The organism is Pseudonocardia sp. DR1-2 (genome assembly GCF_023717215.1).
Lineage (GTDB): Bacteria > Actinomycetota > Actinomycetes > Mycobacteriales > Pseudonocardiaceae > Pseudonocardia > Pseudonocardia alni.
Window position 1 is genome coordinate 1 of sequence record NZ_JAMQOF010000007.1, and the last position, 228577, is coordinate 228577.

Here is a 228577-nt window from a genome sequence, read left to right on the forward strand (position 1 = left end):
CGCCCCCCCCCGCCGGCCCGGCCCGCCCTCGGCGCCGGATCGGCGGGTTCCGGTCGCGCCGGGCCAGCAGCACGGCGGCCCCCGCCGCGACGACGACGAGCCCGGCCAGCAGCAGCGACCAGCCCAGGATCGACGGCGCGTTCGGATCGGTCGAGATCACCGAGGCGTTGATCTGCGAGACCTCACCGGGGACGAACTCCCAGGTGACGGTGCCGCCGTCGGTCTCGCCGTCGGACTCGACGACCTCGCCGGGAAAGCTCATCGCGAGCCGCACGTCGGCCCGGTCCACCGGCATCGTGGTCAGGTCGGCGCGGCCCTGCACGGCGATCCGCTCCCCGACCCGGCGCAGCTCCAGGTTCGCCCGTCCCGACGCGTTCCCGCCGAGCAGGTTCAGCTGCGAGACCTGGGCGAAGGTCAGGTTCTCGAAGGCCGCACGGGTGCCGACGAAGCCGTCCTGGTCGTACGGCGACAGCTCGACATCGCCCGCGAGGTCGGCCGGGACCTCCAGCTGCGGGCCGCGGCCGTCCGGCGCGCCCTCGGGCGTCGCGACGACGATCGTGCCGTCGACGGTGTCGTCCGGCTGCACGGCCAGGGCCACCTGGACCCGGGTGCAGCCGGTCAGCGCGAGGAGGGCCAGCACCGCGAGCAGCACGAGCGCACGCGTCCGGTATCGACGGCGTGCGGGTGGCGCGGTGCGGTGCGGCGGCATGGCGTCATCGTGCCACCCGGGTACGACGGTCCCGGCGTCACTCGGGGGCGTGTGTCGGGTGATCCGTGGGAAGCAGCGGCAGCTCGCGCCCGAGCACGGCGAACGGGCGCGGGTCCCCGGTGAACAGGTGCTCGCGCAGCACGTCGACGAACCCGGCACGACGGTAGAGCCGCCACGCCCGGCCGGGCGTGGCGCGGCCGTACTCGGGGGTGGACAGCAGCATCCGGGCCCGGGCGGCGTCGCGGGCCAGCGCCCGCAGCAGCGACTCGCCGATGCCCGAGCCCTGGGCCTGCGGGTGGACGTGCAGCTCGGTCAGCTCGAAGTAGTCGGTCAGCCAGTCGGCGCTCACGGCGCCGGGTTCCCCGCGACGGGCGCGGAGCCCGCGCCGGACCTCCTCGAACCACCACTGCCCGGGGCCGCCCCAGTAGCCGTAGCCGATGCCGGTGAGCCGGTCCTGCGCGTCGAGCCAGCCGACCGAGCGCCAGCCCGGCCGGTAGGAGTGCTCGAGCCACAGCGAGCGGCGCTGGCGTGCGGTCGACCGCGGGTAGCCCATCGCGGTGACGTAGACGTCGATCGCCTCGCCCAGCCGGTCGGCGAAGTCGCTGCGGCCGAGGCCGACCAGGCGCGCACGCGACGGTGCGGCGGTCACCGCGAGCACCGGCCCCGGTGGGGACCGCACGCCCGCGCCGGGGCGGGGTCGGTGTCCGGGTACATGCCCCCATCACACCACGTCCGGCCGGTCCCGGCGGGTCCGGACCGGGCACCCCGCCGCGGTGCCGGTGGGTGAGTGGCGCCACCCGGTCGCCCGACTTGACGCGACGATCGAACACGCGTTCTACTGGCGTATGTCGAACGCGCGTTCGACGCCGGGGCGTCCGGTGGGCGGAGTGGGGGAAGCACCCCGTCGCCGGGCGTCCCGGAGACCGATTCCGGTGGTGGGAACCGAGGCCCGGCCACCGGGTGGAGGGCGTGGTGATGCCAGTGGGCGGCTTCTCGCGTTTGTTCCGGTCCCGCCAGCCGGCGGCGATCGACGTGCGCTGGCAGAACGGTGAGCCGGTCGAGTTCTCGCGGCGTCCGTCGCGCCGCGGGGAACATTTCCTGGTCACCGGGGTTCGAGACCAGTGGATCGAGGAGTCCCCGTGGCCGTTCCCGTCGCCGATGCCGGTGGGCGGGGACCGGCTGAGCTGTTGGCGGGTGCTCGCCCGGTCGGTGCAGGACCCGCAGGAGCCGCCGCGCGAGGTGGTGCTGCGGATGCGGTCCGGTCCGGGCGTGTGGGACCTGGTGAAGGTCGACTGAGAGGTGCGGGAGATGCGGGAGGTGCGCGTGCGGAGCAGGACGATGGAACTGGACCTGGCGCTGCCGTCGCCGCGGTCCGCCGGGGTGCGACGGCCGGGCGACGCCCCGGCGGGCGCCGCGCGGCCGGAGCGGCGGTCCGGCCGGGTGCGGCCGGTCGCCGACGGGTTGTGGCCGCTGGACTGCGGCGCGGCCCGGGGCACGGGACGGGGCGCCGCCGACCGTACGGGGGCCGCCGCCGGGGCGGCGCCGTCCCGGCGGGGGAGCGGCCGGACCGGTGCGGACCCGGCCGGGACCGGGTGCACCGGCCGGCCGGGCCGGGCCGGGGAGACCGGCGCCGCCGGCCGGTCCGGGCAGGTGGTCCCCCTGCCGGGCGCACCCGTGCCGTCGGACGGGGGCGCGGCACGGCCGGCCGGGCCGGTGCCCCTCCGGTCGCCCGCGCCCGCCCCGCCGTCGCGGGACGCGCTCGGGCTGCTGCGCCAGGCCGCCGAGCAGCTCGCCGAGGCGCACCGGGAGACCGAGCCGCTGCGCCGCTACCCGGCCGCCTACCTCGCCGCGCTGCGTGCCGGGGCGGCGGTGCTGGCGATGCGGGCCCGGCCCCGGACCCGCCGGGGCGCCCCGCGCGACGTCTGGCGGCTCCTCGCCGAGGTCGCTCCGGAGCTGGAGGAGTGGGCGGCGTTCTTCGCCGGGTGCTCGCGGCTGCGGATCGAGGCCGAGGCCGGGATCGGGCGGCACGTCGACCGGCGTGCCGCCGACGACCTGCTGCGCCAGGCCGAGCAGTTCGTGACCCGGGTGCAGCTGCTGCTGCCCCGGTGAGGTCCGTCCGCCGGGGCGGCGGGCCGCACGGGGGAGCGGATCGGCGGACGGAGGAGAACGCGAGCGGACGGGGCCGAGGAGCGGGCCGGGAGGAGCCGGTCAGGCCGAGGCGGCGGGGCGCGAGGCGCTGCGCAGCACCCGGCCCAGCAGCGCGGTGAACACCGCGGAGATCTCCCGGGCGCCCGGGGTGTCCCAGGCCTGGATCGGCAGGCAGGCGCCCTGGGCCTGCTGGACCGCCGAGCGGTCGGGCAGGACGCTGTTGAACACCAGGGGGCCGAAGAGCTCGCGCAGCTCCGAGATCCGGAACTCGTGCTCGGTGTTGCGCGGCCGCACCCGGTTGACCAGCACACCCAGCGGCTGCAGCCGGTCGTTGGACCGCTCGCGCTCGGTCTGGACCGCGTCGAACGCGCGCTGCACGCCGGACACCGAGAACATCGTCGGGTCGGTCACCAGGATCGCCCGGTCCGCGGCGGACAGCGCGCTGCGGGTCAGCTGCCCCAGCGACGGCGGGCAGTCCACGATCACCAGCCGGTAGCGCTCCTCGGCGTGCTCGGAGCCACCGGAGTCGTCGGTGATCAGCTCGCCGGCCAGCCGCTGCAGGGCGCGGTCCAGCCGGTACAGCTGCGCCGCCCCCGGGTCGGGGTGGTTGTGCCGCTCGGTCTGCTCCGCGCCGACCAGCACGTCGAGGCCCTCGCCCCACGCCGACGGCGCGATGGCCCGTTCGACGACCGCGCGGCGCGGCTCGTCCAGCACGTCGGCGACGGTCGCCGTGGTGGGCTCCGGGTCGAGCGCGGTGGTGGCGTTGGCCTGCGGGTCGAGATCCACCACGAGGGTGGAGACGCCGTGCCGCTGCGCCGCGCCGGCCAGACCCAGTGCGACCGTGGTCTTGCCGACGCCACCCTTGAGACTGAGCGTGGCGACGACCTGCACCCACCCAACCTACCGTGCGGTCCGGCACGGTCGCCGAGCGGAGTGCCGGTGATCGTCGGGCGCCCGGTCGTGGGCGTCCCGGCGGGCGGGCGGGCCGGGCACCGGCGCGGGCCACTAGTCTCGGTGCCGTGGGATCGCCGACACGCGAGCAGGCCGGAGCAGCGCGCGGGGCCGCCGTGTTCCGGGTGCTGGACAGGGAGATCGACCGTGTCCGCCGGGACACCGGGGCCGCGCCCCGGGTGCTCGACGTCGGCGGGGGCAGCGGCACCTGGGCGGTGCCGCTGGCGATCGCCGGCTGCGCGGTGACCGTCGTCGACACCAGTCCCAACGCGCTGGCGACGCTGGCCCGGCGCGCCGGTGAGGCCGGCGTGACCGACCGGATCACCCCGGTGAACGGCGACGTCGACACCCTCGCCGAGGTCGCCCCGGCCGACGGCGCCGACCTCGTGCTGGGACACGGGCTGCTCGAGGTCGTCGACGGCCCGGGCCGGGTGCTCGCCGCGCTCGCCGCGGCCGCCGCCCCGGGCGGGGCGGTGTCGGTGCTGACGGTGGGGCGCTACGGCGCGTTCATCGGGCGACTGGCCACCGGCCGGCTCGCCGAGGCCCGTGCCCTGCTCACCGACCCCGAGGGCCGCACCGGTACCGACGACCGGCTGCTGCGCCGGTTCGACGCGCACCGGCTGCAGGAGCTCACCGCCGAGACCGGACGGCTGCGGACCGAGATCCTGCAGGGCGACGGCACCCTCGAGGCGTGGCTGCCCGGCCCCGGCCAGGAGGGCGAGGCGGCGGGCCGCGACGAGCGCGACGAGCTGGACGCGCTCGCGTCGCAGGTCGGCGCCCTCGCCGAGGTCGCCCCGCGGTTGCATCTGCTCGCCCGGCGGTACTGACACCCGTCCCCGCCGCCGGTGTCCGACGGTCGCCGTCCGGCTGCCGTCGGTGACCGGTCGTCCGGCGTTCACCCGGCTGCCCACCCCCGTCCGGGTGGGTCTGCGACAGTCCGGGTGAGCGACGACACGCCGCGCCACGCCGTCCGCTCGACGATCAGCCGAGCGGGTTGGACGGTCCGGGTGGTCGCGGCACGATTCGCCTCGTACTCTGGACATCAGACGCCCAGGTTGGGGCGCCCGTCGTACCGGCCGGGGCGAGGAGGCCCGGGTCGAATGCGGCCTACCGTCCGATTACGTGTGCCGGAGGTGAAGGCATGCCGCTCTCCGAGCACGAGCAGCGCCTGCTCGAACAGATCGAACGCGCCCTCTACCAGGAGGACCCCAAGTTCGCGTCCTCGGTCAGCGGTAGCCGGCGGAGCAAGCCCGCCCGGCGCCGCCGGATCCAGGGCGCCGTCCTGTTCGTGGTGGGCCTCGTGCTGCTCGTCGCCGGGATCCCCTTCCGGGCACTCTGGCTCGGCGACCTGCCGATCCTGAGCATCGTCGGCTTCCTCGCCATGCTCGGCGGCGCGTTGCTGGCGGTCACCTCGATCGGCGCCCGTCGCGGCGGCGAGGAGACGACCGGTCAGGGCGGGGCCGCCCCGAAGGACAAGCAGTCCGGCGAGAGCGGCGGTGGCTTCACCGGCCGTATGGAGGAGCGCTTCCGGCGCCGCTTCGAGCAGGAGTGACACGGGGCGGCCCACGTGGCCGCCCGTACGACACCCGGCGGGGCGGGACACCGATGCGGTGGCCCGCCCCGCCGTCGTGTGCCCGGCGCCGGCCGTCCGCTGTACCGGCGTCGGGCCCGGGTGTCACCGGGGACGGGAGCCCGGCGTCGGGACCGGCCCGCGCCGGACGACACCGCCGACCGGACGACACCGCCGGCCGGGCGACGCTGCCGGCCGATGCCGCTGGCAGGCCGATGCCGCCGGCCGGACGATGCCGCCGGCCGGACGACGCCGCCGATCGGATGCCGGGCGCTGATCCGGGGTGCCGGGGGCCTGCGAACTCCGTGCCGCGGTGGGCGGGTCGGCCGCGCTCGACGGGCGGGGCGGCCGTGCGCGCCGGGCGGGTCAGCCGCGCTCGGCAGGTTCCCCGGCCGTGTCGGCGGCGCCGTCGTCGGCCGTCGGGTCGTCGTCGGACGGGCGGCGCCCGCGCCGGACCGCCTCCGGCACCACCGAGGCCGGCAGCACCCGGGCCCGCAACGACGTCCCGCCGGCCGCGATCGCCGTCCGCACCTCGTCCACCAGACCGTCGAGCGTGCCGGGCTCGGGCAGCATCCCGCCGTACCAGCTCGCCTCGACCCGGCCCGCCAGCTCCCGCAGCGCCTCGGCGGGGCGCCCGGACAGGCCGTGCCGCTCGGTGATGCGGTCGGCGGCCGCGCGGACGGTGTCCCCGGGCGGCACCGGGACCCCGTGGTCGCGGGAGGCGGCCAGGACCTCGTCCCATGCCGCCGCCGCAGCGCCGTCGCCGCCCGCCCGGGCCAGCCCGGCCCGGCGGGAGTACTGGTGCCGGCGCCACAGGCCCGGGGTCAGCACGACCGCGAGCACCGCGGCCGCCAGCAGCAGCGCCACGACCAGCGGCCACCACGACCCGGTTGCGGCCGTCGGCCGGTCGGCCGCCTGCTCCTCGGTGGGCGGAGGCTCCGGGGTGGGGCCACCGGCCTCGGGGGGCGGCGGCGTCGCGGACGGCTCGGGCTGCGGGGTCTGCTCGGCGGCGGGCGTGCCGCCGTCCTGCTCCCGGGCCTGCTGGACGTAGGCCGGGTCGATGGTGCGGCCGTCGGCGAGCGGGGTCGGGTCGAAGGTCATCCAGCCGTAGCCGGGGAACCACGCCTCGACCCAGGCGTGGGCGTCCTCGGTGGTGATCGTGCGGGCCCCGGAGCCGTCGGCGTCGCCTGCGGTGAAACCGACCGCCACCCGGGCCGGGACGTCGACGGCGCGCAGCATGACCGCCATCGCCGAGGCGTACTGCTCGCAGTAGCCGGTCCGGCCGCGGGTCAGGAAGTCGACCAGGGCGTCGCCGTTGCCACCCGGCGCGGTCGCCAGGCTGTAGGTGAACGGGGAGCCGGGCCCGGTGAAGTGGTCCTCCAGCGCCATCGCCCGGTCGAACGGCGTCGTGGCCCGGGCGGTCACCTCCCGGGCGATCGCGGTGACCCGTGGGTCGACACCGTCGGTGTCGAGGTAGGACCGGTCGACCGTGGTCGGCCCGGAGGCCGCGCGCAGCTGGTCGGCCGACGGCTCCGGCAGTCGCATCGACTGGGTCCAGCCGTCCTCGGACTGTGCGCGCTCGCTGTAGACGATGCCGCCGTCGGCGTCGTAGGCCCAGCTCGGTGAGTTCACCGCGATCCGGGTCGGGTCGCCGAACACCGGCAGCCAGTAGTCGCGGAAGCCCAGGTTGTCGACCTGCACGTCCTGGGACGCGGCCGGCCCGGACGTCGACGGCGGCAGCGGCCCGGTCAGCGGTACGCCCGGCAGCGGGCGCCCCGCCTTCCAGCCCTCCTGCGGCACGTAGGACTGCAGGGTGAGCGCGCGCAGGTAGGTCGGGGTCTGCAGACCCCGGACGCTGAACAACGGGCGCGGCTCGCTGCGGGTCAGCTGTCCGCGCAGCGAGGTGAACGGGTTCAGCCCGATCGAGCCGTCGGCGTCGCCCCCGGTCCCGCCGGTGGCGTCGAAGCGTCCCGAGGTTCCCACCGACGATGCCAGCAGTCCCGCCAGCAGCGAGCCCACGACGGCGACCGCGACGACCGCGACCCCGGCCGGGATCTGCCGCAGCCGGTCCGGGCGCAGGAGCAGCAGCACGCCGTAGCCGAGCGTCGCCGCGACCACGGTCCACCAGGGCAGCAGGTCCGGCTGCAGCGCCGTCGGCACTGCGAACACCACCAGCAGCGGCACCCCGGCCGCGGCCGGGGCGGCCACGGTCACCGCGAGCCCGAACACCGCGATCGCGATCGTGCCGAACCCGAGGGTGACCAGCAGCAGGATCTCCGGGCTCGCCGCGACCGGCGGCAGCCCGCTGTCGATCTGCTGCCCGGCCCCGCCGAGCAGGCCCGACAGTTCGCCGAACGCCGACGGCCCGGGGAGCACCCCGAGCACGCCGCTGCCGGTGAACCACGCGGTCACCAGCAGGACCAGGGCCAGCAGCTGGCCGGGCGCGACCAGCCAGGCCCGCAGCGGCAGCAGCAGGCCGCCGACCAGCGAGACCAGCACAACCGCGACGGCGGCGTGGGCGAACCAGGTCGCGCCCTGCACGACCGAGCTCATCGCCGTCCCGGCGAGCAGCACCGCGACGACCGTCGCGACCGGTCCCAGCACGACCGTCCAGGCCGGGGTACCCGGCGTCCGGCCCGCGGGTGCGGCGTCGGGGACGGGCGCGGCGGGCGGCGGCGCGGGCCGGACGGGGGGCCGGGTCGGCGCGCTCATCCGGTCGCCCCCGCGATACCGGGCGAGCCGCAGGCGTCCGCCCAGGCCCGCTGGACGGTCATGTCGGAGGTGACGACGGTGGCGTGCCACCCGGCACGGCGGAGCGCGGCCGCCGCGACCGACGCCGGGCGGGACCGCGTCGCGGCCGACCAGGTGTCGACGTCGAGGACGACGGCGTGCCCGCCGCGCGGCCAGGCCGAGACCAGCGCGGTGACGTCCTGCGGCGCGGTCCCGCCGAGCACCGCGAGCACACCCTCCGGGTGCCCGGGCCCGGGGCCGGGCGCGGTGAACCCGGTGCTCGCCGAGGGCCGCAGGACCGCGAGCGACTCCAGCCGCGGGGGGACGGCGTCCGCACCGGTCACACCGGGCGGCACGTCGCCGACGGCCTCGCCGGACTCGTCGACGAGCGCGACGGCCTCGCCGCGCTGCAGCAGGTGCACCGCGACGCTCGCGGTGAACGCCACCGCCCACTCCAGGCTGGAGGCGGGCCCGTGCCCGCGGTGGGCGCTGTCGCGCCGGTCGATCAGCAGGGTCACCCCGGACGGGTCGGGACGGTCGTCGAGGCGGACCATCAGCTCGTCGCGCCGGGCGCTGGAGCGCCAGTGCACACGGCGCAGCTCGTCGCCCTGGCGGTAGGGGCGGATCAGCACGTCCGGGGTACCGGGGCCGGGACGGCTGCCGCCCTCGGCGCCGCGCCCGGCGGCGGTGGAGGTCAGGGCCGGGCGCCCGGTCAGCGGGGTGACCCGGGGGAGGACCAGCAGCCGGTCGGCGGGGAGCAGGTCGTGGCGGAACTCGGCGAGGCCGAGCGCGTCGGTGCCGCGACCGCGCAGCGGACCGATCCGGTACGCGCCGCGGACCGCGGGCCGCACCGGGTAGCCGACCCGGGCACCGCGCCGGCCGAGCCGGTGGACGGTGAACCGCGGCGGGTAACGGTCGGCGGGACCGGCGGCGTCGGGCACGTGGTCGGCGATCCGCAGTGCGCCCAGCAGGGCGCCGCCGGCGATCCGCAGCAGCACCGTGCCGCCGCTGCCCGCCTCCAGCCGCGCCGGCTCCAGGGTGCGCCCGACCTGCAGCGAGCGGCGCGACCGCAGCGCGACGACGAGTGCCAGCAGCGGCAGGAACAGCACGAACGCGCCGATCCGGACGAGGTCGCGCTCGTCGAGCGCGATCGCCGAGACGACCATCGCGGCGCCGCCGGCGAGCAGGCAGCGCCCGCGCACGGTCAGCCCGGCCCGCCGTTCCCGGCGCGGCGCGCCGCCGGCCGCGAGCGGCGCCGACGACCCGGGTGCCGCCGGGGCACCGGGCTCGGTGGGAGCCGGTGGCCCGGACAGCGGCGCGGTCGGCGCCATCTCAGCCCCGCGGCGGGGACGGCACCGCGACCCGCGCGACGGCGGCCCGCACCAGGTCCGCCGGTGTCCGGCGGGCCGCGACCCCCTCGGGGCCCAGCACCAGCCGGTGCGCGAGGACGGGGACGGCGACGGCCTGGACGTCGTCGGGCACGACGTAGCCGCGCCCGGCGGTCGCCGCCCAGGCGCGGGCGGCCCGCAGCAGGTGCAGGGTCGCGCGCGGCGACGCGCCGAGGCGGACCTCGGGCAGCCGTCGCGTCGCCCCGACGACCTCGACGCAGTAGCGGCGCACCTCCGCCGCGGTGTGCAGGCCGCGGACCCCGGCGATCATCGACCGCAGCGTGCGCAGGTCGGTCACCGGCCGCAGCCGCTCCAGCGGGTCGGTCGAGCCGTGCTCCTCGAGCATCGCCAGCTCGGCCGCCGGGTCGGGGTAGCCGACCGAGACGCGGATCGTGAACCGGTCCTGCTGGGCCTCGGGGAGCGGGTAGGTGCCGTCCATCTCCACCGGGTTCTGGGTGGCGACGACCATGAACGGGTCACCCAGCGGGTAGGTGCCGCCGTCGACGGTGACCTGGTGCTCGGCCATGCACTCCAGCAGTGCCGACTGGGTCTTGGGCGACGCACGGTTGATCTCGTCGGCGATCACGACGTTGGCGAACACCGGGCCGGGCCGGAACTCGAACTCCGATGTCTGCCGGTTGTAGACCGACGAGCCGGTGATGTCGCCGGGCAGCAGGTCCGGGGTGAACTGCACCCGGCTCACCGCCCCGTCGACGGCCCGGGCGAGTGCCTTGGCCAGCGTGGTCTTGCCGACGCCCGGCACGTCCTCGACGAGCAGGTGCCCCTCGGCGAGCATCGCGACCAGGGCCAGCCGGATGGTGTCGGGCTTGCCGACGATGATCCGGGCCATCGCGGCGGCGATCCGGCCCGCCGCGTCGGCGACGGCGACGGCGTCCATCGGCTCGGGCGCGTAACCGGGGTGCGCACCGCTGGCCTCGGCCCGGCGGAGGGGACCACCGGACGGCGACGGGACGGGTGGCACGGAGGGCGCGGACGGCGCGCTCGACGACAACGGGCCTCCTCAGGAGACGGCTCGGATGACCCCAGTCTGTCAAACGTCCCCCGATCGGGACCGGGCGCCGCCACCCGCCTCGCCCCGCTGCTCCGTACGGCCGAACGCGACGCGCTCCGGGGCTCGCCGGCGGCCCCGGGCGGGAGGTTCCCCACGAGGTCCCCCACGGCGCCCCACGGTGGTTCCCCACGCCGCTCCACCGGCGCGTCCGCCGATCCCCCCACCGCCCCCCACCCGGGCTCACCACGGTCCCCCCACCGGCTCCCCACCCGTCCCCACCCCGGACGACCGGATCGGCCCGGAAACCGTCCCTGACCTGCGACGACGCCGGTGGGGGAGCGGTGGGGCGCAGGTGCGGCCGGAGTGGCCGGAAACGGCCTCCGGACGTCGCGCGACCGGGTGGCGCGTCGCGTGCCCCCACCGCGCCCCACCGTCCTTGACCTGCGAAAACACCGGATGAACGGTCGAAGATCCACCCGTCTCGGGTTGACGGTGGGTGAGTGTGGGGTAGTGTGGTGATCGCTGGGGCGAACAGGGGTCCCAGGTGGAGGTGGGGTCGGTGTTCCTCGGCACCTACACCCCGAAGCTGGACGACAAGGGGCGGCTCACGCTGCCCGCGAAATTCCGCGACGAGTTGCGAGGCGGCTGCATGATCACGAAAGGGCAGGACCACTGCCTCTACGTGTTCACCCGTGACGCCTTCACCGAGATGGCGCGCAAGATCGCCGCGGCCCCGCTGACGAACGAGTCGGCGCGGGTGTTCCAGCGGAACCTCTTCTCGGGCACCGACGAGCAGAACCCCGACGGCCAGGGCCGGATCGCGATCCAGTCCGAGCTGCGCCGGTACGCCGGACTGTCCAAGGACTGCGTGGTGATCGGCGCGTTCACGCGCGCCGAGATCTGGGACGCGCAGGCCTGGCAGGAGTACCAGGAGCGGCACGAGGACGAGTTCGCCAAGGCCCAGGAGGAGGTTCTGCCCGGGCTGTTCTGAGTTCCGCTGGCGGGCGGGACGACGGACGGCGGCAGTACCTGAGCAGGACAGCACGACCGACAGCGGACGACACCACCGTCGCCGCCCCGACCCGGGTGCCGTGATCGAGCCGGCCCTGGCACACCTTCCCCGGTGCCAGGTCCGTCTCGGCACGGCCCCCGGGTGGGGACGGCGCCGGCGCCCACCCCGACTGGGGAGTTCGGGTGGCGCGGTGGCGCCCGCGCGTCTTCGGGCGTGGAGCGGACCGGTTGTGGGAGCCGGCACGCCACACCCACGGACATCGACCCACCCGGTCCCGGCCCCCGTGGCCGGGACCGGGTACGGCCGCCGCACCGGCGGCCCGCACGACACGCACGCACCACACGGGGACGGACGGCGCACCGGGGGGTGGGACGTGGACGGTACTTCCGGCGACGGCGCCACCCCGCGCGACGAGCGTGCGCCCGGTGACCGGCACACCCCGGTCCTGCTGGAGCGCGTCTCCGAGCTGCTCGACCCCGCGCTGCGCGACCGCGACGCCGTCTACGTGGACGCCACCCTCGGCATGGGCGGCCACGCGGCGGCGCTGCTGGCCGCGCACCCCCGGCTGACCGTCGTCGGCATGGACCGCGACCCGCAGGCCCTCGAGCTCGCGGGCCGCAGGCTGACCGCCTACGCCGACCGGCTGCACCGGGTGCACACCGTCTACGACGACGTCGCCGGCGCGCTGGAGCAGGCGGGCGTGTCCGCCGCCGACGGCATCCTGTTCGACCTGGGCGTCTCCTCGCTCCAGCTCGACGAGGACGCCCGCGGCTTCTCCTACTCCCGCGACGCCGACCTCGACATGCGGATGGACCCGACCACCGGGCCGACCGCCGCCGACGTCCTGAACTCCTACACCGCCGGCGAGCTGCGCCGGATCCTGCGGGAGTACGGCGAGGAGCGGTTCGCCGGACCGATCGCCAACGCGATCGTCCGGACCCGGGAGAAGCGCCCGTTCACCCGCAGCACCGAGCTCGTCGAGCTGCTCTACGGCGTGGTCCCCGCCGCGTCCCGGCGCACCGGCGGGCACCCGGCGAAGCGGACCTTCCAGGCCCTGCGCATCGAGGTGAACCGCGAGCTCGAGGTGCTGCGCGACGCGCTGCCCGCGGCACTGGACGCGCTCGCCCCGGGCGGGCGGATCGTCGTCCTGTCCTACCACTCGCTGGAGGACCGGATCACCAAGCGCGTGCTCGCCGAGCGCGTCCGCTCGCGGACCCCGGTGGACCTGCCGGTGGAGCTCCCCGGACACGGACCGGAGTTCCGGCTGCTCAGCCGGGGCTCCGAGCAGGCGTCCGACTCCGAGATCGCCCGCAACCCCCGGGCCGCCCCGGTACGGCTGCGCGCGGCGGAACGCGTGGAGGACGGGCCGTGAGCACCCGTGGCACGGACCCGAGCACGCAGGCAGTACCGGCACGGCGGAGAGGCAGGAACCCCCGATGAGCACACCCGTCATCGAGCGCCCGGGCACCCCGGGCGGTGGCCGGGCGCGGCCCGACACCCGCCAGAGCCGTCGTACCGCGGCACCCCCGCGGATCCCGGCCCAGCGCGGCCCCGGCGACGCCCGACGGGTGGCCGACCAGCGCCGCCGCAGCGCGGCCAGGGAGAACACCGGCCGCGCGAAGTTCGTGCTGGTCGTGATGGTCCTGCTGGTCTCGGGCCTGATCGCGACGCTGTGGCTGTCGACCGCCGCGGCGGCCGACTCCTACTCGCTGCAGGCGGCCCGGGAGCGGACCGCGTCGCTCACCGAGCAGTCCGAGGCGCTCCGCAAGGAGGTCACGGTGCTGCAGAGCCCCGGCTCGCTCGCCGACCGCGCCGCGGCCCAGGGCATGGTCCGGGTGACCGACCCGGCACGCCTGGTCGTCGCACCGGACGGACGCGTCGACGTCGTCGGGGAGCCGAGTGCCGCCGTCGCCGCGGCGCCGCCCGCCCCGCCCGCCGCCGACGCACCGGCCCCGCAGGTCCCGCCCGCGCAGCAGGCGCAGCAGCCGGGCGCGGCCACCACCGACCCGGCCGCCGAGGGCGGTGACGCCGCTCCGGGCGCCGCCGCGGGTGGCGCCGCCGGTGCCGGTGAGGGCACCGAGCATGAGGTCCCGGCCGACACCCGGGCGGCGGGCGGGAACTGATGGTCTACGCGCCGCCGCGCCCCCGGCCGCGGGGGCAGGGTCCGCGGGGCGGCCGGCGCCGGTCCCCGGCCGACGACCCGCGGTTCCGGCTGCGCCTGGCCTGGGTGGCGCTGGCCGCCCTGCTGCTGGTGTCCGGGGCGAAGCTCGTCGTCGTCCAGACGGTGCAGGCGGGCACGCTGACCGCGGACGCGGAGAAGCAGCGCGCCAGCCGGATCGTCATCCCGGCCGAGCGCGGCGCGATCAGCGACCGCAACGGCGCCGTGCTGGCGTTCTCCACCGAGTCCAAGGCGCTCGTCACCAACCCGCGCCTGATCAATGCCACCAAGGGCGCGGACGCGGTCGCCTACAAGAACCGGATGGCCGACGCCGTCGCCGCGGTGACCCACGGCGACCCCGAGGAGCTGAAGCGGGCGCTGAACAGCGACCGCGGCTACGTCGTGATGGCCACCGCGGTCGACCCCGGGCCCGCCCGTGACCTGCGCACACAGTTCCCGGAGATCGCCGAGGAGAGCCGCGAGGCGCGCCAGTACCCCAACGGGACGCTGGCCTCGAACATCATCGGCGCCGCGACCTGGAGCGCCGACGCGCAGAAGCTGATCGGCCGGATCGGCCTGGAGTCCTCCGACGACGGGCTGCTCGCCGGTCGCGACGGCTTCCAGATCGCCGACACCGCCGAGGGCAGCGGCACCGTCATCCCCGGCAGCGTGCGCTCCGAGCAGGCCGCGGTGTCCGGCTCCGACGTGCAGCTGACGATCGACTCCGACCTGCAGTTCCAGGTGCAGCGGATGCTGGCCGACTACGCGGGCCGCTCCGGCGCGCGCAGCGGCTCGGCCGTCGTCCTCGACCGGGCCACCGGGCAGGTGCTCGCGCTCGCCGACAACACCTCGTTCGACCCGGCCCAGCTGCTGTCCGCGGACCCGAACTCGCTGGGCAACAAGGGCGTCACCACGCCCTTCGAGCCCGGCTCGGTCAACAAGGTCGTCACCATGGCCGCCGCGCTGGAGGCCGGCGTCGCCAAGCCCGACGACGTGCTGGACGTGCCCGGCAGCATCGAGGTCGCCGACCGCACGATCAAGGACGCCTGGGAGCACGGCGTCGACCACTACACGCTGACCGGCGTGCTGGCGAAGTCCTCCAACGTCGGCACCCTGATGACCGCGCAGAAGGTCGGCGAGGACCGCTTCTCGGACATGCTCGCGAAGATGGGCATCGGGCAGAAGACCGGTGTCGGGCTGCCCGGCGAGAGCGGCGGACGGGTCCCGGCCCGTGCGACCTGGTCCGGCTCGACCTTCGGCAACCTGCCGATCGGGCAGGGCCTGTCGATGACCGTCCTGCAGATGGCCGGGATGTACCAGGCCATCGCCAACGACGGCGTCCGGGTTCCGCCGCGGATCATCGCCGCGACGACCGGCCCGGACGGCGTCCGGGTGCCGACCGAGGCGCCCGAGCCGGTGCAGGTGATGTCGCCGCAGACCGCGCAGACCCTGCGGACGATGCTCACCGCCGTCACCCAGAAGGCGCACGGCCAGTCCGGAACCGGGCCCGCCGCCGCCGTGCCCGGCTACGAGGTGGCGGGCAAGACCGGCACCGCCCAGCAGGTGGACCCGGCGACCGGGGCCTACTCGCGCTCCCAGTACTGGATCACCTTCGCCGGGATGCTCCCGGCCCAGGACCCGCGGTTCGTGATCGGGATCATGCTCGACGCCCCGAAGGGCGGGACGAGCGCGGCGCCGCTGTTCCACGACATCGCCTCCTACCTGGCCCAGCGCGACGCCGTGCCGGTCCAGACCGTGCCGCAGCCGGTGCAGACCCTGCAGATCAGGTGACGGCGCGGCCGGGTGCGGTCCGGCTGCGTCGGACGGTCCCGGCCACTGCTCACCCGTACGGGTGCCGGCCGGGCCGCCGTGCACCCCGCCCGACGAGCCGCCCACCGGCCCGGAACCTGCGCCGGATGGCCGTATCCGGCTCGTCGGACGGCCGTGTGCCGGTCGTCGTTCCGCCGCCCGCCGCGACAGCCTCCGCGAGCGGTCGCGGGCGCCTGACCGGGACGAGGGGCGGCCCGCGCCGGTCGGTAACCTCCGGCCCTGTGCCCGACCTCCACACCGCAGCCACCGCCCGCTCCCGGAGCGCCGGCGGATCCGCGCTCGGCGGCGGGCCGGGTGGTGTGCAGGGCGACCGGACGGGGACGGGTGACGTGGCGGGATCCCTCGAGTCGCTGCCGGACCGCCCGTCGCAGGTGCGCCCGGTCGACGTCGCCCTGCTCGGGCGGCTCGTCGGCGCCGAGCTGAACCCGCGCACCGCCGGCAGCGGGCCCGGCCCGCTGCTCGACCCCGCGGCCGGACCGCACACCGTCACCGGCGCCACCCTGCGGGCGGGCTCGGTGCGCCCCGGCGACCTGTTCGCGGCCCTGCCCGGCGCCCGCGCCCACGGCGCCGACTTCGCCGCGCAGGCCGTCGCCTCGGGCGCCGGCGCGATCCTCACCGACGCCGCGGGCGCGGACCGCGCCGAGATCCGGCACTCCCGGCTCCCGGTGCTGGTGCACCCGAACCCGCGCGAGGTCCTCGGCCCGGTCTCGGCCGCCGTCTACGGCGAGCCCACCGCCCGCCTGCGGGTGCTCGGGGTGACCGGCACCTCGGGCAAGACGACCGTCGCGCACCTGCTGGAGGCGGGCCTGACCGCCGCCGGGCGGGCCACCGGGCTGCTCGGCACCGTGCGGACCCGGGTCCAGGTCCCCGGCCACCCGGCCCGGGCACTGCCCAGCGCGTTCACCACCCCCGAGGCACCGGACCTGCAGGCGCTGTTCGCGGTCATGGTCGAGGCCGGCGTGACCGACGTGGCGATGGAGGTCTCCAGCCACGCGCTCGCGCTCGGCCGGGTCGGCGGGTCCCGGTTCGCCGCCGGGGCCTTCACCAACCTGTCCCAGGACCACCTGGACTTCCACCCCACGATGACCGACTACTTCGAGGCCAAGGCCCGGCTGTTCGGCGGCGGCGGGGCGGGCGTGGAGGCCGCGCGGCACGGCGTCGTCTGCGTCGACGACGAGTGGGGCCGCCGGCTGGCGGCCCGCCACCGGGACGCGGTCACCGTCTCCTCCGACCCGCGCGGCGCGCACGCCACCTGGACGGTCCGCGACCTCACCGCGCACCCCGACGGCACCCAGACCTTCACCGCGGTCGGCCCCGGCGGGCTCGCGGTGCCGGTCACGCTGAGCCTGCCCGGCCGCTACAACGTCGCGAACGCGCTCGTCGCGCTGGCCGTGCTCGACGCCGACGGGATCGACCCCGAGGTGGCCGCGGCCGGGTTCGCCCGGGCGTCGGTGCCGGGCCGGATGCAGCGGGTCGACGCCGGTCAGCCCTGGCTGGGCGTGGTCGACTACGCGCACAAGCCGGCCGCCGTCGCCGCGCTGCTGGACGCGCTGCGCCGCCAGGTCCGCCCGCACGCGCGGGTGATCACCGTGCTCGGCTGCGGCGGGGACCGCGACACCGGCAAGCGCCCGCTGATGGGCGCCGCCGCCGCGATCCGGTCCGACGTGCTCGTCGTGACCGACGACAACCCCCGCAGCGAGGAGCCCGGCGCCATCCGCCGCGCGATGCTCGACGGCGCGTTCGGCGAGCCCGCCCGCGGTGACGTCATCGAGATCGGCGACCGCCGCAGCGCGATCGTCTACGCGGTCCGCTCGGCCCGCCCGGGCGACGCGGTGGTGGTCGCCGGCAAGGGCCACGAGGCCGGCCAGGAGATCAACGGCGTCAAGTACCCGTTCGACGACACCGACGAGCTGGTGGCGGCGATCCGGGCGGCGACGTGACGCGCCGCGGGGCGGCAGGGCAGGGCGTGCCGGCACCCGGCACGGACCGCGCACGGGCAGGAGGACGGATCGGACCGGTGGAGGCGAGCGGGCGATGATCGAGATGACGCCGGCGGAGATCGCGGCCGTGACCGGCGGCCGCTTGCACCGCATCGACGAGGAGGCCGCCGCCGCGCCGGTCACCGCCGTCGAGTTCGACTCCCGGAGGGTCGGGCCGGGCGGGCTGTTCCTGGCGCTGCCGGGGGAGCGGGCCGACGGCCACGACTTCGCCGCGCAGGCCGTCACCCGCGGTGCGACCGCGGTGCTGGCGGGCCGCGAGGTCGACGCCCCCGCGGTCGTCGTGCCGCCGGTCGAGGTCCGCGACAGCCACACCTACCTCGGTGCGGTCGATCCCGACGGGACCGGCGCCGCCGTCCTGGCCGGGCTGGGGCGCCTCGCCCGGCACGTGCTGGGCGCCCTGCCGGGCCTCGCCGTCGTCGGCGTGACCGGATCGGCGGGCAAGACCTCCACCAAGGACCTGCTGGCCGCGGTGCTGTCCCCGCTGGGGCCGACCGTCGCGCCGCCGGAGTCGTTCAACAACGAGCTCGGGACGCCGTACACGGCGCTGCGCGCGGACGCGGGCACCCGCAACCTCGTGCTGGAGTTCTCCGCCCGCGGGATCGGCCACATCGCCGCGCTGTGCGCGGTCGCGCCACCGCGGATCGGGGTCGTCCTCAACGTCGGCTCCGCCCACCTCGGCGAGTTCGGCTCCCGCGCCGCGATCGCCACGGCGAAGGGCGAGCTCGTCGAGGCGCTGCCGCCGGGTGACCTGCCCGGCGGGCGGGGCGGCGTCGCCGTCCTCAACGCCGACGACGAGCTGGTCGCCGCCATGGCGACCCGCACCCCCGCCCGGGTCGTCACCTTCGGACGCGCCGCGGACGCGCACGTGCGGGCCACCGACGTCACCCTGACCGCGGGCCGGGCGTCGTTCCGGCTGGTCACCCCGGCCGGGTCGGCCGACGTCGCGCTGCGGCTGGTGGGGGAGCACCAGGTCTCCAACGCGCTCGCCGCCGCCGCGGTCGCCCTCGAGCTGGGCGGCACCCCGGACGGGATCGCGGCGGCGCTGTCCGCCGCGACACCGGCGTCGCGCTGGCGGATGGAGGTCACCGACCGCGCCGACGGGGTGACCGTCGTCAACGACGCCTACAACGCCAACCCCGAGTCCGTCCGCGCCGCGATCACCGCGCTCGGGCAGATCGCCGGCCCGGACCGCCGGGCCTGGGCCGTGCTCGGCCCGATGGCCGAGATCGGCGACGGCGCGGCCGCCGAGCACGCCGCGGCAGCGGAGAACGCCCGCGCCGCCGGGGCCCGGGTGGTCGCCGTCGGCGCACCCGACTACGGGCCCGGCGCCGAGCACGTCGCCGACGTGCCCGCCGCCCTGACCCTGCTGCGGGAGCGGACCCGGCCCGGCGACGTCGTGCTGGTCAAGGCCTCCCGCAGCGCCGGGCTGGAGCGGCTCGCCGCCGGCCTGCTGACGACCGAGGGAATGGTGTGCCGGTGAGGGGCCTGTTCCTGGCCGCGGGTCTCGCGCTCGCGGTGTCGATCCTGCTCACCCCGTACCTGATCCGCTTCTTCGCGCGGCAGGGCTTCGGGCAGGAGATCCGCGAGGAGGGCCCGCAGAGCCACCAGTCCAAGCGCGGTACGCCGACGATGGGCGGCGTGGCGATCCTGCTCGCCATCTGGGTGGGCTACCTGGGCTCGCACGCGTTCACCCGGGAGCCGATCACGGCCTCGGCGCTGCTGGTGCTGTTCCTGACCACCGCGCTGGGCGTCGTCGGGTTCCTCGACGACTTCCTCAAGATCCGTCGCCAGCGCAACCTCGGGCTGAACAAGACCTCCAAGATCGTCGGCCAGGTCCTGACCGCGACGATCTTCGGTGTGCTCGCGGTGCGCTTCGTGAACGAGCGCAACCTCGCGCCCGCCTCGGAGAGCCTGTCGTTCGTCCGCGACATCACGGTGCTGAGCTTCGGCGTCGTCGGGTTCGTGCTGCTGTGCAACCTGATCGTCGCCGCCTGGTCGAACGCGGTGAACCTCACCGACGGCCTCGACGGCCTGGCCGCCGGTACCGCCGCGATGGTGCTCGGCACCTACGTGATCATCGCGTTCTGGCAGTTCCGCAACAACTGCGCGATCGCCGCGACCGCGGGCTGCTACGAGGTCCGCGACCCGCTCGACGTCGGCCTGGTCGCCGCCGCCGCGATGGGCGGCTGCATCGGGTTCCTCTGGTGGAACGCCGCCCCGGCCCGCATCTTCATGGGCGACACGGGGTCGCTCGCGCTGGGCGGCCTGCTCGCCGGGCTGTCCATGGTGACCCGCACCGAGCTGCTGCTCGTCGTCATCGGCGGCGTGTTCGTCGTCGAGGCGCTGTCGGTGTCGCTGCAGATCATCGTGTTCCGCACCTCGCGCCGCCGGCTGTTCCGGATGGCACCGTTCCACCACCACTTCGAGCTCGCCGGATGGGCCGAGACCACCGTCATCATCCGGTTCTGGCTGCTCGCCGCGATCTGCGCGGCGATGGGGCTGGGCATCTTCTACTCCGAGTGGCTGTCCATGTCGGGTTCCGGGTGAGCGGCCCGTTCGGCGGGGACCCGGTCCTGGTCGCGGGGGCCGGGGTCTCCGGCCTCGCGGCCGCGACGGCCCTGGTGGATGCGGGGGCCCGGGTGCTCCTGTCCGACGACCGCGCGGACGCGCTGTCCGCGCTGCCCGACGGCGTCGAGCCGTGGCGTGGCGGCGGGATCCCCGAGGGGGTCCGCACCGTCGTCACCTCGCCCGGGCGCCGGCCGGACCACCCGCTGGTCGCCGAGGCCGCCGGGCTCGGCGTCGAGGTCATCGGGGAGCCCGAGCTCGCCTGGCGGCTCGGCGCGCTGCGCGACACACCGCCGTCGTGGCTGGTCGTGACCGGCACCAACGGCAAGACCACCACCACCGAGATGCTCGCCGCGATCCTCGCGCGCGCCGGGGTCGACGCCGTCGCCTGCGGCAACATCGGGCACCCGGTGGTCACCGCGGTCGCGGAGGGCCACGCGGTGCTCGCGGTCGAGCTGTCGAGCTTCCAGCTGCACTGGTCGCCGTCGGTGCGCCCGGCCGCGGGCGTGGTGCTCAACGTCGCCGAGGACCACCTGGACTGGCACGGCGGGATGGACGCCTACGCCGCGGCCAAGGCACGCGCGCTGCTGGGCGACGTCGCGGTCGGCGGGGTCGACGACCCCGTGGCCGCACGGCTGCTCGGGGAGTCCCCGGCACCGCGACGCGTCGGGGTCACCCTCGGCCCGCCCGGACCGGACCAGCTCGGCGTCGCCGACGGGGTGCTGACCGACCGCGCGTTCGGCGGCGGGGCACTGCTGGCGGCCGACGCCGTCGTCCCCCCGGGGCCGCCCGGGATCACCGACGCGCTCGCCGCGGCCGCGCTGGCCCGCGCGCACGGTGTCGACCCGGAACACGTCGGCGCCGCCCTGGCGGCGTTCGCCCCCGGCCCGCACCGCAGCGCCCCGGCCGGCGAGCACGCCGGTGTCACCTACCTCGACGACTCCAAGGCGACCAACCCGCACGCCGCCGGGGCCGCGCTGGCCGCCGTCGCCGCCCGGCGGCCCGGTGCCCGCGCCGTCTGGGTGGTCGGCGGGCTGCTCAAGGGGGTCGACCCGGCCGAGCTCGGCAGGCTCGCCGCCGCGCACGCCGAGCGGCTGGCGGGGATCGTCGTGATCGGGACGGACCGGACACCGATCGTCGAGGCGCTGACGCGACACGCGCCCGGCCTCCCGGTCGAGGAGGTCGCGCCGGGACACGATGGTCCGATGGCGCCCTCCGACCCGCAGGACCCGATGCCGGCCGCGGTCCGCCGCGCATCCGGCCTGGCCCGCCCCGGCGACGTCGTGCTGCTCGCCCCGGCCGCCGCCTCGATGGACCAGTTCCGCGACTACGCCCACCGCGGCGACGCGTTCGCCGCCGCCGTCGCCGGCCTGGCCGCCGCCGGGGTGTCCCGGTGAGCCCGGCCGCGCCGGACCGCACGCTCGGCCAGGCCGCCGTGACCGGCACCCGCGGGGCCGTGCGACGGCTGCGGCGCTGGCTGCGCCGCCCGCTGACCTCGCTGCACCTGATCCTCGGCGTCTTCGGGCTGCTGACCCTGTTCGGGCTGGTGATGGTGCTGTCCGCGTCGTCGGTCGGCGACGGCTCGTCGTACTCGGTGTTCACCCGTCAGCTGATGTTCTGCGCGGTCGGGCTGGTGCTGTTCTACGTGGGCCTGCGGGTCCCCCCGCGTCGCCTGCGCGCCGCGGCACCGGTGCTGCTGATCATCGGCCTGGTCGCGCTGGTCCTGGTGCTGATCCCGGGGATCGGTGCGCTGCGCGGCGGCGCCCGGTCCTGGTTCGCGTTCGGCCCGGTCTCGCTGCAGCCGTCGGAGGGCGTGAAGATCGCGCTGACGCTGTGGGGCGCCCACGTGCTCGCCGCCCGCCGCGCCGTGATGCACCGCTGGAAGCACGCCCTCAACCCGGTCGTCCCGGTGACGCTGGTGATCTTCACGCTGCTCGTCCTGGAGCCCGACCTCGGCATGACGATCTCGGTCGGGATCATCATGCTCGCGCTGCTGTACTTCGGCGGCGCCCCGGTGAAGCTGCTCGCGCTGATCGCGGGCGGCGGCCTGGCCGGCGCGGTGATCCTCGGGCTGACCGCCGGGTACCGGGCCAGCCGGATCACGGCGTTCCTGTCGTCGTCGGCGGACCCGCTGGGCCCGGCCTACCAGGCGACGCAGGCGCTGTACGCGCTCGCCGACGGCGGCCTGTTCGGCGTCGGTCTCGGCCAGGGCCGGGCGAAGTGGGACTACCTGCCCAACGCCCACAACGACTTCATCTTCGCGATCATCGGCGAGGAGCTGGGCCTGGTCGGCGCGGGTGCGGTACTCGCGCTCTTCGCGACGCTGGCCTACACCGGCATGCGGATCGCCGCCCGCAACACCGACCCGTGGCTGCGGATCGTCGTCGCGACGTCGACGGCGGGCATGGTCGTGCAGGCGTCGATCAACATCGGGTACGTCGTGGGACTGCTGCCGGTGACCGGGCTGCAGCTCCCGCTGATCTCCTCCGGCGGTACCTCGCTGGTGGTGACCATGTTCCTGTTCGGGCTGCTCACGAACGCGGCCCGGCACGAGCCGGAGGCGGTCGCCGCGCTCCGGAAGGACGGGCAGGGGCGGCTGGCGAAGCTGCTGCGCCTGCCGTTGCCGCAGCCCTACCGCGCACCGGCACCGGTGTCGCGGTGGGCGGCGCGTTAGGGCGCTCCCACTCCGGGTGGGAGCGGACACGACGGACGACGCAAGGGGCACGAGAGCGTGACGGGTACGGATCAGACCGGCGGGAACGACGGCACCGGCTCGGGCCGGGAGCCCGGCCGGCGTCCGACCATGGGCGGCCGCGCCCCCGGGCCCCACGAGGTCCGGCCGGACGGTGTGGTCTTCGGCGCCCCGGACGGGGCGGGCGGCACGGGCGGTCGCCCGGCCTGGCCCACGGAGTCCCCGTCGGGTGCGGACCTGTTCGGTGCCTCCGCTGCTCCGGAGTCCGCGTCGGCGCAGGCCCCCGCGTCGCAGCCGTCCGTCGAGCCGGGTCCGCGTGGTCCGCAGCGGCTGCCCGGTACCGGGTGGGACCCGCATGCGCAGTCCCGCCGCCCGGGCGCCGCCCCACGCAGCGGTGACGGGCCGCAGGGGACGAACGGCGTCGCGCACGGCGACCGCGGCGCAGCCCGGCCGGCGAACGGCGCCGCGCACGAGGACCTCGGGCCCGACGGCGCCGACCGCCACGACGCCCCGCACGACGGTGACCCGCGCAACGGCGCTCCGCAGAACGGCGCTCCGCAGAACGGCGCTCCGCAGAACGGCGCTCCGCAGAACGGCGCTCCGCAGAACGGCACTCCGCAGAACGGCGCCCCCCGCAACGGCGGCTCCCGGAACGGCGCCCCGCGCAACGGTGTCCCGCGCGGCGCGGCCGAGGGCGGGGACCAGGGCGCTCCGCAGGGCCCGAACGGCGTGTCCCACGGCCCGGACGGCGTCGCCCCGGACGGTGGCCCGCGCGGCCTGAACGGCGCACCGCGCTCCGCCGACGACGCCGGACAGCAGCCGGGCGGCCTGCCGCGCCGCCGGCCCGGGGGACCGGTGCCGCCCGGAGCGATGCCGGCGCGTCCCGGCGCGGCCGACGACCTGTTCACCCCCCGCGGGAGCACCGGACGCAGCGGCCCGGACCCGACCCGGTCCGGCGCCCCGGCGAACGGCGTGCCGCGCACCGGCCCGGGGGAGGACGGCCCCACCGCCGGCCCCGCACCCGCCGGTCCGGGGCCGCACGTCCCCGGCGCGCCGGGGTCGGACACCGGCCCCACCGTCGCCGCCACCGGCCCGGACCCGGTCGACACGACCGGGCCGGACGCCGGGACGGGCCCGCAGCAGCCCGTCGCCGACGGCCGGGACACCGCAGCGGCCGAGGACCCCACGGCGACCGACCCCGGGCGGAGCACCCCGCAGCGGACCGGCCCGCAGCAGCCCCGGCGGACCGGCCCGGCGACCCCGGGGCCGGAGTCCACCGGATCCACCCCGGCCCGCCGGGAGCAGGCGGCCGGCGAACCGCCGACCGTCGCGCACCCCGCGGGCGACGCCGCCGGGCTCCCGGCCGCCGCCTCGGCGGACACCCCGCTCGGCACCGGGTGGCAGCAGGCCCGGACCCCGTCGGCCCCGCAGCAGCGCCCGGCGCAGCCCGGCGAGCGTGAGCACGCCGGCGTCACCGCCACCGGTCCGCAGAGCGGGCCCGAGCCGGGCGCGCTGTCGGCGACCGGTCCCCGTGGCCCGGTCCCCCCGCACGGCAGGTTCGCCCCCGGTCCGTACGCGCCCGGACGTCCCGGCGCCGGTCCCCACGGCCCCGTCCCCGGTGGCCCCGGCCCGCAGCAGTTCGGGCGTCCCGGCCCCGCGGGCCCGAACGCCCTGACCGGCACCGGCCCGCACCACCCCGCCCCCGGACAGCAGGGCCCCGGACAGCAGGGCCCCGGACAGCAGGGCCCCGGACAGCAGGGCCCGGGAGCGCAGGGCCCGGGCACCGCCCGCCCGGGTCCGCAGGGTCCCGGTCCGCAGGCGTCGGGTCAGCAGGGCCCCGCACGTCAGGGGCCCGGGTACGCGGGCCCCGGCCGCCCGGGTCCCGCGGGAACCGGCCCGTTCCGCCCGGTCGGCCCGGGCGGGTTCGGTCCGGCCACCCCCGGCCCGTACGGCCCCGGCGCACCCGGCCGGCAGGGCCCCGGTGGTCCGGTCGCCCCCGGACCGCAGGGCCCGGGTGCCCCCCAGGGCCCAGGCGGCCCGCAGCCGCACGGCCTCCAGGGACCCGGCCCCCAGGGACCCGGCCCCCAGGGACCCGGCCCCCAGCCGAACGGCCCGCAGCAGAACCCGCAGGGCGACGGGGTGCCCGGACCCACCGGCCCGGACGCGACCCGCGCCTTCGGCCCCGCCACCACGCGACCCGCGGGGGAGCAGGCGCCGGCGCCGGCGCGGGGCGGCCTGTCGGTCGTCGTCGCCGGGGGTGGGTCGGCCGGGCACATCGAGCCCGCGCTGGCCGTCGCCGACGCGATCCGGCGGCTCGTCCCGGGAGCCCGGGTCACCGCGCTCGGCACCGAGAAGGGCCTCGACACCCAGCTGATCCCGGCCCGCGGCTACCCGCTCGAGCTGATCCCGCCGGTGCCGCTGCCCCGCAAGCCCACCGCCGACCTGTTCAAGCTCCCCGGCAACGTCCGGGGCGCGGTGAAGCGGGTCCGTGAGGTGCTCGAGGCGGCCGAGGCCGACGTCGTCGTCGGGTTCGGCGGGTTCGTCTCGCTGCCCGCCTACCTCGGCGCCCGCGGCCGGGTGCCGATCGTCGTGCACGAGGCGAACGCCCGCGCCGGGCTCGCGAACAAGGTCGGTGCGCGGTTCGCCTCCGCCGTCTGCGTCGCGGTGCCCGGCACCGGACTCGCGAACGAGGAGGTGGTCGGGATGCCGCTGCGCCGCTCGATCACCACTCTGGACCGGGCGTCGCTGCGGCCGGAGGCCCGGACGCACTTCAACCTCCCGCCGCACGGACCGGTGCTGCTGGTCTTCGGCGGCTCCCAGGGCGCCCGGACCCTGAACGACGCGGTCGCCGAGTCCCTGCCCGCCTTCACCGAGCGGGGCATCTCGGTCCTGCACGCGTACGGGAAGAACGGCACCCCCGCCGACCCGCGGCCCGGCTACGTGCCGGTGCCCTACATCGAGCGGATGGACCTCGCCTACGCCGCCGCGGACGTCGTCCTCGGCCGGTCCGGCATGACCACCGTCGCCGAGCTCACCGCCGTCGGGCTGCCCGCGGTGTACGTGCCGCTGCCGCACGGCAACGGTGAGCAGGCGCTCAACGCCCGCCCGGTCGTCGAGGCCGGGGGCGGCAAGCTCGTGCAGGACGAGGACATGAACGGCGAACGCGCGATCGACGAGCTGATGCCGATGCTCACCGACCCCGACCTGGCCCTCGCGATGGGCCGCCGCGCCCGCGCCGCCGGGCACGGCGAGGCCGACGAGAGGATCGCCCGCATCGTCATGGAGGTGGCGGGCCGGTGAGCGTGCTCTCCGACCACGTCCACCTCATCGGGATCGGCGGCGCCGGGATGAGCGGGATCGCGCGGATCCTGCTCGCCCGCGGAGCGACCGTCTCCGGGTCCGACGCGCGGGACTCCCGCACGGTCACCGCGCTGCGCGCGCTCGGCGCACGCGTCGAGACCGGGCACGACGCCGGCCACCTGCGCCACGACGGCGAGACCCCGCCGACCGTGGTCGTCTCCACCGCGATCCGGGAGACCAACCCGGAGCTGGCCGCCGCCCGCGAGCGCGGCTACGACGTCGTCCACCGGGCGGTCGCACTGGCCGCGCTCACCGAGGGACGGCGGCTGGTCGCCGTCGCCGGGACGCACGGCAAGACCTCGACGACGTCGATGGTCACCGTCGCCCTGCAGCACGCCGGGGCCGACCCGTCGTTCGCGATCGGCGGCGACCTGTCGGTGTCCGGGTCGGGCGCCCACCACGGCAGCGGCGACGTGTTCGTCGTCGAGGCCGACGAGAGCGACGGCTCGTTCACCGCGTTCGCCCCGTCGGTCGCGATCGTCACCAACGTCGAGCCCGACCACCTCGACCACCACGGCGACGAGGCCGCCTACCGGGCGGTGTTCGAGCGGTTCCTGGAACGGCTCGTCCCCGGCGCCACGCTGGTCGCCTGCGCCGACGACCCGGGGTCCGCCGAGGTCGCGGTGCGGGCCGAGGAGTCGGGCGTCACCGTGCTGCGCTACGGCCGCACCGCGACCGGCCCGCACGACGCCCGGCTGCTCGAGTTCACCCCGGACGGCACCGGCTGCCGTGCGCGGTTCCGCACCGGCGACGCCGAGCACGAGCTCACCCTCGGCGTCCCGGGCGAGCACATGGTCCTCAACGCGCTCGGTGCGTTCCTCGCCGGCGTCGTCGTCGGGACCGACCCGGCCGTGCTGCTGGAGGGCCTCGCCGGGTTCGGCGGGGTGCAGCGCCGGTTCGAGTTCAAGGGCCGCGCCCGCGGCGTGTCGGTCTACGACGACTACGCCCACCACCCCACCGAGGTCGCCGCCACCCTGCGCGCCGCCCGCGAGGCCGCGCCGGTCCGCGACGGGCGACGCGGCCGCGTCCTGGTCGCGTTCCAGCCGCACCTGTACTCCCGCACCCGGCTGTTCGCCGCCGAGTTCGGCGCGTCGCTGTCGCTGGCGGACGAGGTGATGGTGCTCGACGTCTACGGTGCCCGGGAGGATCCCGAACCCGGCGTCGGTCCGGCGCTCATCACCGACGCGGTGACGTTGCCGGCCGGGCGGGTGCACCGAGCCCCCTCGTGGGAGCGGACACCCGCGGCGATCGCCGCGCTCGCGACCGACGGCGACGTCGTGATCACCATGGGCGCCGGTGACGTCACCGCGCTCGGGCCGGAGATCCTGCGGGAGCTCGCCGGCGAGGGGTGAGCGCGCGACACGGCGGCGGCACAGCGGGGGCACGATGAGCAGCGACGAGCAGGACACCGGCGACGACCGGGCCCGGGACGGTGCCCGCTCGCCGGGCCGCCGCGACCCCGAGCAGGAGCGCCGCGCCGCCGAGCGCGCCCGGCGCATCCGGGAGCGCCGCGCCGCCGAACGCCGCGCCGCCGCCGGGACCCCCGCCGCCGACGGCCACGACGAGCCCGACGAGCCCGGGGAGACCGGGGATACCGGCGACCGGGCCGCCGACACCGACGAGGTGGCCGGCCCGGCGGGCCGGGGGAGCGGGCGCGGCGCGGCTGCCGCGGTCCGGGAGCGCACGGCGGCCCGCGCGGCCGAACGGTCCCGCAGCCGCGACCCGCGCTATCGGCGCCGTCGCCTCGTCGCCCTGCTGGCCACCGCCGCCGTCGTGCTCCTCGGGGTGTCCGCGGCCGGCTGGTGGGCGCTGGGCCGGTACGGCCCCCCGGTGGCCACCGTGCGGGTCGACGGCACCCGCCAGATCCCCGTCCGCGACGTCGAGGACGCCGCGGGCGACCAGACCGGTGTCCCGCTCGCCGCGGTCGACACCGACGGCGTCGCCGCGCGCGTGTCGGCCATCCCCGGCGTCGCCGCGGTGGAGGTCGACCGGTCCTGGCCGGACACCCTGGTGGTGGCCGTGACCGAACGCACCCCGGCCGCGCTGCTCGACACCCCGGACGGACCGAAGCTCGTCGACGTCACCGGGTTCGTCTACCGCGACGCCCCGCCCGACGTGCGACTGCCCCGGCTCCAGCTGCCGCGCGTCGCCCCGGACGACCCCGCCACCCTCGCCGCGGTCGGCGTCCTGCAGGCACTGCCGGTCCCGGTCCGCGACCAGGTGCAGACGCTGTCGCTCGGCGGGGGCGGATCCACCTTCGAGCTGGGGCTCACCGAGGACCGGCGGGTCCTGTGGGGCCCGTGGCCGGACACCGACCGGACCGCCGCCCGGGCCCGGGTCCTCGGACCGGTGCTGCAGCGCGAGGGCGCCGTCTACGACGTCTCCAGCCCGTCGCTGGTCACCGTCCGGCAGCGCTGACCCGCCGCACCCGGCCCGATCGTCGCGGTGGGTGACCGTCCGACGACCGTGCGGGTTTCCATCGGTGGCGAGGTCGAACCACCCGGGCGGGGTGTTGTCGTCGTGCGGCGCGCCTGCTGGACCCGGGCACCGCACTCCACTTAGCGTGCGCACCCGAAGGCCCGGGGCACCCGGAGCTTGACCCACCCGAACCCCGGACCCCGAGCGACTGGAAGGTGCCGCGCATGACGCCCCCGCACAACTACCTGGCAGTGATCAAGGTGGTCGGCATCGGTGGCGGCGGCGTCAACGCCGTCAACCGGATGATCGAGGTCGGCCTCAAGGGCGTCGAGTTCATCGCGGTGAACACCGACGCCCAGGCCCTCCTCATGTCCGACGCCGACGTGAAGCTCGACATCGGTCGTGAGCTGACCCGCGGCCTCGGTGCCGGCGCCAACCCCGAGGTCGGGGGCAAGGCCGCCGAGGACCACGCCGAGGAGATCGAGGAGGTCCTCAAGGGGGCCGACATGGTCTTCGTCACCGCGGGCGAGGGCGGCGGCACCGGCACCGGCGGCGCACCCGTCGTCGCGTCGATCGCCCGCAAGCTCGGCGCGCTGACCATCGGTGTCGTCACCCGCCCGTTCACCTTCGAGGGGCGCCGCCGCGCCGGGCAGGCCGAGGAGGGCATCCAGGCGCTCCGCAACGAGTGCGACACCCTCATCGTCATCCCGAACGACCGGCTCCTGCAGCTCGGCGACGTCGGCGTCTCGCTGATGGACGCCTTCCGCTCCGCCGACGAGGTGCTCCTCTCCGGTGTCCAGGGCATCACCAACCTGATCACCACCCCCGGCCTGATCAACCTCGACTTCGCCGACGTCAAGTCGGTCATGTCCGGGGCCGGGTCGGCGCTGATGGGAATAGGGTCCGCACGCGGCGATGGCCGCGCGGTGCAGGCCGCCGAGAAGGCGATCAACTCGCCGCTGCTCGAGGCGTCGATGGACGGTGCGCAGGGCGTGCTGCTGTCGATCGCGGGCGGCTCGGACCTCGGTCTGTTCGAGATCCACGAGGCGGCCTCGCTGGTCCAGGAGGCCGCGCACCCCGAGGCGAACATCATCTTCGGCACCGTGATCGACGACTCGCTCGGCGACGAGGTGCGGGTCACCGTGATAGCGGCCGGCTTCGAGGGCGGCACGCCGACCCACAAGAAGCTCGAGCCCGCCGTGTTCGCCCGCGGCACCCGGACGTCCGCCGAGCCCGCACCGCAGGCCGCGCCGCCCGCGGCGCCGCAGCAGGCCGAGCAGACCCAGCAGCACCACACCCAGCAGCACCAGGGCCAGCAGCCGCAGGGCCAGTCCCGCTGGGCCGCGACGACCGCGACCACCCCGTCGGCGCCGCACCTGCCCGCCACGGCGCAGGCCCCCGAGCGCACCGGGACGCTGCCGCCCGCGCAGCCCACCGCCCCGGCCCCGCGCCAGGGCGACACCCAGCACCACGGCGGCGACGGCGCGTCCGTCCCGAGCGGTCCGATGTCCGCGCCGGCCTCGCCGACGTCGGCCCCGGCCCAGCACGGGACCGTCGGCGGGAACCCCGCGGCGCGTCCGGCCGAGCCGGTCGAGGACGAGGTGGACGTCCCGCCGTTCATGCGGCGCTGACCCGCGTGCCGGACTCACCGACACCGGCCACGGCGGCCCGCGCGGGCGGCACCCGCCGCGCGCGGATCCGCCGGGTCACCACCACCCGCGCCGGTGGCCGGTCCGAGGGCCCGTTCACCTCGTTCAACCTGTCGTCGGGGGTCGGGGACGACCCGGCCGCGGTGACCGGGAACCGGGCCCGCGTCGTGCGTGAGCTCGGCCTGTCCGGACTGGTGTTCCTGAACCAGGTCCACGGCCGCGACGTCGCCGTGCTGCGCGAGCCCCCGCGGGCCCGCCCCGGCACCGGTGGGGTCGCCCCGGACGTCGCCGACGTCGACGCCGTCGTCACCGACGTGCCGCTGCTCGGTGTCGCGGTGCTCGCGGCCGACTGCGTACCGGTGCTGCTCGGCGACCCGGTCGCCGGCGTCGTCGGGGCCGCCCACGCGGGCCGCGTCGGCGCGGCCGCGGGCGTCGTCGACGCCGTCGTGACCGAGATGACCGCACTGGGCGCGCAGCCCGCACGGCTGGAGGTCCTGCTCGGGCCGTCGGTCTGCGGCCGCTGCTACGAGGTGCCCGCGGCCATGCGCGCCGAGGTCGACGCCGCGCTGCCGGGCAGCGCGTCCACCACCCGCACCGGCACCGCCGGCCTGGACCTGCGCGCCGGGCTCACCCGCCGTCTCGCCGACCTCGGCGTCACGAAGGTCGCGACCGACCCGCGCTGCACCGTCGAGGACCCGGACCTGTTCAGCCACCGCCGCGACGGCCGCTGCGGCCGCCAGGCCGGGATCACCTGGCTCGACCCGCGCTGACCGGCGCCCCGGTCCGGCGATCCACGCCACGCGGGGCTCGCGGGCGCCCCCGCGGGCGGGAACGATGGACGCCGTGTCCGATCCCCGCACCCCCACCGCCGACCGCGTCGGCGAACTGACCGACCGACTGGCCGCCGTCCGCGAGCGGGTGGCCGAGGCCTGCCGCGCCGCCGGCCGCGACCCCTCCGAGGTCGGGCTGCTCGCCGTCACCAAGACGATCCCGGCCGCCGACGTGGCCGCGCTGGTCGACCTCGGCCTGGACGCCTTCGCGGAGAACCGCGCGCAGGAGGCGGCGTCCAAGGTGGACGAGGTCCGGGCCCTGCGCCCGGACGTCTCCCCGGACTGGTTCTTCGTCGGCGGGCTGCAGCGGAACAAGGTACGGACGGTGCTCCCGTGGGTGACACGGATCGACTCCGTCGACTCGACCCGGCTGGCCCGCGCGATCGACAAGGAGGTCGCGAAGGCCCGCGACGCGGGGGAGCGCGGCGGCCCGCTGCCGGTGCTCGTGCAGTACAGCGTCGACGGCGACGCCGACCGCGGCGGCGTCGCCCCGGAGGGGCTCGTCGAGCTGACGGACCTGGTCACGGAGCTGCCGGGGCTGGAACTGGCCGGTCTGATGGCCGTCGCGCCGCTGGGCTGGGAGCCCGATGCGGCGTTCGAGCGGATCGCCGAGGCGCACCGGGAGACCGTCGGGCGGCACCCCGGTGCGACGGTCCTGTCGGCCGGGATGAGCGGGGACCTGGAGTCGGCGATCGGTCACGGATCGACGGTGGTGCGTGTCGGTACGGCCCTTGTGGGGGATCGGCGGATAGCCTCCGAGTAATCGCTGGTGGGTGTGGGTACTGAGCAGGTGGCGGAGACCGCACCGCCGGCGAGACCGTCGCCAGAACGCGGGGTGCGCGTGCGGTTGGGACGCGTACGGAGTCGAGCAGTACTGCGAGGGGACAGCGGATGAGCGCGATGTACCGGCTGAAGGCGTACTTCGGCATGGTCCCGGCCGACGAGATGGACTATGTGGACGAACCGGATCACTACCGGGGCGGCCACGAGCACCACGCCGGCCCGCGCGGTGACCGTTGGTCCGCCGGGGCCGGTCGGTTCGCCGACCAGGCGTCCTACGACGACGACCGCTACGAGACCGCGGTCCGCTACGAGGACGGATGGGGCGCCCGCCCGGCGCGGGAGACCCTCCGTCCGGCGCGCGCCGTGCGGCAGGATCCACGCGGCGAGCGGGAGACGCTCGGGCTGGTCCCGGAGCGCGGGAACCTTCCCACTCCTCTCGGAGGGGGCGCCGGAGCGGCCGTCCGCGGGGCGCTGGCGATGGACCCGGAGACCCTCCGGGGTCCGGCACGCGAGGAGCGGAGCGAGCCCGTCGTGGCCCCCGCGCCGGTTCCGGAGCAGCGCGACCGGGCCGCCGCGGGACCGGCGTCGATCACGACGCTGCACCCGCGCAGCTACAACGAGGCCCGCACCATCGGCGAGCGCTACCGCGACGGTGTGCCCGTCATCATGAACCTGACGGATCTGGACGGCGCGGCGGCGAAACGCCTGGTCGACTTCGCCGCGGGCCTGGCGTTCGCCCTGCGCGGGAGCATCGACAAGGTCACCGACCGGGTGTTCCTTCTCACGCCGGCCGACGTCGAGGTCTCCGCGGACGACGCGCGGAGGCTCGCCGAGCGCGGAGCTTTCCGACAGGATTGAGTCGTGGCCGACCCGATCCTGACGCTGATCTACTACGTCCTGTTCTTCTTCTGGCTGCTGCTCGCGGCCCGCATCGTCGTCGAGATGGTCCGGTCGTTCGCGCGCCAGTGGCGACCCGCCGGAGCGCCCGCCGTGGCGCTCGAGGTCGTCTTCACCGTGACCGACCCTCCGGTCAAGTTGCTGCGGAGAGTGATCCCCGTGGTCCGTATCGGAGGCGTAGGACTGGACCTGTCGATTATGGTTCTGTTGCTGGTGGTGTTCATCTCGATGAGCGCCGTCAGATCACAGCTCCTGGGATGAGCCCCAGTCACCCGGGAGTGCCGCCGAGGACCGCATGAGGTGATCCGATGCCGCTGACGCCCGCCGACGTTCATAACGTCGCGTTCAGCAAACCCCCGATCGGGAAGCGGGGTTACAACGAGGACGAGGTCGACGCCTTCCTCGATCTGGTCGAGGCCGAACTGGCCCGGCTGATCGGGGAGAACGACGACCTGCGCGACCAGGTCGCGCAGCTGGAGCAGCGTCTCGGCGATGCCGAGGCCGACCTGGAGGAGGCGCGGAGCCAGCCGGCTCCGGCGCAGACCCAGGCCCTGGCCGCCTCCCCGTCGCCGATGGGCCGTGGTGCGGGTGCTCCCGCTCCGCAGCTGGCCGGTGCCGGACCCGCCGATGCCGACGGCGGTGACCACCACGTGCAGGCCGCCAAGGTCCTGGGCCTCGCCCAGGAGATGGCGGACCGCCTGACCGCGGAGGCCAAGAACGAGGCCGACACGATGCTGTCGGACGCCCGGAACAAGTCCGAGCAGCTCCTGTCGGACGCCCGGACGAAGGCCGACGGCCTGGTCAACGACGCGCGCTCGCGTGCCGAGACCATGCTCAACGACGCCCGCACGCGGGCCGAGACGCTCGAGCGCCAGTCGCGCGAGAAGGCGTCCGGCCTGGTCAGCGAGGCCGAGCGCAAGCAGAACGAGATCATGGGCGCCATCCAGCGCGACAAGTCCGTTCTGGAGAAGAAGATCGACGAGCTCCGGACCTTCGAGCGGGAGTACCGCACCCGTCTGAAGACCTACCTGGAGTCGCAGCTGCGTGACCTGGAGGGTCGCGGTTCCGCTGCCCCGTCGGACGGCTCCGGTGCCACCAGGTCGGGCTCGAACGGCGGGTACGCCGCCTCCGGGTACGGCCAGCGGGCCGACACCGGGAGCTGACCGCCCCACGGCGCCTCCGAGGCGCCGGGGACGACCGACGACGACCGGGTAGCGGACAGGTGCCGCTGCCGACCGACGGAGTTCGCCGATGCTGGTGCTGGTCCTGATCCTCGTGGTCATCGCGCTGGTGCTGCTGCTCGCAGGATGGTTCCTGCACGTGGTGGCACTGGCGTGGACATCGGTGGTCATCAGCCTGATCGCGGGCCTGGTGCTCGCCTACGACTGGTGGCAGACCCGTGCCGCGGTGAAGGCCGGTGACCGGGCAGAGGCCGACGCCTCCGGTCGAGGCACCGGTGCCCCCGCGGCGCCGGACCGGGCCGACCGGGCCGACATGGAGGCGCGCTACGGCGCCGACATGGAGCCCGCGACGCAGGTCCTGCCGGTCGTCCGGCCGGACGGCGGCGCGGCCTCGGGCACGCCCGGGGCGGCGCAGAACGCGACCGACCAGACCATCCAGATGCCGGTCGTCAGGCCGTCCGGCTCTGCGGAGGGACCGCCCGGCGCATCTCGATCGGGTGGACTTTCGTCACGCACGGTGACCGAATCCGGGGCCGAGGACGCGGCCGACCCGAGTGGGGTGGCCGCGTCGCACGCGGGCGCCCCGGCGGGGCCGGACGCGTCGGCGGGAGCGGACGGGGAGGGCGGTGCGGGTCGTGGCGGCGACCCGGCACGGTCCGGCCCCGCCGAACCCGGCACCGCGGAACCGCCCGCCGAGGCGACGACGCGGGCGACCGACTCGCGGCCGACCGGAACCGGCGCCGCCGGCACGACGTCGGCCGTGACGGCGGCAGCCGCAGGCGCGGTCGCCGCCGGGACGGCCGGTGCCGTGGCAGCCGGCCGCGACGGCGGGTCGGGCTCCGACCCGGCAGCACGTTCCGGTGCCCACGACGGTGCCGACGACCCGGGCTTCGGCTCGGGGTCGGGCACCGGCTCGGGCGCCGACGGCACGGGAGGTGCCGGCACGGGCACCCCGCCCGCCGCCGGATCCGACCGGCCGGACAGCCCGGAGGGCCGGTCCGGCCCCTCCGACGCGACCACCGCGACCCGTACCCCGGGAACGGCGGAGACGACCACCGCGGACGCCGCTCCGGGAACGGCGGACGCGACCACCGCGACCCGCACCCCCGGATCGGCCGACGCCACCACGGTGACCCGCGCCGCGGGTGCACCCGGCGGACCGGCCGGAGCGGGCAGCCCGTCGGGCGCAGACCATCCCGACGCCGCCGTGACCGCGGGCGCCGCGGCCGCCGGATCCGGGGCCCCGGCCGACGACACCCGGGCCGGGACACCCGCGGGCACGCCCGCCGGAGCCGGCGCGGACACCAACGGAACCCCGGCCGACACCGTCGGGTCCGACGCTCCCGCCGGGACCGACGGCGACTCCCCGGAGGAGCCGCGCGACCCGACCCTCGCCGCACTGGCCGCGCGCCTGCCCGACGAGGTGCTCGTCATCGACGAACACCCCCGGTACCACGTGCAGACCTGCCGGGCCCTCACCGGTCGCCCGGTGATCCCGCTGCCGGTCAGCGAGGCCGTCGAGCTCGGGTTCACCCCGTGCGGCTGGTGCGCGCCGAACCGGACCCTCGGCGACCGTCATCCCGCCCAGGCCCGCTGACCAGCAGCGCGGCGCGCCCCACGGAATAACGGGGCGCGGTCGCGCGCTACCCTGGTTCCACAGGCACCGATCCGGCCATCACCGGGGAGCCTCCGGAAGAAACGGCCCCGGGCCGGAGTAGAACCGGACGGGTGCGGCCCGTCATCGCCGTCGAACGAGAGGCCCGTGCACCCGTGCACGGGCAAGCGGGGTGGTACCGCGGCCCGGCTCTCCAGAGCCGTCGTCGTCCCCGTGCGAAGCGAGAGCACGCACGAGGAGCGACACACGTGAGCGGCTATCCCGACGTCCCGGCGCACCCGTCGTTCCCGACGCTCGAGCAGGACGTGCTCGCGTCGTGGGACACCGACGACACCTTCCGCGCGTCGGTCGACCGGCGCCCCGCCGGTGAGAACGGGGCCGACGAGTACGTCTTCTACGACGGCCCGCCCTTCGCCAACGGCCTGCCGCACTACGGCCACCTGCTGACCGGCTACGTCAAGGACGTCGTCCCGCGGTACCGCACCATGCGCGGCCACCGGGTCGAGCGCCGCTTCGGCTGGGACACCCACGGCCTGCCCGCCGAGGTCGAGACCGAGAACCAGCTCGGCATCAAGCACAAGTCCGAGATCGACGAGATGGGCGTCGCCGCGTTCAACGAGGCGTGCCGCACGTCCGTGCTGCGCTACACCGGCGAGTGGCGCGACTACGTGACCCGCCAGGCCCGCTGGGTCGACTTCGACAACGACTACAAGACCCTGGACCTGGACTACATGGAGTCCGTCCTCTGGGCGTTCAAGTCGCTGTGGGACAAGGGTCTCGTCTACTCCGGCTTCCGGGTGCTCTGGTACTGCTGGCGCTGCGAGACGCCGCTGAGCGCCACCGAGACCAAGATGGACGACGTCTACACCGACCGGCAGGACCCGGCGGTCACCGTCGGGCTGCGCCTGTCGACGCCGGACCGCCCGGAGACCGACGGCGCCCTCGCCCTGGTCTGGACGACCACTCCGTGGACCCTGCCGTCGAACCTCGCCGTGGCCGTGCACCCCGACGTCGACTACGTGGTGGTGGAGGCGAACTCCGAGCGCTGGCTGCTCGCGGAGGCCCGGGTCGCCGCGTACGCCCGCGAGCTGGGGGAGGAACCGCCGGTGCTGGCGCGGGTGACGGGGTCCGACCTGCTCGGCGCGAGCTACACCCCGCCGTTCGACTTCTTCACCGGCCGCGAGAACGCCCACCGCGTGCTCGCCGCGGACTACGTCACCACCGAGGACGGCACCGGGCTGGTCCACATCGCCCCCGCCTTCGGTGAGGAGGACAAGGAGGTCACCGACGCGGCCGGCATCGAGGTCGTCAACCCGGTCGACTCCCGCGGCGAGTTCACCACCGAGGTCCCGCCGTACGCCGGCATGCAGGTGTTCGACGCGAACCCGCAGGTCATCCGCGACCTCAAGGACGGCAACGCGCACGCGCAGGGCGTCCTGCTGCGCCACGAGACCTACGACCACCCGTACCCGCACTGCTGGCGCTGCGGCAACGCGCTGATCCAGCGCGCCGTCGACTCCTGGTTCGTGCGCGTCACCCAGTTCCGGGACCGGATGGTCGAGCTCAACCAGGAGATCGACTGGACGCCCGCGCACGTGCGCGACGGCCAGTTCGGCAAGTGGCTCGAGGGCGCCCGCGACTGGGGCATCTCCCGCAACCGCTACTGGGGCAGCCCGATCCCGGTGTGGCAGTCCGACGACCCGCGCTACCCGCGCACCGACGTCTACGGCTCGCTCGACGAGATCGAGCGCGACTTCGGCGTGCGCCCGACCGACCTGCACCGGCCGTACGTCGACCAGCTGACCCGGCCCAACCCGGACGACCCGACCGGGCGCTCGACCATGCGCCGGGTGCCGGAGGTGCTCGACTGCTGGTTCGAGTCCGGCTCGATGCCGTTCGCGCAGGTCCACTACCCGTTCGAGAACCGCGACTGGTTCGAGCACCACTACCCGGGCGACTTCATCGTCGAGTACAACGGCCAGACCCGCGGCTGGTTCTACACGCTGCACGTGCTGGCCACCGCCCTGTTCGACCGGCCCGCGTTCCGCAACTGCGTCGCGCACGGCATCGTCCTGGGCGACGACGGCGCGAAGATGTCCAAGTCGCGCAAGAACTACCCCGACGTCAACGAGGTCTTCGACCGCGACGGCAGCGACGCCATGCGGTGGTTCCTCATGGCGAGCCCGATCCTGCGCGGCGGCAACCTCGTCGTCACCGAGCAGGGCATCCGCGAGGGCGTCCGCCAGGCGATCCTGCCGCTGTGGAACACCTGGTACTTCCTGTCGCTCTACGCGGGCGGGGAGCGCGGCACGTTCCGCACCGACAGCCCGCACGTCCTCGACCGGTATGTGCTGGCCAAGACCGCCGACCTCGTCGACGGCGTCACCGCGGCCATGGACGCCTACGACATCGCCGGGGCCTGCGAGCGGATCCGCGACCACGCCGAGACGCTGACCAACTGGTACGTCCGCCGCTCCCGCGAGCGGTTCTGGTCCGAGGACCCGGCCGTGCGCCAGGACGCCGTCGACACCCTGCACACCGTGCTGGAGGTGACCTGCCGGGTCGCGGCGCCGCTGCTGCCGCTGACTACCGAGGCCATCTGGCGCGGTCTCACGGGGGAGCGGTCGGTGCACCTCACCGACTGGCCCGCCGGGTCGGACGCCTCGGTCTCGCACCGTGAGGCCGGAGCCGGGCTGCCGCACGACGCCGGTCTCGTCGCCGGGATGGACCGGATCCGGCAGGTCGCGAGCGCGGCGCTGTCGTTGCGCAAGTCCGCGAAGGTGCGGGTGCGCCAGCCGCTGCCCGCGCTGACCGTCGCCGCCGGCGACGCCAAGGCGCTGGAGGACTTCACCGGGCTGCTCGCCGACGAGGTCAACGTCCGCTCGGTCGAGCTGACCGACGACGTCGCCACGCACGGCCGGTTCGAGATCGCCGTCAACGCCCGGGTCGCCGGACCGCGCCTGGGCAAGGACGTCCAGACCTGCATCCGCGCGGTCAAGGCGGGGGAATGGTCCCAGGAGGGCGACACCGTCGTGGCCGCGGGGATCGCGCTGCAGCCGGGGGAGTTCACCGAGAAGCTCGTCGCCGCCGACCCGGAGCGGACCCAGGCCCTGCCCGGGAACGCGGGGCTCGTCGTCCTCGACACCACGGTGACGCCGGAGCTGGCCGCGGAGGGCACCGCCCGCGACGTCGTGCGCGTCGTGCAGCAGGCCCGCCGTGACGCGGGTCTGGACGTGTCCGACCGGATCGCGCTGACCCTCGACGGTCCGGACGCGGTGCTCGACGCCGTACGGACCCACGAGGCGTTCGTCGCCGGGGAGGTGCTGGCGACCTCGGTCGCCTACGGCGCCGCCGGGGACGGCGCGTCGAGCGGGCAGGTCGTCGGCCCCGACGGCGCATCGGTCACGCTGTCGGCCGCGGTCGCCCGCGCCTGACCGGTACCGGCGCCGACCACCGCTCAGGGGCGGGGTGTCACCGTGAGACGGACGCGGTGGTCGGCGCCGGAGACCCGGGTGACCTCGACGGTCGCCGGGACCCCGTCGACCCGGCACACGACCGTCGCGCCCTCGGCCACCGGCGGGCAGCGCGGGGACAGGAGCACCGCGTCGTGGCCCGCGGCGCGCAGCGGGTCGCGCACGGCGAACATCAGGACCCCGGCCAGCGTGTCGGTCCCGGTCGGGCCGGGGCCGAGGCCGGGGACGACCACGTCCAGCTCCGCGACGCCGTCGGCGGACACCGGGAAGTCCCAGCGGGTCCGCACGACGTCCTGCGGGGTGGACCCGCGGGCGCCCTCCACCCGCGTCCTGTCGACGCGCACGGTGCCCCAGCCGTGGCGGCCCTCGTCGTCGCGCATCCGGCAGCCGAGGACCGGGTCGTCACCGTCCAGGACCCGGCAGTCGGCGGTGACGCCGGAGTGCTCCCGGCCCGTCGCCGCCTCGACCAGCAGCGCCGCGCCCTCGGCCGGCGACGGCAGCGGTTCGTGCTGCGACCACAGCACCAGCGCGGTCGGGAGGATCACGACGACGACGACGAGCGGCAGCCACCACCGGGGCGGACGGGGTCGATCGGGCACGGGGGCAGTCTGGCCGACCGGGACCGGCCGCAACTCCGCAGAACCACCGGGCCCTATCCTCACCCCATGGGTGACGCGGCGGAACGGTGGCGGGAACGCCAGACCGGCCGCGGGATCCCCGACCACGTCCTCCGGCACGCCCCCGCCGACCCGTGGACCCACGACCCCGCCGACTTCACCCCGCCCGCGGAGCCGGCCGACACGCCGTCGCACCGGGCGGCGCGGGCGATCGCCGAGCGTGCCGCCGCGTGGACCTGCGCCGGGGCGTCGGTGCTCGACGTCGGCTGCGGGGGCGGGGACGCCGCGTTCGGCGCGGCGTGGCCCGAGCCGTCGCCGGTGGCGCGGGTGGTCGGCGTCGACCGGCAGGCCGACATGCTGGCGGTGTTCGCCGCGGCGGCCCGCGCCCGGGACCTGCCCCACGGCACCGTGCACGGCAGCTGGCCCGACGCGGTCGGGGACGCCGGACGGCACGACGTCGTCGTCTGCCACCACGTCCTGCACAACGTCGTCGACCTGCCCCCGTTCCTCGCCGCGTTGACCGGCGCCGTCCGCACCCGCGGCGGGATCGGCGGCGTCGTGGTCGAGATGCTGACCGAGCACCCGCTGGCCTGGCTGGACCCGCTGTGGGAGCGCTTCCACGACGTGGTCCGGCCGCCGTCGGCGACCCACGACGACGCCGTCGCGGTGCTGCGCGAGGAGCAGGGCGTCGACCCGGAGGTGCTGACCTGGACCCGTGCGGCCCGCCTGCCGCACGACGCCGCCTGGGTCACCCGCCGGCTCTGCCTGCCCGCCGACCGCGTCGAGGCGGTCGCCGCCGCGCTGGTGGACCTCCCGCCGCGGCGCACCGACGCCGTCACCCTGACCTGGTCGCCCTGAGCAGGGGGCCCCGGTGAGTCTGGAACTGCTGCTCGGCATCTCCGCGGGGGTGCTGCTGCTCGGCGTGCTCGCGGTGCGCGTCTCGGTGCGGCTCGGCTTGCCGTCGCTGCTGCTCTACCTGGGCATCGGCGTGCTGCTCGGCGAGTCCGTGCTGGGCATCCCGTTCGACGACACCGGCCTCACCGAGTCCCTCGGCCTCACCGCGCTCGTGCTGATCCTCACCGAGGGCGGGCTCACCACCCGCTGGTCGGCGGTGCGGCCCGCGCTCGGGCTCGGGCTGCTGCTGTCGACGCTGTCGGTGCTGGTGTCGATCGCCGTCGCGGGCGGGCTGCTGCACCTGCTGCTCGACCTGGAGTGGCGCACCGCGCTGCTGTGGGGCGCGGTTCTGTCCTCCACCGACGCCGCCGCGGTGTTCTCCGTGCTGCGCGGGGTCGCCGTCCCGCAGCGCCTCGCCGGGACCCTGGAGCTCGAGTCCGGGATGAACGACGCACCGGTGGTGATCGCCGTCGTCGTCCTGGCCGGGACCGAGGCCATCAGCTGGACGACGCCGCTGCTGATCGTCTACGAGCTCGTCGCGGGCGCCGTCGTCGGCGTCCTGCTCGGGCTGGGCTCGGCGTGGGCGCTGCGCCGCGCCGCGCTGCCGTCGACCGGCCTGTACCCGCTCGCGGCGATCGCGTCCTGCCTGCTGGCCTTCGCCGCCGGTCAGGGCGTGCACGCCTCGGGGCTGCTCGCCACCTACTGTGCCGCGCTGGTGCTGGGCAACTCCCGGCTGCCGCACCGCAGCGGTGTCGTCTCCTTCGCCGAGGGCACCGGGTGGATCGCCCAGATCGGGCTGTTCGTGCTGCTCGGCCTGTACGCGGTGCCCGAGCGGCTGCCCGCCGCCGTGGTGCCCGCGCTGATCTGCGCGGCGGTCGTCCTGCTCGCCGCGCGGCCGCTGTCGGTGGCCGCCGCCGCACTGCCGTTCCGGGTGCCCTGGCGCGAACAGGCGTTCCTGTCCTGGGCGGGGCTGCGCGGAGCCGTGCCGATCGTGCTCGCCCTCGTCGCGGTCACCGAGGGCGGCGGCCAGAACCAACGCCTGGTCGACGTCGTGTTCGTGCTGGTCGTGCTGCTCACCCTGGTCCAGGGCACCAGCCTGCCCTGGGTGGCGCGGCTGCTCGGGGTGGTCTCGCGCACCGACACCCGCGGCGTCGAGGTCGACGCCGCCCCGCTCGACGAGGTCGACGCCGAGCTCCTGCAGGTGAAGGTGCCCCCCGGGTCCCGGCTGCACGGCGTCTACCTGCGCGAGCTGCGGCTGCCCCGCGGGGCCACGGTCAGCCTGGTCGTACGCGACGCCGAGGCGTTCTCCCCGGGCGGGGACACCCGGCTGCGCGAGGGGGACCAGTTCCTCGTCGTCAGCACCCGGGACAACCGGGAGGACACCGAACAGCGGATCCGCGACGTCGACCGCGGCGGCAAGCTGGTCCGCTGGCACGAGGGCCGGGGCCGGCCGAGCGGGCGGGCCGGCTGACCGGCCGGTCGGCGGTGTCGGGGCGACCCGCATAATCACGGGTGTGAGTGCCGACCCTCCACCCCCCACCGCGCCGATCGACCCCGCCGTACGACGGCGCGGTGTGGCGCTGCTGGCGGGCATCGCCGCGGTGTGGCTGGCGCTCGACCTCGTCACCAAGGTCGCCGCCGTCGCCACGCTGGAGGGGCAGCGGCCGGTCACCGTGATCGACGGGTTCTTCTACCTCACGCTGCTGCGCAACCCGGGCGCCGCCTGGTCCATGGCCACCGGCTACACCTGGGTGCTGACGATCGTCGCCGTGGTGGTCGTCGGCGTGATCCTCCGGATCGCGCGGCGGCTCGCTTCGACCGGCTGGGCGATCGGCCTCGGCCTGGTCCTCGGCGGCGCGCTGGGCAACCTGGTCGACCGGTTCTTCCGCGCACCCGGACCGATGCGCGGGCACGTCGTGGACATGCTGGCCTTCTTCTCCCCGGACGGGAGCGTCTTCCCCGTGTTCAACATCGCCGACACCGGCATCGTGTGCGGCGGCATCCTGCTGGTGCTGATGGCCGTGCGCGGCATCGAGATCGACGGGAGCCGCGAACGTGGGTGAGGTACGCAGCATGCCGGTGCCCGACGGGCTGGACGGCATGCGGATCGACGCCGGGCTGTCCCGGCTGCTGGGCCTGTCCCGGACCGTCGTCGCGACCCTGGCCGAGTCCGGCCGGATCTCGGTCGACGGCCGCGAGGCCGGCAAGTCCGACCGGCTGCCCGGCGGGTCCTGGCTGGAGGTCGAGCTGCCCGACGCGCCGGCGCCCGCGGTCATCGAGGGCCCGGCGGAGGTCGTCGCGGGCCTGACGGTGCTGCACTCCGACGACGACATCGTCGTCGTCGACAAGCCGGTCGGGGTGGCCGCGCACGCCTCCCCGGGCTGGACCGGTCCGACCGTGACCGGCGGGCTCGCCGCGCTCGGGTTCCGGCTGTCCACCTCCGGCGCCGCCGAGCGGCAGGGCATCGTGCACCGGCTCGACGTCGGCACCACCGGGGTGATGGTCGTCGCCACCTCCGAGCACGCCTACACCGAGCTCAAGCGGGCCTTCAAGGAACGCACCGTCGACAAGCGGTACCACGCCGTCGTGCAGGGGCACCCGGACCCGTCGTCGGGCACGATCGACGCCCCGATCGACCGGCACCCGCGCCACGACTACCGGTTCGCGGTGATGCAGAGCGGCAAGCCCAGCGTCACCCACTACGACACCATCGAGGCGTTCCGCTCGGCGAGCCTGCTCGACGTGCACCTGGAGACCGGGCGCACCCACCAGATCCGGGTGCACTTCTCCGCACTGCGCCACCCCTGCGTCGGCGACATCACCTACGGCGCCGACCCGACGCTGGCCAAGCGGGTCGGGCTGTCCCGGCAGTGGCTGCACGCCCGCACGCTCGGGTTCGCCCACCCCGCCGACGGGCGGCACGTCGAGTTCACCAGCCCGTATCCGGCCGACCTCGACGCGGCGCTGGACGTCCTGCGGGACTGACGCGTGACCGGTCTGAGCACCCGGGCCCGGGCGTGGATCGCCGCGGCGATGGCGGTGGTGTTCCTCGGTGCGCTCTGGGCCGCCGGGTCCGGTCCGTCGGCCGGGCCCCCGGCGGCGACGGGGTCGGTGCGGCTGGGCCCCGACCCCGGCCAGGACGTCGCCGGCTACCTCGCCGGGCTGCCCGCGACGCTGCCCGCACCGGGGGTTTCCGTGTCCGCGCTCGTGCAGTTCACCCGCCCGCTGGCCCCGTCCGACGCTGCGGCCGCGGGCTCCGGCACGACGACCACGACCGCGGTGTTCCGGGTGCCGTTCGACCGGGTGCAGACCGCGCTGCGGTTCGAGCCGGTCACCGGCACCGGGGACCCGGCGGCCGCGCTCGGCGTCGCCCGTGAGCGGGCCGCCTACGCCGCCGAGGCCGACGCCGACCGCGCCGCCCGCGACGGTGGGGGAGCGGCCACCCCGGAGGCCCGCGCGGCACTGACCCGGCGGGCCGCCGTGGCCGCGGCCGAGCGACGCGCGCTCGCCGACCCGGGCTGCGCCTGCGTGGTCGCGCTGGTCGTGACCGCCGACCGGGCCGGGCTCGAGGCGCTCGCCGCGCGCCCGGGCGTGCGGGGCGTGCAGGCCGCGCCGGCCGGGACCGGCGCACCGGAGCTCGCACTGTCGCCGCTGCTGCCCGAGCAGACCACCACCGCGAGCCCGCCGCCCGACGACGGCCCCGTCCCCTGAGCCGCGCGCGTCCCCGAGCCGCGTTCCCGGCCCTCGTCAGCCCCCGGCCCTCGTCAGGTCCCGGCCCTCGTCCGACCCGGGCCCCGGCCGGCCGCGGGCCTCGCCCGGCCTCGCGGTCTCCGGCCGGCCCCGGCCTCCGGGCGGCCCCCGGGCTTCCGCCCGCCCGTGCCCGGCCCCGTCCGGCCGCGCGGCCCTGGTCGCCCCGGCCGCCCGCCCATGATCAGCACGAGTGCGCCGATCGGTGCCGGATGTGGCACCGATCGCTGCACAGACGTCGATCACGGGGTCGCGGCTCCGGTCCCCCGCCCGGCAGCCCGGCCATGATCGCCGTGATGGAGGTGATCGGTGCCGGATGTGGCACCGATCGCTGCACGCGTGCCGATCATGAGCCCGACGGTGCCCGGGGTCGGCGGACCCCCTGACCGCAGTGCACGGCGGTGCACGACCGTCGCTGCCGCTGGTCCCGGGGGACCGGTCAGCCCAGCACCCCGCGCTCGCGCAGCACCCGCACGGCCCGGGCGGCGCCCTCCCAGCGGTGGGCGTCCCAGCCGTGCGCGGACGCGGCACGGACGTTGTCGACGCGGTCGTCGAAGAACAGCACCTGCTCCGGTGCGGTGCCGAACTCGACGTCGGCGCGCCGGAAGATGTCCTGCGACGGTTTCGCGGCGCCGACGTCGGCGGAGAACAGCAACCGGTCGAACGGGCTGCTCCAGGCCGCGGCACGCACCGCGGAGGCCAGCCCGCGCGGTGCGTTGGACAGCACGGCGAGGCGCACCCGGGCCCGCGCGAGGTCGGCGATCAGCATCGACGACGACGGCGGCAGCGTCAACCAGAACGTGACGTCCACCCGCTCGGCGGCGTCGATCCGGGCGCGCTCGGGTGCCAGGCCCAGGTCGGCGCAGACGGCGGTCCAGTAGCGGTCCGGCGGGTCGCCCAGGTCGTGCCGGGCGCGGTGGCGCCAGTACGCCTCGCGCAGCACGGGTTCGGGAACGGCGAACACCCCGGCCAGCCGGCGCTCCAGGCCCGCGGACGGCACCAGCACCTCACCGAGGTCGAACACCACGGTGCCGGGTGGCGTCGTCGGCTCGGGGGCGGTGGGCATCGTGGCCCGACCCTAACCCGCCGCCGGGCCGTCCGCGACACGCCGTCGTCCGGGGTGGACAGGGGGTGAGCAGGCCCGACACGCGGAGCCCGATCGTGCCCGGCCGCCGTCGCCGGAACCGTCGGACCCCACCGTTACGCTGGGGCCCTCACCGATCCGGTCGGTCCGGACCTTCAGGGTCCACCGGCTCCGGCGAGCGGGCCCCGCCAGGTCCGCGCACCGGCGCCGATGCCCCTGCCCGTCCGCGCCGCCGGCCCGGTGTCGGCACGTCCGCCCCGACGGGCGTGCGCACCAGCGGAGGTCCGCGCCGTCCCAGCGGCGCGGGAGAGGAGCGCGGGACACACATGGGCAGTGCCGGATCCGGGAGTCGCTCCTTCGTCCATCTGCACACGCACACCGAGTTCTCGATGCTGGACGGTGCCGCCCGGCTCGACGACCTGTTCTCCGAGGCCGCCAAGCACGAGATGCCGGCCATCGCGATGACCGACCACGGCAACGTCTACGGCGCCTTCGAGTTCTGGCGCAAGGCGAAGGCGCACGACGTCAAGCCGATCATCGGCATGGAGGGCTACCTCGCGCCCGGGTCGCGGCACGAGCGCAAGCGCACCGCGCTGGGCAACGGCAGCGAGAACAACCCCGACCTCATGTACACCCACATGACGCTGCTCGCGGAGAACACGGAGGGGATGCACAACCTCTTCCGGCTCTCCTCGCTGGCCAGCCTCGAGGGCTACTACTACAAGCCGCGTATGGACCGCGAGCTGCTGGAGCGCTACGGCAAGGGCCTGATCGCGACGACCGGCTGCCCCTCCGGGGAGGTCGCGCGCCTGCTCCAGCAGCACGACTTCGACGCCGCCTGCCAGGCCGCGAGCGACTACCGCGACATCTTCGGGAAGGACAACTTCTTCCTGGAGCTGATGGACCACGGCATCGAGATCGAGAAGCGGGTCCAGGAGGACCTGTTCCGGCTCAAGGACAAGCTCGACCTGCCCGGCCTCGCGACGAACGACCTGCACTACACCTACCCGGACGACACCAAGGCGCACGAGGTGCTCCTGTGCGTCCAGACCGGCAAGACCCTCGCGGACCCGAACCGGTTCAAGTTCGACGCCCAGGACTTCTACCTCAAGTCCGCCGCCGAGATGCGCCAGCTCTGGGACCCGATCCACCCCGAGGCCTGCGACAACACGCTGCTCGTCGCCGAGCGCTGCAACATCGACTTCACCACCGGCCAGGACCTCCAGCCCAAGGCGCCCGTCCCCGAGGGGGAGACCGAGGAGTCCTGGCTGATCAAGGAGGTCGAGCGGGGACTGCACATGCGGTTCCCCGACGGCGTCACCGAGAAGTACCGGCAGCAGGCCAACTACGAGGTCGGCGTCATCATCAAGATGGGCTACCCCGGCTACTTCCTGGTGACCGCGGACCTCATCCAGCACGCCAAGTCCGTCGGCATCCGCTGCGGCCCCGGCCGTGGCTCGGCGGCGGGCTCGCTGGTCGCCTACGTCCTGGGCATCACCGACCTCGACCCGATCCGGCACAAGCTGATCTTCGAGCGGTTCCTCAACCCCGACCGCGTCTCGATGCCCGACATCGACATGGACTTCGACGAGCGCCGGCGCGGCGAGATGATCCGCTACGTCACCGAGAAGTACGGCGAGGACCGGATCGCGCAGATCATCACCTACTCCACGATCAAGGCGAAGGCCGCGATCAAGGACTCGGCGCGGGTGCTCTACGGCCAGCCCGGCTACTCCGTCGCCGACCGCATCTCCAAGGCCATGCCGCCCGCGGTGATGGGCAAGGACATCCCGCTGTCGGGCATCTTCGACCCGTCGCACAAGCGGTACTCCGAGGCGACCGAGGTCCGCGCCCTCTACGAGGCGGACCCGCAGGTCAAGGAGATCATCGACACCGCGCGGGGCCTCGAGGGACTGAAGCGGCAGTGGGGTGTGCACGCCGCGGGCGTGATCATGTCCTCGACGCCGCTGATCGACGTGATCCCGATCCAGCGCCGCGAGTCCGACGGCGCGATCATCACGCAGTTCGACATGGGCGTCTGCGAGACCATCGGCCTGCTGAAGATGGACTTCCTGGGGCTGCGCAACCTCACCATCCTCGACGACGCCCTGGAGAACATCGAGCTCAACGGAAAGCCCGCCGTCGACCTGGACAAGGTCGAGCTCGACGACCGGAAGACCTACGAGCTGCTCTCCCGCGGCGACACCCTCGGCGTGTTCCAGCTCGACGGCGGCCCGATGCGCGACCTGCTCCGCCGCATGGCGCCCAGCGAGTTCGAGCACATCTCCGCGGTCGGCGCGCTGTACCGCCCGGGCCCGATGGGTGCGAACGCGCACAACGACTACGCCGACCGCAAGAACGGCCGGCAGGAGATCACGCCGATCCACCCGGAGCTGGCCGAGCCGCTCAAGGACGTCCTCGGTGAGACCTTCGGCCTGATCGTGTACCAGGAACAGGTCATGTCCATCGCGCAGGTGCTGGCGGGCTACACGCTCGGCCAGGCGGACCTGCTCCGCCGCGCGATGGGCAAGAAGAAGAAGGAGATCCTGGACAAGGAGTACGCCGGCTTCGCCCAGGGCATGAAGGACAACGGCTACTCCGCGGCCGCGGTCAAGACGCTCTGGGACATCCTGCTCCCGTTCTCCGACTACGCCTTCAACCGCGCCCACTCCGCCGCCTACGGCGTGGTGTCGTACTGGACGGCCTACCTCAAGGCGAACTACCCGGCCGAGTACATGGCCGGCGTGCTCACCTCGGTGCGCGACGACAAGGACAAGGCCGCGGTCTACCTGGCGGAGTGCCGCCGGATGGGCATCACGGTCCTCCCGCCCGACGTGAACGACTCGGTGCGCAACTTCGCCCCGGTCGGCGACGACATCCGCTTCGGTCTCGGCGGCATCCGCAACGTCGGGCACAACGTCGTCGACGCGATCGTCGCCGCGCGGCGGGAGAAGGGGAACTTCGTCGACTTCTCCGACTTCCTGCGCAAGGTCGACGCGGTCGTCTGCAACAAGAAGGTCGTCGAGTCGCTGATCAAGGCGGGCGCGTTCGACTCGCTCGGCCACTCCCGCAAGGGCCTGCTGCTCGTGCACGCCGACGCCATCGACGCGGTGATGAGCACCAAGAAGGCCGCCTCGATGGGCCAGTTCGACCTGTTCGGCTCGCTGGACGGGCCGGGCGAGGGCGACGACGGCGGTCTCGGTGGCATCTTCGACGTGAAGGTGCCCGACGAGGAGTGGGACACCAAGCACAAGCTCGCCGTCGAGCGGGAGATGCTCGGCCTCTACGTGTCCGGGCACCCGTTGCAGGGCCTCGAGCAGGCGCTCGCCGCGAAGTCCGACACCTCGATCGCCGACATCGTCGAGGGCTCGGTCGCCGAGGGTGCGCAGGTCACGGTCGGCGGCATCCTCGCCAACGTCAACCGCCGGGTGAACAAGAACGGCGAACCGTGGGCGTCGGCGCAGATCGAGGACCTCGCCGGCGGCATCGAGGTGCTGTTCTTCCCGCGGGCGTACCAGGTGGTCGGCGTCGACGTCGCCGAGGACGCGATCGTGCTGGTCAAGGCGCGGGTCAACAAGCGCGACGACCGCGTCTCGCTGATCGCGAACGACCTCGCGGTGCCCGAGCTGGCCACCGGCGAGGCCGGGCTGCCGATCCGGGTCAGCCTGCGCACCGACCAGTGCACCCCCGAGCGCGTCGCGAAGCTCAAGGAGGTGCTGACCCACCACCCCGGTACCTCCGAGGTGCACCTGACCCTGGTCTACGGCACCAAGATGACCGCCCTGCGGCTGGACGACTCGCTCAAGGTCATGCACACCTCGGCGCTGATGGGGGACCTGAAGGCCCTGCTCGGCCCCGGCTGCCTCGGCGGCTGACCGCCCACACCCCTCCCCGGGCGTCCACACCCGTTGCCACGGGTGCGGATGCCCGGGCAACGGGTGTGGGGGGTGTGGGGTGCGGCGCCGACCGGCCCGTGCCGCCGGCGCGCGACGGGCGGCCCGGGTGCGGCGGGGTGTCGCGGTGGGCAGGGCTCAGGCCCGGCGGGCCAGGTCGGCCCAGGCGGCGCGGGCGGGGGCGTCCCAGCGCTCGTGCAGCGTGGTGAACAGCTCCGCCGCGCGGGACCCGGCCCACTGCTCGGGCAGCAGCTCGGCGGGCAGCTCGGGGTCCAGAAACGGGAACCGTCGCCAGGCGTGGACCAGGCGGACCTGGCGGGCGAGGACGTCGCCGCCGTCGTCGGTGGCGGGCCCGGCGGCGCCCGGGGCCGAGGTGGCGGCGGCCGCGCAGGACGCGGCGGAGACCGCGTCGAGGTGGGGGCCGAACTCGTCGAGGAACTCCGAGTAGGCCCGTTCCACGACGTCGAGATCCCAGGCCTGGGCCACGATGTCGTCGGCGCGGCCGATGCCGCCGTAGTGCCCGACGAAGGAGTACCCGGACCCGGCGAGGTCGAGCTCGTCGAGCACCGCCGCGACGCGGGCCTCCTTGCCGGGGTCGGGACTGACCCACACCCCGGGGGCGGGGGAGCCCAGCCCGGCCCAGGCCAGCCGGGTGCGCAGCCGGTGGCGCAGGCGTCGGCGCGACTCCGGGACCGAGGCGAGCAGGACCAGCCAGCGGCCGTCCCAGCCGGTCGTCGGACGACCGAAGCCGTAGATGCGGGCGGCGCCGTCGGACAGCAGCTCCGACCCGGCGGGGGTGAGCGACCAGCGGACCCGGCGGCCGTCGCGGTCGGAGGTCAGCAGGCCCTCGCCCGCGGTGCGGGCCAGCGCCTGGCGGGCCGACTTGGCCTCCACCCCGAGCGCGCCCAGCACGTCGAGCAGGGCCCGGGTCCAGACCGGTTCCCCGGCCGGGAGGACGAACTCGCCCAGCACGGTGAGCAGCAACGATCGTGCGGAGGTCTGCCCGAGCTCGCGACGGCGCAGGGCCGACCCGTCGGGCCCCTCCGGCTCGTACACGGAGTCGGGCGTGGCCATGGTCGGGCCAGCGTAGAGGGTCGGCACTAGCGTGGGCGTCCGTGACCACCGCAGGCCCCGGGCGTGTCCCGGACCCGACCGTCTCCGGATCCCCGCTCGACACGGGGGCACTGCTCGCCACCGACCGGGACCACGTCTGGCACCCCTACGCGCCGATGCCGGCGACCCGGGCGCCGATCGTCGTGGAGTCCGCGCAGGGGGTGCGGCTGAGGCTGCCCGACGGCCGTGAGCTCGTCGACGGGATGTCGTCGTGGTGGTCGGCCATCCACGGCTACCGCCACCCGCGGCTCGACGCGGCGGTACGCGACCAGCTCGGCCGGATGAGCCACGTGATGTTCGGCGGCCTGACCCACGGCCCGGCCGTCGACCTGGCCCGGCTGCTCGTGGACGTCAGCCCGGAGGGGCTGGAGCACGTGTTCCTGGCCGACTCCGGATCGGTGTCGGTCGAGGTCGCCATCAAGATGTGCCTGCAGTACTGGCGGTCCCGCGGCCGCCCCGGCAAGCACCGGCTGATGACGTGGCGGCGCGGCTACCACGGCGACACCTTCGGTGCGATGAGCGTCTGCGACCCCGACGGCGGCATGCACTCGCTGTGGTCCGACGTCCTCCCGCAGCAGGTGTTCGCCGACGCCCCACCGGAGGACTTCACCCACGACTACGTCGCCCACCTCGCCGAGCTCGTCGAGACCCACGCCGACGAGCTGGCCGCGGTGGTCGTCGAGCCGGTGGTGCAGGGCGCCGGGGGGATGCGCTTCCACGACCCCCGCTACCTGCACGTGCTGCGCGAGCTGTGCCACGCCCACGACGTGCTGCTCGTGTTCGACGAGATCGCCACCGGCTTCGGCCGCACCGGCGAGCTGTTCGCCGCCGACCACGCCGCCGTCGCCCCGGACGTGATGTGCGTCGGCAAGGCGCTGACCGGCGGCTACCTGACGATGGCCGCGACCCTGTGCAGCACCCGGGTGGCCCGCGGCATCACCGACGGCGAGGCCGGGGTGCTCATGCACGGGCCGACGTTCATGGGCAACCCGCTCGCCGCCGCCGTCGCCCACGCCTCGGTGTCGCTGCTGCTCGAACGCGACTGGCGGCGCGAGGTGAAGGACGTCGCCGCCGGGCTGCGCGCCGGGCTGGCCCCCGCCCGGTCGCTGCCGGGCGTGCGGGAGGTCCGGATCCTGGGCGCTATCGGTGTCGTCGAGATGGCCGAGGAGGTCGACGTCGCCGCCGCGACCGCCGCCGCGGTGCTCGCCGGGGTCTGGCTACGGCCCTTCCGCAACCTCGTCTACGCGATGCCGCCGTTCGTCAGCACCCGCGACGACGTGGCGCTGATCACCGCCGGGATGCGGGCCGCAGCCCTTGCCGGGCAGCGGGATCAGCGCTGAGTCCGTGATCCGGACCACCGATCCGGTGGACTTCGGTGTGTTCCACCTCACGTTACGCAGAGGTGTACGGCGCTGACCGGGCGTTTCGTCGTGGACGTCCGAAACGATGAGAAGCGTTCTCATCATGATCCGTTTCCGTGGTCGGGGTGAAACGGTGTCGGCCGGTCGCATTCGTCCGGTCGGCCGCACCCGCTCCGCCGGTCGCGCACCGCGCGACCCGCCCCAGTCGACCGCACCGTCGCGGTCCGGCGCCCCCCACGGACCGATACGGAGGATCCGGTGCCCACGCACAGTCACTCCAGCACCACCAGCCCCACGAGTAACTCCGAACACCGCGTGCAGGACCACGAGCACGCCCCGGCCGAGTCCGGCCGCGGTGAGCACTCGCCGCCGGGCGGCTCCTGGTTCGGCCGCACGTTCCCGCACGCCCGGGCGGACTTCTCCGCCTCGATCGTCGTGTTCCTCGTGGCGGTGCCCCTGTCGCTGGGCATCGCCGTCGCCTCCGGCGCCCCGATCCTGGCCGGCCTCATCGCCGCCGTCGTCGGTGCCGTCGTCGCCGGTCTGCTCGGCGGCTCCAAGCTCCAGGTCTCCGGCCCCGCCGCCGGTCTGACCGTCATCGTCGCCGAGCTGGTCAACACCTTCGGCTGGCAGGTCACCACGCTGATCACCGCGGGCGCCGGTGTCCTGCAGATCGTCTTCGGGCTGACCCGGCTGTCCCGGTTCGCCCAGGCCATCCCGCCCGCCGTCGTGCACGGCATGCTCGCGGGCATCGGCGCCACCATCGCCCTCGGCCAGCTGAACGTCGTGTTCGGTGGTCAGGCGCAGACCGGCGGCGTCAACTCGATCGCCGCGCTGCCCGGCGCGATCGCGAACCTGTCCTGGCCCGCGCTGCTCCTCGGCGGCATCGTCATCGCGATCATGCTGACCTGGAACCGGCTGCCCGCGAAGGTGACCGTCGTCCCGGCCGCGCTGGTCGCGATCGTCACGGCCACCGTCGTCTCCCTCGCCTTCGCCGACGTCGTCCGGGTGCAGCTGGGGGGCTCGCTCCTGGACGCGCTGTCGCTGCCCGCGCTGCCGGAGTCGAACTGGGGCGGCGTGCTGTTCGGCATGCTGACCATCGCGCTGATCGCGAGCGTCGAGTCGCTGCTGTCCGCCGTCGCGGTGGAGCGCATGAGGCCCGGCACCCGCACCGACACCGACCGTGAGCTGCTCGGCCAGGGTGCCGCCAACACCGTCTCCGGCATGATCGGCGGCCTGCCCATCACCGGTGTGATCGTCCGGTCCGCCGCGAACGTCAAGGCCGGCGCCGAGACCCGCGCGTCGGCGGTGCTGCACGGCGTCTGGATCGCGCTGTTCGCGATCGTGCTGATCGGCGTCATCGAGCTGATCCCGATGGCCGCACTGGCCGGTCTGCTGGTCATGATGGGTGTCGGGCTGGTCAAGCCGGCCGAGATCCGCACCGCCCGGCAGCACGGTGAGCTGGCCATCTACGCCGCCACCCTGCTCGGCGTCGTGTTCCTGAACCTGCTCGAGGGCGTCGTCATCGGGCTGGTCCTGGCCGGGCTGATGCTGCTCTGGCGCGCCGTCCGGTCCCGCCCGCACCTGGAGCAGGCCGACGACGGCAGCTGCGAGCTCGTCGTCGAGGGCTCGCTGAGCTTCCTGGCCGTGCCGCGGCTGTCCCGCGAGCTGAACTCCGTCCCGCGCGGCTGCGACGTCACCGTCCGGCTGGTCACCGACTACCTCGACCACGCCGCCTACGACCACCTGCTCGCCTGGAAGGCCCGCCACGAGGGCACCGGCGCCACCGTGACCGTGATCGAGCCCGAGCAGGCCCGCCGCGCCACCGCGCCCGGCGCCGGCTTCCTGACCTGGGGCGAGTGGCAGGGCAGGGAGACCGAGGGGCGTGCGTCGGGGACGCTGATGGCGGGCGTCGCCGCGTACCACGACAACACCTCCGAGGCGATCCTCCCGACCATGACCGGGCTCGCCGACGGGCAGTCCCCGTCCGCGATGATGATCACCTGCGCGGACTCCCGGGTGCTGCCGCACGTCATCACCCACAGCGGCCCGGGCGACGTGTTCACCGTGCAGAACGTCGGCAACCTCGTCGTCGGGCCCGGCACCGCGGCCGCCGTCGAGTTCGCGACCGGCACCCTCGACGTGCCGATCGTCGCCGTCTGCGGGCACTCCGGCTGCGGGGCGATGCAGGGGCTGCTCGCCGGCGGCGCGAGCGGGGACTCCGCGCTCGGCCAGTGGCTGCGCGAGGCGCGGCCGGTGCTGCGCGCCTACGAGAACGGTCACCCGGTCGCCGTCGCCGCCGCGCGGGACGGGTTCGGCGAGGCCGACCAGCTGGCGATGGTGAACGTGGCGATGCAGCTGGAGATGCTGCGGGCGCAGGACTCCGGCGCCGAGGTGCTGGGCCTGTTCTACGACATCCGCAGCGCCCGTGTGCTCGTCCTCGACGAGGCCGCGGGCCGGTTCGTCGAGCCCCGCGCCGACCTCGGCACCGGGGTCTCGGACCTCGACCGGATCGCCGCCGGACACGGGCACGGGGCCACCGCCGCCGCCCGCCGGCTGCTGAAGGTCTGAGCCCGCGCATCCGGGAACAATCCGCACCCACGACGTCGTTGGGGACCGTATGGCCACCGTGGAACTGACCACCGACAACTTCGACGACGTCGTGGGTGCGCCCGGGACGACCGTGCTCATCGACTTCTGGGCGTCCTGGTGCGGGCCGTGCACCCAGTTCGCCCCCGTCTACGACGCCGCCTCCGAGAAGCACCAGGACGTGACCTTCGGCAAGGTCGACACCGAGGCCCAGCAGGCGCTGGCCGGTGCGTTCGGGATCTCCTCGATCCCGACCGTGATGGCCGTCCGCGACGGCGTGGTGCTCTACTCCGAGCCGGGCGCGCTGCCCGCCGAGGCCCTCGAGGACCTCATCGGCCAGGTGAAGGCGGTCGACATGGACGAGGTCCGCGCCGCCGTCGCCGAGCAGGAGAAGCAGGAGGGTGAGGCGCCGCAGGCCTGACCCGGCGTCCGCACGACCCCCGGAGCCCCGCACACCTCAGGGTGGGCGGGGCTCCGTCGTGCCTAGGGTGTGGGCGTGACCGGCCCCGACCCGACGCCGCCCGGACCCCGCCCGCTGGCCTGGCTCGACACCCACGCCCGCGCCCGAACCGAGGCCGGTCTGCGCCGCAGGCTGTCCCCGCGTCCGGCCGACCCCGCGGGCGGGCCCGCGCTCGACCTCGCCGGCAACGACTACCTCGGGCTCTCGGCCGACCCGCGGGTCGTCGCCGGGGCGACCGCGGCGCTGCGCACCTGGGGTGCGGGCGCCACCGGGTCACGGCTGGTCACCGGCTCGACCGCGCTGCACGCCGAGCTGGAGGCCGAGCTCGCCGCGTTCTGCGGCCACGACGACGCCCTGGTGTTCTCCTCCGGCTACACCGCCAACCTCGGGGTGGTCACCGCGCTCACCGGCCCCGGCGCGCTGATCGTGTCCGACGCCGCCGCGCACGCCTCCCTGGTCGACGCCTGCCGGCTCTCCCGGGCCCGGGTGGTCGTCGTGCCGCACGCCGACGTCGACGCCGTCGACGCCGCGCTGGCCGCCCGCACCGAGACCCGCGCGCTCGTCGTCACCGACTCGGTCGGGTCCGCCGACGGCGACCTCGCCCCGCTCGCCGCGCTGCACCGGGTCTGCCGGGCCCGCGGCGCGGTGCTGCTCGCCGACGAGGCCCACGGGCTCGGGGTACGCGGTCCGGGCGGGCGCGGCCTGCTCGCCGAGACCGGGCTGGCCGGGGCGGACGACGTCGTCGCCACCGTCACCCTGTCCAAGGCGCTCGGCAGCCAGGGCGGTGCGGTGCTCGGCCCGGCCGCGGTCACCGCGCACCTGGTCGACTCCGCGCGCTCGTTCATCTTCGACACCGGCCTCGCCCCCGCCGCGACGGGTGCGGCGCTGGCCGCGCTGCGGGTGCTCGCCTCCGAGCCCGAGCGGGCCGCGGACGTGCTGCGGGTCGCCGGTGCGCTCGCCGCCGCCTGCGACGCGGCGGTGCCGGTGTCCGCGGTCGTCCCGGTGGTGCTGGGCGAGCCCGGCCCCGCGGTCGCCGCGGCCGCCGCCTGCCTGCGGCGCGGTCTGCGGGTGGGCTGCTTCCGGCCGCCGTCGGTCCCGCCGGGCACCTCCCGGCTCCGGCTCACCGCCCGTGCCGGGCTGACCGGGGCGCAGCTGTCGTTCGCGACCGGCGTGCTCGCCGAGGTGCTCGCCGACGCCCGGACGGGGGCCCGGGCGTGACCGGGCGGTTCGTGGTCGTCACCGGCACCGGCACCGGGGTCGGCAAGACCGTCGCCACCGCCGCGCTGGCCGCCGTCGCGGTCGCGGCGGGGGAGCGGGTGGCGGTGCTCAAGCCCGCTCAGACCGGGGTCGGCCCGGACGATCCCGGCGACGTCGACGAGGTCGCCCGCCTCGTCCCCGAGGTCACCACCCGGGAGCTGGCCCGCTACCCCGACCCGCTGGCCCCGGCGACCGCGGCCCGGCGCTGCGGGGCATGCCCGGTGACCCCGGAGCAGGCCGCGGTGACCGCGCGGACGCTGGCCGACCACCACGACCTCGTCCTCGTCGAGGGTGCGGGCGGGCTGCTCGTCCGGTTCACCGACGAGGGCGGCACCCTCGCCGACGTCGCCCGGCTGCTCGGCGCCCCGGTCGTGGTGGTCGCGGCGTCCGGGCTCGGCACGCTCAACCACACCGCGCTCACCGTCGAGGCGCTCCGGGCGCGCGGCCTGACCTGCGCGGGGATCGTGATCGGGTCCTGGCCGGCGGAGCCGGACCTGGCGGAGCGCTGCAACCTCCAGGACCTGCCGATGATCACCCGGGCGCGGGTCCGCGGCCTGCTGCCCGAGGGGCTCGGACGGGTGACACCGGACCGTTTCGCCGCGGTGGCCCGGGACACACTGGGTCCGATCCAGCTGGGTGACTGGCAGGATCCACGGGCATGACGACCGCCCGGACCGACGTCCTCACCGTCGCGCGCGACCAGGTCCTCGACCAGGGTCGCGGCCTCACCGTCACCCAGGTGCGCGAGGTGCTCGACCTGCCCGACGACCGTCTCGACGACCTGCTCGAGCTGGCCCACGAGGTGCGGATGCGCTGGTGCGGGCCGGACGTCGAGGTCGAGGGGATCATCTCGCTCAAGACCGGCGGCTGCCCGGAGGACTGTCACTTCTGCTCCCAGTCGGGCCTGTTCGCCTCGCCGGTGCGCTCGGCCTGGCTGGACATCCCGATGCTCGTCGAGGCCGCCAAGCAGACCGCGAAGACCGGGGCCACCGAGTTCTGCATCGTCGCCGCCGTCCGCGGGCCCGACGAGCGGCTCATGTCCCAGGTCGCCGCGGGCATCGCGGCGATCCGCGACGAGGTCGACATCAACATCGCGTGCTCGCTGGGGATGCTCACGGCCGAGCAGGTCGGCGAGCTCGCCGCGATGGGCGTGCACCGCTACAACCACAACCTCGAGACCGCCCGCAGCCACTTCCCGAACGTGGTCACCACCCACACCTGGGAGGAGCGCTGGGACACCCTGCGCATGGTCCGTGACGCCGGCATGGAGGTGTGCTGCGGCGGCATCGTCGGGATGGGGGAGACCCTGGACCAGCGCGCCGAGTTCGCCGGGCAGCTCGCCGAGCTGGAGCCCGACGAGGTGCCGCTGAACTTCCTCAACCCGCGCCCGGGCACCCCGTTCGGGGACCTGGAGCCGATGTCCGGGCCGGACGCGCTGCGCACCGTCGCCGCGTTCCGCCTGGCGCTGCCGCGCACGATCCTGCGCTTCGCCGGTGGCCGCGAGATCACCCTCGGCGACCTGGGCGCCCGCAAGGGCCTGCTCGGCGGGATCAACGCGGTGATCGTCGGGAACTACCTGACGACGCTGGGGCGTCCGGCCGAGTCCGACATCGACCTGCTCGGCGAGCTGGAGATGCCGATCAAGGCCCTCAACGAGACGCTGTGACGGCGCCGGTGGGCACGCCGACCCGCGAGGACGGGGGCCGGTACTGCGACCAGTGCGGGTCGCCGGACTCCGCGGCCGGGCACGACCGGTGCGCGGCGCGGCGCGAGCTGGAGCCGCCGCGGTTCTGCCCGGACTGCGCACGGCGGATGGTGGTGCAGGTCCACCCGGTCGGCTGGACGGCCCGGTGCAGCCGGCACGGCGAGCGCACCTCGTCCTGACCCGCCGCCGCGCGCGGCCCCCGCGGTGGCGGGGGCCGCGCCGGTGTCCGCACGGGTCAGGGCTTGATCAGGACCTTCAGCGCCTCGCGGTCGTTCATCGCGCGGTAGCCGTCGGGGACCTCGTCGAGACCGATGGTGCGGTCGAAGACCCGTCCGGGCTGGATGCGGCCCTCCAGCACGTCGGGCAGCAGCTCCTCGATGTAGGCGCGCGCCGGGGCGACGCCACCGTGCACGCCGACGTTGCGCATGAACTCGCCGACGCCGAGCGGGATGTCGGAGTACTGCGAGACGCCGACGCGGCCGACCAGCCTGCCGTCCTTCGTCACCTCGATGGCGGTGCGGATCGCCTCCACGTAGCCGACGCACTCCAGCGCGGCGTCCACGCCGTCGCCGCCGGTCAGCTCGCGCACCTTCTCGACCGCCTCGTCGCCGCGCTCGGCCACGACGTCGGTGGCGCCGAACTCGCGGCCCAGGTCGGTGCGGTCGGTGTGCCTGCCGAGCAGGATGATCCGCTCGGCGCCGAGGCGCTTCGCCGCGAGCACCGCGCACAGCCCGACCGCACCGTCGCCGACGACGGCCACGGTGTCTCCGCGGCGCACCCGCGCCGAGACCGCGGCGTGGTGGCCGGTGGAGAACACGTCGGACAGGGTGAGCATCGACGCGAGCAGCGCGTCGTCCGGCTCGCCCGGCATCGGGACCAGGGTGCCGTCGGCGAACGGGACGCGCACCGCCTCGCCCTGGCCGCCGTCGGTGCCGTCGGAGCCCCAGCCGCCGCCGTGCCGGCACGAGGTCTGCAGCCCCTGCGCGCAGAAGTCGCAGGTGTTGTCGGCCCAGACGAACGGTGCGACGACGAGCTGGCCCGCCGTGCGGTTCCGCACCCCGGACCCGACCTCCTCGATCACGCCGAGGAACTCGTGGCCGATCCGGTCGCCCTGCGGGTTGTCGTCGGCCGAGTTGTACGGCCACAGGTCGCTGCCGCAGATGCAGGAGCGCAGCACGCGCACGATCGCATCGGTGTCGTCACGGATGACCGGGTCCGGTACGTCGGACGAGACCCGGATGTCGTGCGTGCCGTGGATCAGAGTCGCCTTCATGCCCCCGGCCTTCCCGTATGCGGAACCGTTCATGCGCGCCCGGTGGTCGTGACGTGCCGCACGTGCGGCAGGCTGGGCGGCATGGCGATCAACTGGGGCTCGGTGCTGCGCAAGGCCGCGGATCTGGCGGTGCAGTTCCTGAAGGACTCGCAGAAGGACGGGCAGGACCCGCGGCGCGGCCACGGCGGCGCCCGGCCCGGCCCGCCGCCGACGGCCGGGCGGGTGCGCACCGCGCCCACCGGCGACCGTGCCCGGGAGGTCGCCTACGCCCCCGAGCCCGACGGCGCCGCGGACCCCGGCGAGATCGTCTGGACCTGGGTGCCCTACGAGGAGGACGCGAGCCAGGGCAAGGACCGGCCGCTGCTCGTCGTCGGGCGCTCGGGTGGCGAGCTGCTCGGGCTGATGCTGTCCAGCCAGGACAAGCGGGCCCACGACCCGGACTGGGTCGGGATCGGCTCCGGCGCCTGGGACCGCGAGGGCCGCGACTCCTACATCCGGCTCGACCGGGTGCTGGAGGTCGAGGAGCACGGCATCCGCCGGGAGGGTGCGGTGCTGGACCGGGCGCGGTTCGACCGGGTCGCGGACGAGCTGCGGTCGCGCTACGGCTGGCGCTGAAACCCGGGTGCGCCCGTGCGGGCGCACCCGGTAGGGTCGCCGTCATCATGAGGCACTGACGACCCCCTCGACCGCGGACGCGGCACACGCCCCTGCGGTCCTCCTCCGTCTCCACCGGAGTCGTCGTCATGTCATCGACCGAGCAGGTCCACGCCGTCACCGCCCGCGGGCTGGTCCGTTCCCACGCCGCCCGCGCCGGCCGTCCGCCGGTGCTCGACGGCGTCGACCTCGTCGCCGCGCCGGGCACCCGGGTCGGCCTGATCGGGGAGAACGGCTCGGGCAAGTCCACACTGCTGCGGCTGCTCGCCGGCGTCGACACCCCGGACGGCGGGACGCTCACGGTTCCCGCGGACCGGGTGTACCTGCCGCAGGAACCCGACCTGGGCGACGGGGGGACCGTCGGCGACCTGCTCGACGCGGCGCTGCGCCCGCTGCACGACGCCGTCGCCGAGCTGGAGCGCCTGGCCGCCGGTCTGGCCGACGGCAGCGGCGCCGCCGCCTACGACCGGGTGCTGGCCTGGGCGATCGCCCACGACGCGTGGGACGCCGACCGGCGCGCCGAGGTCACCGCGGGCACGCTCGGTGTCGCCGACCTGGAGCGGGACCGGCCGGTCGCGACCCTGTCCGGGGGCGAGCGCACCCGGCTCGCGATGGCCGCCGCCCTGGTCCGCCGCCCCGCGGTGCTGCTGCTCGACGAACCCACCAACCACCTCGACGACGCCGCCCTGGAACTGCTGGAACGCTCGCTGGTGGAGCTGCCCGGCGTCGTCGTCGCGGCGAGCCACGACCGCACCTTCCTCGACCGGGTCTGCACCGAGCTGCTCGACCTCGACGCCGGCGAGCTCGGCACCGACGGGTACGGCGGGCGCCGGTTCGGCGGCTCGTTCACCGAGTACCTCGACGCCGCCGCGGCGAGCCGCCGCCGCTGGGAGGAGCGCTTCGCCGCGGAGCAGGAGGAGATCGCCGCGCTGCGGGAGAAGGCGCGGGCCGGGCTGTCGACGATCGCCCCCGGGCGCGGCCCGCGCGACAACGACAAGTTCATCCACGCCTTCAAGGGGGCGGGCGTCGAACGCACCCGGGCCCGCCGGGTCCACGACGCGCAGCGCCGCCTGGAGGTCGCCGAGCGCGAGGCGGTCCGCAGGCCGCCCCGGCCGCTGGAGTTCGCCGGGCACCTCACCGGCGACGCCCCGGCCGGCGGGCTCGCCGTGAGCGTGCGGGACCTGCGGATCGACGGCAGGCTGCGGCTCGACCTGCTCGACCTGGCCGTGGGGGAGAAGCTGCTGGTCACCGGCCCCAACGGGGCCGGGAAGTCGACCCTGCTGGCGGTCCTGCACGCCGACCTCGCTCCGGACGCGGGCACCGTGGACGTCCGGGCGCGCCGGGTCGGCCTGCTGGCCCAGGACCCCGACGTCGGCCCGCCCGACCGCAGCGCCGCGACCGCCTACGCCGAGGCCGTCGGCGTGGAGCGGGCGGAGACCGTTCCGCTGCGCGAGCTGGGGCTGCTGCACCCGCGCGAGCACGGCACCGCGGTCGGAGAGCTCAGCCTCGGCCAGCGGCGGCGGCTGGCCCTGGCCGTCGTCGTCGCCGACGCCCCGGACCTGCTGCTGCTCGACGAGCCGACCAACCACGTCTCGCTGCGGCTGGCCGGGGAGCTGGAGTCGGCGCTCGGCACTGCGCCGGGGACGGTCGTCGTCACCTCGCACGACCGGTGGCTGCGCCGGCGCTGGGAGGGGCCGCACCTCGCCGTCGGCGGGTGAGCTCAGTTCGGGCTGTGCTCGTCGGGGAACGACCCGAGCGGCGCGGGCACCGCCCGCAGGGTCTCCAGCAGGCCGCGCTCGCGGGCGAGCAGCCTGCGGATCTCCCGGAGCCGCTGCACCGCGCTGGTCTGCTCCAGCAGGAGCTGGCGGTCGCCCAGGGGCAGCAGGCAGTCCCCGGCCAGCAGGTGCGCGAGGTCGGCGGTGGGGGTGTCGTCGGCGGGCTCGGACCAGTCACCGGTCCGCCACGCGGTGTCGCAGTACTCGCGGTGCGCCGCGCGGGCGGACCGCTCCAGCATCGCCACCAGCCGCGGGTCGGCCTCGTCGCCGGTGTCGTCGGGCAGGAACTCGACCTCGCCGCAGAGGTAGGAGTGCGAGCCCGCGTCGAGGTCGAGCAGCCGGAAGCGGCGGGCCCCGCGGGTGACGACGTCGTAGCGGCCGTCGGGCAGCCGGCGGGCGTCGATGAGCACCGCGGTGCAGCCGACGGCGTGCATCCCGGCGGCCCCGGAACGGTCCGGCGAATGGCCCTCGCGCACCGCGACGACACCGAACTCGCGGTCGGGGACGGCACCGGTGAGCAGGTCGACGGTGAGCTGGCGGTAGCGGGGCTCGAAGATGTGGAGGGGAAGCGCCGCACCCGGCATCAGCACCGTCCCCAGCGGGAACAGCGGGAGCATGGCGGACACCGGCTCACGGTAGTACGCCGTCGCGGGGCCCGCCGGGTCGCGCAGGTGGCCGGAGCACGGCGAACGCGTCGGTGACCCGCATCCCGCGGTCGGTGAACCGGAAGACCGCGGCCGGGCGGCCGCCGGAACGGCCCGACGGGACGACCTCCCCGGTGGGCTCCAGCAGGCCGCGACGGGTGAGGACGCGCTGCAGGTTCGTCGCCGAGACCTCGTGGCCCAGCGCGGCCACGTAGTGCTCGCGCAGGGTCGAGATCGTGAACTCCGCGGGGGCGAGCGCGAACCCGAGGTTGGTGTAGGAGAGCTTGGCCCGCAGGCGGTCCCGCCCCGCCGCGACGATCGCGGCGTGGTCGAACGCGGTCGCGGGCAGGTCCTCGACGTCGTGCCACGCCGTGTCCCCGGGCAGCTCGGGGTCCGCGTCGGAGGGGACCAGGCCGAGGAACGCGGTGGCGATGCGGCGCTCCCCGGACACACGGGCCGGGTCGGAGAAGACCGACAGCTGCTCGACGTGGGCGACCTCGCGGACGTCGACCTTCTCGGCGAGCTGGCGGCGCACGGAGGTCTCGACGTCCTCGTCGGGGCCCAGGGTGCCGCCGGGCAGCGCCCAGCGTCCGGCGTCCGGGTCCAGGGCCCGCTGCCAGAGCAGGGCGCCCGCCCGGCCCTCCCGGATCCTGAGCACGACGGCGAGGACCTCGTGCAGGGCGGGTGGCGGTGTCACGGGGCCAGCCTAGGGCGGACCGGCCGCGGCACCGGGACGTGACGGCGGGGTGTCCGTCGGGTGAGGTCCCGGTCACGACGGAGGTGTCGGTGGCGCGCGACCGGTGCTACCATCCGATCAGTTTCCGCCCGCTAGGCGAAAACCCGACACGGCCCGGGAGGGCGCAATGACCGGAACGCTGACGGCACCCGGCGGCACGGGGACCGACCCCGGCTGGGCCGACGAGGTGCGTGCGCTGGCCCGCGAGCGGGACGCGGTCCTGCTGGCGCACAACTACCAGCTGCCCGAGATCCAGGACGTCGCCGACCACGTGGGGGACTCGCTCGCGCTGTCCCGGATCGCGGCCGAGTCCCAGGCGTCGACGATCGTGTTCTGCGGCGTGCACTTCATGGCCGAGACCGCCAAGATCCTCAGCCCGGACAAGACCGTGCTGATCCCCGACGCGCGGGCCGGCTGCTCGCTGGCCGACTCGATCACCGCCGACCAGCTGCGGGAGTGGAAGGCCGAGCACCCGGGCGCCGTCGTCGTCTCCTACGTCAACACCACCGCCGCGGTGAAGGCCGAGACCGACATCTGCTGCACCTCCTCCAACGCCGTCGAGGTCGTCGACTCGATCCCGCGTGACCGCGAGGTGCTCTTCCTGCCCGACCAGTTCCTCGGCGCGCACGTCCGGCGCACCCTGGAGCGGGAGAACATGCACGTCTGGGCCGGGGAGTGCCACGTGCACGCCGGCATCAACGGCAAGCAGCTCACCGAGCGGGCCGCGGCCCACCCCGGCGCCGACCTGTTCGTGCACCCCGAGTGCGGCTGCGCGACCTCGGCGCTCTACCTGGCGGGCACCGGCGCGGTGCCCGCCGAGCAGGTCAGGATCCTCTCCACCGGCGGCATGATCGACGCCGCCCGCGCCACCGGCGCGACGGAGGTGCTCGTCGCGACCGAGGTCGGGATGCTGCACCAGCTGCGCCTGGCCGCCCCGGAGATCGCGTTCCGCGCGGTGAACGAGAACGCGTCCTGCCCCTACATGAAGATGATCACCGCCGAGGCGCTGCTGCGGTCGGTCCGCGAGGGCACCGACGAGGTCCACGTCGACCCCGACCTCGCCGCGCGCGGCCGCGCCGCCGTGCAGCGGATGATCGAGATCGGTCAGCCGGGAGGTGGGGAGTGACGGCGCGGGGGGTGAGCTGGGAGGCCGGAGCCGACCTGGTCGTCGTCGGGTCCGGGGTGGCCGGGCTGACCGCCGCGCTCGACGCGGCCGCGGCCGGGCTGCGCGTCGTGGTGGTCACCAAGGACGGCATCGGCGAGGGCTCCACCCGCTGGGCGCAGGGCGGGGTGGCCGTCGTGCTCGGCGACGTCGCGGGGGACTCGCTCGACTCCCACGTCGCCGACACGGTCGCCGCGGGCGGCGGGCTGAACGACGTCGCCGCGGTCGGGACGATCGTGCGCGCCGGACCGGACGCGGTACGCAGGCTGTGCGGCCGCGGCGCCCTGTTCGACCGGAGCGGGGACCGCCCCGCGCGGACCCGGGAGGGTGGCCACTCGGCGTACCGGGTGGTCCACGCCGGGGGTGACGCGACCGGCGCGGAGATCGAGCGCGCCCTGGTCGCCGCCACCCGCTCGGCGCAGCTCACCGTGCTCGACGGGCACGTCGCCGCCGAGGTGCTGCGTGACGCCGGCCGGGTCGCCGGCCTCACGGTGCTCGACGCCCACGGTCGCGCCGGGGTGCTGTCCGCGCCCGCGGTGCTGCTCGCGACCGGCGGCTACGGCCAGCTCTACGCCTCCACCACCAACCCGGGCACCTCCACCGGCGACGGCGTCGCGCTCGCCCTGCGCGCCGGTGCGGTCGCCGCGGACCTGGAGTTCGTGCAGTTCCACCCGACCGTGCTGTGGACCGGGCCCGGCAGCGGCACCGCCGGGCGTCGCCCGCTGGTGACCGAGGCCGTCCGCGGCGAGGGCGCGGTCCTGCGCGACCGGGCCGGCACCGCGTTCATGGCCGGTGTCCACCCGCGGGCCGACCTCGCCCCGCGCGACGTCGTCGCCGCGGCGATCACCCGCCGGATGGCCGAGACCGGCAGCGCGTGCGCCTGGCTCGACGCCACCGCGCTCGAGGGGTTCGCCGCACGGTTCCCGACCGTGTACGCGTCCTGCCGGGCCGCCGGGATCGACCCGCTGACCGAGCCGATCCCGGTGACCCCCGCCGCGCACTACGCCTGTGGCGGCGTCGTCACCGACACGTCCGGGCGGACCGGGGTGCCGGGCCTCTACGCCGCGGGCGAGGTCGCCCGGACGGGGCTGCACGGGGCGAACCGGCTGGCGTCGAACTCGCTGCTGGAGGGGCTGGTCGTGGGGGAGCGGGTGGTCCGCGCGGTGCTCGCCGACGCGGGCCCGACCGGGGTGCCGACCCCGGCCGCGACGGTCCCGGCGCTGCCGGTGGCCGACCGCACCGTGGTGCAGCGGGCGATGTCGGTGAGCGCCGGGATCGGCCGCGACGCCGCCGGGCTCGCCGGGGCGTCGGACGCGATCGAGGCCGTCACCGCCACCGCGGTCCCGGCCGGCCGCGCCGGGGTCGAGGACGCCGCGCTCACCCTGGTCGCCCAGGCCGTGCTGGCCGCGGCCGGTACCCGCCGGGAGACCCGCGGCTGTCACGTGCGCACCGACTTCCCGGACCGGGACGACACCTACCAGCGCTCGTCGCTGCGGGTGCGGGTCGACGCCACGGGACGGCCGGTCGTCGTGGCCGGCGAGACGCTGGCGGGTGTCGCATGAGCACCCTCGCCGCCGGGGTCGGCGGGGTCACCGAGGTCGGCGTCCCCGACCCCGACGACCTGCTGCGCGTCGTGCGCACCGCGCTGGAGGAGGACCTGCGGTACGGCCCGGACGCGACGACGGCGGCGACCGTGCCCGCCGGGGCCGTGGCGACCGCGTCGTTCACCCCGCGGGCCGACGGGGTGCTCGCCGGGCTCCCGGCCGCCCGCGCCGTGCTCGACGAGGTGCTGGGCGCGGGCGGGTACGCGGTGCTCGCCGGGGCCGCCGACGGTGACCGGCTCACCGCCGGGACCCCGGCGCTCACGGTGCGGGCCCCGGTCCGCGGGCTGCTCACCGCCGAGCGCACGGCGCTGAACCTGCTCACGCACCTGTCCGGGATCGCCACGGCCACCCGCGCCTGGGTGGACGCCGTCGACGGCACCGGGGCCCGGATCCGGGACACCCGCAAGACGCTGCCGGGCCTGCGGCTGCTGGAGAAGTACGCCGTGCGGTGCGGCGGCGGGGTGAACCACCGGCTCGGGCTGGGCGACGCTGTGCTGATCAAGGACAACCACGTCGCGGCGGCCGGGTCGGTGTCCGCGGCGCTGGCCGCGGCCCGCGCGCTCGCCCCGGACCTGCCGTGCGAGGTGGAGGTCGACTCGCTCGACCAGCTCGACGAGGTCCTGGAGCTCGCCGCCGAGCTGGTACTGCTGGACAACTTCACCGTCGCGGAGACGGCCGAGGCGGTGCGGCGGCGCGGGGACCGGGCGACGCTGCTGGAGTCCTCCGGCGGGCTGGCACTGGGCAGCGCCCGGGACTACGCGGCCACCGGCGTGGACTTCCTCGCCGTCGGCGGGCTGACCCACTCGGTGACCGCGCTGGACCTGGGGCTCGACCTGGGGTGAGCACGGCCGGCCGGCACGCCCGGCCCCCCGTCACGGAGGGGTCCGCGGCGTGCCACCTCGGGCCGGGCACCCTCAGGCGAGCAGCCGGGGCTGGGCGGGGGCGGGGAAGCGGGCGGAGAACCGGGTGTCGCCGAGGAACTCGCGCAGCCGTCGCGCCGCGGCCGCCACCTCGGTCCGCGCCCGGTCCGCGACCGGCGTGAGCAGCAGGGTCGCGATCCCGCCGTCCGGGCGCTGCACCCAGGTCCCGACGATGCGCCCGTCCACCCAGACCGTCGGCCCGCCGTTGCCGTTGCGGTCGAACAGCTCCGGTGCCACCTCGGCGGGCAGGTACCAGTCGCGGGCCTTCCAGCCCATCGTCGACGGGTCGAGGCTCGGCAGCAGCGCCACCGACGGCCCGGGGTCGGGGACCGGGTCCAGGTCGTCGGGGAGCAGGAACCCGGTGCCCCCGCCGTCGAGGGTCACCTCGACCGCGCCGACGTCGGCCAGCGCCGTCGTGGTGGTGGCGACGGTCCAGCCCGCCCACCACCGCAGGTCGTCGCGGCGGACCGGCCCGAACGCCCGCAGCTGGGCGCGGGCCAGCCCGGCCGCGGCGACGCGACGGGCGTCACCGTCCGGGCCGGGGGCGGGGCCGATCCCGCCGGGGACCCAGGCGTCGGCCGCGGCCCATCGGTACTGGCCGTTGATCCACGTCCCGATCGGCCGGGTCCGCAGCACCCGGCCCTCGAACCCGAGCACCAGCAGCACCCGGGTGTGGGCGGGCTGCGGACCCCCACCGGGCAGGACGAGCCGCTGCGCGGCGAGCTCGGGCAGTGCGCGGGCGACGTCGCGGGCGGCGGTGGGACCCCGTTCGGCGAGGACCTCCAGGACCTGCCCGGCGGCCTCGGCGTACCACGCCCCGGGGTCGGCGTGGCCGGCCGCGGCGGCCTGGCGCAGCAGGTCGCGGCGCTGGACGGCGGCGACGTCGACGGTGGCGGCGTGGTGGGCGAGCGCGGCGTGGGCGTGGCCGAACACCCAGAGCGTGCGGCGCATCGCGTGGTGGCGCAGCAGCGTGCGGTCGGTGTGCAGCGCGGCGTCGACCGGGGCGAGCGACGGGGCCGCCATCCGCGCGGCCGCCGACAGGTACACCGTGACCGGGTCGGTGGAGTGCAGCGCGACCAGGTCGTCGCTGATCGCGACGACGTCGTCGGTGCGGGTGTGCGGGGCCAGCCGGTGGCGGGTCACCAGCCGGGCCCGGCGTTCGGCGTCGCTCACGTGGCGGGTCACGCCGCGGAGACTGCCACGGCCCACCGACGGCGAGGACGTGGCTCACCCCGCCGGGATGGGACCGTGTCGGACCCCCGCCGTACCCTGGGGGTCATGCTCCGCCGCCTCGACCTGCGAGCCGAACCGCTGCCCCGTCCGGCCACCCTGCGCGGCATGATGCCGCGCGCCGAGCTGGACATCGACGCCGCTCTGGAGCGTGCCCGCCCGCTGGTGGAGGACGTGCGCGACCGCGGCGCCGCCGCCGCGCTGGACGCCACCGAGCGCTTCGACCGGGTCCGTCCGGAGACCGTGCGCGTCCCGGCCGGGGCGATCTCCGCCGCCCTGCGCGATCTCGACCCGGACGTGCGCGCGGCGCTGGAGACCTCGATCGAGCGGGCCCGGATCGTGCACGCCGAGCAGCGCAGGCCCGACGTGGTCACCCAGGTCGTCCCCGGCGGCACCGTCACCGAGCGGTTCGTCCCGGTCCGCCGGGTCGGGCTCTACGCCCCGGGCGGGCTGGCGGTCTACCCGTCGAGCGTGGTCATGAACGTGGTCCCGGCGCAGGCGGCGGGCGTGGAGTCGCTGGTCGTCGCCTCCCCGGCGCAGGCGGAGTTCGGCGGACGCCCGCACCCGACGATCCTGGCGGCGGCCGCGCTGCTCGGCGTCGACGAGGTGTGGGCCGTCGGCGGCGCCCAGTGCGTCGCGCTGCTGGCCTACGGCGGCACCGACACCGACGGCGCCGAGCTGGAGCCGGTCGACATGGTCACCGGCCCCGGCAACGTCTACGTCACCGCGGCCAAGCGGATGCTGCGCGGCCTGGTCGGGATCGACGCCGAGGCCGGCACCACCGAGATCGCGATCCTCGCCGACGACACCGCGGACGCCGCGCACGTCGCCGCGGACCTCATCTCGCAGGCCGAGCACGACCCGAACGCCGCATCGGTGCTGGTCACGACCTCCGACGCGCTGGTGGAGCGGGTCGAGGCCGAGCTGGAGACCCGGGTCGGCGCGACCAAGCACACCGAGCGGGTGCGCACCGCGCTGACCGGGCCGCAGTCCGGGGTCATCCTGGTGTCCTCGACCGCCGACGGGGTCGCCGTCGTCGACGCCTACGCCGCCGAGCACCTGGAGATCCAGACCGCCGACTCCGCGGGCGACGCGGCGAAGGTCCGCAACGCGGGCGCGATCTTCGTCGGGGCCTGGTCGCCGGTGTCGCTGGGCGACTACTGCGCCGGGTCGAACCACGTGCTCCCGACCGGGGGCTGCGCGCGACACTCCGGCGGGCTGTCGACGGCGACGTTCCTGCGCGGCATCCACGTCGTCGACTACGGCCGCGCGGCGCTGGCCGAGGTCGCCGGCCGGGTCGTGACCCTGGCGAACGCCGAGGACCTGCCCGCCCACGGCGAGGCCGTGACCGCCCGGTTCGAGGGGGCCGGGGCGTGACCGCCGGTTCGACGGTCCGGCTCGCGGACCTGCCGCTGCGCGAGGACCTGCGCGGGAAGAGCCCCTACGGCGCGCCGCAGCTCGACGTCGCGGTGCGGCTCAACACCAACGAGAACCCGTACCCGCCGCCGCCCGAGCTGGTCGCCGACGTCGCGGCCTCGGTGGAGGAGGCGGCCCGTGAGCTGCACCGGTACCCCGACCGCGACCTCGTCGCGCTGCGGGGCGACCTCGCCGCCTACCTGTCCCGGCAGACCGGGGTCGAGCTGACCACGGCGAACCTGTGGGCCGCGAACGGGTCCAACGAGATCCTCCAGCAGATCCTGCAGACCTTCGGCGGTCCCGGCCGGACCGCGCTCGGCTTCGTGCCCAGCTACTCGATGCACCCGATCCTCGCCTCCGGCACGCAGACCGAGTTCGTCCCGGTGCCGCGCCGCGACGACTTCACCCTCGACGTCGACGCCGCCGTCACCGTCCTGGCCGGGAAGGCCCCGGACATCACGTTCGTGACCAGCCCGAACAACCCGACCGGGCAGTCGATCGCCCCGGACGACCTGGCCCGGCTGGTCGACGCCGCCCCCGGGATGGTCGTCGTCGACGAGGCCTACGCCGAGTTCGCCGAGGCCACCGGCCGCCCGAGCGCCACGACCCTGCTGGCGACGCACGGCCACAAGCTCGTGGTGTCCCGCACGATGAGCAAGGCGTTCGCCTTCGCCGGCGGTCGGCTGGGCTACCTCGCCGCCGCGCCCGCGGTGATCGACGCACTCCAGCTCGTGCGGCTGCCGTACCACCTGTCGGTGCTGTCGCAGGCCGCCGCGCGGGCCGCGCTCCGCCACGCCGAGGCCACCCTCGGCTCGGTGGCGCTGCTCGCCGCCGAGCGCGACCGGATCTCCGGCGAGCTGGCCGCCGCCGGCTACGACGTCGTCGCCTCCGACGCCAACTTCATCCTCTTCGGACGCTTCGCCGACGCCGGCCGCGCCTGGAAGGGGTTCCTCGACCAGGGCGTGCTGATCCGCGACGTCGGCATCCCCGAGCGGCTGCGGGTCACCGTGGGCACGCCGGAGGATAACGACGCCTTCCTCGCCGCCGCCACCGACCTCGCCACCAAGGAGCTGTTGTGACGACCGACAAGGTGAGCCGCATCGGACGCGTCGAACGCGTCACCAAGGAGACCCGGATCGTCGTCGAGATCGACCTCGACGGCACCGGGCGCACCGACATCGCCACCAAGGTCCCGTTCTTCGACCACATGCTCGACGCGTTCGGCAAGCACGGCAGCTTCGACCTGTCCGTGCACGCCGAGGGCGACATCGAGATCGACTCCCACCACACCGTGGAGGACGTCGCGATCGTGCTGGGGCAGGCGATCCGCCAGGCGCTGGGGGACAAGAAGGGCATCCGCCGCTTCGGCGACGCATGGATCCCGATGGACGAGGCGCTGGCCCAGGCCGTCGTCGACGTCTCCGGCCGCCCCTACACCGTGTGCACCGGCGAGCCGGAGATGATGCGCGGCTTCGTCGTCGGCGGGCACTACCCGACCGTGCTGAACAAGCACGTGTTCGAGTCCCTGGCCTTCCACGGGCACCTCGCCCTGCACGTCCGGGTGCTCGACGGCCGCGACCCGCACCACATCACCGAGGCCGAGTTCAAGGCCGTCGCCCGCGCGCTGCGGGCCGCGACCGAGCCCGACCCGCGGGTCACCGGTGTGCCGTCCACCAAGGGCGCCCTCTGACGGAATGTTGAGCCCTCAACTTCTGTTGCAGAGGGCATGACGAAGATCGGGTTCCTGTCGTTCGGGCACCACGGGGAGGTCCCCGGGTCCCGGACCCCCACCGCCGCCGACGCGCTGCGCCAGACCGTGGAGCTGGCGCGCGCCGCGGAGGACATCGGCATCGACGGCGCCTTCGTGCGCGTGCACCACTTCGAGCGCCAGCTGGCCGCGCCGTTCCCGCTGCTCGCAGCGATCGCGGCGACCACCAGCCGGATCGAGATGGGCACCGGCGTGATCGACATGCGCTACGAGAACCCGCTCTACATGGCCGAGGAGACCGCCGCGACCGACCTGCTCTCCGGCGGGCGGCTGCAGCTCGGCGTGAGCCGGGGGTCGCCCGAGATCGCGCTGAACGGTGCCGAGGCCTTCGGGTACCGGCCCGCCGACGGGCAGACCCACGCCGACGCCGCCCGCGCCAAGGCCGAGGTGTTCCTCGCCGCGATCCGCGGTGCCGGGGTGGCGCCCGCCGACCCGTCCCGCACCCGCGGGCGGCACGTCGCGCTGCCGGTGCAGCCGCAGTCCCCGGGCCTCGGCGACCGGATCTGGTGGGGCGCGGGCACCCGGGCCACCGCCGAGTGGGCCGCGACCCAGGGCATGAACCTGCAGAGCTCGACGCTGCTGACCGAGGACACCGGCGAGTCGTTCGACCGGCTGCAGGCCGAGCAGATCCTGCGCTACCGCGAGGCCTGGGCCGCCGCCGGGCACGAGCGCACCCCGCTGGTGTCGGTGTCGCGCAGCGTCATCCCGGTCACGACCGACCTCGACCGCCGCTACTTCGGTGAGCGCGGCGAGGACGACCAGGTCGGGATCCTCGACGGCGCCCGGTCCCGGTTCGGCCGCAGCTACGTCGGTGACCCGGACCGGATCGCCGCCGAGCTCGCCGAGGACGCCGCGGTGCGGGAGGCGGACTACGTGCTGTTCACCGTGCCCAACCAGCTCGGTGTCGAGTACAACGCGCACCTGCTGCGCTCGATCGCCGAGCGGGTCGCCCCGGCGATCGGCTGGGCGCCGGCCGGTCACCAGGTGGCGGCGGCGGTCCCCAGCAGCTGAGGCGGGCCGGGCAGCGGCGCGGGCCGGCCGTCGAACTCCAGCGGGAGCACGGGTTCGACGAGCCGGCCCATCGGCCCGTCGACGGCGTGCGTGGCGATGGTCGCCGTACCGGGCCGGGGGAGGTCCGCGACCTCCGCCGCGGTGAACATCCCGAGCCCCCGGACCCAGGTGCAGACCCCGGCGAGGGTGACCCGCACCCGCCACGAGCCGCCCTCGACGGCGCGCCGGCGCAGCGCCGCGAGCACCCCGGCGGCACCGAGCCAGGCGGCGAGGTAGTCGTTGAGCAGGTGCGTCGGCGGTAGCGACGGGGTGCCGTCCCGGCCCTCCTCGACCGCGAAGCCGGTCGCGGAGCAGGCCAGCTGGTCGAACCCGCCGCGCGCGGCCCACGGCCCGTCGGCGCCCCAGCAGTGCAGGTCCAGGGCGACGATCCCGGGCCGCAGCGCCGCCAGGCCCTCCGGTCCGAAGCCCCGGGCGGCGGTGCCCCGGTAGGCGTTGACGAACACGTCCGCCCCGCCCACCAGGTCGCGCAGCGTCGCCGCCTGCGCCGGGTCCCGCAGGTCCAGCCAGGCGTTGCGCTTCCCGCCGCCGGTCAGCGCGACCATCGCGAGCGGGTCGGGCAGGTCCGGGCGGGACACGTGCAGGACGTCCGCGCCGAACGTGCCGAGCAGCTTGGCCGCGACCGGCCCGGCGATGACGTGGGTGTCGTCGAGCACCCGCGGCCGGTCCGGGACCGGCTCCGGCGCCGCGTCGCCGATCCGCTCCACCTCGACGACCGGGCGCCCGGCCAGGTGGCGGCCCGCCGGGTGCGCGGCCCACCGGTCGGCACCCCGGACGGCCGCGGCCACCCCGCCCGCCGCGCACACCGCGTCCTCCAGGTCGACCGCGCGCCACCGGGCGGCCTCCTCGGCGATCCGCGGCCGCAGCGGCGGACAGTCCAGCACCCGGCAGACGGCGTCGCGCTGGTGCGGGTAGGTGGTGATCAGGAAGATCCACCCGTCGGTGGTGCGGACGAAGCCGTTGTTGGCCAGCGCGGTCGGGTCCTCGGCGACGGACTGCACGTCGACCCCGCCGAGGGTGGTGAGAAACGGGGCGCGCAGGGTGTCGATCGCGTCGGCCGCCCGCACCCGGATCTCGCGGGGTGCGCCGCCGGAGTCCTCGGCGAGCCCCGCGACCTGCAGCCCGAACGCCCCGACCGCCGCGGACATCGCGTCGGCGAGCCGGTGCACCGAGGGGACGAGCGGGTCCGCCCCGGTGACCCGCAGCGTCGAGCGCACCGGGGGAGCGTCCGGCAGCAGGGTCGCCGCCGTGTCGGCGGCGGAGGGAAACCGTGCGGGCGGGGTCGTCGTGGTCATGGCTCCAGCCTGCGACGGGACGGCGGGACTCTCCACGACCTCCGTATATCCGTAGACTCGGTCGGGTGTCCGGACCCGTCGCCTCCGCCCGCGCGGTCGGCCGGGCCGACCGCATCCTGGAGCTGGTCGCGACCGCTGCGACACCCCCGTCGGTGACCGCGGTGGCCCACGCGCTCGACCTGCCGCTCAGCTCCACCGCGGACCTGCTGCGCGAGCTGCGGGCCACCGGCTGGGTACGGCTGCGGGGGCGCGGCCACGTCCTGGGCCACCGGCCGTACGTGCTGGGACTGCTCGCCGGGGTGGGCCCGCCGAGCGCCCTCACGCACACCGATCTCGACGCGCTCAGCCGCGCCGCCCGGGCTCCCGTGGCGCTCGCCGTGCTGGTCGGCGGGCAGGTGCGCTACGTCGACCACGCCGGTCCTCGGGCCCCCGACCGGCTGCAACGGGTGACCGACGACCACCGGCCCCGCCCGCCGCTGCGCACCGCGGCGGGACGGCTGCTGCTGGCCCTGGGCGATACCGAGGAGTCCGCCCGCGCGCTGGCCGGGGTCGACGACCCGCCGGCGGTCGCGGCCTACCTCGCCGAGCGACCGGAGATCGTCCGTACCCGGCTGGCCCGCAGCGACGGGCTGGCGGACCCGGCGATCCGCGCCGTCGCCGTCCCGGTGGAGGAGGGCGGGGAGACGGTCGCGGCGGCGGTGCTCACCGGCACCCGGCGGGGCCGGGCCGACCGCAGCGTCACCCTGGACCGCGCCGCGGCCCGGCTGGTCGCCGCCCTCGCGGCCCGGGGGACGCGGGCGCCCTAGGGGCCCGTGGCCGGACCACTGCGCCGAGCACCCACCTGCAGCCGCCGCGGGCGCTCGTCATCCCCGACGACGTCGGGCTGTCCGGCACCGGCACCCGGCGCACCCCCGGGCTCCACCGCGAGGCGGTGGCGACGCCGGCAGGCATCAGCGTCGACCACCACGTACGACTGGAGAAGGGACGCGACACCACACCGTAGGCCCAGGTCGCCACTGCTCGCCCGCGTCCTGCAGCTCGACCTCGCGGTCCCGACCTCGCGGCTCCCGCCGTCGCCGCCCGGCTCCGAGGAATTGTCGGCGGCGAGCGCGACGTTCCGCGAGGTCCGGCGATGCCACGACGTCGGCCTGCTCACCGGCGTCGTCGTGCTGGGCGTACCCGCGGCCCGGGGCCCTGGCGCTGCGCCGGGTCGACCACCCGGTTCCGTGCCCCCGGGCCACCCGGCGGCGACGACACCGACCGCCTCGCCGACCTCACTCCCCGTTGATTGCGGGTTCGCGCGGAGATCCGCCCCTCGCGCGCGTCCGGACGCGCGCGGACGGAGGATCTGCGCGCGGACCGCGGATCACCGGGCGGGGCCTGTGCACCCGCCCCCCTCGGCCGGGCCGGGCCGGTGGGGCCGGCACCGCCCCCCGGACGAGCGACACCCGGTGAGCCGGGGCACCGTGGTCCGTGGCCAGGTCCTGTGCCCCGGTGTCGTGGCCACCGAACTCCACAGCCGCCAGGGACCCGACCGGGGCGCCGTCCCGCGGATGAGTCCCGAGGATGTCGTCACCGCCGGTCTGCGGGGGCCAGCTCGAGCTCGGCGAGGTGGTGTGCGCCCGGGTGTCGAGGACGCGGTCCTGCTCCGGTCGCGGCCGAGGCGGGGCTTGCCGCGTTCGCCGGACAGAGCACGGAACCGGCGACGCGCTACCGCGCGGTCCGACCCCGTACCCGGCGGCATGATCATCGGTACTCGAGCGCCGTCGCCGGTCGGCCCGAGCAGCGCACAGTTGCCGATGATCACGGCGTCGCCCCCCGGGCCGCGGGGAGACGCGCGGGGCGGCGACTACGCTGGTCGCGTGGCACGCATCGTCGTCCTCGACTACGGCTCCGGGAACCTGCGCTCCGCCGAGCGCGCCCTCGAACGCGTCGGGGCGGACGTCACCGTCACGTCCGACTTCGACGCCGCGGTGGAGGCCGACGGTCTCGTCGTCCCCGGGGTGGGCGCCTTCGCGGCGTGCATGCAGGGCCTGCACGCGGTCCGCGGCCCGCAGATCATCGGGCGCCGCCTCGCCGGTGGCCGCCCGGTCCTCGGCATCTGCGTCGGCATGCAGGTGATGTTCGAGCGCGGCGTCGAGTTCGACGAGGACACCGAGGGCTGCGGCGAGTGGCCCGGCACCGTCGAGCGGATCCGGGCCGACGTGCTGCCGCACATGGGCTGGAACACCGTCCGGACCCCGCAGGACAGCACCCTGTTCGCCGGGCTCGACGCCGACACCCGCTTCTACTTCGTGCACTCGTTCGGCGTCCGGCGCTGGACCCTGGAACCCTCGCACGCGATCGCGGCGCCGAAGGTGACCTGGACCCACCACGGCGAGGACGTCGTCGCCGCGGTGGAGAACGGGCCGCTGTCGGCGACCCAGTTCCACCCGGAGAAATCCGGCGACGCCGGCGCCGCGGTCCTGGAGAACTGGCTGCGCTCGGTCAAGGGCTGAGCCGAGGGCGGCGTCGGGGGGCGAGCGGGCCCGTCCGCGGAACGCGCCTCAGCCCAGCGCGTACTCCCCGGAGCGCAGGTCGAAGGTCACCGTCCGCCTGTCCGAGCGCAGCGCCTCGAGCACCTGCTCGACGAGCGTCGCGACGTCGGAACCGGCCCTGATGCCGGACGGCACCGTCCCGGCGACGGCGCGGTCGGCGAGCCCGGTCTCGATGTGCGGCGGCCGCACGTCGAGCACCCGCACCCCCTGCTTGCGCAGGCCACCGCGGGTCGCGGTCAGCCACGCCGACAGCGCCGCCTTCGACGCCGAGTAGGCCGCCATCCCCGGCGTCGGCACGTCGGCCAGGATCGCCGAGATCATCGCGAGCGTGCCACCGGAGTCGGTGAGGTGCGGGAGGGCGGCCCGGCCGATCGCCATCGGCGCCTGCGCGTTGACCGTCAGCAGGTGCTCGGTGACGACGTCGTTCTCCGACTCCTCCCCGAACCCGGCCACCCCGATCGCCACGAACACCAGGTCCAGCCCGCCCAGGGCGCCCGCCGCCTCGTCGACGACGGCGGCACAGCGCTCGAGGTCGAGTGCGTCGAGTGTGAACGTGGGCTCGCCGTCGGCCCCGGAGGGATCGGTGCGGCCCGCCAGCGCGAGCGTCGCGCCCTGGTCGCGCAGCGCCTCGGTGAGCGCGCCGCCCAGCACACCCGTCGCCCCGACCACCAGCGTCCGCGCCCCGGAGAGTTCCATGATCCGACGGTAGGGCGAACCGGCGACGGCCGCGCGTTCACCGCTGGCAGCGCGGGCACCACCAAGTCTCGCGACCGTGCGGGGTGCGCTCCGGCGCCGCGAACGCCACCGCGGTCCCGCAGCGCAGACAGGGCCGCCGGTAGCGGCCGTAGACGAAGTGCCGCGGCCGGACCCGGCCGGTGGTGTTCTGCGCGGGGTTGCGGACGACCGCGTCGCGCAGCAGCGCGCGGCCGCGCCCGAGGAGTGCGCCGGGGTCGGAGACCGCGGAACACTCCCGCCACGGGGAGATCCGCTCCAGGAACAGCAGCTCCTGGGCCCACATGTTCCCCAGCCCGGCGACGACGCGCTGGTCCAGCAGCGCCGCCAGCACCACCCGGCCGGGGTCGGCGCGCAGCCGGACGAGGGCCGCGTCGCCGTCGAAGGTGTCGCCGAGCAGGTCCGGGCCCAGGTGCCCGACGACGGTGTGCTCGTCGCGGGTCGGGAGCACCGCCAGCACCGGCAGCCCGATCCCGGCCAGGGTGCGGCCGTCGACGAGGTGCAGCGCGATCCGCAGGTCGGCCGCGACGGCGCGGGGGAGCCGCCTCCCGGGCCGCAGCACCGACCACCGCCCGGACATCCGCAGGTGCGAGTGCACGGTCCAGCCGCCCGCGGTGCGGGCCAGCAGGTGCTTGCCGTGCGGCACCCAGCCGGTGATCTCCTGCCCGGCGAGGTCGGCGCCGGCGAAGCGGGGGTGGCGCACGTCGGAGCGTGCGATCACCGCGCCCGCGGTGGCCGCGTCCAGCCGCGCCGCGAGCCGGAAGATGCTGTCCCCCTCGGCCACCCCCGGAGGCTACGAGCGGCGCGGATACCCTGGCGCGGTGAGCTTCACGTTGCTTCCCGCGGTGGACGTCGTCGACGGGCAGGCCGTCCGGCTGGTGCAGGGCGAGGCCGGCACCGAGACCGGCTACGGCTCGCCCCTGGACGCTGCCCTGAACTGGCAGGCCGGCGGCGCCGAGTGGGTCCATCTGGTCGATCTCGACGCGGCGTTCGGCCGCGGCTCGAACGCCGAGCTGCTGGCCGAGGTGGTCGGGAAGCTCGACCTGCGGGTCGAGCTGTCCGGCGGCATCCGCGACGACGAGTCCCTGGAGCGCGCGCTGTCCACCGGCGCGGCCCGGCTCAACCTCGGCACCGCGGCGCTGGAGCAGCCCGAGTGGTGCCGCCGGGTCCTCGCCGAGCACGGCGAGAAGATCGCGATCGGGCTCGACGTCAAGATGATCGACGGCCGGCGCCGGGTCGCGGGGCGCGGCTGGACCTCCGACGGCGGCGACCTGTGGGAGGTCCTCGCCCGCCTCGACGCCGACGGCGCCACCCGCTACATCGTCACCGACGTCTCCAAGGACGGCACCCTGCAGGGCCCGAACGTCGAGCTGCTCACCGAGGTCGCGCAGGCCACGACCGCGCCGGTCATCGCGTCGGGGGGGATCTCGGAGGTGTCCGACCTGACCCGGCTCGCCGAGGTCGCCGCGACCGGCGTGAACATCGAGGGTTCGATCATCGGCAAGGCGCTCTACGCCGGCCGGTTCACCCTGCCCGAGGCCCTGGCGGCCGTGCGGGCGGTGAGCGCCTGATGGGCGTCGCGGTCCGCGTCATCCCCTGCCTGGACGTCGACGCCGGGCGCGTGGTGAAGGGCGTCAACTTCAAGGAGCTCCGCGACGCGGGCGACCCGGTCGAGATGGCGCGGGTCTACGACGCCGAGGGCGCCGACGAGCTGACCTTCCTCGACGTCACCGCGTCGTCGTCGGAGCGCGGCACCATGATCGACGTGGTGCGCCGCACCGCCGAGCAGGTGTTCATCCCGCTGACCGTCGGCGGCGGCATCCGCACCCCCGACGACGTCGACCGGATGCTCCGCGCGGGCGCGGACAAGGTCTCGGTGAACACCGCCGCGATCGCCCGGCCCACGCTGCTGCACGAGATGTCGCGGCGCTTCGGCAGCCAGTGCATCGTGCTGTCGGTGGACGCCCGCCGGGTGCCGGAGGGGGAGAAGCCGCAGCCGTCGGGCTGGGAGGTCACCACGCACGGCGGGCGCCGGTCCGCCGGGATCGACGCCGTCGAGTGGGCCGAGCGCGGCCAGGAGCTCGGCGTCGGGGAGATCCTGCTGAACTCGATGGACGCCGACGGCACACGGGCCGGGTTCGACCTGGACATGCTGACCGCGGTCCGGAAGGTGGTCGACGTCCCGGTGATCGCCTCCGGTGGTGCCGGCGCGGTCGAGCACTTCGCCCCGGCCGTGCGGGCCGGAGCGGACGCGGTGCTGGCCGCGAGCGTGTTCCACTTCGGGCAGCTGCGGATCGGCCAGGTCAAGGACGCGCTGCGGGGCGAGGGGGTCGAGATCCGATGACCGCACAGAGCGTGCGCCTGTCCGCGGCCGAGTCCGCGCTGGACCCGGCGGTCGCGGCCCGCCTCAAGCGCGACGCCGACGGCCTGGTCTGCGCCGTCGTGCAGTCCCGCGCCGGCGAGGTGCTGATGGTCGGCTGGATGGACGACGAGGCGCTGCACCGCACCCTGACCACCGGCCGGGGTACCTACTGGTCGCGGTCGCGGCAGGAGTACTGGGTCAAGGGCGGCACGTCGGGGCACGTGCAGCACGTGCACGAGGTCCGGCTGGACTGCGACGGCGACGCGGTGCTCGTCGTCGTCGACCAGGAGGGGCCGGCCTGTCACACCGGGACCCGGACATGCTTCGACTCCGACGTCCTGCTCGCCGGGAGCTGAGCGCGCGCCCGGTCAGGGGTGCGCCGGGGGCATCGGCGGGGGAGCGGGCTGTGGTGTGCTCGTCACCCACCGGATGCCTGCGGTGATCGCGTGCCCGCCCGCTCGCACGACCGTCCGCTCGGCCACCGGCAGCCACGGCAGCCGCAGCGGCAGCCGCGTCCAGCGCGGCATCAGCCCGACCGACGCGGCGGCCAGCACCGCGTACGGCACCCGCGCGGAGAGCGGCAGCGGCGGCTCCCACAACAGGAACCGGGCGGCGTCGCGCGCCTCGGGGGTGCCGGCCAGCTCGGGCCGGTACCCGTCGAGCTGCGCCTTCAGCTCCGCGGTGGACTCCGGCGGGTCGGGCACGCCCAGCTCACGGGCGACGCGTGCGGCGTCGGCGACGTAGGCGTCGCGGCCCGCGGCGTCCAGCGGTGCGCTGCCGTAGCGGTCGTGCGCGGTGAGGAAGCTGTCGATCTCGGCGATGTGCACCCAGCGCAGCAGGTGCGGGTCCGACGCCGAGTAGGGGCGCCCGTCCGGCGCGGTCCCGCGGACGTGGACGTGCGCCCGCCTGATCCGGGCGATCACCCGCTCGGCCTCCTCGGCCGGGCCGAACGTCGTCGCGGCCAGGAAGTAGGAGGTGCGCTGCAGCCGTCCCCACGGGTCGCCCCGGAACCCGGAGTGCCCGGCGACCCCGGCCATGGCCAGCGGGTGCAGCGACTGCAGCAGCAGCGCCCGCAGCCCGCCGACGAACATCGACGCGTCGCCGTGCACCGTGCGGATCGCGGCGTCCTCGGGGAACCAGCGCGGGCCCTCGGCGCCGAGCACCCGGGCCCGGCGGCCGGAGCCCTCGTCCCCGGCGACCCGGCTGAACACCGCCGACCCGACCCGCGAGCGCAGGACCGCGAGCCGGTCGGTGACGGCGTCGGGGAGCCGGGCGGACAGATCGACCATGACCCCAGTGTGCGGTCGTGCCCCGGCGGCGGCCACCGGGTGGACGTCCCGGCTCAGGGGACGGGGGCCGGGCGGGGCGACACCGTGACCGGGCCGCACATCCGACCGGAGACCGCCAGCATGCCGGCGACGGCCAGGGCGAACCCGGCAAGCAGTCCGCACAGCTGGGCGAGGACGTACAGCGGCCGGTCGGTCGCGAGCGGCCCCGCGGTCGCCGACACCAGCGTCCACAGGCCGCCGGTGAACAGCACCGCGCTGCCGGTGAACGTCGTGAGGACGGGTGACCACCCCGCGCGACCGCGCCGCAGGGCGAGTACCCCGACGGCCCCGGTGAGCGCCGCGGTCGCGTCGACGGCCGCGCCCACGACCCCGGGGAACGACGGACGGTCCGCGGCGGCCGCGACCCCCGCCACGACGGCGAGCAGCCCGACGACGACGCCACCCGCCGCCGTCGTGCGTGCCAGGCCCTCGACCGCCCCGGGCGGGGGCACCGGGACGGTCACCCGCGTACCCCAGCGATCCCGGGCCAGCAGGGCGAAGGCCGCCAGGAGGAACACCGCCTGCCAGCCGAAACCGCCGTAGACCAGCGGCCGCACCCACGCGGCCAGCCCGGCGCCGTCGGTCCCGGCCCGCAGCAGCGCCGCCGGTGAGAGCACGGCGACCGGCAGCAGCAGCCCGGTCGCGGCCCACCCGGCGAGCAGCAGCGGCACCGCGGGCAGCCGCCGTCGGGCGCCGAGTGCCGCGGCCAGCGCGACCACGCACAGGTCCAGGAGCAGGGTGGCCGTGTTCAGCGCGGTCATCGCGGGCCCGTCGAGCAGACCCGGCACGGTGACACCGACCGGGTGGCCGGTCAGCCAGAGGGTCTTGAGGGTCAGGTACGGCAGCGTGCCGGCGACGGCGGCGGCGCCGAGCACCCGGCGCAGGGGGATCGAGTCGTTCATGGTCGTCGACACTGCGGGTCCGGCGGCGCCGGCGGCTCCCGCCCGCGGGGGGACCGCCTCCCTCCCGCGGGGGAGCCGCGGCGGGCCGCCGGTCTGCGACGATCGTCGTCGTGGTCGGGACACGGGTGGCGCGGCGTGCGGTGCACGTGCTGCTCGGCGCGGTCGTCCTGCTCCCGTACCTGGCGGCGGGCTGGGTGCTCGTGCGCACCGGCACGGAGGCCGGTGCCGCGGTCGGGTGGTCGCTGGGCGTCCCCGCCGCCGCGGCCGGGGCGGCGGTGCTGGTGCTGCCGGGAGTCCGGGAGCTGGCGACGACCGCCGCCCGCGCGCTGCTCGACGTGCCGCTGCCCGACCCGCCGGTGCGGTCGCTCCCGGGGGCACGCCGGCGGGCCGCGGCCTGGATCGTGCTCGGCGCCGCCGCCGGGGCGGTCGGCGCGGCCGCGGTGCTGTGGCTGCTGCCGACCGCGGTCGCGCTGATACAGGCGCCGTGGGTGGCGCGGCCGCCGCTGCCCACCGGGCCCGGCGCGTGGTGGGCGGTGCCCGCCGGGGTGCTGCTCGTGCCGGTCGCGGTGGCCGTCCCCGCCGTGATCGGGGCCGGGCAGGCCCGGCTGGCGCCCCGGTTCCTGGGCCCCGGCCGCGAGGAGCGGCTCGCCGTGGAGCTGGCCCGTGCCCGGGACCGGGCCGAACGCCAGGCCGGACGGGCCCGGCTGGCCCGGGAGCTGCACGACTCGGTGGGGCACGCGCTCACCGTCACCACCCTGCAGGCCGGGGCCGCGGCCGAGCTGCTCGACACCGACCCCGCGTTCGTGCGCCGGGCGTTGACCGCGATCGCCGACACCGGCCGGGCCGCGCTCGACGAGCTCGACCACGTCCTCGGCGTCCTGCACGACGACGAGACCGACCGCACCGCCGTCGTCCGTGACCTGGACGCCCTCGACGGGCTGCTCGACGGCGCCCGCGCGGCCGGGCTCGACCTCGTCGCCGACGTCGACACCGCCGCCGGGGTCCCCGCGGCCGTCTCCCGGGAGGCGTACCGGGTCGTGCAGGAGGGCCTGACCAACGCCCTGCGCCACGGCACGCCCGGCCCGGCCCACCTCGCGCTGCGCCGCACCGGCGACGGGGTCGGGATCGAGCTCGTCAACCCGGCGGCGGCCGGTGGGCGCCCACGGCCGGGCGGCGGCCGGGGACTGGCCGGGGCGGGCGCCCGCGTCGACCTGCTCGGCGGCACCCTGACCGCGGGCCCGGACGACGGCCGGTGGGTCCTGCGGGCCCGGCTGCCCTGCGGACCGCCTCCGGTGGCCCCGTCGCCGATCGGTCGGCGCGGCGGCGCGGGGACACGCCGACGGGCGGGGTAGGACGGGGACCGGCGTACGGAGGGGAGCGATGACGAGCGACGCGACGGTCGGCGTCCTGCTGGTCGACGACGAGGAGCTGATCCGCACCGGGCTGCGCGCGGTGCTCGAGGCCGACCCCGGCATCACCGTCCTCGGCGAGGCCGCCGACGGCGCCGAGGTCCCCGGGCTGGTCGCCCGGCTGCGGCCGGACGTCGTGCTGATGGACGTCCGGATGCCCGCGGTCGACGGCATCACCGCCACCCGGGCGCTGCTGCGCAGGCCCCACCCACCGCGGGTGCTGGTGCTCACCACGTTCGGCCACGACCGGCACGTCCTGGACGCGTTGCGCGCCGGGGCCGGTGGCTTCCTGCTGAAGCGGACCCCGCCGCGCGACGTGGTGCGGGCCGTGCACACCGTCGCCGCGGGGGAGTCGCTGCTGTTCCCGGCGGCGGTGCGTGAGCTCGTGGCCGGGTTCGCCGCCGACGACGGCGACCGGCTCGCCTCCGCCGGGCTGACCGCGCGCGAGGGCGAGGTGCTGCGCCTGGTGGCGTGCGGGCTGTCCAACGCCGAGATCGCGGAGGAGCTGGTGCTGGGCGTGGAGACGGTGAAGACCCATGTCGCCGCGGTGCTGGCCAAGACCGGGTCGCGGGACCGGACCCAGGCCGTCGTCGCCGCCTACTCCTCGGGGTTCGTCGACCCCAGGTTCCCGGTCAGGTAGCGCTGCACGGTCGGCCCGACCGCGGCGACGACGTCCTCGCGCGGCGCCGAGGCCAGCGGCTCCAGCCGCACCACGTAGCGCATCATGCCGAGCCCGATCAGCTGGGAGCCGACGAGCGCGCCCCGCTCGTCGGGCCGGTCGGGGGAGTGCGCCCGGGTGACCGGGCGCAGGATCGCGCCGCCGACGAACTCACGCAGCATCCGGGCCGCGATGTCGTGACCCGCGACGCTGCGCAGCACCGCCGCCATCGGGGCGCCGCCGCCGGTGTCCCAGACCGTCAGGAACCCCCGCACGATCCGCTCGCCGACCCGGTCGGCGGGGCCGTCCAGCACCATCCGCCGGACCTGTGCGGGGTCGACCGGCAGGTCCAGCGCGGCGAGGAACAGCTTCTCCTTGCCGCCGAACCAGTGGTTCACCATGGCCGGGTCCACCCCGGCCCGTTCGGCGATCCGGCGGACCGTGGCGCCGTCGAAGCCGCGGTCGGCGAACTCGGCGCGGGCGGCCGCGAGCAGCCCGGCCCGGGTGTCCGCGCCGCCGGACCGGCGGCCACGACGCCGTGGCGACGCCCCCGGGCCCGGGGGTGCGGTGGCGCTCGGTTCGGTCATGCGCCCCATCCTCACCCGCGCGAGGGCGGCCGTCACTGCTCGGGGACAATGAGTCGCATGACCCAGCGGACCCAGAACGCATCCGGTGGCGCGACGACGACCGGGGCCCCCGCCCCCGCGGCTCCCGCGGTCGCCGCCCTGGGCGCGGTGAGCCCCACCCGTGAGGAGTTCCGGGAGCTGGCGCGCGCGCACCGGGTCATCCCGGTGACCCGGCGGCTGCTGGCCGACGACGAGACCCCGGTCGGGGTCTACCGCAAACTCGCGGGCGGGACCGCGGGCACGTTCCTGCTGGAGTCCGCCGAGAACGGCCGGTCCTGGTCGCGATGGTCGTTCGTCGGGGCCCGCAGCGCCGCCGCGCTCACCGCCGTCGACGGCGAGCTGGTCTGGACCGGGGAGGTGCCCGACGGCCTGCCCACCACCGGCGACCCGCTCGACGCGCTGCGCACCGTGGTCACCGAGCTGCACTCCGAGCCGCTGCCCGGGCTCCCGCCGCTGACCGGCGGCATGGTCGGCTACCTCGGCTACGACATCGTCCGCCGCGTCGAGCGCATCGCGGACCCGGACGACCCCGCCGTCGACGACCTGGCGCTGCCCGAGCTGGTCATGCTGCTGGCCACCGACCTGGCCGCGCTCGACCACCACGAGGGCACCGTCACCCTGATCGCGAACGCGATCAACTGGGACGCCACCGACGAGCGCGTCGACCAGGCCTACGACGACGCCGTCGCCCGGCTGGACCGGATGACCGGCGAGCTCGCCGTGCCCGCGCCCAGCTCGGTCGCGGTGTACACCCCGACCCGCCCCGAGTTCCTCCGCCGGCGCACCCCCGAGCAGCACCACGCCGCGATCGAGGACGCCAAGGAGCAGATCCGCGCCGGCGAGGCGTTCCAGATCGTGCTCTCGCAGCGCTTCGAGATGGAGTGCGACGCCGACCCGCTCGAGGTCTACCGGATCCTGCGCACCACGAACCCGAGCCCGTACATGTACCTGCTGCGTCTCGACGACGCGGCGGGCGGGCCGCCGTTCTCCATCGTCGGGTCCAGCCCGGAGGCGCTGGTCAGCGTGCTCGACGGGCGTGCCACCACGCACCCCATCGCGGGCACCCGCTGGCGCGGCGCGACCGACGAGGAGGACCAGCTCCTGGAGAAGGAGCTGCGCGGCGACGAGAAGGAGCGCGCCGAGCACCTGATGCTCGTCGACCTCGGCCGCAACGACCTCGGCCGGGTGTGCGAGCCCGGCACGGTGACCGTGCGGAACTTCTTCGAGATCGAGCGCTACAGCCACGTCATGCACCTGGTGTCGACGGTGACCGGGCTGCTGCGCGGCGACCGCACCGCGTTCGACGCCGTCGTCGCCTGCTTCCCGGCCGGCACCCTGTCCGGCGCGCCGAAGGTGCGGGCCATGCAGGTCATCGACCGGCTGGAGCCGACCCGGCGCGGTCAGTACGGCGGCATCGTCGGCTACCTCGACTTCGCGGGCAACGCCGACACCGCGATCGCCATCCGCACCGCGATGATCCGCAACGGGACCGCGTACGTGCAGGCGGGCGGGGGGATCGTCGCCGACTCCGACCCGGCCGCGGAGGACATGGAGTGCCTGAACAAGGCCCGGGCGGTGCTCTCGGCCGTCGCCGCGGCCGGGTCCATGTCACCCCCGCCGGCCCCGGGCAGCGCGTGACGGCGCCCGGCGACGACGGCGCCGCCGCGCACACGGCGGACCGCACCGACCGGCGGGCACTGGGCCTGACCGTGCTCGGACTGCTGCTCGGCGCCGGTGCGCTGTGGGGTGCCGGTGCGGCCGAGTGGTTCGTGCTGGAGGTGCCCACCGCGACCCGCGGCACCGTCGAGCTCGGCGCCACCGGCGCGCAGCTACAGCCCGCCGTCACCGCGGTCGCGGCGCTGCTGGTGGCGGCCGTCGCCGCGCTGGTCGCACTGTCCGGGATCGCCCGCCGCGTGCTGGGCGTGCTGGTCGGGCTCGCCGGGGCGGCCGCGGTGGTGCTGACCCTGCGGCTGGTCGCCGTGCCGCCGTCGGCGGTGGAGCTGGCCTCCGCCCGTTCCGGGCTGACCGCCCCGAACGCCCCCGCGGGCTCCGGCGCGGTCTCGGCGACGCCGTGGCCCTGGCTGGCCGTCGCCGGCGGGGTCGTCGCGCTCGCCGCGGCGGTGCTGCTGGTGGTCCGCGAGCCGCGGCTGCCGCGGCTCGGCGCCCGGTACGCCGCACCCGGGACGCAGGCGGCCACGACACCGGCCGACCCCGACCGGGCGGCCTGGGAACGGCTCGACGCCGGCGGCGACCCGACCGTCGGCCCGCGTGAGGGGGAGAACTAGCATGACCTCGACGTCCGGGCGACGCGCGAGCGGAGGAGGAGTCGGCCCTGTGAGCACTACGGGCACTGCCGGTACTGCCGGACACCCGAACGGGACACCGGGTCGCGTACCCAGCGTCCTCGAGTCCATCGTGGACGGGGTCCGGGAGGACCTCGCCGAGCGCGAGAGCGTCGTCGACCTCGCCGAGATCAAACGGCGGGCCGCGGCCGCGCCGCCGCCGCGGGACGCGATGGCGGCCCTGCGCGAGCCGGGTGTCGGCGTCATCGCCGAGGTGAAGCGGGCCAGCCCGTCGAAGGGGTCGCTCGCCGACATCCCCGATCCGGCCGACCTCGCCGAGGCCTACTCCGCCAACGGCGCGCGGGTGATCAGCGTGCTCACCGAGCAGCGCCGCTTCGGCGGCTCGCTGGCCGACTTCGACGCCGTCCGCGCCCGGGTCGACACCCCGCTGCTGCGCAAGGACTTCGTCGTCACGCCGTACCAGGTGCACGAGGCCCGTGCGCACGGCGCGGACGTCGTGCTGCTGATCGTCGCCGCGCTGGAGCAGCCGGTGCTCGCCTCGCTGCTGGACCGCATCGAGTCCCTCGGGATGACCCCGCTGGTCGAGGTGCACACCGAGGAGGAGTGCGACCGCGCCCTGGAGGCCGGCGCCACCCTGATCGGCGTGAACGCCCGCAACCTGCACACCCTCGAGGTGAACCGGTCGGTCTTCGGTGAGATCGCCCCCGGGCTGCCGTCGCACGTGCTCAAGGTCGCCGAGTCCGGCGTCCGTGGCCCCGGTGACCTGCTCACCTACGCGGGCTGGGGTGCCGACGCGGTGCTGGTCGGCGAGGGCCTGGTGACCAGCGGTGACCCGGCGGCCGCGGTGCGCGGGCTGGTCGCGGCCGGGTTCCACCCGTCCTGCAGCCGCAACGGCGGCTGAGCCGTGCTCGTCACGCTCGCCGCGGCGCTCCCGACGTCCATCCCCAGCCCGGACCGCGGTGTCTGGCACCTCGGCCCGGTCCCGATCCGGGCGTACGCGCTGTGCATCATCGCCGGCATCGCGGTCGCCCTGTGGTGGGGCGAGCGTCGGCTGCAGGCGCGCGGCGGGCGGGCCGGGACGGTGCTCGACGTCGCGGTGTGGGCGGTGCCGTTCGGCCTGCTCGGCGGGCGGCTCTACCACGTCGCCACCGACTGGCGGACCTACTTCGGCCCCGGCGGCAACCCGTGGGGTGCGCTGGAGATCTGGAACGGCGGGCTCGGGATCTGGGGCGCCATCGCGCTCGGCGGGGTCGGGGCCTGGATCGGCTGCCGCCGCCACGGCGTCCCGCTGCCGCTGTTCGCCGACGCGGTCGCGCCCGGCATCATCGTCGCCCAGGCGATCGGGCGGCTCGGGAACTGGTTCAACCAGGAGCTCTACGGCGGCCCGACCACGCTGCCCTGGGGTCTGGAGATCTACCGCCGGGTCGACCCCGCGACCGGGCTGGAGGACCCGCTCGGCGGCGTCGCGCTCGACCCCACGCCGATCGCGGTCGTGCACCCCACCTTCCTCTACGAGCTGCTGTGGAACCTCGTCGTCGCCGCGTTGATCGTGCTGGCCGACCGCCGGTTCCGGCTCGGCCACGGCAGGGTGTTCGCGCTCTACGTCGCGGGCTACACCCTCGGCCGGTTCTTCATCGAGCTCATGCGCACCGACCCGGCGACCCGCGTGTTCGGCGACGTCCGGATCAACGTCGTCGTCTCGGCCGTCGTGTTCGTCGGGGCGGTGCTCTACGTCGCGTTCGCCCGGCGCGGTCGGGAGGACGTCGTCGCGCCCGAGCCTGCGGACACCACCGCGCCCGGGGAGCAGGGCAAGCCCCAGGAGCACGAGGACGCGTGAGCGCGTTCGCGGGCTTCGGCGACGGCGCCGTCGAGTTCTACGACGGCCTGCTCGCCGACAACTCCCGGGCGTACTGGACCGACCAGCGCGAGGTCTACGAGAGCGACGTCCGCGGCCCGATGACGGCGCTGCTCGCCGACCTCGAACCGGAGTTCGGGGCGGGCAAGGTGTTCCGGCCCTACCGCGACGTGCGCTTCGCCGCGGACAAGACGCCGTACAAGACCCACTGCGGCGGCTTCGCCGAGCCGTTCTACGTCGAGGTGTCCGCGGACGGGATGCTCGCCGCGGGCGGCTACTACTACATGGCGCCCGACCAGCTGACCCGCTACCGCGAGAGCGTCGACGACGAGCGCCGCGGCGAGGACCTGCGGGCCCGGCTCGACACCGCCCGCGCCGCCGGGCTCACCGTCGACGGCGCGACGCTCAGGACCCGCCCGCGCGGCACCGATCCCGGCCATCCGCGGCTCGACCTGCTGCGGCACAAGGGGCTCTACGTGTCGCGGAGCTGGCCGCCGGACGACGTGCTGCACCGCCCGCGGGCCCGGGACCGGGTCCGCACGGTGTGGCGGGCCTCCCGCCCGGTCACCGAGTGGCTCGACGACCACGTCGGCCCCAGCGAGCTCCCGCGCCGCTGACCCGCCGCGGCCGCGCCGACGGTCCGGGCGGCGCCCGACGGGTTTCCGTGACACGGTCGACAACCTGCGCGGTGATCCGGACGACGGCCGGGGTACGAACACCGCGGAGGGGCCGACGCGGTCCGGGTCGACGCACGGGGGAGTGGGCATGGGAGTGCAGGGGCGGACGCGGGGCCGGCGCAGCCGGGACGGGCTGCTGGCGCTGGTGACGGCGGCGTTCGTCGTCGCCGGGTGCACCGCCGCCGGGCCCGCCACCGCGCCGCCGCCCGCCGGGGCGCTGTCCCAGCAGGTCACGGGCGCCGCGACCGGCGAGGCCGCGGTGCCGCACCTGCGGGCCCTGGAACGCATCGCCGACGACAACGGCGGCAACCGCGCCGCCGGGACCCCCGGCTACGACGCGACGGTCGACTACGTCGCCGGCGTGCTGCGCGACGCCGGGTTCGACGTCACCACCCCCACCTACGACGCCGGGGACGGCCGCGAGCTGCGCAACGTCGTCGCCCGCACCCGCGGCGGCGACCCCGCCCGGATCGTGCTCGCCGGCGCCCACCTCGACTCCGTGCGCGCCGGCCCCGGCATCAACGACGACGGCAGCGGCATCGCCGGGCTGCTCGCCGCGGCGACCGCGCTCGGCCCGCAGCCGGGCGTCGGCGCCACCGTCTCGTTCGGGTTCTGGGGCTCGGAGGAGGACGACCTGCAGGGCTCGACCGGCTACGTGCGGTCCCTGTCGGAGGAGGAGCGCGAGCACCACCTGCTCTACCTCAACGCCGACATGCTCGGCTCACCCAACGGCGGCTACTTCGTGCAGGGCGGCCGCGGCGAGGACGACGAGGAGCGGGGCCCGTCCGGGTCCGGCGTCGTCGCCTCGGTGCTGGCCGAGGAGCTGGCCGCGGCGGGCGCACCGCAGCCCGAGACCATCGGCCTCTACGGCGACGACGACGGCCCCTTCGCCGAGGTCGGCATCCCGGTCGCGGGCGCGGTCACCGGGGACGAGGACACCAAGTCCCGCTCCCAGGCCCAGCTCTGGGGCGGTGAGGCGGGCCGGGCCTACGACGGCTGCTACCACTCGGCCTGCGACCGGATCGGCAACGTCGACACCGTGAAGCTGGACCGCTACACCCGTGCGATCGCGGCGACCCTGGCCCGTTTCGCCGACGCCACCCAGCGCCCCTCCGGCTGAGCCGGCCGACCGGTCCCACGGGCGGCCGTGGGGACCGGTTCCGGCTCAGAGCCGCGACGACGTCTCGCGGTCCGGCCGTCGGCGCGCCACCAGCACGGCCAGCCCCACCCCGAGTGCCGCCCCGGCGACGTCGACGAGTGCGTCGAGGACGTCCCCGCTGCGCCCGATCGGCAGCAGCGCCTGCGCCACCTCCGACGCCGCGGCGTAGACGACGAGCCCGCCCAGCAGCGGCCACACCCGGATCCCGGCGGCCCGCCCGGTCCACGCCAGCAGCGCGAACAGCAGCAGGTGGACGACCTTGTCGGTGCCCGGAGGCGCCGTCGGGACCCCGGACGCCGGGGTGAACAGGACCACCAGGCTCAGCAGGACCGACAGGACGAACGGCTGGACGCGCACGCCCCCAGTCTGCTCCACCGGTGACCGCCGGGATGAACACCGTCGGACCGGACGCCGACAGGCCGGGTTCCGATCGTCCTGATCGTTCCAGACAGCGCTACCCTGATAGTCGTGACACGTCGAACCAAGATCGTCTGCACCATCGGTCCGGCCACGGCGACCCCGGACCGGATCCGTGACCTCGTGGAGGCGGGCATGGACGTGGCCCGGCTCAACTTCAGCCACGGGGACCGCGCCGACCACAAGCGCGTCTACGACATGGTCCGCGCCGCCGCCGACTCGACCGGGCGCGCCGTCGGCATCCTCGCCGACCTGCAGGGCCCGAAGATCCGGCTCGGCCGCTTCACCGACGGGCCCACCGAGTGGGCGACCGGCGAGGAGGTGCGGATCACGGTCGACGACGTGGCCGGCACCCCCGACCGGGTCTCCACCACCTACAAGGGCCTCGCCCAGGACGCCCAGGTCGACGACCGGATGCTCGTCGACGACGGCAAGGTCGGCCTGCGGGTCGTCGCCGTCGACGGCAACGACGTGGTCTGCCGGGTCACCGAGGGCGGCCCCGTCTCGGACAACAAGGGCCTGTCGCTGCCCGGGATGAACATCTCGGTGCCCGCGTTGTCGGACAAGGACATCGCGGACCTCGAGTTCGCGATGTCGCTGCGGGTCGACGTCGTCGCGCTGTCGTTCGTGCGCAGCCCCGCCGACATCGACCTCGTCCACAAGATCATGGACAACACCGGCGCCGGCCGCGTCCCGGTGATCGCGAAGCTGGAGAAGCCGGAGGCCGTCGACAACCTCGAGGCCGTCGTGCTCGCCTTCGACGGCATCATGGTCGCCCGCGGTGACCTGGGCGTGGAGCTGCCGCTGCAGAACGTGCCGCTGGTGCAGAAGCGCGCGGTGCAGATCGCGCGGGAGAACGCCAAGCCGGTCATCGTCGCGACCCAGATGCTGGAGTCGATGATCACCAGCTCGCGCCCGACCCGCGCCGAGGCCTCCGACGTCGCGAACGCCGTCCTCGACGGCACCGACGCCGTGATGCTGTCCGGTGAGACCAGCGTCGGCCGCTACCCGATCAAGACCGTGCGGACGATGGCCGAGATCGTCGAGGCCGTCGAGGCGGGCCCGGCCGACGTGCCGCCGCTCAACCACGTGCCCCGCACCAAGCGTGGCGTGCTGTCCTACGCCGCCCGCGACATCGGCGAGCGGCTCTCGGCGCGGGCGCTGGTCGCGTTCTCCCAGTCCGGTGACACGGTGCGCCGCCTGGCCCGGCTGCACACCCGGCTCCCGCTGCTGGCGTTCACCCCGGAGCCCGCGGTGCGCAGCCAGCTCGCGATGACCTGGGGCGTCGAGACGTTCCTGGTCGACAAGGTCGACTCGACCGACGCCATGATCCGCCAGGTCGACCACGCGATCCTCTCGATCGGCCGGTTCAAGCCGGGTGACCTGGTGGTCGTCGTCGCCGGGTCGCCGCCCTCCACGGTCGGCTCGACCAACCTGATCCGGGTGCACCGTCTGGGCGAGGACGACCACGCCTGAGGCCGGTTGGGCATACTCACCGACCGTGAGTGCCGATTCCGCAACCGCGCAGACCGCCGCCGACGGTGAACCGCGCGGCCAGGCCGTCCTCGACGACCTGGTCGCGCTGCTGGACCTGGAGCGGCTGGAGGACAACCTCTTCCGCGGGGTGAGCCCGCCGGTGTCGCTGCCCCGTGTGTTCGGCGGGCAGGTCGCGGGCCAGGCGCTGGTCGCCGCGGGCCGCACGGTGGCGGCCGACCGGGGCGTCCACTCGCTGCACGCCTACTTCATCCGGCCCGGGGACCCGAGCATCCCGATCGTCTACGAGACCGAGCGGGTCCGCGACGGCCGGTCGTTCACCACCCGCCGGGTGCTCGCCATCCAGCGCGGCGAGCCGATCTTCTCGCTGTCGGCGTCGTTCCAGCTGCCGCAGAACGGCCTGGAGCACTCCCAGCCGATGCCCTCGGACGTCCCCGCGCCGGACGCCGTCGACGACCTCGGCACCCGCGCCGCCCGCGGCGACGGCGGCTGGATGGCCGGGCTGCCGCGCCCGCTGGACATCCGGCTGATCGACGAGCCGTCCTGGTCGCAGGACCACCCCGGTCCGTCCGACGACCCGATGCGGCTGTGGCTGCGCGCCGACGGCGAGCTGCCCGACGACCCGCTGCTGCACGTGTGCCTGCTCACCTACGCCAGCGACCTGACCCTGCTGGGCTCGGTCGTCGCCCGCCACGACGTGCCCCGGACCGGGCTGCAGATGGCGAGCCTGGACCACGCGATGTGGTTCCACGCGCCGTTCCGGGCCGACGAGTGGCTGCTGTACTCGTGCTTCTCGCCGGCCGCGTCGGGCGGGCGCGGCCTCGCGAGCGGCCGCTTCTTCACCGCCGACGGCCGCCTGGTCGCCACCACCATGCAGGAGGGACTCGTCCGGGTCCCGCGCGCCGGGAGGGACGCACGCCCATGACCGTCGAGTCCGAGATCTCGCTGCCCAGCGTCAACGGCGGCAGGCTGCCCGGCTTCCTGGCCCGCCCCGAGACCACCACCCCGGGCCCGGCGATCGTGATGATCTACGAGATCTTCGGGATGACCCCGGAGATGCGCCGGATCGCCCGCGAGCTGGCCCGCGAGGGCTACACCGTGCTGATCCCGGACCTGTTCGCCCGCGGCCGGGTGAAGCCGCTGTGCATCGCCTCGACGGTGGCGACGATGGCCACCGGCCGCGGCGCCGCGCTCGGTGACTGCGAGTCCGCGCGGCGCTGGCTGGCCGACCAGCCCACCGTCGACGCCGACCGGATCGGGGTCATGGGGTTCTGCATGGGCGGCGGGTTCGCGATGCTGCTGTCCCAGAGCGGTCTGTACCGGGTCGCGGTGCCGTTCTACGGCCGCGCCGGCGTCGAGGTGGAACCGGTCTGTCCGGTCGTCGCCAGCTTCGGCGGCCGGGACGCCCAGTTCGCCGACGGCTACCCGCAGCGCCTGGAGGCCGACCTGACCGAGCGGGGGATCCCGCACGACGTCGTCGTCTACCCCGAGGCCGGGCACTCGTTCATGACGCGCACGCCGGGCGTGAAGGGCGCGGTGGCGCGCCGGACGCCGCTGCACGCGGAGTACCACGAGCCGTCGGCGACGGACGCGACGGAGCGGGTACGGGCCTTCCTGCGCGACCACCTGTAGCCGGGGCAGGATGGGGGGTGTGAGCGAGCGCGATGATCAGCAGGACCGGGCCTGGGGCTTCCGCACCCGGGCCGTGCACGCGGGGACGGTGCCGGACGCCGCGACCGGTTCCCGGGCGGTGCCGATCCACCAGACGACCAGCTACGTCTTCCGCGACACCGACGACGCCGCGGCGCTGTTCGCGCTGCAGAAGTACGGGCTGATCTACTCCCGGATCGCCAACCCGACGGTGTCGGCGCTGGAGGAACGCCTGGCCAGCCTCGACGGGGGCATCGGCGCGGTGTGCACGGCCAGCGGGCAGGCCGCCGAGTTCCTCACCTTCGCCGCGCTCGCCGGGGCGGGGGACCACGCCGTCGCCGCGGCGGGGCTGTACGGCGGCACCATCACCCAGCTCGACGTGACGCTGCGCCGCTTCGGCGTCGACACGACCTTCGTGCCGGGCACCGACCCGGCCGACTACGCCGCCGCGATCCGCGACAACACCAAGTTCGTCTTCGCCGAGGTCGTGTCCAACCCGGGCGGCGAGGTCGCCGACATCGCCGGGCTCGCCGAGGTCGCGCACGCGGCCGGGCTCCCGCTGATCATCGACGCGACGCTGGCGACGCCGTACCTGTGCCGGCCGCTGGAGCACGGCGCGGACATCGTGATCCACTCGGTGACGAAGTTCCTCGGCGGGCACGGCACCACCCTCGGCGGCGTCGTGATCGAGTCCGGCCGCTTCGACTGGGGCAACGGCCGCTTCCCCGGGATGACCGAGCCGGTCCCGTCCTACGGCGGGCTCACCTGGTGGGGCAACTTCCAGGAGCTCGGGTTCCTCACCAAGCTGCGGGCCGAGCAGCTGCGCGACGTCGGTGCCACGCTGTCCGCGCACTCGGCCTTCCTGCTGATGCAGGGCGTCGAGACGCTGCCGCAGCGGATGGAGGCCCACGTGGCCGGAGCGCAGAAGGTCGCCGAGTGGCTCGAGGCCGACCCGCGGGTGGAGTACGTGACCTACCCCGGGCTGCCGTCGCACCGCCACCACGAGCGGGCTCGCCGGTACCTGCCCGCGGGGCCGGGCGCGGTGTTCGCGTTCGGGGTGCGCGGTGGCCGGGCCGCCGGGGCGCGGTTCATCGAGGCGGTGCAGCTGTGCAGCCATCTCGCCAATGTCGGCGACGCCCGCACCCTCGTCCTGCACCCGGGGTCCACCACCCACCAGCAGCTGACCACCGAGCAGCTGGAGCACGCCGGCGTCCCCGAGGACATGATCCGGATCTCGGTCGGGCTGGAGGACCCGGACGACATCGTCTGGGACCTCGACCAGGCCCTCACCGCCTCGCAGAAGGAGACCGCGTGACCTGGGAGAACCCGCCCGCGTGGCGGCGGCAGCAGATCCTGCGCGACACCCGCACCGTCGCCGTCGTCGGGGCGAGCCCCAACCCGGCCCGCGCCAGCAACTTCGTCGCCACCTACCTGCTGGCCTCGACCGCTTTCGACGTGTACTTCGTGAACCCGAACGCGAGCACGATCCTGGGGCGCGCGGTGTACCCGTCGCTGGCGGAGCTGCCGGTGGCGCCCGACCTGGTCGACGTGTTCCGGCGGCCGGAGGACCTCGGCGGCGTGCTCGACGAGGTCCTCGCCCTCGACCCGGTCCCGTCGACGTTCTGGCTGCAGTTCGGGCTGTTCGACGAGGACCTGGCCCGCCGCGCCGAGAGCGCGGGGCTGACCGTCGTCATGGACCGCTGCCTCAAGGTCGAGCACGCGCGGTTCGCCGGTGGGCTGCACCTGGCCGGGTTCGACACCGGAGTGATCACCTCGCGGCGCCGGGACTGACCCGGGTTCCCCCGGCGGTCAGATCCGTTCGGGGGCCCGCCCGGCGTCGTCGACGACCTCCTCGCGCGCCGCCGGGGGAGCGGCCTCGGCGCGGGCCTGCTCCGCCGCCTCGTCGGCCTCCTCCCGGGTGGCGTACTCGGTGAGGACCCCGCACCCGCAGTCGCAGCGCACCACCCACCGGTCGGCGACGTCGGCCATCATCAGCACCTGCGGGTCGTGACCGTCCACGGGGGCCTCCTTCGGTGGTGTGACGGGCATCATTGCGCGCTGCAGCGACGTGCGCCATTCGTGGCACGGGTCCGGTTCGCCGTCGTCAACCGTGACGAAATCCGGGTCGGGACCGTGACAGCAGCTGTGACGGGGGACACGGTGGACCGCCGTCGTCCATCGACCCGCCGATACGGGGGAACCGCCATGACCGCCACCGTCGACCACGTCGCACTCCTCCGCGCCCGGGTGCGGGGCCCCGTCCTCGGACCCGCCGACCCCGGCTACGACGCCGCGCGGCGGGTCTGGAACGCCGCGATCGACCAGCGGCCGGCCGTGCTGGTCCGCTGCGCCGACGTGGAGGACGTCGTGACCGCCCTCGACCACGCCCGGACCTCCGGGCTGGAGGTCGCCGTCCGCGGTGGCGCCCACAACTCCGCCGGGCACAGCGCGGGGGACGGCGCCCTGGTGATCGACCTGGGTGACCTCGACGCCGTCGTCGTCGACCCGGAGGCCCGCCGGGTGCGGGTGGGCGGTGGCGCCCTGCTGAGCGGGATGGACGCCGCCACCCAGGAGCACGGGCTCGCGGTCCCGGCCGGGGAGATCGGGCACACCGGTGTCGGCGGGCTGACCCTCGGCGGTGGCATGGGCTGGCTGACCCGGCGGGCCGGGCTGACCGTCGACCACCTGGTGTCGGCGCAGGTCGTGCTCGCCGACGGCCGGGTCGTGCGGGCCGCCGCCGACGAGCACCCCGACCTGTTCTGGGCGCTGCGCGGCGGGGGCGGCAACTGCGGCATCGTCACCGAGTTCGAGTTCACGGCGGTACCGGTCGGCCCGCTCGTGTCGGTCGGGATGTTCTTCTGCGGCCTCGACGACGGGCCGGCCCTGCTGCGCGCCGCCCGCGACGCGATCGGGCGGCTGCCGTCGACGGTCGGGTTCCAGATCGTCGCCGTGAACGCACCGCCCGCCCCGTTCGTCCCGGAGGAGGTGCGCCTGCGTCCCGGGTGGGCGGTGATCGTCGTCGGCACCACCGGAGCCGTCCCGGACCCGGACGCGGAGCAGGTGCACGACCTGCTCCGCGCGACGCTGCCGGACCGGCTGTTCGAGTTCTGCACCCCGATGCCCTGGACGGCGCTGCAGCAGATGTTCGACGAGGCCAACGGCTGGGGCGTGCACTGCTACGAGAAGGGCTGCTTCCTGCCGTCGCTGACCGACGCGGCCGTCGAGGACCTCGCCGCACACGTCGCGCGGAAGGTCTCGCCGATGTCGGTCGTGCACCTGTACACCCTCGACGGCGCCTTCTCCGCCGTCGACGACGACGCGACCGCGTTCGGCGGCGGCCGCAGCCCGCGGCTCGGGCTGTTCGCGGTCGGGCTCACCACCGACCCGCAGGGCCTCGCCGCGGAGCGGGACTGGGTCCGGGGCCTGGCCGCGGCGATGGCCCCGCACGCGCTCGGCGCCGGCGTGTACGTCAACGCGATGATGGGCGACGACACCGGTCGGGTCCGCGCCACCTACGGCCCCAACTATGCACGGCTCGCCGCGGTCAAGGCGGTCTACGACCCGGACAACGTCTTCCACCGCAACGTCAACGTCCCGCCCGCGAGCTGATCCGGGCTCACCAGCCGAGCAGGCCGACCAGGAACGCGTGGACCAGCCAGAACGGGGCGAACGCCAGCGCGACCAGCCCGCCGGGCCCCACGCCGCGCCGGGCCGGGAACACCAGCGCGACCGCGGCGAGCCCCCAGGGGACGAGCAGGGCGACGCCGCGCAGCGGCCAGGACGCGACCCCGGTGGCCAGCGCGAGCAGCAGTGCCACCGCGACCCAGCCGGCCGTCGCGGCCAGGCACCGGGGCAGCACCGCGGCCGGCCGCGGGAGCGCCGCCGACCGGTCGGCGACCGCGGCCCGCTCCGGCTCGGTGCCCGGCGGGTACGGCGGCGCGCCGGGCAGCGGGGCGTGCGGCCCGACCTCCGCGGACCCGGACGGCAGCGGGTCCACCCCGGACCAGCCGGTCGCGCCCTGCCACGCGGGCGGCGGACCGTCCGGCCCGGAGCCCGGGACGGCGGCGCCGCCGTCCCGGCCGTCGTCCGCCCGGTCGCCGTGGGTGCCGTCGCCGCGGGTGCCGCTCATGCGGCGAGGGTAGCGAGGCGGGCCGCGGCCCCGCGGCCGTCGACGCCGGCCCGGGTGGACCGGCGCGGGGTCAGCGGGCCGCGGCGGGCGCGGGGCCGTAGGTCAGCCGCCGCAGCAGCACCTCCGCGGGCCCGCGCCGTCCGCGCTGCCGGGCCACCACCGCCGCGACGACGGTCAGCAGCCACACCCCGGCCCCGCAGAGCGTCGCCGCCCACAGCGGCAGACCGGCCCCCAGCCCCAGCGTCCACGCCGGGAACAGACCGACGAACACCACCGACTGCGCCAGGTACCCGCTCAGCGACCGTCGCCCGAGCGCCACCAGCGCGCCCGCGACCGGCCGGGTCGCCGACCCCCGGGCCACCACCAGCGCCGCGGCGGCCGCGTACCCGGCCCCGGCCGCGTAGCCGGTCACCGCGTGCAGCACCCCGACCACGAGCGCCACCGGCTCCGACGGCGCCCACACCCCGGCGGCGACCAGCCCCAGCGGCACGCCGCCCACGACCCCGGCCCCGATCCCCGCGACGGCGACCCGGCGCAGCGCCCGCCGGTGCCGGGCCGGGGCGTCGAGCCACCCGGCGCGGGCGACGAGCACCCCCGCGACCGCCGCGCCCAGGAGCCCGACCGCGCTGATCAGCAGGTTGCCGAACAACCACTCGCCGAACCGCTCCACCGCCGCCGACAGCACGTCCGGCGCGACCAGCGATGGCGACGCCGACGCCGCGTCGGACCGGGTCAGCGCGACGGGGGCGTAGAGCAGCGCCAGCAGCGTCGTCGCGGCCACCCCGGTGAGCACCAGCACCGCGGTCGACCCACGGACCAGCACCGGTGCGAGGACCACCGCGATCAGCCCGTAGGCGGCGACGAAGTCCCCGTGCCACAGCAGCACCGCGTGCGCGGCTCCGACGGCGAACAGCGCCCCGCCCCGGCGACGCACCAGGGCCAGGACCTGCTCGGGCCCGGCACCGTCGCGGGCCGCACGGCGGGCGAGCCCGGCGATGCCGTAGCCGAACAGCAGCGCGAACAGCGGATAGGCCCGGCCGTCGACCAGGGTGAGCTGCGCCGCGGCGAGCCAGGCGTCGACGCCGGTCGGGTCGAGCGGGTAGGTGCGCACCCCGATGCCGCGATGGGTGACGAAGGTGTGGGCGTTCGCGACGGCGATCAGCAGCAGCGCCGCGCCGCGGGCCAGGTCCGGCGCCGGTGCACGACCGGTCACCGGGACGTCACGCATCACGCCCCACGCTACCGGCGGTGTGGTTCCCGCCACGCGTGGCGGTGGGTGTGCTCCCCGTCGCGGTACGCGGGCGCGATCAGGGCTAGGGTCCGTGGCGTGTCTGCTACCCCCGTTACCGTTACCGTCACCGGAGCCGCTGGCCAGATCGGTTACGCGCTGCTCTTCCGGATCGCCTCCGGGCAGCTGCTGGGGCCCGACACCCCGGTCAAGCTGAACCTGCTGGAGATCCCGCAGGCCGTGAAGGCCGCCGAGGGCACCGCGATGGAGCTCGACGACTGCGCCTTCCCGCTGCTACGCGGCATCGACATCTTCGACGACGCGAACGCCGCGTTCTCCGGCACCAACGTCGCGCTGCTCGTCGGCGCCCGCCCCCGCAGCAAGGGCATGGAGCGCGGCGACCTGCTCGAGGCCAACGGCGGCATCTTCGGCCCGCAGGGCAAGGCGATCAACGCCGGTGCCGCGGACGACGTGCGCGTCCTGGTCGTCGGCAACCCGGCCAACACCAACGCCCTGATCGCCCAGGCCTCCGCGCCCGACGTGCCGGCCGAGCGGTTCACCGCGATGACCCGCCTCGACCACAACCGCGCGCTGGCGCAGCTGTCGACGAAGCTCGGCGTCGGCCTCGACGAGATCAGCAAGCTCACGATCTGGGGCAACCACTCGGCCACCCAGTACCCGGACCTCTTCCACGCCGAGGTCGGCGGCAAGATCGCCGCCGAGCAGGTCGAGCGGGAGTGGCTGGAGAACGACTTCATCCCGACCGTCGCCAAGCGCGGTGCCGCGATCATCGAGGCCCGGGGCGCGTCGTCGGCCGCGTCGGCCGCGAACGCCGCCATCGACCACGTCCACGACTGGGTCAACGGCACCCCGGCCGGCGACTGGACCTCCGCGGCGATCCCGTCGGACGGCTCCTACGGCGTCCCCGAGGGCATCATCTCCTCGTTCCCGGTCACCTCCGAGAACGGCGAGTGGAAGATCGTCCAGGGCCTGGAGATCGACGAGTTCTCCCGCGGGAGGATCGACGCGAGCGTCGCGGAGCTGGTCGAGGAGCGCGACACCGTCGCCAAGCTCGGCCTCATCTGAGCCGACCGCACACGGACCGCGGCCCCGCACCCGTCACGGGTGCGGGGCCGCGGTGCGCTCACCGGTGATCGCCGATCCGCGCGGTGATCCGCGCCGCGCGCGCGTCCGGACACGCGCGCCGAGCGGATCAGCGCGCGGGCTGCGGATCACCACGCTGCGCGGCACGACCGGCGGCGGCAGGCCGGGTCACCCCAGGCGGGCGCCGGTGCCGCCGTCGAACAGGTGGGTGCGGTCCGGGTCGGGGACCAGCCGCAGCCGGGTCCCGCGCTCCGGCGGGGTGCGCGCGTCGACCCGGGCGACGAGCGTCGTCCCGGCCCCGTCGTGTCCCATGTCCTCGGTGAGGGTGCCGTAGACGTAGGCGTCGGCACCCAGCTCCTCGACGACGTCGACGGTCACCTCCAGCCCGTCCCCGGCACCGGCCGGGCGCAGGTCCTCCGGCCGGATCCCGACCGTGACCGTGCCCGACGACGAGGCCGGTACCGCGATCTGTGCCCCACCCAGGGCGACCTGCCCGGAGCCGTCCACCGGCACCGTCACCAGGTTCATCGCCGGCGACCCCACGAACCCGGCGACGAAGGCGTTCACCGGCCGCTCGTAGAGCTCCCGCGGGGTGGCGCACTGCTGCAGCACCCCGCCCGAGAGCACCGCGACGCGGTCGCCCATCGTCATCGCCTCCACCTGGTCGTGGGTGACGTAGACGGTGGTGACACCCAGACGCCGCTGCAGCGACGCGATCTGGGTGCGGGTGGACACCCGCAGCTTCGCGTCCAGGTTGGACAGGGGCTCGTCCATGCAGAACACGGCGGGCTCGCGCACGATGGCCCGGCCCATCGCGACCCGCTGACGCTGCCCGCCCGACAGGGCACGCGGCTTGCGGTCCAGCAGCCCCTCCAGGTCGAGGATCTTGGCCGCCTCGGCGACGCGGCGGGCGATCTCGTCGCGCGGGCGGCCCGCGTTGGTCAGCGCGAAGCCCATGTTCGCGGCGACCGTCATGTGCGGGTAGAGCGCGTAGTTCTGGAACACCATCGCGATGTCGCGGTCCTTGGGCCGGACGTCGGTGACGTCGCGGTCGCCGATCCGGATGGCGCCGGCGTCGACGTCCTCCAGGCCCGCGAGCATCCGCAGCGACGTCGACTTCCCGCAGCCGGAGGGCCCGACGAGCACGAGGAACTCGCCGTCGGCGATCTCCAGGTCCAGCCCGTCGACGGCGGGGGTGTCCGACCCGGGGTAGATCCGCGTCGCCGAGTCGTAGGTGACCGTTGCCATGTCAGCGTCCCGCCATCAGATGTTGGGCTTCACGTCGGTGTCGAAGATCCGGGTCAGTGTGCCCTTGAGGGTGGTGAGCTCGCCCTGCACGTCGGCCCGCTGGTTGAGGATGTTGGCACAGGTCCGCGCGATCTCCTGGTCGGCGCCCGGGAAGAACGCGCGCGCCCGGTCCTGGGTGCGGGTCCGGTCGAGCTGGTCGATGGCGATCTTGCGCAGCGGGGTCTCGGCGAGCAGCGGGCCGGTGTCGGCCGAGGTCCGGAGCGGCAGGTAGCCGGTGGCCTGGGAGAACAGCACGGTGTTCTCCGGGCTGGTTAGGAACTTCGCGAACGCCGCCGCGGCGAGCTGGCGCTCCGGCGGGACCCCGGCCGGGATCCCGAGCCCCGCGCCGCCGGTCGGGCACACCGGCCCGGCGACCGGGCCCGCGGGCAGGAAGCCGGCGCCGACGTCGAACCGGGCCGCGTCGAGCACGGTGACCAGCGAGCCGGTGGAGCCGACCGTCGCCGAGACCGCCCCGGCACCCAGGTCGGTGGTGCCGTCGGTGGCGGCGACGCCGGCCCAGCCCGAGGTCACCGCGTTCTGCAGGGCCGAGACCGCGCGGACCGCCTCGGGGGAGTCGCAGGTGACGTCCCACTCGTCCGACCACGCACCGCCCTCGCCCCAGAGGTTGTTCTGGAACGACCAGCCGGCGTAGTCGGCCAGGGCGGGGAGCTGGTACGCCTTCTGCGCACCGGTGCCCGCGGCCTGCAGCCTCGGCCCCCACTCGGCCATCTCGGCCCAGGTCGCGGGCGCGCGGTCGGGCAGGCCTGCCTTCTGCCAGTGCGCCTTGTTGTAGTAGAAGATCGGCGTCGAGCGGGCCCAGGGCAGCGCCCAGAGCTTGCCGTCGTAGCGGTAGTCCTCGATCAGCTGCTGCCGGTAGTCGGCGGTGTCGATGCCGGTCGCGGCGATCAGCGGGTCCATCGGCACGATGGAGCGCTGCATGTAGTAGCGGAACCACCAGACGTCGGAGAGCACGACGAGGTCGGGCAGCTGGGAGCCGCCGCCGGCCTGCGCGGTCTGGAAGCGCTGCGCGATCTCCTCGTAGTTCGCGCCCGCGGTCACCAGGTTGACCTTCGTGCCCGGGTTGGCCCGCTGGTAGGCGTCGATGATCTGCCGCGACACCTTCTCCGAGCTGCCCGGGTTGTTCGTCCACCAGGTGATCTCCTTCGCCGGCTGCACGCCGGAGTAGTCGACCTCCGGGACGGCGGCGGGCCCGCCGCCGCTGGTGGAGGGGCCACCGCAGGCGGCCAGCGCCGCGGCGGCGCCGGTGATGCCGGCGAACTTCAGGAATCCGCGACGGTCGAGATGCATGGCAGCTGGCGTCCTTTCGGGGTGGGAGGAGGAGCGGGGAGCGGTCTCAGTCCTTGACCGCACCCTGGGTCAGCCCGGCGATGATGTGGCGCTGCAGCGCGATGAAGACGATCAGGACCGGCACGATGACGGCGACCGACCCGGCCATGAGCTGGCCGTAGGCCGCGGCCCGGTTGTCCACGTTGGCCAGCAGGGTGAGCCCGACCGGCAGCGTCATCATCTCCGGCTTCGAGATGATCACGAGCGGCCAGAGGTAGTCGTTCCACTCGTAGACGATGGTGATCAGCGCGACGGTGGCGACGGTCGGCGCGGACACCGGCAGGACGACCCGGGTGAGCCGGCGCCAGTGCCCGGCGCCGTCGAGCTCCGCGGCCTCGAGCAGGCTCGGCGGCAGCGTGCGGAAGTGCTGGCGCAGCAGGAACGTGCCGAACGCCGTCCCGAGACCGGGCAGGACGATGCCCCAGTAGGTGTCCGCGCCACCGAGCGCGGTGATCAGCGTGTAGTTCGGCAGCAGCGCCACCTGCGGCGGCACCATCAGCGTCACCAGCAGCCCGGCGAAGATCCAGTTCTTGAACGGGAAGCGGACGAACACCAGCCCGTAGGCGGTGAACACGGCCAGCGCCACCTTGAGCGCGGCACCGACCGCGGTGACCAGTACCGAGTTGAGGAACACCCGGCCGAACGGCAGGCGCTCGGCGACGGTGGAGTAGTTCTCCGTCGTCGGCGCGGCGGGCAGCAGCGCCGGGGTCTGGGTGATGATCTCGGTCAGCGGCTTGAACGACGACAGCGTCATCCACAGCAGCGGGAACAGCACGACGAGCACGGCGACCAGCAGCGGGACGTAGGCACTGGTCACGACCTCGAACAGGGCCCGCGGCGACAGCGCGCGGGACGACCGGGGCTCCGGAGCGGTGGTGGTCATGCGTAGTGCACCCGCCGTTCCATCCACCGCAGCTGGACCAGGGTGAAGACCACCAGCACCACGAACAGCACCGTCGACACCGCCGCCGAGTAGCCGGCCCGGTTGCTCGACCCGAACGCCTGCAGGTAGGCCTCGTAGATCAGCGTGGTCGTGCCCTGGCCGAGCGGGGTCATGATCCGGATCAGGTCGAAGGCCTGCAGCGAGTTCAGCGCGCTGGTCACGACCAGGAAGAACGTGACCGGTGAGAGCAGCGGCAGCACCACCCGGAAGAACGTCCGCGTCGACGACGCCCCGTCCAGCGCCGCGGCCTCCAGGAGGTCCTTCGGGATCGACTGCAGGCCCGCCAGGTAGATCACCGCGGCGTAGCCCATGTTCTTCCAGACGTAGACGATGCAGATCATCGCCAGCGACATCGACGGGTCGTTGAAGAAGTCCGGTGCGGTCCCGCCGAAGGCCCGCACGACCGCGCCGAGCACCCCGATCGACGGGTCGAACACGAACAGCCACACCAGCCCGACACCGACCCCGGACAGCACGTACGGGGAGAACACCGCGGCCCGCGCGACGCCGGTCCCCGGCACCCGCCGGTTGAGCGCCAGCGCGATCAGCAGACCCAGCACCATCGACCCGCCGACGGTCACGACGGTGAACACCAGCGTCGTCCAGACGATCTCCGCCGACGACGGCGAGGTCAGGAACGTGACGTAGTTCCCGAGCCCCACGAACGTCGCCGACGGTGACCCGAGGGTCCAGTTCAGCAGCGAGTACCGGACGTTCTCGATGACCGGGCGGTAGGCGAAGGCGACGATCAGCGCGGCGTTGGGCAGCACCAGGGCGAGGAACACCCAGAAGTCGTGCCGGTCCCGGGCGGTGAAGCGTCGCCGTCGCCGCGGCGGGGGGTGCGAGGTCGTACCCGGCGCCGTCGGCGTCGAGGCGGACCGGGTGGGGGTGGACGTCACGTGACCTCACGTCTGTCGCAGGGGCGAACGCGGGATCGCACCGTCGCGACCTCGCAGACCCTCGCAGTCTCGTGTGGCCCGGCGGTGTCACGTGTCCGGCGAACAGGTGAACGAGGGCACTCGGACGGGTGACGCGAGAGGCTCTCGCTACTCCGCCACGCGGCAGATGGCGAATGCCTCCGCCGGAACGGTGAACGAGGAGCCGTCACTCGTCGTCGGCTCGGACGCCAGGAGGATCCGGGTGATCTCCGACCCGAGCGACAGCGTCACCGGCTCCGGACCGAGGTTCACCACCACCCGCATCCGCCCGCGGGCGACGACGAGCGTGCGCGCCTGCTCGTGGACGTCGACGCCGATCCGGTCCAGCCACGGGTCCGACAGCTCCGGCCAGGCGCGGCGCAGCGCGATGAGCTCGCGGTGCATCCGCAGCAGCGTCGCGTGCGGCTCCTGCTCGGGCTCGGACCAGTCGAGCCGGGAGTCGGTGAAGGTGGACTCGGCGTTCGGGTCGGGCACCTCGGCGGCGTCGTCCCAGCCGTGGTCGGCGAACTCGGCGCGACGGCCGTCGCGGACGGCCTTCTGCAGGCCCGGGTCGCCGAAGCGGGAGAAGAACTGCCACGGCGTCCGCGCGCCCCACTCCTCGCCCATGAACAGCATCGGGGTGAACCCGGAGGTGAACAGCAGCGCCGCGCCGCAGGCCAGCAGGCCGGGGGACAGCGTGTGGGTGAGCCGGTCGCCGGTGGCGCGGTTGCCGATCTGGTCGTGGTTCTGCAGGTAGGTGACCAGCCGCGAGCCGGGGATGCGGGCGGTGTCGATCGGGGCGCCGTGGCTGCGCCGCCGGAACGACGACCAGGTGCCCTCGTGCAGGAACCCGCGGGTGAGCACGTGCGCGAGCCCGTCGAGGCCCGCCTCGGCGAAGTCGCCGTAGTAGCCCTGGGACTCGCCGGTGAGCACGGTGTGCAGGCAGTGGTGGACGTCGTCGGCCCACTGGGCGTCGAGGCCGTGGCCGCCGCCCTCCCGGGCGGTGATCATCCTCGGGTCGTTCAGGTCGGACTCGGCGATCAGCGACAGCGGGCGGCCGACGTGTGCCTCCAGCGCGGTCACCTCGACGGCGAGCTGCTCCAGCACGTGCTGGGCGCGGGTGTCGCGCAGCGCGTGGACGGCGTCGATGCGCAGCCCGTCGACGTGGAAGTCGCGCAGCCACATCAGCGCGTTGTCGATCATGTAGCGGCGGACCTCGTCGGAGCCCGCGGCGTCGAGGTTCAGCGACGGGCCCCAGATGTTGGAGCCGGCGAAGTACGGTCCGAACCGGTCGAGGTAGGCCCCGGACGGCCCGAGGTGGTTGTAGACGACGTCGAGGACCACGCCCAGGCCACGCGCGTGGCAGGCGTCGACGAAGCGCTTGAAGGCGTCGGGGCCGCCGTAGTTCTCGGTGACGGCGTACCAGCCGACGCCGTCGTAGCCCCAGTTCACCGGGCCGTCGACGGCGTTGACCGGCAGCACCTCGACCAGGTCGATCCCGAGCGAGACCAGGTGGTCGAGCCGGCCGATCGCGGAGTCGAACGTGCCGCCGTCGGTGAAGGTGCCGATGTGGCACTCGTAGAGCACCGACCCGGCCAGCGCGCGGCCGGTCCAGGTGTCGTCGGTCCACCAGAACGCGTCGTGGTCGTAGACGCGGGAGAGCTCGTGCACCCCCTTCGGCTGCCAGCGGGAGCGGGGGTCGGGCAGCGGCGTGGCGTCGTCGTCGAGCAGGAACGCGTAGTCGGTCCCGTGCCCGTGGTCGGGCTGGTCCGTGTGCCACCAGCCCCCCGGGGCGGGGTCGAGCGCGATCCGCTGCTCACCCACCAGCACGCTGACGCGGTTCCTGTCGGGGGCCCACACGGCGAACTCCGTCACGGACGACGATCCTTCCGCACCCGGTGGGGTCCGCGCGCGCCCGGCGGGGGGTGGGCCGGGTCACGCGCCGCTAGGCTGCCCCGATGAGCGACCCCGACACAGGCGACGACCTCGACCAGGACGCGCAGCTCCAACCCGAGGACACCCTGGAGTACGGCGGCGTGGCCGACGTGCTGGACGAGGGCTACTCGCCGCCCGAGCGGCCCTGGAACGACCGCGACGACGAGACCCTCGACGAGCGCCTCGCCGACGAGGAGCCCGACACCTGGGCGGCCGAGCTCGACGCGACCGCCGACGCGGAGGACCGCGACGACGCCCGGGCGGCCGGGGTGGTCGGCGACCCGGACTCCCGCGAGGACTTCTCCGACGTCGACGACGCCACCGGCGACCTGCTCGGGGACGCCCCGGGCACCGACGGCGAGCTGCTCGCCGACGACGAGGTGGGCGACCGCCGCGCCGGTCGCCTCACGATCGACGACGCGAGCTTCGACGGCAGCGACGGCGGCGAGAAGGACCTCGTCGCGGGCGACGCCGGCATCGACGGCGCCGGCGCCTCGGCCGAGGAGGCCGCGGTGCACGTCGTCGAGGAGCCCTGACCCCCGCCCCGGGTGCCCCCAGGGGAACTTTCGTGGCGTAGAGCGCTACGAGGGTTCCCCTGGGGACCGCCCGGAGGGCGGACGGTGCCGGGTCAGGCGGGGCGGACCAGCAGCGCCACGGGGTAGCGGGCCAGCAGGTCGGCCAGCGCGGGCGCGGGCCCGTCCACCGGCCGGTTCGCGATCATGTCGTGCCAGTCGTCGAAGCCGCCGGGCAGCGGCAGCCGGGTGTCGCCCCACCCGCCGCGGCGGGCCAGCCCCTCGGGCAGCCGGGTCGCGACGGCGACGAGCGCGCCCCCGCCGCGGGAGAACGCGACGGCGTGCTCCGCCGCGGTGCCCTGGGCGTCGACCCGGCCGTAGCCGCTGAACAGCTCGGGGCGGAACCGCCGCAGCCGCGCCGTCGCCGAGGTGACCAGCAGCTTCGCCGCACCGCCTCCGTCGACCGGCGGCTGCTCGCCGGCGTCGAGACGATCCAGGATCGCGCGCCGGGCGTCCCAGTCGACCGGGCGCCGGTTGTCCGGGTCGACCAGCGAGTACTCGAACAGCTCGGTGCCCTGGTAGACGTCCGGCACGCCGGGCCCGGCCATCTGCAGCAGCTTCTGGGACAGCGAGTTCGACCAGCCGGGCTCGGCGATCTCCGCGACGAAGGCCTCGATCTCGGCGACGAGCTCGGTGTCGGCGAGGACCTGGCCCGGCCAGGCCGCGACCGCCTTGTCGACCTCGGCGACGGCGTCGATGTGCGAGGTCACCAGCTTGGCCTCCTTGGAGGCCTTGCCGAGGTAGCCCGCGAGCCGGTCGGCCGGGATCGGCCACGCCCCGACCAGCGACTGCCAGGCCAGCAGCTCCAGCGACCGGTCCGGCAGCGGGTGGCGCACCGACCACTCGCGGACCTTCGCCGCCCACGACGCGGGACGCTCGGCGAGCACGGCGAGCCGCGCCCGGACGTCCTCGGAGCGCTTCGTGTCGTGCGTGGACAGCGAGGTCATGGTGCGCGACCGCCCGGCCTCCCGGCGGGCGAGCCCGGTGTGGAACTCCTCGGGCGTCACCCCGAACCGGGCCGGGTCCCCCCCGACCTCGTTCAGCGCGACGAGCCGGTTGTACCGGTAGAAGGCGGTGTCCTCGACGCCCTTCGCGGTGACCATCCCGGAGGTCTGCTGCAGCCGGGTCGCGTAGTCCGACCCGGGCTCGCGGACCAGCCCGGAGTGCAGCGCACCCAGCACCGCGGCCAGGTCGGGGCGACGGGTGCGCGCCACCGCGACCGCGGTGTCGGCGGCCGCCCGGCCCTCGGTGATCTCCGGGGTGAGGTAGGAGCGGTAGACCGGGAACCCGCACAACAGCTCGGCGACCGCGTCGTGCAGGTCCTCGGCGGCGACGTCGGCCAGGTCGAGCCCGGTGGTGCCGGAGTCGGCGCCGGGTCCCGCGCGGAAGGCGTCGGCGATCCGGCGCACCTCCGCGACCAGGATCTCCCGGACGACGAGGTGGCGGCCGTCGTCCTCGACGGCGTGCGCGGAGCGCTTCTCCCCGGTGTGCTCGGCGGCGAACTGGGTGAGCAGCCCCGCCCCGTCCGGGTCGACGAGCACCCCGCAGACCTCGCGCAGCGCCTCGTAGCCGGTGGTGCCGTCGACCGGCCAGGAGATCGGGAGCTCCTCGCCGACCCCGAGGATCTTCTCGACGAGCAGCCACCGGCCCGGGCCGAGCTCGGCGCGCAGCCGGCGCGCGTAGCCGCCCGGGTCGGACAGGCCGTCGGGGTGGTCCACCCGCAGCCCGACGACGGTGTCGTCGGAGCGCACGATGTCGAGCACCGTGCGGTGGGCGTCGGCGAACACCGCAGGGTCCTCGACCCGGACCGCGGCGAGGTCGCTGACGTCGAAGAACCGCCGGTAGGTCAGCTCCGCGGCGCCGCGCCGCCAGGACACCAGCCGGTAGTGCTGGCGGTCGTGCACCTCCTGCGCGGTGCCCTCGCCGGTCCCGGGCGCGACCGGGAAGCGGTGCTCGTAGTAACGCAGCTCGCCGTCGGTCACCGACAGCTCGGTGAGCGCCTTCTCCTCGTCGGCGTCGAGCACCGGCAGCAGGATCGGCCCGGCGCCCCAGTCGACGTCGAAGTGCCCCGCCCAGCGCGACGCCTCGCCGTGCGTGAGCACGTCCCACCACCACGGGTTCTCCGCGGGCTTCGCGACGCCGACGTGGTTGGGGACGATGTCGATCAGCATCGTCAGCCCGTGCTCGCGCAGCGTCGCGAGCAGTGACCGCAGCCCCTGCTCACCACCGCGCTCACCCGACACCCGGGTCGGGTCGGTCACGTCGTAGCCGTGGGTGGATCCGGCCGTGGACTCCAGCAGCGGCGAGGCGTAGAGCGCCCCGATCCCCAGCCGGTCCAGGTAGCCGGTCAGCGCGGCGGCGTCGGCGAAGGTCTGGTCGGCCGACAGCTGCAGCCGGTAGGTCGATCCCGGAAGGCGGGTCACGCCTCAGCCCTTCGATCGCAGGACGAGCAGGGAACGGGCGGGCAGGGTCAGCACCGAGCCCGCGGACACCGGGTCGAGGTCGGTCCCGGTGACGCCGGCGGCGTTCGGCGGGTGCACCTCGCCCGAGTGGGTGTCGACGACGATCTCCCACGCCTGCCCGAACTCGGCGGGCGGCAGCGTGGTGTCGATGTCCTCCCAGAAGGAGTTGAAGCACAGCAGGAACGAGTCGTCGACGATCCGCTGGCCGCGCTGGTCGACGTCGGCGATCTGGCTGCCGTTGAGGAACACGACCACCGAGCGGCCCAGGTCGTTGTCCCAGTCCTCCTCGGTCATCTCCCGCCCGGCCGGGGTGAACCAGCCGATGTCGGCGACGTCCTCGCTGGTGGAGGACCGGCCGATCGGACGGCCCGCGAAGAACCGGCGCCGGCGGAACACCGGGTGCGCGTGCCGCAGCGCGGCGACGCCCGCGGTGAAGGTGGTCAGCTCGTCGTGCTTGCCCGCGACCTCCCAGTCCTGCCAGGCGATCTCGTTGTCCTGGCAGTAGACGTTGTTGTTGCCGCCCTGGGTACGCCCCGCCTCGTCGCCGTGCAGCAGCATCGGGGTGCCCTGGGAGAGCAGCAGCGTCGCCAGGAAGTTGCGCTGCTGGCGGGCCCGCAGCTCGACCACGGTCTCGTCGTCGGTGGGACCCTCGACGCCGCAGTTCCAGGACCGGTTGTGGCTCTCCCCGTCGTTGCCGTCCTCGCCGTTGGCCTCGTTGTGCTTGTCGTTGTACGACACGAGGTCGGCCAGGGTGAACCCGTCGTGCGCGGTCACGAAGTTGATCGAGGCGAACGGGCGGCGCCCGTCGGCCTGGTAGAGGTCCGAGCTGCCGGTGATCCGGGACGCGAACTCGCCGAGGGTGCCCGCCTCACCGCGCCAGAAGTCGCGGACGGTGTCGCGGTACTTGCCGTTCCACTCGGTCCACAGCGGGGGGAAGTTGCCCACCTGGTAGCCGCCGGGGCCGACGTCCCACGGCTCGGCGATCAGCTTGACCTGGGAGATGACCGGGTCCTGCTGGACGAGGTCGAAGAAGGTCGACAGCCGGTCGACGTCGTAGAACTCGCGGGCCAGGGTCGAGGCGAGGTCGAAGCGGAAGCCGTCGACGTGCATCTCGGTCACCCAGTACCGCAGCGAGTCCATGATCAGCTGCAGGGTGTGCGGGTTGCGGACGTTGAGCGAGTTCCCGGTGCCCGTGTAGTCCATGTAGTAGCGGGCGTCGTCGTCGACCAGCCGGTAGTAGGCGTGGTTGTCGATGCCGCGCATGGACAGCGTCGGACCCATGTCCGAGCCCTCGGCGGTGTGGTTGTAGACCACGTCGAGGATGACCTCGATGCCCGCGTCGTGCAGGTCGCGCACCATCGCCTTGAACTCCGCGACCTGCGACCCGGACCGGACCGAGCCCGCCGAGTAGGCGTGGTGCGGGGCCAGGAAGCCGATGGTGTTGTAGCCCCAGTAGTTCGACAGACCCTTCTCGGTGAGGTGGTGGTCCTGCACGAACTCGTGCACCGGCATCAGCTCGACGGCGGTGACGCCGAGCCGCTTGTAGTGCTCGATCATCGCCGGGTGCGCCACGCCGGAGTAGGTGCCGCGCAGCTCCTCCTCGACCTCCGGGTGCTGGATCGTCAGGCCCTTGACGTGCGCCTCGTAGACGACGGTCTCGTTGTAGGGGATCTTCGGCGGGCGGTCCGAGCCCCAGTCGAAGTACGGGTTGACCACGACCGACTTCGGCACGTGCGGCGCCGAGTCGGTGTCGTTGCGCGAGTCCGGGTCGCCGAAGTTGTAGCCGAACACGGCCTCGTCCCAGTCGACCGGGCCGTCGAGGGCCTTGGCGTAGGGGTCGATGACCAGCTTGTTCGGGTTGCAGCGCAGGCCCTGGGCGGGGTCGTAGGGGCCGTGCACCCGGTAGCCGTAGCGCTGGCCGGGCTCGATGCCGGGCAGGTAGCCGTGCCAGACGAAGCCGTCGACCTCGGTCAGCGGGACCCGGGTCTCGGCGAGGCCGCCGGGGGCGTCCGGGTCGGGCTCGAACAGGCACAGCTCCACGCCCTCGGCGACCTCGGAGAACAGTGCGAAGTTGGTGCCGGTGCCGTCGTAGCTGGCACCCAACGGGTAGGCGTGCCCGGGCCAGGCCTGCATGGTCTGCGTCCTCTCGTCGCGCGCCCCGGCCGCAGGCCGCGGGCGCGCTCACACTGTGTCGGGCGGGCACCGTTGCCGCATGGTGGGCGGGACTCCTCGGCGGTCCACGCCACATCACCCCCGCGTCCGCAGCAGCTGCGGACGGGGGCGGTCGATCGTCCCAGGAACGGTCAGGAGTCGGCGAGCCGGGCGGGGAAGCCGCCGGTGGCGACCGGGCTCCACCGGGCCGGGGTGATGCGGATCAGGGCCTTCCCCTGGTCGGACATGGCGCGGCGGTACTCGTCCCAGTCCGGGTGCTCGCCGGAGACGGCACGGAAGTAGTCGACCAGCGGCTCGAGCGCGTCCGGCAGCGTGATGAGCTCGGCGTCGCCCTCGACCTGCACCCAGGCGCCGTCGAACTCCTCGCTCAGCACGACGACCGCGGCCCGGCCGGCCTTCGCGACGTTGGCCGACTTGGCGCGCTCGGGGTAGGTGGCGATCACGATGCGTCCGTCGTCGTCGACGCCGCCGGTGACCGGGGAGGCCTGCACGCCGCCGTCGGAACGGGTGGTCATCAGCACCATGTGGTGCCGGGGACGGACGAACTCGAGCAGCTCGTCCCGGTCGACGCGGTCGTTGCGGGCGATGGTGCGGGGCATGCCCGAAATCCTAGGGCGGCCGGGGGCCCCGCGCCCGCCGTTCCTCACCCCGCGCCGCGGGCCACTAGGGTCCGGATCCGTGGCCACCGTCTTCACGAAGATCATCAACGGCGAGATCCCGGGCCGGTTCGTCTGGGCCGACGAGCAGTGCGTCGGGTTCCTGTCGATCAACCCGCTCGGCCCGGGGCACACGCTCGTCGTGCCGCGCGCGGAGATCGACCAGTGGGTCGACGCCGACGCCGGGCTCGTCGCCCACCTCACCGAGGTGTCGCGGACCGTCGGGCTCGCGGTGCGGGAGATCTGGTCGCCGCCGCGGGTCGGTCTGCTGGTCGCCGGGTTCGAGGTGCCCCATCTGCACGTCCACGTCTTCCCGGCCTGGGACATGCGGGCCTTCGACTTCGCGAACGCGGCCGCCACCGTCGACGGCGCCGAGCAGGACGGGCACGCCGAGGCCCTGCGCACGGCGCTGCGGGCCGCCGGGCACGACGCGCACGTCCCGGGCTGAGCGGGTGCACCTGCTGCTCGTCCGGCATGCGCTGCCCGAGGCCGTCGAGCACGACGACGGCACCCACGCCGACCCGGGCCTCGCGCCGCAGGGCCGGGACCAGGCCGCCCGGCTGGTCGACGCGCTGGCCGGCACCCCGGTCGACGCGCTGCACACCAGCACGATGCTCCGCGCGGTCCAGACCGCCGAGCCGCTCGCGCGCGAGCGCGGTCTCACCCCGCACACCCGCTCCGACCTGCGCGAGTACGACGCCGAACGCTCGCTCTACGTGCCGGTCGCCCGGATGGCGCAGGCCGACCCGGCGGCGTGGGAGCGGATGCGGGCCGGGCACCTGCCCGAGCACGTCGACGGCGCCGCGTTCCGGGCCCGGGTGTGCGCCGGGATCGAGGAGGTCGTCGCGGCCCACCCGGGGCGGGCGACGGTGGTCGTCGTCGCGCACGCGGGCGTGGTCAACGCCTATCTCGCCGAGGTGCTGGGTATCGGCCGGGACCTGCCGTTCCCGCTGGACTACGTCGGGATCTCGCGGGTGGTGTGCGCCCGTGACGGGATGCGCAAGGTCCGGACGGTGAACGAGACGGCGCACGTCGCGGACCTGCTCTGATCCCGGTGCGGACCGTTGTGCGACGGTCACGTCGACCGCTTGCCGTCGACCGCTTGCCGTCGAGGTCGGCCCACGTCAGGGACCTGTGACGCCGCTCATACGCCGTTCGCCGCCGTCGTTGCGCCGCCCGGCTTCACGCGGATCATGGGGGGCGACGACCGGGCGGGGGGTACCTAGGCTCGACGGGAACTCCTGCCCGCCGCCGACGCCGAGGTGGTAGGCCCCGTGCCGAGGTCGGGTGCCGGGTCCGCAGCGGGCCACCCACGCCGGACTCCGAAGGGACCCCACGCCGATGGTCGAGCGCGGCGGCTCCGGGACGCGAGGCGACGAGCCTCGCGACCCCGATCCCGCCGCCGGCGTCCGCGGCCCCTTCTCCGTCCCGGACTTCCGCGCGCTGTGGACCGCGGAGGTCCTGTCGGTCGCCGGCGACCAGGTCGCGCGGGTCGCGCTGACCGTCCTGGTGCTGAGCGAGACCGGCTCGGTCGCGTGGTCGGCGGGGGTCTACGCGCTGACCTTCCTGCCCGCCCTGCTCGGTGGGCTGCTGCTCGGCCACCTCGCCGACCGGTGGCCGCGTCGCCGGCTGCTGATCGGGACCGACCTGGTCCGGGCCGGTCTCGTCGTCGCCATGGCCGTGCCCGGTCCCGGGCTGCCGGTCCTGGGGGCGCTGCTGGTGCTGGTCGTCCTGCTGGGCGGCCCGCACACCGCGGCCCGCTCGGCCCTGCTGCCCGACCTGCTGTCCGGCGACCTGCTCGCCCGCGGTCTGGCACTGCGCCAGGTCTCGGTGCAGGTGGCGCAGGTGGCGGGCTTCGCGGGGGGCGGGCTGCTCGTCGCGACGCTGACCCCGCGCGGCGCGCTGCTGGTCGATGCCGCGACGTTCGTCGGGTCGGCGGTGCTCCTCGCACTCGGTGTCCGGTCCCGGTACGCGGCGGTCGCGGCCGGACCGTCGGCGGCGACGGCCGCGGCGATCGCGGCGGCGCCGGGGCCCGGGTCGGCGACGCGGTGGGCGGCCCGGGCCGGCGCCTGGTGGCGGACGGCGCTGGGCGGCCTGCCGATCGTGTTCGGCCACCCCCGGCGGCGCTCGCTGGCCCTGATGGCCTGGATGCTCGGCATCTTCGTGCTGCCCGAGGCGCTGGCGGCGGCCTACGCCGTCGCGATCGGGGCGGGCCCGGCGGCGACCGGGCTGCTGATGGCGGCCGATCCGGCGGGCAGCGCGGTCGGGGCCCTGGTCGTCGCCTACGTGCTGCCGGCCCGGCTGCGCGAGCGCGGCCTGGTACCGCTGGCCGTCGGGGCGGCGCTGCCGCTCGCACTGACGCCGCTGGCGACGGGCCTGTGGCAGGCGGTCGCACTCTGGGCGGTCTCGGGAGCCTGCGCCACGGCCTGCCTGATCGCGGCCCAGTCGGGCTTCGCGCGGGCCACGCCGAGCGCGGTCCGCGGGAGCGCCGTGGGCGTCGCCGCGTCGGGTCTCGTGGCGACCCAGGGGGTCGCGGTCCTCGCCGGCGGGGTACTGGCCGAGTGGACCGCTCCGGCGACGGCGCTCGGTGTGTTCGGTGCGGTGGGGATCGTGCTCGCCCTCGGTGCGTTCCGGATGCTCCGGTCGGCCGGTCCGGGGGCGGTCGCATGACCCCGGCACGCGTCGTTCCCGGTGATCACCAGCCTCGGTTGCGCACGACGTCACCTCCTGTCGTCCGGTATGGCGTCACCGCCGCCTGTTTCGTCACGCATCGTGACGAATCGACGTCCATTGTACCCGTTCGGGTGACATCGACGGTGTCGGACGAACGCGATGTGCCGATCGGTCCCGTCCTTTCGGGTAGGTGTCCGTGACCGGGATCCGGAGAGGTGACCCCGAACGTCCCCGCTGGCCCTTCCGCGGCCTGCCGGCGCGGGTGCTCGCCGTGCTGGTGCTCGTCGAGCTCACCGCCGTCGTGCTCGTCGTGACCGACCTGGCCCGGCTGCCGTGGGACCGCGACACCGGCCTGCTGGCGCTGGGCGCACTCGGTCTGGCGGCGCTCGGCGCGGTGCACACCGAGCTGGCGACCGGCATCGAGCGGGTGCGCCGGCGGGTCGCGCACGTCTCCTACTTCGACCTGTCGACGGTCTGGACCTTCGCGGCCGCGCTGCTGCTGCCGCCGGGGGTGGCGGGCCTGGTGGTCGTGGCCGTCTACGGCCACCTGTGGTGGCGGGTCTGGCGTCCCGCCGGGGCGCAGTTGTACCGGCACGCCTACACCACCGCGACCGTCGTGCTGGCCGCGATGGCCGCCTCGGTCCTCGTCCCGTCCGAGTCGCTCACCGCGGCCGCGGGGGTCGGTGGCGGGAGCCGGGTGGTCGGCTACCTGTCGCTCCTGCTGGCCATGGCGGTCTACGGACTGGTCAACCAGCTCCTCGTCGCGACCGCGCTGGCGCTGTCCTCGCCGCACCGCCCCGACTGGCGACGCCTGGTGGGGGACTGGGACGACCACGTGCTGGAGGGCGCGACGCTGTGTCTGGCGGTGCTGGCCGCGCTCGCCGTGCAGCGCCAGGTGCTGCTCGTGCTGCTGGTCCTCCCGCCGCTGCTGGTGCTGCACCGGGCGGTGCTGATCCGGCAGCTGGAGGAGCGGGCGAACACCGACGCCAAGACCAACCTGCTGACCGCCCTCGCGTGGCGGGGCCGGGCGCACCGGGCGCTCGCCCGGGCGCGGCGCCAGCGCGGTGCGGTCGCGGTGCTGATCCTCGACCTGGACCACTTCAAGGCCGTCAACGACGGCTACGGCCACCTCGCCGGCGACGAGGTGCTCTCCGCCGTCGCCGGGACGCTGAAGGCCCAGGTCCGCGAGGTCGACCCGGTCGGGCGCTTCGGCGGGGAGGAGTTCGTCGTCCTCCTGGCCGGGCTGCCGGTGGGGCCGGAGGGACGCGAGCTCGCCCACAACGCGGCCGAGCGCATCCGGCGGACCGTCCGGTCGCTGGCCGTGCACGTCGACGGCCCGGGCGGCGGCATCACCATCTGCGACCTGTCGGTGTCGGTCGGGGTCGCGGTGACCGGCGGCGACGGCGAGTCCCTCGACGAGCTGCTGCAGGTCGCCGACCACGCCCTCTACGCGGCCAAGCGGGCCGGGCGCGACCAGGTCCGGACCGGGCGCGACGGGAGCGTCCCCGGCCGCTGACCCCCGGGCGACCGGGTCCGCCGCACCGGGCACCGGGGCCCCGGGCCGGCGTGGGCGACGGGAGAGGCGTCACCGGGTCGCCGGACACGACGGGCTCCGGGCCGCCGGGCCACAGGGGACGCCGAGCCGTGGCGGCTGATCGGCTCCGTCCCGGAGGGGACGGGCGTCGGCGCGGGAACGTCAGGCGTGTTCGGGCTCGGCCGGGAAGGTGTGGCGCCCGATCCGCACGGCGTCGCGCCCGGCCCGCTTGGCCGCGTAGAGCGCGGAGTCGGCGACCTCGAGCAGGCCGGTCAGGGCGTGGCCGTCGTCGGGGAACAGCGCCCCGCCGATCGAGACGGTGATCCCGGCGCCGGCGCGGGGCGACGGACGGCCGTCGGTCCGGGCGGCGCCCGCGGACGGTGCGGGCAGCCGCTGGGCCGGGACCCCGTCCGGCGGTGCCACCGGGCCGGAGCCGCCCGCGATCCGCCTGCGCAGACGCTCGGCGATCTGCCGGACCTCCTCGCGGCCGTCGTTGCCGGAGAGCCGGGGGAGCAGCACGACGAACTCCTCCCCGCCGAACCGGCCGACGAGGTCGTGGTCGCGCAGCTCCTCGCGCAGCATCTGGGCGGTGGCGGCGAGGACCTGGTCGCCGTAGAGGTGGCCGTGCGTGTCGTTGATCTCCTTGAAGTGGTCCAGGTCGAGGATCAGCAGCGCCGCGGGCCGCCGTTCGCGTTCGGCGAGGGTCAGCTCGTGGGTCCCGCGCAGGTGCCAGGCCGCGTGGTTGAGCAGCCCGGTCTTGGCGTCGGTGTCGGCCCGTTCGCGCAGCTGGCGGACCAGGATCGTGCGGTGCAGGGCCAGGATGGGCGGCACCGCGAGCAGCGCGACGAACGGCCCGCTCGCGGCCAGCGCCCCCGCCGTCAGCGCCCCCAGGCAGAGGGTCGCCAGCTCCAGGGTGAGCTCGTCGCCGCCGAACAGGATGCGCACCACCCGGGTGTCCGGGCTGGCCACCGCGACCACGCCGAGGACCAGGCAGGTGTTGACGACGGTGTAGGTCAGCAGCGCGAGCAGCAGCGCGAGGGTGCCGGGCAGGCTGCCGTAGAGCTCGCCGGGCCGGGTCGCGGCGAGCACCCCGGCCGCCGCGTGCACGGACAGGATGACCGTCGCGGTGCTGTAGACCTCGCGGTAGACCGGCCTGCGGTCCGGGGGCGGCACCGGCCGCAGCACCCGGACGTAGAGGTGGGTGTAGACCACCACCACCACGAACGCGCCCAGTACCGGCGGCAGCAGCAGGGCCGAGGCGAAGGTCCAGACCGAGGTCAGGTTCACGTGGTGGGTCTCGGCGGTGTAGCGCCGGATGCGTTCGACGCCGGCCACGACCTCGGTGTGCAGGATCCCGGCCACGGTCAGCGTGGCGAGCAGCACCAGCGTCGCGTGGTCGAGCCGGGGCGGGTTCAGCAGCCCGGCGAGCACCAGGCAGACCGCCAGCAGTTCCACGGCGAGGACCGGGCCGAGCAGCCGTCCCGGGATGGACCAGATCGGCCAGCGGGTGACCTGGTGCAGCCGGACCGGTTCCGGGGCCATACGTCCCTCCCTCGCCGGCGTCGTCCCACCCGATCCTGCCCGTCCGCAGCAGCGACCGGCGTGCCGCCCCTCCGTGATCCTAACCGCACCCGTCGCCGTCTGTGATCGATACGGCTTCGTGATCGTGTCGTAGCTGCTCGGACGAGCGGCGTGATCACGCTGAGTGCCGGGCGCACGGCCGGACCGGTGATTGTTGATATCGCAATGGTGCTCCCTGGTTTGTTCGCGGGTCGACGGCGGGTCACCCTTTTCGGCGGCGGCACCGGTGAATGCGTGAGAGACCATGTCGGTATGCCGGTAATTGCTGTCCCGTGATGTCACGACGGCGCCACGACGTGGGAGATGTCGATCAGGAAAGGGGTGTCCGATGCGCAACTGGGGTTGGTGAACGCGTCCGCGGTAAGGGCCGCGGCCATTGTGTCGATCAACTGTGGGTCCGAGTGCGAAAGGAGATCGACAATGCGTAACTGGGGTTGGTGAGAACAGTGGACGTACCGCGTCGCAGCACGGGACGCGGCGGGCACCGTCCGGGTGACGGTCGACGCCCGCCGCGCCCGGCAGCGCCATCGGGTCGCCTCGGCTACCGGTCCGTAGAGTGGGACCACGAGTCGATGCCGGTCCTCCGTGGTGGAGGACGCCCGAGCAGGGCCGGCGGCGAGGAGGCAGTACGTGACGACGAACCGGGGACTCTCGGCGATCCGGCGCCCGGCCGATCTGCGAGGGCTCGGGCCCGACGAGCTGACCTCGCTCGCGGCCGAGATCCGTGGGTTCCTGATCAAGGCGGTGTCCCGCACCGGGGGCCACCTGGGGCCCAACCTGGGTGTGGTGGAGCTGAGCATCGCCCTGCACCGGGTCTTCGAGTCCCCGCAGGACACCCTGATCTGGGACACCGGGCACCAGGCGTACGTGCACAAGCTGCTGACCGGCCGTCAGGAGGGCTGGGACCGGCTGAAGAAGACCGGCGGGCTGTCGGGCTACCCGAGCCGCGCCGAGTCCGAGCACGACCACGTCGAGTCCAGCCACGCGTCGTCGTCGCTGTCCTGGGCCGACGGGATCGCCCGCGCGCACGCCCTGACCGGGGTCGACCGGCACGTCGTCGCCGTGATCGGCGACGGGGCGCTCACCGGTGGCATGGCCTGGGAGGCGCTCAACAACATCGCGGCCGGCGAGGACCGCAACGTCGTGGTCGTCGTGAACGACAACGGCCGCTCCTACTCGCCGACCATCGGCGGGCTGGCCGACCGGCTCGCGTCGCTGCGGCTGCAGCCCGGCTACGAGCGGGTGCTCGAGGCCGGCAAGCGCACCGTCCGCGGCACCCCCGTGGTCGGGCCCGCGCTCTACGCCGGCCTGCACGCGTTCAAGGCCGGGGTGAAGGACGCGCTCTCCCCGCAGGAGCTGTTCTCCGACCTGGGGCTCAAGTACTTCGGCCCGGTCGACGGTCACGACATCGGCCAGCTCGAGTCCGCGCTGCGCCGGGCGAAGCGCTTCGGCGGGCCGGTCATCGTGCACACGGTCACCCGCAAGGGCAACGGCTACCCGCCCGCGGAGAACGACGAGGCCGAGCAGATGCACAGCCCGGCCGCGTTCGACCCGGAGACCGGTCTGCCCACCGGTACCCCGGTCACCGGCTGGACCGACGTGTTCGCCGAGGAGATGGTGGCGCTGGGATCGCGGCGCACCGACGTCGTCGCGATCACCGCGGCGATGCTCGGCCCGACCGGCCTGGCGCCGTTCGCGGCCGCCCACCCGGACCGCATCGTCGACGTCGGGATCGCCGAGCAGCACGCGCTGACCACCGCCGCCGGGCTGGCCCGGGCCGGGCGGCACCCCGTCGTCGCGCTGTACTCGACGTTCCTCAACCGCGGTTTCGACCAGCTGCTGATGGACGTGGGCCTGCACCGCGAGCGCGTCACGCTGGTGCTGGACCGCTCCGGGGTCACCGGCAGCGACGGCCCGTCGCACAACGGGATGTGGGACCTGTCGCTGCTGGGCATCGTGCCCGGCATGCGGGTCGCGGCCCCCCGTGACGAGGAGACCCTGCGCGAGGAGTTCCGGGAGGCCACCGCGGTCACCGACGGCCCGACCGCCCTGCGCTACCCCAAGGGCTCGGTGATCGGCTCGGTGCCCGCGCTGCGCCGCCTCGACGGCCCGGCCGGGGTCGACGTGCTGCACGAGCCGTCCGACGGGCGCTCCCAGGTCCTGCTGGTCTGCGTCGGGGCGTTCGCGAAGGCCGGCGTCGCCGTCGCGCAGCGGCTCGCCGACCAGGGCGTCGACGTGACCGTCGTCGACCCGCGGTGGGTGCTGCCGGTCCCGCGGGAGCTGCTCACGCTGGCCGCCGACCACCAGCTCGTGGTCACCGTCTCCGACTGTGGCACGCACGGCGGGTTCGGCTCCGCGCTGTCCGACGCGCTGCGCGCCGCCGAGCTCGACGTGCGCCAGCGCGACCTCGCGCTGCCCCAGGAGTACCTGGAACACGGCAGCCGCGACGACGTGCTCGCCGCGACCGGGCTGACCGAGCAGGACATGGCCCGCCGGATCACCGAGTGGGCGGCCGCGGCGGTCCCCTCGACCCCCGAGGACGCCGTTCCCGGGCGGGAGCGCACCCGCTGATGCGCGTCATCGTCGTCGAGGACGAGCCGGCGATGGCCGACGCCGTCGTGCGCGGGCTGCGCCGGGACGGGATGGCCGTCGACGTGGCCTACGACGGCGACGAGGGCTCGGAGAAGCTGTCGGTGACCCGCTACGACGTCGCCGTCCTCGACCGGGACCTGCCCGGCCGCAGCGGCGACGACCTGTGCGACGAGCTCGTCGCCGCGGGCGGCCTGACCCGGGTGCTGATGCTCACCGCGTCGGGCACCCCGGCCGACAAGGTCGAGGGCCTGTCCCGTGGCGCCGACGACTACCTGGCCAAGCCGTTCGACTTCCCCGAGCTGGTCGCCCGGGTCCGGGCGCTCGGCCGCCGGGCGACCCCGGCGGTGCCGCCCACGCTGCGGGCAGGCGACGTCGTGCTGGACCCGGCCCGGCGCACCGTGCTGCGCTCCGGGCGGCCGGTCGAGCTGACCCGCAAGGAGTTCGGCGTGCTGGAGGTCCTGCTCGCCGCGGGCGGGGCCGTGGTGTCGTCGGAGGAGCTGCTCGAACGCGTCTGGGACGAGAACGCCGACCCGTTCACCACCACGGTGCGGGTCACCGTCATGACCCTGCGCAAGAAGCTCGGTGCGCCGGGTCCGATCGACACCGTCGTCGGTGCCGGGTACCGGGTGCCCGCCGACGGGACCCCCACGGCGTGACGGCGTGGGCGCCCTCCGGCCGCGGCTGACACTGCTCGCGACGGCGCTCGTCGCCGCGGTCGCCGCGCTGCTGCTCTGGCTCGGCTGGATGCTGGTCGGCGCGGTGGTCGCGGGCACCCCGGCGCTGCCCGGGACGGTGTTCGTCGGCGGGGTCGCCGTGCCCGCCGAGACCGCCCGCGACGCGGTCGCCGCCGCGGCCCGCGCCGAGGTGCTGCGAGCCGGGCTGATCGCGTTCCCGCTGGTCGTCGCCGCCGGGGCGGTCACGTCCTGGGTGCTGGTCGGGCGGGTGCTGCACCCGCTGCGCCGGGTCGTCGAGACCACCTCGCGGCTCTCGGCGAGCTCGCTCGACGAGCGGGTCGCGCTCGCCGGTGCCCGCGGCGAGGTCGCCGAGCTGGCCGCCGCCGTCGACGCGATGCTCGACCGGCTGCAGGCCGCGTTCGACGCCCAGTCCCGGTTCGTCGCCAACGCCGGGCACGAGCTGCGCACCCCGCTCGCGGTGCTGCGCACCGAGATCGACGTGACGCTGCAGGACCCCGACGCCGACGCCGAGGAGCTGCGCCGGATGGCCGGGGTCGTCCGGGAGGCGGGCCGCCGCTGCGACGAGCTGGTCAGCGGGCTGCTGCTGCTCGCCCGCACCGAGGCCGGGGGAGCGATGCCGGGCTCCGACCGGGTGCCGGTGGACCTGGCCGCGCTCGTCGCCGCGGAGCTCGCGGCCGTGGCCGGGGACGTCGCCGTCCGCGGCCTGGTCGTGCGCACCGACCCGCGGCCCGCGACGACCCGGGGCAACGAGCCGCTGCTGCGCCGGATGGTGGCGAACCTGCTGGAGAACGCGGTGCGGCACAACCGCGACGGCGGCTGGATCGAGGTCGGCTGCGGGACCGGCGCGCCCGAGCCGGGGGTCGTGCTGCGGGTCGCGTCGTCCGGGCCGGAGCTGGCACCGGACAGGGTGGCCGAGCTGTTCGAGCCGTTCCGGCGGGGCCCGGTGGCCCGCACCGCCCACACCCGCGGCTCCGGGCTGGGGCTGTCGATCGTGCGGTCGGTGGCCACCGCGCACGGCGGGTCCGTGCACGCCGAGGCGGTGCCCGGCGGGGGACTGGAGGTGCACGTCGCGCTGCCCGACGACAGCACGGCCCCGGCGCCCTCGGGTGGGGCCCCGGTCCTCGCCCGCTGACCGGAGGCCTGCCCGGTCCGGGGCTCACCCGGGGCGGGTGGCTCCACCGGGACGCGGGCGGGGGAGGCCCGGGCGGCTCAGCGGGCCCGGGTGGCCAGGGCCGGTTCGAGCAGCGGGGAGAGCAGCTCGACCTGCCACGGGCGGGCGCCGCCGGCGACCAGGGCGGCCGGGAGGTCGCCGTCGGTGGGCGGGGTCCAGCAGACCCGGCGCAGCAGGTCGGGCTGCAACAGGTTCTCCACCGGCACGTCGTGCTGCTCGGAGACCGTGGTCAGTGCCGCGCGGGCGGCGGCGAGCCGGGCCGCGGCGTCGGGGTCGCGGTCGGCCCAGCGCGACACCGGCGGCGGGCCGTCGGTGGTGGCGGCGCCGCGCGGCAGCTCGGCCTCGGGGAGGTCGGCGGCCCGGCGCAGCGCGTCGAACCAGTACCGGGCCAGCCTGCGCTGGGAGCGACCGCGGAACACCGGCAGCTCGGCCAGTGCCTGCGGGGAGTCGGGGTTGCGCACCGCGGCGTCGAGGATCGCGGCGTCGGGCAGGACCCGGCCGGGGGCGATGTCGCGCTCGGCGGCGAGGGAGTCACGCGCCTGCCACAGCTCCCGGACCGCGGCGAGCGGGCGGGGGCGGCGGACCTTGTGGATGCCGGAGGTGCGCCGCCAGGGCTCCGCGCGCGGCGGGGGCGGCGGGGCGGTGCGGACCGCCTCGAACTCCTGGCGGGCCCAGTCGAGCTTGCCCTGCTCGTCGAGCATCCGGGTCAGGACGGTGCGCAGGTCGACGAGCACCTCGACGTCGAGCGCGGCGTAGACCAGCCAGTCCTCGGGGAGCGGGCGACGCGACCAGTCGGCGGCGCCGTGCCCCTTCTCCAGGCCGAGGCCGAGCAGGTTCTCCACCATCGGGCCGAGCCCGACCCGGGGCAGCCCGGCCAGCCGGCCGGCGAGCTCGGTGTCGAACAACGACGCCGGGCGCAGGTCCAGCTCGGCCAGGCACGGGAGGTCCTGGGAGGCCGCGTGCAGCACCCACTCCGGGCCGTCGAGGGCCTCGGCGAGCGGGCCCAGCTCGCCGCGCAGCGGGATCGGGTCCACCAGCGCGGACCCGGCCCCGGCACGCCGCAGCTGCACCAGGTAGGCGCGCTGGGAGTACCGGAAGCCGGAGGCACGCTCCGCGTCGACGGCGACCGGGCCGCTGCCGCCGGCGATCGCCGCGGCCACGCGGGCGAGGTCGTCGGCGGTCGCGGTGACCGGGGGGAGGCCGTCGGCGGGACGGAGCAGCGGTACCGGATCGGGTGAACCGTCCGGAGTCGCCGAGACCGGCGGCCGGGTCGTGTCCGTACCGCCGGCGGCGCCGGTCCCGGGAGTCAGCGAATGACCCCCGCGCGCATGGCGAGCGCGACCATCTGGGCGCGGTCGCCGGTGCCGAGCTTGCGGCCGATCCGGGAGAGGTGGCTCTTCACCGTGAGGGCGGAGAGGTTCAGGGCCTCACCGATCTCCTTGTTGGACTGGCCGTCCGCGACGAGCTGCAGCACCTCGACCTCGCGGGCCGAGAGCTCCCGCGGGGTGTTGTCGGTGCCCGGCACGCGGGACCCGGTGGCGAGCAGCGGGGCGACCGTCGGGTCGGCGTAGACGCCGCCGTCGAGGACCCGCTTGACGCCGTCGGTCACGACCGAGGGCGACGCCGACTTCAGCAGGTAGGCCTGCGCGCCGGCCTGGAACGCCGAGCGGACCGCGTACGGGTCGTCGGAGGAGGCGAGCACGACCAGCCGGTTCCAGCCGAGCGAGCGGAGCTCGCTGACCAGGTCCAGCCCGCTGCCGTCCGGCAGGGTCAGGTCGAGGATCGCGAGGTCGCAGGGACCCGCGGCGTGGGCGCGAGCCCGCGCCTCGGTGACCGAGGCGGCCTCGTGCACGGTGCCCGCTCCCATGGAGCGCAGCCGTCCGGCGATCGCCTCGCGGAGCAGCGGGTGGTCGTCCACGACGAGAACCGTGAACAGCTCCTCCCGCGGCTGCGGGACGATCCCCGGCGAGAGCACTGCTCCACCGATCGGAGCGCCACCTGGGGTGGTGCTGCCGGAGCTCTGCGCCGGCACTTGCTGGCCAAGTACAGCCACGTCGTCAACCTTCCTGGAGTCGGTCGTACGCCCCCGACCAACACCGGAACCCGAGGGACGGAGAGTGGCGCTCGGCCGCCCGGGCGGGTGCCATGGAAGAGATGGTATCCCTCCATGCGGCCTAACGTCTGGTGTGCATTCGTCTTTCCGGCCTGGAAAGTTACATGCATGTGGGCGCGGTCCCACCCCTCCGGGTGAAAGATTTCCGACGCGTGCCGTTGACCTGCGACGTTCAGCCGGGTGATCGGCTCAACGGCACTGCGCCGACCGGCGGCAGACCCGCAGCGGTCGACACCAGGGACGCGAACGCGACGGCGTGTCGGGACAGATCGCCGTCGCTCTCCGTGGGCGACCAGGAGGCGCGCAGCTCGACGTCGTCCTCCCGCGGCGGCCCCTCGCCGGGGCCGCCACCGCCGCCGCTGAGCCCGCCGAAGCGGACCGACGAGGTCTGGGTGACGGTCCCGCCGAGCGCGGTGAACCCGGCGCCGGCGTGCTCGAGGGCGTCGGTCAGCCAGGACCAGCCGATCCGCGGCAGCATGTCGTCGCCGAGCTGGCCGGGCTCCAGCCGGGCCTGCACGAAGCAGACCAGCCGGAAGGTGCCCTCCCAGCGTTCCTGGCCGTCGGGGTCGTGGAGCAGGATCAACCGGCCGGAGGTGTCCGGCTCGTCGAGGTCGTCGGTCCCGTCGCCGCGGTGCCCGATGTCGGCCTCGACGCTGGTCGCCCAGCTGTACGGCGCGAGCCGGGGCGGCGCCTCGAGCGGCCGCACCACGAGCTCGGGGCGCGGTCGGACCGACGCGAGCGAGCGGACCGCGCTGCGGAACGCTGCTGGTGGTGGTGAGTTCGGGTCCGGCACGGCGTCGGACTCTAGGGTGCGATACCCGTCGTACCTGGCAGGCGCGCCGGGGCGCCCGAGCACCGGCCCGGTCCGCGTGGGATCATCGGGAGGTCATGACTGCAGGCATCGTCTCCGCGCCCCCCGCCCGCCGCGACCTCGCGGGAGCACCGTTCCTCGACGCAGCGCGCGGTGCGACGCCGTCGCGGCTGCCGGTCTGGTTCATGCGCCAGGCGGGTCGCTCGTTGCCGGAGTACCGGGCCCTGCGCCGGGACAACGCGATGCTCGAGGCGTGTCTCACCCCGGACCTGACCTGCGAGATCACCCTGCAGCCGGTCCGCCGCCACGACATGGACGCGGCCATCCTGTTCTCCGACATCGTGGTGCCGCTGTACCTGGCGGGCATCGGGGTGGACATCGTGCCGGGCACCGGCCCCGTCGTGGACTCACCGGTCCGCACCGCCGCCGACGTCGCGGCACTGCCCGAGCTGGCGCCCGAGCAGGTGGCGCGCGTCACCGAGGCGATCGGCCTGCTGCTGCCCGAGCTGGGCCGCGTCCCGCTGATCGGGTTCGCGGGCGCCCCGTTCACCCTCGCCTCCTACCTCATCGAGGGCGGCCCGAGCCGCAACCACGAGCGGACCAAGTCCCTCATGCGCTCGGCCCCCGACGTGTGGCACGCCCTGCTCGGCAAGCTCGCCGTGCTCACCGGCACGTTCCTGCAGCAGCAGGTCGCCGCCGGGGTGGACGCGGTCCAGCTGTTCGACTCCTGGGCGGGCGCGCTGTCCGAGCGCGACTACCGCGAGTTCGTGCTGCCGCACTCCGCCGCCGTGCTCGGCGCGCTCGCCGGGGCCGGTGTGCCGCGGATCCACTTCGGGGTCGGCACCGCCGAGCTCCTGGGTGCGATGACCGACGCCGGCGCCGACGTGATCGGCGTCGACTGGCGGACCCCGCTCGACGTCGCGGCCCGCCGGGCCGGTGGCGCGGTGCCCGTGCAGGGCAACCTGGACCCGGCGGTGCTGTTCGCCGGTCAGGAGGCCGTCGACGCCGAGGTCGTGCGGATCGCCGCCGAGGGGGCGCGCACCCGCGGGCACGTGTTCAACCTCGGCCACGGTGTCCTGCCCCCCACCGACCCGGACGCGATCACCCGGACCGTCGAGACGGTGCACGCCCAGCCCGTGGCCGGGCCGACGGGCGACCGTCCGTCGCGATGACCCGCGTCGCCGTCGTCGGCGGCGGTGTCTCCGGTCTGGCCTGCGCGCACCGGCTGCGCACGCTGCTCGGCCCGGCCGCCGAGATCGTCGTGCTCGAGCAGCGTGACCGGCTCGGCGGCGTGCTGCGCACGGTCGACCTCGCGGGGGCGCCCTTCGACGTCGGCGCCGAGGCCTTCCTCGCCCGCCGTCCCGAGGTCCCCGCGCTGCTCACCGAGATCGGGCTGGCCGACGCGCTCACCCACCCCACCGCGGCGACGGCGACGATCCGCGCGGGCGGGCGGACCGTCGGCCTGCCCCGCGGCACCCTGATGGGCGTGCCCGGCCGCGACGCCGATCTCGGGGGAGTGCTGTCCGACGCCGGACGGGCCGCGGTCGCCGCCGAGCCGACCACGCCGCTGGACTGGGACCCGGGCACCGACGTCGCGCTCGGGGCGCTGCTGCGCCGCCGGTTCGGCCCCGAGGTGGTCGACCGGATCGCCGACCCGCTCCTGGGCGGTGTCTACGCCGGGCGGGTCGACCGGCTCGGCCTGCGCGCCACCGTCCCGGCGCTGGCCGCCGCGCTCGACGCCGGGGCCGGGTCGCTCACCGAGGCGGCCAGTACCGGGATGGCCGCGTCCGGCCAGCGCAGCGGCACCCTCGCCGCCGGGACACCGGCCGCGGGGGTCGGCGCCACCACACCGCCGGTCGCCGCGAGCCGGGCCGCCGGGAGCCGGGCCGCCGTGCCGACCGCCGCCGGGGGCTCCGGGGCCGGCCCCTCCGCGGTGCCACAGCCGGTGGCCGCGGGACCGGTCTTCGGTGCCGTGCGCGGCGGCTACCGCGAGATGATCGCCGCACTCGTCGCCGCGTCCGGGGCCCGGGTGCGCACCGGCGTCACCGTGCGGGAGCTGCACCGCCGCCCCGACGGCTGGCGGCTCGTCCTCGGACCGGTCCCGCAGCCGGAGGCACTCGACGTCGACGCCGTCGTCCTCGCCGTCCCCGCCCCCGCCGCCCGCCGGCTGCTGGAGCCGGTCGCCCCGGCCGCGGCCGCCGCGGCCGGGCGGATCGAGCTCGCCTCCTCCGCGGTCGTCGCGCTCGCCTTCCGGGCCGCCGACGTCACCGGCATGCCCGGCACCTCCGGCTGTCTGGTCGCCGCGGACGAGCCCCTGTCGGTCAAGGGCGTCACCCACGCGTCGACGAAGTGGGCCCACCTCGGTGAGGACGGCCTGGTCCGGCTCCGGGCCTCGATCGGCCGGTTCGGCGAGGAGGCGGGCCTGCAGGTCGACGACGCCGAACTCGTCGCCCGTGTCCGTGCCGACCTGGCCGTGCTCGACGGCGTCGACGCCGTCCCGGTCGCGTCGTTCGTGCAGCGCTGGGGCGGCGGTCTGCCGCAGTACGGCGTGGGGCACGGCGCGGTCGTCGACGCGCTGGAGTCCGCCGTCGCCGCCGTCGGGGGGCTGGAGGTCGCCGGGTCGATGCTGCACGGGGTCGGCGTCCCCGCCTGTGTCGCGACCGCCCGGGCCGCCGCCGAGCGGCTCGCCCCGGCCCTGCCCGCCGCACGGACCGGTCGCTGAGGGCACCCTCACCGGCCGCGTACCATGCCGGACATGGCCCGCGTGGACGTCAAAGCGATCAACGACACCATCCGCTACACCATGTGGTCGGTCTTCCGGGCCGAGCCCGGCCGCCTCGGCGACGACCGCTCGGCCGCCGCCCGCGAGGCGACCGAGTACCTCGACTCGCTCGCCAACAAGGACGTCACCGTCCGCGGCGTCTACGACCTCGCCGGTGTGCGGCACGACGCCGACTACATGATCTGGTGGCACGCCTCGGAGATCGAGTCGCTGCAGGCCGCCTACTCCGACCTGCGCCGCACCACCGCGCTCGGCCGGGCGAGCGTGCCGGTCTGGAGCCAGACCGCGCTGCACCGCCCGGCGGAGTTCAACAAGAGCCACGTCCCGGCGTTCATGGCCGGTGAGGACCCGAAGCGCTACGTCTGCGTCTACCCGTTCGTGCGGTCCTACGAGTGGTACCTGCTGCCCGACGCCGAGCGTCGGACGATGCTCGCCGACCACGGCAAGGAGGCCCGGGACTACGCCGACGTGCGCGCCAACACCGTCCCGGCCTTCGCCCTCGGCGACTACGAGTGGATCCTCGCCTTCGAGGCCGACGAGCTGTACCGCATCGTCGACCTCATGCGGCACCTGCGCGGCACCGAGGCCCGCCGCCACGTCCGCGAGGAGATCCCGTTCTACACCGGCCCGCGGGTCGAGGTCGGCGACCTCGTCGCGTCCCTGCCCTGAGCGGCGGGTGGGGACCGCCGCCCGGCGGCCCCTACTCCGCGGCGGGCTCGAGGGTCAGCGACACCGAGTTGATGCAGTAGCGCAGGTCGGTGGGGGTGCCGTAGCCCTCCCCGGCGAACACGTGGCCCAGGTGGCCGTGGCAGGTCGCGCACAGCACCTCGGTGCGCGTCATGCCGAGGCTGGAGTCGGTGCGCTCGATGACGGCCTCACCCGCGAGCGGGGTGAAGAACGACGGCCACCCGCAGTGCGACTCGAACTTGGAGTCGCTGCGGAACAGCTCCGCCCCGCACGCCCGGCAGCGGTAGACGCCGGTGGTGGTCGTGTCGGTGTACTCACCGGTGAACGGGCGCTCGGTCCCGGCCTTGCGGAGCACCTGGTACTCCTCCGGGCTGAGCTGGGCCCGCCACTCGTCGTCGGTCTTCTGCACCGGCGCCGCCGGGAGCTCGGCGTCGGAGGTGGTGGTGTTGCGGCTGAACAGACCCATGCATCCACGGTAACCCGTTGATCGGTCGTGCGCCGCCGGTCGTCAGACCCAGGTGGCGACGACGAACCCGGCCGCGTTCGCGATGACCCAGGCCGCGACGAGCAGCAGCAGCACCGTCACCCCGACGGCGGCGGCGCGCTGCGGCCCCCGGAGCCGGTTCGCCGACTCCGCGAAGTCCCCGACGCCGCGGATGTAGCCCTCCACCGAGCACGACGGCACCCGCTGCATGCGGTCCAGGTGCGCGGCGAACGCCCGCGCCTCCGGGTCGTCCGGGTCGAGGCCCAGCAGGTCGTCGTCGAACCGGGGGGACCGGTCGGAACTCATGGGCACACGATAGACGCCGGGGGTAGGTTCGCCGGGTGGCGAGCCGTGAGGTCGTGATGCTGCAGGTGGACGGGCCCGACGGGCCGCGTGAGGTCCGCCTGACCAGCCCGGACAAGGTCGTGTTCGGCGAGCTCGGCATCACCAAGCGCGAGGTGGTCGAGTACTACGTCGCGGTGGGGGAGCCCATGGCCGCCGCGCTGCGCGACCGCCCCACGAACCTGAAGCGGTTCAACTCCGGGGTGGACGGCGAGCCGTTCTTCGTCAAACGCGTCCCGAAGGGCGCGCCGGACTGGGTGCGGACCTGCACGGTGACCTTCCCCAGCGGCCGTACCGCCGAGTCGGTGTCGGTCACCGAGCCCGCGACGATCGTCTGGGCGGCGAACCTCAACACCCTCGACTTCCACCCGTGGCCGGTCCGCTGCCCCGACACCGAGCACCCCGACGAGCTGCGCATCGACCTCGACCCGCAGCCGGGCACCGACTTCGGCGACGCCGTCGTCGTCGCGCAGGCGCTGCGCGAGGTCCTCACCGAGGCCGGGCTGACCGGATGGGCCAAGACCTCCGGCGGGCGGGGCGTGCACGTCGCCTGCCCGATCCGGCCCGAGTGGGACTTCGTGCAGGTCCGGCACGCGGTCATCGCGCTCGCCCGCCGCGTCTGCCGGCGCATCCCGGAGCTCGCCACCGTCGACTGGTGGAAGGAGGAGCGCGGCGAGCGGGTGTTCCTCGACTACAACCAGGCCGCCCGCGACCGCACCATCGCCTCGGCCTGGTCGGTGCGCGGGCTGCCCGCCGCGACCGTCTCCATGCCGGTCACCTGGGACGACCTGCCCGAGGTCGACCCCGCCGGGTTCACCCTGCGCACCGTGCCCGGGCTGCTGGAGCGCCACGGCGACCCGCACGCCGGCGCGGGCGAGGACCGGGGGAGCTGCGCGACCGCGCTGGAGTGGTACGCCGAGGACGAGGCCGAGCGGGGGCTGGGGGACCTGCCCTACCCGCCGGAGTACCCCAAGATGCCCGGCGAGCCGCTGCGGGTGCAGCCCAGCCGGGCGCGGAAGCAGGACTGAGCGCCCTCACCGCCGCGGGTCCACCAGCCCGCTGCGGAAGGCGAGGATCACCGCGTTCGTCCGGTTCCCCGACCCGGTCTTCATCAGGATCCGGTTGACGTGGGTGCGGACCGTCGCACCGGACAGCACGAGCCCCGCGGCGATCTCGTCGTTGGACCGTCCGTGCGCCATGAGGGTCAGCACCTCGCGCTCCCGCGCGGTCAGCCGGGCCAACAGCTGGGGAGGGTCGTCGCGGTCGGGGTCGGTGGCCACGAGCGCGGCGATCACCCGGCTCGCGACCGCCGGGTCGAGCCACGCGTCGCCCGCCGCGACCCGGCGTACCGCCGTGACCAGGTCGGCCGGCGCCGCGTGCTTGAGCAGGTAGCCGCTGGCACCCGCACGCAGGGCGCCGTACACGGCGTCGTCGTCGTGGAAGGTGGTCAGCACCAGTACGCGGGTCAGCAGGTCCGGGTCGTCGGCCCGGTCCGCGGTGATCGCCCGCGTGGCGGCGGTCCCGTCGGTGCCCGGCATCCGCAGATCCATCACGACGACGTCCGGGCGGTCGCGCCGCACCAGCTCGACCGCGGCGGCGCCGTCGGCGGCCTCACCGACCACGGCCAGGTCCGGGGCACTGCGCAGGAGCATGCCCACACCGGTGCGGACGAGCGGGTCGTCGTCGGCGACGACCACGGTGACGGTCACCGCGCCCCCGCCCCGGAGCCGTCGAGCGGGAGCTCGGCACGCAGCACGAAGCCGTCGCCGCCCGGGCCGGACTCGATGTGCCCGCCGACCAGCGCGGCCCGTTCGGCGAGCCCGCGCAGCCCGTGCCCGCCGACCGGCAGCCCGTGGTCCGGGCCGGCGATCCCCGGGGAGCTGCGCACGGTGATCCGCAGCCGTCCGGGCTCCCACAGCTCGTGCACCCGGACCAGAGCCCCGGCGCCACCGTGCTTGATCGCGTTGGCGAGCCCCTCCTGCACGACCCGGAAGGCGGTCAGCTCCACGCTCGGGTCGGCCCGGCCCGGAGTGCCGTCGACGACGTGCTCGACGTCGAGCCCGGACGCGCGGGAGGTCTCCAGCAGGTGCGGCACGTCGGCCAGGCGCGGTGCGACGACGCCGTCCCCGGCCGGGTCCGGGCCGGGGGAGTGCGCGCGCAGCAGCCCCAGCATCCGGTGCATCTCGGTCATGGCCGTCACCCCGCTCGCCTCCACCGCCGCCAGCGCGGCGACCACCTCGGCCCGGGTCGGGTCGTCGTCGGGGCCCGCGGTCAGGCGGGCCCGGGCCCCCGCGGTCTGCAGGACCATCGCGCTGACCGTGTGCGCCACGATGTCGTGCAGCTCCCGGGCCAGGTGCAGCCGCTCGGCCCGGACGGCGTCGGCGGCGTCGCGCTCGCGCAGCTGCTCCACCAGCCGTGTCCGCCGCTCGGCGAGGTGGGTGAGCCGCCCGACCGCCCAGACCGCGGCGAGGACGACGGCCCAGGCCAGGCACAGCGCGGCGAAGAAGCGCGACCCCACCCCACCGGCGGCGTTGGCGTTGCTCACCGCGAGCGGGACCGGGCTCGCCGCGAGCACCGCGAGCGAGTACCGGGCCGGCGCCCGGCAGGCGACGGCGTGCAGCGCCACGAGGAGCCCCGCGAACGGCGCGAACCCGGGCAGCACCAGCCCGGCCAGCGCCCAGCACCACTGGAGGGCGAACACCCGGTACGGGTACCGCCACCGGAGCAGCAGCGTCGCCAGCACGACCACCTCGACGACCGGCACCACCCACGCCGGGAGCTCCCCGCCGCCGCGCAGCCTGCTGTCGCCGCCGTGCACGTAGAGGTCGGCCCCGACCGCCAGCCCGACGACCAGGATCTCGCCGACCGAGCGGCGCCGGGTGGTCATCACGTCCCTACCGGCAGAAGATCCCGAGGAAGCTGCACAGGATCGACGGGGACTCCGGCGGCGGCCGACGCCCGCCCTCGCCGTCACCCGGGCCGGCCGGCGGCCCGGTGCCGACGCCCGTGCCGTCCTCCTCCGCGTCGCCGGAGTCCGGGACACCGCGACCGGGGGACGGGTCACCGGTCCCACCGGACCGCCCACCGGGACCCGGGTCGACCGTGGCACCCGGGTCGACGGCGGGGGCGGCCGGGCGGGTCACGGCGTCGTACGGGGTGAGCAGGTGCGCCGCGACCGCCTCCTCGCTGCCGAAGCCGTCTGTCCCGGCCCGCGACGACGGCGTCGCCAGCACCAGCCCGACGACCGGCTCGTCCGCCCCGGCCGGGGACCGGCCGCTGACCTGCACCCCCGCGACGTCGATCACCTCGGTCCCGGCCGGGTCCCAGCCGCACACCGCGACCCGGACGGGTGCGGGGCCCTCGCCGGCCCGCAGCCGTCGCGACAGCGGTGGGTGGACGAGGACGGCGGTGGGCGTCACCAGGGTTCCGGTACCGCCGAGCTCCGGGCGGCCGCCGGCGCCCGCCAGGAGGATCGCCACGAGTGAGTCGGTCATGTCGATCAGCCTCGCGGGCCCACCGACCCGTGTCATCAACTCTCTGCGGTACGCGCGGTCGAACCGTTGCGGCAGCGCCGGGATACGCCGCCGCGCCGATTCCGCGGACGCCGCCGGTGCCCAGGATCGGACGGCACCGGGACACGGCGACACCGCCGGCGGAGCGCCCGGGGTGAGGGGACATCCACGATGACGACACCGATGACGACACCGACGACGACACCCACGACGACCACCGGCCGGCCGGCCGGGACCCGACGGCCCCGGGCGGCGCTCGGTGCCGTCCGTCGCCTCGGCGTGGCCGCGGCGCTCGGTGCCGCGCTGCTCGCCGGCGGCGCCGGCACCGCGCTCGCCGCCCCGCCGACGGCGCCCGCCCCGGCGGGCCCGGCGCCCGCTGCGCTGCCCTACGGCCCCTACACCTGCAAGAGCGGCTTCGTGTGGCGGGAGATCGGGCCGAGCGACCCGGTCTGCGTGAGCGTCGCCTCGCGCACCACCGCCCGCGCCGAGACCGCGGCGGGCCCCGCGAACCGCGCCGGGTCCGGACCGTACGGCCCGGACACCTGCAAGCCGGGCTTCGTGTGGCGGGAGGCCCAGCCCTCCGACCACGTCTGCGTGTCGTTCTCCGGCGCGGCCCGGGACCGGGTGCGGAGCGAGAACGGCAACGGCGTGCTCAACCTCGCCGACCCCGCCGGCGTCCCGTACGGACGGGTGTCGATCACCAACAGCCGTGACCAGCTGTCCTGCTACATGTACGGCAGCGGGCGGGCCACCCCCGGCGCCGAGCAGTGGTTCTGGAGCGTCGGCGTCCCCGGGTACGGCACGATCCGGGCGGGCGTCGCGCGGGCCGACGGGGCCGGGGTCGTCCCGTCGACGACGCTGCGCGACGTCTACCGCAACGGCAACGGTCCACTGGGGATCCCGGTCGTCGTCGCCGACACCGCCACCGGGGTGGTGACCCGCGCGGGCACCACCAACTCCTACGGCAACTGCTGAGTCCACGCCCCGCCCGGCCCCCTCGTCCGACGGGGCCGGGCGGGGCGCCCGGGGTGGCACAATCGTCTGCCATGTACGCGGTCATCGACGACGGCCCCTATGCCGGCGAGCAGGTGCGCATCGACCCCGACGCCACGGGCCGTCCGCCGCGGACGATCGAGCTGTCCGACCCCGGCGGGGACCCGAGGGGCTACGTCCTGATCGGTCCGCACGCCGACGCCGACCGGTGGATCTACCGGCGCGCCCGCGGCGACATCGACGAGTGATCACTCACCGCGTTCGCGGGCGCGCTTGCGGCGCTTCCCCTCGTGCATGGCCGCGACCCGCGGCACCGGGATCGCCCGGCCCTCGGTGAGCAGGACCTCCGGCAGCGGGGCCGGCGCGGGCCGCAGCTCCGCCCAGGTCGGACGGCCCGCGAGCAGCCCGGCCACCGTGCCCACCGTGAAGTCGGCGGGCGTGACGCGGTCCAGCTCGTCCCAGGTGAGGGGGAACGACACCGGCAGGCCGGGGCGGGCCCGCGGGCTGTAGGGCGCGGCGAGGGTGGCTCCGCCCACGCGCGTCGGGTCGAGGAAGACCCGGCCGCCGCGGTCGTCCCGGATGAACGCGGTCGTCGCGACGTCGGGGGCCAGCGCCGCGGCACGGGCGCACACCGCGCGGGTCGCGGCGAACGCGTCGTCGACCGGGAGCGGGTCCGACAGCGGGACCACCAGGTGCAGGCCGGTCGCGCCGCTGGTCTTCACCGCGGCGGCGAGGCCCAGCTCGGCCAGCGCCGCCCGGACCGGGTGCGCGGCCGCGACGACCCGGTCGAAGCCGGCGCCGTCGGGCGGGTCGAGGTCGACGACGAGCTCGCCGGTGGTCGTCGCACCGTGCGGCACGAGCGTCGGGTGGAACTCGACGGCGCGCTGGTTGCCGAACCACAGCAGCGTGCGGCGGTCGTGGCAGAGCGGGTAGTGCACGGTGCGCTGCGACGAGTCCGCCCACACGTCCACGGTGGGGATCCAGTCGGGCGCCCCGCGCGGGAGGTTCTTCTGCATGAACGGCGCCTGGCCGGGGCGGGCCCGCACCACCGACAGGGGCCGCTCGGCCAGCGCGGGCAGCAGCAGCGCGGCGACGGCGTCGAGATGGTCGAGCAGGGCCCGTTTGGTGACGCCGGCGCCGTCGAAGGCCTCGACGTCGAGACTGGTGAGCTCCACGCCCTCGCGGACCTCGTCGACCTGCCGGCGCGCCACGGCTCAGCTCCCGATGAACCCGCGCTCGGCCAGCCAGGCCCGCGCGACGTCACGGGGGCTCTGCCCGCCTGCGGAGACCCGGCCGTTGAGCTGCTGCATGGTCTGCTGGTCCAGGGCCGCGGTGATCGGGGCGAACAGGTCGGCGACCTGCGGGGCCCGGTCGAACACGTCGGCCCGGAAGACCGGGACCGCGCTGTAGGTGATGTGGTAGCCGCGGTCGTCGGTGAGGACCTTCAGGCCCAGCGCCGGGATGCGGCCGTCGGTGGCGGCGACCTCGCCGAACAGGCAGACGCCGTCGGCGGTGGACTGGAAGATCAGACCCTGTTCGAGGGTCTCGCGGCGGTCGCGGGGGAGCTCGAAGCCGTAGGCGCGCTGGAGCCCGGCGAGGCCGTCGGCGCGGGAGGCGTACTCGGTCTCGACGCAGACGTCGCCGGGCTGTCCGGAGCGGACGTAGGCGGCCATGTCGCTGATCGTGTTCAGGTTCAGCCGCGCCGCGGTCGCCCCGTCGACGACGAAGGAGTACGTGTTGTCGAACCCGGCGCGGTCCAGCCACACCACGCCGTTCTGCGCGCGGTCGCGGGTGCGCAGCTCGGCGAGGACCTGGTCGTCGGGGAGGGGACGGGTCTCGCGCAGGTACGACGCCCACGCCGTGCCGGTGTACTCCCAGTAGGTCGAGATGTCCCCGGACAGCAGCGCCTGCCGGGTCACGTCGGAGCCCCCGACGTTGCACCGGTCGGTCACCGACGCCCCGGCGGACTCCAGCGCCGCGATCGAGATCTGGCAGAGGATCTGCTGTTCGTCGAAGTTCTTCGACCCGACGACGTAGGTCCGGCCGGACAGGTCGACGCGCGGGGCGAGCGATCCGGCGGAGGCCCGCGGCCCGCCTCCGGCGAGCCCGGTGCAGCCGCCCGCCAGCAGCGCGACGGCGAGCAGGGCCGGGACCAGCGTCCGCAGCCTGCGGCCGGGGAAGGGACTCACGGGATCGTCCTGGTTCGCGGGGATGGGTGGTCCGGCCAGCCGACCACGTTCCGTCCGTCGGCGCAACGCCCACGCACACACGGTGATCGACCCGGAACACACCGCGTCCCCGCACCCGGTGGAGCCGGGGCGGGGACGCGGTGGGCGTACCGGGACACCTCAGCCGATGAAGCCCTTCTGGGTCAGCCACTCACGGGCGACGTCGCGCTCGTTCTGGCCGAAGGAGGACACCTTGCCGTTCAGGTCGAGGATGGTGTTGTAGTCCAGGGCCTGGGCGATCGGCGCCAGCACCTGCCGGACGGCGGGGTTGGCGTTGTAGACGTCGGCCCGGATGGTCGGCGCCGCGTTGTAGGTGACGTGGTACTTCTTGTCGTCGTCGAGGACCTTGAGCTTCAGGCCGGGGATGCGGCCGTCGGTGGTGAAGACCTCGCCGAACAGGCACTTGTTGTCGGCGGTCGCCTGGTAGATCACGCCGGTGGCGAGCACCTGCGGGTTCTGGGCGGTGAAGCCGTAGGTCTTCTCCAGGCCGCGCAGGCCGTCGTCACGCGAGTTGTACTCGGTCTCCACGCACATCGAGCCGGCCGGCGCCTTGCCCGCCTTGATGTAGTCCGCCATCTGCGACAGCGTCGTGATGCCGAGCTCCTGCGACTTCGCCTCGGTCATGGCGAAGGCGTAGGTGTTGTTGAAGTTGGCCTTGTCCAGCCACTGGATCTTGTTCTGCTCCAGGTCGCGCTGGGCGACGAGGTTGTAGAGCTCGTTGTCGTCGGTGATCCGGCGGGTCTCCTTGAAGAAGGACGCCCAGGCGGTACCGGTGTACTCCCAGTAGATGTTGATGTCCCCGGCCAGCAGTGCCTGGCGGGTGACGTCGGTGCCACCGGTGTTGCAGCGGTCGGTGACGCTGCCGCCTGCCGACTCGAGGGCGGCGACGGTGATCTGGCAGAGCACCAGCTGCTCGTCGAAGTTCTTGCCGCCGACGACGTAGTTCTGTCCGCTCAGGTTGCCGGCCTGGGCCAGGGAGCCGCCCGAGGCCGAGGGGCCGCTGCCGCTCAGGCCGCCACAGCCCGCCAGGGCGAGCGCCGCCGCGGCGGCCATCGCCGTCAGGGCGAGACGCCGGGATCGTCCGAACTTCACGTGTCCTCCAGGGAATGCGGTACTGCGGGGATTCGGGGGCGAGCGGGGGCCCGCGTCAGCCGGCGTTGCGGCGGACGGCGTACTCGGCGAGACCGGCGAGCCAGTCCACGATCAGGGCCAGCGCGGCGACGATGGTCGCCGCGACGAGGGTTCCGGTGGGGCGGCCGAGCTCGAGCATCCCCTTGATCGGCTCGCCGAGACCGCCGGCGCCGACGTAGGTGGCCAGGGCCGCGGTGCCGACGTTCAGGACGAGCGCGACGCGGACACCGGCGACCATGACCGGCGTCGCCAGCGGCAGCTCGACGCGCAGCAGCGTCTGCCGCGCCGACATCCCGATGCCGCGGGAGGCCTCGATCAGCGCCTTGTCGACCTGCTGCAGACCGACGACGGTGTTGGTGAGCACCGGCAGCAGCGCGGCCAGCGCGAGCGCGACGACGGCCGTCGGCAGGCCGAGACCGAGCGGGGAGAACGCGAGCAGCACGATCACACCGAACGCGGGCAGCGCCTGCATGAACCCGGTGAACGCCAGGATCGGACGCTGGATGCGACGCGCGGACGGACGGCTGATCGCGATGCCGGCCGGGATCGCCACGATGATCACGACGAGGGTGGACAGCCCGGTCAGGACCAGGTGCTCGCCGAGCCGCTGCCCGAGCGAGGACGCGTTGATGACCGAGGCCTCGACGTCGTCGAGCCCCCGGGACGCGGCGTAGATCAGGACCAGCACCACGCCGGCGACGGCGATGAGCGGGTTGACGATGAGCGACCGGTCCAGCCGCCGCGTCCTGCGGACGGCCGGCTCGGCCGAGGGCGACCCGGACGGCGCGGCCGCGCCGGTCTCCTCGGCGGCGGGGGCGCTCACGAACCGGCCTTGGTCTTGAGGCCCTCGACCAGGTCGCGCCACCAGAGCGCGCCCTGCAGCTTCTGCTGCTCGTCGACCACACCGACCAGCTCGGTCTGGGAGTCGAGCATGACGTCGACGGCGTCGTAGACGGTGCCGGTGCGCGGGACCGTCACCAGCTTCGGCAGGTCGGCGGTGCCCGGCAGGTACGCCCAGCGCACCGGGCGGCCCTCGGCGTCGGCCTCGTAGGTGGGGGAGCCGTTGCGGGCGGCGGTCCCGTCGAGGTCGACCGACTGCAGCTCCAGGCGGGACAGCTCCAGCAGCGACAGCCGTCGGACCGCGGCGCCGGCGCCGACGAACTCGGCGACGAAGTCGTTGGCCGGGTGGGTCAGGATCATGTCGGGCGTGTCGTACTGCTGCAGCGTGCCGCCGGGCCCGAACACCGCGATCCGGTCGCCGAGCTTGACCGCCTCGGTGAGGTCGTGGGTGACGAAGCAGATGGTCTTGGCGATCTGCTGCTGCAGCTCGAGGAACTCGTCCTGGATGCGCTCGCGGGTGATCGGGTCGATCGCGCCGAACGGCTCGTCCATCAGCATCACCGACGGGTCCGCGGCGAGCCCGCGGGCGACGCCGACGCGCTGCTGCTGGCCGCCGGAGAGCTGGCGGGGGTAGCGGTCGCGGTACATCTTCGGCTCGAGCCCGACCAGGTGGAGCAGCTCGTCGACCCGGGCGGTGATCCGGTTGCGGTCCCAGCCGAGGATCCGCGGGACGACGGCGATGTTGTCGCCGATCGTGAAGTGCGGGAACAGGCCGACCTGCTGGATGACGTAGCCGATGCGGCGGCGCAGCTCGTCGGCGTTGACGTCGGTGACGTCGTCGCCGTCGAGCAGGATGCGGCCGGTGGTGGGCTCGATGAGCCGGTTCATCATCTTCAGCGTGGTCGTCTTGCCGCAGCCGGACGGCCCGATGAACATCGAGATGGTGCCCTCGGGTACGTGCAGGTCGAGCTCCTGCACGGCCGGGGCGGTGGACTTCGGATAGGTCTTGCTGATGCCTTCGAGAGCGATCATCGGCTTGCCGGAATCAGACACGGATCCCCCTCGGGGTGGTGAAACGCTGCACGATCCAGAAGACGACCTCGTAGACCGCAGCCACGACGAGGCAGCCGAGCGTGGCCGCCAGAACCTGGTTGAACGAGTTGACCGATCCCAGCCGTTGCAGGCCGAGGAAGAGCGAGGAGCCGAAGCCCGGGCCGTTGATGGCGCCGGCGACGACCGCGATACCGATGATGATCAGGACGGCGACCCGGATGCCGGAGAGGATCACCGGCCAGGCCAGCGGCAGCTGGATGGTGAACATCCGCCGGACCGAGCCCATCCCCATCCCGCGGGCGGACTCGAGGACGGCGTCGTCCACCGAGGAGAGCCCGGCCACGACGTTACGCAGCACCGGGTAGATCGCGTAGATCGTCAGCGCCGTCAGCGACGGCGTGATGCCGAGCCCCAGGATCGGCTGCAGCAGACCGAACAGCGCCAGCGACGGGATCGTCAGCGCCGCGGAGAACACGATCAGCAACGCCTCACGGGAGCCCGCCCGGACCGGCCGGCTCCACGAGTCGGGAGTCAGCCGATTGGTGTGCAGCAGGGTGCCCGCCACCAACGAGATCACGACCGCGATTCCGACCGAGATCGCGACCAGCAGGAAATGCTGCTGGCCGTAGAACACCAACTGGTTCAGCTGGGTGCCGACATAGGTGAAGAAATCCACCGTGCTCCTTCCGCCCGGGGTCCGTGCCCGCCGCTCGGGGCAGGAGCACGGTCCTTCCGCACCACTCGTCGTCGGGTCCGTTCGGCGTTACACCCACCCGAACGACGTGACCGGGAGTTCGCGTACGCCCACCGGTGTGGTGGGCACGACCTGCGGTCTCCCGCTCGCCGGACGGAGCCTAGCCGCAGAACGGTGGCCCCGGTAAGCCGAACGGACTGTTCCGCGACGATGGCGTAGCCATTCCGGAAACGTTTCGTACGCCCGTTGTCGCAGGTGAGGATGGGCGACAACGCTGTTCCCGCAACCGTCCCGGAAATCGGCGGATACGCAATCGTGACCTTCTGCGCCGGTTTCGTCGCATCCCGACCATGGTCCGGACCTACCCAGGGTGAGCCGCCCGGAGCACGCGGTTACGGCGGGCAGACCACGGGCTGGGAGGGCGCCCGGCCGGTCAGCAGCGCCCGGTCGACCACGTCGGTGACGCACGGGGTGCGCGGGTAGGCCCCGGTCCCGCTGCCCTGCCAGCGCACCAGCCGCCCCGTCGCGAGCTGCTGGGCGGTCCGCTCGGCACCGCTCTGCGGCGACCGCGGGTCCTGCGCGGTCCCGATCACGACGACCGGGGGCGGGGGAGCGCCCCGCGGCGCCGCCGGGGTGACCGGCCCGCCCGACGGCCACGGCCCGCAGGCCACGAGCTCCTGCGCCGCCGCGACCCCGAACAGCGGGAAGCGCTGCGCCCACTGCCCGGCCAGGTCCGCGGCCTCACCCGGGGTGACCCGCACCCGGCTGTCGTTGCACCGGGTGGCCAGGGTGGCGTCGAAACGGCCCTGCGGACCCCCGAGCGGGGCGAGGATGCGGACCAGCCCCGCCGGGTCGCCGTCGCCGGCCGCGACCAGCGCGGACTGCAGCTCCGGCCAGCGCGCGGGCTGGGACATGACCGACCGGACCGCGCGCAGCGTCGCGCCCGCGGTGACCGCGTCGCCGTCGCCGACGGACAGCGCGGTGCGGGACAGCCGGAACACGAGCTCGTCGAGGTAGCCGCGCGGGTCGGGACCCAGCGGGCAGGTCGGCGACGCGGTGCAGGCCCCGGCGAAGGCGTCGAAGGCCTTCTCCGCCGCCGCGGTCGTGGTCTCGGTCCGGGCCGGCTCGTCGAGGGTGGGGTCACCGGGCCCGTCGAGCACGACCCGCCCGACGGAGCCCGGGTGGGCGCCGATCCAGGCGGCCGCCGCGTCGGCACCGTCGCCGACGGCGAGCAGGTCCAGCCGGGCCGCGCCCAGCACGGACCGCAGCGACTCCAGGTCGTCGGCACCGCTCGCGGCGCGGTAGCTGGTCACCGTGCCCGACAGCAGCAGGTTGCAGTCCTGCACGACCTCGCGGGCCCGCTCCAGCAGCGCCGTCATGGCGGCCTCGTCGCGACGGTCCGGCCCGGCGTCGAGCAGGGCGGCGCGGGCGTCGACCGGGGCGCAGTCGAGCAGGTCCTCCCCGGCGCCGCGGCGGTCCACGCCGATCACCTGGTAGCGGTCGAGGACGGCGGTGGGGAGCCGGGCGGCGAGGCTCACCGCCGCCCGTGCGGACCCGTCGGTGCCGGTGTCACCCAGCACGACCAGCGCCGGGCGCCCGTCCGCCGCGCCGGGTGTCGTGACCCGGGTCAGGCCGAGCCGGGCCGGGCCCAGCTCGGGACGGTCCCGGTCGGCGGGCACGGTCAGCCGGGCGCAGCCGACGGACAGCACGCGCCCGGCGGGCAGCGGGGTGCCCGCCGTGGTCAGCGCCGCGGCCGTGTCGGCGGTGCAGTCGGTGAACCCGGTGGTGCGGACCGGGTCGGAGTCGGGCAGCAGGTCCGGGTCGGCGGGCGGGCCCGCGGCCGACGTCGGGGGCGCGGCGGGCAGCTGTTCGCCCCGCACCGCCACCGGCGGCCGCTGCGACGGCCCGACCGCACACCCGGCGAGCAGCAGTACGGCGAGCAGCAGGACCCCGAGCACACTCCACCGCCGCACGAGCACCGATCATGCCCGTACCGGGGTGTGGCCGCGGTGAGCGCCCGCACCCCCTACCGGGCGGTCCAGCCGCCGTCCTGGGACAGCGACGTGCCGGTGATCGACGCCGACGCCGGCCCCCACAGCAGCGCGGCCAGCTCCGCGGTCTCGGCGGGCTCGATCAGCCGCTTCACCGCCACCGGGGTGAGCATGATCTTCGTGACGACCTCGTCCTCGGAGATCCCGTGCGTGCGGGCCTGGTCGGCGATCTGGGCCTCGACCAGCGGCGTGCGCACGTAGGCGGGGTTGATGCAGTTGCTGGTGACGCCGTGCTCGGCGCCCTCCAGCGCGGTGACCTTCGACAGGCCCTCCAGGCCGTGCTTGGCCGAGACGTAGGCGGACTTGTACGGCGAGGCCCGCAGGCCGTGCGCGGAGGAGATGTTCACGACCCGCCCCCAGCCACGGGCGTACATGTGCGGCAGCGACCGGCGGATCAGCCGGAACGGCGACTCCAGCATCAGGCGCAGGATGTTCGAGAACATCTCCGGGTCGAACTCCTCCAGCCGCGAGACGTGCTGGCGGCCGGCGTTGTTGACCAGGATGTCGACGTCGGTGGGCAGCTGCTCCACGGCGTCGAGGTCGGACAGGTCGCAGCCCAGCGGCGTGACCAGGTCGCTCTGGGCGGCCAGTGGGGCCACCCGGTCCTCGGCGAGGTCCACCGCGTACACCCTCGCCCCGTCGGCGACGAGCCTGCGGGCCACGGCGGCCCCGATCCCGCTGCCCGCCCCGGTGACGAGGGCCGTCCTGCCGTCCAGCACTGCGCTCATGCCGACGACCGTACGGTCGTCGACCGGTCCGGCCCCTGTGAGCCGGGTCACGGACCCGGCCGGTGGGTCAGGAGACCCGCGGGCGGTCGTCGCGGCGGGCCGCGTCCAGCTCCAGGCGCACCGCGACGGGCAGGTCCGCCATCCCCAGTGCGTCGCGGATCCCGGGCAGGATCTCGGCGTCGAGGCGGCGGCAGATCTCGCTGACCTCCCCGTCGGCGACGTCCTCGCCGACCCACACGGTGGCGCGCACCGCGGGCGCGGAGGTGCTGCCGACCATCCGGGCGCGGGCCCGGGTCACCCCGGGCAGCGTGGCGGCCCCGTCGGCGACGGCGTCGGCCGCGGCGGAGGCGCCGATCCGGATCTCGGTGTCCGGGCCGCCGTCCAGGACCAGGTCCGGCCGGCTCTCCGGGCGCAGCGACCGCGCGGTCCACCAGACCCCGAGCAGCACCAGCACGAGACCGGCCAGGATCGCGACCAGGCGGGCGGCGGTGCCGTTGGCCAGCAGGAACTGCTCGACCACCGGGTCCAGCAGCGGGCGCTGCGGGCGGCCCCGCCCGAAGACCCCGGTCACCAGCAGCACGGTGAGCACGCCGACGGCGAGCAGCACCACGCCGAGCAGGACGAGCCCGCCGCGGGCGCCGCCCGCGGAGCGGTACTGGGCGCGCCGCGCGGTCCGGGCGGCGCGGCGCGGGTTCGGGCCGGAGGTCCCCGGCGTGCTCCCCGTCGAGGTCACGGCGTCGGCCATCACTGCACTCCCTTCGAGCCCGGCTGCTCCGGGGTGGCGCGCACGGTGAGGCGCGGACGCCGCGCGAGGGGCAGCGCGTCGAGGACGCCGGAGGCGGCACCGCGGGCCGCCTCGCGCAGCGCGTCGGTGTCGCCGCGGCCGCGGGCGTTCACCACGACCGACCGGGCCGACGCGGTCACCGACGCCGCGGTGACCGGGTCCGCGGCCCGGACCCGGGTGCCGACCAGCCGGGCCAGCACCCGCGGCGCGGTGGCGACGGTGAGCCCGGGCGACGGCGCGTCGAGGGCGACGTCGTGGCGACGGGCGAGCAGCCCGACGAGCAGCAGCACGGCCCCGGCGACGATCACCCCCACGGCGATCCAGAGCACCGGCTGGGCGGTCCACAGGGTGTTCTGGACGGTGGTGCGCCAGTCCCGCCAGGGGACGAGCAGCCCGGCGCCGGAGACCCGGCCGACCCAGGCGGCCACCACCTCGACGACGACGAGCGCGCCGATCGCGGCCACCACCAGGCTCAGCAGCGGCGCGAGAACGCGGAGCAGGACACGCACGGTCCCGGCCTCCCTCTTCCGACTCGTTCAGGATCCGACGGTTCTACTGCACGCGCGGGGAGTCCGGGCGCGGCCGGGCGTCCTCCGGCCGGAGGGCCTCGACCTCGACGGTCAGGCCGCGCAGCCGGTGTCCGGTGGTACGACGGAGGTCGGCGTCGATCCGCTCCCGGACGTCGGCGACGGCGGCCCGCACCGACCCGGGGTGGGCCAGGGTGAGCCGCAGCCGGACGTCGACCTCACCGGCGTCGCCGGTCGCGGCGCCGACGGCCGCCCCGACCGTGCCCCGTGCCGGACCGGGCCGCCGGGTCACCCGTGCGGTCGGCCCGGACTCGCCGACGTCGAGCCCGGCGACCCGCCGGGCGCGGTGCCGGGTGGCCGGGGCGGTGTCCGCGGCGTACTCGACGATCTTGCGCAGCACCGCCGGGTCGATCTCCAGGACACCGCGCTCGGCGGGGTCGGGGAGGGTGCTCACCGGTCGCGGCCCCGGCCGAGGCCGGACAGGTCCAGCTCGCCGTCGAGGAGGCGGCCGACGACCAGGCCGATGATGCCGAGCACCAGGGTGATGACGAAGGCGAGGAAGCCGCCGGTGGCACCGGCGACTCCCAGCAGGAGGCCCGCGAGCAGGCCGGTCTGGGTGGCGTTCATGGAAGGTCCTCTCCGGGACGGGTGGAGCGGGGGGCGTGCCGGCCGGGCCGGTCGACCCGGGGGTGCGTGCGACGTCGGATGGTGCGGATCAGGGCCACCAGGACCCGGGTCGGCAGCGGCAGGTCGGGCACGATCTCGATCGGTGCGTCGTAGCGGCGGTCGTCCGGGTCGGGCGTCCGGCCGGCGTCCCGCCCGGACGCCATCGCGCGGAAGCGGGCCAGCCCGGCGCGGAAGACCTCGGGGTCACCGCCGCGGTCGGGGTGGTGGGTACGGACGAACGAGCGGTAGGCCGACCGCTGCGCGGGGGTCAGGCCCCCGTGCCCGCCGGGATCCGGCTCGTCCATCCCGTACCCACCTCCACCTCAGGGGACCTCCACGTCCGCGACCGTCACGTCGACGGGGACCCCGTCGACCAACGGCGCGAGGGACGCCCGCAGCGCCGCGACGGTAGCCGGGATCGGCCGGTCCAGACGCAGCACCACCCCGATCTCGACCGGTTCGTCGGTACGGCCGACGAGCACGCCGACCAACCGCCGCCCGGACAGCCAGGTGGCGACGGTCCCGAAGGCGCCGCCGTCGAGCCGCACCACCGACGGCTGCGCGACGACGGTCTCGGCGACCAGCTCGGCCAGCGCGGCCGGTGCCGGTTCCCGGCGCCGCTGCGCGGCGACCTCCGCCGCACCGGGCGGACCGGTGACGACAGCGGCGGGGGACCGGGCGTCGGGCGGGGTCGGCTCGGGCACCGTCACTCCACGACGCGGCCGGTCGGGGCGGGAGCCACCGGGGCCTCGTCGCGGCTGTCGTCCTCGCCGGCCAGGTGGATGTCGTTCACCGAGATGTTGACCTCGATGACCTCCAGCCCGGTCATCCGCTCGACGGCGCCGACGACGTTGCGGCGGACCGCGGAGGCCAGGTCGGCGATGGCGACGCCGTACTCGACGACGACGTCCAGGTCGACCGCAGCCTGCTTCTCGCCGACCTCGACGGCCACGCCCGCGACGGTGGAGGCGCCGCTGGTGCCGCCGCCGGGGATGCGCTCGCGCAGCGCACCGAAGGCGCGGGACGCGCCGGAGCCCATCGAGTACACGCCGGAGACCTCGCGCGCGGCGATGCCGGCGATCTTCTGGACGACGGACGCGGCGATGGTGGTGCGGCCCTGGCCGGTGCCGTCGGCGAGGCGTCCCGCGGGGGCCGCGGCCGGGGTGGTGGTCGGGGTGCCGGAGGTCATCGGTGCTCCTCTCACGGGCCGGCCCCGGGTGGGGGCCCGCCGCGGTGCGTGTGGTGTCCCCCGTGGGATGCCCGTCCGTGGCCCTCCCTCACGGTGGTTCACTCGTTCGGCGGAGCCGGGGTCCCGGGGGCGGCGCGGACGTAGTGCAGCAGCAGGGTCCCGTCGGCGGCCGCCTCGTGGCCCGCCAGGTGCAGCGCGCGCGGTACGGGCAGGGACCGCGGCCCGGTCGCGATCCGCCCCTCCGGGCCCCCGACCAGCACCGGGACCAGGGTGAGGCGCAGCTCGTCGACGACGTCGGCCCCGACCAGCGCGCCGAGCAGGGTCGGCCCGCCCTCGCACAGCACGGAGGTGTGGCCGCGGCGGGCGAGCGCGGCGAGCAGCGCGGCGGGGGAGAGGTCGTCGAGCAGCACGACCTCGGCCCCCGCGGCGGCCAGCGCGGCGCGCCGGTCCGCGGGGGCGGCGGCCGTGGTCAGCACGACCGGCGCCGTGACGGTGTCGGTGAACAGCCGCGCACCCGGGTCCAGCCCGGCCGACCCGCTCACGACGACGACCGGCGGGGGCGGCCCGGGCGGCCGCCCGTCCGGCCCGGGACGGCGTGGCCGGACGCCCCGGTAGTCCTCGTCCCGCGCGGTGCCCGCCCCGACGAGCACGCAGTCGGCCGACCGTCGCAGGGCGCGGAACAGGTCGCGGTCGGCCGGGGTGGACAGGCCGCCGGACCCCGCTCCGCCCGCCGTCACGGCCCCGTCGGCGGAGCTGACCATGACCGCGGTGACCCGCGGCCGGACGGGCGGGGGACCGGACGCGGAGGGCTCGACGGGCACCGCCCGAGCATCCCGCCGCGCGGGCGACGTGACGCACGGGGGTGTTCTGTCGTAGGGCAGCCTCACTTATGGTGAGCGGAGCCGCACCGGACGGGTGGGGCCATCCGGTCGAGCAGGGGGCCACGAGCAAGGTGAACGCGATCCGCGTCCGACCACCGTCGGTGGAACAGCCGTCGCCCCCTCGGCGGTCGCTCCGGCGCAGGCGGCTGCTCGGCCTCGCCGCGCTGACCACGGCGCTGCTGCTCGCGGTACTCGCCAGCATCGCGATCGGGACCAAGGTCATCCCGGTGAACGAGGTGTTCTCCGCGCTGGTCGCCCCGACCGGCAGCGAGAACGACGTGGTCATCCGTTCCCTGCGGATCCCGCGCACCCTGCTCGGGGTACTGGTCGGGATCGCGCTCGGCCTGGCCGGCGCGCTCGTGCAGGGCTTCACCCGCAACCCGCTCGGCGACCCCGGCCTGCTGGGCGTCAACGCGGGTGCGGCGTTCTTCGTCGTCATCGGCATCTACGTCTTCGGTGTCAGCACGCTGTTCGGCTACGTCTGGTTCGCCTTCGCCGGGGCGCTGGTCGCCAGCGTCGTGGTGTTCGTGATCGGCACCCGGGCACCCGGCGGCGCCACCCCGGTGTCGCTGGCCCTCGCCGGTGCCGCCGTCAGCTTCCTGCTGCAGGCGGGCACCTCCTCGGTGGTGCTGCTCGACGAGACCAGCCTCGACGCCTACCGGTTCTGGGTGGTCGGATCGCTCGCCGGGCGCGACGCCGCGGTCGGCGGCCAGGTGGTGTGGTTCATCCTCGCGGGCACGGCGCTGGCGCTGGCCAGCGCGCCCGCCCTCAACGCGCTCTCCCTCGGCGACGACGTCGCCACCTCGCTGGGGCACTCGGTCCGCCGGACCCGGGTCGTCGGCGTCGTCGCGATCACGCTGCTCGCGGGGGCGGCCACCGCCGCCTGCGGGCCGATCGTGTTCCTCGGACTGATCGTGCCGCACGTCGTGCGGGTGTTCACCGGGCCCGACCACCGCTGGCTGCTGCCCGCCTCCGGGCTCGCCGGGGCGGTGCTGCTGCTGCTCGCCGACGTCGTCGGACGGGTGGTGGCCCGCCCCGGTGAGCTGCAGGTCGGCATCGTGGTCGCGCTGATCGGCGGGCCGTTCTTCATCGCGCTCGTGCGCCGTCGCAAGCTGGGGGCCGTGTGAGCACCGTGACCGAACCCGGCCCGCCGAGCACGGTGGCAGTCCCCGGCCGCCGCGCCGTCCGCGCGGGCCGCTTCTCCGGCGTGCTGCGCGTCCGCACCGCCGTCGTGCTGCTCGCCTGTGCCGTCGCGCTGGTGCTCGCCGCCGCGGTCAACATGGGCCGCGGCGACTACCCGATCGCGATCACCGACGTGCTGGCGACGCTGTTCGGCGGTGGTGACGCCGGTCAGCAGCTCGTCGTGCTCGAGCTGCGGCTCCCGCGCACCCTGGTCGGTGCGCTGGTCGGCGGCGCGCTCGCCGTCTCCGGCGCGATCCTGCAGTCGGTCGCCCGCAACCCCCTCGCGAGCCCGGACATCATCGGCGTCCAGTGGGGCGCCAGCGCGGCGGCGGTGTTCGTCATCGTGCTCGGGGGCGGCGTGGCCGGGGTCGGCGGCGCCTTCGCCTCGCTCGGCATCCCGCTCGCCGCCCTGATCGGCGGGCTCGTGTCGTCGGTCGCGGTGTACGTCCTGGCCTGGCGCAAGGGCATCCAGGGCTTCCGGCTCGTGCTGATCGGCATCGGCATCCAGGCCGTGCTCGTCGCCGCGGTGCAGTGGCTGCTGACCGTCGCCCAGATCTACCAGGCCGCCCAGGCCCAGGTCTGGCTCAACGGCAGCCTGAACGCGCGCAGCTGGAACGAGGTCGTCCCGCTGTCGATCTCCATGCTGGTGCTCGTGCCCGCGGCGCTGGCCCTGGTGCACCTGCTCGGCGCCCTGCGCTTCGACGACGACACCGCCCGCGGCCTCGGCGTGCGGGTGAACGGCGCCCGCACCGCGCTGCTGCTCGTCTCCGTCGGGCTCGCCTCGGTCGCGACCGCGGCCGCCGGCCCGATCGCCTTCATCGCACTGGTCACCCCGCAGATCGCGCGCCGGCTCTGCCGGGTCGGGACCCCGCCGATCGGGGTCTCGCTCGTGCTGGGCGCGGCGCTGACCGTGCTGTCCGACCTGATCGCCCGCACCGCACTGGGGTCGGTCGAGCTCCCGGTCGGCATCGTGACCGCCGTGCTCGGCGCCCCGTTCCTGCTGTACCTGCTCGCCCGCACCCGCCAGGAGGCCCGTCGATGAGCACCGTCGAGGACATCAGCGTCGCGGAGGCCACCACCTCCCGGACGACGACGGCGGGCGACCCCGTCCGTCCCGGTGTGGTCCGGCTGTCGGCCGAGCAGGTCACGCTCGGCTACGGCGACCGCACCATCGTCGACGGGCTCGACCTGGAGGTGCTGCCCGGCGCGGTCACCACCGTCATCGGCCCGAACGGCTGCGGCAAGTCCACCGTGCTGCGCGCGCTGGGGCGGCTGCTGCCCGCCCGGACCGGTCAGGTGCTGCTCGACGGCAAGCGGATCGACCGCACCCCGACCAAGGAGGTCGCCCGGGTCCTGGGGATCCTGCCGCAGTCGCCGCTGGCGCCCGAGGGGCTGACCGTCGGCGACCTCGTCGCCCGCGGGCGGCACCCGCACCAGGCCTGGTACCGGCAGTGGTCCTCGGACGACGAGCGCGCCGTCGCCGAGGCGCTGACCTGGACGGGCCTGTCCGACCTCGCCGAGCGCCCGGTCGACGAGCTGTCCGGCGGCCAGCGCCAGCGGGCCTGGATCTCGATGGCCCTGGCCCAGGAGACCGACCTGCTGCTGCTCGACGAGCCGACCACCTTCCTCGACCTGGCCCACCAGGTCGACGTGCTGGAGCTGGTGCGGCGGCTGCAGTCCGAGGCGGGCCGCACCGTGGTCATGGTGCTGCACGACCTCAACCTGGCCGCCCGCTACGCCGACCGGCTCGTCGCGATGAAGGACGGCCGGATCGTCGCGGCGGGGTCGCCGTCCGAGGTCGTCACCGAGGAGCTGCTGGCCGACGTGTTCGGGCTGCGCGCCCGGGTGCTGCCCGACCCGGTGACCGGCACCCCGCTGGTCGTGCCGGACGCGGGCCCGTCGCTGCGCGCCCCGGAGCCGATCGCCGAGGCATGATCTCCGGCGTGACCTCCGGCGACCGACCGCCCTTCCTCGCCACCCGCGCGGTGCACGCGGGCAACGACGTCGATCCCGGCACCGGCGCGATCCGCCGCCCGATCGTCGCGGCCAACTCCTACGCGCTGCCCGAGGACCCCTCCGAGCTGGACTGGTCGGGCACCGCGACCCGGCTCTACACCCGCAACGGCGGGGCGAACCAGGGCTGGCTGGAGGACAAGCTCGTCGCCCTGGAGGACCCGCACGGGGTGTCCCCGGGCGGCTGCGCGGCGGTCGCGCTCGCCTCGGGGGTCGCGGCGCTGCACGCGGTGTTCTTCACGTTCCTGCGCTCCGGTGACCACGTCGTCAGCTCCGACGTCACCTACGTCGCCACCCACCGGCTGCTGACCGAGCTGCTGCCCGAGCGGTGGGGGATCACCGCGACGCTGGTCGACTCCGGCGACCCGGAGGCGGTGCGCGCCGCGGTCCGCCCGGAGACCCGGCTGGTGCACGTCGAGACCCCGGCGAACCCGACGACCCGGATCACCGACGTCGACGCCGTCGCCGACGTCGCACACGAGGCGGGTGCCCTGCTCAGCGTGGACGCCACCTTCGCCACCCCGGTGCTGCAACGGCCGCTGGAGCGGGGCGCGGACCTCGTCGTGCACTCGCTGACCAAGTACGTCAACGGCCACGGCGACGCGATGGGCGGCGCCGTACTGGGCCGCCGCGAGCTGGTCGAGCGGATCCGCGCCGACGCGATGGTCGACGCCGGGGGAGTGATCAGCCCGTTCAACGCCTGGCTGATCGCCCGCGGCGCGGTGACCCTGCCGATGCGGATGCGCGCGCACTGCGCCGGCGCCCAGCAGGTCGCGGAGTACCTGGAGTCCCGCCCGGAGGTCGCCTACGTCGCCTACCCGGGGCTGGCGTCGCACCCGCAGCACGCGCTCGCGACCCGCACCCTCGACGGCGGGTACGGCGGCATGCTCGCCTTCGCCCTCGACGGGCCGCCGGAGCGGCAGAACCGCTTCGTCGCGGGCCTGCGGGTGATCACCTCGGCGGTGTCGCTGGGCCACGACGAGTCGCTGATCGTGCACGTCGGGGCCGGTGGCGACGGCCGGGCGGCGCACTTCCCACCGGAGTTCCGCCGTCTCGGGCACCTGCGCCTGTCGGTGGGGCTGGAGGACCCGCGCGATCTCGTCGCCGACATCGCGCGGGCCCTGGACGGCGCGGGGGCTCCCGTCAGCCGATGAGCGACCGGCCGACGATCTCCTTCATGATCTCGTTCGTGCCGCCGTAGATCGCCTGCACGCGCGAGTCCACGAACGCGCGGGCGATCGGGTACTCGAGCATGTAGCCGTAGCCGCCGTGCAGCTGCACGCAGCGGTCGACGACGCGGTTCTGCAGGTCCGAGCACCACCACTTGGCCTTCGCCGCGTCGGGCACCGACAGCTCGCCCTCGCCGTTGTGCTCGGTGATGCAGCGGTCCACGAAGACCCGGGCGATGGAGACCTCGGTGTCCATCTCGGCGAGCTCGAAGCGGGTGTTCTGGAAGTTCGCCACCGGGCGGCCGAAGGCCGTGCGCTCCTTGGTGTACTCCAGCGTCATCCGCACCGCGGCCTCGGCGCCCGCCACCGAGGCGACGGCGATCGACAGCCGCTCCTGGGCGAGGTTCTGCATCAGGTAGATGAAGCCCTGGCCGACCTCGCCGAGCCGGTTCGCGTCGGGCACCCGGACGTCGGTGAAGCTCAGCTCCGCGGTGTCCTGGGCCTTCATGCCGACCTTCTTCAGGCGGCGGCCGCGCTCGAACCCCTCCATCCCGCGCTCCACCACGAACAGGGTGAAGCCGAGGTGCTTGGCGTCCGGGTCGGTCTTGGCGACGACGATCACCAGGTCGGCGAGGATGCCGTTGGTGATGAAGGTCTTGGAGCCGTTGAGGATCCAGTCGCCGTTCGCGTCCTGCTTGGCGTTGGTCGCGATGCCCTGCAGGTCCGAGCCGGTGCCGGGCTCGGTCATGGCGATCGCGGTGATCAGCTCACCACTGCAGAACCCGGGCAGCCAGCGCTGCTTCTGCTCGTCGGTGCACAGGCGCAGCAGGTAGGGCTGCACCACGTCGTTGTGCAGCGGGAAGCCGATCCCGCTGGCCCCGGCGGCGACGATCTCCTCGGCCAGGATCGCGTTGTAGCGGAAGTCGTCGACCCCGCCGCCGCCGTACTCCTCGGGCACCGCGGTGCCCAGCAGGCCGGCCGCGCCCGCGGCGGTCCACACCGAGCGGTCGACCTGACCGTTCTCCTCCCACTGCTCGTGGTGCGGGGTGACCTCCTTCGCGATGAAGGTCCGGCACAGGTCCCGGAACGCGTCGTGTTCGTCGTCGAAGATCTCGCGCTGCATGCCCGGCAGTCTCACATACCCGCCGGTAACTCCGGTCGTCCTCACGGGCCGTCGGTGACCCGTGCGTGCCGGTAGGGTGCGGCCGTGGATCTCGTGGACGCCGTCGCCAACGTGTGGGACCGGGCCGTGGTCGGTCACCTCGCCGACCTGCGACGGATGCCGCGCGACGCGGTGGTCGGCTCGCCGCAGGGCATCCTGTTCCGGTACCGCCCGCTGTCCGGTGTGGACCCCTCCGGCGGTGCACCGGTGCTGCTCGTGCCGCCGCTGGGCGCCCCGGACTTCGCCTACGACCTGCGTCGCGGCTGCTCGCTGGTGGAGCACCTGCTGCAGCAGGGCCGGACCGTCTACCTGATCGACTACGGCCCCAAGTCGTTCTCCGACCGGACCCTGGGCATCGAGAGCTGGGTCGACGAGCTGCTGCCCGACACGATCCGCCGGGTCGCCGAGGAGACCGACGACGAGGTGCACCTCGTCGCCTGGTCGCTCGGCGGGATCTTCGCCCTGCTCACCGTCGCCGCCGCGGTGCAGGCGCGCGACCCGCTGCCGGTGCGCTCGGTCGCCGCGATCGGCACCCCGGTCGACATCTCCCGGGTGCCGCTGGTGGCGCCGATCCGGCCGCTCGCGCAGATCACCGGTGGCCGGCTCATCTCCTCGATCTACCGGGGCGTCGGCAGCTTCCCGGCGCCGATGGTGAGCTGGGCGTTCCAGCTGACCGCGGTGGACAAGCTCGTCACCAAGCCGCTGGCGATCGCGTCGCGGATCGACGACCGGGACTGCCTGGCCCAGATCGAGGCCGTCGACCACCTGATGAGCAACATGCACGGCTACCCGGGCCGGGTGTTCGGGCAGATCTTCCACCTGCTGCTGCGCAGCAACGACCTCGCCGACGGCGGACTGCGCCTGGGCGGGCGGGACGTGGAGCTGTCCGACGTCGGGGTGCCGGTGCTCGTCGTCGCCGGGCGGGACGACGTCATCGCCCCGCTGCGGGCGGTGCGCGCCGGCGTGCCGCTGCTGACCGGCAGCCCGGAGGTGCGGTTCACGACCTCACCGGGCGGGCACCTGGGCGTGCTGACCGGGCGCCGGGCCCGGGACACGACCTGGCCCGAGCTCGACCGGGCCCTGGCCGACTGGGACGCCGCCGCGGACACCCCCGACGTCGCCGACGGCCCGGCCGCCGCCGGGGCCTGACCGGCCCGCTCGCCCGGCCGGACCGGCCGGCGGCGATTCCGGGGCCGGACCGGCTCGCGTCGGCCGCCGGGCCCGACCCGGCCCGCTCCGGCCGCGCCGGCGGCGTGTGATCGGCCCCTCCCCGGCCACTGCCGCCTGACGGTCCCTGGTCCGTCCACAGTCCCCGCCCGCACGATGATCCGGAGTCCGCGTGGTGATCCGGAGTCCGCGTGGTGATCCGGAGTCCGCGTGGTGACGTGGTCCGCGTGCGTCCGGACGCGCGCGCCCCGCGGATCAGCGCGCGGATTCGTGATCACCACCGTCGGAACCGGCGGTGGGGGAGGGTTGACCGGTCATGTCTCTAAGTGATTTAGTCACTTTATGACCGCAGGGGAGACGCTGTCGGAGCGCCTGGCCGACGACATCATGGACATCATCCGGACCGGGAACCTCGGCCCGGGGGACCAGCTCGCGTCCTCCCGCGACCTGGCGCGACGGTTCGAGGTCACCACCCCGACCGTCCGCGAGGCGCTGCGACGCCTGGAGGCCACCGGGGCCGTCGAGTTCCGGCACGGCTCGGGCACCTACGTCGGCGCCGGGGTCGGGCGGCGGCTGCTCGCCAACCCGCACCGGCCGTCCCGGACCCCCGACGGCGTGCACGAGCTGATCCGCGCCCGGCTCGTCCTGGAGCCGCCGATCGCGGCTGCGGCGGCCCGGGAGCGCGACCCCGCCGGGCTCGCGCTGCTCTCGGAGAGCGTCACCAACGCCCTGCACCCGCCGGTCGGCGATCTCCGCCCGGCGGTGCACTTCCACGTCGCACTGGCCGCGACCAGCGGCAACGCGCTGCTCCGGGAGACGGTGGAGGCGCTGCTGCACATCCGGGCGCGCGACCAGGTCGAGATCCGGCACCGCTACGACGACCGCGAGCGCGACCACGCCGAGCACGTCGCGCTGCTCGAGGCCGTCCGTGGGGGCGACCCGGACCTGGCGGAGCGGCTCTGCCGCGAGCACCTCGCCTCGATCGCCGCGGCGGTGGGCGCGTGAGCACGCGGCGCCTGGGGGAGATGACGACGGTCGAGGCCGCGGCCGCCGTCGTCGACAGCCCGGTGGTGCTGCTGCCGGCCGGGGCCTTCGAACAGCACGGGCCGGGGCTGCCGCTCGCGACGGACCTGATCCGTGCCGAGGCGGTCTGCGACCGCGTCGCCGAGGCACTGGGCGGCACCGCGGTCGTCGGGCCGTCGTTGCCGGTCGGGGTGTCGCCGCACCACCTGGCCTTCGCCGGCACGGTCAGCCTCACCACCACGACGTTCGCCACGCTCGTGCGCGAGTACGTCGACGGCCTGTACCGGCACGGCTGGCGCCGGATCTGCGTGGTCACAGGCCACGGCGGGAACGACGCCACCCTCGCGACGGTCGCGCAGGACCTCCTCGTGGCCCGTCCGGACCTGCAGTTCGCCTGGAGCCCGCTCACCACGCTGGCTGCCGACGTCGTCGCCGCGGCCGGGCCGCCCGAGGTCAGCGGGCACAGCGGGCAGGCCGAGACGGCGCAGATGCTCGCCGTCGCGCCGCACCTGGTGCACACCGACCGGCTCGCGGCCGGGACCACCCGGTTCGCCGAGCTCGACGCCTTCGGCGCACTGGCCCGGCGGCGCGGTGGTCCGACGCTCACCGCGCCCTACGACCGCCTGTCCGGCAACGGGGTCCTCGGCGACCCCCGTCGGGCCGATCCGGAGCACGGGGAGGCGATCGTCGCCGCGATCGTCGACCGGATCACCGACTTCGTCACGGCCTGGCTCACGGCCTGACGCCCCTCCGACCCGCACGGACCCACAGCACTCCCGCGGTGGCGCCACCCGGTGCCCCCGTCGCACGACCCTGCCCGCGACCCGGGCGGGGCCACAGCACCGGCCGTCGACGACGCCGTCCGAAGGGAACCCCATGTCCGCACCGAGACCGTCCGCAGCGACACCGTCCGTTCCGGGACGCCCGACCGGGGGCGCGACGCGACGTGCCGGGGGACGCCGCCTGCGTGCCGTGGCGGCGGCCTGCCTGGCCGCGGCCGCCCTGACCACCGGCGCCGCCGTCGCCCCGGCACCGTCCGACGCCGCCGTGGTCCCGACCGCATCCGGGTCGCCGGCCGGCCCCGGCGCACCCGACGGGCCGACCGGGCCCGGCGCGGCGGCCGGACCGGCGGGCGGCCCGCCCGGAGCACGGAGCCCCGGCTGCGGCCTCACCCCGCCGCAGGCACCGGGCACCACCGCCGTCCGCACCGTGGACAGCGGCGGCCTGGCCCGCACCGTGCGCGTCCACCTGCCCGAGGGCTACCGCCCCGACCGGCCCACCCCGGTGGTCCTGGTCTTCCACGGCCGCGGCAACGACGGCGCCACCACCGAGGACTTCTCCGGCCTGTCCGGGCTGCCCGCCGTCGTCGCCTACCCCGACGGGGTCCCCGGCGGTGAGGGGAAGCGCTCCTGGCAGGGCGCCCCGTACTCGGCGCCGGGCGTCGACGACGTCGCCTTCACCGGTGACCTCCTCGACGGCCTCGAGGCCGGCCTCTGCGTCGACCCCGGCCGGGTCTTCGCCACCGGAAAGTCCAACGGCGGCGGCTTCACCGAGATCCTGGCCTGCCGGATGTCCGACCGGATCGCCGCGATCGCCCCGGTCGCGGGCGCCTACTACCGCGACGGCGAACCGCCGTGCCGGCCCGGCCGTCCGGTCCCGGCGTTGTTCGTGCACGGCACCGGCGACGCCACCATCCCCTACACCGGCGACGCCGAGCGCGGCCTGCCCGCGATCCCGGCGAAGGTCGCCGAATGGGTCGCCCGCGACGGCTGCCGGGCCCGCCCGCAGACCCGCCGGATCGAGCCCGACGTTACCATCGCGACCTGGCGCGGCTGCCGCGACGGCGCCCGGGTGCAGCACGTCGCCGTCGACGGTGGCGGCCACACCTGGCCGGGCGCGACCGCGTACTCCGGCGGCGGCGTCACCACGCAGACGGTCCGCGCCACCGCGCTGGTCGGGGACTTCTTCGGCCTCGGGGGACCGCGATGAGCACCCCCGCCGCGACCCGGGACCGGGAGCTGCCCCGACTCGTGCGGGCGATGGCCGTCGTCGAACGGGTCGGGAACGCGCTGCCGCACCCGTTCTGGCTGTTCTGGGTGCTGTCGGCGATCCTCGCCGTGGTCAGCGCCGGGCTGGCGGCGGCGGGCGTCGCCGTCGTCGCCCCCGACGGCGAGCCCGTCGCGGTGCGGAACCTGCTCTCCGGCGACGGCCTCGCGATGGCCGTCTCGTCGATGATCGACAACTTCGCGCAGTTCCCGCCGATGGCCACCATCGTCACGGTGATCATGGGCGTCGCGGTCGCCGAGCGCAGCGGGCTGCTCGCCGCGGCCATGCGGGCCGGCGTCGCCCGGGTGCCCGCGTCGCTGGTGGTGTTCGCGGTCGCGTTCGCCGGGACCGTCGCGCACGTCGCGTCGGCCGCGGCGTACGTGATCCTGGTGCCGCTGGGCGGGCTCGCGTTCCGGGCGGTCGGGCGCTCGCCGATCCTCGGGATCGTCGTCGCCTACACCGCCATCGCCTCCGGCTACGACGCCAGCCCGGTCCCCACCCCGAACGACGCGATCTTCGCCGGCATCACCACCGCCGCGGCCCGGATCGTGGACCCGGCGGCCGTGGTGACCCCGGTCGGCAACTGGTTCTTCAACATCGCCTCCTCGGTCGTCCTCGCGCTGGTGATCACGCTGGTCACCCGGGTCGTCCTGGCCAAGCGGCCCGACCTGGACCCCGACCCCGACGCGCCCGACGACGACGTCGCCGGGCTGAGCCTGTCCGCGGCCGAGCGGACCGGCCTGCGCCGCGCCGGCTGGGTGCTGCTGGGTGGTGCGGTGCTGCTCGTCGCGGTCGTGGCGCCGGAGTGGTCCCCGCTGCGCGGGGAGAACGGCTCGATCGTCGAGTCCCCGCTGGTCGAGGGCATCGGCGCGGTCATCGCGCTGCTGTTCGGCCTGCTCGGCACCGTCTTCGGCCGCGCGGTCGGGACGATCACCACCGCCGCCGACGTCCCGAAGCTGATGGCCGACGGGATCCGGCAGATGGCCCCCGTGCTGGCGCTGTTCTTCGCGATCGCCCAGTTCCTGGCCTACTTCGACTGGACCCACGTCGGGGACGTGCTCGCCGTCGTCGCCGCGGACGCGCTGCGCACCACCGGCGTCCCGATCCCGGTCGTGTTCCTGATGGTGCTGGCCGTGCTCACCGTGGTGAACGTGATGGTCACCAGCGGGACGGCGATGTGGTCGATCGCGGCGCCGGTGATCGTGCCGATGCTGATGCTGGTCGAGGTGCCGCCGGAGACCACCCAGGCGCTGTTCCGGATCGCCGACTCCGGCTCGACGGCGATCACCCCGATGAGTCCGTACTTCGTGATGGCGCTGGGGTTCCTGCAGCGCTACCGCAAGGACGCGGGCATCGGGACGCTCGCGTCGTACACGCTGCCCCTGGCCGTCGCCATGACGGCGGTCTGGACGCTGCTGTTCTTCGCCTGGTGGGCACTGGGGATCCCGCTGGGCCCGGGGGCCCCGGTCCGCTGAGGGGACGGACGCGGGGCGGGGACCGGGACGGTCGGGGACACTGGCGCAGGTGCGCTACCTCGACGCTCCCGGTCCCGGCCCACGACGCTGGTCGGTGATGGGCCTGGGCACCTGGCAGTTCGGCACGAGCGAGTGGGGCTACGGCGACGCGCTGGAGGCCGGGCGGATCGTCGCCCGCGCCCGCGAGCTGGGCGTCACCGTGTTCGACACCGCGGAGCTCTACGGCCCGCTGCGCAGCGAACGGATCCTCGGCGACGCGCTGCGTGCCTGCGGTGGCCCCGGGTGGCGCGACGACGTCGTGATCGCGACGAAGTTCTTCCCGGTCCTGCCCCTGGGCCCGGTGCTGCGGCACCGCGCGGCCGCCTCCGCCGCCCGGCTCGGGGTGACCGAGATCGACCTCTACCAGGTGCACAAGCCGCACCCGCTGGTCGGCGACGCGTCGGCGATGCGCGGGATGGCCGAGCTGCAGCGGACCGGGCTGGTCCGCGACGCCGGCGTCTCGTCGTACACGCTGGACCGCTGGCTGTCCGCGGAGGAGGCGCTCGGCGGACCCGTGCTGTCCAACCAGGTCGAGTTCAGCCTCCTGCGCCGCAGGCCCGTCGCGGCCCTCGTCCCGCACGCCGCCGCGCACGGCCGCATCGTGATGGCCTACAGCCCGCTCGCCCAGGGCCTGCTCACCGGCCGGTACGACGCCGGCCACCGGCCCACCAACGCGGTGCGCCGCAGCAAGCCGGAGTGGCTGCCGGAGAACCTGGCCGCCCTCGCCCCGCTCACCGACGCCCTGCGCGACGTCGCCTCCGCGCACGACGCGACGCCGTCGCAGGTCGCGCTGGCGTGGGTGGTGTACCACCCGAACACGGTGGCGATCCCCGGTGCGTCGAGCGTGGCGCAGCTGGAGTCCAACGTGGCCGCGGCGGACATCGTGCTGACCTCCGACGAGTACGTCGGTCTCACCGCGGCCGCGCAGCGGGTCCGGCTGCGCACCGGTCCCGCCACGCTGCCCGCCGTGGCCCGGGAGCTGCTGCGCTCCCGCTGAGCCGCTACTTGACGTGCTCGCGCAGGAACTGCGTCGCGCGGGTCCACGCGATCTCCGCCTGCTCGGCGTCGTAGGTGCCCATGTGGTTCTCGTCGTTGAAGAACGCGTGCCCGGCCGGGTACTGCAGGAACTCCGGGCGGGTGCCGGACTCGGCCTGGATGCGGTCGGCGAGGGACTCCACCGCGTCCGGCGGGGCCATGGTGTCCTCGGCCCCGAAGTGGCCCTGCACGGCCGCGGTCAGGTTCGCGAACGACGGGTAGTCCTCCTTGAGCACCCCGTAGAAGGGCACGGCGGCCGCGACCTTGTCGCCCTGCTGCGCGGCGAGGACCAGCACGAAGCCGCCGCCCATGCAGAAGCCGACCGCGCCGACGGCCGAGGAGGTGACGTCGTCGCGCCCGAGCAGGAACTCCACGGCCCCGGCCAGGTCGGTCGCCGCGCCGTTCACGGGCAGCTCGCCCATGAGCTTCCCGGCCTCGTCGGAGTCGTGGGTGGTGCGCCCGCCGTAGAGGTCGGGGGCGAGTGCGACGAAGCCCTCGGCGGCGAACCGGTTCGTCACATCCACGATGTGGTCGGTCAGGCCCCACCACTCCTGGATGACGATCAGACCGGGTCCGGCCCCGGACTCGGGCAGGGCCAGGTAGCCGTGCGCGGTGTCGCCGCCGGAGGGGAAGGTGACGTTCTGCGCGGGGTTCTCGTTGGTGTGTGCCACGGGCGCGATGACATCACGACGGTGCCGGTACCGCCCGCCGGGAAGATCGTTGCGTGCTGTGACGGAGGACCCTCCGTTAATCATGAGCGTCGCAAACGATATGGGTCTATCGTCACCGCCATGCCCGCCGGGACCGCCACCCGAACCGCGCACGACGCCGCGGTGGAGAACCTGCGCCGGGCGCGCGCCGGAGCCGGCGCCGTCCAGCTGGGGAAGCCGTCGTCGAACCTGTTCCGGTTCGGCGACCGCGACACCGGCGCCGCCGCGCGCCGCCTCGACACCTCCGCGCTGGACGGTGTCCTCGGCGTGGACCCGGACCGGCGGACCGCCGAGGTACAGGGGATGGCGACCTACGAGACCATCGTGGACGCCACCCTCGTGCACGGGCTGATGCCGCTGGTGGTCCCGCAGCTCAAGACCATCACCCTCGGGGGAGCGGTCACCGGGCTGGGGGTCGAGTCGACGTCGTTCCACGACGGGCTGCCGCACGAGTCGGTGCTCGAGATGGACGTGCTCACCCCGGCCGGGGAACTGCTGCTCGTCACCCCCGACGGGGAGCACGCCGACCTGTTCGCGGCGTTCCCCAACTCCTACGGCACGCTCGGCTACGCGGTCCGCCTGGTCGTCGAGCTGGCGCCCGTGAAGCCCTTCGTGAAGCTCACCCACCACCGGTACGCGAGCGCCTCCGCCGCGTCGGCGGCGATCGAGCGGTTCGTGGCGGCGGGCGAGGTCGACTTCCTCGACGGTGTCGTGTTCGGACCCGACGAGCAGTACCTGACCACCGGGGAGTTCGTCGACGCCCCGATGCCGGGCGCCCGGATCTCCGACTACACCGGTCAGGAGGTGTTCTACCGGTCGCTGCAGCGCCGCCCGGTCGACCACCTCACCGTGCACGACTACCTCTGGCGCTGGGACACCGACTGGTTCTGGTGCTCGCGCGCGTTCGGCGTGCAGCACCCGGTGGTGCGCCGGTTCTGGCCACGCCGCCTGCGCCGCTCGGACGTCTACCGCCGTCTCGTCGCCCTCGACCAGCGTCACGGCGCGTCGAACCGGGTCCGGGAGGCGCTCGGCGGGACCGCCGAGGAGATGGTCGTGCAGGACGTGGAGATCCCGGTCGAGCGGCTCGCGGAGTTCCTCGAGTTCTTCCACCGGGAGATCCGGATCGAGCCGGTGTGGCTGTGCCCGCTGCAGCTGCGCGGGGAGCGGAGCTGGCCGCTGTACCCGATGGAGCCGGGCCGGCTCTACGTCAACGTCGGCTTCTGGTCCTCGGTGGCGGAGAAGCCGGGGGACCCGTGGGCACACAACCGGCTGATCGAGGAGTGTGTCGCCGACCTGGGCGGGCACAAGTCGCTGTACTCGACCGTGCACTACGGCGAGGACGAGTTCTGGTCGCACTACAACGGTGCGGCCTACCGGGCGGTGAAGCAGCGGTACGACCCGGACGGTCGGTCTCCCGACCTGTTCGCCAAGGTCACCGGCCGCTGACGAGCGCACCGCGGGGATCGACAGGGGAGGGATCGGCGATGACAGGAGTACTGGAAGGGCGGGCCACGACGACCGAGCCGGTGGCGGGGATCCTGTCCCACGTCCTGGGTTCCACGCGTGAGCTGCGGGTGGAGGGGTTCGACGGGTCGCGGTCGGGGCCCGACGACGCCCCGGTGACGTTGCGGGTGAACTCGCCCCGGGCGCTGGCCCGGCTGGTGAGCGCCCCGGGCTCGCTCGGGCTGGCCCGGGCGTACGTGACCGAGGAGCTCGACGTGGAGGGGGACCTCTACACCGCGCTGCGCGCGATGTCGGAGGTGACGCTGCACTCGATCCCGCGCCGGGAGCAGCTGTGGCTGGCGCGCCGGCTGCTGCCCTACTGGCGCGAGCACCGGATGCCGCCGCCCGACCTGGAGGCCCGCCCCAAGGGGCTGCTGCACTCCAAGCGACGTGACTCGCAGGCCATCTCGCACCACTACGACGTGTCCAACCGGTTCTACGAGTTCGTGCTCGGGCCGTCGATGACCTACACCTGTGCGGCCTACCCCGACGCCGGCGCGTCGCTGGAGACCGCACAGGCCACCAAGTACGAGCTGGTGGCGACCAAGCTGGATCTGAAGCCGGGGATGCGGCTGCTCGACGTCGGCTGCGGCTGGGGCGGCATGGTCCGCCACGCCGCCCGCGAGCACGGCGTCCGCGCGCTCGGGGTGACCCTGTCGAAGGAGCAGGCCGCCTGGGCGCAGGAGGCGATCGCCCGCGAGGGGCTGTCCGACCTGGCCGAGGTCCGCCACCTCGACTACCGCGACGTCCCCGACGGCGTCTACGACGCGGTGTCCTCCATCGGCCTCACCGAGCACATCGGCAAGGCCAACCTGGACTCCTACTTCGCCTCGATGTACGCCAAGCTCCGGCCGGGCGGGCGGATGCTGAACCACTGCATCACCCAGCCGCACCGGCCCGACCACCGTCACACCGACCCGTTCATCCACCGCTACGTGTTCCCCGACGGGGAGCTGGAGCCGGTCGCGGCGCTGGTGGACGCGATGAACGAGGCCGGGTTCGAGATCCGGCACGAGGAGAACCTGCGCGAGCACTACGCCATGACGCTGCGGGACTGGGGCGCGAACCTGGAGCGCAACTGGACCGACGCCGTCGCCGAGGTCGGCGTCGGCCGGGCCCGCGTGTGGCGGCTCTACATGGCCGCGTGCCGGCTGGGCTTCGAGCTGAACAACATCCAGCTCCACCAGGTGCTGGGCGTGAAGCTCGCCGACGGCGGCGCCGCCGGGTTCCCGCTGCGCGGGGAGCACGGGGCGTACTGAGACCGGGGGATCAGCGGAGACGGCGCGCGGCCGCGGCGGCCTGCGCGCCGTACCCGCCCCCGAACAGCACGGCGTGCACCAGGAGCGGGAACAGCTGGTGCAGGCCGACCCGCTCGCGCCACCCGTCGGCGAGCGGGGAGTGCTCGTCGTAGGCGGCGAGGACGACGTCGAGGTGCGGCAGCCCGAACAGGTCCAGCATCGCGAGGTCGGACTCGCGGTGCCCGCCGTGCGCGGCCGGGTCGATCAGCCACGCGGCGCCGTCCCCGTCGCCCGACCAGAGCACGTTGCCCGACCACAGGTCCCCGTGCAGGCGGGCCGGCGGCTCGTCCGGACCGGCCAGGGCACCGATCCGTCCGCACACGTCGTCGACGGCGGCGGCGCCGGCCGGGTCGAGGGCGCCGCGGTCCCGGGCGGCCCGCAGGTAGGGCAGCACCCGGTCGGAGGCGAACCAGTCGCCCCACGGGCCGTCGTGCGGACGGTTCTCCATCCGCGTGTGCCCGATCCACGCCCGCGCCCTCCCGCCCGGCGGCGGGGCGCCGAACGCCTCGGCCCCGGCGGCGTGCAGCGTCGCCAGCTCCCGGCCGAACCGCTCCGCGGCGCCGGTCGTCGCCCGGCCCGCGGGGACGAGCTCGGTGACCAGGAGCGCGTCGTCGGCGCCCAGCACGCGCGGGACCGGCGGCCCGCCCGGCACCGCGATCCAGCGCAGCCCGGCGGCCTCGGCCGCGGCCGCACCCGGGTCGGCCGAGGAGTCCTTGACCACGACGACGGTGCCGTCGTCCAGGGTCGCGCGCGGCGGGTGCCCGGCCGGTCCGTCCCGCACGGCGCGGCCGGTCAGCCGGGCGACGCGGTCGGTCACGCGTTCCGGGTGACGAACTCGACCAGGCCCGGCACCGCCGCGACGATCATGGCGTGGACCTCGGCGAACCCGTCCGGACCGCCGTAGTAGGGGTCGGGCACCTCGGCGCCCGCGGGGGCCGCCGGGTCGAACGAGCGCAGCAGCCGGACCCGCTTGGGATCGGGCACCGACTGCTCCAGGGTCCGCAGGTGCCCCATGTCCAGCGCCACCAGCAGGTCCGCGGAGAGGATCTCCGAGTCGACCTGGCGGGCGCTGTGGGCGGTGTCGTAGCCGTGCTCGGCCAGCACCTGGGCGGCGCGGGAGTCCATGGGCTGCCCGATGTGCCAGTGACCGGTCCCGGCGCTGGTCACGCGCACCCGGTCGGCCAGCCCGGCCGCCTCGACCTCGGCGGCCAGGATCTTCTCGGCGATCGGGGACCGGCAGATGTTGCCGGTACAGACGAAGACGACGTTCACTGCGACGTTCCTCCGGGGAGCGGGGGCACCGACGTCGACCCTGACGCCTCGGGTGGGTGGCCGGGCCATTGTCCACCGCGCACCGGCACGCGCCGTAGGGTGGCCCGATGCCGTTCGATCACCATGCGGCCGGGACGGATCACGCGGGCGGGCACGACCTGCGGCACCACGGCGACGCCGAGGCCACCGACGGGCTCGTCGACTTCGCCGTCAACGTGATCGGCGACGGCCCCCCGCCCTGGCTGCGGGACCGGCTCGTCGCGACCCTGGACGGACTCGGCCGCTACCCGCGCGCCGACCACGACGCCCGCGCCCGCGCCACCGTCGCGGCGCGGCACGGTCGCGGCGCGGACGAGGTGCTGGTGCTCGCGGGCAGCGCGGAGGGCTTCGCGCTGCTCCCGTCGCTGCGCCCCCGGCTCGCCGCCGTCGTGCACCCCGGGTTCACCGAGCCGGAGGCCGCGCTGCGCGGTGGCGGGGTGGACGTGGTGCGGGTGCTGACCGACGCCGCGACCGGGCACGCGCTCGACCCGGCCGCGGTGCCCGAGGAGGCCGACCTCGTCGTCGTCGGGAACCCGACGAACCCCACCGGGGTGCTGCACCCGGCCGCCGCGCTGCGTGCGCTCGCCCGCCCGGGGCGGACCCTGCTCGTCGACGAGGCGTTCGCCGACGCCGTCCCCGGCGAGCCGGAGACCCTCGCCGGCGACGCGGGCGTGCCCGGCCTGCTGGTGTTCCGCTCGCTGACCAAGACCTGGGCGCTGGCCGGGCTGCGCGCCGGCTACGCGCTCGGCGCCCCCGCTCTGCTGGCCCGGCTCGCCGCGTCCCGCCCGCTGTGGCCGGTCTCCACCCCCGCCCTGGAGGCGGTCATCGCCTGCTGCGAGCCCGACGCGGTCTCCGCCGCGGACCGCAAGGCCCGCGAGCTCGCCGCACACCGCGTCTCGATGGCCGCGGCGCTGTCGGGCCTCGACGGCGTCGGCGTGTCGGCGGGGCCCGCCCCGTACCTGCTGCTGCACCTGCCCGACGGCACCGGCGAGGCGGTGCGGCGCCTGCTGCGCGAGGCCGGGATCGCGGTGCGCCGCGGCGACACCTTCCCCGGTCTCGGGCCCGACCACCTGCGCGTCGCGGTCCGCCCGCCGGAGACGGTCCGCCGCCTCGTCGAGTCCCTCGACGCCGCGCTGCGCCGGCTGGCGGTGTCGGCGTGAGCACGCTGCGCGACGTCGTCGCCGCCCTCGACGCCGCCTACCCGCCCCGGCTGGCCATGGACTGGGACGCGGTCGGCCTGGTCTGCGGCGACCCCGACGACACCGTCTCCCGGGTGCTGTTCGCCGTCGACCCCACCCCGGAGACCGTCGACGAGGCGATCTCCTCCGGCGCCCAGCTGCTGGTCACCCACCACCCGCTGCTGCTGCGCGGGGTGCACGGCGTCGGCGCCGACACCCCCAAGGGCGCCCTGCTGCACCGGCTGATCCGGGCCGGGGTCGCGCTGTTCACCGCGCACACCAACGCCGACGTCGCCGACCCGGGCGTCTCCGACGCGCTCGCCGCCGCCCTCGGGCTGACCGTGTCCGGCCCGCTGGAACCGGAGCCCGGCCCGGCCCTGGACAAGATCGTCACCTTCGTTCCGGTCGGCCCGTCGATCGCCGCCGTGCACACCGCCCTGTCCGACGCCGGTGCCGGCGCGATCGGCAACTACTCGCACTGCTCGTTCGCCACCGCCGGGACCGGCCAGTTCCTTCCCCTCGACGGCGCCGCCCCGGTCATCGGGTCGGTCGGGCGCCTGGAGCGCGTCGCGGAGACCCGGCTGGAGATGGTGCTGCCCCGGTCGCGGCGCCGCGACGTCGTCGCCGCGCTGCGGGCCGCGCACCCCTACGAGGAACCGGCCTTCGACCTGCTGGAGATGGCGCCGCTGCCGTCGTCGCTGGGGCTGGGCCGGGTCGGCGAGCTCGCCGCCGCCGAGCCGTTCGCGGCGTTCACCCGGCGGGTCGCCGCGGCGCTGCCCGCGACCGCATGGGGGGTGCGCGGTGCCGGGGACCCGGACCGCCCGATCCGCCGGGTCGCGGTCTGCGGCGGCGCCGGGGACTCGGCCCTGGACTCGGCCGCCCGGGCCGGCGTCGACGCGTTCGTCACCGCCGACCTGCGCCACCACCCCGCGTCCGAGCACGCGCTCGCCGGGACCGGCCCCGGCGGCCCGACCCCCGCGCTGGTCGACGTCGCCCACTGGGCCTCGGAGTGGCCGTGGTGCGGGCAGGCGGCCGGGGTCGTGGCCGAGGCCCTCGCAGGTAGCGTCTCGGTCGCGGTCTCGCGGGCCCGTACCGACCCCTGGACCACCGCCGCCCCGAGCAGCGGATCCGACACGACAGCAGGACAACCGGAGGCGAGTGCATGAAGGCCGATCCCACCGCGCAGGCGAAGCTGGTGACGCTGGCCGAGGTGGACGCCGAGATCGGCCGGCTCACCCACCGGCGCTCGACGCTGCCCGAGCTCGCGCAGCTGGACGAGGCCGAGCAGCGGGTCCGTGCGGCGCGCGACGCCCTGGTCCGCGCCGAGACCCGCGCCGGTGACCTCGACCGCGACATCGCCCGGCTCGAACGCGACATCGACGGTGTCCGGGCCCGCACCGAGCGCGACCACACCCTGCTCGCCGGCTCGGGCATCTCCGCGAAGCAGGCCACCGAGCTGCAGCACGAGCTCGACACCCTCGCCCGCCGCCAGGGCGTCCTGGAGGACGAGCAGCTGGGGATCATGGAGGAGCGCGAGGCCGTCGGCATCGAGCTCGACCACGCCCGGGGCGAGCTGTCCGAGGCCGAGACCGCGGTCGGCGAGGTGACCGCGAAGCGCGAGTCCGCCGAGGGCGACATCGACGCCACCCGCGCCGGGCGCGACCGCGCCCGCACCGAGGTCGTCGCCGCGCTGCCCGCGGACCTGCTCGCCGACTACGAGCGCATCCGCGCCGGCGGCCGGGTCGCGGCCGGACAGCTGCGCGAGTCCCGCTGCGGCGCGTGCCGGCTCGAGCTCGACCGGACCTTCCTCGGGCAGGTCCGCACGGCGGCCGCCGACGAGGTCGTCCACTGCGAGGAGTGCGGCGCGATCCTGGTGCGTGGCAAGTGAAGCTGGTCGTCGAGGCGGACGGCGGCTCCCGCGGCAACCCCGGGCCCGCCGGCTACGGCGCGGTGGTGCTCGACGCCGGCGCCCGCCAGGTGCTCGGTGAGGTCTACGACGGCCTCGGGACCACCACCAACAACGTCGCCGAGTACCGCGGCCTGATCGCCGGGCTGAGGGCCGCGCTCGACCTGGGGGCCACCGAGGTCGAGGCCCGGATGGACTCCAAGCTCGTCGTCGAGCAGATGAGCGGGCGCTGGAAGATCAAGCACCCGCCGCTGCAGGAGCTCGCCGACACCGCCCGCGAGCTGGCCGCGGAGTTCGACGCGGTCACCTTCGTGTGGATCCCGCGCAAGGACAACGCCCGCGCCGACGCGCTCGCCAACCGGGCGATGGACGGGGAGTCGAACCCCACCCTGGACCCGTCCGGGGCGGTGGGACCGGCGCCGAAGCCGCCCGCGGGCGCGACCGCGTCGACGGACTCCGCGGCCGCCGCGGCCGCGTGGACCGGGCAGACGGGCTCCCCGACGCGGCTGATCCTGCTGCGTCACGGCCAGACCGAGCTGTCGGTCGAGCGCCGCTACTCCGGCCACGGCGACCCCGAGCTGACCGAGCTGGGCCAGAAGCAGGCCGCCGCCGCGGCCCGCGCGCTGGAGACCCGGCTGTCGGGCCAGGGTGTCGAACCGGCCGTGGTGCTGTCCTCGCCGCTGCGCCGGGCCCGCCAGACCGCGGCCGCCGTCGCCGAGACGACCGGGGCGGACCTCGAGGTCCGCGACGGCCTGATCGAGACCGACTTCGGCGGCTGGGAGGGCCTCACCTTCACCGAGGCCCGCGAGCGCGACCCCGAGCTGCACGGCCGCTGGCTCGGATCCGCCGACGTCGAACCGCCGGGCGGCGAGAGCTTCCGCGCGGTGGGGGAGCGGGTCGAGGCCGAGCGGGCCCGGATCGTCGAGGAGTTCGCCGGTCGGACGGTGGTCCTCGTCAGCCACGTCACCCCGATCAAGATGTTGCTGCGCACCGCGCTCGGCGCCGGCGACGAGGTGCTCTACCGCATGCACCTGGACCTGGCCTGCCTCAACATCGCCGACTTCTACCCCGACGGGGGCGCATCGGTGCGTCTGGTCAACGAGACGTCCTACCTGGACGACCTCCGGTAGTCACCGGCCCGTCACCGCCTGCTGGATCGATACCGTCCTGACCCGTTCGGGCGGTGTCGACTCCGGACAGTTGTCCCCGTTCCTCACCTGAGCGATGCTTCGCGTGCACCGTACGGGGTGGTCAACCTACGGAGCGTGAACGACAGTCTCGGTGTCGGCGGGGAACAGGGAGACGGTGAGGACAGCGATGTCGCAGATCCACGAGCACGACTACGGCTACGACCTGGCACACGAGATGAAGGTGATCGCGCGGCTGCCCCAGCAGCGGCGCGGCAGCTCACGCCCGATGGGTGTCCCGGCCCGCGAGATGGACCCGGACACCGACCTCGGCCACGACATGGCCCACGAGTTCTGATCCCTGCCCACCGTCCGCGACCGGCCCCGCCCCTTCCGGGCGGGGCCGTCGTGCTGTCCGGGCCGTGCCGCTACCGGGGAAGCACCGCGAGCGCGGCCCAGAGCGCGGTCGTCGCGGCGAGCAGGCCCAGCGGGACGGTGAGCGCCCCCAGCCGCAGGAACGTGCCGAGCCGCGGCGGGTCGCCGTAGCCAGTGGCGATACGCCGCCACAGCAGCGTCGCGAGCGACCCGGCGTAGGTCAGGTTCGGCCCGATGTTGACGCCCAGCAGCATCGCCAGCACCAGCCCGGGGTGCGCGGCCGGGCCGAGCGCGGTGAGCAGCACCAGCGTCGCGGGCAGGTTGTTCACCAGGTTCGCCAGCACCGCCGCGACGGCCGCGGTGACCAGCAGCCCGGTCAGGTCCGGGGTGGCGGGCAGCAGCGCACCGATCCAGCCCGACAGCCCCTGGGCACTGAGCCCGGCGACGACCACGCCCAGGGCCAGCACGAACAGGCAGAACCCGGGGGAGGCCGCGGCGACCAGGCGCAGCGGCCCGGTCTCGCGCCGCACCAGCGCCCGCACCGCCAGCACCGCGGCCCCGGCCGCGGCGACCCAGCCCGGTTCGACGCCCAGCGGCGAGGCCACCGCGAACCCGGCCAGGGTCAGCCCGAGCACCACCAGCGCGACGACCGGCGCGGCCGGCGCGGGCACCGCGGGACCGGCCGGGGCCGGCTCCGGCTCCGGCTCCGCGGCGAGGTCGCGCCGGAACACCCACCGCAGCACCAGGTACTCGACGACGATCACCGCCACCCACGGCCCGACCATCAGCCCCGCGAAGGTCAGGAACCCCAGCCCCGACGCCGAGAACGCCAGCAGGTTCGTCAGGTTCGACACCGGCAGCAGCCCGGACGCCGAGTTCGACAGGTGGGCGCAGGCGAACGAGTGCGGCCGCGACGCCACCCCCAGCCGGGCCGCCGTCGCCAGCACCACCGGGGTCAGCAGGACCACCGTCGCGTCCAGGCTCAGCACCGCGGTCGTCCCGGCCGCCGCCGCGAAGACGGCGGCCAGCAGCCGTCGCGGGGACCCGGCCGACGCCGTCGCCAGTCGCGCGCCCAGCCAGCGGAACACGCCCTCGGCGTCGGCGAGGTGCCCGAGCAGCAGGATCGCGGCGAGGAACCCGACGGTCGGGGCGAGCTCGCCGATCTCGGTCCACGCCCCGGCCGGGGTCACCAGTCCGGCGACGACGGCGACCAGTGCCGCCGGGACCGCGACCACGGCCTCGGGCAGCCCGAACGGGCGCAGCGTCGCGGCGGCCAGGACCGCGGCCAGCAGGGCGACCGCCAGCAGGAGGCTCACGTGACCAGCAGCGCGACGCCGACGGCCAGGCCCAGCAGGACCACCGCCCAGCGCAGCAGGGTCTCCGGCATCCGCCGCGCGACCAGGGCGCCGACGTAGCCGCCGACCAGCGTGGTCGGCGCGAGCAGCGCGACGGCGAGCCAGTCGACCGGGGCGCCGAGGGCGAACACGACGACCGTCACCGTCGCGACGACCAGCGACAGCACGCCCTTGAGCGCGTTGAGCCTGCGCAGCTCGTCGTGGGCGAACAGCGACAGTGCCGAGATCAGCACCACGCCCAGGGCACCGCCGAAGTAGCCGCCGTAGACCGCGGCGAGGAACACCGCGACCAGCAGTGCCGGGGTGCGGTCCCGCCCCCGGGCGGCCGGGTCGCCGATCCGGCGCTTGAGCCACGGCCCGACCGCCATCGTGAGGCTGGCCAGGATCACCAGGACGGGCACGACGGCGTCGAACACGCTGCTGGGCAGCACCAGCAGCAGGGTGCAGCCCACTCCGCTGCCCAGCGCCGCGGCGACCGCGGTGACCGCGATCCGCCTGCCCTGTCCGGGCAGCTCGCGGCGGGCCCCGAGCACCAGCCCGGCGTAGCCGGGCCACTGGGCGACCGAGTTGGTGACGTTCGCCGCCAGCGGCGGGAACCCCACCCCGAGCAGCGCCGGGAACACCAGCAGCGACCCGCCGCCCGCGACGGCGTTCACCGCACCCGCGAGCAGCCCGGCCACCAGCAGGAACACCAGCGCCCACGGCTGGGAGAGGTCGATCACCACCGGACGGTATCCCGGTGCAACGCCGCGGTCCTCCCCGGCAGCCGACCGTGCGGGTCCGTAGCCTGGGACCCATGACCGCTGCCACCGAGATCGCGTTCGAGAACACCTTCGTCCGCGACCTGGACGGGCTCTACCTGCCCTGGCAGGCCGCCCCGGCGCCGGACGCGCGGCTGGTGCTGCTCAACGAGTCCCTGGCCGGTGAGCTGGGCCTCGACCCGGCGCAGCTGCGCACGCCCGAGGGTGTCGCGCTGCTCACCGGCACGACCGTGCCCGACTCGGCGACGACCGTCGCGCAGGCGTACGCCGGCCACCAGTTCGGCAACTACTCGCCGCGGCTCGGCGACGGCCGTGCGCTGCTGGTCGGCGAGCTGGTCACCCCCGACGGCGCCCGCCGCGACCTGCACCTCAAGGGGTCCGGACGCACCCCGTTCGCCCGCGGCGGCGACGGGAGGGCCCCGCTCGGACCGATGCTGCGCGAGTACGTGATCTCCGAGGCGATGCATGCGCTGGGGGTGCCCTCCACGCGGTCGCTGGCCGTCGTCGCCACCGGTGAGCCCGTGCTGCGCGACCGCGGCCCGGAGCCGGGCGCCGTGCTCGCCCGCACCGCGGCCAGCCACCTGCGGGTGGGGACCTTCCAGTTCGCGGCCGCCACGGGCGAGGTCGACGTGCTGCGCCGGCTCGCGGAGTACGCGATCGCCCGGCACCACCCGCAGGCGTCCTCGCCGCTGGAGCTCTACCGCGCGGTGATCGCCGTCCAGGCCGGGCTGGTCGCGCGCTGGATGCAGATCGGGTTCGTGCACGGCGTCATGAACACCGACAACATGACGATCTCCGGCGAGACCATCGACTACGGCCCGTGCGCCTTCCTCGACGCCCACGACCCGGCGACCTGGTACTCCTCGATCGACTCCGGTGGCCGCTACGCCTACGGCAACCAGCCCGGCATCGCCCAGTGGAACCTCGCGCGGCTCGGCGAGTCGCTGCTGGGGCTGTTCGCCGACTCCCAGGAGGAGGCGGTGCGCCTCGCGACCGAGGAGCTGGCGGGCTTCGCCGACGCCTACCTCGCCGCCCGGGACCGCGGCTACCTCGCCAAGATCGGCGTCGGGACACCGGAGCTGCTCGCCGACCTGTTCGCGGTCATCGAGGACCAGAAGCCCGACCACACCCTGTTCTTCCGACGGCTGTCCGAGGCCGCCCGGGGCGACGCCGGGCCGGTCCGCGCACTGCTGTCCGACCCGGCCGCGCTGGACCCGTGGCTGGAGTCCTGGCGGGCCGCCGGTCCGGACGCCGATGCGATGGACCGGGTCAACCCGGTCTACGTGCCGCGCAACCACCTGGTCGAGGAGGCGCTGGGCGCCGCCGTCGAGGGGGACCTGGAGCCGGTGCAGTGGCTGCTGCAGGTCCTCGCGGACCCGTTCACCGAGCGCGCGGGCTACGAGCGCTACGCCCAGCCCGCGGGGCCGGACTCGCCGCCGTTCACGACGTTCTGCGGGACGTGAGCAGCGAGCACCGCGCGACCGTGACCAGCCACTCCCGGTAGCGATCGACCGGCCAGCCACGCAGCACGACCAGGCGCCGGTAGGACGTGCCGTCGTTCAGCGTCCACGCCAGGTCCGCGACCGGGCCGGGGTCGAGGTCCGGGTCCAGCGTCGCCAGGTGGGCGGCGAACGCCCGGGCCCCGGCGAGACGCTCGGTCTCGGCACGGTCGCGCAGGGCGGCGACGTCGGCGTCGACGTCCGCGGCCGCGTCGATCACCGCGGCCAGCGGCGCGGCGCGGCCCTGGACCCCGACGACCATGTCCACCCAGGCGGCGACCGCGCCGGCCGGGTCGGTGCGGGCCAGGATCCGCGCGACGGCGGGCCGCTCGGCCATCGGGACCGGCTCGTCGTCGCCGACGAGGGTGTGGTCCCACGCCAGCGACAGCAGCGCCGGCTTGCCCCCGGCGGCGTTGACGACGGTCCGGCGGCTGACCCCGGCGGCGGCGGCGACGGCGTCGAGGGTGGTGGCGGTCCATCCGTCGCGGACGAACAGCTCGGCCGCCGTCGCGACGACGGTCCGCCGGGTCGCGCGCGCCCGCTCGTCGCGCGTCGTGGAGCGGTAGGCCCGCGTCACTGGACATCACCCTCAATTCGGTGCACTCTGAGTGCAGTCAATATAGCCGGGAGGTCGTCGTGCAGGTGGGCATCATCGGCGCCGGCCCCGCGGGCCTGCTCCTCGGGGCCGCGCTGGCGCGACGCGGGCACGCGGTCGTCGCGGTCGACCCCGACCCCGGACCGGACACCGGCGGCCGCTGGGAGCGGCGCGGGGTCATGCAGTTCCACCACCCGCACGGCGTCCGCCAGCAGATGGGGGAGGCGCTGCGCGCGGAGCTGCCCGAGGCGTGGGACGCCTGCCTGGCCGCCGGCGCCGAGCCGCTCACCTTCGTCCTCGACGACGGCACCCGCGTGCCCGCCGGGATGCGGGTGCGGCGGGAGACCTTCGAGCGGGCACTGCGCTCGGTCGCGGCCCGGCAGCCGGGGCTGACCCTGCGCCGCGGCCACGTCGACCGGGTGGGCGTCGAGGACGGCCGGGCCCGGGGGCTCGTCGTCGACGGTGAGCACCTCCCCGCCGACCTGGTCGTCGACGCCTCGGGCCGCAACGGCCGGGTGACCCGGGACCTCGGCCCGGCACCGGTCGCGGGCGGCGACACCGGCATCGCCTACGTCAGCCGCCAGTACCGGCTGCACGACGGCGCCGAGCCCGGTCCGATGAGCAACCCGCTCGCCTGGGAGGCCCGGCTCGACGGCTACCAGGTGATCGTGTTCCGGCACGAGCGCGGGATCTTCTCGGTGCTCCTCGTCCGCCCGGCCGACGCGCTGCACGACCTCCGTCACGAGGCCGCGTTCACCGCCGCCTGCCGCGCCGTCCCCGGGCTGTGCGACTGGACCGACCCCGACCGGTCCGCACCGATCACCCCGGTGCTGCCCGGCGGACGGCTGTACAACCACTACCGCGCCCAGCCCGACGTCGGCGGGCTGGTGCTGCTCGGCGACGCCGTCTGCACCACCACCCCGATGTTCGGCCGCGGCCTCGCCACCACCGCGATGCAGGTCCGGGCGCTGCTCGACCGCCTCGACACCGGCGACACCGCCTCGTTCGGGGCGTGGTGCGACGCCGCGATGCTCCCGTGGGTGCACGACCACACCCGCTCCGACGACCACTGGCGACGCGTGTGGTCCGGCGGCGACGTCGACCTCACCCGGCGCATCCCGAGCGACCTGATCCTCGCCGCCGCCGCGGCCGACCCGCGGATCGCGCCGGCGCTCGGGCCCTACCTCGCGATGCTCGCCGGCCCGGAGTCCCTCGACCCGGTGGAGCCGCTCGCCCGCGCCGTCTACCAGGGCGGATGGCGGGCGCCGCTCGCCGACGGCCCCGGCCGCGACGAACTGGCGGAGGTCGTGCGGGCCGCCGTCGCGGCGTGAGTATCCTCGTGGCTGCGGACGAGTCGGTCGGGCGGCCGCGGCGGGACCTCCGGGTCCCGCCGAGGAAAGTCCGGACTCCACAGGGCAGGGTGGTTGTCAACGGCAACCCGGGGCGACCCGCGGGACAGTGCCACAGAGAACAGACCGCCACGCGGCTCCCCGGAGCCGCGGGGTAAGGGTGAAACGGTGGTGTAAGAGACCACCAGCACCCCGGGTGACCGGGGTGGCTCGGTAAACCCCACCCGGAGCAAGGTCGAGAGGCCGTACGTGTACGGCTGCGCAGGCGCATGAGGGCTGCCCGCCCGAGCCTGCGGGTGGACCGCTGGAGCCTGCCGGCGACGGCAGGCCGAGATGGATGGTCGCCGAACGGAGCACCGTGAGGTGCCCGGGAACAGGATCCGGCTTACAGACCGACTCGTCCGCCCTCAGGCCCCTGGGCTGGGAATTCTCAGTCCAGGGGTGTCCTGGGGGCACGCCGGGGGCACGTGGGACTCGTGGCGTTCGCTGAGGTGCCTGCGCCGAGCCAGGCTCGACCGATACCGACCTAGCCTACTGCCGCGAGATGGCTTCAAGCCGGAACTCGGGCGCGATCGGCAGGTAAGTGACAGAGCTGCGCGGGCTGTCCGGTCGAACGAGGATGTAGTTGCCGCCGGCCCGAGTGAGAAGGCGGAAGCCTTGCGTCTCAAACTTGTAGCCGGTCGACGGGGCGGCAGTGTAGGTCCTCACTCCAGCGCCGTCTGACACTCCGATCGGGCGGTCTGAACGTATGATGAGTTCAGGCTGCGAGTGTATCCCTACCGCGAATCTCTCGGCGAACTCTCGTCCGACCTTCTCGGCCTGCCAGCCTATCGCCATGAACAGAAGCAGCACTGCTAGCAAGATCGCGGGTCCGAGGATCGCAAGTTTGTCGATTTTCTCAGGCAGCTCCTTGAGAAGCGCCGATAGGAGACCTGTAAAGCCGATAACCAGAGCAGATCGAGGGTCGATGAACTGGTCGCAATAGATCGCGGTAGTGAGCACGCCGAGGGATAGTGCGGTGAGGCCCGCGGCTCGAATCAAACTCCTGATTTGTCTCCGACTGGTAGGCGCTAGGCGGAGAACGCTGGTGCAGAGAAGCCATGCCGCGGTGAACTCGACCAGCGGTATGTACACAGAGTTGACTGAGCGAATCGCGAACTCAGAGTTGGTGTAGCTCACCATGCTCGGATCTACTGCGAAGTAGTCGAAGGTCGCCCTGGATCTGACGGAACCAAAGTAGACGAGTAGAGCTGTCAGAAGGCTCACCTGGGCTAGTAGCCACGCTGCGACGCGAGGAAGTGGGACAGCTGCCGACGACGACGTCGCGGATCTTCTCGGGCGGATTTGATGACTCGGTCGTTGAATCCCGTCTGCGCTTCGCAGTCTGGTCGTCTTACGTGTCTTCTTCACGTTGTCAGTCCACTGAAGCGACAGGGTCTGTGGTGACTGAGACCGGATCCATTGGGGGTTTCGTTAAAGGAGGTTCAGGTACCGCGGCTTGCCCTCTGTTGGGCCTGTCTCCGCCAGGGCTGCTCCCCTCGCTGCCGTCCTGTTCTCGTAGCGGGGGACCCGCGATTACATTGGGAGCGGGCGGGAGGGCGGTTGTCGATGGGATACCCCGTGTCGCGTCTAAGCCTGTAATGGTGCGATCTGCCTCCGTCGACGTCTTGATGTTGATCGATGGTCGAGCGGGTGGACTAGTGGCAATTGGTGTTGCGGTCAATCCGTTAAAGGTCGGTGTCGCTGTGGCTGCGGCCCGGCCTGGCTCTTCTTGAGGGCTGTCATTTTTAGAGGAATGAACCTTGCCAAGCAGTCCAAGTAAGAGAAGTCCGCTGAGGGCGACGCCAGCGATTAATAATGACGCAATGATCAGTGTTTCTCGTCGGGAGAACTTCGGCATACGCATCGGGAATTACCGGGCTGCCTCGCTAGGTGTATCTCCCGAGAACCTGCGCATCGGACGACATGTCCCGCTCGCTTCGGCGATCATGGCCTCGAAGTCGCAGAGGGTGAGCGGAGCGTTACGTCTTCACGATCGGTTCGCTCCGTAGATGTTCTTCCAAGGACCTGGTCGACCGCGTCACGTGTCGTCTCAGCCGAGTCCGGCCACAGGTGAGCGTAGGTGTCGAGGGTTTCCGCAGCGGTGGCGTGGCCAAGCCTGCTCTGGACCGTCTTCACAGATTCGCCATGTCGGATCAGCAGCGAGGCGTAGTAGTGCCGCAGGTCGTGCATCCCGGTACCGGCCGGTGCATCGGGCACGGCGGCGAGCGTCGGTCGCCAGATCTCGCGGGAGAAGGCGGTACGCCGGAGTGGCTTGCCGTCATCGTCGGTGAAGATCAGTCCCTCGGGATGGGTGATCGGGTACCGCCGGACATGTTCCACCAACGCAGTGACGACGACCGTCGGGAGCGGAATCGTCCGATGCGAGGCGATGGTCTTCGGCGGGGCCAGCACGGGCTCCTTGCGCGCAAGATGGACGAGTTGGCGGTCGACGCGGACCGTGCCTCGCATGAAGTCGATCCGGTCGAGCGTGAGTCCGAAGCACTCGCCCTGCCGCATCCCAGTTCCGGCCGCCAGCACGACGAGAGCGTGATACCGCTCGGGGATGGTCTCCGCGATGGAGTGCACGATCTCCGTGCGCAGCGGGACGACCTCTCGCGGCTGCTTCTTCGGCAGCTTGGTTCCCTCGCAGGGTGAGGCGTTGACGTGCCGGTCACGAATCGCGGACTTGTAGATCGACGCGACGATGCCGTGCAGGACCTGCACTGTGGCGGGAGAGAGGGTCGCAGTCAGCCGGGTCACCCATGACTGGATCTCGCTGGGCCGGACCGAGTTGAGCCGACGGTCCCCGAAGTGCGGGTAGACGTGGCGCCGGAGGTTGGTCTCGACGTGGGCCTGAGTGGTGGGCCGGTGGACCTGGGAGACTCGCCATCGCTCGGCGTACTCCCGGAACGTCGTCGGGTCGCTGGGATCGACGTACTCGCCGCGGAGCATCTCGGCGTTGACCTTGGCCAGAAAGCGGTCGGCGTCGACCTTCCTGGCGAACGAGCGCTTGCGTTGTCGCCCGTCGGGATCGCGCCATCGGGCGAGCCATGTCTGTTTCCCGTTGCGGACGCGCTTCTCGACGCTGGCCATGGTCGGTCAGGCCGCGCCGGTCGCATCGAGGTTCTTGAACCAGCGCCTGACCTCTGTGGGGTCGTAGCGGAGGTGGCGTCCGACTCGCCGGCTCCGTGGTCCCTCGCCCCGGTGGCGCCACTGGTAGAGGGTGCCGACGGGGACGCCCAGGTAGCGGGCGACGTCCGAGACGGTCCACAGCACGTCGTCCTGCAGATCGGTGGTCATCGTTCTCCTTCCTGATCATCGGGGGTCTGTGGTCGTGCGTTCCTCCTTCGCCAGCTGTCGGTGTGCCCTGGCGCGTGCTGCGGCGTCGGCGGCGAGCTGGGCGTCAGCGGTGCTGTTCCAGCCGATCCCGGCGAGGGTGAGGCGGCAGACGACGAGGGTGGTGTCGTCGAGGTCCTGGTCGTCGTCGCCGTGGTGGCGGCGCCAGTGGTCGGTGCGGCTGGTGCGGCGCCAGGTCCGGCGTTCGGCACGCAGGCGGGTGTGGGTGGTGGAGTAGCGCCGGGACTTGGTGGCGAAGTGGCCGCCGAAGCCGAGCATGTGGGTCCAGCGCTCGAGTCGGCCGTAGGTGTCGTGCCAGGCGGCGCGGTCGTCGTCGCTGGTCCAGTCGGCGGGTCTGGTGCCGAGCTGGCGGGCGTAGGCGATGAGACGGCCGAGGTGGGTGTGGGCGTCGGCGTAGTGCTCGACGAGGTCGGCGGTGAGCCGTCCGGTGATGGGGAGGCCGGCGGGTTCGGTGGCCTTGGTGGCGTACTTGGCGAGGTACGCGGCGACGGCGTCGGAGGTGATCGCGCCGGAGTCGAGTCCGTGGGTGACGGCGCGGATGTCGGTCTGTGGGCCCCAGGTGATCGGCCAGGTGTGGCCGGTGTCGGCGTAGGGCGGGGTGTCGAAGCCGGTGGCCCGGGTGGCGCCTGCGACGAGCTCGGCGAGGTGGGCCGGGGTGATGGTGTCCGGCGGCGGGAGTATCGCATCGGGGTCGTCCGGGTCGACGGTGTCGAGGCGGATGAGCGCGTGGAAGTGGACGACGCCGCGGCGTTGGTACTCGGCGACCTTGCCGTAGGAGACGCGCAGCTTCGTGCCATGGAACTTGGCGAGGGGCCGCAGCGCTCGGTTGAGGGCGATCATGGTGCGGCGCCAGAGTTCTCCGGCCCAGCCGTTCCAGACGACGTGGTGGGCGTGGTCGTAGCAGTCCAGGCACAGCGGCCGGCCGAGGCAGGCCGCTGACTCGGTGTGGCGCTGGGTGCAGGTCAGCAGGCGCCCGTGGGGGCAGGGGGTCGCGTTGCGTCGCGGGCGGCAGGGCCGGACCTGTCCGGTGCGGGGGTTGACCACGCGGGTGTGGACGGGGCCGAAGGACGGTGCGGTGAGGGTGGCGAACACGGCGGGGTGTCCGGCGACGGTGTGGGGGACGCCTTTGCCGCCGACGAGGCCGGCGCGGATGAGCTGGTAGGTGTCGGCGCGGTAGGTCTCGGCGCAGGGTGGGCAGACGCTGGCGCGGCGGTCGCCGCAGGGGACGTAGATGACTCCGTCGGGCAGCTCGTGGGTGTGGCGGGTGCGGGTGATGGCGCCGGTGGTGGTGTCGACGTCGTGGAGTTCGCCGGTGAGCCGCACGGGGCGCACGCATCCTCTGGTGGCGGCGGTGTGGTCGAGCCAGCGTCGGTGGTCGCGGGATCCGGCGCGGCGCAGCAGCGCGGTGCGGGTGGTGGTGAATCCGGGCGGCCGGGGTGTCGTCGCGGTCGTCATGGGCGGCTACCAGGGGACGGCCGGGAAGGCGTGGCCGAAGTAGTCGCGGGCGATGTGCTCGGCGCGGGCGCGGATGGCGGCGACGTCGTCGGCGGTACGGCTGGTGGTCCAGGTGTGGAGGTCCCCGCCGTCGAACCGCATGACGGCGTCGATGGCGCAGAGCGGGTCGACGACCTTGACGGCGAGGGTGTCGCCGTAGCGGGCGAGGTGGGCGGCCAGGGCGAGGACGAGCTGTCGGGCGGTGAGGACGTACTCGGCGGCGGTGAGGAACGGCTGCTCGGAGCGGGTGTCGTGGCGGTCGGTCGGGGTGTCGAGGGTGGCGGTCATGGCGGTTCTCCTTGCGCTGGTGGGTGGTTGGCGGTCACCGGGCACCCCCGGCCGGGCGGGTCGGGGGTGCGGGGTCGCCGTCAACGACCGGGTGCGTCGTCGGTGGTCGGGAGTGCGGCGAGGGTGGTGGTCTCGTGGGCGTCGCATCCGGGACGCAGGCACGAGCGGTAGAGGTCGCAGCCGAACAGGGCGTGGTCGGGGATGAGGCCCCGGCAGTGGCAGGGTGTCCAGTGGCACCACATGTGGCCCTCGAAGACGCAGCGGGCGCGGTTGCGTCCCAGGACGCAGGCCCGGCAGATGAGGCGTCCGTCGTCGGCGGTCCAGCCGTCGGTGGTGATGTGCTGCAACGCCTGCTCGGCGGTCTCGAAGTGCAGCGGGCGTTCCTCGATGCCGTCGGTGTCGTACTCGGATGAGCAGATGTCGCAGGTGATCGAGTAGCAGGTGACGGCGCGGATCACGGTGCACCTCCGGTGCTGTAGCGCTGGTGTGCGGCTTGTCGGGTGGTGCCGAGGCGGACGGCGATGTCGGCCCAGGTGAAGGTGGCGCGCAGTCCGGTGACGGCGTGGCGGATGGCGGTGTCGATGTCCTCGGCGAGGCGGGCGAGGTCAGCGAGTCCTTCGATGTCGCCGTGGCCGATGCGGCGGCCGTGGGCGGTGACGACGCGGCGGGTGAAGGCGGCGTAGTCGTCGTTCTCGCAGAACCGGCGGTTGCGGTTGCGGTGGCGGTGGGTGGGGCGCTCGGGTGTCAAGTCGGTCTTGACGGTCGGCGCGGTCACCGCAGGGCTCCGGCGTAGGGGGCCCGGGAGTCGGTCCCGGTGCCGTGGCGGTCGCTCAGCGCGATGCGTGTCCGGCGCGACGAGGTGAACCGGTCGGTCAGGACGACCAGGGCCAGCAGGACGGGCAGGGTGACGAGGAAGCCGACCAGCAGGACCAGCGGGGCGGACTCGCCGAGAGTGTTGCGGGCGGTGAGGGCGATGCCGGTCGTGACGGCGACGAACGGAGTGGCGACGAGCAGGTGACGGATGTCGTTCTTCATCTGGGCACACTTCTCCTGGGTCACGAATAGCGGTGCTATTCGGCGGGCGGGTGGAATTGCGGGATCGCGCTTATGCGGCGGGGTCGCCGGGCGGGTTGTCGCGGAGACGGCGGGCGACATTTACGACGGCGCGGATGTGGGCGTCGGTGAGGTAGGCGGCCTTGAACCGGCGGGGGATTCCGCCTTCGGCGAGCAGCCAGCCCACGCCCCGGTCCTCGGGGCGGATGTCCTTGGCGGAGAAGCCTTCCTTGGCCCAGCCGACGGACAGGATGATGTCGGAGCTGGAATCGGTGGTGCAGCGGAAGGCGACGCGGTAGCCGAACAGGTCCCGCAGGCTGGTCGGGATGATGTCGGCGGACGGGCGTTGGGTGGCGGCGACGACGATGATTCCGGCGGCGCGGCCCCGGGCGACGAGGTCGCGGACGAGGGTGCGGAACTCTTCCTGCTCGTCCTTGGTGCCGATGGTGACCGAGTAGTAGGCGAGTTCGTCGATCACGCAGAGGATGACGTCGAGGCCGTCGGTCTGGACGATCTTGCGTCGTCCGGCGGCGTCGAGCTGGGTGTAGCGGATGTCCATCTCGGACTGGAGTTCGCGGAGCCTGTCGAGTGCGAGTCCGATGGAGTTGCCGACGAACACGTCGGCGACCGGGCGCCAGAGTCCGAGTTCGACGATCTTGCCGTCGAACAGCCACAGCCGGGCGTCGGTGCAGAGTGCGGCGTGGCCGATGATGGTGTTGAGCAGCGAGGACTTCCCGGAGCCGGGTTCGCCGCCGTCGAGCAGGTTGCGGTACATCAGGGTGACCTCGACCGGGGCGCCGTTCTCGTCGATGCCGAAGCTGATCGGGTCGTAGATCGAGCGCGGGCCGGCGGGTCGGTTCCGGCGGGTGCGCCGGCGGTTGAGGATCGTCATGGCGGTGTCCTTCACTCGGCGTGGATGCGCAGTGCGTGCGGGTGTGGTCGCCGAGGTCCGGCCCGCCGGGCGGCGGGTCGGATGAGCGCTACAGGCTCGGGTCGGCGTCCTCGTCGTCGGCGGTCCGACGCGCGGTGGCGTTCTTGCCGCTGGTGCGTCCCGGCTTCTTCTCGGCCGGTGGGGTCGACGCCGTGGTGCGGGCGCCGGTGAGGGTGTCGCGGGAGGGCAGGGCGACGACGTTGCCGGTGTCCTCGGGCGTGATGTGCTCGTCAGCCCTGGTCTCAGTGAGGTCGGCGAGGTCATGGATACCGGTGGGGACGATGTCCCCGACGGTGAGCGGGTCGCGGCGGACGACATCCACGACGACGAGTGCTGCTTGGGCGCGTACCGGGGTGACCCGGGTGGTGCGGGCCCAGCAGGCGGTGGAGATCCGGTCGGTGACCTGGTCGATGTCCTTGACCGAGAGCCCGGCCGGGAGCCACACTCGCACGCGTTCCCCGACCGGGGACGGCCGTGACCACAGCAGCAGCGGCATCTTGCCGTCGTGGGTCATGGTCCGGGTCTGGCCGAAGCAGGCCCGCATCCGATGACGAGTCGTCACAGCCCAGCAGCGGGCGGCGACGTACCGGCGAGAAGCCGGGACACCGATCACCATGACGGTGACGAAGCCCAGCACGAGGGCGGTGTTCGCGGGGCCGATGTGGTCCCGCAGGACCAGCGTGATCGTCAGAATCACGGCGATGCAGGTCAGCTCCGCTCGGAAGCGGATGATCCAGCCCACGACCCGCAGGTACGGGTTCTGGTGTGGGCGGGTGAAGATCTCGATCGTCCCGCTCCGATAGGAGGTCCGGGACGAGTTGCGGCCGCCGGAGCGGCCCTGAGCACGTGAGGTGCGTGCCATCATCGATCAGTCCTTCCGACTGCTCTGGCTGAACCGGGGTGGAAGGGCGAACAGAGGCGGACGCGGGGCCGCGTATGTGGTCGGGAAACCTCGGCGGTCCCGTGTCCACCTCTGCCCTTCATCGGGCGAGTCCGGGCGGACCGGCTAGAAGCCGGAGCCGGAGTTGCGCTCGTCCTCGACGTGCAGGCGGTGCGACATCGCCGCCTTCCACTGACCGACGTGGGTCAGTGCGATCTCCAGGCACTCGGTCATGTCGACCAGGTGCCCGAGCCTCGTGGCTGTGTCGACCTGCGAGGAGTTCGCCTCGATGGCGAACTTGGAGGCCTGATGAGCGGCCTCGAACACGACGGAATAGTGCGATCCGCAGATCGCGTCGTGCACCTTCGAGATGTTTGCTTCCGGTGCGCGGTACGGCTCGTGCCGTTCCGTCATCGGGGTCACGGTGACCGTGGTGCCGTTGTTGTCGGACATCGTTCACTCATCCCTTCCGCAGAGATCGGGACCGGAATTGCGGCCTACTTGGACGCGCCGGTGCTTCCCTCGGGAAGGACGGACTTGGCACGGAACGCCACCCGCGAGTTGCCGTTCTGGACCCACGGCATCGCCTGCAGACGGTCCACGTACACGAACTGACCCTGATCGACCTTGGGCGGGTTGTCGGCCGCCACCGTGACCAGGATCGTCTCCGCGTCGCCGTCACTCCAGGCCACGAGCTTGACGGCCCACAGGGGGTGGTTCGTGCCACCGCTCTTGTCCCGACGGTGGACACCGTCCTTGTCCAGACGCGGCTCGAATCCGCCGGACGCCTGGAAACGCATGGCATTGGTGTCGAGAATCAACTGCATGGCTGCTGTGCTCCTTCTGGGGATCAACTTGGCAGTTCGCTCACCCCGGACGGGGTGTGCCAGACCAGAACACCAGCGAGCACGTGGAGCCGTAAATTCACGATAGTAAACAGCTTCGTGTTTACCGTTCCGTTTACCGCGTTGACCAGGCACAATGAGAAGCGCGGAATCCGAAGACGAGGGAGACCCGTGATGAGCTCAGCGCTGCGGGGAGCGCGTGAGGCCCAGGGCTGGACACAGGACCAGCTCGCGGGACGGCTGTTGCGTCTGGCCGAGTCGCGCGGCGCGGCGTTGAGCGTCAGCCGGGCCAGCTTGAAGCAGATGGTGTCGGACTGGGAGCGCGGCAAGCGCAAGCCCGGGCACTATCGACAGCTCCTCTGTGACCTGTTCGGACGGACCGCCGACGAACTCGGGTTCCCGGACGCGGCTCCCGCACCGCTGCCGAAGGCCCCGGCCCACGGGCTCGAACTGATGCTGGACCAGGCGGCGGTCGTCGACGCTGTCACCGTGTCCGGGCTCCAGCAGCAGGTGGACGGGCTGCGGCAGCTCGACCAGCAGCTCGGATCGCAGATGGTGATCGAGCAGACCGGCACCCTGGTCACGACGGTGCGCGATCTGATGGCCCACGTGATCAGCGAGACCGAACGGCAGCAGCTCGCCGGGGTGCTGGCCGATGTCGCGGCGCTGCACGGCTGGCAGGTGCTCAACTCCGGAGATACCAGCGGGGCGTGGACGCTGCACGATCTCGCCAAGACCGCGGGCCGGGAGTCCGGAGATCCCGCGCTGCTCTCGCACGCGATGGGCGAACAGTCCTACGACCTGCTCGATGTCGAGCGACCGGAACTGGCCCTGCAGCTCGTCCGGGCGGCGAGGTCAGCTGCCGGGTCCAAGGTGCCGGGGTTGCTGGGCGCGTGGCTGCACGCAGCCGAGGCGGAGGCACTGGCGGCGACAGGTGATCCCGTGGGATGCCGGGAGGCGCTGAGGCTGGCCGAGCAGGCGATGCCGGCGGAGCCGGACAACAGCGCAGTCCCGTACGTGTCCCTCGACGACTGGCAGCTCGCGAGGTGGCGGGGCAACGTCCTGGCCGGTCTCGGGGACTCCGGGGCGCTGGACGCCTTGTTGAGTGCGCTGGGGCGGACTCCGGGGATGTCGGTACGGGCGACCGCGTCCCTGCACTGCGACGTCGCGCAGTCCTACGCGGTGCGGGGAGAGCGGGTGTCGTCGCTGGAGCACGCACGGGTGGCGCGGGACCTGGCGCGGCGGACGGGCTCCATCCGGCAGCTCCGCAGGATCGACCGGGTCACTCGGCTCCTGGCGTGAACTCCACCCCGGCCTGCCGGGCGAGGATCTGGAGTGCGGCGATCAGGGTGCCTGCACCGAGGAGCCGGTTCCCCGCGACGAGAGCGGGCAGCTCGGTCAGCGGGACCCACTCCAGGAGGCCGGCCTCTTCCAGGTCGGACGGCTCTCCGACGTGGTCGAAGGTGCGCCACAGGTAGATGTGGGTGGGGGAGTCGACCATCCCGGGCAACGGCTGGAACGAGGCGAGGTGCTCCGGGGGACCGGAGGGGCGCCAGCCGCTCTCCTCCTCGGCCTCGCGACGTGCGGTGTCGGCCGGGTCCTCCCCGGGTTCGATCAGGCCACCCAGAAACTCGTACCCGATCTCGTCGGTGACCCAGCGGTGCCGGTGCAGCATCAGGGCGCGGTCGGAATCGTCGACGAGGACAGCGATGGAGACCGGCTTCATGTGGACGACGTGGTGCTCGAATCGTCGTCCGTCGGGCGGCTCGATATCAGCGAGGCCCACCTGGAGCCATTCGCTGTCATAGACCGTGCGCTCACCACGTTTGGTCGTGCGCGGTAGCGATTCCGACGATTCCACTGACACCAATTCTAGAACGTGCAGGAGCCCTTGCTGACTCCCGACACGCTACCGGTTGAGCCGGTCTCGGACAGGGGCGGTGTCAAGCATCAGCTGAGACTCGGCGCGGGAGCGCGGGGCAGAGGTCGGCCTGGTTGGGCGGGTGCGGTGGGCGGGTGGTGAGAACTTTCTATACGTCTTCAAGCCGCGCCCTAACCCGGGGCGCGGGGCCGGACAACGGCCGGACGGCAAACGACCCCGCCCCTCTCGGCCTGACGGCCTCCCGGGCGGGCCCGTACCTCGGGGCCGCCGACTACGCGCCGGCTGGAGACATGGACTGAAGCCGAGTAGAGGTCATCCCCGCTGGCCGGACATCGTCTTCACAGGCACGGCCGGCGTCAACCCCGCTACGCGCCTCGATCCCGCAGGTGGTCACGTTGACGTGCTGCCCGCTGGTGGCGTCGTGGTCCGGTAGCGGGATCGAGGGTTTCGGGTTGACACCACCCGTGCCCGCCGAAGCTATGGCCAGGAGCGCGGTGATGGGCGGCGAGTGATGCCGTCTGCAGCTGTTCTGTCTAATTCTGCGCGGGGAACTTTCCGCCGAATAGCAGGTTCAGATAGTAGAATGCCTCGTTTGGCTTTCCACTTGTGTGTGCATCGAGAGCTTTGCGCGCTCGCGTAGCGGCGGTCTTGAGCCGCGATAGGGCAATTTGTCGCTTGAAATCTGAAGAGCATGCGGAGAATCGGGCGGCAGCGCCTTTCGGATCGTTCATGCTTGCCAGTTGATGCCCGTTTAGCTTCTCCAATAATGTGCAAACATCCCAGATGGGTAGGTAGCTAGATTGAGTTGCCATGTACTGGGCAGCGCGCATCTCCAAATAGAAGGACGAGATGGGAACATCGCAGTTGTACTTCCAGGCCTTGGCAAAGCGTGCTAATTGCTTGGCGCCACCCCTGGTGCCCGCCGCTGCGGAGTTGCATTCATCCACGTAGCGAAGGTGCTCCAATGGAGCGGTGTCCATCCAGCCACCTGCGGCGCCCGGAATGTCCCAGACCAGCGTGTTCGCCCCGCCTCGTGCAGTTAGGAATCCCGGAATGATTTCCCAGGTCTCAGTTCCGCCTGCGAACTCCACGACCACTGCCGGGCGGCTAACTCGGACTGTCGTGTAGGGAAAACTGAACTGAAGTGCGGACTTGACCCATGTCAATGCAGTGTCAGAGTTGATCGGTTTCGAATTATTGATGCTAACCAGGGCGTCAACATCGCTGTAGTTTCGCACTCCGGTACCGTGCGTAAAAGAACCAGTCTCGCGGAAGGTGCCGACCGATAGCTTGTTCTCCAGTGAGACTCGGATGTTCGCTCGATGCTTCACCGCTGCATCTCTTTGAGACTGCAGTGGAGTCAATCGCTGAGCAAAGATGTCGAAAGCCTGCTGAACGGTGCGCGGCATGTGGTGATTGGCCCCTACTCGTTGCGGTCGGATTCTGAAGGGGAGTCAACCTCGTACGACTGACCCCCGTCTTCGATGTTCTTGCTGCCGCGCTTATATGCGCGCCGATTTGGTGGTTCGACAGTCTTATTCTGTTCATCCCTTCGGGCGGTCAGTTCCGCGAGCGTCGCTCTAATCTCGTCAATGTCCTGACCTGGAAGATCGATGAGGCGTGCTTGCCTTGCCGCTGTTTGGATTTCGAGATACGCATTCGCGGCCGCAGAGGCTTGATTCATTCGATGAGCGGCGTTGACTGTTGTAAGAATCGCGCCAAATGCGGCTGACATGAGCGCAAGTATTCCTGCTACAAGTTGGTTTGTTGCATCGGCAAGAGCGGTCGCACCAGCTACTGCTGCCAAGACGGAGGCTGGTAGTCCCAGGACGAGGTTCATGCCCCGCCACTGCTTAGCCGCCTCAAACTGAATCTGGGCGCTGTACATGGCGCTCTCTTCGAGGCGGCGCAGTTCATCTGCGATCGCTCTTCGGCGGCCGGAAAGTTCCGCGCCAGAGTCGTCCTTCACGTCAGCAACTGTAGCGAGTGTCTCCGACACTGTTGGTGGTCGCGCAGGTCCATCCGGGCGTCAACCAGCGTTTAACATCAGACCGACGATCTGAAAGTTCGGGAAGCGAGCGGGTCCAGGCCGTGTGAGTTGCTAGGCGGTCCACCGACAACCACCACCGACCGTCAGCGTTGCCGTCGCTCAGACACGCCGTCGGCGGTCGGGCCGCAGGTCACCGGAAAAGGCTGCCGCGAGATCACCCTGATCTTCGAGATCGGGGCACGTCGGGGGCACAGCACGACTGAAACTGGTGTCAGACCTCAAGCAGCTGCCGTGGTTGTCTTCGCATGTCGGTGCGGCCAGGAGCGTGTCGGTGCCGGTCGGGTTGGGGTACTGCGCTCAGTCCGGCTTACAGACCGGCTCGTCCGCACCCAGCCCTGCCCGTCGCCCGATCCCCACCGGGCACCCGGTCCGCGACGGGGGCCGGCACCGGCGCGAGGTCGTGACCACGCCGTCCGGGGCGCCGGGACGGCCCGGCTCCCGTGGTCCGCGTGGGTCGGGTCAGCTCGTCGCCGGGCCGGGGCCCAGTGCGGTCCTGACGGCGAACCCGCCGAGCACGGTGCCGGCCACCCACCGCTGGACCGTCATCGCCCGCGGCCGTGCGGCCAGGAACCCGGAGACGGACGCGGCGGTGAGGACGATCAGCCCGTTGACGGTCACCGCGACGGCGATCTGGACCGCTCCGAGCTGCAGGAGCTGGCTCCCGGTGGCGCCGTCGGCGGGGTCGACGAACTGGGGCAGCAGCGCGGCGTACATCAGCGCGATCTTCGGGTCCAGCAGGTTCGTGAGCAGCCCCATGCCGAACAGGCGCCGATCGCGCTCGGGCGCGAGGTCGCGGGCCGCGAACGGCGACCGTCCGCCGGGGCGCAGCATGCCCCAGGCGAGCCAGGCGAGGTAGAGCGCCCCCGCGATCCTGACCGCGGTGTAGGCGGCGGGGACGGCGACGAACAGCGCCGAGAGCCCGGCCGTCGCGGCGAGGAGGTAGCAGAGGAAGCCGACCGCGGTACCGGCGAGCGACACGAGTCCGGCGCGCCGGCCCTGCGAGATCGCCCGGGAGGTCAGGTACACCATGTTCGGCCCCGGGGTGAGGACCATGCCGAGGGCGATCACGACGACACCCAGGGCTGCGGACGGTTCGATCACGGCGACTCCTCACCGAACGGCTCGTGATCGGGAGCGAATCACGCCGACGGCCTGCGGACCAGTGGATTCCCGGGTGTGCCGTGTCGCTCGGACGGCTCCGGGACCGGGCTCGCCGGCCGGGGGCCCGCGCGGACGGGGGGCGTGGCGGCGTGGTCGCCCCGGGCACGTGTGACGATCTGCCGGTGAGCAGCACCCGCGACCTGCGCGTCGTCGCGCTGGGGGACTCCTTCGTCGCCGGTGTCGGCGACCCCGACTGCCGGGGGTGGTTCGGCCGCCTCGTGGCGGCGGTCGGGCGCCGGGGCGTCCCGACGACCGCCTACAACCTGGGGATCCGCCGCGACACCAGCAGCGACGTCCTCGCCCGCTGGGAGCGCGAGACGGGAGCACGCCGTGCCCCCGGGTGCGACGAGCGCCTGGTCCTGTCCTTCGGTGTGAACGACGGCGTCGAGGAGGACGGCCGGTGCCGGGTGGAGCCGGACGTCACGGTCGCGAACCTGACCCGGCTGCTCGCCGGGGCCGGGGCCGCGGGCCTGCCGGCCTTCGTCGTCGGACCCCCGCCGATCGCCGACGCGGCGGTGAACCGGCGGGTGCGGGACCTGACCGCGCGGTTCCACGGGGTGTGCGACGCCGCCGGGGTGCCCTTCGTCGACGTGTTCGACGCGCTGTCGGCCGACGAGGTGTGGACGACCGGGGTCCGCGACGGCGACGGCGCCCACCCCGGTGCCGACGGCTACGACCGCCTCGCCCGGCTCGCGATGCCGGCGTGGCTGTCGTGGATCGGCGCGGCCCGGTAGCGGATCCGCACGCGCTCCTCCGCCGTCGAGGACCGGACCTGACCGCATCGGGCGGCACAGTCGTCCTCGAACCGCTCCCGAGCACCGGAGGACCCCATGTACGCACCCGCCCGCCACGACGAGGTCACCGGCCTCCTGAACTACATCGACGTGCAGCTCACGGCGATCCGCTCCGCGCTCCTCGGCCTCACCGAGGAACAGGCCCGCGCGACCCCGTGCCGCAGCGCGCTGTCCGTCGGTGGCCTGGTCAAGCACGCCGCCTACTGCATGCGCGGCGCGCTGGACCGGCTGACCGGTGACGTCACCGAGCAGCCGCTCGACGCGGCCGCGGTCGCCCTGTTCACCGGCAGCTTCACCGTCGGCGACGACGAGACCGTCGCCGCGACCGTCGAGGAGTTCGACCGGGTCCGGGCCGAGCTGCTCGCCACCGTCGCGAAGACCGACCCGGCCGGCGACTCGACCGCCCCGCCCGCCCCCTGGCACGGGATCTACGACGCGCGGCCGATCCACGCCCGCTACTACCTGGTGCACCTGGTCGAGGAGTTCGCCCGGCACGCGGGGCACGCCGACATCCTCCGCGAGCAGATCGACGGCGTCGCGGTACCCGCGCTGGTGCTCACCCTCGCCGGGGCGCCGGCCAACGACTTCTTCCAGCCCTACGAGGCGGCGCCGGGCACGCTGCTGGCCTGAACCGGGCGGTATCCCCGGGCGTCCCCGGTCGTTGATCCCCACGACCGGCTCGGGGAGGGCGGATGCGTCGAGGACGACGGAACGGACTGATCGCCACGGCCGCGGCCGTCGTCGCGCTCGTGGGGCTCGCCTCGCTGCAGCCCGCCGTCGCGGTCGGTCCGTTCGGCCCGTCGGGGCGGGTGACCGTCACCCCGGCGGCGTCGAACCAGTTCGCCGGGACCCTCGACGAGGGTTCCGGTAGCCGCGAGTTCACCGCCCGCCACGGTGCCCCGCCCGACGGCGGCAGCGGCGCCCTCGAGCTGCGCACCCCGGGCGACGGGGACAAGCGCCAGTACGTCACCGACGAGGTCGCCGGGCCGTTGTCCCGGTTCACCGACGCGAGCTACTGGGCGTACCGCGACCCGGCGTCGTCGAGCGGGGCGATGCCGTCGTTCGCGATCGCCGTCGACGTGAACGGCGGCACCCTGGAGGCCGGCGACCTGTACGTCCTCACCTACCTGCCCGACCGGGCCCCGGCCGGCACCTGGACCCGCTACGACGTCGGGTCCGGCACCTACTGCACGACACAGCAGATCGGCCGGGTCGACGCCTACCGGCAGTGCCGCGACGGCGGCGAGCAGCGCACGCTGTCCGACATCATGGCCGCCTACCCCGACATGACCGCCTACGCCGCCGGGTTCAACCAGGGCGGCGGCGACGCCGGGCTGGTCTCGGCCGTCGACCTGCTCCGGGTCGGCGGGCGGACCTACGACTTCGAGCCCGGCTGAGCCGCTCGCGGCGACCTCAGGTCACGCAGAACTCGTTGCCCTCGGGGTCGCACAGGGTGGTGGTGACCGGGCCGCGGTCGGCCGTCGTCCACAGCACCCGGGCGCCGAGCGCGACCAGGCGCTCCACCTCCGCGGGAGCCTCCTCCGGGCCGACCTGCAGGTCCAGGTGCACCCGGTTCTTGGCCGACTTCGGCTCCGGCACCCGCTGCACGAACAGCCGCGGACCCGGCCCGCGGGCGGTGGCGACGTCGCGGAAGCCGCGCCGGTCGCCGTCGACGAGCACGTCGGCCTCGCCGAGGTGGCCGGCGGCCAGCAGACCGTCGACGACGGCGGTGTGGTCCTCCACCTCGTAGCCGAGGGCGGCCGCCCAGAACCGCGCGAGGGCGTGCGGGTCGGCGGCGTCGAACGCGATCTGCAGGGTCGGGGTCACGGCGACGATCCTGACCCCGGACGCGGACAGTGCCCGTCCGCATCGGACGTGTCGACCCAGGGTACGGAGCTGCCATAGGCTCGGCCGGTGCAGTACGACTTCACCGACCTGCGGCTGTTCCTGCACGTCGTCGCCGAGGGGTCCATCACCGGCGGTGCCGCGCGGGCCAACCTGAGCCTGCCGTCGGCGAGCGCACGGGTCCGCGCCCTGGAACGCCACGCGGGGGTCGAGCTGCTGGTCCGGGAGCGGCGCGGGGTCCGCACCACCCCGGCCGGGCGGGCCCTGGCCCGGCACGCCCGCGAGGTCCTCGACCGGGCGGCGCGACTCGACGGCGCGATCGCCTCCTACTCCCGGCCGGCGAGCGCGCCGCTGTCGCTGCTCGCCGGGAGCTCGGCGATGCACGACCTCGTGCCGCGGGCGGTGACGGCGTTCCTGCTGGCCCGGCCGCACTCCGACGTCGACGTCACCCTGCGGCGCAGTGTCGAGACCGCCCGCACCCTCGCCGACGGCGGGGCGGACCTGGGGATCGTGCTCGACCACGTGGCAGCCGGCCAGGGACTGCGGGCGGAGCCGCTGTGCGACGACTCGCTGGTCGTCGTCGGCGCCGGGCACGGTGTGCTCGACGGCCGGGACACGATCGCGTTCGCCGAGGCGGCCGAGCACCCGATGGTGGGGCTGGCCGCGTCGTCGCCGCTGCAGCTCTCGCTCGACGCGCAGGCGGCCGACGCCGGGCTCGCGCCGCGGTACCGGACCCGCGCCGCGGACCTGGGCACGGTGGTCGCGCTGGCCGAGGCGGGCGCCGGGATCGCCGTCGTGCCCCGTCGCGCGGCCGCCGTCCCGGCCCGTGCCGGGCGTCTGCAGGTGGTCGCGCTGGGGGAGCCGTGGGCGCGGCGCGGGCTGTCGCTGTGCCGGGGCGCGGCCCTCGAGCCGAGCTCGCCGGGATGGCCCGCGGTGCTGGCGCTCGCGGACCACATCCACGCTGTCTCTGTCACAGCCGAAGGCTGAGAGCGGAACTTCCGCATTGTCCGGTGAGCCGGACGGGCCGACCCTCGACCCATGAACCCCTCCGGCGAGCCCGACGGTGTCGAGCGGGCCCTGACCGGGCTGCGGCGGGTCGTCGTGCCCGTCGCGGCCGGACTGCTCCTGCTGCTGGCGATCGCGGTCGGCGACGCCGCCGAGACCGCCGCCGCCCGGGCGGGCGGGACCACCCGGGTGAGCGCGACCGTGCTCGGGACGACCGCGGGACCGGGGCCCGTCGACGTCGGCTGGACCGACGGCCGCGGCGTCGTGCGGACCGCCACGGTGACCGTCGGCGGGCGGGTCGCGCCCGGCCGGACGGTCGGGCTGTGGATCGGCCCCGACGGGGTCCCGGCCGCCCCGGAGCACCCGACCGAGGTCCGGACGGCCGGGATCCTGCGGTCGGCGACGGTGCTGGGCGTCGGCGGGGCCGGCCTGGTCGCGGTGTACACGGCCGCCGGCGTCGCCGGCCGCGTGCGGGCGGCGGGACGGCTGGACCGCGAGTGGCGCGCGGTCGAGGCGCGCTGGCGGGAGCTGCCCCGCGGTTGAGCGGAACTGTCGGGGGTCCGGTGCAGCATGCGTCCCGACCCACCCCCGAGCACCGGAGGCCCCCGTGGACCAGCCCGTCACCGCGGATCCCGTCATGGACGCCGTCGGCGCCGCCGTCGAGGCGGGCCGTGCCGGTGACCGGGCCGGGTCCCGCGCCCGGTTCGACGCCCTGTGGGCGCAGGTGACCGCCGACGGCGACCCGTTCCACCGGTGCACGCTGGCCCACTACGCCGCCGACGTGCAGGACGACCCGCACGCCGAGCTGCTGTGGGACGAGCGCGCCCTGGCCGCCGCCGAGGAGCTGACCGACGAGCGGGCGCAGCGCCACCACGCCGGGCTGACGGTCGGCGGGTTCCTGCCGTCGCTGCACCTGAACCTGGCCGACGTGCACCGCCGCCTCGGCGACGACGACCGGGCGCGCCACCACCTGACCCGGGCCCGCGACCGGGTGGGGGCGCTGCCCGACGACGGCTACGGCGCGATGATCCGCGCCGGGATCGACCGCTGCGGCGAACGCCTCGACCTCGGCGACCGCAGGTGAGGGAGCGGCACTCAGACGACCGCGCCGTCGCCGGCGCGGCGCCGTGCCCGGTCGGCCTTCGACGGGTGCCGCCGTCCCGCCTTGCCGACCGGCTGCTTCGCTCCGGAGGTCCGCGGCGCGGGCCCGGTCCAGCGCTGCTGCAGCAGGATCGACACCGGCCCGGCGACGACGATCGTCGACACCGTCCCGACCACGATGCCCACGATCAGCGCCAGTGCGAAGTCCCCGAGGGTCGCCCCGCCGAGGAACAGCAGCATGACCAGGATCGTCAGCGTCGAGATGCCGGTGTTCACCGTCCGCGGCAGCGTCGAGAGCACCGCCGACCCCACGACCCTGTGGAACGGCACCTTCGCGTTGCGTGCCCAGTGCTCGCGCACGCGGTCGAACACGACCACGGTGTCGTTGACCGAGTAGCCGATGACGGTGAGCAGCGCCGCGAGGAACACGCCGTCGGCGGTGCGCCCGGTCCAGGCGAACACCCCGACCACCACGAGCACGTTGGTCAGCAGCGCCGCGACCGCGCCGGCGCCGAGCGTCCAGCGGAACCGGAACGCGAGGTAGAGGAACTGCGCGGCGAGCGCGACACCCAGCGCGATGATGCCGCCGCGGGCCAGCTCGGCACCGAGGCTGGGGCCGATGAGCTCGTCGCGCAGCACCTCCGCGCCGCCGCCCGCCGCGCCGACGACCTCGCGCAGCTGCCCGACCTGGGCGTCGGTGAGCTCGCCGGAGCGCAGCGCGACCGCGCCGTCGCCGGTCTCGGTGACGGTGAGCCCGCCGATCCCGGTGGTGCCGACGGCGTCGCGGACCTGCTCCACGCTCACCGGGTTCGACGTCGTGAACTCGACCAGTCGGCCGCCGGTGAACTCGACACCGAGCTCCAGGCCGCGCACGAACAGCCCGGACACCATCACGACCACGACGACACCGGCGACGGCGAGGTAGCGCGCCGGCCGCCGCAGGAAACCGGGGTCGCTCGCCTCGAGGCGGCGCCGGACCGGGCCGATCTCGGTGATACCGGTGATCCTCGGCCTGCGCTTCACCGCGGGGATCTTGAGCACGGCGAGGGTGAGCAGCCGCGAGAGCACCAGGGCGGAGAACAGCGACACGACCACACCGATGACCAGCGTGACGCCGAACCCGCGGACCGGGCCCGAGGCGAGCCCGAACAGCAGCACGGCGGCGAGCAGCGAGGTCACCGCGACGTCGCCGACCGCGGACAGCGAGTTCGCGTAGCCCATCTCCGAGGCGCGTTCCAGGCGTGGCTTCGCCGCGTACTCCTCGCGGGAGCGTTCGGCGATCAGCACGTTCGCGTCGACGGCCATGCCGACCGCGAGGACGAACGCGGCCAGGCCGGGCAGCGTCAGCGTGGCACCGAGCCCGGTCTGCACCGCGTAGGCGACGAGTGCGTACCCGCCGAGCGCGACGACGGCCACGAGCCCGACGAGCCGGTACACCACGATGAGGAACGCGCCGGCCAGCGCCGAGCCGATGATCGCGGCCCAGGCGCTCGCGGAGATCGCGTCGGCGCCCAGGGTCGGGCCGACGGTCCGCTGCTCGATGATCTCCACGGGCAGCGGGAGGGCGCCGCCCTCGATCAGCACGGCCAGCTCGGAGGCCTGCTCGGGGGAGAAGTTGCCGGTGATCTGGGTCTGCCCGCCGAGCATGCCGACGTTGCACGGGATGTTCTCGACGACCTGCGGGGAGGAGATGACCTGCTGGTCGAGCACGATCGCGACCCGGCGCTGCGGGTCGCCGGGCGGCGCGCAGGCGGCCTGGCCGGTGAGGGCCTGCCAGCGGGCGGGGCCGTCGCCGTCGAAGCTGATGTTCACGATGTGCCCGACGCCCTGCGGGTTGGGCGAGGACATCGCCGAGCCCACCATGTCGCCGGTCAGCGCCGGTGGGCCGAGCTGGAGCGGCTGGCCCTGCTCGTCGGTGCCGGGGGCGTCCCCGGCGGCGGGGTCGCCGATCCCGAGCACCGGGTGCATCGTGAGCTGCGCGGTGCGGCCGAGGGTCTCCGCGGCCTCGGCGGGGTCGGTCAGCCCGGGGAGCTCGACGATGATCCGGTTCTCCCCGGACCGGGCCAGGCTGGGCTCGGCGACACCGAGCCCGTCGATGCGCCCGCGCAGCACCTCCAGCACGCGGTCGGTGGCCTCGCCGTCGGCGGCGACCTCGGGGGTGTCGCGGGTCTCCAGGACGATCTGGGTGCCGCCGCGCAGGTCCAGCCCCAGCGTGGGGGCGGTGGTGAGCGCGACGACGGAGGACAGGGCGAGCACGGCGAGCGCGATGAGCGCCCGCCAGAGCACGGGGCGTGGCTTCACAGGGATCCTCGGCGGCGGGCACCCCGGTCGGGACCGGGGCACGGCGGGGTGGTGCGGGGGAGTGGCGGGCGGTGGCGACCGGCGGGGTCGTCCGGTCAGGCCCGCGGCGGTCCCCGCGAGCCGACGTCCGCGGCGGACCCGGGCTCCGGGGCGGCGGCCGTCGTCCGGTCGTCGACGGGGGCGGGCGCGTCGTGCCCGAGCCCGGCGGCGTCGAGGACCAGCACGTCCAGGGCGGGCCCGGGGTGGCCGGTCGCGTCCGGGGTGAGCGGACCGTCGTGCGCGGAGCGCCCCAGCAGCGCGGGCCGGGGTGCCTCGGCGGGCGCGACGTCCTGCCCGACCGAGGCCGCGGCCGTGGCCGGGACGGCCTCGGCGGTCAGCGACCCGGCGATCGGGGCGAGCGCCGCGACCAGCGACAGCAGCAGCACCGCGACGAGGCGGCGGGCCGGGCTGCGGGTCGTGCGCACGAGGGTGATCCGTCCGGTTCGGGGGGTTTCCTGCGGCGACGGTACCGGTCGCCGCACCGGCGACGACGGCGCAGGGTCGGGCACCGGGCGCGCGGCCGCTCGCCGTTCGGCACAATCGCGACCGCACCAGCGTGACGACCCCAGAGAGGACGACTGACGTGAGCACGGATCCGTCGACCAGCGAGACGATCGACTCCGACACGACCGGCGGGGAGACGATCGAGTTCCAGGCCGAGGCCCGGCAGCTGCTGCGGTTGATGATCCACTCGATCTACTCGAACAAGGACGTCTTCCTGCGCGAGCTGATCTCCAACGCCTCCGACGCGCTGGACAAGCTCCGCCTCGCCGCCTACCAGGACAAGGACCTGGGCGCCGACACCGAGGACCTGCACGTCGAGCTCGTGCCGGACGCCGGGGCGCGCACCCTCACCGTCCGCGACAACGGCATCGGGATGACCCGCGACGAGGTCGTCGACCTGATCGGCACCATCGCGCGGTCGGGCACCGCGGAGCTCCTCGCGAAGCTCCGGGAGGCCGGCGACGACGCCCGCCAGGAGCTGATCGGCCAGTTCGGCGTCGGCTTCTACTCCTCGTTCATGGTCGCCGACCGCGTCGAGCTCGTGACCCGCAAGGCCGGCGCGGGCGAGGGCGTGCGGTGGACCTCCGACGGTGAGGGCACCTACACGATCGAGCCCGTCGCCGACGCCCCGCAGGGCACCGCGGTCACCCTGCACCTCAAGGCGTCCGACGCCGAGGACCAGCTGCACGACTACGCCGACCCCTCGGTGCTGCGGCGCATCGTGAAGACCTACTCCGACTTCATCACCTGGCCGGTCCGCCTGCCGGTCCGGGCCGAGGAGGGCTCCGAGGGCGCCGAGGCCGAGCAGGGCCCGGAGACGCTGAACTCGATGAAGGCGCTGTGGGCCCGCCCGCAGAAGGACGTGACCGAGGAGGAGTACGCCGAGTTCTACCGGCACGTCAGCCACGACTGGCAGGAGCCGCTGGAGACGATCCGGCTCGCCGCCGAGGGCACCTTCGAGTACCAGGCGCTGCTGTTCCTGCCGAAGGTCGCGCCGATGGACCTCTACATGCGCGACGCCCGCCGCGGCGTCCAGCTCTACGTCCGGCGCGTGTTCATCATGGACGACTGCGAGGCGCTCGTCCCCGAGTACCTGCGGTTCGTCAAGGGCGTCGTCGACGCCGCGGACCTCTCGCTGAACGTGTCGCGGGAGATCCTCCAGCAGGACCGTCAGATCTCGGCGATCCGCAGGCGCCTGGTGAAGAAGGTGCTGTCGGTGCTCGGCTCGCTGCGCGACAACGAGCCGGAGAAGTACGCGACCTTCTGGGAGCAGTGCGGCCGGGCGCTCAAGGAGGGCCTGCTGTCCGACGCCGACAACCGCGACACCATCCTCGGGGTCTCGGCGTTCGCGACCACCCACGACGCCGAGAAGCCGACCTCGCTCGCCGCCTACACGGAGCGGATGCGCGAGGGCCAGGACGCGATCTACTACATGACCGGGGACTCGCGGACCGCGATCGAGGCCTCCCCGCACATGGAGGCGTTCCGGGACAAGGGCTACGAGGTCCTGCTGCTCACCGACCCGGTCGACGAGGTGTGGGTCGACGCCGTCGACGGCTTCGACGGCACCCCGCTGCGCTCCATCGCCAAGGGCCAGGTGGACCTGCAGACCGACGAGGAGAAGGAGGAGGCGGCGGCGAAGCAGACCGAGTTCGCCGACCTCTGCGCCTGGATGGCCGAGGTCCTGACCTCCGACGTCAAGGAGGTCCGGCTCTCCACCCGGCTCACCACCTCCCCGGCCGTCCTCGTCGGCGACGAGTTCGACATGACCCCGACCCTGGAGAAGATGTACCGGGCGATGGGGCAGGAGCCGCCGAAGGTGAAGCGGATCCTCGAGCTCAACCCGTCGCACCCGCTGGTCACCGGGCTGCGCGACGCCCGCGCCGCGGGGAAGGACGAGAGCGGCACCGTCGAGCTGCTGCACGGCATGGCCCTGCTGGCCGAGGGCGGCGAGCTCGCCGACCCGTCCCGGTTCGTGGGGCTGCTCGCGGAGCGCCTGCAGCACGCGCTCTGACGCCGGGCGGCGCGGGGCCCGAGCCGTGACGAGAGCCGGACATCTGAAGAGTCGCTCAGATGTCGTGGCTATGCTGTCGCGGTGATCGGGAACCCGCGCCGCTGGGCGCCGTTGCTCGCCGGACTGGTGCTCCTCGCGGGGTGCGGCGCGGGTGACCCGGTCGCGGCACCCGCCGGGCACGGCGACCACGCCACGGGCCCCGCCGCCGACGCGGTCGTCAACTGCGGCGTCGATGTGCCCGTGCAGCGCCCGGAGCGGGTCGTCGCGATGTTCCAGAACGGCATCGAGGCCGTCCTCGCGCTCGGGGCGGGGGACCGGCTGGTCGGCGCGGCCTACCTGGACAACCCGCTCCCGGCACAGCTCGACCCGGACTTCCGGCCGCAGAGCTACTGGCCCGAGGAGTACCCGTCGCGCGAGGAGGTGCTGCGGGTCGCCCCGGACCTCGTCGTCTCCGGCTTCACCGGCGCGTTCACCCGGGAGGGGCTCGGCACCCGCGCCGAGCTCGGTGCCACCGGCACGGAGACCTTCCTGTTCAGCGCCTACTGCCCGACCGCCGACGGCGGCGACCAGCAGAGCATCGGCGACAACGACGTGTCCTTCGCCGGCGTCGAACGCGATCTCACCGACCTCGGGCGCCTGCTGGGCGCCGAGGACCGGGCCGCGCAGGTCGTCGCCGGCATGCGCGGCACCCTCGCCGACGTCGCCGCCCGGCTCGACGGTGTCACCGACCGTCCGCGGGTGGCGATGCTGAACTCCCCGGGCAGTACCGGTGAGCTGCGGGTCTTCGGCACCGGCGACGTCGCGACGACGATCATCGAGGCCGCGGGCGGGCGGCAGGCGTTCGACACCCTCGCCGGCCGGCAGCGCACCGTGTCCCTGGAGGGCGTCGTCGCGGCGAGCCCGGACGTGATCGTGATCCCGGCCTGCTGCGGGCGCGACGTCGGCCCGGAGGGCGCGGAGCCGCTGGCCGAGCGGCTGCGGAACGACCCGGCGCTCGCCACGGTCCCCGCGGTCCGCGACGGGAGGGTGTTCACCACGACCTTCGCCGAGATCAGCCCCGGCATCCGCAACGCCGACGCGGTCGCGACGCTCGCCCGACGGCTGCACTCCGACCGGTTCGGCGGCTGAGAGCGGAATCTGCACCCCGGCCGGTTCGGCGGCCGAGGACGGCGCCCGCACCGCGGCCGGTCGGACCGGCGGGCCCGGGGACCACCCGGGTTCCGGGGGCGGGAGTGCGGATCCGCCCGGCGCCGTTGCCGAGCGGACGACCGGAACCGTAGCGGGTCCGCGCCGCCCGCGACAGCGACCGTGCCCCGATCGTTGCTAGGGCTCCTCCGAGCCCGGGGGGAGCGGCGGGTTGCCCGGTCGCAGCCCGTCGAGCAGCAGCGCCAGGTAGCGGGCGCGGTCCTCGCCCGACGCCGTCTCCGCCGCGTCCGACCCCTCGGCGACGGCCAGCGCCATGACCAGGACCGCCGACAGGTCCCGCGGGGTGAGCTCCGGGCGCACCGCGCCCGCCTCGCGCGCCCGGTCCAGCAGCCGGGTCAGCGTCCGGCCGTAGCGCTCGGCGGACTCGACGTCGAACGCGCCGGCCTCGCGGGCCAGCTGCAGGATCGTCCGCCGTCCGGCGATCGCCTCCACCGCCCGGCCCAGCGACCCGGCCAGGTCGGCCCAGGGGTCGCCGTCCCCGGCGGCCGCGGTCGGCTCGATCTCCGCGACGAACACCTGGTCCAGCACCGCCCGCACCAGCACGTCGCGGGTCCGGAACCGGCGGTACAGCGTCGCGACGCCGACCCCGGCCCGGCGCGCGATCTCCTCCAGCGGGACGTCCGCTCCGTCGGACTCGAACGCCGCGGCCGCCGTGTCGACGATCCGGCGGTGGTTACGGGCGGCGTCGGCGCGCAGCGGACGGCCCGCCGGGGAGCCGTCGAGCGACGAAGCGGTCATCACTGCACGGTATCGCCCGGCCTCACCAGGTCACCGGCAGCGTGTGCATGCCGTAGACGAAGTGGTAGGCCCGGAAGGCCTCGGGCGGGACCGGCCCGGCCGGGGCGAGGGTGGGGAAGCGGCGGAGCAGGGCGGGGAACGCCGTCGCCATCTCCATCCGGGCCAGCGGTGCGCCCAGGCAGTGGTGCACGCCGTGCCCGAACGCGACGTGTCCGGCCGCGCCGCGGGTGAGGTCGAGCCGGGCGGGGTCGTCGAACCCGGACCCGGTGTCGCGGTTGGCGGTGGGCAGCGAGCACATCACCAGCGACCGCGCCGGGATCGGGGTGTCGCGCAGGACGGTGTCGGTCGTCGTCACCCGGACCACCCCGGTGTGCACGATCGACAGCCACCGGAGCAGCTCCTCCACGGCGGGCCGGGCCAGCCCGGGGTCGCTGCGCAGCAGCGCGGCCTGCTCCGGGTCCTCCAGCAGCGCCAGGGTGCCCAGCGACAGCATGTTCGACGTCGTCTCGTGCCCGGCGATCAGCAGCAGCGACGCGATCCCGACCAGCTCGTCGTGGCTGATCTCCTCGCCGTGCTCGCGGATCAGCATGCCGAGGATGTCCTCACCCGGGTCGGCCAGAGCCGCGTCGACGAGCCGGGCCATGTAGGCGCGGTTCTCCCGGCCCACGGCCAGTCGCTCCTCGGCGGGCAGGGACACGTCGAGCAGGCGCGTCGACCGGGCGGTGAACTCGTCGCGGTCGGTGTAGGGCACCCCGAGCAGCTCGCAGATGACCATCGACGGCACCGGCAGGGCGAACAGGGAGACCAGGTCGGCACCCGGCCCGGCGGCCTCCAGCGCGTCGAGGTGCTCGTCGACGATCTCGGTGATCCGCGGCTCCAGGCGGGCCATCCGGCGCTGGGTGAACTCGCGGGTGAGGAAGCGGCGCAGCCGGGTGTGCTCCGGCGGGTCCTGCAGCAGCAGCTGGCCGGCCCGCATCTGCTCCTGCTCGCGCTCCGACAGCGGCGGTGCGTCCGGGCGGGTCAGCTCGGCGCTCCCGGCGTTGGAGTAGGTCGCGGCGTCGCCGAGCACGTGCCGCACGTCGTCGTAGCGGGTGACGAGGTAGGCCTCGGCGCCGAACGCGGTCCGCACCCGTGGGACGTCGCCGGAGTCGCGGATGCGCTCCAGCTCGGCGTCGGGCAGGAACCGGTCGCGGCGCATGTGCAGCGGGAGCGTGAAGTCCGTGGCGGTGTCGGTCATGGTGTTGGCCTCCGGAGGGTCGGCGGGCGCGTCGCACTCCACGGTAACCGCTCAAACGACAGTGTGCTCTCGTTTCATGCCACCTGTCCGGTACGCCCCGGATGACCGCCGATCCGGTGAAACCGGGCGAACCGTGACAGGCTGCGACCGTCATCGGCGACGGCACCCCGGGGGAGATCCGTGTTCCAGCAAGATCCCGAACCGCTCGGCAGTCTCTGGCTGTCCGCACTCGTCGCTCTGCTCCCGCTGGTGGCGATCTTCGTGACGCTCGGTGCCCTGCGCTGGAAGGCGCACTGGGCCGGGCTGGCCGCACTCGTCGTCGCGGTCGTGGTCGCGGTGGCGGCCTTCGGGATGCCGGTGCACCTGGCGCTGCTCTCGGCCACCGAGGGGGCGGTCTTCGGCCTGTTCCCGATCATGTGGATCGTCTTCACCGCGATCTGGCTCTACCAGCTCACCGTCGCCGCCGGCCGGTTCGAGGACCTGCGCGCCGCCTTCGGGCTGATCTCCGACGACCCCCGGGTGCAGGCGATCATCATCGCGTTCTGCTTCGGCGGTCTGCTCGAGGCGCTGGCCGGGTTCGGTGCCCCGGTGGCGATCACCGGCGTCATGCTGATGGCGCTCGGGTTCTCCCCGGTCCGGGCGGCGGTCGTCGTACTGCTGGCCAACACCGCCCCCGTCGCGTTCGGCGCGGTCGGCACGCCGATCATCACCGCGGGCACCCTCACCGGGATCCCGTACAACGAGATCGGCGCCGTCGTCGGACACCAGACCCCGGTGCTCGCGTTCATCGTCCCGACGCTGCTGGTGCTGCTCGTCGACGGGAAGCGCGGGGTGCGCCAGGTCTGGCCGGTCGCGCTCGTCATCGGTCTCGCGTTCGCCGTCGCCCAGTGGCTGGCCGCCACCTACCTCTCGGTCGAGCTCACCGACATCGTCGCCTCGCTGGCCGGGCTGGCGGCCGGCGTGGTCCTGCTGCGCTTCTGGCAGCCGCGCGGCGGCGCCGAGGCGATGGAGACGCTGCGCATCGAGCGCACCGCCGACGCACCCGTCGAGGACCCGGGCGGCGACGGCGGCGGGTCCGTCGCGACCGAGCAGCGCACCCTCGCCGAGCGCTCGCAGGCGCTGTCGGTCGGCAGGCTGGTCATGGCCTTCGCGCCGTACCTGCTGATCATCGTGGTGTTCTCGGTGGCGAAGCTGGTCGGCCCGGTGTCGACCTTCCTGACCGGCACCGACATCAAGATCGGCTGGCCGGGGCTCGACGGACAGGTCCTCGGCGCGTCCGGCGACCCGGTGTCGACCACGACCTACAGCTTCCAGTGGCTGTCCTCGCCCGGCTCGCTGCTGCTGATCTGCGGCATCGGTGTCGCGGTGATGTACCGGCTCACGCCCGCGACGGCGGTCCGGGAGTTCGCCGCCACCGCGTACAAGCTGCGGTTCGCCTTCCTCACCGTGGCCACCGTCCTCGCGCTGGCCTACGTGATGAACCTGTCCGGGCAGACGATCTCCATCGGCACCTGGATCGCCGGGACCGGCGCGGCGTTCGCGTTCCTCTCGCCGATCCTCGGCTGGCTCGGCACCGCGGTCACCGGCTCGGACACCTCGGCCAACGCCCTGTTCGCGACGCTGCAGCAGACCGCGGCCGAGCAGGCGGGCCTGGACCCGCACCTGATGGTCGCGGCGAACACCTCCGGCGGCGTCGTCGGGAAGATGATCAGTCCGCAGAACCTCACCATCGCGGCGACGGCCGTGGGCATCGCGGGCCGGGAGTCCGAGCTGTTCCGGCGGACGATCCTGTGGAGCGTCGGGCTGCTCGCGGTGCTGTGCGTGCTGGTGTTCCTGCAGTCGACCCCGGTGCTCGGATGGATGCTCCCGACCTTCTGACGCACGCGGCCGGGCGCTGCGGAAGGATCGCCCGGGTGCGCCTGACCGTCCTGCCCACCGCCGACCTCGGACGCGACGGGCTCCGGGCCCTGCGTGCCCTGCTCGACGCCGCGTTCCCCGCCGACGCCGACGGGTCCGGCGGGTTCGACGACGCCTCGTTCGACCACGCGCTCGGCGGGGTGCACGTGCTCGCCGGTCCGCTGCACGACCCGGTCGGGCACGCGGCCGTCGTGGGCCGCCGCCTGCTGCACGACGGCGTCGCGCTGCGCACCGGCTACGTCGAGGCCGTGGCCGTGCGGCCCGGGAGCCAGGGCGGCGGGCTCGGCGGGCTGCTCATGGCCGAGGTGGACCGGATCGTGCGCGGCGGGTACCGGCTCGGGGCGCTCGGCGCGGCCGCCCGCGCCGCGCGGCTCTACCGCAGGCACGGCTGGCAACCGTGGTCCGGCCCGCTCGCCGCGCTCACCCCGGACGGTGTCGTCGACACCCCCGACGAGCGCGGCGCCGTGCACGTCCTGCCCGTCGACGCGCCGCTCGACCCGGCCCGCGCGCTGGTCTGCGACTGGCGCGACGGCGAGCTGTGGTGACGCCCGCCCCGGAGTGACGCGGCCGGTTCACCCGGATGTCGACCAGGGGTCGGGTGATCGTCATCCGGCGGCGGTGGAGTTCACCCGTGCAACTGGCGGTGCTCGACCTGGCGGGTACGACGATGGCCGACGACGGGCTCGTACTCGCCGGTCTGCGCGCCGGTCTGCGCGCCGCCGGGGTCCGCGTCGACGGCCCCTGCTACCCGGCGCTGGACAGGCAGGCCCGCGCGACGATGGACCGCCCGGTCATGACGGTGCTCGGCGAGCTCCTCGACGGCGACATGTACCGGGCCCGCCGCGCGCACTCCGCGTTCGCCGACCACCTGCACGCCGCGCTGGACGCGGGCCGCGTCCGTCCGGTCCCCGGCGCCGCGCAGACCCTCGACGCGCTCCGCGACGCCGGCCTGAGCGTGGCCCTGACCTGCGGCTTCGACCCCGAGCTGCGGGACCGGCTGGTGTCGGCGCTGGGGTTCGCCGAGCGGGCGGACATGGTCCTGTCGCCCGCCGACGTCGACGGCCGCGGCCTGCCCGAGCCCGACCTGCTCCACGCCGCGGCCCGGCGGGCCGGGACCGGGCCCACCCAGGTCGCGGTGGCCGGTGACGCCACCGCCGACATCGACGCCGCCGTCCGGGCGGGGGCGGGGCTCGCCGTCGGGGTACGGGGCGGGGCGCACGGCGAGCCGCGGCTGCGTGCGGCGGGCGCCGACGCCGTCATCGACTCGGTCGCGGACCTGCCCGCGCTGCTCGGCCTCCCCAGCTGAGCCCGCACGGCGTAGCGTCCGTCCTGATCTTGACCGGTCCGCGGTGACGACGGGGGTGGCGGCGTGGCCCGACGCACGGTGGCGGTGGCGTCGCTCGGCACGACGCTGGCCCTGGTCAGCTACACCGCGCCGCTGGCCACCCTGGCCCCGATCGCGGCCGACCTGGGCTCCTCGCCGTCGGGGCGCTCCTGGATCCTCAGCTCGATGAGCCTGGGGCTCACCGCGGTGCTGCTGACCGCGGGGACCCTGGCCGACCGGCTGGGGCGGCGCGCGGTGTTCACGACCGGCGCGGTCGTGCTGGCCCTGGCCTCGGCGGGCGGGGCGTTCGCCACCGGCACCGCCGGGTTCGTCGCCGGCCGGATCGGGCAGGGCGTCGGGGCGGCCGCGGTCGTCGCGTGCAGCCTCGCGCTGATCGGGCACGCGCTGCCGCCGGGCCCGCGCCGCTCGGCCGCGACCGGCCTGTGGGGCGCGGCGCTGGCCACCGGGATCGCGGCGGGCCCGCTGCTCGCGGGCCTGCTGCCGTGGCGGGTGCTCTACCTCGCCGTCGCGGTCGCCGGGCTGGCGCTCGCCCTCGCCGGACGCACGCTGCTCACCGAGTCCACCGCCGGCCGCCCGCGCCCGGTCGACGTCGCCGGGATGGTGCTGCTCGCCGCCGGGCTGGCGGTGCTGCTCGCCGGCCTCACCGAGGCCCGGCGGCTGCCGGTCACCACCACGACCGTCGTGCTGCTCGTGGCCGGGGCGGCGCTGCTGGCGGGGTTCGTCGCCGTCCAGTTCGCCGTCGCGCACCCGATGGCGGGGCCGGAGCTGTTCCGCCATCCCGGGCTGGTCGCGGCGACGGTCGCGAGCCTCACCACCGGGCTCGGCATCATCTCGCTGAGCTCCTACCTGCCCGCGCTGCTCGCCCCGGTGCACGGCACCGCCCCCGCGACGGCGGCGCTGCTGCTGCTCGGCTGGTCGGGCACCAGCATCGTGACCGCGCTGCTCACCCGCCGGATCAGCGAACGGGTCACCGGCGGCGTCCGCCTCGGCGTCGGCCTGCTGGTCATGACGGCCGGTCAGCTCGGGCTGCTCGCGACCGGGTCCGGCACCGGGGCGGTCCTGGCCGCGCTCGTCGTCGTCGGCGTCGGCACCGGGGTCGTGAACGCGACGCTCGGCCGCGAGGCGGTCGCCTCGGTGCCGCCGGACCGGGCGGGCACCGGCAGCGGCATCAACAACACCACCCGCTACCTGGGCGCCGCCGTCGGCGTCACGCTGACCTCGGTGCTGACCTCACCGGCGGGCGACGAGCCGGTGCCGGTGCTGCTGGCCGGCTGGCACGTCGCCGTACTGGTCGCGACCGGGTTCACGCTGCTCGGCGCACTGGTCGCGCTGGTCTGTGCCCGCTCGGCAGTCCGCACCCCGGTCCCGGCGCCGCAGGGTTGACGGCCGGTGCCGCGGCGAGCAGCGTGCGGGGACGTGACGACGCTGCTGGTGATCGGCTCCGACCCGGCGCGGATCCCGGGGTACGACCCGGCGCCCGTGCCCGCCGCCCCGGAACGGGGCCGCGACGGCCACCGCGTGGCCGGGACCGGGTCGACCGAGGTCCTCGTCGGCCCGGACGGCGGGCTGCCGCGGGTCACCGCGGCGCCGACCGCCCGCGGCGGCGGGCTCCGCACGCCCCCGGAGTGCCCGGAGCTGTTCGAGCGGGTGGCGGACCGGGTGCACCGGCACGCGCCCGGCTCGGTGACCGCGTTCGGCACCTCACCCGTCGACGGCGGCGAGGCCGCCCTGCGCGGGCCGGCCGCCGCATGAGGGTGGGGGAGCGGGTCGCCCACGCCCTGGCCGTCGGCCGCCCGGTGCTGGCGTGCGAGTCGACGATCGTCACCCACGGCCTGCCCGCGCCGCGCAACCTCGCCGTCGCCCGGGAGGCCGAGGAGCTCGTGGCCGCGCTCGGGGTGGTCCCCGCGACCGTCGGGGTGCTCGACGGCGAGGTCGTCGTCGGGCTGACCGACGACGAGCTGGCCCGGCTGGCGACCGCCCCGGACGTGGTGAAGCTGTCCGCCCGGGACCTCCCGGTCGCCGTCGCCACCGGCGCGAGCGGGGGCACGACGGTCGCCGCGACCGCGCACCTCGCGCACCGGGCCGGCATCCGGGTGTTCGCCACCGGCGGCCTCGGCGGGGTGCACCGCGGTGCCGCGCGCACCTTCGACGAGTCGGCCGACCTGCCCGCGCTCGCCGCGCTGCCGCTGGTCGTGGTCAGCGCCGGGGTGAAGTCGGTGCTCGACGTGCCGGCCACCCTGGAGCGGCTGGAGACCCTCGGCGTGACCGTCGCCGGGTACCGCACGCACGCCTTCCCCGGCTTCTACGTGGCCGACTCCGGGCACCGGGTCGGGCAGCGGCTGGAGTCCCCGGAGCAGGTCGCCGCGGCCTGGCGGGCCGCCCGCGACCTCGGCCTGCCCGGGGCCCTGCTGGTGGCGAACCCGGTCCCGGCCGCCGAGCAGCTCCCGCCCGCGCTGCACGACGCCGCCCTGGCCGACGCCCTCGCCGCACTCGACGACGCCGGGATCGGCGGGCAGGACGCGACCCCGTTCCTGCTGGCGCGGGTCCGCGCCGCGACCGGCGAGGCCAGCCTGGAGGTCAACGTCGCGGTGTACCGGCACAACGTGGCGCTGGGCGCCCGGATCGCCACCGCCCTGGCCGGGCGGTGACGCGCCGGTGCCGCCTCAGACGACGGGCGTGATCGCCCGCAGCGCCTCCGAGCCGCGTACCGCCGTGGTCAGGTCGGCCAGTGCCCGCCCGTGCGCCGCCGCGAGCTCCGCGGACTGCTCGGTGAGGGTGTTGCGGTCGACGTAGCCGGAGTGGTCGAGGTAGAGCCCGGGGGAGAGGACCTGGACGGCGAAGAACCCGGCCAGCACCGACCGGAGCCCGTCGACGGCGAGGAAGTGGTGCCCGCTCGCGCCGGTCAGCACGACCGCTGCCGCCTTGCCCTGGAGCGGGGCGGTCTTCTCGCCCCACTTCCCGCGCTCGGTGGCCTCCAGCAGCGCCCGCAGCGACGCCGTGTGCCCGGCCCGGTAGACCGGGCTGCCGAACACGACGGCGTCGGCGTCGGCGAAGGCCGCGGTGACCTCGGCGACGGGGGTCTGCGACAGCTCGATCAGGGCGGTGTCGGCCCCGGTGCCGGCGAGGATCCCGGCGACGGCGGCCGCCGTGCGCCCGCCCGGCTCCGGGCCCGCGACGACCCCGATGATCCGGCCCACGGTGCCGCTCACGAGCCGGCCCGGGGGGTGAGGGCGTAGGTGCCGCGGTGGAACAGCAGCGGCAGCCGGTCCGGGTCCGCGCCGAGCGCGTCGACCCGGGCGACGACGATCGTGTGGTCGCCGCCGTCGTACTCGTTCCACAGGGCGCAGTCGACCCAGGCGCCGACGCCCTCGAGGACCGGCGAGCCGGACGGCGCCGCCGCCCAGGTCACCCCGGCGAACTTGTCGACCCCGGAGCGGGCGAACCCGGCGCTGTGGTGCTCGTGGTCGGCGGCCAGCACGTTCACGCAGAACCGGCCCACCTCGCGGATGCGCGGCCAGGTCGAGGACCCGCGTGACGGCGCGAAGCTCACCAGCGGCGGGTCCAGCGACAGCGACGCGAAGGACTGACAGGTGAACCCGATGGGCCCGTCCGGGCCGATCGCGGTGACGACGACGACGCCGGACGCGAACGCGCCCAGTGCGTCGCGCATGGACTCCGGGGTCACGACGGGGGTGACCGGGCCGGGGAGGGAACGCGACATGATCCGACCCTAGGCGGGGACGGAGCGCTCGGCCAACGATCCGGCCCGGGGTGGTGGGGAACACGCCGTGCCGTGCCGCGGCCGCCACCGTGTCGCCGTGACCGCTGCGGAATCGATCCGGTAGAACTCCCCGTGCCGTGCATCCCGAACTCGTGGGGAGCCCCGGGGTGCCCGAGACGGCAACGGCCGGCGGAGCGATCGCTCCGCCGGCCGTCCGTCGCCGGGGGCCGGGTGGGGGGACGCCCGGCCGGCCCGGGTCAGCTCGCGTAGGCGCGCAGCTTGTCGGCGCGCTCGCCGACCCGCAGCTTCGACATGACCTCGCGCTCGATCTGGCGCACCCGCTCGCGGGAGAGCTTGAAGGCGCGCCCGATCTGGTCGAGCGTGTGCGGCTGGCCGTCGTCGAGGCCGAAGCGCATCCGGATGACCTTCTGCTCGCGGTCCTCCAGGGTCGCCAGCACCCGGCGGAGGTCGTCGTGCAGCAGGCTCGAGATCACGGTGTTCTCGGCGTCGGTCGCCTCGGCGTCCTCGATGAAGTCACCGAGCGGCGCCTCCTCCTCGGACCCGACCGGCATGTCCAGGCTCACCGGGTCGCGGGCGTGGTCGAGCAGGTCCTGGATCTTGTGCTCCGGGATCCCCGACTCGGCCGACAGTTCGGCGTCGCTGGGCTCGCGGCCCTGGCGCTGGTGCATGTCCCGCTTGATCCGGGCCAGCTTGTTGACCTGCTCGACCAGGTGCACGGGCAGCCGGATGGTGCGGGCCTGGTCGGCCATGCCCCGCGTGATGGCCTGCCGGATCCACCAGGTCGCGTAGGTCGAGAACTTGAAGCCCTTGGTGTAGTCGAACTTCTCCACCGCGCGGATCAGGCCGAGGTTGCCCTCCTGGATCAGGTCCAGCAGCGGCATCCCGCGCCCGGTGTAGCGCTTGGCGAGCGAGACCACCAGCCGGAGGTTCGCCTCCAGCAGGTGGTTCTTGGCCAGCAGCCCGTCGCGGACGACCGCGCGCAGGTCGCGGCGGTACTGCAGGTCCAGCCCGTCCAGCGTGCCGTCGGCGGCGGCGGTGTCCAGCCGGTGCTGGGCGAACACGCCGGCCTCGATGCGCCGGGCCAGCTCGACCTCCTGCGCCGCGGTCAGCAGTGCGGTCTTGCCGATCCCGTTGAGGTAGACGCGCACCAGGTCCGCGGCGGGGCTCTGGGCGTCGAGATCCTCCGCCACCGCGGCCGCGGCACCGGGTACGGTGGCTTCCAGTGCGGTGCCTCCGTCGCCGTCGGTGCGACGGCGGGAGCTGCGAGCGACCTTCGGGGCGGTCCGCTTCGCGCCGGACGACGACACGGTGGCGCGAGCGGGGGCCTCGGTCGTGAGGCGCGGGCCGGGTACGGCCGGAGCGGTCGTGGTCACCGTCATGTGCATTTCCTCCCCTGCGCGGGCTGCGGCGGGCGATTGATGGGCCTCACCGCTTGCCCTGTACGGGGTCAACGCATCCGTTCCGGGGATCGTTCCCACGACGCGGCCCCGCAGGCCGGGAAATGTGCCTGCGGGGCCGTGTCGTCGGTCACATGCAGTTGCGGTTCTCTCAGGGTCCTCTTAGAGAGCGACCCCGCCGGGCGTACCGGTCAGGGTGCGGGCACCCGCGGGGTGTCCCGTGGGTCGGCCACGGCGCGGACGCTGCTGCGCCGCCGCGACGCCTTGCCGGCCCCGGTGTCCTTCTTCGACGGCACCGAGTGGCCGTAGACGGTCTCCATCAGCACCGGCCAGTCGTGGCGCAGCGCGTCACGGCCCATGAACAGCCCCAGGTGGCCCGCGGTCGCCGTCCGGTAGGTGACGTCCGCGGCCGGGGTCCCGACCTTCTCCGCCGCCGCGAACAGCTGCGGGGCCGGGGTGATGTGGTCCGCGGAGCCCGCCAGCAGCAGCAGCGGGCAGTCGATCGCCCCCATGTCGACGGTCCGGCCGTCGACGGTGAGCGTGCCCTTGATCAGCCGGTTCTTCCAGAACAGGTTCTCCACCAGCCACAGGTAGAACGCGCCGGGGATGTCCTGGGTGTACTTGAACCAGTCCTCGAACACCCGGTAGCGCTCGACGTGGGTGGGGTCGTCGATGTTCTCCAGCAGCTGCAGCTGCCGGGAGATCTCCGACTGCGGCTGGATCGAGATGAAGTTCGACAGCACCGCCGAGCCCGGCATGTTGCCGCCGCCCGCGGCGACCAGCGCCTTGTACGGCGCCATCCCCATCGTCCCCGCCATCAGCCGGGTCGAGGCGGCGATCACCGACTCGCCGGCGTGGAAGTCGATCGGCGCCCCGGCCAGGGTCAGGGTGTTCACCCGGTCCGGGTGCAGCGCGGCGTAGATCGTCGCCAGCCAGCCGCCCTGGCAGTCGCCCACCAGGTTGGCCTTCCCGCCCATCCGCCGGATGGACCGGTCGATCACCTCGAGGTAGTCGGTGATCGTGACGTTCTTCGTCGCGGTCGTGGCGGGCCGCCAGTCCAGCGCGTAGACCTTCGTCAGGCCCGAGGCGCGGATCATGGCGATCTGGCTCTGCTGCGGCGAGTAGTCCACGACGGTCGAGGAGTGCCCGGCCTGGGGCGGCAGCACCAGGGTGGGGACCACGTCGTCGTCGCGGTGCTCGGCGGCGGTGAAGTCACGCAGCGACGCGAACGGCGTCGACAGCACGACCTCGTTGGCCAGGTGCCAGGTCGGCTCGCGGCGGTCGGCCATCGCCGAGATCCACAGCAGCCCGCGCCGGGCGGCGTCGCCGGGCCGGGCGATCCGCTGGACTGCGTCGATCCAGTAGGCGCCGGTGGCCCGGCCGACCTCGGCCACCACCTTGGTCAGGTTCCGGGTGTTGTACGACACGAGGTACCGGAGGGGGTCCGGCCGGTCGTCGCTCCCGCTGGCCGCGGCCACGGGGGTGTCGGGAAGGGCACGCGGTCCGTGCTCCCTGGAGGGTGCGGACCGTCGGGTGATCGCCGTGCTCATGGGCCTCTCCCATCAACTCTGATGACCGGGGGCTATCCGGGTTACCGAACGGTAAAACGCGATCGGTATGTCAAGCAAGCGCTGGCCTACTCCGGAGTAGTGCTTGCTTCGCTTAGCGCAGGTGAGAGGCCTTACAACAATCCGGGGCTGCCTACCGGTGAGTACGCGGTCACCATGTGTCCATCCCGTTGCGCCTCCCGTTCCCTCAGGGAGCGCGGGAACCCAGGCACGGAGACCGAACCGGCCGTCAGGAGTGACGAACAGTGACCACGCAGCCCGTACCCCAGCCCGAGTCCGAGAACGGCAGCGCCGCCGCGTCGAACCAGGCCGCGGAGGTGCTGCGACGGCAGGCGGCTGGCCTCGTGCGGGACCTGCGTGAGCTCGCCAGCCCCGAGGGGCTCGCCGCGAAGGTCGACCCGGTCGGCTTCGGCGGGGCGCTCGGCGAGGCCGCCCGCTCGCTGGCCACCCGGCCCGGCGCGGTGCTGCGCACCGGGCTGGGCTTCGGCGTCGACTCGGCCAAGGCCGTGTCCGCCGCGGCCGCGCGCGCCGTCGGCCGGACGACCACCGGTCCGGCGTCGCTGCCCGAGAAGGACAAGCGCTACGCCGACCCGGCCTGGGAGGGCAACGCCTGGTACTACCTGGCCCGCCAGGAGCACAGCCTGCTCGCCGACCGGCTGACCGAGCTGTCGCAGGCCGCCCGCGTCTCGCCGACCGCGCGCCGCAAGCTGGACTGGCTGGTCGGCCAGATCGTCGAGGCACTGGCCCCGCCGAACGCGGTCGTCACCAACCCGGCCTGGCCGAAGAAGATCGTCGAGACCGGTGGGCTGAACATCGTGCGGGGTGCGCGCAACATGCTGCGCGACGCCGTGCAGAACCAGGGGATGCCGCGCCAGGTCACGCCCGGCGCCTTCCAGGTGGGCAAGGACCTCGCGGTCACCCCGGGCCACGTGGTCTTCCGCAACCGGCTGATCGAGCTCATCCAGTACGAGCCGCAGACGGACAAGGTGCACGAGATCCCGCTGCTCATGAGCCCGCCGTGGATCAACAAGTACTACATCATGGACCTCGCGCCGCAGAAGTCGCTGGTGGAGTGGGCGGTGCAGCACGGCCACACCGTGTTCATGATCAGCTACCGCAACCCGGACTCGTCGCTGGCCGACGTGACGATGAGCGACTACCTGCAGGAGGGCCCGGTCACGGCCCTGGAGGTCGTCCGCGAGATCACCGGCCGGGACACGGTCAACGTCGCCGGGCTCTGCCTGGGCGGCGCGCTCTCCGCCGCGATGACGGCGTGGCTGGAGGCCAAGGGCGACCAGCGCGTCAACTCGCTGACCCTGATGAACACGCTGCTCGACTACTCCGGTCCGGGCCAGCTGGGCGTGTTCACCGACGAGAAGACGGTGGACCGGCTCGAGCGGAGCATGCGCAAGGACGGGTACCTGCCCGCCACCAGCATGAAGACGACCTTCGACCTGCTGCGGGCCACCGACCTGGTCTGGAACTACGTCGTCAACGACTGGATGCTCGGTGAGGACCCGAAGCCGTTCGACATGCTGACCTGGAACTCCGACTCCACCCGCATGCCGGCCGCGATGCAGACCGAGTACCTGCGCACGCTGTACCTGGAGAACCGTTTCGCCGAGGGCAAGCTGGAGCTCGCGGGGGAGCGGCTCGACGTGGCCGACATCCGGCCCGACAGCTACATCGTCACGGCCGAGTCGGACCACATCGCGCCCTGGAAGTCGGTCTACACCGGGGCGTCGAAGCTCGGCGGCACGGTGCGGTTCGTGCTGTCGAACTCCGGGCACATCGCCGGCGTGGTCAACCCGCCGTCGCCGAAGTCTCGGCACTGGTTCGGCGAGAGCGACGACCTCCCGGCCCGCGCCGAGGACTGGCGCGACGACGCCACCGAGCGCAAGGCCTCCTGGTGGGAGGACTGGACGCCGTGGATCGCCGAGCGCGCGGGCAAGGAGGTCGCGGCGCCGAAGAAGATCGGGTCGGACGCGTACCCGCCGCTGGAGCCCGCTCCCGGCCGTTACGTGCTGAGCGGCTGAGCCGCCGCCCGCACCCCGCCGCCGCCCCGGTGATCACCGCTGGTCACCGGGGCGGAGCATTGTCCACGATGGACGATGGTCCGTACCGTCCACTGTCGACACTGCATCGGATGCGTGCGCAACCGCCGTCCGGCGGGGAGAATGCATCGCCATGGACCGCGTACGTTCTGTGCCCGCGTGCCGGCGACCGCCGCGCGGGGCCCTCCGGGTGGGGGCGCCGTGAGCCGCGCGGGGGAGGCCCGCACGCACGGCGGGCGCCGGCCGCGGACCGCCGGGGAGACCGCCGCCGACGAGCTGCGTGAGAACGGCCGCCGGGCCGCCGAGGACGCGTGGAGCGCGCAGGTGAACGCCCTGGGCGGGTTCATCCGGGCGCAGCGCCAGATGGCCAAGCTCTCGCTGCGCGAGATGGCGGCGATGACCAAGGTGTCCAACGCCTACCTCAGCCAGGTCGAGCGGGGGCTGCACCAGCCGTCGTTGAAGGTGCTGCGCTCGATCGCCGACGCGCTGCACCTCAACACCGACCAGATGCTCAGCCGGGCCGGCTGGTCGGTCGGCGACCCGGACACCGCGGGCGACGCCGCCCCGGTCGAGGAGGCCGCCCCCGCGGCCGCGCCACCGCCGGGTGTCGAGGCCGCGATCGAATCCGACACGCGGCTGTCCGACGAGCAGAAGGCGGCCCTGCTGGGGGTGTACCGGAGCTTCGTGCAACGGGACTGAGCTGCCGTGCTTGACATACTTAACGGGTGTGCGTAGTTTTCTTGGCATGCCGGGGTGCTCGTCGGCGCCCCGTCCACGCCGAGATACGACTCCCGGGAGGGAAGTACCGATGACCGCCTCCACCGAGCAGTTCGTCGACATCGCCAAGCGCGGCCAGGACCTGGTCACCGAGTCCGTCCGCGGGTGGACCGAGGCCGCGAGCGGCCTGGCCCGCCAGTTCGGCGCCGGTGACCGCCCGCAGCTGCCCGACGCGGGTGCCGCCGTCGAGCGCGTCTTCGACTTCTACGAGCAGGTGCTCGGCCACCAGCGCGAGTTCGCCCGTACCGTCGTCGGCGCGAGCACCTCGGTGTTCGACCAGGTCACCGAGCAGGCGACCAAGGCCGCCGAGGCCGTGACCGAGCACGCCGGGCGCAGCACCGAGGCCGCCGCGGAGAAGACCGCGCGCGCCACCCGGAGCGCCGCCGGCAAGTGACCCCGCGCGACGACGGCCCCCGCCCGGCCCCCGGGTGGGGGCCGTCGTCGTGTGTGACCGGGTCGCGCTGTCCCTACCCACCGGTCCGCGCGAGGGTGGCCCCATGAGCCCCCGCACCCGGCCCCGCCGCATCGCGATCGCCTGCCAGGGCGGGGGCAGCCACACCGCGTTCACCGCGGGCGTCCTGGCCCGGCTGCTGCGCTCGGACGCGCTCGGCTCCGCCGCGGACCCGGCCGAGGTCGTCGCGATCTCGGGCACCTCGGGCGGCGCGATCTGCGCACTCGTCGCCTGGGACCGGCTGCGCGACGGCCAGACCCCCGACCGGCGCGAGGCCGCGGCGACGGCGCTGGAGGAGTTCTGGGCCGACAACGCCGCCCGCACCCCGCTGGAGCGCCTCACCAACCTGGGCGTGGTGACGGCGGGCGCGCTCCAGGGGCTCGGGCTCGTCCCGGCAGGCACCCCGTACCTGGTGCCGCGCCCGTTCGACGGCACCCGCCAGTTCCTCGACCTGGTCTCACGGCACGTGGACTTCGCCGCCATCGGTCCGGACCCGGCAGGCGCCGCGCCGCTGCTGCTGCTCGGCGCCGTCGACGTGCTGACGGGGGAGTTCCGGGCGTTCTCCAGCCGCACCGACACCCTGACCGCCGAGACCGTGCTTGCCTCGGCCGCGATCCCCACCCTGTTCCGCGCGGTGCACACCGCGGGCGGCGTCTACTGGGACGGGCTGTTCTCGCAGAACCCGCCCACCCGCGACCTGCTCGACACCGACCCCGACGAGCTGTGGGTCGTGCAGATCAACCCGTCGGAGATCGACGGCGAGCCGCGCAGCCCGATCGAGATCGCCGACCGGCGCAACGCACTGGCCGGCAACCTGTCGCTCAACCAGGAGCTCGGGTTCATCGAGACGATCGACCGGCTGCTCGCCGACGGGAGCCTCGGCCCGGACTCGGGCTACCGGCAGGTGACCGTCCGGGTGCTGGAGATGCCGGCCAGCACGGTGCGGTCCCGGCTGCTCGGTGCCGCCTCCAAGATCGACCGCGACGTCGCGTTCCTGGACCACCTGCAGCGCCGGGGCGCCGCCGCGGCCGACCGGTTCCTCGGCGCGCTGGCCTTCGAACGGGCGGTGCGCGACGGCGACCCGGTCGCGCTCGCGGCCGCCGTCACCCCGGACGCGACCCTGACCTCCACCGCCCCGTTCCGGGAGCGACCGTCCCCGGTGCCGCTGCTCGCCCACCTCGGTGAGCTGCTCGACGGGGAGTTCACCGTCGACCCGACCCGCAAGCAGGTCGCCCGCGACACCGCGGAGTGGGCGGTGCGGGTGCACCGCGACGGCGGTGTCACCGACGGGCTGGCCGAGGCCGGCCTCGACGAGGACGGCCGGGTCACCGCGCTGCGGCTCGGACCACGCCCCTGACCCCGGCCGGGGTCAGAACGGGATCAGCGGCACCACGACCAGCCGCGCCAGCAGCACGGCCACGAACACGATCAGCACCGACAGGTCGAGCCCGACCGCGCCCATCCGGACCGGCTGGACGCGGCGGCGGATCGGGGCGACGACCGGCTCGGTCAGGCCGTGGGTGACGCGGCGGGCGGTGTCGAGCACGGCGCCGCCGCGCCCGGAGCCGAGCACGTCGATCCAGTCCACGACGACCCGGGCGACCAGCACGAGCTGGAACAGCCCCAACAGCCAGGACAGCAGGTAGGCGACCATGTCCCCATCGTCCCCTTTCCGGCTGAGAGTCCGGTGAGAGACGGCTGAGACCTGGGCCCGGTACCGGGCTCAGACCTCGACCAGGACCGTGAACGGGCCGTCGTTGACCGACTCCACGGCCATCTGCGCGCCGAACTCCCCGGTCCCGACGGTGGCGCCGCGCCCGCGCAGCGCGGCCACCACCGCGTCGACGACCGGCTCGGCGTCCTGCGGGCGGGCCGCCGCCGACCAGGACGGCCTGCGTCCCTTGCGGGTCTCGCCGTACAGGGTGAACTGGCTGACCACCAGCAGCGGGGCGCCGGCGTCCGCGCACGAGCGCTCGTCGCGCAGGAGGCGCAGCTCGTGCAGCTTGCGGGCCATCGTGTCGACCTTCCGCGCGGTCGCGGCGGGGTCGGTGCCGACGTCGTCGGCGTGCACGCCGAGCAGCACCAGCAGCCCGGGCCCGATCTCACCGGACACCCGCAGCGGTGTGCCGTCGGGCGCCTCGACCGTCACCGACGCCCGTCGGACGCGGGCGACGACGGCCCTCACCCGACCGGCCCCGACGGCGACGCGGCCGCGGTCCGCGCGGGCACCGGGTGCGGCCAGCCGTCGACCGGCTGGAGCAGGCCGTGCCGGACGAACTCCCGCACCGCGGGCAGCGTCGCCGCGACGAGCGCGTCGACCGGCAGGTCGTGGGCGTAGGACAGCAGCGCGAGCAGCTCGGACAGCGGCAGGTCGCCGCGGCAGCCGGCCAGCAGCGCCGCGGCCGGGGCGTCGACGGGGTGTTCCCAGCCGGGGCCGCCCCAGCGGCGCACGGTCGTCGACAGCTCGGCCCAGCCGCCGTCCGGGTCGACCGACGAGGCCGACTCGAGCACCGTCTCCGGGGCGAGCAGCAGCCGCGCGCCGAGCAGGTCCTCGTCGCGGGTGTGGGCGCGCAGCCAGTCCACCCGGTCCAGCCAGCCGGTCATCTCCCGGCCCAGGCCCTCGCCCAGCTCGCCGGGCAGGTCCTCGACCACGACGGTCGGCTCGCTGTCGGTGCGGCGCAGCATGAGGAAGCCGAACCCGACCCCCTCGACCCGCTCGGCGGCCATCCAGTCCAGCCACGCCCCGGCCTGCTCGCGGGCCGCCCGGGAGGTCGGGACCAGCCCGGCGTCGCGCTGCCAGGTGCCGACGTGCAGGCCCGGGTCGACGACCTCGCGCTGCAGGACCCAGGCGTCGACGCCGTCGGGCAGCCAGGACCGCACCCGGTCCGGCCAGTCCTCGCCGCGCACGTGCAGCCACGACCCCAGCAGCTGCGCGACCCCGCCCGGGTTGAGCAGGCCGGGCAGCTCGCCCAGCAGCCCGGCCAGCGCAGAGTCCCCGGCCGCACCGGAGTCGCGGTAGACGTAGTCCACCCGCGGCGGGCCCGGCACGAACGGCGGGTTGGACACCACCTGGTCGAAGCGCTCCCCGGCCACCGGGGCGAACCACGGGCCCTCCCGCAGGTCGACCTCCACCCCGGACAGCCCCAGCGACAGCCGGGCCAGCGCCAGCGCGCGCGGCAGCACGTCGGTCGCGGTGACCCGCAGCGCGTGCCGGGAGCCGTGCAGCGCCTGCACCCCGCAGCCGGTGCCCAGGTCGAGCAGGGTGCCGACCGGCCGGCGGACGGTCGCCGCGGCCAGCGTCAGCGACGCCCCGCCGACGCCGGTGACGTGCTCGCGGTCCTGCCGCGCGGCCGGGGTGTCGATGTCGGACACCACCCACCAGTCGGTGCCCGGCTCGCCGTCGGCGCCGGGGCCCTCGCCGTAGGGGCGCACGTCCAGCGCGGCCCGGATGCCCTCCGGGGTGCGGCGCAGGATCCGGCCCTCCAGCAGCGGGTCCAGGTCGCCGAGCGCCGCGGTCACCGCCGGCTCGGGCTCGGTGTCCTCCAGCAGGAACAGCCGCACCAGGGTGCCGAGCTCCCCGCCGTCGCGGCTGGCCCGGGCCGCGGGCTCCGGCTCGCCGCGGGTCAGCGCGTCGTGCGCGGAGCGGCCCAGCAGGGCGCGCACACCGTCCGGGGTGTAGCCGGCGTCGAGCAGGCAGCCGCGGACGCGTTCGATGTCACCGGCGTCGAGATGGGGGAGCACCCGCCCATTGTCGCGTGCCATCCTGTGCGGCATGAGCGGGATCTGCATCGCCCAGGAACCGGAGGCCGACGCGCTGCTGGAACGCGAGCCCCTCGCGCTGCTGATCGGCATGCTGCTCGACCAGCAGATCCAGATGGAGGTCGCGTTCCGCGGCCCGCTGAAGCTGCACGAGCGCCTCGGCGGGCTCGACGTGCGCGTCATCGCCGACCACGACCCCGAGGGGTTCGCGGCGCTGGCCACCACCCCGCCCGCCATCCACCGCTACGGCGGTTCCATGGCCAGGCGGGTGCAGGAGATGTGCCGCGCGATCGTCGAGGACTGGGACGGGGACCCGGCCGCGATCTGGACCCGCGACGACCCCGACGGGCGCGAGGTGCTCCGCAGGCTCAAGGCGCTGCCCGGCTACGGCGAGCAGAAGGCGAAGATCTTCGTCGCGATCCTCGGCAAGCAGTACGGGGTCACCCCGGACGGCTGGCGGGAGGCCGCCGGGGACTACGGCGCCGACGGCACCCGGCTCTCCGCGGCCGACGTCGTCGACTCCCGGACCCTGCTCGAGGTGCGCGACACGAAGAAGGCGATCAAGGCCGCGGCGCGCGAGAAGAAGGCCGCTGCGGCGAAGTGATCCGCCGACAGGGCTAGCATCACAGGCGTGCACAAGGTTCCGGAGGCGCTCGCCGGCGCACGCGTGATCGACCCGGACCAGGTCTGCGACGCCGTCGCGGTGCTCGCCGACGCCACCAAGGTGGCCGAGGTCGCGACCGTCCTGGACGTCCTGGGCGAGGTCAACCGCCTGTCGCTGCTGCTCGCGCTGCAGCACGCCGGGGACCTCTGCGTCTCCGACCTCGCCGTCGCCGTCGGGATGAGCGACTCGGCCGTCTCGCACGCGCTGCGCCTGCTGCGCGCGCACGGCATGGTCACCGCCCACCGCGAGGGGCGGCTGGTCCGCTACCGGCTGACCGACGGGCTCGCCCGCCGCGTGCTGGAGATCGTGTCGGCGGTCGCCGTCGCCCCGGGCGCGCTGCATGCGCACGGCGCCGACGACGGGGACGCGTCGTGACGCCCGCGATGATCGAACAGGTCCGCCCGCCGGTCCCGGCGGAGAAGCTCGACCACGAGATCGCCCGGCTGCTCGACGCCCTCCAGTCGGTCTACGACGACGGCTGGTACCCCGAGCTCGAGGTCGTGCGCCCCTGGTCGACGCACAACCCGCGCATCTCCGGGGAGTTCGCCCGGCCGTGCGCGATCCGCCGCTACCTGCACCGGGAGCTGCGCGGCCTGCTCGCCGCCGGGGCCACCGTCACCGCCCGCGCGGCCCGCCCGGCCCGGGCGTTCACCGACCCGGAGTTCTTCGCCGCGCTCGACGAGGACCGCTTCGACCTGCGGGTCAAGAAGCTGTTCCTGTTCGGCCCGGAGCGCATGGCGCTCTCGCTGGACCGCCTCTCGCACTACACCGGCACCCCCGCCGAGTCCTTCCAGCGGCACGTGCTGTTCACCAACTACGCTATGCACGTCGAGTCGTTCCTGGAGCGCTTCCCCGACGCCGAGCGGCCCGACCGCGCCGGCGTCCAGATGCCCGCCTACCACCACCCGGGCGCCGACGGCGACGGCGTGACCCTGGTGAACATCGGCGTGGGCCCGGCCAACGCCAAGACCGTCACCGACCACCTCGCCGTGCTCCGCCCGGACACCATGATCATGATCGGGCACTGCGGGGGCCTGCGGAACCGCCAGGAGCTGGGCGACTTCGTGCTGGCCACCGCCTACCAGCGGGCCGACCACGTGCTCGACGAGGTGCTCCCGGCCGACGTGCCGGTCATCCCGAGCATCCGGCTCAACGGCTACCTGATGGACGCGCTCGGCGCGGCCGAGGCGACCTGGCGGCCGGGGGTCGTGCACACCACCGACAACCGCAACTGGGAGTTCAACCAGGCCGCGACGCTGCACCGGATGCGGCTGGCCCGCGCCGTGGCGGTGGACATGGAGTCCGCGACGATCGCCGCCAACGGGTTCCGCTACCGGATCCCGAACGCGACCCTGCTGTGCGTGTCGGACAAGCCGCTGCACGCCGAGCCCAAGCTGGCCGGCGGCGCGCGGGCGTTCTACGAGGCGAGCAAGCGCAAGCACCTCGGGATCGCGCTGGACGCGCTGGACCGGGTCCGCGACGAGCACCCCGACGGCCTGCCCGGCTCCGAGGTCCGCTCCGCCGACGAGCCGCTGCTCGGCAACGGGCCCGACGGCGCCTGACCGGCGGCCCGGGCGACGGCGGGGTCAGAGCGGCCGCGTGTACCCGGCCCGGTCGGGCTCGTAGCCCAGCCGCGCCAGGAACCGGTGCGGCCCGTCCCCGGCGGTGTCCCCGGCCCGCGCCAGGACGGCGCCGCGGGCCCGCCCGTGCTCGTGCGCCCACTCCACCAGCGCCGACCCGACCCCGCGCCGTCGCCACCCGACGGCGACCCGCAGCCCCTCGACCTGCAGCCGGGTCGCGCCGCGCAGGGCGGGCCCGGGCAGGATCGTCAGCTGCACGGTCGCGACCACCCGGCCGTCGCCGGCGCGGGCGACCGCGAGGAACCGGCCGGGGTCGCGGTCCAGGGCGTCGAAGGCCTCCTCGTAGGGCGCGAGGTCCGGGTCGTCGGCGTCGGCGTCCCCGGAACCCGACAGCAGCGCGACGACCGCCGCCACGTCGGCCCGGGTGGCCCGGTCGACGACGAGCCGGCCCCCGGCCAGCACGACGTCCGCGCCCGCCGGGTGGGCGCTGGACCGGACACCGTCCACGACCCGGTCCAGCCAGGCGCCGACGTTCTCCCGCGCCTCGTCGGTGTCGGGGTAGCGGCAGCGCAGGTGCAGACCCGCCTCGTCGAGGATGAACCACACCATCACGCCGTCGGCGTCGCCCGCCGAGCTGACGTACTGCGCGTCCAGCCCGGCGTGGTCGATGCGCACCGGCAGCCGTCGCAGGTCCAGCCAGGAGATCGCGAACATGCCGGGCGCCTCGGGCATCCCGCCCCACGGGGCCAGCACGTCGTCGAGCGGCCAGGAGCCGAGCCGCACGGCCTCGCGGACGGCGTCGGCGCAGGCCCGCGGGTCCGGGTCGCGCGCGTCGATCACCGCGTTGGTGATGAACCAGCCGACCGAGCCGTGCCAGCGGTCGTCGTAGCGGCTGTGCACGGGGAACACCGCGCGCAGCGGGGCGTGCGCCAGCTCCCGGGTGGTGCGGGTCATGACCGAGGTGACCAGGGCCAGCGTCGAGACCCCGGACCGGCGGGCCCGGCGCTCGAACAGCGCGCAGTCGTCGACGCCGAGCACGTCACGCACCTCGACGCGCTCCGGGGGAGCGGGGGTGAGCTCGCCCAGCGGCAGCGGGAAGCGGGGCATCACGTCGCCGCCCGCGGCCAGGATCTCGGCCCAGCGGTGCCGGACCTCGTCGGGCGCGGGCTCCCGGCCGGCCAGGGCGGCGGTGTGCTCGGCGAAGGGGCGCACGGTCCCGGGCGGCAGCGTCCCGCCCAGGCCCTGCACGAGGTCGCGCAGGACCACCAGCAGCGACCACATGTCCACGTGGGCGTGGTCGGCGGCCACGACGAGCGTCGGCCGGTCCGCGGTGAGGATCACGCAGAGCCGGTGCGACGGCGCCGCGTAGGGGGTGCAGCGCTCGTCGAGCATCCGGCGGACGGCGTCGTCGACGGCCTGGCCGGGCGCGACCGGGTGGGTGACCCAGCGGCCGGGACGCAGGTCCACCTCGTGCAGCCGGGGACCGTCCGGGCCGGGGGAGAACACCGTGCGCAGCGTCCCGTGCCGGCGCAGCACCGCCAGCCAGGCCCCGGCCAGCGCGTCGAGGTCCACCGCGGGCAGCCGGCAGGTGATCGCCATCCACGAGCCCGGCCGGTCCCCGCGGCCGACGTGGCGGCGCTGGTCGAACGAGACCGGGACCGGGTGCCCGGTCCGGCCGACGGCGACGTCGTAGCCGAGCAGCGTCCCGTAGGGCAGGCGCAGGTGCGTCACGCTCGTCAGCCGCATGGCCATAACCTAGGCCGACGAAGATCGGGAGGCGTAGCGCATGGCCACGTTCGGGATCGCCGGGGCGACACTGGACTTCGACGTCCGCGACACCTCCGGTGGTCCGGCGGTGGTGGCGCTGCACGGCCTCACCTCCAGCCGTCGCCGGGAGGCCCTGATGCGGCTCGACATCGCCTCCCGGGTCGAGGGCGTGCGGCTGCTGCGCTACGACGCGCGCGGCCACGGCCGCTCCGGTGGTACCGCCGATCCCGCGGACTACCGGTGGCCCGCGCTGGCCCGGGACCTGCTGGGGCTGCTCGACCACGTCGTGCCGGGGGAGCGGGTGCACGGGGTCGGGCCGTCGATGGGCGCCGGGACGCTGCTGCACGCCGCGCTGGCCGACCCGGGCCGGTTCGCCAGCCTCACCCTCATGCTGCCGCCGACCGCCTGGGGGACCCGCCGCGCCCGGTCCCGGGACTACGAGCGGTCCGCGTCGGCCGTGGAGGCCGACGGTGTCGCGGCGCTCGACGCCGGTGCCGACGACGCGGACCTGCCCCCGGCCGCCCGGGGCCGCCCGCGGACCGGGCCCGACGTGCGTGCCGAGCTGCTCCCGGCGATCCTGCGCGGCGCGGCCGCCACCGACCTCCCCGCACCGGAGGAGCTGGAGCGGATCACGGTGCCGGTGCAGGTACTGGCCTGGACCGGGGACCCGGGCCATCCGGAGTCCACCGCGCAGACCCTGCGGGAGCGGCTGCCCGCGGCCGGACTGTCGATCGCGGCGACCCCGGACGACGTCGTCTGGTGGTCGCGGCTGCTCGCCGCGCGGCTGCGCCGCTGGGAGACGCTCGACCCCACCGTCGACGGCGGGCCCGCGGGTGTGCGCGAGGCGACCGGCGGGCGCCCGCGCGGGGATCGCGTAGGGGTGTCACCATGGAAAGGGAGGTGGTTCGACAGTGGCTGAGCGGCGACGCGTGGACCCCGTTCTCATCACGGACGCGCAGATGTCCTACGAAGAGGAACTGGAGATCCGCAAGCGGCGCTACAAGTGGACGATGGGCATGCGGATCCCGTGCATGATCCTCGCCGGCGTCTTCTACCAGATCCCGTGGGTCGCGGTGACCCTGCTCGCGATCTCGGTGCCGTTGCCGTGGATCGCGGTGCTCATCGCGAACGACCGGCTGCCGCGCAAGGCGGAGACGCCCAACCGGCACCGGCAGGACCACCGGGCGATCGAGACCGGGCCTCGTCCGGTGATCGACCAGGGCGGCGACGATCCCGCCGGCCCCCGGCCCACCACCGACGACGAACAGCCCACGGGGACCACGGGAGGCGGCACCGCCTCCCCGCCCTGAGGCCGGTCTCGGGCATCATGGACGCCATGTCCACGACGACGCTGCCCGAGGTCGACACCCGGCCCGAGACCACCGACAAGACCGGTGACGACCGGCCGGACATGTTCCACTACGTCAAGAAGGACCGGATCGCCGAGAGCGCGGTCCTGGGGAACATGGTCGTGGCGCTGTGCGGCGAGACGTTCCCGGTGACCAAGTCGCCCAAGCCGGGATCGCCGGTGTGCCCGCAGTGCAAGGAGATCTTCGAGGGGCTCCCCCCGGGTGGCGGCGACGGGGAGTGAGACCCCTCAGCCCCGCGCGAGCAGCAGCCGCAGCGGGGTGGAGGACGGGTCGCCGGGCACCGTGCGCAGCACGGTCTCGGTGACCATCCCGGCCGACCGGTAGAGCGCCAGCGCCGCGACGTTGTCCGCGGCCACCTCGAGCCACAGCCGCCCCGGGCCCGCCCACGGCGGTCCGCCGGGGGTGTCGCCGGTCGCTCCGGGTACCCCGGCGACGGCGAGGGCGGCACCGAGCAGGGCCCGTCCGGCCCCGGTGCCGCGCCGGTCGCGGTGGACCACGAGCCGGTGCAGCTCGACCCCCGGTTCCGGGCCGCGGGGTGCGGCCAGCACGGCGTAGCCCGCCGGGCCGGGCTCGCCCGGGCGTTCCAGGAGCAGATGCAGCCGCGCCGGGTCGGCCGCGGCGTCGTCGTGCCACTCCGGTCCGCAGGCGACGCCGATGCCCGGGGCGCCGTCGTCGAGCGCCGCCAGTGCGGCGGAGTCCGCCGGGCCGCGCCACGGGCGCAGGACGGCGTCCCGGGCCGGTCGTGCGGGCGTCGTGCGTTCACCGGTCGTCCGTGCGGGGGTCGCCACCCGGCCATCGTGCGGCCACCCGCGCGGTCCCGCTCGGCCGGGGCCGCGATGGCGGGGTCAGGACCGCAGGAAGGCGTCGATCTCCGCCGCGAACGGCTCCGGGTCGAGCAGCAGCTCCAGGTGGCCGCCGGGGTAGCGGCTGATCCGGGAGCGCCGGATCCCGCGGTGCAGCATCGTGGCGTTGCCGCGCGGGACGATCGGGTCGTCGTCACCGGCGATGATCAGGGTGTCCGCGGTGATCGCCGGCAGCAGCGGCAGGCTGGTCCAGCCCGAGAGCGCCATCAGCTGGTAGTAGTAGCCGCGCATCGGGCCGCGCCGGGCCCCCGCGCCGAGCGCCTCCGCGGCCCGTTCCGGGTGGTCGCGCAGCGAGCCGCCGTAGATGCGGGCGGCGACGGCGTCGACGTAGGACGGGTCCTGGTGGCGCTTCGGCGAGGTCATGACCGCCATCACCCGCGGCGACGCCGGGATCATCAGCGCCCCCGGACCGGTCGCGGCCAGCACGAGCTTGCGCACCCGGCGGCGACGGCTGATCGCCAGCTGCTGGGCCAGCATCCCGCCCCAGGAGAACCCCAGGACGTCGGCCTCCCGCACACCCAGCTTCGTCAGCACCTGCCCGAGCCGGTGCGCCATCCACGTCAGGTGGTACGGCATCCGCGGCACCGCCGACCCGCCGATGCCCGGCGGGTCGAACCGGATGACGTCGAGGTCCGCGGGCAGCGCCGCGACCAGCGGGTCGAGCACGTCGGTGGCGGCGCCGATGCCGTTGCACAGCAGCAGCGGGGTGCGGCGGGGGCCCGGGCCGGAGGCGGGGCGACGCACGACGCGCAGGGCACGGCCGCCGACGAGCACGTCGTGCTCCTCGAGGCCCGCGCCGCCCACGGGCCGGGAGCTGGAAGTGGTCATCACCGCCGAGCCTAGGTGCCACGGCCGGGCGGTGGGGTGCGGACGGCCCCGGGTGTGACGATCCCGGACCCCACCCTCAGACGGGGGCGGGCTCGCCCAGGTAGGTCCCCGGGGCCGGGAACAGCGGGCGCAGACGACGTCCGCCCAGCTCCGGGGGCGCGTCGCGCATCGTGCCCGAGCGTTCGACCAGCCAGGCGGCCAGGTCGTCCCACCAGGAGCCCTCGACGGCCTCGGCCCCGGCCCTCCACCGCTGAGCCACGCCGTCGCCGGTGGAGCAGGGTGCCGCGCGGAACCCGGTCGCCACCGACGGCGGCGCGATCAGCGCGCCCGCCTGGTCGCCGGGGGCCAGGACGAGCCGGCAGGCTCCGCCGAGGCGCTGCGCGGTGCGGTACCCGCCCGTCCAGGGCTGCACCGGGTCGTCGTCGGCGGCGACGAGGTAGCTGTCGCGACGCAGCTCGGCGAACCGGACGGGGGTGCCGAGGACCCGCACGTCGGGCCGGTCCGGGCCCGCGCCGTCGCCGGACGCCGCGGCCAGCGCGGCGAGGTCGGTGTGCAGCCCGGCGGGCAGCGGCAGCAGGTCGGACACCCACGCCCGCATCGCCCGCGCGGCGCGCCCGTCCAGGTCGGCGGTCCCGCCACCGTGCGGCACCGCCCACGGCAGCACCCGGTCCGGCCCGCGCCGCCACGCCCAGGCCCGCACCGCCGTCGCGCCGTCGAGGACGCCGTCGCGGGCGGCCAGGCCCGCGGTCTCGGCGCCGGTCGCCGGGTCGGGGGCGAAGCCGGGCAGCGCGTCGGACTGGTCGAGGACGGTCGCCAGGTAGGCGACGGCGGCGACCCGGTCGTCGAGCCCGATCGCGGCCTGGTGGGCCTGCACCGCCGCGGTCAGCAGCCCGCCGGTGCGCACGCCGAGCAGCGACACCCGCGGGGCGCGGGTGATGCGCCCGCAGGCGTCGACGGCGTCGAGGACGGCGGCGGCGTGCGCGTCGAGGTCGCGGTCGGCGTCGGCGGGGCCCGCCGGGCGCCAGGACAGCGCGAACACCTGCAGGCCCTTCCCGAGCAGGTGCTCGACCAGCGAGTACCCGGGCGCGAGGTCGGCCAGCCAGTAGCGGTGCACCAGCGGCGGGACGACCAGCACCGGGGTGTCGTGCACCTTCTCGGTCCGCGGCAGGTACTGCAGCAGCTCGAACATCGGGGTGCGCAGGACGACCGCGCCGGGCGTGGCGGCGACGTCGCGGCCGGGGACGGGGCCGCCCCGGGCGTCGCGGGCGCCGGTGTCGAAGGGGACCGACGGGGTGTCGGCACCGGGGGGTGTGAAGACCCGGTCGGCGACGTCACCGGCAGCCGGCGCGGGCCCGGTGGCCGGTGCGGGACGACCGTGATCGTCACCTGTGCGGGGATCGGTGCCGCCGGTGGCACCGATCCCCTCCGAGCCGGTGATCATGAGAGGGCCCGGGGCGGGCAGCAGGAGGGCGGTCAGCCCGGCGAGGGTCGCGCGCAGCCGCTCGGCGTCCGCGGCGGGCAGCGGCACGTCCGGGCTCGCGACGGCGTCGTCGAGCAGCCCGGAGACCGCCCCGGTCGTCGCGAGCAGCACCTGGGCCGCGCACCGCGCCACCGGCGCGACCGGACCGGCCGGCACGTCCGGGGCGAGGGCGGAGCGGCCCAGCCCGACCCGGCCCAGCTCGGCGACCCAGTCGCCGCCGCGGCGCAGGAGCAGCAGCGGCCGGGCGGACACGGCGGCCGCCAGCCGCAGTCCCGCCGCGGGCAGGGCGAGGGGGCCGGCGTCGGCTGGGGTGCGGTCGCGCTCGCTCATCACCTCCATCATCCCCACCGCCACCGGTCGCGGCGCGTTCACCCCGTCGTCGGACGGCGTTCGGACCGGACCGGCACGGTGACCCGGTCGCACCGCACGAGACCCCGGAGCCCGATGAGCACCGTCGCCCCGTCCACCCCGTCCCCGCAGGCGTCCCCGGCCGGGACGGGTGCGTTCCTGCGGGAGTTCCTGCGCGACCCGCTGCGCACGGCGTCGGCGCTGCCGAGCTCCCGGGCGCTGGCCCTCGCCGCCACCGCACCGGTCCCCGCGACCGGGGACCCGGTCGTCGTCGAGCTGGGGCCGGGCACCGGGGCGTTCACCGACGTCGTCGCCGAGCGGCTCGGCGGCCGCGGCCACCACCTCGCCGTCGAGCTGAACCCGCGACTGGCCGCGCTGCTGCGGGCCCGCCACCCCGGGCTCGACGTCGCCGTCGCCGACGCGGCCGAGCTGCCCGCACTGCTCGCCGCCCGCGGGCTCGGCGGCGCCGACGTCGTGGTCTCCGGGCTGCCGTGGGCGGCCTACCCGCGCGACGAGCCCTGGCTGACCGACGTCGTCGCCGGCTGCCTGCACCCCGACGGCGCGCTGACCCAGTTCGGCTACTCGGTGACCCGGGCCCTGCCGCCCGCCCGGCGGCTCCGGCGGCGGCTCGCCGCGGCGTTCGAGGAGGTCGTGCACGGCCGCACGGTGCTCGCCAACGTCCCGCCCGCGTTCGTCCTCACCGCCCGCCGTCCGCGGCCGCCCCGGGGCTGACCTGGCCCGTCGCCGCCGGGGAGACCCCGGGCCCGCCCACCGGGCGGTGACGGTGCGGCCCCCGGCTACCCTGATCCGCGCCCCGCAGCCCGGTCGGCGTCGACGCGCGGACCTGCCGGGGATCGCCGGTTCCCGCCCGGGAACGACCCACGGACCAGGGGAGACGTGTGTCGCAGACCCAGCTCGTGTCGCCCGAGACCCGCCCGCTGCGCGCGTGGCAGCGCAGCGCTCTCGCCCGCTACCTCGCGACCTCGCCGCGGGACTTCCTCGCGGTCGCGACCCCGGGTGCGGGCAAGACGACCTTCGCCCTGCGCGTCGCGTCGGAGCTGCTGCGCGACCGGGTCGTCGACGCGATCACCGTCGTCACCCCGACCGAGCACCTGAAGTACCAGTGGGCCGAGTCGGCCGCGGCCGCCGGCGTCGCGCTCGACCCGGAGTTCCGCAACTCCGCGGGCGGTACCTCGCGGGACTACCAGGGCATCGCGATCACCTACGCCGGCGTCGCCGCGCACCCGATGCTGCACCGCAACCGCACCGAGAACCGCCGGATGCTGGTGATCCTCGACGAGATCCACCACGCTGGCGACGCCAAGAGCTGGGGTGAGGGCGTCTACGAGGCGTTCGAGCCCGCCACCCGGCGCCTCGCCCTGACCGGGACGCCGTTCCGCTCCGACGACAACCCGATCCCGTTCGTCGAGTACGTCCCCGACGCCGAGGGCGCCCCGCGCAGCCGGGCCGACCACCAGTACGGCTACGCCGAGGCGCTGGCCGACAACGTGGTCCGGCCGGTCGTCTTCCTGGCCTACTCCGGTACGTCCAACTGGCGCACCAGCGCGGGCGAGGAGATCTCCGCCCGGCTGGGGGAGCCGCTGACCCGCGAGCAGACCGCGATGGCCTGGCGGACCGCGCTGGACCCCTCGGGGGACTGGATGCCCGCGGTGCTCGCCGCGGCCGACCGGCGCCTGCAGAGCCACCGCGACGGCGGCATGCCCGACGCGGGCGGCCTCGTCATCGCCACCGACCAGACGGCCGCCCGTGCCTACGCCGCGCTGCT

Annotated in this window: 221 protein-coding genes and 1 other RNA gene (1 of these 222 cut by a window edge); 127 read left to right on the forward strand and 95 right to left on the reverse strand. The window is 74.9% G+C overall.

All coding sequences use genetic code 11. The features are described from left to right. Both ND486_RS20650 and ND486_RS20655 read right to left on the reverse strand, forming a co-directional pair. Window positions 1–709, reverse strand: a 709-nt coding sequence (locus ND486_RS20650) for a hypothetical protein (RefSeq protein ID WP_251785960.1), incomplete at its 3' end; no start/stop codon positions are given. Window positions 710–746: 37 nt separating this feature from the next. Beyond that, window positions 747–1358, reverse strand: a complete 612-nt coding sequence (locus ND486_RS20655) for a GNAT family N-acetyltransferase (protein WP_062404536.1) — start codon at window positions 1356–1358, stop codon at window positions 747–749. 326 nt (window positions 1359–1684) lie between these two features. On the opposite strand from ND486_RS20655, the gene ND486_RS20660 reads away from it, so the two are divergent. Together ND486_RS20660 and ND486_RS20665 are read left to right on the forward strand one after the other, a co-directional pair. Beyond that, window positions 1685–2005: a hypothetical protein gene (locus tag ND486_RS20660; protein ID WP_051050348.1), complete on the forward strand. Its 321-nt coding sequence runs from the start codon at window positions 1685–1687 to the stop codon at window positions 2003–2005. A 42-nt stretch (window positions 2006–2047) separates the two neighbouring features. After that, window positions 2048–2818, forward strand: a complete 771-nt coding sequence (locus tag ND486_RS20665; protein WP_251785962.1) for an SAV_6107 family HEPN domain-containing protein — start codon at window positions 2048–2050, stop codon at window positions 2816–2818. A 99-nt stretch (window positions 2819–2917) separates the two neighbouring features. On the opposite strand, the gene ND486_RS20670 is transcribed toward ND486_RS20665, so the two are convergent. Then, the gene (locus ND486_RS20670) at window positions 2918–3748 is read right to left on the reverse strand and encodes a ParA family protein (RefSeq protein ID WP_073573930.1); all 831 of its coding nucleotides are present in this window, start codon (window positions 3746–3748) and stop codon (window positions 2918–2920) included. A gap of 128 nt (window positions 3749–3876) precedes the next feature. On the opposite strand from ND486_RS20670, the gene ND486_RS20675 reads away from it, so the two are divergent. Together ND486_RS20675 and ND486_RS20680 are read left to right on the forward strand one after the other, a co-directional pair. Continuing rightward, entirely contained in the window at window positions 3877–4635 is a 759-nt protein-coding gene (locus tag ND486_RS20675) for a bifunctional 2-polyprenyl-6-hydroxyphenol methylase/3-demethylubiquinol 3-O-methyltransferase UbiG (RefSeq protein WP_224402908.1), read from the forward strand. Between the two features lie 314 nt (window positions 4636–4949). Next, entirely contained in the window at window positions 4950–5360 is a 411-nt protein-coding gene (locus tag ND486_RS20680) for a DUF3040 domain-containing protein (protein WP_100880227.1), read from the forward strand. A gap of 384 nt (window positions 5361–5744) precedes the next feature. On the opposite strand, the gene ND486_RS20685 is transcribed toward ND486_RS20680, so the two are convergent. Genes ND486_RS20685 through ND486_RS20695 form a run of 3 tightly spaced genes read right to left on the reverse strand, consistent with a single transcriptional unit; the run spans window position 5745 to window position 10394 of the window. Beyond that, window positions 5745–8090: a DUF3488 and transglutaminase-like domain-containing protein gene (locus ND486_RS20685; protein WP_251785964.1), complete on the reverse strand. Its 2346-nt coding sequence runs from the start codon at window positions 8088–8090 to the stop codon at window positions 5745–5747. Next, on the reverse strand, window positions 8087–9439 hold the full coding sequence (locus ND486_RS20690) for a DUF58 domain-containing protein (RefSeq protein ID WP_251785966.1): 1353 nt from the start codon (window positions 9437–9439) through the stop codon (window positions 8087–8089). Before ND486_RS20690 ends, ND486_RS20685 begins: the two co-directional genes overlap by 4 nt. A 1-nt stretch (window position 9440) precedes the next feature. Further along, window positions 9441–10394 carry a MoxR family ATPase gene (locus ND486_RS20695; protein WP_062402153.1) on the reverse strand — a complete coding sequence of 318 codons (954 nt, stop codon included), beginning with the start codon at window positions 10392–10394 and terminating at the stop codon, window positions 9441–9443. 673 nt (window positions 10395–11067) lie between these two features. Between ND486_RS20695 and mraZ the strand changes: the two genes are divergently transcribed. The 20 genes from mraZ (at window position 11068) to ileS (ending at window position 38932) form a co-directional block, all read left to right on the forward strand. Then, complete coding sequence (gene mraZ, locus ND486_RS20700; protein ID WP_043276508.1) at window positions 11068–11499, forward strand: division/cell wall cluster transcriptional repressor MraZ; 432 nt, start codon at window positions 11068–11070, stop codon at window positions 11497–11499. Window positions 11500–11893: 394 nt separating this feature from the next. Further along, window positions 11894–12892: a 16S rRNA (cytosine(1402)-N(4))-methyltransferase RsmH gene (gene rsmH / locus ND486_RS20705; RefSeq protein ID WP_251785967.1), complete on the forward strand. Its 999-nt coding sequence runs from the start codon at window positions 11894–11896 to the stop codon at window positions 12890–12892. Window positions 12893–12956: 64 nt separating this feature from the next. Then, window positions 12957–13643, forward strand: coding sequence for a septum formation initiator (locus ND486_RS20710; RefSeq protein WP_251785969.1), 687 nt, complete (start codon window positions 12957–12959; stop codon window positions 13641–13643). After that, complete coding sequence (locus ND486_RS20715; RefSeq protein WP_251785971.1) at window positions 13643–15469, forward strand: penicillin-binding protein 2; 1827 nt, start codon at window positions 13643–13645, stop codon at window positions 15467–15469. Before ND486_RS20710 ends, ND486_RS20715 begins: the two co-directional genes overlap by 1 nt. Before the next feature lie 368 nt (window positions 15470–15837). Further along, entirely contained in the window at window positions 15838–17448 is a 1611-nt protein-coding gene (locus ND486_RS20720; protein WP_251785972.1) for a UDP-N-acetylmuramoyl-L-alanyl-D-glutamate--2,6-diaminopimelate ligase, read from the forward strand. Between the two features lie 94 nt (window positions 17449–17542). Continuing rightward, window positions 17543–18988: a UDP-N-acetylmuramoyl-tripeptide--D-alanyl-D-alanine ligase gene (murF, locus tag ND486_RS20725; RefSeq protein ID WP_251785974.1), complete on the forward strand. Its 1446-nt coding sequence runs from the start codon at window positions 17543–17545 to the stop codon at window positions 18986–18988. Beyond that, window positions 18985–20055 carry a phospho-N-acetylmuramoyl-pentapeptide-transferase gene (gene mraY / locus ND486_RS20730; protein ID WP_062404548.1) on the forward strand — a complete coding sequence of 357 codons (1071 nt, stop codon included), beginning with the start codon at window positions 18985–18987 and terminating at the stop codon, window positions 20053–20055. The genes murF and mraY overlap by 4 nt, the downstream gene beginning before the upstream one ends. Continuing rightward, window positions 20052–21470: a UDP-N-acetylmuramoyl-L-alanine--D-glutamate ligase gene (gene murD, locus ND486_RS20735; protein WP_251785976.1), complete on the forward strand. Its 1419-nt coding sequence runs from the start codon at window positions 20052–20054 to the stop codon at window positions 21468–21470. Before mraY ends, murD begins: the two co-directional genes overlap by 4 nt. Next, the gene (gene ftsW / locus ND486_RS20740; protein WP_208826625.1) at window positions 21467–22747 is read left to right on the forward strand and encodes a putative lipid II flippase FtsW; all 1281 of its coding nucleotides are present in this window, start codon (window positions 21467–21469) and stop codon (window positions 22745–22747) included. Before murD ends, ftsW begins: the two co-directional genes overlap by 4 nt. 2157 nt (window positions 22748–24904) lie before the next feature. Next, on the forward strand, window positions 24905–26065 hold the full coding sequence (gene murG, locus ND486_RS20745) for an undecaprenyldiphospho-muramoylpentapeptide beta-N-acetylglucosaminyltransferase (RefSeq protein ID WP_374231606.1): 1161 nt from the start codon (window positions 24905–24907) through the stop codon (window positions 26063–26065). A 47-nt stretch (window positions 26066–26112) separates the two neighbouring features. Next, window positions 26113–27477: a UDP-N-acetylmuramate--L-alanine ligase gene (murC, locus tag ND486_RS20750; RefSeq protein ID WP_251786459.1), complete on the forward strand. Its 1365-nt coding sequence runs from the start codon at window positions 26113–26115 to the stop codon at window positions 27475–27477. Window positions 27478–27511: 34 nt separating this feature from the next. Further along, the gene (locus ND486_RS20755) at window positions 27512–28543 is read left to right on the forward strand and encodes a cell division protein FtsQ/DivIB (protein ID WP_251785978.1); all 1032 of its coding nucleotides are present in this window, start codon (window positions 27512–27514) and stop codon (window positions 28541–28543) included. Between the two features lie 224 nt (window positions 28544–28767). Continuing rightward, window positions 28768–30174, forward strand: coding sequence for a cell division protein FtsZ (gene ftsZ, locus ND486_RS20760; protein ID WP_251785981.1), 1407 nt, complete (start codon window positions 28768–28770; stop codon window positions 30172–30174). A gap of 5 nt (window positions 30175–30179) precedes the next feature. Continuing rightward, entirely contained in the window at window positions 30180–30962 is a 783-nt protein-coding gene (pgeF, locus tag ND486_RS20765; RefSeq protein WP_251785984.1) for a peptidoglycan editing factor PgeF, read from the forward strand. Between the two features lie 64 nt (window positions 30963–31026). Beyond that, window positions 31027–31785, forward strand: coding sequence for a YggS family pyridoxal phosphate-dependent enzyme (locus ND486_RS20770; protein WP_374231506.1), 759 nt, complete (start codon window positions 31027–31029; stop codon window positions 31783–31785). A 128-nt stretch (window positions 31786–31913) separates the two neighbouring features. Then, on the forward strand, window positions 31914–32663 hold the full coding sequence (locus ND486_RS20775; RefSeq protein ID WP_062402184.1) for a cell division protein SepF: 750 nt from the start codon (window positions 31914–31916) through the stop codon (window positions 32661–32663). Between the two features lie 3 nt (window positions 32664–32666). Next, the gene (locus ND486_RS20780; RefSeq protein WP_373324230.1) at window positions 32667–32963 is read left to right on the forward strand and encodes a YggT family protein; all 297 of its coding nucleotides are present in this window, start codon (window positions 32667–32669) and stop codon (window positions 32961–32963) included. A gap of 47 nt (window positions 32964–33010) precedes the next feature. Further along, window positions 33011–33865 carry a DivIVA domain-containing protein gene (locus tag ND486_RS20785; RefSeq protein WP_062402187.1) on the forward strand — a complete coding sequence of 285 codons (855 nt, stop codon included), beginning with the start codon at window positions 33011–33013 and terminating at the stop codon, window positions 33863–33865. Between the two features lie 88 nt (window positions 33866–33953). Further along, window positions 33954–35480, forward strand: a complete 1527-nt coding sequence (locus ND486_RS20790; RefSeq protein ID WP_251785987.1) for a hypothetical protein — start codon at window positions 33954–33956, stop codon at window positions 35478–35480. A 266-nt stretch (window positions 35481–35746) separates the two neighbouring features. Then, a complete protein-coding gene (ileS, locus tag ND486_RS20795; RefSeq protein ID WP_251785989.1) occupies window positions 35747–38932 on the forward strand; it encodes an isoleucine--tRNA ligase in 3186 nt (1061 codons plus the stop codon). Between the two features lie 23 nt (window positions 38933–38955). On the opposite strand, the gene ND486_RS20800 is transcribed toward ileS, so the two are convergent. Next, window positions 38956–39570: a hypothetical protein gene (locus tag ND486_RS20800; RefSeq protein WP_251785992.1), complete on the reverse strand. Its 615-nt coding sequence runs from the start codon at window positions 39568–39570 to the stop codon at window positions 38956–38958. A gap of 66 nt (window positions 39571–39636) precedes the next feature. On the opposite strand from ND486_RS20800, the gene ND486_RS20805 reads away from it, so the two are divergent. The 5 genes from ND486_RS20805 to ND486_RS20825 are packed head-to-tail and all read left to right on the forward strand — an operon-like array spanning window position 39637 to window position 44193. Further along, on the forward strand, window positions 39637–40446 hold the full coding sequence (locus ND486_RS20805) for a methyltransferase domain-containing protein (protein WP_251785994.1): 810 nt from the start codon (window positions 39637–39639) through the stop codon (window positions 40444–40446). A 13-nt stretch (window positions 40447–40459) separates the two neighbouring features. Continuing rightward, a complete protein-coding gene (locus tag ND486_RS20810; protein ID WP_251785996.1) occupies window positions 40460–41953 on the forward strand; it encodes a potassium/proton antiporter in 1494 nt (497 codons plus the stop codon). Between the two features lie 43 nt (window positions 41954–41996). Continuing rightward, window positions 41997–42545, forward strand: coding sequence for a signal peptidase II (gene lspA / locus ND486_RS20815; RefSeq protein WP_251785998.1), 549 nt, complete (start codon window positions 41997–41999; stop codon window positions 42543–42545). Between the two features lie 10 nt (window positions 42546–42555). Next, window positions 42556–43467 (forward strand): RluA family pseudouridine synthase, encoded by a 912-nt coding sequence (locus tag ND486_RS20820; RefSeq protein WP_062404557.1) that lies wholly within the window; start codon window positions 42556–42558, stop codon window positions 43465–43467. A 3-nt stretch (window positions 43468–43470) separates the two neighbouring features. Next, entirely contained in the window at window positions 43471–44193 is a 723-nt protein-coding gene (locus ND486_RS20825) for a hypothetical protein (RefSeq protein ID WP_251786000.1), read from the forward strand. Window positions 44194–44668: 475 nt separating this feature from the next. On the opposite strand, the gene ND486_RS20830 is transcribed toward ND486_RS20825, so the two are convergent. Next, window positions 44669–45295 carry an HAD-IA family hydrolase gene (locus ND486_RS20830; protein WP_251786002.1) on the reverse strand — a complete coding sequence of 209 codons (627 nt, stop codon included), beginning with the start codon at window positions 45293–45295 and terminating at the stop codon, window positions 44669–44671. A 344-nt stretch (window positions 45296–45639) separates the two neighbouring features. Here ND486_RS20830 and dnaE point away from each other — a divergent pair, with 344 nt between their 5' ends. Next, window positions 45640–49188 carry a DNA polymerase III subunit alpha gene (dnaE, locus tag ND486_RS20835; protein WP_285899063.1) on the forward strand — a complete coding sequence of 1183 codons (3549 nt, stop codon included), beginning with the start codon at window positions 45640–45642 and terminating at the stop codon, window positions 49186–49188. Window positions 49189–49344: 156 nt separating this feature from the next. Here the strand turns inward: dnaE and ND486_RS20840 are convergent, their stop codons facing one another. Next, window positions 49345–50280, reverse strand: a complete 936-nt coding sequence (locus ND486_RS20840) for a PaaX family transcriptional regulator C-terminal domain-containing protein (RefSeq protein ID WP_251786006.1) — start codon at window positions 50278–50280, stop codon at window positions 49345–49347. Between the two features lie 41 nt (window positions 50281–50321). Between ND486_RS20840 and ND486_RS20845 the strand changes: the two genes are divergently transcribed. The 7 genes from ND486_RS20845 (at window position 50322) to ND486_RS20875 (ending at window position 57867) form a co-directional block, all read left to right on the forward strand. Next, window positions 50322–51659 (forward strand): adenosylmethionine--8-amino-7-oxononanoate transaminase, encoded by a 1338-nt coding sequence (locus ND486_RS20845; RefSeq protein WP_374231511.1) that lies wholly within the window; start codon window positions 50322–50324, stop codon window positions 51657–51659. A 279-nt stretch (window positions 51660–51938) separates the two neighbouring features. Then, on the forward strand, window positions 51939–54248 hold the full coding sequence (locus ND486_RS29880) for a bifunctional SulP family inorganic anion transporter/carbonic anhydrase (RefSeq protein WP_251786007.1): 2310 nt from the start codon (window positions 51939–51941) through the stop codon (window positions 54246–54248). A gap of 49 nt (window positions 54249–54297) precedes the next feature. Then, window positions 54298–54687, forward strand: a complete 390-nt coding sequence (locus ND486_RS20855) for a co-chaperone YbbN (protein WP_062402218.1) — start codon at window positions 54298–54300, stop codon at window positions 54685–54687. 75 nt (window positions 54688–54762) lie between these two features. Next, window positions 54763–55944: an 8-amino-7-oxononanoate synthase gene (locus ND486_RS20860; RefSeq protein ID WP_062404560.1), complete on the forward strand. Its 1182-nt coding sequence runs from the start codon at window positions 54763–54765 to the stop codon at window positions 55942–55944. Then, complete coding sequence (gene bioD / locus ND486_RS20865) at window positions 55941–56645, forward strand: dethiobiotin synthase (RefSeq protein WP_251786009.1); 705 nt, start codon at window positions 55941–55943, stop codon at window positions 56643–56645. Before ND486_RS20860 ends, bioD begins: the two co-directional genes overlap by 4 nt. Continuing rightward, window positions 56642–57649, forward strand: a complete 1008-nt coding sequence (bioB, locus tag ND486_RS20870; protein WP_224402891.1) for a biotin synthase BioB — start codon at window positions 56642–56644, stop codon at window positions 57647–57649. The genes bioD and bioB overlap by 4 nt, the downstream gene beginning before the upstream one ends. Next, on the forward strand, window positions 57646–57867 hold the full coding sequence (locus ND486_RS20875; RefSeq protein WP_218622632.1) for a hypothetical protein: 222 nt from the start codon (window positions 57646–57648) through the stop codon (window positions 57865–57867). The genes bioB and ND486_RS20875 overlap by 4 nt, the downstream gene beginning before the upstream one ends. Before the next feature lie 56 nt (window positions 57868–57923). On the opposite strand, the gene ND486_RS20880 is transcribed toward ND486_RS20875, so the two are convergent. Beyond that, window positions 57924–58961 carry a zinc-dependent alcohol dehydrogenase family protein gene (locus ND486_RS20880; protein WP_100880954.1) on the reverse strand — a complete coding sequence of 346 codons (1038 nt, stop codon included), beginning with the start codon at window positions 58959–58961 and terminating at the stop codon, window positions 57924–57926. An 81-nt stretch (window positions 58962–59042) separates the two neighbouring features. Here ND486_RS20880 and ND486_RS20885 point away from each other — a divergent pair, with 81 nt between their 5' ends. Together ND486_RS20885 and ND486_RS20890 are read left to right on the forward strand one after the other, a co-directional pair. Further along, window positions 59043–59576: a type II toxin-antitoxin system PemK/MazF family toxin gene (locus ND486_RS20885; protein ID WP_251786010.1), complete on the forward strand. Its 534-nt coding sequence runs from the start codon at window positions 59043–59045 to the stop codon at window positions 59574–59576. 128 nt (window positions 59577–59704) lie between these two features. Next, complete coding sequence (locus ND486_RS20890) at window positions 59705–61333, forward strand: ABC-F family ATP-binding cassette domain-containing protein (RefSeq protein WP_251786012.1); 1629 nt, start codon at window positions 59705–59707, stop codon at window positions 61331–61333. A gap of 2 nt (window positions 61334–61335) precedes the next feature. On the opposite strand, the gene ND486_RS20895 is transcribed toward ND486_RS20890, so the two are convergent. Next, a complete protein-coding gene (locus ND486_RS20895) occupies window positions 61336–62007 on the reverse strand; it encodes an LON peptidase substrate-binding domain-containing protein (protein ID WP_226356707.1) in 672 nt (223 codons plus the stop codon). A 13-nt stretch (window positions 62008–62020) separates the two neighbouring features. Continuing rightward, window positions 62021–62731, reverse strand: a complete 711-nt coding sequence (locus ND486_RS20900) for an NUDIX domain-containing protein (protein ID WP_308215869.1) — start codon at window positions 62729–62731, stop codon at window positions 62021–62023. 166 nt (window positions 62732–62897) lie between these two features. Here ND486_RS20900 and nadA point away from each other — a divergent pair, with 166 nt between their 5' ends. Genes nadA through nadC form a run of 3 tightly spaced genes read left to right on the forward strand, consistent with a single transcriptional unit; the run spans window position 62898 to window position 66378 of the window. Further along, complete coding sequence (gene nadA, locus ND486_RS20905) at window positions 62898–63896, forward strand: quinolinate synthase NadA (protein WP_062402227.1); 999 nt, start codon at window positions 62898–62900, stop codon at window positions 63894–63896. Then, window positions 63893–65494 carry an L-aspartate oxidase gene (locus ND486_RS20910; RefSeq protein ID WP_251786014.1) on the forward strand — a complete coding sequence of 534 codons (1602 nt, stop codon included), beginning with the start codon at window positions 63893–63895 and terminating at the stop codon, window positions 65492–65494. Before nadA ends, ND486_RS20910 begins: the two co-directional genes overlap by 4 nt. Continuing rightward, window positions 65491–66378 carry a carboxylating nicotinate-nucleotide diphosphorylase gene (gene nadC, locus ND486_RS20915; RefSeq protein WP_251786023.1) on the forward strand — a complete coding sequence of 296 codons (888 nt, stop codon included), beginning with the start codon at window positions 65491–65493 and terminating at the stop codon, window positions 66376–66378. The genes ND486_RS20910 and nadC overlap by 4 nt, the downstream gene beginning before the upstream one ends. 72 nt (window positions 66379–66450) lie before the next feature. Here the strand turns inward: nadC and ND486_RS20920 are convergent, their stop codons facing one another. Then, complete coding sequence (locus tag ND486_RS20920) at window positions 66451–67641, reverse strand: winged helix DNA-binding domain-containing protein (RefSeq protein ID WP_251786026.1); 1191 nt, start codon at window positions 67639–67641, stop codon at window positions 66451–66453. A gap of 93 nt (window positions 67642–67734) precedes the next feature. Between ND486_RS20920 and hisD the strand changes: the two genes are divergently transcribed. The 4 genes from hisD to ND486_RS20940 are packed head-to-tail and all read left to right on the forward strand — an operon-like array spanning window position 67735 to window position 71881. Continuing rightward, window positions 67735–69063, forward strand: coding sequence for a histidinol dehydrogenase (hisD, locus tag ND486_RS20925; protein ID WP_251786028.1), 1329 nt, complete (start codon window positions 67735–67737; stop codon window positions 69061–69063). Beyond that, entirely contained in the window at window positions 69060–70181 is a 1122-nt protein-coding gene (locus ND486_RS20930; protein ID WP_251786030.1) for a histidinol-phosphate transaminase, read from the forward strand. The genes hisD and ND486_RS20930 overlap by 4 nt, the downstream gene beginning before the upstream one ends. Before the next feature lie 11 nt (window positions 70182–70192). Continuing rightward, on the forward strand, window positions 70193–70792 hold the full coding sequence (hisB, locus tag ND486_RS20935; protein ID WP_062404576.1) for an imidazoleglycerol-phosphate dehydratase HisB: 600 nt from the start codon (window positions 70193–70195) through the stop codon (window positions 70790–70792). Window positions 70793–70828: 36 nt separating this feature from the next. Continuing rightward, window positions 70829–71881 (forward strand): LLM class flavin-dependent oxidoreductase, encoded by a 1053-nt coding sequence (locus ND486_RS20940; RefSeq protein ID WP_251786032.1) that lies wholly within the window; start codon window positions 70829–70831, stop codon window positions 71879–71881. Here the strand turns inward: ND486_RS20940 and ND486_RS20945 are convergent. Next, window positions 71848–73233 carry a CoA transferase gene (locus ND486_RS20945; RefSeq protein WP_251786034.1) on the reverse strand — a complete coding sequence of 462 codons (1386 nt, stop codon included), beginning with the start codon at window positions 73231–73233 and terminating at the stop codon, window positions 71848–71850. The genes ND486_RS20940 and ND486_RS20945 overlap by 34 nt on opposite strands. A gap of 65 nt (window positions 73234–73298) precedes the next feature. On the opposite strand from ND486_RS20945, the gene ND486_RS20950 reads away from it, so the two are divergent. Together ND486_RS20950 and hisH are read left to right on the forward strand one after the other, a co-directional pair. After that, entirely contained in the window at window positions 73299–74039 is a 741-nt protein-coding gene (locus ND486_RS20950; RefSeq protein WP_251786035.1) for a helix-turn-helix domain-containing protein, read from the forward strand. 1056 nt (window positions 74040–75095) lie between these two features. Continuing rightward, the gene (gene hisH / locus ND486_RS20955) at window positions 75096–75731 is read left to right on the forward strand and encodes an imidazole glycerol phosphate synthase subunit HisH (protein ID WP_251786036.1); all 636 of its coding nucleotides are present in this window, start codon (window positions 75096–75098) and stop codon (window positions 75729–75731) included. Between the two features lie 48 nt (window positions 75732–75779). Here the strand turns inward: hisH and ND486_RS20960 are convergent, their stop codons facing one another. Then, window positions 75780–76466 carry an SDR family oxidoreductase gene (locus ND486_RS20960; RefSeq protein WP_251786038.1) on the reverse strand — a complete coding sequence of 229 codons (687 nt, stop codon included), beginning with the start codon at window positions 76464–76466 and terminating at the stop codon, window positions 75780–75782. Between the two features lie 37 nt (window positions 76467–76503). Further along, window positions 76504–77286, reverse strand: coding sequence for a DNA-formamidopyrimidine glycosylase family protein (locus ND486_RS20965; RefSeq protein ID WP_251786039.1), 783 nt, complete (start codon window positions 77284–77286; stop codon window positions 76504–76506). Between the two features lie 37 nt (window positions 77287–77323). Here ND486_RS20965 and priA point away from each other — a divergent pair, with 37 nt between their 5' ends. Genes priA through hisI form a run of 3 tightly spaced genes read left to right on the forward strand, consistent with a single transcriptional unit; the run spans window position 77324 to window position 79220 of the window. After that, window positions 77324–78073 carry a bifunctional 1-(5-phosphoribosyl)-5-((5-phosphoribosylamino)methylideneamino)imidazole-4-carboxamide isomerase/phosphoribosylanthranilate isomerase PriA gene (gene priA, locus ND486_RS20970; RefSeq protein WP_251786041.1) on the forward strand — a complete coding sequence of 250 codons (750 nt, stop codon included), beginning with the start codon at window positions 77324–77326 and terminating at the stop codon, window positions 78071–78073. Further along, window positions 78073–78846 (forward strand): imidazole glycerol phosphate synthase subunit HisF, encoded by a 774-nt coding sequence (gene hisF, locus ND486_RS20975; RefSeq protein WP_251786043.1) that lies wholly within the window; start codon window positions 78073–78075, stop codon window positions 78844–78846. Before priA ends, hisF begins: the two co-directional genes overlap by 1 nt. Next, on the forward strand, window positions 78843–79220 hold the full coding sequence (hisI, locus tag ND486_RS20980; RefSeq protein ID WP_251786045.1) for a phosphoribosyl-AMP cyclohydrolase: 378 nt from the start codon (window positions 78843–78845) through the stop codon (window positions 79218–79220). The genes hisF and hisI overlap by 4 nt, the downstream gene beginning before the upstream one ends. 12 nt (window positions 79221–79232) lie before the next feature. Here the strand turns inward: hisI and ND486_RS20985 are convergent, their stop codons facing one another. Both ND486_RS20985 and ND486_RS20990 read right to left on the reverse strand, forming a co-directional pair. After that, window positions 79233–80153, reverse strand: a complete 921-nt coding sequence (locus tag ND486_RS20985; RefSeq protein ID WP_251786047.1) for an oxygenase MpaB family protein — start codon at window positions 80151–80153, stop codon at window positions 79233–79235. Between the two features lie 53 nt (window positions 80154–80206). Further along, window positions 80207–81094 carry a hypothetical protein gene (locus tag ND486_RS20990; RefSeq protein ID WP_251786049.1) on the reverse strand — a complete coding sequence of 296 codons (888 nt, stop codon included), beginning with the start codon at window positions 81092–81094 and terminating at the stop codon, window positions 80207–80209. 110 nt (window positions 81095–81204) lie between these two features. On the opposite strand from ND486_RS20990, the gene ND486_RS29885 reads away from it, so the two are divergent. Both ND486_RS29885 and ND486_RS21000 read left to right on the forward strand, forming a co-directional pair. Next, entirely contained in the window at window positions 81205–82446 is a 1242-nt protein-coding gene (locus ND486_RS29885) for a histidine kinase (RefSeq protein WP_251786051.1), read from the forward strand. A 28-nt stretch (window positions 82447–82474) separates the two neighbouring features. Next, the gene (locus ND486_RS21000) at window positions 82475–83143 is read left to right on the forward strand and encodes a response regulator transcription factor (protein WP_251786053.1); all 669 of its coding nucleotides are present in this window, start codon (window positions 82475–82477) and stop codon (window positions 83141–83143) included. Here ND486_RS21000 and ND486_RS21005 read toward each other — a convergent pair. Then, entirely contained in the window at window positions 83101–83748 is a 648-nt protein-coding gene (locus tag ND486_RS21005; RefSeq protein ID WP_251786055.1) for a TetR family transcriptional regulator, read from the reverse strand. The two genes, ND486_RS21000 and ND486_RS21005, sit on opposite strands and share 43 nt — an antisense overlap. A 57-nt stretch (window positions 83749–83805) precedes the next feature. Between ND486_RS21005 and ND486_RS21010 the strand changes: the two genes are divergently transcribed. From ND486_RS21010 to ND486_RS21035, 6 genes are all read left to right on the forward strand, one after another. Beyond that, window positions 83806–85425 (forward strand): anthranilate synthase component I, encoded by a 1620-nt coding sequence (locus tag ND486_RS21010; protein ID WP_251786057.1) that lies wholly within the window; start codon window positions 83806–83808, stop codon window positions 85423–85425. Further along, a complete protein-coding gene (locus ND486_RS21015; protein WP_083474955.1) occupies window positions 85422–86072 on the forward strand; it encodes a Trp biosynthesis-associated membrane protein in 651 nt (216 codons plus the stop codon). The genes ND486_RS21010 and ND486_RS21015 overlap by 4 nt, the downstream gene beginning before the upstream one ends. A 49-nt stretch (window positions 86073–86121) precedes the next feature. Next, window positions 86122–86991, forward strand: a complete 870-nt coding sequence (gene trpC, locus ND486_RS21020) for an indole-3-glycerol phosphate synthase TrpC (protein WP_308215870.1) — start codon at window positions 86122–86124, stop codon at window positions 86989–86991. A 3-nt stretch (window positions 86992–86994) separates the two neighbouring features. Further along, on the forward strand, window positions 86995–87927 hold the full coding sequence (lgt, locus tag ND486_RS21025) for a prolipoprotein diacylglyceryl transferase (RefSeq protein ID WP_251786059.1): 933 nt from the start codon (window positions 86995–86997) through the stop codon (window positions 87925–87927). Continuing rightward, the gene (locus tag ND486_RS21030; protein WP_251786061.1) at window positions 87924–88562 is read left to right on the forward strand and encodes a DUF2461 domain-containing protein; all 639 of its coding nucleotides are present in this window, start codon (window positions 87924–87926) and stop codon (window positions 88560–88562) included. Before lgt ends, ND486_RS21030 begins: the two co-directional genes overlap by 4 nt. A 148-nt stretch (window positions 88563–88710) precedes the next feature. Next, window positions 88711–89742 carry a M28 family peptidase gene (locus ND486_RS21035; RefSeq protein ID WP_251786062.1) on the forward strand — a complete coding sequence of 344 codons (1032 nt, stop codon included), beginning with the start codon at window positions 88711–88713 and terminating at the stop codon, window positions 89740–89742. A gap of 45 nt (window positions 89743–89787) precedes the next feature. Here ND486_RS21035 and ND486_RS21040 read toward each other — a convergent pair whose 3' ends face one another. Next, window positions 89788–90138 carry a VanZ family protein gene (locus tag ND486_RS21040; protein ID WP_251786064.1) on the reverse strand — a complete coding sequence of 117 codons (351 nt, stop codon included), beginning with the start codon at window positions 90136–90138 and terminating at the stop codon, window positions 89788–89790. A 111-nt stretch (window positions 90139–90249) separates the two neighbouring features. Between ND486_RS21040 and pyk the strand changes: the two genes are divergently transcribed. From pyk to ND486_RS21065, 5 genes are read left to right on the forward strand one after another with little or no spacing between them, the layout of a single operon-like run. After that, a complete protein-coding gene (pyk, locus tag ND486_RS21045; RefSeq protein ID WP_251786066.1) occupies window positions 90250–91674 on the forward strand; it encodes a pyruvate kinase in 1425 nt (474 codons plus the stop codon). A gap of 25 nt (window positions 91675–91699) precedes the next feature. Further along, a complete protein-coding gene (locus ND486_RS21050) occupies window positions 91700–92617 on the forward strand; it encodes an acyl-CoA thioesterase II (protein WP_178375207.1) in 918 nt (305 codons plus the stop codon). Then, window positions 92614–93324 carry a dienelactone hydrolase family protein gene (locus ND486_RS21055; protein WP_226356289.1) on the forward strand — a complete coding sequence of 237 codons (711 nt, stop codon included), beginning with the start codon at window positions 92614–92616 and terminating at the stop codon, window positions 93322–93324. The genes ND486_RS21050 and ND486_RS21055 overlap by 4 nt, the downstream gene beginning before the upstream one ends. A gap of 19 nt (window positions 93325–93343) precedes the next feature. Then, a complete protein-coding gene (locus tag ND486_RS21060; protein ID WP_374231525.1) occupies window positions 93344–94657 on the forward strand; it encodes an O-acetylhomoserine aminocarboxypropyltransferase/cysteine synthase family protein in 1314 nt (437 codons plus the stop codon). Beyond that, window positions 94654–95133: a CoA-binding protein gene (locus tag ND486_RS21065; protein WP_251786069.1), complete on the forward strand. Its 480-nt coding sequence runs from the start codon at window positions 94654–94656 to the stop codon at window positions 95131–95133. The genes ND486_RS21060 and ND486_RS21065 overlap by 4 nt, the downstream gene beginning before the upstream one ends. 18 nt (window positions 95134–95151) lie before the next feature. Here the strand turns inward: ND486_RS21065 and ND486_RS21070 are convergent, their stop codons facing one another. Beyond that, window positions 95152–95361, reverse strand: coding sequence for a hypothetical protein (locus ND486_RS21070; protein ID WP_251786071.1), 210 nt, complete (start codon window positions 95359–95361; stop codon window positions 95152–95154). 186 nt (window positions 95362–95547) lie between these two features. Here ND486_RS21070 and ND486_RS21075 point away from each other — a divergent pair, with 186 nt between their 5' ends. Beyond that, the gene (locus ND486_RS21075; RefSeq protein ID WP_251786074.1) at window positions 95548–96951 is read left to right on the forward strand and encodes an FAD-binding oxidoreductase; all 1404 of its coding nucleotides are present in this window, start codon (window positions 95548–95550) and stop codon (window positions 96949–96951) included. A gap of 7 nt (window positions 96952–96958) precedes the next feature. Here ND486_RS21075 and ND486_RS21080 read toward each other — a convergent pair whose 3' ends face one another. Further along, the gene (locus ND486_RS21080) at window positions 96959–97471 is read right to left on the reverse strand and encodes a hypothetical protein (protein WP_251786076.1); all 513 of its coding nucleotides are present in this window, start codon (window positions 97469–97471) and stop codon (window positions 96959–96961) included. Between the two features lie 70 nt (window positions 97472–97541). Next, a complete protein-coding gene (locus ND486_RS21085; protein WP_251786078.1) occupies window positions 97542–98699 on the reverse strand; it encodes a DUF418 domain-containing protein in 1158 nt (385 codons plus the stop codon). A gap of 99 nt (window positions 98700–98798) precedes the next feature. Here ND486_RS21085 and ND486_RS21090 point away from each other — a divergent pair, with 99 nt between their 5' ends. Next, a complete protein-coding gene (locus ND486_RS21090; RefSeq protein ID WP_251786080.1) occupies window positions 98799–99785 on the forward strand; it encodes a malate dehydrogenase in 987 nt (328 codons plus the stop codon). Window positions 99786–99971: 186 nt separating this feature from the next. Here ND486_RS21090 and ND486_RS21095 read toward each other — a convergent pair whose 3' ends face one another. The 5 genes from ND486_RS21095 to treZ all read right to left on the reverse strand — a co-directional run bounded on the left by ND486_RS21095 (window position 99972) and on the right by treZ (window position 106172). Next, window positions 99972–101051 (reverse strand): ABC transporter ATP-binding protein, encoded by a 1080-nt coding sequence (locus tag ND486_RS21095; protein ID WP_251786082.1) that lies wholly within the window; start codon window positions 101049–101051, stop codon window positions 99972–99974. A 15-nt stretch (window positions 101052–101066) separates the two neighbouring features. Next, window positions 101067–102398, reverse strand: coding sequence for an ABC transporter substrate-binding protein (locus tag ND486_RS21100; RefSeq protein ID WP_251786084.1), 1332 nt, complete (start codon window positions 102396–102398; stop codon window positions 101067–101069). A 46-nt stretch (window positions 102399–102444) separates the two neighbouring features. Continuing rightward, the gene (locus ND486_RS21105; protein WP_251786086.1) at window positions 102445–103320 is read right to left on the reverse strand and encodes a carbohydrate ABC transporter permease; all 876 of its coding nucleotides are present in this window, start codon (window positions 103318–103320) and stop codon (window positions 102445–102447) included. Next, window positions 103317–104279: a carbohydrate ABC transporter permease gene (locus ND486_RS21110; RefSeq protein WP_251786088.1), complete on the reverse strand. Its 963-nt coding sequence runs from the start codon at window positions 104277–104279 to the stop codon at window positions 103317–103319. Before ND486_RS21110 ends, ND486_RS21105 begins: the two co-directional genes overlap by 4 nt. Window positions 104280–104426: 147 nt before the next feature. After that, on the reverse strand, window positions 104427–106172 hold the full coding sequence (gene treZ / locus ND486_RS21115; protein ID WP_251786090.1) for a malto-oligosyltrehalose trehalohydrolase: 1746 nt from the start codon (window positions 106170–106172) through the stop codon (window positions 104427–104429). Between the two features lie 83 nt (window positions 106173–106255). Here treZ and ND486_RS21120 point away from each other — a divergent pair, with 83 nt between their 5' ends. Continuing rightward, complete coding sequence (locus ND486_RS21120; protein ID WP_251786092.1) at window positions 106256–106768, forward strand: DUF5709 domain-containing protein; 513 nt, start codon at window positions 106256–106258, stop codon at window positions 106766–106768. A gap of 92 nt (window positions 106769–106860) precedes the next feature. Here the strand turns inward: ND486_RS21120 and treY are convergent, their stop codons facing one another. From treY to ND486_RS21135, 3 genes are all read right to left on the reverse strand, one after another. Further along, window positions 106861–109227 carry a malto-oligosyltrehalose synthase gene (gene treY / locus ND486_RS21125; protein WP_251786094.1) on the reverse strand — a complete coding sequence of 789 codons (2367 nt, stop codon included), beginning with the start codon at window positions 109225–109227 and terminating at the stop codon, window positions 106861–106863. 3 nt (window positions 109228–109230) lie between these two features. Continuing rightward, window positions 109231–111399: a glycogen debranching protein GlgX gene (gene glgX / locus ND486_RS21130; RefSeq protein ID WP_251786096.1), complete on the reverse strand. Its 2169-nt coding sequence runs from the start codon at window positions 111397–111399 to the stop codon at window positions 109231–109233. A gap of 170 nt (window positions 111400–111569) precedes the next feature. Next, a complete protein-coding gene (locus ND486_RS21135) occupies window positions 111570–112037 on the reverse strand; it encodes a PPOX class F420-dependent oxidoreductase (RefSeq protein WP_208820148.1) in 468 nt (155 codons plus the stop codon). A 79-nt stretch (window positions 112038–112116) separates the two neighbouring features. Here ND486_RS21135 and ND486_RS21140 point away from each other — a divergent pair, with 79 nt between their 5' ends. From ND486_RS21140 to ND486_RS29890, 4 genes are all read left to right on the forward strand, one after another. Further along, a complete protein-coding gene (locus tag ND486_RS21140; protein WP_062402348.1) occupies window positions 112117–112542 on the forward strand; it encodes an HIT family protein in 426 nt (141 codons plus the stop codon). Between the two features lie 4 nt (window positions 112543–112546). Continuing rightward, on the forward strand, window positions 112547–113143 hold the full coding sequence (locus ND486_RS21145) for a histidine phosphatase family protein (RefSeq protein WP_251786098.1): 597 nt from the start codon (window positions 112547–112549) through the stop codon (window positions 113141–113143). Window positions 113144–113435: 292 nt separating this feature from the next. Continuing rightward, the gene (locus ND486_RS21150; RefSeq protein ID WP_251786100.1) at window positions 113436–114764 is read left to right on the forward strand and encodes an MFS transporter; all 1329 of its coding nucleotides are present in this window, start codon (window positions 113436–113438) and stop codon (window positions 114762–114764) included. Between the two features lie 199 nt (window positions 114765–114963). After that, window positions 114964–116283 (forward strand): GGDEF domain-containing protein, encoded by a 1320-nt coding sequence (locus ND486_RS29890; protein WP_251786102.1) that lies wholly within the window; start codon window positions 114964–114966, stop codon window positions 116281–116283. A gap of 180 nt (window positions 116284–116463) precedes the next feature. Here ND486_RS29890 and ND486_RS21160 read toward each other — a convergent pair whose 3' ends face one another. Next, the gene (locus tag ND486_RS21160) at window positions 116464–117843 is read right to left on the reverse strand and encodes a diguanylate cyclase (protein ID WP_251786104.1); all 1380 of its coding nucleotides are present in this window, start codon (window positions 117841–117843) and stop codon (window positions 116464–116466) included. 669 nt (window positions 117844–118512) lie between these two features. Here ND486_RS21160 and dxs point away from each other — a divergent pair. From dxs to ND486_RS21175, 3 genes are read left to right on the forward strand one after another with little or no spacing between them, the layout of a single operon-like run. Further along, on the forward strand, window positions 118513–120453 hold the full coding sequence (gene dxs, locus ND486_RS21165; protein ID WP_208820160.1) for a 1-deoxy-D-xylulose-5-phosphate synthase: 1941 nt from the start codon (window positions 118513–118515) through the stop codon (window positions 120451–120453). Further along, entirely contained in the window at window positions 120453–121130 is a 678-nt protein-coding gene (locus tag ND486_RS21170) for a response regulator transcription factor (RefSeq protein WP_062404606.1), read from the forward strand. The genes dxs and ND486_RS21170 overlap by 1 nt, the downstream gene beginning before the upstream one ends. Window positions 121131–121134: 4 nt before the next feature. Then, the gene (locus ND486_RS21175; protein ID WP_238589936.1) at window positions 121135–122301 is read left to right on the forward strand and encodes a cell wall metabolism sensor histidine kinase WalK; all 1167 of its coding nucleotides are present in this window, start codon (window positions 121135–121137) and stop codon (window positions 122299–122301) included. Between the two features lie 77 nt (window positions 122302–122378). Here the strand turns inward: ND486_RS21175 and ND486_RS21180 are convergent, their stop codons facing one another. The 3 genes from ND486_RS21180 to ND486_RS21190 form a co-directional block, all read right to left on the reverse strand. Next, window positions 122379–123560 carry a ribonuclease D gene (locus ND486_RS21180; protein ID WP_251786462.1) on the reverse strand — a complete coding sequence of 394 codons (1182 nt, stop codon included), beginning with the start codon at window positions 123558–123560 and terminating at the stop codon, window positions 122379–122381. Window positions 123561–123646: 86 nt separating this feature from the next. Continuing rightward, window positions 123647–124207, reverse strand: a complete 561-nt coding sequence (locus tag ND486_RS21185; RefSeq protein ID WP_029239699.1) for a response regulator transcription factor — start codon at window positions 124205–124207, stop codon at window positions 123647–123649. Window positions 124208–124625: 418 nt separating this feature from the next. Continuing rightward, window positions 124626–125246 (reverse strand): DUF3000 domain-containing protein, encoded by a 621-nt coding sequence (locus ND486_RS21190; RefSeq protein WP_179760319.1) that lies wholly within the window; start codon window positions 125244–125246, stop codon window positions 124626–124628. Window positions 125247–125341: 95 nt separating this feature from the next. Between ND486_RS21190 and hemE the strand changes: the two genes are divergently transcribed. The 3 genes from hemE to hemQ are packed head-to-tail and all read left to right on the forward strand — an operon-like array spanning window position 125342 to window position 128715. Beyond that, window positions 125342–126436, forward strand: coding sequence for a uroporphyrinogen decarboxylase (gene hemE, locus ND486_RS21195; protein WP_251786105.1), 1095 nt, complete (start codon window positions 125342–125344; stop codon window positions 126434–126436). Further along, window positions 126433–127986: a protoporphyrinogen oxidase gene (hemG, locus tag ND486_RS21200; protein WP_251786133.1), complete on the forward strand. Its 1554-nt coding sequence runs from the start codon at window positions 126433–126435 to the stop codon at window positions 127984–127986. Before hemE ends, hemG begins: the two co-directional genes overlap by 4 nt. A 33-nt stretch (window positions 127987–128019) precedes the next feature. Beyond that, window positions 128020–128715, forward strand: a complete 696-nt coding sequence (gene hemQ, locus ND486_RS21205) for a hydrogen peroxide-dependent heme synthase (protein ID WP_251786136.1) — start codon at window positions 128020–128022, stop codon at window positions 128713–128715. A gap of 31 nt (window positions 128716–128746) precedes the next feature. On the opposite strand, the gene msrB is transcribed toward hemQ, so the two are convergent. Both msrB and ND486_RS21215 read right to left on the reverse strand, forming a co-directional pair. Then, window positions 128747–129199, reverse strand: a complete 453-nt coding sequence (gene msrB / locus ND486_RS21210; protein ID WP_083474690.1) for a peptide-methionine (R)-S-oxide reductase MsrB — start codon at window positions 129197–129199, stop codon at window positions 128747–128749. A 42-nt stretch (window positions 129200–129241) separates the two neighbouring features. After that, window positions 129242–129523 carry a hypothetical protein gene (locus tag ND486_RS21215; protein WP_062402379.1) on the reverse strand — a complete coding sequence of 94 codons (282 nt, stop codon included), beginning with the start codon at window positions 129521–129523 and terminating at the stop codon, window positions 129242–129244. A gap of 35 nt (window positions 129524–129558) precedes the next feature. On the opposite strand from ND486_RS21215, the gene ligD reads away from it, so the two are divergent. After that, the gene (ligD, locus tag ND486_RS21220) at window positions 129559–130587 is read left to right on the forward strand and encodes a non-homologous end-joining DNA ligase (protein ID WP_374210268.1); all 1029 of its coding nucleotides are present in this window, start codon (window positions 129559–129561) and stop codon (window positions 130585–130587) included. Window positions 130588–130593: 6 nt separating this feature from the next. Here the strand turns inward: ligD and ND486_RS21225 are convergent, their stop codons facing one another. Genes ND486_RS21225 through ND486_RS21235 form a run of 3 tightly spaced genes read right to left on the reverse strand, consistent with a single transcriptional unit; the run spans window position 130594 to window position 133053 of the window. After that, window positions 130594–131268, reverse strand: coding sequence for a response regulator transcription factor (locus tag ND486_RS21225; protein ID WP_251786137.1), 675 nt, complete (start codon window positions 131266–131268; stop codon window positions 130594–130596). Continuing rightward, on the reverse strand, window positions 131265–132446 hold the full coding sequence (locus tag ND486_RS21230) for a sensor histidine kinase (protein ID WP_251786139.1): 1182 nt from the start codon (window positions 132444–132446) through the stop codon (window positions 131265–131267). Before ND486_RS21230 ends, ND486_RS21225 begins: the two co-directional genes overlap by 4 nt. Before the next feature lie 7 nt (window positions 132447–132453). Further along, window positions 132454–133053 (reverse strand): hypothetical protein, encoded by a 600-nt coding sequence (locus tag ND486_RS21235; RefSeq protein ID WP_251786141.1) that lies wholly within the window; start codon window positions 133051–133053, stop codon window positions 132454–132456. Window positions 133054–133254: 201 nt separating this feature from the next. On the opposite strand from ND486_RS21235, the gene ND486_RS21240 reads away from it, so the two are divergent. Then, entirely contained in the window at window positions 133255–134046 is a 792-nt protein-coding gene (locus ND486_RS21240) for a hypothetical protein (protein ID WP_251786143.1), read from the forward strand. Window positions 134047–134117: 71 nt separating this feature from the next. Beyond that, complete coding sequence (locus ND486_RS21245) at window positions 134118–134312, forward strand: hypothetical protein (RefSeq protein WP_062402385.1); 195 nt, start codon at window positions 134118–134120, stop codon at window positions 134310–134312. On the opposite strand, the gene ND486_RS21250 is transcribed toward ND486_RS21245, so the two are convergent. The 16 genes from ND486_RS21250 to ND486_RS21325 form a co-directional block, all read right to left on the reverse strand. Continuing rightward, window positions 134313–135275, reverse strand: a complete 963-nt coding sequence (locus tag ND486_RS21250; protein ID WP_251786145.1) for an ATP-dependent DNA ligase — start codon at window positions 135273–135275, stop codon at window positions 134313–134315. 3 nt (window positions 135276–135278) lie between these two features. Continuing rightward, window positions 135279–136253 carry a glycine betaine ABC transporter substrate-binding protein gene (locus ND486_RS21255; RefSeq protein ID WP_251786147.1) on the reverse strand — a complete coding sequence of 325 codons (975 nt, stop codon included), beginning with the start codon at window positions 136251–136253 and terminating at the stop codon, window positions 135279–135281. 159 nt (window positions 136254–136412) lie between these two features. Beyond that, a complete protein-coding gene (locus tag ND486_RS21260; protein WP_251786149.1) occupies window positions 136413–137384 on the reverse strand; it encodes a glycine betaine ABC transporter substrate-binding protein in 972 nt (323 codons plus the stop codon). A gap of 55 nt (window positions 137385–137439) precedes the next feature. Continuing rightward, entirely contained in the window at window positions 137440–138246 is an 807-nt protein-coding gene (locus ND486_RS21265; protein WP_251786150.1) for an ABC transporter permease, read from the reverse strand. Then, window positions 138243–139316 (reverse strand): ABC transporter ATP-binding protein, encoded by a 1074-nt coding sequence (locus ND486_RS21270; protein ID WP_374231537.1) that lies wholly within the window; start codon window positions 139314–139316, stop codon window positions 138243–138245. Before ND486_RS21270 ends, ND486_RS21265 begins: the two co-directional genes overlap by 4 nt. Beyond that, window positions 139309–139992 (reverse strand): ABC transporter permease, encoded by a 684-nt coding sequence (locus tag ND486_RS21275; RefSeq protein WP_062402406.1) that lies wholly within the window; start codon window positions 139990–139992, stop codon window positions 139309–139311. Before ND486_RS21275 ends, ND486_RS21270 begins: the two co-directional genes overlap by 8 nt. Window positions 139993–140402: 410 nt before the next feature. Next, on the reverse strand, window positions 140403–141983 hold the full coding sequence (locus tag ND486_RS21280) for an alpha/beta fold hydrolase (protein WP_251786152.1): 1581 nt from the start codon (window positions 141981–141983) through the stop codon (window positions 140403–140405). Window positions 141984–142036: 53 nt separating this feature from the next. Beyond that, entirely contained in the window at window positions 142037–142789 is a 753-nt protein-coding gene (locus ND486_RS21285) for a 3-hydroxybutyrate dehydrogenase (protein ID WP_178375173.1), read from the reverse strand. A 67-nt stretch (window positions 142790–142856) separates the two neighbouring features. Beyond that, window positions 142857–143534, reverse strand: coding sequence for an alkaline shock response membrane anchor protein AmaP (locus ND486_RS21290; protein WP_208820195.1), 678 nt, complete (start codon window positions 143532–143534; stop codon window positions 142857–142859). Beyond that, on the reverse strand, window positions 143534–144082 hold the full coding sequence (locus ND486_RS21295; protein ID WP_251786154.1) for a DUF6286 domain-containing protein: 549 nt from the start codon (window positions 144080–144082) through the stop codon (window positions 143534–143536). The genes ND486_RS21290 and ND486_RS21295 overlap by 1 nt, the downstream gene beginning before the upstream one ends. A 43-nt stretch (window positions 144083–144125) precedes the next feature. Further along, on the reverse strand, window positions 144126–144554 hold the full coding sequence (locus ND486_RS21300) for an Asp23/Gls24 family envelope stress response protein (protein WP_208820199.1): 429 nt from the start codon (window positions 144552–144554) through the stop codon (window positions 144126–144128). Further along, on the reverse strand, window positions 144551–144727 hold the full coding sequence (locus tag ND486_RS21305; RefSeq protein WP_167410056.1) for a hypothetical protein: 177 nt from the start codon (window positions 144725–144727) through the stop codon (window positions 144551–144553). Before ND486_RS21305 ends, ND486_RS21300 begins: the two co-directional genes overlap by 4 nt. Next, complete coding sequence (locus tag ND486_RS21310; RefSeq protein WP_251786156.1) at window positions 144724–145071, reverse strand: hypothetical protein; 348 nt, start codon at window positions 145069–145071, stop codon at window positions 144724–144726. The genes ND486_RS21305 and ND486_RS21310 overlap by 4 nt, the downstream gene beginning before the upstream one ends. Window positions 145072–145089: 18 nt before the next feature. Then, complete coding sequence (locus ND486_RS21315) at window positions 145090–145470, reverse strand: hypothetical protein (RefSeq protein WP_251786157.1); 381 nt, start codon at window positions 145468–145470, stop codon at window positions 145090–145092. Between the two features lie 2 nt (window positions 145471–145472). Further along, window positions 145473–145955 carry an Asp23/Gls24 family envelope stress response protein gene (locus tag ND486_RS21320; RefSeq protein WP_251786165.1) on the reverse strand — a complete coding sequence of 161 codons (483 nt, stop codon included), beginning with the start codon at window positions 145953–145955 and terminating at the stop codon, window positions 145473–145475. 98 nt (window positions 145956–146053) lie between these two features. Further along, window positions 146054–146776: a dihydrofolate reductase family protein gene (locus tag ND486_RS21325; RefSeq protein WP_251786167.1), complete on the reverse strand. Its 723-nt coding sequence runs from the start codon at window positions 146774–146776 to the stop codon at window positions 146054–146056. 161 nt (window positions 146777–146937) lie between these two features. Between ND486_RS21325 and ND486_RS21330 the strand changes: the two genes are divergently transcribed. From ND486_RS21330 to ND486_RS21345, 4 genes are read left to right on the forward strand one after another with little or no spacing between them, the layout of a single operon-like run. Then, window positions 146938–147963, forward strand: coding sequence for a FecCD family ABC transporter permease (locus ND486_RS21330; protein ID WP_374231609.1), 1026 nt, complete (start codon window positions 146938–146940; stop codon window positions 147961–147963). Beyond that, on the forward strand, window positions 147960–149060 hold the full coding sequence (locus ND486_RS21335; RefSeq protein WP_224402843.1) for an iron chelate uptake ABC transporter family permease subunit: 1101 nt from the start codon (window positions 147960–147962) through the stop codon (window positions 149058–149060). Before ND486_RS21330 ends, ND486_RS21335 begins: the two co-directional genes overlap by 4 nt. Then, window positions 149057–149953, forward strand: a complete 897-nt coding sequence (locus ND486_RS21340; RefSeq protein ID WP_224402842.1) for an ABC transporter ATP-binding protein — start codon at window positions 149057–149059, stop codon at window positions 149951–149953. Before ND486_RS21335 ends, ND486_RS21340 begins: the two co-directional genes overlap by 4 nt. An 8-nt stretch (window positions 149954–149961) precedes the next feature. After that, a complete protein-coding gene (locus ND486_RS21345; RefSeq protein WP_251786169.1) occupies window positions 149962–151185 on the forward strand; it encodes an aminotransferase class I/II-fold pyridoxal phosphate-dependent enzyme in 1224 nt (407 codons plus the stop codon). Here the strand turns inward: ND486_RS21345 and ND486_RS21350 are convergent. Continuing rightward, window positions 151175–152323 (reverse strand): acyl-CoA dehydrogenase family protein, encoded by a 1149-nt coding sequence (locus tag ND486_RS21350; protein ID WP_208820210.1) that lies wholly within the window; start codon window positions 152321–152323, stop codon window positions 151175–151177. The two genes, ND486_RS21345 and ND486_RS21350, sit on opposite strands and share 11 nt — an antisense overlap. An 84-nt stretch (window positions 152324–152407) precedes the next feature. Between ND486_RS21350 and ND486_RS21355 the strand changes: the two genes are divergently transcribed. The 6 genes from ND486_RS21355 (at window position 152408) to ND486_RS21380 (ending at window position 159109) form a co-directional block, all read left to right on the forward strand. Next, window positions 152408–153511: an alpha/beta fold hydrolase gene (locus tag ND486_RS21355; protein ID WP_208820212.1), complete on the forward strand. Its 1104-nt coding sequence runs from the start codon at window positions 152408–152410 to the stop codon at window positions 153509–153511. Window positions 153512–153871: 360 nt separating this feature from the next. Then, window positions 153872–154534, forward strand: coding sequence for a FadR/GntR family transcriptional regulator (locus ND486_RS21360; protein WP_224402840.1), 663 nt, complete (start codon window positions 153872–153874; stop codon window positions 154532–154534). Continuing rightward, the gene (locus tag ND486_RS21365) at window positions 154531–155295 is read left to right on the forward strand and encodes a creatininase family protein (protein WP_251786178.1); all 765 of its coding nucleotides are present in this window, start codon (window positions 154531–154533) and stop codon (window positions 155293–155295) included. Before ND486_RS21360 ends, ND486_RS21365 begins: the two co-directional genes overlap by 4 nt. A 229-nt stretch (window positions 155296–155524) precedes the next feature. Then, window positions 155525–156541 (forward strand): alpha/beta hydrolase-fold protein, encoded by a 1017-nt coding sequence (locus tag ND486_RS21370; RefSeq protein WP_251786180.1) that lies wholly within the window; start codon window positions 155525–155527, stop codon window positions 156539–156541. After that, entirely contained in the window at window positions 156538–158073 is a 1536-nt protein-coding gene (locus ND486_RS21375; protein WP_251786182.1) for an AbgT family transporter, read from the forward strand. The genes ND486_RS21370 and ND486_RS21375 overlap by 4 nt, the downstream gene beginning before the upstream one ends. A 49-nt stretch (window positions 158074–158122) precedes the next feature. Next, on the forward strand, window positions 158123–159109 hold the full coding sequence (locus ND486_RS21380) for an aldo/keto reductase (protein WP_251786184.1): 987 nt from the start codon (window positions 158123–158125) through the stop codon (window positions 159107–159109). A 4-nt stretch (window positions 159110–159113) separates the two neighbouring features. On the opposite strand, the gene ND486_RS21385 is transcribed toward ND486_RS21380, so the two are convergent. Beyond that, the gene (locus ND486_RS21385; protein WP_251786186.1) at window positions 159114–159818 is read right to left on the reverse strand and encodes a dienelactone hydrolase family protein; all 705 of its coding nucleotides are present in this window, start codon (window positions 159816–159818) and stop codon (window positions 159114–159116) included. 120 nt (window positions 159819–159938) lie between these two features. On the opposite strand from ND486_RS21385, the gene ND486_RS21390 reads away from it, so the two are divergent. Both ND486_RS21390 and ND486_RS21395 read left to right on the forward strand, forming a co-directional pair. Then, window positions 159939–161303: an FAD-binding oxidoreductase gene (locus ND486_RS21390; protein ID WP_251786188.1), complete on the forward strand. Its 1365-nt coding sequence runs from the start codon at window positions 159939–159941 to the stop codon at window positions 161301–161303. A 38-nt stretch (window positions 161304–161341) separates the two neighbouring features. After that, window positions 161342–162619 carry a class I SAM-dependent methyltransferase gene (locus tag ND486_RS21395; RefSeq protein WP_251786190.1) on the forward strand — a complete coding sequence of 426 codons (1278 nt, stop codon included), beginning with the start codon at window positions 161342–161344 and terminating at the stop codon, window positions 162617–162619. Between the two features lie 10 nt (window positions 162620–162629). Here the strand turns inward: ND486_RS21395 and ND486_RS21400 are convergent, their stop codons facing one another. Then, entirely contained in the window at window positions 162630–163475 is an 846-nt protein-coding gene (locus tag ND486_RS21400) for a fructosamine kinase family protein (protein WP_374231546.1), read from the reverse strand. Next, window positions 163472–163930: a low molecular weight protein-tyrosine-phosphatase gene (locus tag ND486_RS21405; protein WP_062402446.1), complete on the reverse strand. Its 459-nt coding sequence runs from the start codon at window positions 163928–163930 to the stop codon at window positions 163472–163474. Before ND486_RS21405 ends, ND486_RS21400 begins: the two co-directional genes overlap by 4 nt. A gap of 107 nt (window positions 163931–164037) precedes the next feature. Here ND486_RS21405 and cobC point away from each other — a divergent pair, with 107 nt between their 5' ends. From cobC to ND486_RS21430, 5 genes are all read left to right on the forward strand, one after another. Further along, window positions 164038–165129, forward strand: a complete 1092-nt coding sequence (gene cobC, locus ND486_RS21410) for an Rv2231c family pyridoxal phosphate-dependent protein CobC (protein ID WP_179760296.1) — start codon at window positions 164038–164040, stop codon at window positions 165127–165129. Between the two features lie 5 nt (window positions 165130–165134). Further along, complete coding sequence (locus ND486_RS21415) at window positions 165135–166313, forward strand: Nif3-like dinuclear metal center hexameric protein (RefSeq protein ID WP_374231612.1); 1179 nt, start codon at window positions 165135–165137, stop codon at window positions 166311–166313. Continuing rightward, window positions 166310–167035, forward strand: a complete 726-nt coding sequence (locus ND486_RS21420) for a zinc ribbon domain-containing protein (RefSeq protein ID WP_251786200.1) — start codon at window positions 166310–166312, stop codon at window positions 167033–167035. Before ND486_RS21415 ends, ND486_RS21420 begins: the two co-directional genes overlap by 4 nt. Window positions 167036–167037: 2 nt before the next feature. Next, entirely contained in the window at window positions 167038–168183 is a 1146-nt protein-coding gene (locus ND486_RS21425; RefSeq protein WP_251786467.1) for a bifunctional RNase H/acid phosphatase, read from the forward strand. Window positions 168184–168370: 187 nt separating this feature from the next. Continuing rightward, a complete protein-coding gene (locus ND486_RS21430) occupies window positions 168371–168538 on the forward strand; it encodes a hypothetical protein (protein WP_020622575.1) in 168 nt (55 codons plus the stop codon). Window positions 168539–168608: 70 nt separating this feature from the next. On the opposite strand, the gene ND486_RS21435 is transcribed toward ND486_RS21430, so the two are convergent. Then, the gene (locus ND486_RS21435) at window positions 168609–169871 is read right to left on the reverse strand and encodes an SLC13 family permease (RefSeq protein WP_251786202.1); all 1263 of its coding nucleotides are present in this window, start codon (window positions 169869–169871) and stop codon (window positions 168609–168611) included. After that, window positions 169868–170632: a sulfite exporter TauE/SafE family protein gene (locus ND486_RS21440; protein ID WP_251786204.1), complete on the reverse strand. Its 765-nt coding sequence runs from the start codon at window positions 170630–170632 to the stop codon at window positions 169868–169870. Before ND486_RS21440 ends, ND486_RS21435 begins: the two co-directional genes overlap by 4 nt. 74 nt (window positions 170633–170706) lie before the next feature. Here ND486_RS21440 and ND486_RS21445 point away from each other — a divergent pair, with 74 nt between their 5' ends. After that, the gene (locus ND486_RS21445) at window positions 170707–172134 is read left to right on the forward strand and encodes a YdiU family protein (RefSeq protein ID WP_251786206.1); all 1428 of its coding nucleotides are present in this window, start codon (window positions 170707–170709) and stop codon (window positions 172132–172134) included. Here ND486_RS21445 and ND486_RS21450 read toward each other — a convergent pair. Further along, window positions 172112–172747 (reverse strand): TetR/AcrR family transcriptional regulator, encoded by a 636-nt coding sequence (locus ND486_RS21450; RefSeq protein WP_251786208.1) that lies wholly within the window; start codon window positions 172745–172747, stop codon window positions 172112–172114. The genes ND486_RS21445 and ND486_RS21450 overlap by 23 nt on opposite strands. A gap of 20 nt (window positions 172748–172767) precedes the next feature. Here ND486_RS21450 and ND486_RS21455 point away from each other — a divergent pair, with 20 nt between their 5' ends. Both ND486_RS21455 and rnpB read left to right on the forward strand, forming a co-directional pair. Further along, on the forward strand, window positions 172768–174096 hold the full coding sequence (locus ND486_RS21455; RefSeq protein WP_251786210.1) for a lycopene cyclase family protein: 1329 nt from the start codon (window positions 172768–172770) through the stop codon (window positions 174094–174096). A 19-nt stretch (window positions 174097–174115) separates the two neighbouring features. Continuing rightward, window positions 174116–174518, forward strand: an RNA gene (gene rnpB / locus ND486_RS21460) — RNase P RNA component class A. A 127-nt stretch (window positions 174519–174645) separates the two neighbouring features. Here the strand turns inward: rnpB and ND486_RS21465 are convergent. The 12 genes from ND486_RS21465 to ND486_RS21520 all read right to left on the reverse strand — a co-directional run bounded on the left by ND486_RS21465 (window position 174646) and on the right by ND486_RS21520 (window position 182986). Beyond that, a complete protein-coding gene (locus tag ND486_RS21465) occupies window positions 174646–175380 on the reverse strand; it encodes a hypothetical protein (protein WP_251786212.1) in 735 nt (244 codons plus the stop codon). A gap of 720 nt (window positions 175381–176100) precedes the next feature. Further along, complete coding sequence (locus ND486_RS21470; protein ID WP_251786213.1) at window positions 176101–177249, reverse strand: site-specific integrase; 1149 nt, start codon at window positions 177247–177249, stop codon at window positions 176101–176103. A 6-nt stretch (window positions 177250–177255) separates the two neighbouring features. Next, the gene (locus tag ND486_RS21475) at window positions 177256–177456 is read right to left on the reverse strand and encodes an AlpA family transcriptional regulator (RefSeq protein WP_251786215.1); all 201 of its coding nucleotides are present in this window, start codon (window positions 177454–177456) and stop codon (window positions 177256–177258) included. Between the two features lie 15 nt (window positions 177457–177471). Beyond that, on the reverse strand, window positions 177472–178968 hold the full coding sequence (locus ND486_RS21480; protein WP_251786217.1) for a replication initiator: 1497 nt from the start codon (window positions 178966–178968) through the stop codon (window positions 177472–177474). Between the two features lie 6 nt (window positions 178969–178974). Next, window positions 178975–179295 carry a hypothetical protein gene (locus ND486_RS21485; protein WP_251786219.1) on the reverse strand — a complete coding sequence of 107 codons (321 nt, stop codon included), beginning with the start codon at window positions 179293–179295 and terminating at the stop codon, window positions 178975–178977. A gap of 80 nt (window positions 179296–179375) precedes the next feature. After that, window positions 179376–179753, reverse strand: a complete 378-nt coding sequence (locus ND486_RS21490) for a hypothetical protein (protein WP_251786221.1) — start codon at window positions 179751–179753, stop codon at window positions 179376–179378. Next, entirely contained in the window at window positions 179750–180070 is a 321-nt protein-coding gene (locus ND486_RS21495) for a hypothetical protein (RefSeq protein ID WP_251786223.1), read from the reverse strand. Before ND486_RS21495 ends, ND486_RS21490 begins: the two co-directional genes overlap by 4 nt. After that, complete coding sequence (locus ND486_RS21500) at window positions 180067–180354, reverse strand: hypothetical protein (RefSeq protein WP_251786225.1); 288 nt, start codon at window positions 180352–180354, stop codon at window positions 180067–180069. The genes ND486_RS21495 and ND486_RS21500 overlap by 4 nt, the downstream gene beginning before the upstream one ends. 46 nt (window positions 180355–180400) lie before the next feature. Beyond that, window positions 180401–181240 (reverse strand): FtsK/SpoIIIE domain-containing protein, encoded by an 840-nt coding sequence (locus tag ND486_RS21505; RefSeq protein ID WP_251786227.1) that lies wholly within the window; start codon window positions 181238–181240, stop codon window positions 180401–180403. An 88-nt stretch (window positions 181241–181328) separates the two neighbouring features. Beyond that, window positions 181329–182141, reverse strand: a complete 813-nt coding sequence (locus ND486_RS21510; protein WP_251786229.1) for a hypothetical protein — start codon at window positions 182139–182141, stop codon at window positions 181329–181331. A gap of 144 nt (window positions 182142–182285) precedes the next feature. Continuing rightward, complete coding sequence (locus ND486_RS21515; protein WP_251786232.1) at window positions 182286–182612, reverse strand: hypothetical protein; 327 nt, start codon at window positions 182610–182612, stop codon at window positions 182286–182288. A gap of 44 nt (window positions 182613–182656) precedes the next feature. Then, entirely contained in the window at window positions 182657–182986 is a 330-nt protein-coding gene (locus ND486_RS21520) for a hypothetical protein (protein ID WP_251786233.1), read from the reverse strand. A gap of 192 nt (window positions 182987–183178) precedes the next feature. Between ND486_RS21520 and ND486_RS21525 the strand changes: the two genes are divergently transcribed. Continuing rightward, window positions 183179–184306 carry a helix-turn-helix transcriptional regulator gene (locus ND486_RS21525; RefSeq protein ID WP_251786235.1) on the forward strand — a complete coding sequence of 376 codons (1128 nt, stop codon included), beginning with the start codon at window positions 183179–183181 and terminating at the stop codon, window positions 184304–184306. Here ND486_RS21525 and ND486_RS21530 read toward each other — a convergent pair. The 4 genes from ND486_RS21530 to ND486_RS21545 form a co-directional block, all read right to left on the reverse strand. Then, window positions 184287–184790 (reverse strand): NUDIX hydrolase, encoded by a 504-nt coding sequence (locus tag ND486_RS21530; RefSeq protein ID WP_251786236.1) that lies wholly within the window; start codon window positions 184788–184790, stop codon window positions 184287–184289. The two genes, ND486_RS21525 and ND486_RS21530, sit on opposite strands and share 20 nt — an antisense overlap. Before the next feature lie 629 nt (window positions 184791–185419). After that, window positions 185420–186295 carry a nucleotidyltransferase gene (locus ND486_RS21535; RefSeq protein ID WP_251786238.1) on the reverse strand — a complete coding sequence of 292 codons (876 nt, stop codon included), beginning with the start codon at window positions 186293–186295 and terminating at the stop codon, window positions 185420–185422. A gap of 14 nt (window positions 186296–186309) precedes the next feature. Next, window positions 186310–186855, reverse strand: coding sequence for an SLATT domain-containing protein (locus ND486_RS21540; RefSeq protein WP_251786240.1), 546 nt, complete (start codon window positions 186853–186855; stop codon window positions 186310–186312). A 540-nt stretch (window positions 186856–187395) separates the two neighbouring features. After that, window positions 187396–188037 carry a LysE family translocator gene (locus ND486_RS21545; protein WP_251786248.1) on the reverse strand — a complete coding sequence of 214 codons (642 nt, stop codon included), beginning with the start codon at window positions 188035–188037 and terminating at the stop codon, window positions 187396–187398. A gap of 182 nt (window positions 188038–188219) precedes the next feature. Here ND486_RS21545 and ND486_RS21550 point away from each other — a divergent pair, with 182 nt between their 5' ends. From ND486_RS21550 to ND486_RS21560, 3 genes are all read left to right on the forward strand, one after another. Next, window positions 188220–188831, forward strand: coding sequence for a GDSL-type esterase/lipase family protein (locus tag ND486_RS21550; RefSeq protein WP_251786250.1), 612 nt, complete (start codon window positions 188220–188222; stop codon window positions 188829–188831). Between the two features lie 96 nt (window positions 188832–188927). Further along, complete coding sequence (locus ND486_RS21555; protein ID WP_224402827.1) at window positions 188928–189521, forward strand: DinB family protein; 594 nt, start codon at window positions 188928–188930, stop codon at window positions 189519–189521. A 62-nt stretch (window positions 189522–189583) separates the two neighbouring features. Beyond that, a complete protein-coding gene (locus tag ND486_RS21560) occupies window positions 189584–190288 on the forward strand; it encodes a hypothetical protein (protein ID WP_251786251.1) in 705 nt (234 codons plus the stop codon). A 16-nt stretch (window positions 190289–190304) separates the two neighbouring features. Here ND486_RS21560 and ND486_RS21565 read toward each other — a convergent pair whose 3' ends face one another. Continuing rightward, a complete protein-coding gene (locus ND486_RS21565) occupies window positions 190305–190718 on the reverse strand; it encodes a VOC family protein (protein ID WP_208820245.1) in 414 nt (137 codons plus the stop codon). An 87-nt stretch (window positions 190719–190805) separates the two neighbouring features. Here ND486_RS21565 and ND486_RS21570 point away from each other — a divergent pair, with 87 nt between their 5' ends. From ND486_RS21570 to ND486_RS21580, 3 genes are all read left to right on the forward strand, one after another. Further along, on the forward strand, window positions 190806–191723 hold the full coding sequence (locus ND486_RS21570) for a LysR family transcriptional regulator (protein ID WP_251786258.1): 918 nt from the start codon (window positions 190806–190808) through the stop codon (window positions 191721–191723). Window positions 191724–191774: 51 nt separating this feature from the next. Then, entirely contained in the window at window positions 191775–192284 is a 510-nt protein-coding gene (locus tag ND486_RS21575; RefSeq protein ID WP_251786259.1) for a hypothetical protein, read from the forward strand. A gap of 64 nt (window positions 192285–192348) precedes the next feature. Further along, window positions 192349–192825 carry a hypothetical protein gene (locus ND486_RS21580; RefSeq protein ID WP_224402823.1) on the forward strand — a complete coding sequence of 159 codons (477 nt, stop codon included), beginning with the start codon at window positions 192349–192351 and terminating at the stop codon, window positions 192823–192825. An 11-nt stretch (window positions 192826–192836) separates the two neighbouring features. Here ND486_RS21580 and secD read toward each other — a convergent pair whose 3' ends face one another. After that, window positions 192837–195143, reverse strand: a complete 2307-nt coding sequence (secD, locus tag ND486_RS21585; protein WP_251786261.1) for a protein translocase subunit SecD — start codon at window positions 195141–195143, stop codon at window positions 192837–192839. 95 nt (window positions 195144–195238) lie between these two features. After that, window positions 195239–195607, reverse strand: a complete 369-nt coding sequence (locus ND486_RS21590) for a hypothetical protein (RefSeq protein WP_251786263.1) — start codon at window positions 195605–195607, stop codon at window positions 195239–195241. A 158-nt stretch (window positions 195608–195765) separates the two neighbouring features. Here ND486_RS21590 and htpG point away from each other — a divergent pair, with 158 nt between their 5' ends. Both htpG and ND486_RS21600 read left to right on the forward strand, forming a co-directional pair. Continuing rightward, window positions 195766–197700: a molecular chaperone HtpG gene (gene htpG, locus ND486_RS21595; protein WP_308215871.1), complete on the forward strand. Its 1935-nt coding sequence runs from the start codon at window positions 195766–195768 to the stop codon at window positions 197698–197700. A gap of 81 nt (window positions 197701–197781) precedes the next feature. Next, window positions 197782–198828: an ABC transporter substrate-binding protein gene (locus ND486_RS21600; RefSeq protein ID WP_251786265.1), complete on the forward strand. Its 1047-nt coding sequence runs from the start codon at window positions 197782–197784 to the stop codon at window positions 198826–198828. A 195-nt stretch (window positions 198829–199023) separates the two neighbouring features. Here ND486_RS21600 and ND486_RS21605 read toward each other — a convergent pair whose 3' ends face one another. Next, on the reverse strand, window positions 199024–199644 hold the full coding sequence (locus ND486_RS21605) for a TetR/AcrR family transcriptional regulator (protein ID WP_062402483.1): 621 nt from the start codon (window positions 199642–199644) through the stop codon (window positions 199024–199026). A gap of 22 nt (window positions 199645–199666) precedes the next feature. Continuing rightward, window positions 199667–200881, reverse strand: a complete 1215-nt coding sequence (locus ND486_RS21610; RefSeq protein WP_251786273.1) for a cytochrome P450 — start codon at window positions 200879–200881, stop codon at window positions 199667–199669. 180 nt (window positions 200882–201061) lie between these two features. Between ND486_RS21610 and ND486_RS21615 the strand changes: the two genes are divergently transcribed. The 6 genes from ND486_RS21615 (at window position 201062) to ND486_RS21640 (ending at window position 206791) form a co-directional block, all read left to right on the forward strand. Then, window positions 201062–202759 carry an L-lactate permease gene (locus ND486_RS21615; RefSeq protein ID WP_251786275.1) on the forward strand — a complete coding sequence of 566 codons (1698 nt, stop codon included), beginning with the start codon at window positions 201062–201064 and terminating at the stop codon, window positions 202757–202759. 35 nt (window positions 202760–202794) lie between these two features. After that, window positions 202795–203343, forward strand: a complete 549-nt coding sequence (locus ND486_RS21620) for a GNAT family N-acetyltransferase (RefSeq protein WP_251786277.1) — start codon at window positions 202795–202797, stop codon at window positions 203341–203343. An 86-nt stretch (window positions 203344–203429) separates the two neighbouring features. After that, window positions 203430–204104 carry an HAD family hydrolase gene (locus ND486_RS21625; RefSeq protein WP_251786279.1) on the forward strand — a complete coding sequence of 225 codons (675 nt, stop codon included), beginning with the start codon at window positions 203430–203432 and terminating at the stop codon, window positions 204102–204104. A gap of 63 nt (window positions 204105–204167) precedes the next feature. Further along, the gene (locus tag ND486_RS21630; RefSeq protein WP_251786281.1) at window positions 204168–205526 is read left to right on the forward strand and encodes an MFS transporter; all 1359 of its coding nucleotides are present in this window, start codon (window positions 204168–204170) and stop codon (window positions 205524–205526) included. A 33-nt stretch (window positions 205527–205559) separates the two neighbouring features. Beyond that, the gene (locus ND486_RS21635; protein WP_251786283.1) at window positions 205560–205895 is read left to right on the forward strand and encodes a hypothetical protein; all 336 of its coding nucleotides are present in this window, start codon (window positions 205560–205562) and stop codon (window positions 205893–205895) included. Continuing rightward, the gene (locus ND486_RS21640; protein ID WP_251786285.1) at window positions 205892–206791 is read left to right on the forward strand and encodes a pseudouridine-5'-phosphate glycosidase; all 900 of its coding nucleotides are present in this window, start codon (window positions 205892–205894) and stop codon (window positions 206789–206791) included. Before ND486_RS21635 ends, ND486_RS21640 begins: the two co-directional genes overlap by 4 nt. A 15-nt stretch (window positions 206792–206806) precedes the next feature. Here ND486_RS21640 and ND486_RS21645 read toward each other — a convergent pair whose 3' ends face one another. From ND486_RS21645 to ND486_RS21660, 4 genes are all read right to left on the reverse strand, one after another. Then, window positions 206807–207352: an NAD(P)H-dependent oxidoreductase gene (locus tag ND486_RS21645; RefSeq protein WP_224402814.1), complete on the reverse strand. Its 546-nt coding sequence runs from the start codon at window positions 207350–207352 to the stop codon at window positions 206807–206809. Then, window positions 207349–207864: a flavin reductase family protein gene (locus ND486_RS21650; RefSeq protein WP_208819535.1), complete on the reverse strand. Its 516-nt coding sequence runs from the start codon at window positions 207862–207864 to the stop codon at window positions 207349–207351. Before ND486_RS21650 ends, ND486_RS21645 begins: the two co-directional genes overlap by 4 nt. Window positions 207865–208121: 257 nt before the next feature. Then, window positions 208122–209270, reverse strand: coding sequence for a sigma-70 family RNA polymerase sigma factor (locus ND486_RS21655; RefSeq protein WP_224402813.1), 1149 nt, complete (start codon window positions 209268–209270; stop codon window positions 208122–208124). Window positions 209271–209473: 203 nt separating this feature from the next. Next, on the reverse strand, window positions 209474–210709 hold the full coding sequence (locus ND486_RS21660) for an alpha/beta fold hydrolase (protein ID WP_251786286.1): 1236 nt from the start codon (window positions 210707–210709) through the stop codon (window positions 209474–209476). 386 nt (window positions 210710–211095) lie between these two features. Here ND486_RS21660 and ND486_RS21665 point away from each other — a divergent pair, with 386 nt between their 5' ends. The 4 genes from ND486_RS21665 (at window position 211096) to ND486_RS21680 (ending at window position 215489) form a co-directional block, all read left to right on the forward strand. Then, the gene (locus ND486_RS21665) at window positions 211096–212886 is read left to right on the forward strand and encodes an alpha/beta hydrolase (protein WP_251786288.1); all 1791 of its coding nucleotides are present in this window, start codon (window positions 211096–211098) and stop codon (window positions 212884–212886) included. 219 nt (window positions 212887–213105) lie between these two features. Further along, window positions 213106–213603 (forward strand): helix-turn-helix transcriptional regulator, encoded by a 498-nt coding sequence (locus ND486_RS21670; protein ID WP_251786290.1) that lies wholly within the window; start codon window positions 213106–213108, stop codon window positions 213601–213603. Window positions 213604–213712: 109 nt separating this feature from the next. Beyond that, window positions 213713–214075, forward strand: coding sequence for a hypothetical protein (locus ND486_RS21675; RefSeq protein WP_251786292.1), 363 nt, complete (start codon window positions 213713–213715; stop codon window positions 214073–214075). A gap of 103 nt (window positions 214076–214178) precedes the next feature. Then, window positions 214179–215489 (forward strand): patatin-like phospholipase family protein, encoded by a 1311-nt coding sequence (locus ND486_RS21680; protein WP_251786293.1) that lies wholly within the window; start codon window positions 214179–214181, stop codon window positions 215487–215489. A gap of 12 nt (window positions 215490–215501) precedes the next feature. On the opposite strand, the gene ND486_RS21685 is transcribed toward ND486_RS21680, so the two are convergent. The 3 genes from ND486_RS21685 to ND486_RS21695 all read right to left on the reverse strand — a co-directional run bounded on the left by ND486_RS21685 (window position 215502) and on the right by ND486_RS21695 (window position 217873). Then, window positions 215502–215786: a YggT family protein gene (locus ND486_RS21685; protein WP_224402809.1), complete on the reverse strand. Its 285-nt coding sequence runs from the start codon at window positions 215784–215786 to the stop codon at window positions 215502–215504. Window positions 215787–215855: 69 nt separating this feature from the next. Then, window positions 215856–216317: a D-aminoacyl-tRNA deacylase gene (dtd, locus tag ND486_RS21690; protein WP_208819543.1), complete on the reverse strand. Its 462-nt coding sequence runs from the start codon at window positions 216315–216317 to the stop codon at window positions 215856–215858. Then, window positions 216314–217873 (reverse strand): methyltransferase, encoded by a 1560-nt coding sequence (locus ND486_RS21695; protein ID WP_251786295.1) that lies wholly within the window; start codon window positions 217871–217873, stop codon window positions 216314–216316. Before ND486_RS21695 ends, dtd begins: the two co-directional genes overlap by 4 nt. Window positions 217874–217904: 31 nt before the next feature. Between ND486_RS21695 and ND486_RS21700 the strand changes: the two genes are divergently transcribed. From ND486_RS21700 to ND486_RS21710, 3 genes are read left to right on the forward strand one after another with little or no spacing between them, the layout of a single operon-like run. Beyond that, window positions 217905–218495 (forward strand): HhH-GPD-type base excision DNA repair protein, encoded by a 591-nt coding sequence (locus ND486_RS21700; protein ID WP_251786297.1) that lies wholly within the window; start codon window positions 217905–217907, stop codon window positions 218493–218495. Between the two features lie 27 nt (window positions 218496–218522). Then, window positions 218523–218930 carry a helix-turn-helix transcriptional regulator gene (locus ND486_RS21705; protein ID WP_062402532.1) on the forward strand — a complete coding sequence of 136 codons (408 nt, stop codon included), beginning with the start codon at window positions 218523–218525 and terminating at the stop codon, window positions 218928–218930. Beyond that, window positions 218927–220117: an AMP nucleosidase gene (locus tag ND486_RS21710; protein WP_100880327.1), complete on the forward strand. Its 1191-nt coding sequence runs from the start codon at window positions 218927–218929 to the stop codon at window positions 220115–220117. Before ND486_RS21705 ends, ND486_RS21710 begins: the two co-directional genes overlap by 4 nt. A 24-nt stretch (window positions 220118–220141) precedes the next feature. On the opposite strand, the gene ND486_RS21715 is transcribed toward ND486_RS21710, so the two are convergent. After that, complete coding sequence (locus ND486_RS21715; RefSeq protein WP_251786299.1) at window positions 220142–221881, reverse strand: GNAT family N-acetyltransferase; 1740 nt, start codon at window positions 221879–221881, stop codon at window positions 220142–220144. A gap of 40 nt (window positions 221882–221921) precedes the next feature. Here ND486_RS21715 and ND486_RS21720 point away from each other — a divergent pair, with 40 nt between their 5' ends. The 3 genes from ND486_RS21720 to ND486_RS21730 are packed head-to-tail and all read left to right on the forward strand — an operon-like array spanning window position 221922 to window position 223493. After that, window positions 221922–222821 carry an alpha/beta fold hydrolase gene (locus tag ND486_RS21720; RefSeq protein ID WP_178375125.1) on the forward strand — a complete coding sequence of 300 codons (900 nt, stop codon included), beginning with the start codon at window positions 221922–221924 and terminating at the stop codon, window positions 222819–222821. Between the two features lie 10 nt (window positions 222822–222831). Then, a complete protein-coding gene (locus tag ND486_RS21725) occupies window positions 222832–223212 on the forward strand; it encodes a DUF3099 domain-containing protein (RefSeq protein WP_307799113.1) in 381 nt (126 codons plus the stop codon). A 26-nt stretch (window positions 223213–223238) separates the two neighbouring features. Continuing rightward, a complete protein-coding gene (locus ND486_RS21730; RefSeq protein ID WP_062404655.1) occupies window positions 223239–223493 on the forward strand; it encodes a DUF3039 domain-containing protein in 255 nt (84 codons plus the stop codon). A gap of 6 nt (window positions 223494–223499) precedes the next feature. On the opposite strand, the gene ND486_RS21735 is transcribed toward ND486_RS21730, so the two are convergent. The 3 genes from ND486_RS21735 to ND486_RS21745 form a co-directional block, all read right to left on the reverse strand. Beyond that, window positions 223500–224060 (reverse strand): GNAT family N-acetyltransferase, encoded by a 561-nt coding sequence (locus tag ND486_RS21735; RefSeq protein ID WP_251786301.1) that lies wholly within the window; start codon window positions 224058–224060, stop codon window positions 223500–223502. Window positions 224061–224117: 57 nt separating this feature from the next. After that, window positions 224118–224963: an alpha/beta fold hydrolase gene (locus tag ND486_RS21740; RefSeq protein WP_062404658.1), complete on the reverse strand. Its 846-nt coding sequence runs from the start codon at window positions 224961–224963 to the stop codon at window positions 224118–224120. A gap of 76 nt (window positions 224964–225039) precedes the next feature. Continuing rightward, entirely contained in the window at window positions 225040–226773 is a 1734-nt protein-coding gene (locus ND486_RS21745) for a hypothetical protein (RefSeq protein ID WP_251786303.1), read from the reverse strand. A 114-nt stretch (window positions 226774–226887) separates the two neighbouring features. On the opposite strand from ND486_RS21745, the gene ND486_RS21750 reads away from it, so the two are divergent. Together ND486_RS21750 and ND486_RS21755 are read left to right on the forward strand one after the other, a co-directional pair. Then, entirely contained in the window at window positions 226888–227523 is a 636-nt protein-coding gene (locus ND486_RS21750) for a class I SAM-dependent methyltransferase (RefSeq protein ID WP_251786311.1), read from the forward strand. Window positions 227524–227690: 167 nt separating this feature from the next. Further along, window positions 227691–228577 carry the 5' portion of a DEAD/DEAH box helicase gene (locus ND486_RS21755; protein WP_062402543.1) on the forward strand. Its footprint extends 841 nt past the window's final position, so only the first 887 of its 1728 coding nucleotides appear in the window; it begins with the start codon at window positions 227691–227693; its stop codon lies off the right edge, out of view.

Excerpts from the sequence above, each read along its gene's own strand:
- dnaE (WP_285899063.1), top strand. The coding sequence starts at position 45,640 with ATGGGCAGTGCCGGATCCGGGAGTCGCTCCTTCGTCCATCTGCACACG.
- ND486_RS21375 (WP_251786182.1), top strand. The coding sequence starts at position 156,538 with ATGAGCACCCCCGCCGCGACCCGGGACCGGGAGCTGCCCCGACTCGTG.
- ND486_RS20880 (WP_100880954.1), bottom strand. The coding sequence starts at position 58,961 with ATGAAGGCGACTCTGATCCACGGCACGCACGACATCCGGGTCTCGTCC.
- ND486_RS21510 (WP_251786229.1), bottom strand. The coding sequence starts at position 182,141 with ATGGCACGCACCTCACGTGCTCAGGGCCGCTCCGGCGGCCGCAACTCG.
- murF (WP_251785974.1), top strand. The coding sequence starts at position 17,543 with ATGATCGAGATGACGCCGGCGGAGATCGCGGCCGTGACCGGCGGCCGC.
- ND486_RS21730 (WP_062404655.1), top strand. The coding sequence starts at position 223,239 with ATGTCCACGACGACGCTGCCCGAGGTCGACACCCGGCCCGAGACCACC.
- ND486_RS20695 (WP_062402153.1), bottom strand. The coding sequence starts at position 10,394 with ATGGACGCCGTCGCCGTCGCCGACGCGGCGGGCCGGATCGCCGCCGCG.
- ND486_RS21640 (WP_251786285.1), top strand. The coding sequence starts at position 205,892 with ATGAGGGTGGGGGAGCGGGTCGCCCACGCCCTGGCCGTCGGCCGCCCG.
- ND486_RS21120 (WP_251786092.1), top strand. The coding sequence starts at position 106,256 with ATGAGCGACCCCGACACAGGCGACGACCTCGACCAGGACGCGCAGCTC.
- ND486_RS21685 (WP_224402809.1), bottom strand. The coding sequence starts at position 215,786 with ATGGTCGCCTACCTGCTGTCCTGGCTGTTGGGGCTGTTCCAGCTCGTG.
- hisD (WP_251786028.1), top strand. The coding sequence starts at position 67,735 with ATGCTCCGCCGCCTCGACCTGCGAGCCGAACCGCTGCCCCGTCCGGCC.
- ND486_RS20660 (WP_051050348.1), top strand. The coding sequence starts at position 1,685 with ATGCCAGTGGGCGGCTTCTCGCGTTTGTTCCGGTCCCGCCAGCCGGCG.
- ND486_RS21750 (WP_251786311.1), top strand. The coding sequence starts at position 226,888 with ATGAGCACCGTCGCCCCGTCCACCCCGTCCCCGCAGGCGTCCCCGGCC.
- ND486_RS21320 (WP_251786165.1), bottom strand. The coding sequence starts at position 145,955 with ATGACCTCCGGCACCCCGACCACCACCCCGGCCGCGGCCCCCGCGGGA.
- ND486_RS21525 (WP_251786235.1), top strand. The coding sequence starts at position 183,179 with ATGAGCTCAGCGCTGCGGGGAGCGCGTGAGGCCCAGGGCTGGACACAG.
- ND486_RS21420 (WP_251786200.1), top strand. The coding sequence starts at position 166,310 with ATGAAGGCCGATCCCACCGCGCAGGCGAAGCTGGTGACGCTGGCCGAG.
- ND486_RS21310 (WP_251786156.1), bottom strand. The coding sequence starts at position 145,071 with ATGGACGAGCCGGATCCCGGCGGGCACGGGGGCCTGACCCCCGCGCAG.
- ND486_RS20805 (WP_251785994.1), top strand. The coding sequence starts at position 39,637 with ATGGGTGACGCGGCGGAACGGTGGCGGGAACGCCAGACCGGCCGCGGG.
- ND486_RS21235 (WP_251786141.1), bottom strand. The coding sequence starts at position 133,053 with ATGACCGACTCACTCGTGGCGATCCTCCTGGCGGGCGCCGGCGGCCGC.
- hisI (WP_251786045.1), top strand. The coding sequence starts at position 78,843 with ATGACCGCACAGAGCGTGCGCCTGTCCGCGGCCGAGTCCGCGCTGGAC.
- ND486_RS21095 (WP_251786082.1), bottom strand. The coding sequence starts at position 101,051 with ATGGCAACGGTCACCTACGACTCGGCGACGCGGATCTACCCCGGGTCG.
- ND486_RS21395 (WP_251786190.1), top strand. The coding sequence starts at position 161,342 with ATGACAGGAGTACTGGAAGGGCGGGCCACGACGACCGAGCCGGTGGCG.
- ND486_RS20855 (WP_062402218.1), top strand. The coding sequence starts at position 54,298 with ATGGCCACCGTGGAACTGACCACCGACAACTTCGACGACGTCGTGGGT.
- ND486_RS21285 (WP_178375173.1), bottom strand. The coding sequence starts at position 142,789 with ATGAGCGCAGTGCTGGACGGCAGGACGGCCCTCGTCACCGGGGCGGGC.
- ND486_RS20895 (WP_226356707.1), bottom strand. The coding sequence starts at position 62,007 with ATGCTCCCGCTGTTCCCGCTGGGGACGGTGCTGATGCCGGGTGCGGCG.
- ND486_RS21715 (WP_251786299.1), bottom strand. The coding sequence starts at position 221,881 with ATGCGGCTGACGAGCGTGACGCACCTGCGCCTGCCCTACGGGACGCTG.
- ND486_RS20885 (WP_251786010.1), top strand. The coding sequence starts at position 59,043 with ATGGCGATCAACTGGGGCTCGGTGCTGCGCAAGGCCGCGGATCTGGCG.
- ND486_RS20840 (WP_251786006.1), bottom strand. The coding sequence starts at position 50,280 with ATGGCCACGCCCGACTCCGTGTACGAGCCGGAGGGGCCCGACGGGTCG.
- ND486_RS21000 (WP_251786053.1), top strand. The coding sequence starts at position 82,475 with ATGACGAGCGACGCGACGGTCGGCGTCCTGCTGGTCGACGACGAGGAG.
- hemQ (WP_251786136.1), top strand. The coding sequence starts at position 128,020 with ATGGCCCGCGTGGACGTCAAAGCGATCAACGACACCATCCGCTACACC.
- ND486_RS21055 (WP_226356289.1), top strand. The coding sequence starts at position 92,614 with ATGACCGTCGAGTCCGAGATCTCGCTGCCCAGCGTCAACGGCGGCAGG.
- ND486_RS20690 (WP_251785966.1), bottom strand. The coding sequence starts at position 9,439 with ATGGCGCCGACCGCGCCGCTGTCCGGGCCACCGGCTCCCACCGAGCCC.
- ND486_RS21340 (WP_224402842.1), top strand. The coding sequence starts at position 149,057 with ATGAGCACCGTCGAGGACATCAGCGTCGCGGAGGCCACCACCTCCCGG.
- ND486_RS20775 (WP_062402184.1), top strand. The coding sequence starts at position 31,914 with ATGAGCGCGATGTACCGGCTGAAGGCGTACTTCGGCATGGTCCCGGCC.
- ND486_RS21170 (WP_062404606.1), top strand. The coding sequence starts at position 120,453 with ATGCGCGTCATCGTCGTCGAGGACGAGCCGGCGATGGCCGACGCCGTC.
- ND486_RS21350 (WP_208820210.1), bottom strand. The coding sequence starts at position 152,323 with ATGCAGCGCGAGATCTTCGACGACGAACACGACGCGTTCCGGGACCTG.
- ND486_RS20890 (WP_251786012.1), top strand. The coding sequence starts at position 59,705 with ATGTCATCGACCGAGCAGGTCCACGCCGTCACCGCCCGCGGGCTGGTC.
- ND486_RS21360 (WP_224402840.1), top strand. The coding sequence starts at position 153,872 with ATGACCGCAGGGGAGACGCTGTCGGAGCGCCTGGCCGACGACATCATG.
- ND486_RS21655 (WP_224402813.1), bottom strand. The coding sequence starts at position 209,270 with ATGCACATGACGGTGACCACGACCGCTCCGGCCGTACCCGGCCCGCGC.
- ND486_RS21610 (WP_251786273.1), bottom strand. The coding sequence starts at position 200,881 with ATGACCGACACCGCCACGGACTTCACGCTCCCGCTGCACATGCGCCGC.
- ftsZ (WP_251785981.1), top strand. The coding sequence starts at position 28,768 with ATGACGCCCCCGCACAACTACCTGGCAGTGATCAAGGTGGTCGGCATC.
- ND486_RS21740 (WP_062404658.1), bottom strand. The coding sequence starts at position 224,963 with ATGACCACTTCCAGCTCCCGGCCCGTGGGCGGCGCGGGCCTCGAGGAG.
- ND486_RS21135 (WP_208820148.1), bottom strand. The coding sequence starts at position 112,037 with ATGCCCCGCACCATCGCCCGCAACGACCGCGTCGACCGGGACGAGCTG.
- ND486_RS21010 (WP_251786057.1), top strand. The coding sequence starts at position 83,806 with ATGACCCAGCGGACCCAGAACGCATCCGGTGGCGCGACGACGACCGGG.
- ND486_RS21035 (WP_251786062.1), top strand. The coding sequence starts at position 88,711 with ATGGGAGTGCAGGGGCGGACGCGGGGCCGGCGCAGCCGGGACGGGCTG.
- ND486_RS21520 (WP_251786233.1), bottom strand. The coding sequence starts at position 182,986 with ATGCAGTTGATTCTCGACACCAATGCCATGCGTTTCCAGGCGTCCGGC.
- ND486_RS20755 (WP_251785978.1), top strand. The coding sequence starts at position 27,512 with ATGAGCAGCGACGAGCAGGACACCGGCGACGACCGGGCCCGGGACGGT.
- murC (WP_251786459.1), top strand. The coding sequence starts at position 26,113 with ATGAGCGGGATCGCGCGGATCCTGCTCGCCCGCGGAGCGACCGTCTCC.
- hemE (WP_251786105.1), top strand. The coding sequence starts at position 125,342 with ATGACTGCAGGCATCGTCTCCGCGCCCCCCGCCCGCCGCGACCTCGCG.
- msrB (WP_083474690.1), bottom strand. The coding sequence starts at position 129,199 with ATGGGTCTGTTCAGCCGCAACACCACCACCTCCGACGCCGAGCTCCCG.
- ND486_RS21240 (WP_251786143.1), top strand. The coding sequence starts at position 133,255 with ATGACGACACCGACGACGACACCCACGACGACCACCGGCCGGCCGGCC.
- ND486_RS20715 (WP_251785971.1), top strand. The coding sequence starts at position 13,643 with ATGGTCTACGCGCCGCCGCGCCCCCGGCCGCGGGGGCAGGGTCCGCGG.
- ND486_RS20820 (WP_062404557.1), top strand. The coding sequence starts at position 42,556 with ATGCCGGTGCCCGACGGGCTGGACGGCATGCGGATCGACGCCGGGCTG.
- ND486_RS21505 (WP_251786227.1), bottom strand. The coding sequence starts at position 181,240 with ATGACGATCCTCAACCGCCGGCGCACCCGCCGGAACCGACCCGCCGGC.
- ND486_RS21720 (WP_178375125.1), top strand. The coding sequence starts at position 221,922 with ATGGCCACGTTCGGGATCGCCGGGGCGACACTGGACTTCGACGTCCGC.
- ND486_RS21605 (WP_062402483.1), bottom strand. The coding sequence starts at position 199,644 with ATGACCGCTTCGTCGCTCGACGGCTCCCCGGCGGGCCGTCCGCTGCGC.
- ND486_RS21680 (WP_251786293.1), top strand. The coding sequence starts at position 214,179 with ATGAGCCCCCGCACCCGGCCCCGCCGCATCGCGATCGCCTGCCAGGGC.
- cobC (WP_179760296.1), top strand. The coding sequence starts at position 164,038 with ATGCCGTTCGATCACCATGCGGCCGGGACGGATCACGCGGGCGGGCAC.
- ND486_RS21080 (WP_251786076.1), bottom strand. The coding sequence starts at position 97,471 with ATGAGCGGCACCCGCGGCGACGGCACCCACGGCGACCGGGCGGACGAC.
- ND486_RS21475 (WP_251786215.1), bottom strand. The coding sequence starts at position 177,456 with ATGACCACCGATCTGCAGGACGACGTGCTGTGGACCGTCTCGGACGTC.
- ND486_RS21290 (WP_208820195.1), bottom strand. The coding sequence starts at position 143,534 with ATGGCCGACGCCGTGACCTCGACGGGGAGCACGCCGGGGACCTCCGGC.
- ND486_RS21390 (WP_251786188.1), top strand. The coding sequence starts at position 159,939 with ATGCCCGCCGGGACCGCCACCCGAACCGCGCACGACGCCGCGGTGGAG.
- ND486_RS21700 (WP_251786297.1), top strand. The coding sequence starts at position 217,905 with ATGAGCGGGATCTGCATCGCCCAGGAACCGGAGGCCGACGCGCTGCTG.
- ND486_RS20990 (WP_251786049.1), bottom strand. The coding sequence starts at position 81,094 with ATGAACGACTCGATCCCCCTGCGCCGGGTGCTCGGCGCCGCCGCCGTC.
- ND486_RS21075 (WP_251786074.1), top strand. The coding sequence starts at position 95,548 with ATGACCGCCACCGTCGACCACGTCGCACTCCTCCGCGCCCGGGTGCGG.
- ND486_RS21430 (WP_020622575.1), top strand. The coding sequence starts at position 168,371 with ATGTCGCAGATCCACGAGCACGACTACGGCTACGACCTGGCACACGAG.
- ND486_RS21160 (WP_251786104.1), bottom strand. The coding sequence starts at position 117,843 with ATGGCCCCGGAACCGGTCCGGCTGCACCAGGTCACCCGCTGGCCGATC.
- ND486_RS20770 (WP_374231506.1), top strand. The coding sequence starts at position 31,027 with ATGGACGCCGTGTCCGATCCCCGCACCCCCACCGCCGACCGCGTCGGC.
- ND486_RS20680 (WP_100880227.1), top strand. The coding sequence starts at position 4,950 with ATGCCGCTCTCCGAGCACGAGCAGCGCCTGCTCGAACAGATCGAACGC.
- hemG (WP_251786133.1), top strand. The coding sequence starts at position 126,433 with ATGACCCGCGTCGCCGTCGTCGGCGGCGGTGTCTCCGGTCTGGCCTGC.
- bioB (WP_224402891.1), top strand. The coding sequence starts at position 56,642 with ATGACGACCGCCCGGACCGACGTCCTCACCGTCGCGCGCGACCAGGTC.
- ND486_RS21150 (WP_251786100.1), top strand. The coding sequence starts at position 113,436 with ATGGTCGAGCGCGGCGGCTCCGGGACGCGAGGCGACGAGCCTCGCGAC.
- ND486_RS21650 (WP_208819535.1), bottom strand. The coding sequence starts at position 207,864 with ATGTCGCGTTCCCTCCCCGGCCCGGTCACCCCCGTCGTGACCCCGGAG.
- ND486_RS21515 (WP_251786232.1), bottom strand. The coding sequence starts at position 182,612 with ATGTCCGACAACAACGGCACCACGGTCACCGTGACCCCGATGACGGAA.
- nadA (WP_062402227.1), top strand. The coding sequence starts at position 62,898 with ATGACCGGAACGCTGACGGCACCCGGCGGCACGGGGACCGACCCCGGC.
- ND486_RS20985 (WP_251786047.1), bottom strand. The coding sequence starts at position 80,153 with ATGGTCGATCTGTCCGCCCGGCTCCCCGACGCCGTCACCGACCGGCTC.
- ND486_RS21470 (WP_251786213.1), bottom strand. The coding sequence starts at position 177,249 with ATGGCCAGCGTCGAGAAGCGCGTCCGCAACGGGAAACAGACATGGCTC.
- ND486_RS21305 (WP_167410056.1), bottom strand. The coding sequence starts at position 144,727 with ATGAACGCCACCCAGACCGGCCTGCTCGCGGGCCTCCTGCTGGGAGTC.
- ND486_RS21575 (WP_251786259.1), top strand. The coding sequence starts at position 191,775 with ATGAACCCCTCCGGCGAGCCCGACGGTGTCGAGCGGGCCCTGACCGGG.
- ND486_RS21245 (WP_062402385.1), top strand. The coding sequence starts at position 134,118 with ATGTACGCGGTCATCGACGACGGCCCCTATGCCGGCGAGCAGGTGCGC.
- ND486_RS21535 (WP_251786238.1), bottom strand. The coding sequence starts at position 186,295 with ATGCCGCGCACCGTTCAGCAGGCTTTCGACATCTTTGCTCAGCGATTG.
- ND486_RS21745 (WP_251786303.1), bottom strand. The coding sequence starts at position 226,773 with ATGAGCGAGCGCGACCGCACCCCAGCCGACGCCGGCCCCCTCGCCCTG.
- ND486_RS21100 (WP_251786084.1), bottom strand. The coding sequence starts at position 102,398 with ATGCATCTCGACCGTCGCGGATTCCTGAAGTTCGCCGGCATCACCGGC.
- ND486_RS21215 (WP_062402379.1), bottom strand. The coding sequence starts at position 129,523 with ATGAGTTCCGACCGGTCCCCCCGGTTCGACGACGACCTGCTGGGCCTC.
- ND486_RS20665 (WP_251785962.1), top strand. The coding sequence starts at position 2,048 with ATGGAACTGGACCTGGCGCTGCCGTCGCCGCGGTCCGCCGGGGTGCGA.
- ND486_RS20790 (WP_251785987.1), top strand. The coding sequence starts at position 33,954 with ATGCTGGTGCTGGTCCTGATCCTCGTGGTCATCGCGCTGGTGCTGCTG.
- ND486_RS21675 (WP_251786292.1), top strand. The coding sequence starts at position 213,713 with ATGACCGCCTCCACCGAGCAGTTCGTCGACATCGCCAAGCGCGGCCAG.
- ND486_RS20785 (WP_062402187.1), top strand. The coding sequence starts at position 33,011 with ATGCCGCTGACGCCCGCCGACGTTCATAACGTCGCGTTCAGCAAACCC.
- ND486_RS20685 (WP_251785964.1), bottom strand. The coding sequence starts at position 8,090 with ATGAGCGCGCCGACCCGGCCCCCCGTCCGGCCCGCGCCGCCGCCCGCC.
- ND486_RS20710 (WP_251785969.1), top strand. The coding sequence starts at position 12,957 with ATGAGCACACCCGTCATCGAGCGCCCGGGCACCCCGGGCGGTGGCCGG.
- ND486_RS20945 (WP_251786034.1), bottom strand. The coding sequence starts at position 73,233 with ATGACCACGACGACCCCGCCCGCACGGTTTCCCTCCGCCGCCGACACG.
- ND486_RS20830 (WP_251786002.1), bottom strand. The coding sequence starts at position 45,295 with ATGCCCACCGCCCCCGAGCCGACGACGCCACCCGGCACCGTGGTGTTC.
- ND486_RS21185 (WP_029239699.1), bottom strand. The coding sequence starts at position 124,207 with ATGGGAGCGGGCACCGTGCACGAGGCCGCCTCGGTCACCGAGGCGCGG.
- ND486_RS21085 (WP_251786078.1), bottom strand. The coding sequence starts at position 98,699 with ATGCGTGACGTCCCGGTGACCGGTCGTGCACCGGCGCCGGACCTGGCC.
- ND486_RS21230 (WP_251786139.1), bottom strand. The coding sequence starts at position 132,446 with ATGACCACCCGGCGCCGCTCGGTCGGCGAGATCCTGGTCGTCGGGCTG.
- ND486_RS21555 (WP_224402827.1), top strand. The coding sequence starts at position 188,928 with ATGTACGCACCCGCCCGCCACGACGAGGTCACCGGCCTCCTGAACTAC.
- ND486_RS21560 (WP_251786251.1), top strand. The coding sequence starts at position 189,584 with ATGCGTCGAGGACGACGGAACGGACTGATCGCCACGGCCGCGGCCGTC.
- ND486_RS21005 (WP_251786055.1), bottom strand. The coding sequence starts at position 83,748 with ATGACCGAACCGAGCGCCACCGCACCCCCGGGCCCGGGGGCGTCGCCA.
- hisF (WP_251786043.1), top strand. The coding sequence starts at position 78,073 with ATGGGCGTCGCGGTCCGCGTCATCCCCTGCCTGGACGTCGACGCCGGG.
- ND486_RS20940 (WP_251786032.1), top strand. The coding sequence starts at position 70,829 with ATGACGAAGATCGGGTTCCTGTCGTTCGGGCACCACGGGGAGGTCCCC.
- ND486_RS20960 (WP_251786038.1), bottom strand. The coding sequence starts at position 76,466 with ATGGAACTCTCCGGGGCGCGGACGCTGGTGGTCGGGGCGACGGGTGTG.
- ND486_RS21445 (WP_251786206.1), top strand. The coding sequence starts at position 170,707 with ATGACCGCTGCCACCGAGATCGCGTTCGAGAACACCTTCGTCCGCGAC.
- ND486_RS21105 (WP_251786086.1), bottom strand. The coding sequence starts at position 103,320 with ATGACCACCACCGCTCCGGAGCCCCGGTCGTCCCGCGCGCTGTCGCCG.
- ND486_RS21480 (WP_251786217.1), bottom strand. The coding sequence starts at position 178,968 with ATGACGACCGCGACGACACCCCGGCCGCCCGGATTCACCACCACCCGC.
- glgX (WP_251786096.1), bottom strand. The coding sequence starts at position 111,399 with ATGCAGGCCTGGCCCGGGCACGCCTACCCGTTGGGTGCCAGCTACGAC.
- ND486_RS21485 (WP_251786219.1), bottom strand. The coding sequence starts at position 179,295 with ATGACCGCCACCCTCGACACCCCGACCGACCGCCACGACACCCGCTCC.
- nadC (WP_251786023.1), top strand. The coding sequence starts at position 65,491 with ATGAGCACCCTCGCCGCCGGGGTCGGCGGGGTCACCGAGGTCGGCGTC.